The sequence below is a fragment of the Rouxiella chamberiensis genome (assembly GCF_026967475.1).
GTDB classification, from domain to species: Bacteria; Pseudomonadota; Gammaproteobacteria; order Enterobacterales; family Enterobacteriaceae; genus Rouxiella; species Rouxiella chamberiensis.
Genome location: NZ_CP114058.1, coordinates 343,648 through 574,333, shown reverse-complemented (window position 1 = coordinate 574,333; position 230,686 = coordinate 343,648). Strand labels below are relative to the sequence as shown.

The window sequence follows — 230,686 nt, the reverse complement described above, 5'->3', positions numbered from 1 at the left end:
CGTTGAAAACTGGCGTAATATGCCGTTTGCCAATCGTGCCGGTTCAGATTTTCAGGGGCTGTATCCTCAGTCGGAGCTGGCGCCTGCCCCGCTCTACTTCCCGAAAAACAACTACGTGAACCTGACCGGTCCAAGCGCCAGCAGTTTCCAGCAGGGTTATCTGCGTACAGTGGGTGGAACCACCTGGCACTGGGCGGCCTCGTGCTGGCGTCATCTGCCCAACGATTTCAAGATGAAGACGCTCTACGGCGTCGGACGTGACTGGCCAATTTCCTATGAAGAGCTGGAGCCTTACTATTGCCGCGCCGAAGATGAAATTGGTGTGGCCGGTCCCAGTGATCCCGAATTGCAATCGCCTTCCGAGCGCAGCAAGCCCTACCCGATGGAACAGGTGCCCTATGCCTATGGCGATACCCGTTTTGCCGAAGTGGTCAACCCGCATGGCTTCAAGTCGGTGCCGATTCCCCAGGGCCGCAGCACCCGTCCGTGGCAGGGCCGCCCGACCTGCTGTGGCAACAACAACTGTCAGCCAATCTGTCCTATCGGCGCGATGTATAACGGTATTGCCCACGTGGAACGCGCCGAAAACAAAGGTGCCGTGGTGCTTGCCGAGTCTGTGGTTTACAAGATTGATACCGATGAAAACAATCGCGTAACCGCCGTACATTGGCTGGACAACAAAAAGCAGTCGCACAAAGCCACGGGCAAAGTATTTGCGCTGGCCTGTAACGGCATTGAAACCCCCGTCTGCTGCTGATGGCCGCCAATGAAAAAATCCGACCGGCATTGCCAATTCGTCGGATCACGTGGGTCGCAACATGATGGACCACTCGGGTTTCCACTGTACCTTCATTGCTTCGGAACCGCTGTGGATAGGTCGCGGCCCCGCGCAAAGCAGCTGTCTGGTCGGACCGCGAGACGGCGAGTTCCGCAGTCAGTACTCGGCCAACAAGATGATAGTCAACAACATCAGTCAGGTGATCCCCGCCACCAACAAGGCTTTGGAAATGGGGCTGGTCGGAGAAGAACTGGATAACGAGATCCGCCGTCGCTCGATTTATGGCGTGGATCTTTCTATCAGCCTCGAGCCGCTGCCGGATCCGGACAACCGCCTGACGCTCAGTAAAACCCGCAAGGATCCACACGGCCTGCCGTGCCCGGACATTCACTACGACGTGGGAGATTATGTCCGCGAAGGTGCAGTGGCCGCACATAAGCAGCTGGAATATATCGGTAAACTGTTTATGGCCGAAGATTTCAACATCACCACCAATCTGAATGCCAACAACCACATCATGGGGGCACCATCATGGGCAATGATCCTGCCGATTCGGTGGTCAATGGCGACTGTCGTACCCATGACCATGAAAACCTGTGGTTACCGGGCGGCGGGGCAATTCCGTCCTCGAGCGTGGTGAACAGTACCCTCACGATGGCCGCGCTGGCGCTGAAAGCTGCGGATGACATGGCAAAGTCTCTGGCAGGTCAAGCATGAAAAAAATAGTGAGTGTAGCGCTGCTGGGCTTGGTGTTGAGCGGTTTCTCCATGCTGGCCACGGCACAAGAGAGCCAGTTGGACCTCATCGCCAGGGGAAAACTGGTCGCCACGGCGGCCGACTGTCAGGCCTGTCATACCAATCCTGAAGGAGGACGGGCATTTGCCGGTGACTATCCCATCCATTCACCGATGGGCACTATCTATACCACCAACATCACGCCATCGAAGCAGTTTGGTATCGGCAATTATACGTTGCAGCAATTCAGTCGTGCCGTGCGTGAAGGGGTGCGTCCCGACGGCGCGAACCTCTATCCGGCCATGCCGTATACCTCCTACAGCCACATGAGCGATGAAGATGTTCAGGCCATGTATGCTTATTTCCAGCTGGGCGTAAAACCGGTCGAGCAGCCAACCAAGCAGACGGCGCTGCCCTTCCCGTTCAATATGCGCATCGCAATGGCAGGCTGGAACATGATGTATCTCGACAACTCGGCGTTCAAACCGGATCCGACCCGAAGCGACGAATGGAACCGCGGTGCCTATCTGGTTAACGGCGCGGGTCACTGTGATACCTGCCACACGCCGCGAAATCTGATGATGGGGTCGGAAACGAGTAAACCTCTGGCGGGCGGAATGGTAGGACCCTGGTATGCGCCCAATATCAGTTCCGATCCGGTCAGCGGTATTGGTAACTGGTCGCAGGCACAATTGGTCGAATACATGAAAACCGGTCGGACCTCAGGCAAGAATCAGGCGGCCGGTCCGATGGCGGAAGCGGTGCAGAACAGCCTGCAATATCTGCCGGATTCAGATCTTGAAGCTATCGCCTTCTACCTGAAAAACGCCCCTGCGGTGCGTGATCCGGCAGACGTTCAGGCGGCAGACAGCTTTGGATCCAGGCAGGTGAATGTCGAAGAAGGTCTACGTGGTGCGCATCCGTCGAATGCCAATCACACCATTACCGGCGGCGCTGCCCTGTTTAGCGGTTATTGCGCAAGTTGTCATCAGCCAGACGGTGGCGGCAGCAAAAATCAGGCTTATCCATCGCTTTATAACAATACTGCGACCGGCCTGACCAATGCCTCCAATCTGATTTCAACCATGCTTTATGGAGTGGACCGCCAGGTGGGCAACGAGCACGTATTGATGCCGAAGTTTGGTGAAGGCTCCTATGTCGCCCAGCTGACGGATCAACAGATTGCCGACATCTCCAACTATGTGCTGAGCAATTTTGGTAACCCTCAGGTTCAGGTCGCTCCGCTGGATGTTGCAGTATTACGGGCGGGCGGTCCGGTTACCCTGCTGGCCAAACTCCAGCCGTATATGGCACCGGCGATGGTGATCGGCATTGTCGTGGTGCTGGCGCTGATTTTCTGGTTGATAAGAAGGCGTCGTACGCGTCACCGCCAATAACAGCCCCACGTTATCGGCAAAATGCGTGCAATAAAAAAGGAGAATGCGTAAGGCATTCTCCTTTTTACTGTCTGAAGTGCACTGCCTGAACTCGGCGAAGGGTCAGGCTGCCTCGCTTGCCGCAAGCGCTACCCGCGCCCGACCAGAGGCATGGCGGTCGCCATTACCGTCAGCGTGAGGATATTGGTGCCGTCGGGCTGGTTCGCCATAAACGCCACCGCCTCACCCACGTTTTCCACCGGCATCACGGGTTCCTGCGCAATCTCGCCATCGGCCTGCATTCTACCTGCCAGCGCTTTATTGCCCATATCCGTTGCCGCGTTGCCGACATCTATCTGACCACAGGCAATATTGTATTTACGACCATCCAGCGCCGTACTTTTGGTCAGGCCAGTAATGGCGTGCTTGCTGGCCGTATACGGCGCCGAATTGGGACGCGGACTGTGCGCCGAAATCGATCCGTTATTGATGATTCGCCCGCCCATCGGCGTCTGCTGCTTCATCAGTTTTACCGCCGCCTGCGTACACAGATAGGCACCGTTGAGATTGGTATTGATGACGGTCAACCAGTCTTCATAGGCTTGGTCTTCAATCGGTTGGTCTTTTACATTGGTGCCCGCATTGTTGAACAACACATCGAGGCGGCCAAAGGTTTCCTGTACCGTTGAAAAGAGCGCAGACACAGACTGCGGATTGGCAACGTCGACGGTGAAGACATGCGCCTTGCCGGGCGCAAACTGCGCTGCCGCTTTCTCCAGCTTGTCTTTATTACGCCCGGTGAGGATAACCTCGAATCCTGTGGCAACCAGTGCCTTGGCGGCGCTTAATCCAATACCGCTGCCTGCGCCCGTAATCAGGGCAATCTTCCTGTCATTCGTGCTCATAGGGTTTCCAGTATCAAAGGGAAAGAGTGGCCACATGAAAAGATTAGACTGCCGCCATCATCCCGCCATCGACAAACAGTAAGTGACCGTTAACGAAATCCGAGGCACGTGAGGAAAGATACACGGCACCGCCAATCAGCTCTTCGGGATTTCCCCAGCGCGCTGCCGGTGTGCGTTTGCACAACCAGTCGGAAAACTCTTTGTTGTCCACCAGCGCCTGCGTCATATCGGTTTTGAAATAGCCCGGCGCGATGCCGTTGACCTGAATGTTGTAACGCGCCAACTCGACACACATACCGCGCGTCAGCATCTTCACCGCCCCTTTCGAAGCGGCATACGGAGTAATCGTGTCGCGGCCCAGTTCGCTTTGAATGGATCCGATATTGATAATCTTGCCGCGCTCGCGGGTTATCATGTAGCGGGCAACGGCCTGAGAAACCAGAAACACCGATTTCTGATTCACGGCCACAATGTCATCCCAATCCTTTTCCGGAAATTCGGTAAATTTATGACGACGCTGAATCCCGGCATTGTTTACCAGCACGTCGATAGGCCCGATTTCGCGCTCGATTTTATCGACAGCCTCCTGCACCGCCTGACCGCTGGTCACGTCGAAAGCCACCGGATGCGCGATGAATCCCGCTGCACGCAGGCTTTCCGCCGCCTTGCTGGCCGACGCCTGCGTGGTGCTATTGATAATGATTTCGGCGCCGTGCTCGGCCAACCCTTTTGCAAGCAGGAATCCCAACCCGCGCGAAGAGCCCGTTACCAGAATTTTTTTGTTATCCAGCGAGAACAGATTAGTCATAATAATTTTCCTGACGTTACAAATGAAAATGTCCGTGTCATCCACGTGCAAGGCGAATAAAAAGCAGTGGCTTAATAAAAGCGGTTTACGCGGCTTTAAACTGTGATCCGGATCACTTTATTTCGTGTTAGGAAACTCTGTTACCTCAAGCGTGATCGCTGTCATCCGCAGGCTGAACTTAAGTCAAACGGCTTATCCGCCAGCATGAAAGTAATGGCAACAGGATGTGTCATCATCCTGAAAGTAAAAGTTTTTTCTGACTATTCGCTGCATTGTTAAGCGTTGACCAATTTGGTAACATACGGCGTATCATTTCACCCTCCCTTTTGGCACCAGCAGGACCTCCGGATGAGAAACCAACGCGTCACATTACAAGATATCGCGTTACTCGCCGACGTCACAAAAATGACCGTCAGCCGCTTTCTGCGCACGCCCGAAAAGGTCTCTCCTGAAACACGCGAACGTATTACCAAAGTCATGCAGGAAGTCGGTTTTCCGCTGGAAGAGACAGAGAAAAAGAACAAGAGCAAAAAGATTGGCATCCTCGTGCCGTCTTTCAATAATCAGATATTTTCCGACCTGCTGGCCGGTATTGAATCTGTCACTTCCACTCAGGGATATCAGACGCTGGTAGTCAATTATGATTACAGTAAATCACGCGAAGAAGAGCATATTATCAATCTGCTGACTTTCCGACTGGCCGGATTAATCCTTACCGATTCGGTGCACACGCTAAAGGCTGATAAATATCTTAATGCCGCCGATATTCCGGTGGCTCAGGTGATGGATCTCGATGATTCCCATGGGCGTATCGCCGTCGGATTCGATAATTTTCAGGCTGGATTCGATATGGCGTCGGCATTAATTGCCAGTGGCAAGAAGCACGTGGTTTATTTCGGTTCCATGTCAGACCCGCGTGATATGAAACGTTATGAAGGCTATCGCCAGGCGATGGAAAATAACCAGCTTTCGCCGCAGCATATTACGCCAAATAAAGTCTCGTCGGTGTCTATTGGCGCAGGAATGTTGACAATGGCGCGCCAGCTTAATCCCGATGTCGATGCGGTATTATGTACCAATGATGACATTGCCGTCGGCGTGATGCAGGAATGCAGCCGACTCGGCATTCAGGTACCGCAAGACATGGCGATTTCAGGCTTTCACGGGCTGGATATCGGCCTCGCGACCACGCCGCCGCTGGCAAGTGTCATTACGCCACGTTTTGAAATCGGCAAGGTCGCCGCTGAAATCATGCTGAAAAAATCAATAAAATCCCGACAATTGAAAGAGTTGACCTGCATTACCGTATTTCCCTTGGCGGCACCATCTAGTTTTTCTCCTTCAAAATACCTGCCCGGACAGCATGGGCAGGATCACGTTACCAGTAACATCCTTTTTTAACATGGCCTAATGTGACTTACGTCTCATAATATAATGGTAGAAATGCTTTTATTAGGACATCGTCGGATCAGGTTAATAAGAACATTTTCCCCAATGCCTTATTTCATATACCAACCGAATTCGCGTAATAATTCATTCCCTTTTTGATGGAATGCTTCTGTGAATAAACGAGGTGTACCCATGGATAAAACAATACCAAAGGCCCGCTGGTTACGCGTAATTACGCCAATATTGATCGCCTGCATTATTTCCTTCATGGACCGCGTGAATATCAGCTTTGCCATGCCGGGCGGTATGGACAGCGCATTAGGTATTACCTCATCCATGGCCGGTCTGGCCGCGGGTATTTTCTTTATCGGTTATCTGTTTTTACAGGTGCCGGGCGGCAGTATTGCGGTCAACGGCAGTGGCCGTAAATTCATTGCCTGGTCGCTGTTTGCGTGGGCGATTATCTCCGTCCTGACCGGGATGGTGAACAACCATTATCAACTGCTGTTCCTGCGCTTTGCGCTGGGTGTGGCAGAAGGCGGGATGCTGCCGGTGGTACTGACGATGGTCAGCAACTGGTTCCCGGATGCAGAAACGTGGTCGGGCCAATGCCTATGTGTTGATGTTTGCCCCCATCGGCGGAATGATCACCGCGCCCATGTCCGGTTATATTCTTGATGCCCTCGACTGGCGCTGGTTGTTTATCATCGAAGGTCTGCTTTCCGTGGTCGTGATGGTGTTCTGGTGGTTTACCATCAGTGACCGTCCCGAAGAGGCAAAATGGCTGTCGGATCGCGAGCGCGACTATCTGGTTACCGAATTGAAACGCGAACGTGACGCGTTGAAAGAATTGGCTACCGTAGAAGATGCGCCGCTGAAAGAAGTGTTTCGCAACACCTCCATTTTAAAACTGATTGTTATCAACTTCTTCTATCAGACCGGCATTTATGGTTATACCCTGTGGCTGCCGACTATTCTGAAATCGCTGACCGGCGGTGACATGAGCTCGGTCGGCCTGCTGGCCATCATTCCTTACGTGGGCACCATGCTGGGTATTCTGGCGATGTCTGTACTCTCCGACAAGACCGGTAAGCGCCGTATGTTCATCATCCTGCCGCTGGTCGGCTTTGCCGCCAGTCTGGCCCTGTCGGTAGCGTTTAAAGGCAATGTGGTCGGTTCTTACTGCTTCCTGGTCTGTGCCGGCTTCTTCCTGCAGGCCGCGACCAGCGCCTTCTGGACCATTCCGGGCAAGGTTACCACGCCGGAAGCCGCGGGCCGCGCTCGTGGCGTCATCAACGGGTTGGGTAATCTCGGCGGTTTCTGCGGTCCCTATCTGGTGGGTGTGCTGGTCAGCCTGTACGGTCAGAACACGGCCATCTATGCGCTGTCCGGTTCGCTGCTGATTGCCGCCCTGGTCACGGCTCTGCTGCCAAAAGAGTGTGATATTGCACTGGTGCCGGGTGCCAAGGCTATCGCACTTGCCGACCATTACGCCAGGACGCGGGCGAAATACAAAAGCACAGGGGTAGTGGCCTAATCTTTCACACTTGCCTCACAAGATGATACCCACAAAAAAGCCGCTGAATGATTCAGCGGCTTTTTGCATTACGCGGGTGCCTACTCTGCGGAAACGGTGCTGGCTTCGGCAGACGTCGCTTTCTTCCCTTCGCGGCTTGCGTATAAATACAGCAGCACGGAGGCGATGATACAAAACGCCATGGATCCGACCATCGGCCAGGCGCTTCGCGCCGTAAACAACGAAAGCAGTGAGCCTATCAACGCGCCCGTGCCAAAACGCAGCGTACCGGCCAGCGATGCAGCAGTACCGGCCATATGCGGAAAGTCATCCATAATCACCGCCATCGCGTTGGAGGTGACCATTGCGATACAGCCCACGTACCCCGCCACGCCCAGCACCAGTGCCCAGAATCCCAAACCGAAAGCCGTCACGGCGACGAGCCACAGGCCCATCGCCAGCTGAATCATCAGACCCAGACGGAACATCTTGATGGCTCCGCGACGGCGAACATTGTGGCTGTTGATAAAGGTCAGCACCACCAGAACCACGACGTTCAACGCAAAATAGAAGCCGAAATTCTGCGGCGAAACACCGTTAAGCTGGATATAAACGAACGGGCCCGCGCTCAGGAATGAGAACATGCCTGCAAACGAGAAGCCGCTCGCCAGCATATAACTCAACACGCGCTTGTGGCGAAACAGCGAGGCAAAATTGCCTAGCGTCGTGCGCATATGAAAGCGCTGCCGCCGCTCCTTTGGCAGCGTTTCCTTGATAAAGACCCCGACCAGAACAGCCGCAATCAATGCCGCGATCGCCATCGCCCAGAAGATGGCATGCCAGCTGAACCACAGCATCAGCGCACCGCCGAGCATCGGGGCCAGCAGCGGCGCGACCGTCATGACCAGCACGACAAAGGACATCATGCGGGAGAATTCGTCTTTGGTGAACATGTCGCGCATCAGGGCGTTTATCACCACACTTGCCGCCGCCGCCGACAGGCCGTGCAGAAAGCGCATGTTAACCAGTTGCTCAACGGAGTTGGAAAGCGCACAGGCCGCCGCTGCGAGCGCAAACACCAGCGCGCCCCAGAAAATCACTGGCTTGCGCCCAAGACTGTCGGCCATTGGCCCATAGAACAACTGGCCGATGGCGAAACCCAGCACATACGCACTCAGCGTCATTTGCACCCTGCCCGCCGGCACGCCAAACTCGTCGGCAATCATCGGCATACTTGGCAGATACATGTCGATAGCCAGCGGCATCAACATCGACAACAAGCCCAAAATCAGGATTAAACCCAAGTGGGATGTCCGGGTCTCTTGCACTTTTATATGTTCCTCAAAATAGTCATTCTGGACAGGTCAGTCGGGTGAGCGCGCGCCGCTAACGCCGCTACAGTGTCAAGGACGCTGCGGCTGTGCCCAAGTCATTGGCGCTGTAGCAAGGCAGCAAGCAAGCGAATCCCGATGAGCTTACACAGGTCAGTGATTCGGGTGAGCGTGCGCCGCTAACGCCGCTACAGTGTCAAGGACGCTGCGGCACAGTGACCGAGGCGATTTCCGATTCGGTAAGCTCGCGATACTGGCCCGGTTCGAGATCTTCATCCATTACGATTTCACCTATGCGTTCGCGATGCAGCGCGACGACGCGGTTGCCTACTGCGGCAAACATGCGTTTGACCTGATGATAGCGGCCTTCGCTGATTGTCAGGCGCACCACGCAGTCTTCCAGTTGCTCGAGCTGCGCGGGTTTGGTCAGCGAGTCTTCATTGTGCAGCTGAACGCCGGCGGTAAACTGCGCGGCGGTGTCTTCGGCCAGCGGATGTTCCAGCGTCACCAGATAGGTTTTCTCGCAATGGTGTTTCGGCGAGGTGATGCGGTGCGACCATTGGCCGTCGTCGGTCATCAGCACCAGACCGGTGGTATCGATGTCCAGACGCCCTGCGGCATGCAGCTTGTAGGCGACCGGTTCTTCGAGGAAGTACAGAACGGTTGGATGATCGGGGTCATCCGTCGAGCAAACGTAGCCCTGCGGTTTGTTCAACATGAAATAACGGAAACCGGTGATCTGCTCCAGCACGTTGCCATCGAATTCGACGCTCATTTCGGGCGTCAATTTCATCGCGCCGGTTTTAACGATTTCGCCATCGACGGTAACGCGCTTTGCACGCAGCTCACGTGCGACCAACGCACGGCTTACGCCTAACTGCTGAGATAAAAACTTGTCCAATCGCATTGAATCTACTTAGCCTGTCCGGGCGAGCAAAGGCTGCTCGCGCTTTGATAAAACACAACACCCCGCTGCCGCAAGAGTCTGCAACCGCAGGGTGATGAAGGAAATTTTCATTGAAGATGCAGGGCATGCCTGCCTATGAGAGCGGCCATTATAGCGGTCCTTACCCTGCGTTGTCGCGTCAATCTGCCAAACTTTGCAGACTAATTTTCACGGACGTGCGTTAGCCTCCGGCTCGGATTTTTGGCATAATAGCCGCCTGTTTCGACTGCGAGTCCCTCATGCGAGCTCTCCCCTTTACACTTCGCCCCTATCAGCAGGAAGCCGTTGACGCCACGTTGCAGCATTTTCGCAAACATGACGACCCGGCGGTGATTGTGCTGCCGACCGGCGCGGGAAAAAGTCTGGTCATTGCCGAATTGGCAAGGGTGGCGCGTGGCCGCGTGTTAGTGCTTGCTCACGTCAAGGAACTGGTGGCGCAGAACCACAGCAAATATCTCTCCTACGGACTCCAGGCAGATATTTTTGCCGCCGGGCTGAATATCAAGCAAAGTCAGGGCAAAGTGGTGTTTGGCAGCGTCCAGTCGGTCGCGCCGAACCTCGACAAGTTCGACAGCGCCTTTTCGCTGCTGATTATCGACGAATGCCATCGCATCAGCGATGACGACAAGAGCCAGTATCAGCAGATTATTGCGCATCTGCGCACCCAGAATCCGCGTCTGCGGCTGCTCGGACTGACCGCCACGCCTTATCGTCTGGGTAAGGGCTGGATTTACCAGTATCACTATCAGGGCATCGTGCGCGGCGACGAAAAGAGCCTGTTCCGCGACTGCATCTACGAGCTGCCGCTGCGCTACATGATAAAGCATCAGTTTCTGGTGCCGCCGGAACGGCTGGATATGCCGGTGGTGCAATACGATTTCAGCCGTTTGCAGCCCAACAGCAGCGGACTCTTTGCCGAAGCCGACCTCAATGACGAACTGCGCCGCCAGGCACGCATCACGCCCCATATCGTCAACCAAATCATTGACTTCGCCAAGGATCGCAAAGGGGTCATGATCTTCTGCTCGACGGTAGAGCACGCGGGCGAAGTCTTCAAACTGCTGCCCGCAGGAGAAGCGGCGCTGGTCAGCGCCAAAACATCGGCTGTAGATCGCGATGCCCTAATCAACGCGTTTAAACGCCAGGAGCTGCGTTATCTGGTTAACGTTTCGGTGTTAACAACGGGCTTTGATGCGCCGCACGTCGATCTGATTGCCATCTTGCGTCCCACAGAATCGGTCAGTCTGTATCAGCAGATTGTGGGCCGTGGACTGCGTCTCGCGCCAGACAAAACGGACTGTTTAATCCTTGATTACGCAGGCAATCCGCACGATTTATTTACGCCGGAAGTGGGCAGTCCAAAAGGTGCCAGCGACAATAAGCCGGTGCAGGTGTTTTGTCCTGCCTGCGGGTTTGCCAACATCTTCTGGGGCAAAACCACCGCCGACGGCACGGTCATCGAGCATTTTGGCCGCCGCTGTCAGGGCGTGCTGGAAGACGAAGAAGACAACCGCGAGCAGTGCGACTTCCGCTTTCGCTTCAAGAGCTGTCCGCACTGCGGTGCAGAGAACGACATCGCCGCCCGCCGCTGTCATCAGTGTCAGGAAGTGCTGGTCGATCCCGACGACATGCTCAAAGCCGCGCAGAAACTCAAGGATGCGCTGGTGCTGCGCTGCGGCGGCATGAATCTGGAAACGGGAAGAGACGATAAAGGGGAATGGCTAAAAATCACTTATTACGATGAAGACGGCGCGAGCGCGAGCGAACGTTATCGACTGCAAACGCCCGCACAGCGCACCGCGTTTGTGCACAACTTTATGCGCCCGCATCAGCGCGCGCCGGGTATTGAACTGGTGTGGAACACGGCGGCGGATATCATTGCGCAGCAGGCGCTGTTGCGGCATCCGGATTTTGTCGTCGCGCGCATGAAAGGCAGATTCTGGCAGATTCGCGAAAAAATCTTCGATTATCAGGGACGCTTCCGCCGTGCCTACGAGCTGCGCGGCTAGCGATTAAGCAAATATCAGGGATTAATCATTTGCCGTCAGGGCGATACTTCGGTAACATACCGCCCGCTTTCGCCATGTGCGAAGCGAAGATCTATCACCTGTTGCTGGGTCGCCTGTAACAGTAATTTTCTTTTAAGAGAAAAATCATGACTACTATTAATGCACAAGTACGTACTGCGCAGGGTAAGGGTGCGAGCCGCCGCCTGCGCGCAGCAAACAAATTCCCAGCTATCGTTTACGGTGGCTCTGCTGAACCTATCTCTATCGAGTTGGACCATGACTCTGTAAAGAACCAGGAACTGAAAGCGGAATTTTACAGCGAAGCCATCACTCTGGTTATCGACGGTAAAGAAACCAAAGTTAAAGTTCAAGCTGTACAGCGTCACCCGTTCAAGCCAAAACTGGCTCACATCGACTTCGTTCGCGTTTAATCGCCAAAGAAGCTGATGCGCATAGGGACGCCTACGCGAGAACAATAAAAAACGCCGCTTAATGCGGCGTTTTTTATTGGCTGACGAAAAGGTTTATTTACTGCCACTGCCCGAGCGGCGCTGAAGTTGATCGCGCAGATTGGGCGGCGTACCTTTAATGGTCAGTGTATCGGTGGCCGGATCCCAGAAAATGCGCTCGCCCATAAGCAGCGCGTCGAAATTGATGCTAAGCCCGCCGCCACTGCCGGCAAACTTGGTCAGCTGACGCAGTGTGCTGCGGTCGGCCGGGAAACTCTCTTCCAGCTCATATCCCTGATCGTTTGAAAACTGCTTGAAGTCTTTGTCACCGAGCGGCGGTAATTCCTGCGCCAGTTCGTCCAATGCAATCTCTTCGCCCGCCTGAAGCTGGTCGTTGCAGTAGGTGTACACCTGCTGACGGTAGTTTTGACGCTCGTTTTTATCCAGCTGCGCTTCGGCACAGTAGTCATCCACCGCCTGCAACAGCCCACGATTCTGCGCCTTGGCATCCAGACCTTCGGCAGCGCCCAGGAAATCCATAAAGAAATCTGCAACCTTGCGCCCGACGCGACCTTTCAAAAAGGTGAGATAACGCGTTGATTCCGGGTTGGTTTCCCATTCGGTGAGATCAATACGCGCCACGATATCGGCGTGATTGATGTCCAGATAATGGATGCTGCTGACGTCGAGCTGCTCGTTTACCCGCATGCTGCTGCGGCTGGTCAATACTGCCACCAGCAAATATTCGACCGCCAGGAAACGATAATGACAGAACAGCACCACGCCGCCTTCGGCAAACGGATATTTTGCCAGTTCATCACGCAGTCGGCCCGTCGCCGCACGGCTAAAGCCCAGAAAATCTTCATCACCCTTTCGGCAATGACGCAGCGCGTCGGCCAGTTCACTCTGTTCGGAAAACAGACCGTAAGCCTTGCTCTTCGCGCTGTAAACCCGATGCAACTCGGCCATCATCTCTTCAACCGCCGCATTCGGGGTTAAAAGGGTATCGCGCAGCACAACATCCAGCGTCTGCTCGTCACGTTTGTTCAACTGGTGCAGAGCAATCTGCTCGATATCCAGACTCATGGTATTTCTCCTGTTCGTTTAGGGGTTTCCCCTGCGCCGCGTATTCAAACACCGAAGGCCGCCTGCTGCAAGCGCATAACCTTACGCCATGAAATCTCTTCTAACATGCCCAAACAATAAACCCACGTGATTAGAATTATAAAAATGCGGAAACTCGTGCCGTGATAAGTTAAGATATTGGACTTTGTAAAGCTTTGAGCCCAATTATCTATGCCACAATCATCCCGTTACAGTGACGAACAAGTTGAGCAACTCCTGTCAGAGTTGGCCACCGTTCTGGAAAAACACCGCGCCCCAACCGATCTTTCCCTGATGGTTCTGGGCAACATGGTGACCAATCTTATCAATACCAGCGTCGCACCTGCTCAGCGTAAGGTTCTGGGTCGTTCGTTCGCCGACGCCCTTCAGGCGTCCATAAGAGAAGATAAAGCCCATTAATTCAACATTCAGCCAAACCTTGTTATGGTGACAAATAGTCCGCGCTATCGCGAAAAAGTATCCCAGATGGTTAGCTGGGGACACTGGTTCGCCTTCTTCAATATTCTGCTTAGTCTCGGACTCGGTAGCCGATACCTGTTTGTTTCTGACTGGCCCTCCTCGCTTGAAGGCAGGATCTACGCGCTGGTCAGTTGGCTTGGTCATTTCAGCTTTGTCGGATTCGCGGTCTATCTGCTGATTATCTTCCCGCTCACCTTTGTGGTGATGTCTCAGCGATTGCTGCGCTTTCTGTCAGCCATTCTCGCCACAACCGGCCTGACGCTGCTGCTGGTGGATACCGAGGTGTTTACCCGCTTCCATCTGCATATCAATCCCGTGGTCTGGGAACTGGTGGTCAACCCCGGTCAGGCCGATTTAGCGCGCGACTGGCAGCTGATGTTTATCTGCGTACCGGTTATTTTTCTGGTCGAGATGCTGGTCGGCACCTGGGCATGGCAGAAACTGCGCAGCCTGAATCGACGCAGTTTCGCCAAACCGCTGGTCGTGCTGTTTATCTGCTGCTTCTTTGCCTCGCATTTGATGTACATCTGGGCCGATGCCAATTTCTATCGCCCGATTACCATGCAGCGTTCGAATTTACCCCTCTCCTACCCGATGACGGCGCGTAAATTCCTCGAGAAACACGGCCTGCTTGATGCGCAGGTTTACCAGCAACGTCTGGTTGAACAAGGGGATCCCGAAGCGATTTCGGTCGAATACCCGCTCAATACCATTAATTTCCGCGATAAAGGCAGTAATTATAATCTGCTGATGATCGTGGTTAACGGCCTGAACGCCTCGACCACCGGCAAAAACATGCCCGAGTTGAGCCGTTTTGCCAGCAGCAACGTGAATTTCACGCACCATTACAGCTCCGGCAGTGATGACGATACCGGCTTATTCGGCCTGTTCTACGGGATTTCGCCGACCTATTTGCAGGGGATCATTACCTCCCGCAAACCGTCTGCGCTGATGAACGCGCTCGCCCAGCAGAACTACGAGTTCGGCCTGTTTGCCTCCGACGGCTTTACCAGCCCGCTGTATCGTCAGGCGCTGTTGTCAGACTTCTCCCTGCCCCCGGCGGTACGGCAGAACGATCAGCAGACGACGCAGCAATGGCAGCAGTGGCTCAATACGCGCGGTACGCGCCCGTGGTTCTCCTATCTGAGCTTTAACGGCACCGATGATGCCACGCAAAAGAGCAAGGAAGGCCGCCAACCTTCCGTTGCAACGATTACCCGTCGTTATCAGCAAGGTGCCGGGGAAGTGGATGCACAGATAGCCCAGGTATTGAAAAGCCTCGAGGCAAAAGGCGTGCTCAATAATACCGTGGTGGTGATAACCGGCTCGAAAGGCGTGGATCTCAATGCCTCGCAAAATCCGATGGATTCGCAGCAAATCGAGGTTCCGCTCGTGGTGCATTGGCCGGGTACGCCTGCGCAGACGGTCAATAAAATCACGGCCCATGAAGACGTAATGACTACGCTGATGCAACGTTTGCTGCATGTCACTACCTCGTCATCCGACTATTCGCAGGGCGAAGACCTGTTTGCCGCGCGTCGCAGCAACAACTGGGTGTCGAGCAGCAACGATGGCGCATTGATTATCACCACGCCGTCGCAGACCATCAGGCTTGATAACAACGGCAATTACCGTGCCTATGACAGCCATGGCAAAGAATTGAGCGATCAAAAACCGGAATTGGGCCTGCTCTTGCAGGTGTTGACCAACCAGAAACGCTTCGTCGCCAACTAACTGCTTAAAAATAAAGCATTCGTTTGCATGACATCTTGCTTTCGAAGCGCGGATGAGTAGACTGAATGTTCAGCGTCGGCATGTAGCGCAGCTTGGTAGCGCACCGTCATGGGGTGTCGGGGGTCGGAGGTTCAAATCCTCTCATGCCGACCAAACATTCCCTTAAAAACCAACCTCTTGGGGTTGGTTTTTTTATGTCTAAAATCTGACGGGTGTAAAACTGGTGTAAAACACTGCATAATTATTTAATACTCTTCGAGATAAACGGACTAGCAGGAGAAGGGTTTTAAATCTTTGTATTTATAGCAAAAAAACCTTATACACATATGGCTTTGCACACATAAATGTACAAACACAAAAAGTCACTTTTACCCATAATCCATTTTGGCGCATCTCCTTTCCTGATTAAAGGCATTTGAGTGTAGCTTCCTCCATCCACTACTCTCATAATCAATGATTGGCCGCTTAGTGCCAGGAACGGACATAGAAAACACGATGTAATAAGATTAGGTGCATTTATACGATCGTATCCTTTGGACGTAATGATCGTACTAAGCCGATCTTAAAAGAAAGCATTAATCAGGTAATTAAGCTATTAGGATAAAAAAGAAAGGCTGACGGGGCATGGTTTTCGTCACACAATGAGTACCTTTCTGCATGAAGAAGGATTCAACTCCGCATGGATCGAAACACAGCTTGCACATGTGGGTAAGAACGCTATTCACGGGGCTTACAATCATGCACAGTATTTGGAGGGGAGACAACAGATGATGCAGTGGTATAGTGATTACATAGATAGCTTGTCTAGAAATAAACTTCCGCAATTTTTTCTTCAAAAAGGCAGTATGAACAATAAATCTAGTTGATGCATACAAAGGTTTATTCTCGATAGCAAGAGGAGCGTCACAATCATGAATGTACAGGAAACCAAATTTTCATCTAAAGAATTTCTAAGGCGCCGTCGCCCTGAAAAATTTTCTGATTCAACAATCAGAGAGACTGGTACTTTAGATAGAGTTGTACTGGAACACTTCCTTTCTACGCTAAATACAAGAAATCAAGAATTACAATTCGAAGATTTTGCAAAAAAAATATGTGAAAAAATAATTTGCCCTAATCTCCTTGAACAAACTGGTCCTGTAGCAGGGGGGATGGTAAAACTGACACACAAACATTCCCTGTTTCGGAACAGAATAAGCTTCTTTGGTTCGAAGGTGTTAATGAAGCATCAAATAAAGAACGTTGGGCCTTTGCGGTAAGTACACGTAAAGACTGGAAGAAAAAATGCCATGAAGATGTACTTAAGATAAAAGAAACAGATCGCGGGTATACTAAAGTATTTTGCGTAACGAATCAATCTGCAAAGTCCAATATTCGTTCAGAGGTTGAGGATACACTAAAAACAAAAACTGGAATGGATGTTCGTATATTAGATATTAATTGGCTATTAGATCAAATTTACAAAAATAATTTTGAGCAATTGGCTATTGATTCACTGTCAGTTCCGACACAATATAAAAGAGAAGTTATTTTTGGAGAAAATGATTATAAAAAGCATAAGAAATATGAAGAACTAACCGAGTATATTAGAGAGAAAATAAATCCCGCTGAAATTTCATATGAACATGTGGATATATTTTTAGAAATTGCAGAGTTAAGCGCTGAACTTGAGAAACCACTAATTGAAACACAAGGTCTATTTGAAAGAGCTATAAAAATCTCAAAAAAATTCGGGACTAATCAACAATTGCTAGATGCATATTATCAATACGCCTGGAAATCTCATTTTTGGATGGAAGATTTTAATCTCTTCGAAGAAAATCTTCAATTTGCATATGAAAGTATTACATCATCAACTAATTCCTCAAAATGGGAGAAAATTTTAAATTTAGTAACCGTTCATAAAAGTTATATTAGACTTAACAACGCAACATCTACAATCGACATTGAGAATATTGAACGTAATATGCTCGCTAAACTAGATGAGATAGGTGACGATGAATCACGTCCCAGTAATGCACTCACAGCGAGAACTCACAAAGCTATTTATAAACTGACAACGTTTTCAGATTTAGAAGATGCTTCGGTTGTATTTGAAGAGTTACATGAAATTTTTAAAAATAGTGGGAATTTAATAGGCTATCCCTTTGAGAAACACTTCCAACTTTTGAACCAACTAGATGACATTTTTTTCGAGGTAGATGCATATGAAAATTTATTAGACTATATGACTGAGCAATCTGCTGTTAGAGGTGGTGAAGTTAAAGGGGCATTATTAAATCTACGAAGAGGAATAAAAAGGATTCAAAATGGTCACCCTTATCAGGCAATCAAGTATTTAGGAAAATGTTTTATTCCACTCTATAAAGAGGAATCACGAGATAAATTTATATTAACATTAAAAGCTATTGCTTATGCTTACGAATCCATTGGGTTGCTATGGAGTTCACGTTCATGCTTGCTTCTATCCGCTTCTTTGATTACAGATAACTACTGGAAGTATGATGAGATATCATTAAAGCAGGCTGAGATTTATTATAGTTTATGCCTAACAGAAATAAAATTAGGGAAATTAGCACATGCCCTTTTATGGTATGAACTGTTTTTAATAATTAACCAGAATATCAGTGATAGCTCGTTCGGCGATAAAGAAAATCAGCAAGTTGATTTTTACATAAGTCAACTCATTTTTAACACTGACCTAAAGGGAATAAATCGACAGAGTAATATTCCTGATGAACTCGATAGATTAGGTCTTTTTGTATCATCGGGATGTCTTAAATATGCTTTAGGTTATATTGAAGATTTTGAACGTGAGTACGAAGTTACTGCCGATAAAGATCATAATGACTTCTTGCAAAAAATACGTGACTTTGATGCTGGATTCAATAGTAAAGGCATAAAAGATAACTATGATAAACGAGGAATATACACATCTTTTATTTTTGGATGCACCATAGAAATTAACTTTCCGAATCGGTCACCATTTATAGAGTTTTCAACTAGTATCTTAGCACTTTTAGAGAGTGCTTTTGCAACTTGTACGACTGATAACATCCATTTGAAAGAAGCATTTTTAATAATTGAAGTAATAGCAGATGATGAAGATGACTTATCCTTATCACATGAAGTAAATAGCAATAGTGGAAAACTAAACCTTACTATAAATTGCAATGGTTTTGAAACAAGTGCTTTTAGAATCGATGCTCAACAAAAAATCACCAATGAATTCAAAAAAATAGTATTTGGTCTGCTCCCTGAGTTATTTTTTATAAAAAATACAGAATACATTGAAAAAATGATATTCGAAGATGCTGCATTTGACAGAGCAATTAGTTTCGGAGCCTGTATCAAAGCTATTGAAAATGTTCTTGGAAATGATATTGATCAGCAAATTAAGAAAATTTACTCCACCAGTGCTGAAAAGAAAACTTACCATCTTTTAAGAGATAAATCCTGGGATAGTGAATTTCCGAAAGTGTTGGAGAACCAACGATATAAATACTCCAACACCTGGTAAAGGAAGAATGCCTGAAGAGGAACTTAATTCCGAAAATATAACACATAAAGATTATTCAATACAAAGTCTAATCAAACCTCGTCTATGGGATAGAACACGATGGCAAGGAGTAGGCTTCGCTCAATTAAAATCGAGTTATCCAGGGTTATATCTATTATTCAAACACCCCGATATAGGTGAGGATATTTTTAAAGATCTTATATCATCAGTAGGCTTGGTAGATAGTAAAGCCAGATTACGGGTTTGTATTGTCAAGGGTATTTCAGTTAAAAGCCCAACTCATTATAGAGTACTGATATCTGAAAATATGATGACAACTCCATTAACTAAAAGAATGACGATGATCAGTAGAATTAATACAATGACTCCTGATAGCAATGTCAACTTAGAAATATTTCTTGCTGCGTATCAGGCCTGTGGAAAATTCTATCTTGGATGTGATGCGATGTTAAAAAATATTGTTCCTGAGCATCCACAAAGAGGTAGTTTAGGGATAGAAATGAGTACGTTAGATGTTAGGTGGGCTTGGGAAATTGGATTAAATGATGTTGATTGTATTGGGGTTAATTTAAAAGAAGATGACCCCTATATTCCTAGTTATGTAGCTGAGATCCCATTATTGCAATTGATAAACAGTAAATAAAAAGTTTGCCAAGAATACCGCCTCTTAAGGGGCGGGTTTTAAACAAATCTTTAGCCTCTTCACTAATGCTATTAGTGTTATCGCTTTCACAATAAATTTCTAACCTGCTCCCCGTTGATTAACACACCGCGATGTTAGTCATGTCTTCATAAGCCACATGAGGACATCCCCATGAAGAAGCGTTTTTCCGACGAACAGATCATCAGTATTCTCCGCGAGGCCGAAGCCGGGGTTTCTGCCCGTGAGCTCTGCCGTAAGCACGCCATTTCCGACGCCACCTTTTACACCTGGCGTAAAAAGTATGGCGGTATGGAGGTGCCTGAGGTTAAGCGCCTGAAGCCGCTTGAAGAGGAGAACGCCCGCCTTAAGAAGCTGCTCGCCGAGGCCATGCTGGATAAGAAGGCGCTTCAGGTGGCTCTGGGGCGAAAGTACTGATGACAGACCAGAAGCGCGAAGCCGTGGTGTTGATATGTGATGCGACCGGTCTGTCGCAACGACGTGCCTGCAGACTTACAGGTTTGTCCCTGTCGACCTGCCGCTATGAAGCGCAGCGTCCGGCGTCGGATGCGCATTTATCAGGTTGCATCACTGAACTGGCGCTTGAACGCAGGCGTTTTGGTTACCGGCGCACTGCGTCGGGAGGGCGTTCACGTCAATCACAAGCGGGTATACCGAATTTACCACCTTAACGGCCTGAGCGTTAAACGCAGACGACGTCGTAAAGGGCTGGCGACCGAGCGGTTTCCCCTTCTGCGCCCAGATGCACCGAACCTGACTTGGTCGATGGATTTCGTCATGGACGCACTGGCCACTGGTCGCAGGATCAAGTGTCTGACCTGCGTGGATGATTTTACAAAAGAGTGCCTGACGATTACCGCCGCTTTCGGGATTTCAGGCGTGCAGGTCACGCGTATTCTGGACAGCATTGCGCTGTTTCGCGGCTATCCGGCTACGATAAGAACCGATCAGGGCCCGGAGTTTACCTGCCGCGCGCTCGATCAGTGGGCCTTTGAGCATCGAGTGGAGCTGCGACTTATCCAGCCCGGCAAGCCGACACAGAACGGATTTATTGAAAGTTTTAACGGACGCTTTCGCGATGAATGCCTGAATGAACACTGGTTCAGCGACGTCGGTCATGCCAGGGAAACCATCAGCGAATGGCGTCAGGATTATAACGAATGTCGCCCGCACTCCACGCTGAATTATCAGACGCCGTCTGAATTTGCAGCGAGCTGGAGAAAGGGTAATTCTGAGAGTGAAGGTTCCGACATTACTAACTGACGGTTGTATCTAACCCCGGGGGCAGGTCAACTCCATAATGGATAATCTCAATGAAAAATGGAAATTTGAATAATGAAGTCAGCCATAATGGCTTTAATTGTTGCTCCTTTGGTTTGCTGAGTAATAAGCATTCTTTTGTATCTAATCAACAGACCCCGTTATTACAGAGTGATTTACGACTTCCAACAAAAGCATACCCTGCCCATACTTGTTGCACTGCAATATCGGGTACTTAGGTTCACCAATAATGACCTATTTTTTCATGCGGTTAAAACAAAAATAAAATCTTCTTTTTAGACAGGAACGACCATGCTTACCCCTTTACAAAGGAAGGATAAAATTTCAAAACAATAAATATTCTCAAACCACTCTACTGAAATAATAAAAAGGGACAACTCATGAATATGATCATCATGAACATTACTCCAGACAAAAGAGGTTTTTCCAGGTTAAAAGAAGAGAGTATGTCTAACGGATTTAATATGCTACGCAGACTGGAAGACAATTGGCTGAACGGGCAGAATCGCTTTGATAAGCCGGGTGAAAACCTGCTCGGTTTTTATGCTGACGGATTGCTCATTGGCGTATGTGGTCTGAACCAAGATCCCTACATGGCTTCCGGTTCGGGCAGGACGGCTACGTCATCTTTATGTAGGCGTTAAGTGGAGAAGAAGGCAGGTTGGCAAAATTCTGCTCAGGGAAATACTTGAGGGTTCTGGACGCTGGTTTGATTTTATCAACACCAACGCACCTCCATCAGCATTCGCATTCTATGAACGTGCTGGCTTTATTACACTCGCAGATAACAGCACCGTAACCCATCGGCTGTATATTAAAGACACATAACGTTACCCTTGCCACCTACTCTCAAATGAAAAATAATCTGTTGCTGATCGATAGCATCTCCCGGTATAACTTTCTTAAACTCTTGAAAGACAACCATATAAGAACAGGAGAAGGGAAGTGATTTCAAAGGACAATGCAGAGCATTATGTTTGGGGCGACGATTGCGACGGTTGGTATTTGGTAAACCGTCAGGACATGCTAGTAATTCATGAAAAAATGCCTCCAGGCACTTCTGAAAAGCGGCATTTTCACTCCGTTTCCAGACAGTTTTTCTTTGTTCTTGAGGGTGTTCTTTCTATGGAATTAGAAGGTAAAACACACCACATCAAGGCTCTGCAAGGGCTGGAAATTCCTCCTGGGTCAAAGCATCAAGCCAGAAACGACACCGAGTCTTTTGTAGAATTTGTTGTAATTTCACATCCAACAACACGAGGGGATCGCTCTGATCTGCCTTCATCATGCTAAAAAATCACGAATTAAGGCGATGACCTGTCTTAGCACCGCCAGCGCACTCACTGCCAACGTCATTGAGTATTTGCCCTGTCCGTGCCTGCAACTAGATAACTTTATCCAAATAACGAGTGGGTATAAGCGAAATGCGAACTGTTCAGTCATGACGACTGAAGGCGTGCGTTCAACGCACTCATTGATTAAGTAATAGTCACTTCTACGCAGGCATTGAGTTCTTTACAGTGAGTCAAGATTTTGCTGTCAAGGACATCTATGCAACTCAGGCTCTACTCATCTGCAATTCTGCGGCAAGCGTTCTTCTCGAATCGCAGTCTGACCACTCCTCGCGCGACTTACGCATTGGCTCCTCGCTGACTGGCAATTTGGCGTGGGTCGTATTGAGTGGACGATAAATCACTCAGGGCGCGAATAATTTGTCGTCTTGTCGTCGCTGGCGAGTCCTCTGCGCACAGTCTACTGACCGCTTCACTGGCCAACTGGCTCTCATCGTTATCTGGAGGTTTTATGTCATTAAATTCCAATGATTTTACTGTTTTTGATATTAAAGAATTCCCGCTGGTCTGTTTTAACCAGTGTGCGGTGAAGCAGGGTTATGCTGGTCAGTGGGAGGTGGAAATGCAGCAACTCATCGAGAATGGGGCGCCGTTTGTGATGGTTTATGATCATATGCGTGCGGAAGAAACCCCAGCCGACTGGCGGCAACGTGGGGACTGGCTGATTCACCACCGCCAGCGAGTCAGCAAATGGTGTAAAGGAATGGTGAGTATTGAAACCGAGGCGTCGCGCTGTGAAGAATTAAGTAAAATCCGCAAAATGTTTGGCGTACCGCATCAGGTTGTCGGTTCGCGGACTCATGCGCTGGAGAAAATGCAACAATGGCTGGCAGTGGCGAAGAATTAATGGCAATACATTCTTCATGAGGGGCTTTTTAAATAAGCGCGGGGCGAGATTTCATCCGACCGCGCTTTTAGACGCCCTCCTCATTACCGGAGCGCGTCAGGCCCACGAGCGAGCGGCGCGTGAGCATATCCGGGGCAAGATAGCGCTCAAAATACGATGGGAACGCGTCGCCCAAACTGCTTACCTTTAAAATCTCATTGCGTTGTGCTGTTATGGGATTACTGGTCGCAGTCTTTATTGGTCATCGTGTGGTGTTGCAATATTTTTCGAAAATACTCCCCAACCTTGAGCGTATCTCAGGTGTCATTCTGATTGGGCTGGCAATGAGTGTTATCGCGGCGAATATCCTTAGACTGACCTGAACATCAGCGCGGCACCCTGCGATATAGCCATTTGAATAACTATTTGAATAAAAAATAGAATTAGCGACTTCGGCGCTTGGCATAATATTGTCTGCACCTTGTACTCACCTGCCATCAAGCCCAGGGTTCAATCTGAATTTTAGGCCGCCTTTGGCACAAGGCGGCCCTGATTTAGAGATCTCTCTCGTAGTCTATAGCGTCTCTAATGATAATCAGTGCCTCACCAAGCTTGTCTATTTTGACTGAACCAAGTGCAACGCGAATAGCATGGGGAACATGCTGTGAAGTGCAGAAAGGTTCTGCTGTTGAAACGGAAATACATTGCTGCATTAACCGATGAACAAGTCGGTCAGCCCGCACTTCCTGAGGCAGCAGTATCCAGATGAAATATGAGTTTGAATGACTCACCCACTCGCAGTTCGTCAATATTCTACGGGCCAGCGCCTGACGTTGGCGAGCATCTCGTCTTTTCAACGACTCAAATCGTTTTATAGTGCCATCTTTGATCCAGCCGCAGACAATCGAAACCATGAGTGAAGGCGTATTCCAGGTCGTAGCCCTGATGGCCCGCTCCAGCGCATGACGCATGTCAGGCGGGCAAACCAGTGCACCGACACGCAAGCCCGCAGCAATACTTTTGGCGAAACCGGTCACATAGACCGTTCTTTCGGGCGCGTAGGTTGCAAGTGGCGGGGGTGGGCGGCGTACCAGAAAAGCATAGGCCGCATCTTCAATGATAAGCAGATCAAATAATCTGGCAATAACGGCGAGTTCCCTGCGCTGGGCATCATTCAGAACCCAGCCCAAAGGATTATGTAGCGTAGGCATGGTGTAAATCGCGCGGATGCGTCTGCGTTCACATAACTGCCTGAGTGCATTCAGGTCCGGGCCATTCGCTCCAACAGGTATCGGCAGTAGTTCAAGGTGATACAGGCTGGCCAGGGCTTTAAACCCGGGATATATCAGCGCGTCTACCGCCACCACATCGCCGGGTTTGAGTAATCCCATAACTGTAACGGCAAGGCCATGCTGTGCGCCATTCACGATAAGCACATCATCGGCAGAGGTTTTGAGACTGGCAGCATTCAGCCATGACGAGATTGTTTCCCTGTCGTTTAGCCTTCCGGCATGAGGCTGATAATGCAGCAGAGAAATCAGATCACCCGATGTGGTCAGTTGTCGTATTGCCTCTCGTAGCCAGTCGGTCTGCTGCGGCAGCGAGGGGTAGTTGAAATTCAGGTCCAGGACATCTGACGCAACAACGTGCTGATCTAGCCCCAGCCCTGCCGGCAAAGAGATTTCCCTGACGAATGTCCCTCTTCCGGTTTCTCCGCTCACAAGTCCCATTGCCTCAAGCTCCGCGTAAACGCGGGTAGCAGTGGCAAGAGACACTTTTTCTCGACTGACAGCGCTCTGTGCGTGGGCAGTCTGGTGCCTGGCAGGAGAATACCCTTTCGGATTGCAGAGGCTAATTCGTCTACGATGGCTTTGTAACGTGCTTTCATCCATTGTATCCATGACAATTATTTGATTGTCATGGATGATGCGACTTAGCATGAGGCAAGTCAATTTCAGGACGCGTAGTCCAAACTTCAGGGGTCTGCCGTGGTAACACATCAAATAGGTAAAACGCATTCCGGCGTTGGTTCAGGCTGGTTGAACGGGTTGATAGGAGTGGTCATTTTCAGTGGTTCTCTGCCAGCGACCCGTATAGCCGTGCAGGAAATGAATCCCTTTTTTCTGACTTTCATACGCGCTTCCCTTGCTGGATTGTTGGCAATTGGGCTGATTTTCTTTTTCAGGCAGAAACGTCCGCAGCGTAATCAGCTCTTTTCTCTGATTATCGTAGCCTTGGGCGTCGTGGTGGGTTTCCCTCTTCTTACAGCAATGGCGCTAAGGCATGTTACTTCGGCACATTCCATTGTATTTCTTGGCCTTCTGCCTATGGTAACCGCCGTTTTTGGCGTCATCAGGGGAGGTGAAAGACCACGACTGGCTTTCTGGATATTTTCTGTAATCGGCAGCCTGCTCGTCATGACATTCGCTTTATTTCAGGATGCGTCTCTATCTACAACCGGCGACCTGTTAATGCTGGCCTCCATTATTGTGTGCGGTTTGGGTTATGCCGAAGGCGCAAAGCTCTCGCGAGAACTGGGAGGATGGCAGGTTATCTGCTGGGCGCTCATCATTTCACTTCCACTGATGCTGATCGCCACCTTCGAGACAATGCCAGACAGCATGGATGTAATAAGTCTGAAGGGATGGATAGCGCTGGGCTATGTATCTCTGTTCAGCATGCTGATTGGCTTTATTTTCTGGTATAGAGGGCTGGCGGCTGGCGGCATAGCCGCTGTAGGGCAGCTACAATTATTGCAGCCATTTTTCGGCCTTGGACTTTCGGCAACATTGCTTTCTGAAACGGTCAGCCCATCAATGATTGGGGTTACACTCGGCGTCATAGCCTGCGTAATCGGCTCGCGCAGATTTGCCCGGTAGACGCTGACAATTTTTAAAATCCAACAGGAAATACTTATGTTTACAGGTCTCAGCGCGTTTCCGCTTACCCCGTTTTCGGCCGGATCCCCTGATGAGAAAGGGTTTCTGAAAATATTAAGAAGGTTGACCGAGGCGAAGGTCGATTCCCTCGGCGTGCTCGGATCGACAGGCAGCTATGCTTATATGACCCGTGAACAACGCGGGCGGATTGCCAGAGTGGCCGTGGAAAATGCCGCCAACATTCCGGTCATGGTCTGCGTAGGTGCCGTCAGCACGGATGAGGTGTTGCGACTGGCCGATGATGCCCAGCAGGCAGGTGCCAGCGCCCTGCTGCTCCCGCCGGTTTCCTATCAGGCTCTGAATGATGACGAAGTCTACGGGCTGTTTGAAACAGTTGCCCGTCGCGCCTCTGTGCCGCTTTGCGTCTATGACAATCCGGGCACCACCCATTTTACCTTCTCAGATGCGCTGCACGGAAAAATTGCCTCTCTGCCCGGCGTACATTCCATCAAGATCCCAGGAGTTTCTGCCGATGCCGAGGCCGCAGCGGTCAGAGTTCGTAACCTGCGCGACAGACTGCCTGCACACGTCACCCTCGGCATCAGCGGTGACAGCTCGGCCGCCTCGGGTCTGATTGCAGGCTGTGAGGTCTGGTATTCTGTCTGTGGCGGCTTATTTCCCGCTGTAGCCAAAAAGATGACAGAAGCGGCTGCGGCTGGCGACCATGCAGCGGTTCGGCAACAAAGCGAACGTCTTATGCCGCTCTGGGCGCTTTTTGGTCAGCACGGTGGCAGCTTCAGAGTCATTTCAGCCGCTGCCGGTCTTCTTGGCCTTACAGATTACGACTGTCTGCCTCGCCCGTTATTACCGCTGCGTGCAGACCAACTCGCAGATGTGAAGCGCGTGATATCCTCCCTTGAGCTGGCATAAGCCCCGGTAATGCTCTCTGCCGGCAACGTCCGCTTGGGATGTTGCCGCTTTAAGGAAATATATTGCCTCCTAAAATCGACAGGCGAACGTCTAAAAAATGGTAGCGTGCCGAGGTAAATCGCCGCTAAAAAATGCCCCGTTCCCAGCACAAGACTGCCCGCAGCAAAGATGTCGGACAGTTTTGTGCCATACCTGACGTTATGACAAAGCCGATTTATTTATCTTTTGGCACCTGGCTAAATATATTGCGTCACTGTGCTGCCACTTTCCGTGAACTGTACGGTGGCGCGTGCTCCGTTTATCAAGGATAGCTGCGGCGGCACATGACCAATATCCACATCATAAAGTACCGGAACATTAATATCGGAAAGGGAAGCTATAAGGGCATCGAGATAGTTATGCTGAGTCGGATCACTGGTATCCACGACCGCACTTCTTCCAATGAGAATACCTCTCACGTTATTGAACCACCCCTGAAGCCGTAAACTTAATAATGCACGCGTCAATTCGCAGGGATACATTTCAACATTTTCGAAATAAAGAATAACGCCGTCTTCACTAGACTTTGCCTTGAACGATGAGACGTTGCCATACGGCGTTCCTGCCAGCCTCGCTATTATTTCAAGGCAACCCCCTATCAGACGTCCACTAAAAGTGATTGATGATAAGGCGCCATCCAGCCGCTTCCACTGTGTTCTTTGCGTCAGGTTAAAACCTTCGTGAGACGTTATGCCATTCACATCTTCATGATGAAATGCCACTGACGAATGCTGTTGATTAATGCTTCCTCGTTCAGACTCCAGTATTTGCCAGAGCGCCTGGGTATTGGGGTCCAACGCTTGGGTACTCAGTTGCATCAGGTTAGGGCCATGCAGGGTTGCCCAGCCTGAAATCGTAGTAAGAGGAAACTGAATCGTACTCAAGTCTGAAAAGCCCACAAACCACTTTGGTGGTATACGAGCCAAATAATCAAAATCGATTAACTCGAGCAGTTCCATGGCAAGGTCCCCGCCCCAGGGCGGCATAACAGCTTTTATCTCGGGGTCAGTAAGGAAAGACATTAATTCATCCGCTCGAGACGTTTTATCTGCGCTCTTATTTTTGAACTGGGCACGCAGACATGTGCCTTCAATAACCCGAAAGCCCCTCTTTTTAACATTATCGATGGCGCGGTCAAGTTGAGGGTGTAGATGCGGGGAGACGCCCGAAGACGGAGCCATTACGGCAATTACATCTCCCGGATTCAATTTTGGGGGAAACCTGACGCTCATGTTAAAAATCCTTATAGAACAGAGGTGACAGGCAATAATCCACAAATTATCTCTGGATGTAAAATAGTTTGGAAGGCACCTATTGGATTGCAAAAGATGAGGTCGACGCGGCATAAGGTGCGTACATGCGAGACGCTACCGGGGCGTCATCAAAAGCGTGCCTGTTGGTGCATTCCCTCTTTGTGAAACAATTTAAACAGCCACTTAGGCCGCAATTTTCGCAATATGAAGTACGCTTAATAGACCTCAGGTGTATGACATTTGAGTGAAATAGAAAAATGCTGACGCTTTTTAACGGTTACATGCTGCATGCGGGCGTGCTTTTTGGTATAAGCATTAAAGCAAGTAGACGAATCAATAGATGGTGATATGAATAGAAATAATGATGAAAAAATGAGTGATGTGGTGATGGGTGAGGCCATTCTCGCACTGTTGGATGACAACGAGACAATATCTCTATACAACCTGGTCGTGAAGCTTCGGACGATGGTTGACAGTGAAGAAGAAAAAGACAGAAAGCAGGCCTGTGAAAACGCGATTTCCGTAATAATGGAAAGTCTGGCCGAGACGCAGCGTTCTTCAAGTGCCGAAAAAGGCTCCCAGATGCAGGGCTGGATCCCTTATGGTAATGAAACGCCTCGAGGCGACTCTAACCTCCACTGATATTTCCATTTATATCAACGATTTATTTTGTGATATGTCTTTCGATAATCCTGATGACGCGCAGTCATAGGATCTAGGCTTCGTCCTGAATGCAGACATGTTCCGCAATGGTCGTTACCGTAAAGGCTCATTTCATTTTTGAAGCAATAAGTTCCAGTGCTTCGACATATTCATCCTTTGACGAGCCATAGGCCTGTTCGGCATTTTGCTCAAGAAGAAGGGTGATATCGCTAATGCTTAGAGCCTTTCTGTCCATAATCAGCGACGATGCCGCAGAACCAATTGTTGCCAGAATGTCGTTGTAATTGCTCGCATTTTTAATGTTCATAATGCACCTCCCTATGATTGAAACGGGTGTGAATCTCTAAAATTTACGGGATTGCGTTGATAAGTTTTTCCCGCAGTTCTTTCACACGAATGGTGAGATCGGTCAATTCGTCGCACGGTGTACCCATAACCGAGACCATGTCGCCCGGCACGCCAGCAGCGCGAACTTTAAGCGCATGACCCTCTTGCGTTAATGAAATCAGTACCCGCCTTTCATCTCTTCCGACATCTCGGTTTCTGCTAATAATTCCGGCCTGCTCCAGCCTTTTCAACAGTTGGCTGAGTGTGCCCGAGTCAAGCTGCACACGCTCCCCAACTTCTGAAACAGTGACATTATCTTTTTCCCACAGCGCCAGGAGCACCAGATACTGCGGATACGTCAGCCCAAGCGGCTTTAATCGCGACTGGTAAAGCTTGGTCATGGCAAGTGACGCAGAATACAGCGCGAAGCAGAGAAACTGCTCGATGATAACGGGCGCTTCATTGACGGGTGTGGCATCAGGCACATTTTCATTTTCTTTTTTCATATTGTCACTTCATCCTGGCTCACATCACGCCCCCTTGCAGGCATAACAATATTGCCCTTAATTAGATTGATGTCAATGTAATTTGGCGACAACGCCGCCCAAGAGACGCCTCTTCCGCCGATTGAGGGTTTATTGACCAAAAAACAACGCATTAACGATTAAAAAAGCGCCAGCAATGCTGCGTGGGCACTGCTTTTCGCCTCCTCAAGTGGCGGATAAACAGGCAATCTTTAGCGAGATAATTTGAGGTTGCCACAGGTTATAAAACACCGCCGAAGTCGATGAACGGTCGCCACGTCTGGTTTTTGCATCCGAAAGACATTCCTGACTGGCGATAACCCTCGCGCAACATCAGACAACGGCAAAATAAGAAAAGAAAATGCCCCGATAACGGGGCATTTTTGCATGAAAGGATAAAGATTGCAGACTAGAAGCGGTAGTTCGCCGAAATCGACAGATTACGCGGCTCGCCGTAGACCAGGTTTCTACCCACGTCGATATTGTAGGATTTATCGAACAGGTTATTCACGTTCGCCTGAATAGAAAGCTGTTTGGTCACGTGATAGCGCGCAAACAGGTCAACCAGCGCATAGCTACCTTGTTCTGCATAAAGTGTGCCTGCCCCATCCGGACCGGCCACGTTATCCCAGGTATGGGTCTGCCAGTTCACGCCGCCGCCCACGGTCAGGTCCTGAAGCATCGGCAGGCGATAGCTGCCGAACATTTTCAGGGAAGTGCGCGGCTGAGTAGGATTCAGCGTGGCACCCGTGCCGTCGGTGGCCACATAGCGGGTCGCGCCGAAGGTCATTTGCAGGTTGTCCGTCACGGCACCGTTAACCTCGAACTCGATACCCTTGCTGACCGTGCCATTCTGTTCATAGTAGGCATAGTCATTGCTGCCGCTAACCAGTGCATAATCGGTTGCACCCAGATGATCCTGTTCAATGCGGAACACGGCCAATGACGCGGTGAAGCGACTGTTCATCCAGTCGCCCTTGATCCCGGTTTCATAGCTTTTACCGGTTACAGGCGTCAGGTAGGCACCGTTGATATCACGATAGGTCTGCGGTTTGAAGATGGACGTATAGCTGGCATACGCCGAATAAGTATCGTTGATGTCATACACCAGACCCGCATACGGCGTGATGTTGTTCTTTTCCATCGTCTGCGTCAGGGTGTCGGCATTATATTTGGTATAGCGCGCGCCAAGGATCAGGTGCAAAGGATCGGCAAGCGTGAGTCGCGTGGCGATATATGCCGATTTCTGATGAATGGTGTTGTCCTGCGACAGGTCCTGATCGTCCCAGTCGGGTTCAGGGTAGTTACCCCAGTTATTGAAATCTCCCACGTCTGCGGACGTGAAGTTGGTGGACGCGCTGTAGTAGCGGTCGTTCTGACGAATGTAGGTGACGCCCGCCATCAACTCATGCTGCTTGCCGAACAACTCGTAAGGGCCGCTGACATAGGCATCAACCGCGTTTTCCTTGCGCTTGGCCGTGTTGTAACCGCTGCCGCCCAGCAGATCGTAACCCGCGTAAGGGCCAATACCGATACCGGTGGTCTTGTCGAAGTAACCGTCGATGTACAGCATCTTGCTGTCCATTTTGGCTTCCGTGTGCGTGCCGCTTAGGTTGAATTCCAAACCGTTGTCGAAATTATGCTTCAGGCTGGCAAAGACTTTTTTCGAATCGCTGTCGTTATATGACCAGTCTGGTTCCAAATTGGTGCTGCGATCGTAATGGGTTTTGCTGCCATCGCGATAGAAGGTTGGCAGGCCGCCCCACGTCGCACCGGAAATATGCGTTTCTTCATAGTCGTAGCCGACCGACAGGGTCGTCGAGTCGGTCAGGTCGGCATCCACGACGCCATAGAGGAATTTTTTCTGCGTATGATAGTGATCCAGCCAGCTGTCGCCGTCCTGATAACCGGCGACAACGCGGCCCCGCACGTTGCCGGATTCGGTAAGCGGCGCAGACAAATCGGCCACATAGCGTTGAGTGTCCCAACTGCCGTAACTGGCGGAGAGATTACCCACGAATTCTTTACTGTCGGCGTGTTTGCGCAGCATATTGATTGACGCCGCCGGGCTGCCCGCGCCGGTCATCAGGCCGGTTGCTCCGCGTACCACTTCTACGCGATCGTAGATGGCAGTATCTGACAGGGTATCGCCGATGTTCCACTGTGAATCGATAAGCGTTGGAACGCCATCAATCTGATAGTTGTCAATCATAAAACCGCGTGAATAGAAGTTGCTGCGGTTTGCCCCTGAATTGAACTCGGAAATCCCTGTCGTATTGACCAGCACATCGTTCAACGTTTCGAGCTTTTGATCCTGCATGCGCTGCTTGGTAATCACACTGACCGACTGCGGCGTATCACGCGCGGTCAGCGCCATTTTGGTCGCGGCGCGAGTCACGGGCACATTGTAATCGGTATCTTGTGTGCTGTCGGCACTGTCGGGGGACGCGGTAACCACCAGCGTGTCGTCTTTTTTGGCGGTGTCGGCAGCGGAAGAATAAGGAACATGAAGTGCAGTGGCGACAACCACCGCCAATAATGAAAGCGCCGGAATACGCGCGTTGGCACTGGCGAGACGATTGATCCGGTGTTGGCTAGTAGCGGAAAACATTATTACCCTCAAAATATTATTGTTTTGATGTTTCTCTGCCGGCTCCAGCGTTTTATTTGATTGGAAACACTTTCTGGCAGCGCATAGACAGACTTTCTCGGCACCTATATAGCTGTTTTCACTACTCTATATCAGGTATTCCCCGCTGGATTGGCAAATAAAGATCAATGAGGCGCAGGCCCTGAAAGTCTTTCGGCTCAATAAAGCGAATGAGAAGTATAATCATTTTGATTGCCAAAGCAAAAGAATGTTGGGAACTTTTGAAGGTTTTTTATGTCACTTGCTAACCCATTAAATAGTGGAGATTTATAGGGGTAGGAGTCGATGAATATTTAACTTAAGACGGGTGAAATCGCTGGCGTTAGTCATTAGGCTGCTCGCCATTAACGAGGGAATGTCATAAATAAGTGAGTCGAGCACGATGCGTGAAAACGGCATTCATTAGTCTACTGAAAACGTAAGCGCCAAATTACCCGCCTGCATCCAGGCATCGCGTTCATATTCAACAAGGGTGCCAAGAGTAATACAGGCAATGTGAGCTCTATCATCAAGGTCTTCACTCAAGAATTTCAACTGATCGTCTTTGATTAACAGCGTGGCCTTTCTGCGAGATAAATAAGCCAGGGCAGCAGAATGATCATTTGAAGAAGCATCAGGCAGACTGAAATATTCTGCCACGCCCCACCGGATCATATTTAGCGTAAACGGCATTAACGAGATCAGTTCCTCGTTAATTTTCTCGTCATTAATTTTGACCTGTATCGTGGCTGCGCCCTGATTTAATGTAATGAGTTGCATGATGTAATCCTTTAGCCATGAGATACAGTGAGGGTTGCGCTTGCGAAAAGTGATTCTTGTGTCTTGCGGTTTAACGAGTTACCCCTATCGATAATCAGCTCGACATGAATAATAACAATCCGTGATAGTGTTGATTAGTCGGTGAAGTGAGAACAAGCTTATGAATGCAGTTCATTAATAGAAACCGTATTATCCCCCCTTATATTTACCTTGCTTGACCTTGCAACCCTAACAAATAGGTTATGCTGGCTTTATTCATGAAACTCGTACAAAGACTTGAGCCACGCGTAACAAGCCGCGTCATTCTCTGGAGAAGAGCAACGTGTTAAAGGAAAATCTTAATGACTTGATGTCATTTTTAATGGTGGCGCGCGAGCGCAGTTTTACCCGGGCCGCGGGCAAACTCGGCGTTTCACAGTCAGCCCTTAGCCACGCCATGATTGCACTCGAACATCGACTTAATCTGCGTCTATTGACTCGAACCACCCGAAGCGTCGCGCCTACCGAGGCCGGTGAGAAATTAATTGCCAGTCTTGAGCCGCGTTTTGCCGACCTTGAGCACGAACTCGAAATCATTACGCGTCTTAACGGCATTGCGGCAGGCAATATTCGCCTTTCTTCCGGAGAACATGCCGCAAAAACGCTGTTATGGCCGAAGCTCAAGACATTCCTGCGCGAATACCCGGAAATCAACGTGGATTTAAAGGTAGATAATGCGCTGACCGATATTGTCGGCGACCGCTTTGATGCCGGTGTGCGGCTCGGCGAAAGATTGCAGCAAGATATGATAGCCGTGCGGATCGGCCCTGATTTTCGCATGATTGTCGTAGGCTCACCCGATTACTTTAAAGATAATCCGTTCCCTCTTCGCCCTCAGGATTTACAGCAGCATCGATGCATTAATTTAAGCTTGCCGACGCTCGGCAGCGTTTATAACTGGGAGTTTGAAAAAGACGGTGTCGAACTCAAGGTTAAAGTCATGGGGCAACTGACGTTTAATCATCTCGAGGAGCGAATCGATGCTGCGGTATGTGGATTTGGCCTGACCTGCGTCCCGGAAGATATTGTGCAGCCGCAATTGAAATCCGGGGCATTGATTCAGGTGCTGGATGACTGGTGCTCCCCTTTTACCGGCTACCATCTTTATTATCCAAGCCGTAAACAGCATACCCGCGCCTTCTCGTTATTGATTGAAGCCCTGCGCCACGGCTAGATAAACAATTATTGAGTAAAAAATTAATGAGACGAGACAAATTCCGAAGCGGCATGCGCGGGCGGCACGGCAAAATTATCACGCATACGCCTTGTCTCTTCGGCAGGCGGCAAACCGAAAAGGCGCTTAAATTCCCGATTAAACTGTGAAGGACTTTCATAACCTACGGACTGACTGGCGACAGCGGCCGTCATCCCCTGCCTTACCATTAATAGCCTCGCCTGATGCAAACGTGTCGATTTCACATATTGCATCGGCGAAGTACGGGTTATTGCCTTGAAATGACTGTGAAAAGTCGGCACGCTCATTCCCGCTTTTCCGGCGAGTTCAGTTAAATCCAGCGGTGAAGCATAGGCCGCGTGAATATGCCGAAGCGCCTTTCCAATTTTGCCAAATTGCCCGTGCATCGCCAGCGCAGCACGCATGGCATGCCCCTGCGCACCCGTCAAAATGCGAAAATACAGTTCACGCAGCAATGTAGGACCCAGTATCGCCGCCTCGAGCGGTTGGCTCATCACCTCGAGAAAATGCAGCACGGTAGCTTTAAGCGCATCGTCAAGCGGGCTGGACATCATGCTTTCGGGCGCGACCGGCGGCTGGACGGGCGCGTCCTGCAATGCCTGAAATTTTTCAATCTGAATCAGCAGTTCAGCGGCCATCGGAAAATCGAGATGCAGATAAATGGCCAGCAAGGGACATTCGGGCGAGGCCTCGGTTTCCATGACAAAAGGCACCGGCACTGACACCGCGAGATAGTGCTGTCGATCGTAAACATAGGTTTTATCGCCAAAATAACCGCGCTTGGAACCCTGACAGACGATAACCATCCCCGGATCGTAAAGCACAGGTGTGCGCGCCAACGGCCGATTGGATCGCAGAAAACGCACGCTCGCAAGCGAAGTCAGGTTGTAGCCTTCCTGCGGTGCCAGTTTCATAAGCAGGTCAACCATCTTCCGGCTTTCTACATCTTGCGGCGGCAGGAGGGTCATTTCAGTAGGCATGATTTCCACTCATAGAATTAGGCAACAATCAGAGAATAACAGGCCTAAAAAGGGATGACTAAAGACACTAATATGCCTACTCACATTATGCAATGGAGTTCTTATGTCAGCGAGCAAACTTATCTTTATTACCGGCGTCAGCAGCGGTTTTGGGCGAGCATTGGCTCGAGAAGCGCTGGAGAGCGGTCATCGCGTGGTCGGCACGGTTCGCAATGCACAGGCAAAAGCAGACTTCGAAGCGCTGGACCCCACGCGAGCCTTCGCCCGGCAACTCGATGTGACGGATTTTGCCGCCATTGACCCTGCCGTGGCCGAAATCGAAACGCGGGTCGGTCCAATCGATGTCTTGGTCAATAATGCAGGATACGGCCATGAAGGGGTCATGGAAGAGTCGTCGATTGACGAGATGAAACGCCAGTTTGACGTCAATGTCTTTGGCGCCGTGGCCATGACTAAAGCCGTGCTGCCTTATATGCGCAAGCGCCGCCGTGGACACATCATCAATATCACCTCAATGGGCGGATTTATTACCATGCCTGGCATCGCCTATTATTGCGGCAGTAAATTTGCCCTCGAAGGGATCTCCGAAGTATTAAGCAAAGAGCTTAAACCTTTTGATATTGCGGTAACGGCGGTAGCCCCCGGTTCATTTCGCACGGATTGGGCAGGACGTTCGATGGTGAGAACGCCGCGAACGATTGCGGATTACGACACCTTGTTTAATCCTATCCGTGAGGCGCGCGAGGAGAAAAATGGCAAACAGCTTGGCGATCCTGTCAAAGCGGCACGCGCCATGCTGGCGATTATGGACAGCAAGTCACCGCCGACCCATTTATTATTGGGAAGCGATGCGCTGGGACTGGTTCGGGATAAATTAACGGCTTATGCAGCCGAAATAACGGCATGGGAAGATCTGACACGTTCGACGGATGGTTGAGTTATCCTGCTTGCTATAAAGTGGCGAGCGATCGCCGCTTATTATGATGAGAGGCTAAACGCCAGCCCCAACATCCTATACAGCCTTGGGAATATTAATAGCCTACACCTCGTACGCCGCCTGCAACACGCAGCGACTCGCCGGTGACCCAATGCGAGTCGTCAGAAGCCAGGAATACCACTACCGGCGCAATATCTTCGGGTTCGCCAAAACGGCCAAGCGGTGTGCCTGCGAGGATTTTCTCACCCAGTTCGCCCACGAAATTGCCGTCGGTGGCCGGAGTATTAGTATGACCCGGAAGAATCGAATTGACCCTGATTCCACGCGGGCCGAGTTCTCTTGCCAACGCAAAGGTAAGCGTATCGACAGCGCCTTTGGTCGCAGCATAAATGCTGGAAGCCAAATAGGGGTCGGTGCTGAGAATAGAGCTGACATTAATGACGCTGGCAGAGGGGCCAAAGAGTGATAATGCCTCGCGCGTGGCCAGCAGATAACCCAGTACATTAATGTTGAATTGCGTATGGAACGCCTCTTCGGTGAGGTCTTCAAGCATCTGGAATACCGCCACGCCCGCATTATTGACCAGAATGTCCAATGTACCGTAATCGCGCTTTATCGTAGTAAAGAGGCGAATTACGTCCCCTTCCCGACTCATATCGGCCTGAATGGCCGTCGCTTTACCGCCCTCGGCCGTTATTTGCGCCACGACTTTTTCCGCATCTTCATGGCTTGCGGCATAATTGACTATCACCGTTGCGCCTGCCGCGCCGAACGCTTTTGCAATACCCGCGCCGATACCTTTTGAAGCGCCGGTGACCAGCGCAATCTTGCCTGATAATTTCATAACACCCTCTTTCGTCTTTAAATAGTGAGTAAAAGAAGCGATGTCATAGCGAATAATCGCTGACCCTCACTTTCTTGCTGTCTCAAGTATCCGTATTACGACGAAGGCGCGCGTGCCCTATTCTCTTTGATTATTGCCTAATCTTGTCAATCGACATATTCTGCTTTGGGCTTAACTGCATGAATGTCTGCGCTTTCCGGAATGAAGCGCGATAACGCCTCACTGATAACTCAATAATTCACGCTGTACCTGCGAAGGTTTGGAATATTGCCTTGAACATTATCGAAATCATTATGACCTCCGGCCGGTCCGCCGTTGATATTGCGCTGTACACGTTGATTCCCGTCATGGTTGTAATGATGGTTATCATGAAATATCTGGAATCCGTGGGTATTCTGGCAAAAATAATCAATATTACCGCCCCGCTGCTCAAACCTTTCGGATTAACCGGCTTAAGTCTATTTGCCTTAATCCAGCTTAACTTCGTCAGTTTTGCCGCGCCGGTTGCCACATTGGCAATGATGGAAAAGAAAGGGGTTTCTGACCGTCATCTGGCGGCAACGCTCGCCATGCTGTTTGCGATGGGACAGGCAAACGTGCTTTATCCCCTTGCGCCGCTGGGCCTGCACTGGCTGGGCACTGTCTTGATTTCGATTGCGGGCGGCTTAATCGCAGGCGCAGCAACCTGGTATGTTTTTGGCCGCAAACTGCCTACCAAGGAAGTCATTTCAGAAGAAGATGCCGAAGTGCATTCGCCGCAAAACAACGGCATTTTATATATCATCAACTCCGCGGGCGCGGAATCCATTCGTCTTGCGCTGGGCGCGGTGCCCATGTTGATTCTGTCTTTGACCGTCGTCGGCATATTGAAATCACTGGGGGCTATTACCTTGCTCGAGCAGGGATTATCACCGCTGATGCACGTGCTCAATATTCCTACCGTGCTGATTATGCCCGCGCTGGTCAAATGTCTGGCGGGCGGCACCGCCTACCTCGGCGTAGCAACGGAATTACTCAAAAATGGCGCGCTGAATGTGCACACGTTAAATGCCTCGGCCGGTTGGCTGATTCAGACCTTTGACTTGCCGGGCCTCGGAATTATGTTAGGTGCAGGGTTTAGAGTGGCCAGAGTGGCGCGCTTTGCCATGTTAGGCGCTTTGGTCGGCATTATTGCGCGGGGCATTGTACAGGCCGTTATCTTTGCCGGAACATGAAAAGGACGTCGAGAAAAGATGGCGTTAAAGAATTGTTGAGTTATTGAAAACTTGTGTTACATATTTTTCAGATAATAAACCACTGACGTGTTGTCACAAGCACTCCTTCTCCTGCCATATGGGAGAAGGGATTTCTTCTTATTTAAACAAATAAAAACATACCCTTAACAAAACCCCTTTCCAAGGGTAAACGGTTACACTCAACCTCTGATCATTTTCTCGCCCATTTTCCGCACTTTTTGTGAAATTGCCTACGTATCGCCCGACATCGCGATGCGCGTATACTTCCTTTCGTTCCCACAAGCATTGTGCGGGATAATCTTACAAACATAACTTTAAAGATGATTATTTTGCTCTGTGCCAAATTTTAAGCACAAGGCGACTAGGAAACAATAATGAGCGATATATACAAAGGTGTATCCCGCCGACGCGTATTGCAGGGCATGGGGTTACTCGCTGCCTCTTCGATTTTTCCGTTAACGTTTACACCCGCCTTTGCAGAGGCAGAGGCACCCCCCAACAGTGACTTCAACGATGTTTCCAAATTGCTAACAGATCGTGAAAACCTGCCCGCAGAGTTTAGTGCAGCGCTGGTTCGCAGCCTTCTCGAAAATCGATCCGGACTTTAGCGCCAAACTGGCGCGTCTGCGCGCCTACATTGACAGCAATGCTATCAACGCGGGCGATCTCAATGCCCGACTCGCAGCCGATCATGGCGTTGCCGATCTGGTCGCCTTGCCCGGCCTGATACTGACCGGCTGGTATCTGGGCGTGGCAGGCAGTGGCGACAAGGCAGTCTGTGTTGCCTACGTCGATGCCTTGGCTTATCAGGATGTCGCCGACGTACTGCGACCGCCGAGCTATGCCTATGGCGCCTACGGCAGCTGGGCGGAAAAACCCGTCTGATTCCGCCGACTTTCCCCGTGTAATCCGTTTCTTCTTTCGAGAAAAGTGACTCATCATGTCTGATTCTATTTCTACCGATATCGTCGTTATTGGTTCCGGCGTTGTTGGCGCATTAACGGCGCGCAAGCTGGCATTGGCCGGGCGTCAGGTGCTGATGCTTGAGGCTGGCCCGCGCATAAAACGTGACGACATTGTCACCAATTTTCGTCATTCCGCACGTAAAGACGACTTTATTGCGCCTTATCCCAACTCGGATATCGCGCCATTTCCAGACTACAAACCTCAGGATAACGGCTATCTGGATCAAACCGGCCCCCACGATTACAAGCCGGAATATATTCGGGTGGTCGGTGGAACAAGCTGGCACTGGGCGGCGCAGGCGTGGCGTCTGGTTCCGAATGATTTCCGTTTAAAATCGCAATATGGCGTGGGTCGCGACTGGCCACTTAGCTATGCCGATCTTGAACCCTACTATTATGAAGCCGAACTATTGTGGGGCGTATCCGGCCCGGCAGAAATGGCAAAATATTCGCCGCGCCAGCAGCCTTTCCCGATGCCTGGCGTGCAGAAATCCTATCTCGAACAGCGTATTACCGAACGGCTTGCGCCAAAATACGAGGTGCTGACCAATACCACAGGCCGTAACTCCGTGCCTTACGATGGCCGTCCTCAATGCTGCGGCAACAATAACTGCATGCCTATCTGCCCCATCGATGCCCAGTATCATGGCGGGATTGCAGCAGACGCCGCTGAAAAGGCGGGCGTAAAACTTGTCTCGCAGGCGGTGGTTTACAAGCTCGAACACGACAGCAAAGGCAAGATTACTGCCCTGCACTATTACGACTGGGATAAAGTCTCGCATCGGGTTGAAGCACAGGTCTTTGTGATGGCGGCCAATGCCATCGAAACGCCGAAGATTCTGTTTATGTCCGCCGATGACAAAAACCCCCACGGATTGTGCAATAACTACGACCAACTGGGCCGCAACCTGATGGACCACCCTTCCAACTCGGCCACTTTCTATGTGGATGAACCGCTCTGGCCGGGACGCGGCCCGATGAGTCCGTCCTCCATTCAGCAACTTCGCGACGGCGCGTTCCGTGCGGAATCCGCCGCTTTCCGCGTCGATTTTTCTAATTCTTCACAGGTTGCCGGTGTGACCGCTGCCGCAATTAAAGAAGGCCTGACCGGTACGGCGCTGGATGACGCCATTCGTTTTCGCGCCGCGCGCCAGTTGAGCGTCAAGAACGTGATGGAACAACTGCCGGACAGAAACAACCGCACTTTGCTCAGTACGCGTAAAAAGGATGCGCTCGGCCTTCCGGTTCCGGCGTTTTCCTACTCCTATGACGACTATGTCGAAAAAGGCATGCAACACTCTTTGGCGGTCTATGCCGACATCGCGGCGATGATGGGCGCGAAACAGGTGCGCTACTCCACGCCGGGCGTTTACAGCAACAATCAGCATATTACCGGCACGTTGGCGATGGGATTTGACGAGAAGACTTCAGTGACCGACCACGTCGGCAAAGCCTGGGATTTCGACAATCTATATATGGTCTCGACCGGTGTCATGCCGACGGTAGCGACCGCCAACTCCACCCTGACTGCCTGTGCGCTGGGCTTGCGCACGGCCGATGCCATTCTCGGCAAACTTTAAGGAGAGTAACGATGAAGAAATTGCTTTCTTTAAGTCTTGTCAGCGCCTTTGCCGGACTGATGTTCAGCCAGACCGCAATGGCACAGAATAATGGCGGGCAGGACCTTGTCGCCCGAGGAGAGTATCTGGCTGTGGCGGGCGATTGCGGAGCCTGTCATACCGCGCCCGGCGGCAAGGCTTTTGCGGGCGGATTGCCACTGGCGACGCCACTCGGGAAAATCTATTCGACCAATATTACGCCGTCGAAAGTCGCGGGTATTGGCGATTATACCCTCGACGATTTCGAACACGCGGTGCGAAAAGGCGTGCGCAAAGACGGCGCCCATCTTTATCCGGCCATGCCTTATACGGCCTATTCGTCGATTACCGATGAAGATATGCAGGCGCTTTATGCCTACTTTATGCAAGGCGTGAAGCCCGTGGATGACAAGGCGGCCGAAACGGCCCTGCCTTTCCCCTTCAACATTCGCCTGTCGATGGCCGGTTGGAACCTGCTGTTTGCCCACGGCAAGCCCTATGTGGCAGACAGCGGTAAATCGGCCGAATGGAATCGCGGTGCGTATCTGGTTCAGGGCCTGACACACTGCTCGACCTGTCACACGCCGCGTAATGCGCTGATGGCAGAACAGGCAGATAACGCGTTGGGCGGGGCATCCCTTGGCACCTGGTTTGCACCGAACATTACCCCGGATCCTCATGCGGGCATCGGCAGCTGGTCGCAACAGGATCTCGAACAGTATCTGGCAACCGGGCGTTCAGCCAATGGCTCGCAGGCAGGCGGCCCGATGCTCGAAGCCATCGACAAGAGCTTCAGTAAACTGTCTCCGGCGGATATTCAGGCCATCGCCACCTATCTTCGCGCCCTGCCGGCGCAGAGTATCAATGCCGCGCCGGGCAAACTGCCAACCTCTACGCCAAGGTTGTCGGATGTCGCCATCATGACCGGTTCCGCACCTGAAGGCGCGAAGTTATACGAAGCGCACTGTTCGACCTGCCACCAGCTATCAGGGCAAGGCGGCAACGGCATTCCGGCGCTGTTTGGCAATGCTGCGCTTAAACGCCCGGTCGCCGATAATGCCGTCATGGCCGTCCTTGAGGGAGTCACGCCGGACAAGGGACAGGCAATGCCCGCGTTCAGCGATAAACTCGACGATAGGCAAATGGCGACGCTGGTTAATTATCTATTCAAGACCTACGGCGATGCAGGGGTACAAACCACACCGGAACGGGTTAAGGCATTACGTGAAGGCGGCGAAGCTTCTCCTCTTATTGCCCTGGCCAAAGAGGGAATGCTGGCGGGGATTATTATCCTTGTGCTGCTGGTAATCGGCGGAGGCGTAATTATTCAGCGTAAAAAATCGCGTAAATAAGGTTTCACCTTCCACTTAAAGGCTGCCTGCGGGCAGCTTTTTTATTTTTTACCGGATAATGATTTTTAGGCATTCTGCTTAAAACATAAAATGACGCCTTTATTACTGCGGCAAGGAATAACCCTATTTATAAGGGTCTTCTAATCATCAAGTTGAGTAAAAATATTGGCCCTGACAATATAAACAAACTCGACAGGCGATAACGCCTGACCCGTTGCGGGAAAATTTTGCGCGGCGGGGTTTGGACCTATTGGGGAAAATATTGCGAAGTCAGCCTTCTGTCTCTCTTTTACAGCGTTGTGAGGTCATAACCTTCTCTGGCGTTATTACCCTTTTCATTGCCTGAAAAATCAACAGCTCCCAACAAGTGGCTAATTAAAACGCACCTGCCTACTATTTAACCTGCTCGCTAAGCGCTCCTAAAATATTGCCCCATTCTTTAAGCAACCGATTAATGAGCGACCTAAGTAAAATTTGCCCGCTTCCTGTTCTCCTCGAAAAATGGGTTGAAAAAACTTTATTTTTTGGTCACAAGGCTAAACTTTTGCCTTATTACCAAAGCAACTTATAATAATTTTGTAAACAGATGATTTATTGAGAATATGCATTCTCAAGCAATGATTGCGGAGTTATTTTAGACAAGGGAAGTATATGATTAAATTAAGAAAAAAACGCGTCAAACCGATGCACATCAATGATATTACTATCATTGATGATACCAAGCTCAAAAAGGCGATCACCGCCGCTGCGCTCGGTAATGCGATGGAATGGTTTGACTTCGGTGTGTACGGGTTTGTGGCATTTGCGCTGGGGCAAGTGTTCTTCCCGGGCGCAGATCCGGGTATTCAGATGATTGCCGCACTGGCAACCTTCTCTGTTCCTTTCCTTGTACGACCACTGGGTGGGTTGTTCTTCGGCGCACTGGGCGATAAATTCGGTCGCCAGAAAGTGCTTTCCATCACCATTATCATCATGTCGGTCAGTACATTCTGTATCGGCCTTATTCCGTCGTATGCCTCCATTGGTATCTGGGCACCTATTCTGCTGCTGCTCGCCAAACTGGCGCAAGGCTTCTCGGTCGGCGGCGAATATACGGGTGCGGCTATCTTTGTGGCGGAATACTCGCCGGACAGAAAACGCGGCTTCCTCGGCAGCTGGCTGGACTTCGGCTCCATCGCCGGTTTCATTCTCGGTGCGGGCGTGGTTATCCTTATCTCCAGCATCATTGGTGAAACCAATTTCCTCGAGTGGGGCTGGCGTATTCCGTTCTTTATTGCCGCACCGCTGGGCCTGATCGGGATTTACCTGCGTCATGCCCTGGAAGAGACGCCAACCTTCCAGCAGCACGTCGACAAAATCGACAGCGATTCGCGTAAGGACATTGCCGAGCCACCGAAAGTCTCGTTCCGCGAGATCCTGACCAAACAATGGAAAGCGCTGATTATCTCTGTCGGTATGGTTATCGCCACCAACGTGACCTACTACATGTTGCTGACCTACATGCCAAGCTACCTGTCGCACAGCCTGCACTACTCGGAAGACCACGGTCTGCTGATTATCATCGCCATCATGGTCGGTATGCTGTTTGTTCAGCCGGTGATGGGGATGCTGAGTGACCGCTTCGGCCGCAAGCCATTTGTACTTGTCGGCAGCGTGGGCCTGTTTATTCTGGCGATCCCTTGCTTCATCCTGATTCAAAGTAACGTTATCGGGCTGATTTTCCTGGGCTTGCTGATTCTTGCCGTGCTGCTTAACTGCTTTATCGGTGTGATGGCGTCAACCTTGCCCGCGATGTTCCCGACCAACATCCGCTACAGCGCGCTGGCGATTGCCTTCAACGTGTCGGTGCTGATTGCGGGTCTGACTCCAACCATCGCCGCCTGGCTGGTGGAATCCACCAATAACCTCTTTATGCCGGCCTATTATCTGATGGTTGTCGCCATTATTGGTTTCGTCACGGCTATCTTCATGAAAGAGACGGCCAACAAACCGTTGAAAGGCGCGACCCCTGCGGCTTCCGACCGTGCCGAAGCGAAAGAGATCCTGCAGGAGCATTACGATAGCGTCGAACAGAAAATCGAAGATATCGATCTGCAAATTGCCGAACTTCAGAAAAAGCGCAGTAACCTGATTGACCAGCATCCAGAAATCAATGGTTAATGCCTGAGTTAACAAGGTAAGGCATCCACAGGCCGGTCACTGATTGACCGGCCTTTTTTATGTCTGTACAGCATGATTGAGGCAAAAAAAACGCCCGATGCGTGGCATCAGGCGTTTGATTTTGCTGTTGGCTAACCGTGACAGGGTAAGCCTATCTTACAGCGCCATGTCGTGTGCAGGCGAAGCGGCAGCTTTCGCAGGGGCTGGCGTGGTTTCCGCCGTGGCTGCGGTGGTCTGCGGCATGTTGATGACCGGTGGTTTGGTCAGCTGCAACGTGGCTGCGGTGTCATCCCAAACGCGCTGCGTCAGTGCGGCATCGTCGTTCAGCTTCTGCCCGAAGCTTGGGACTATCTGGCGGATTTTGCTCTGCCATTCCGGCGACTTGAACTCGGTCGGGAACAGTTTTTCAATCACGCTGATGGCAATCGGCGCGGCAGTAGAAGCACCCGGCGAGGCACCCAACAGCGCGGCAACGGTTTTCTGCTGGTCAGTGATGATTTCAGTACCCAGCTTCAGCACGCCGCCCTTGTCTTCATCTTTCTTGATAATCTGTACGCGTTGACCGGCCTGAATCAGCTTCCAGTCTTCTTTCTTCGCATCAGGGTAGTATTCCTTCAGCGCGGCGAAACGATCGTCATCACTCAACATTACCTGACCAATCAGATATTTAACCAGGTCGAAGTTGTCCAGACCTACGTGGGTCATCGGCATGAAGTTGTGGGTCGTCGTCGTGCCCAGCAGGTCAAACAGCGAACCGTTTTTCAGGAACTTGGTAGAGAAAGTCGCGAATGGCCCGAACAGCACCACACGTTTGCCGTCGAGATAACGCGCATCGAGGTGCGGAACAGACATCGGTGGCGCACCTACGGAAGCCTGACCATAGACTTTTTCCTGATGACGCGCGGCGATGGCCGGGTTTTCGGTCACGAGGAACGAGCCGCCTACCGGGAAGCCAGCGTAATTGTCGCCTTCAGGAATTCCGGTTTTTTGCAGCAGTTTCAATGCGCCGCCGCCAGCACCGATGAAGACGTATTTCGCATCCACAGTACGCTCGTCACCGCTTTTGACATCTTTGATAGTCACATGCCATGAGTTGTCGCCATTGCGTTTGAAATCGGTGACTTCAGACGAGGTTTCCAGCTTGAAGTTGTCATTTTTCTTCAGGCTGCCGATCAACTGACGGGTAATTTCGCCATAGTTGACGTCGGTGCCGACCGGCGTCCAGGTGGCAGCCACTTTCTGCTGCGGATCACGCCCTTCCATAATGAGCGGTGCCCATTGCTGAATTTGCTGGTGATCGGTCGAGAACTTCATGCCCTGGAACAGCACGGTTTTCTGCAACGCTTCGTAGCGCTTGTTCAGGTACTCGACATTTTTGTCGCCCCAGACAAAGCTCATGTGCGGTGTAGAGTTGATGAAGGAATGCGGATCGTGCAGCACACCGCTCTTGACGTTCGAGGTCCAGAACTGGCGGGAGATCATAAAGGCTTCGTTGATTTCCAGCGCCTTGCTGACATCGATGGAGCCGTCTTTACGCTCAGGCGTATAGTTCAACTCCATATTGGCCGAGTGACCGGTACCGGCGTTGTTCCAGCCGTTGGAGGACTCGAGCGCAACGCCATCGAGTTTCTCGACCATGATCTGTTTCCAGTCAGGTTGCAGCATTTCAAGCCAGGTTCCGAGGGAGGCACTCATGATGCCGCCGCCAATCAGCAGGACGTCGGTTTTCTCTGGTGAAGTTTCAGCGTGGACCGCTGATGAAACGAGCAACGCTGCGAGGGAGAGCGAAGAAAGTAGTTTTGTGGATTTGTTCATTCCAGGTCTACACTTTGTTATTGTGGGTCGGAAAAAAGTGCGGGGAATTTAAAATATTGTTACAGCCAAGTTAATGTGTTTTTAGTTATTTAATTAATAATCGCGATTTTCTGTTTATTTAGTTACAAAAGGGGCAGTGAAAAATACAAGTCCCTATCTACGGCGGTACTCTATGCCATCCTTCTTTTATGCCATGTTGCATTTCTTCGCATTGAATACGCTATGACACAGGTTCGGCCGCAAAATCAGTTACGTAAACGCCCTCTAAAACTCGGTACGCTGGTGAGCCTGATGTTCGCTACCGTGATTGCCACCGTGCTGCTGAGTGTGCATTTTCTCTATTATCTGCAAATTGATAACTTTATTAACGCGCATCTCAAAGACAAGGCGCTGGCCGTGGCACGAACGCTTGCCGACTCGCCCGATATCCAGCGTGGCCTGATGCTCTCCCCCACTGACAACATTATTCAACCCATTGCCAATACGGTGGTGAAACGCAACGATTTGCTGTTTGTCGTTATCATCAACATGCAGGGAATACGCTACTCTCATCCCAATCCACAGCTTATCAATCACCATTTCATTGGCGATGACTTTCTGCCCGCGCTGCGCGGCCTGGAAAACATTGCCGTGAGTCATGGCGCGCTCGACGAAGCGCTGCGGGTATTTACGCCCGTCTATAACGCGCAGCATCGGCAGGTGGGCGTCGTCGCGATAGGGATTTCACTAAGTGAAGTCAATGCGCAAATCACCCGCAACCGCTGGAACATCTTCTGGACGGTGCTGGTTGGCGCGCTTATCGGCTCAATCGGTATTCTGATTCTGGTGACACGCCTGAAACGCATTCTCTTCGGGCTGGAACCCCATGAGATCTCGACCCTGTTTGAACAGCGGCAGGCAATTCTCGAGTCTATCAAGGAAGGGGTCATCGCCGTCGACGCACATGCGCGCGTTACCCTCATCAATCAGGCGGCCAGAAAGTTATTGCATGAAACGGCGGCAGAAACACCGATTACCGGCGACGGGATCCCCGAAAACTCGATAATCCTCAGTCATCTGCGCGAAGCACTGCATAACGGCACCGCCTGGCAGGATGAAAAAGTCATGGCGCAGGGGCGCACCTTAATCAGCAATACGGTGCCGGTGCGCAGCGGCGACCGCATCATCGGCGCGGTCTGTACCTTCCGTGACAAGACCGAAATCGGTCAGCTGATGCAGCGTCTGGACGGTATGGTAAACTACGTCGATACCCTGAGTGAGCGCTCGCACGAGTTCATGAACAAGCTGCACGTCATTCTTGGCCTGTTGCACCTGAAAAATTATGCGCAGGCAGAAACCTTTATTCTGCACACGGCCAACAGTTACCAGACGGAAATTGGCGCGCTGCAACAGAAGATTGCTGCGCCGATGATTGCCGGTTTCCTGTTAAGCAAAATCAATCGTGCGGCGAATAGCGGCCACCAGCTCACGCTGAGCGAAGCCAGTTCGCTGCCCGATATCGGCAGCGAAGAACAGGTCGCCGTGCTGATTACCGTGCTTGGCAACCTCGTCGAAAATGCGCTCGAAGCATTGGCAAATCAGCCGCATGGCGAAATTCATCTGATGCTGCATTATCAGAATGGCTGGCTGACCTGCGAGGTCAGTGACGATGGGCCGGGCATATCGGCAAGCACCCTGCCTCACATCTTCGAAAAAGGCCACTCGTCCAAGGGCGATGAACGCGGGGTGGGGCTTTTCCTGGTTCAGCAGCAGATCCGCAGTCTGGGCGGCGAAATCAACGTTGAATCCGAACCGGGCGTCTATACCCAATTTTTGGTCCAGCTTCCGTGGGGAAAAGGAAATAAAACCGTATGATCAATGTATTAGTAGTTGATGACGATGCGATGGTCGCGAAGCTAAACCGTTGCTACGTTGAGCAGATTGAGGGTTTCCACTGTTGCGGTGTTGCCTCGACGTTGCAGGAAGCCAAAGATCGGGTGTCGCACAGTTATCCGACAGTAGACCTGATTTTGCTGGATATTTATATGCGGCATGAAAACGGGTTGCAACTGTTGCCCGAATTGCGCAGCGCCCAGCGCCCCGTGGATGTCATTATCATCTCCTCGGCGGCCGACGCGGCGACCATTAAAACCTCGATGCACTACGGCGTGGTCGATTATCTTATCAAACCTTTCCAGTTTCCGCGTTTCGAAGAGGCGTTGATCAACTGGCGGCAGAAAAAGCAGTTGATGGATAACCATCCGTTTTATCAGCAGGCGGATGTCGACCGCCTCATTCACGGCAGTTCAACGGCCGATAACGAACAGAAGCGCCTGCCGAAAGGATTGACGCAGCAGACATTGCGGACACTGTGCCAGTGGATAGATGCACATCCCGACAGCGAATTCTCCACCGACGAACTGGCCGGTGAAGTCAACATCTCCCGTGTCTCGTGCCGCAAGTATCTGATTTGGCTGGCACAGATGAACATTCTGTTTACCAGCATCCATTATGGCGTGACCGGCAGGCCCGTCTATCGCTATCGCCTTCAGCCCGAACAGGTCGGCGTGCTCAGACATTACTGCGAATAGCGCTAGATCATATAGCCGCCACTGACTTCGATGGACTGCGCATTCACCCAGCGATTCCCTTGCGAAAGCAGGCTGGCAATCGCGTGGCCGACATCGTCAGCGGTAGCAATGCGTTCCAGCGCCGTTTGCGACGCCAGCAAGGCTTCGAAATCCGGGTTTTGATCCAGCGCTTCGCGTGTCATGTCGGTACGCACCGCGCCCGGTGAGATGGCATTGGCCCGTATGCCGCGCGAGCCGAACTCTTTCGCCATATAGCGGGTAAGCACTTCCATGCTGCCCTTGAAAGCCGCATAAGGCGCGGCGCCGGGCGTGGCAACGCGCGTGGTGGCGCTGGTCATGTTGACTATCTGACCGCCGTCTTCGATGACGGGCAGCAAAGCCTGTGTCAGGAAAAGCGGCCCCTTGAGGTGCACATTCAGCAGCTCATCGAATTCCGATTCTTTCAGCGCTTCGATAGCCACGAAATTGCCGAAACCGGCATTGTTGACCAGGCCGTGAAGCTGCGTGCTTCCCCACGTGGTTTCCAGCGTTTCAATCAGCTTTTGTTTGAATGCGCCAAATGAGGCGAGGTTCGCCACGTCCAGTTGCAGCGCAGCGGCCTTACCGCCCGAGGCCTGAAGACGAGCGACCAGCGCCTCGGCTTCTTCGGCGTGACTGCGGTAGGTTATGACAACGCCCATGCCGCGTGTTGAACATTCGATTGCCGTGCTGGCGCCAATACCGCGATTGCCGCCGGTTATCAGGATTACAGTCATGTCTTGCTCCAGTTTTGTGGGTGTAAGACAGCTTAACTTCTCCTGTTTTCGACAACCTGCCCCATTCTGGCTAAAAACTGCCTAATCCTGCTTCAATTAAAGCGCGTCGGCGGTCACTATTTCCTCGCGCAGTCGACTCACATCCTTTAGAGGCGGAAGTCCGAAGAAACGGGCATATTCCCGATTAAACTGGGTGACACTCTGATAACCCACTTCCAGCGCGACAGAGGTGACGTTGAGCTGACGGCGAACCAGCAAGGTTCGGGCATGCAGCAACCGCACACGTTTCTGATACTGCAACGGACTCAGTGCGGTGACCGCCTTGAAGTGGCGATGAAACGCCGACACGCTCATCGCATGGCGCTCGGCCAGCGAATCGATACTGAATTCCTGCATATAGTGCTGTTTTATCCAGCTTATGGCGCAGGCGATGCGCCCGAGCATGGTGTCGGGCGAGGCAATATCGCGCAGCATCCAGCCATGCGGGCCTTTCAAAACGTGATAAAGAATCTCTCTTTCGAAAACCGGTGCCAGCACGGGAATATCTTCAGGCTGATTCATCAGCCGAAGCATGCGCACCCAGGCATCCAGCAATTCAGGCGTGACGGAGGCAACGGAAAAAGCGCCCTGCGAAACGTCGTTGCCGTTTCTCGGCGGCGCATCGGCCAGTAATTCGGCTATCCGTTCAGGCTGCAAAGTCAGGCTGACCGCCAGATAAGGTTCCTGGGCGGCAGAAGGATACACCGCGCCGACGGCAGGCAGATCGACCGACATGACGAAATAGGAGGCGGGATCGTAATTGAACACCCTGTCGCCAACGCTTATGGTTTTACTACCGCGCAGGATCAGGTTGATCATCGGTTCATACACCGCAGAGAGGGCGTGAGTTGGAATACATCCCTGCACCATCGCTACACGCGGGATGCCGGTTTCTGTCCGCCAGTTATGGGCTTTCGCCGCCAACAGGCATAATTCATCCAGCAAAACTTGCTGTCTCATCGTCTTTCTCCTCGCCAATGCGGTTACGCGAGCATAGAGCAGAAACAGGCAAGAATCGAGCAGGAACGCCAAAGCCATGCTCCATGGCCTGCTTTACTCTTTTCGCATCGCAACTAACGAGTAAAGAACATGCAGACAATAATGATTTACGGCGCAACCGGTTATACCGGCAAAATGGTGGCCCTTCAGGCGAAGAAAGTGGGTCTGGAGGTCGTGATAGCAGGCAGGAACCGGCAGAAACTGGCTGAACTCGCCGAAACGCTAGGCGTGCGTGCCGAGGTTTTCGACCTGAATGATCCCGCCACAATCCCTGCGCATCTCGACAATATCGCCTTAGTCCTAAATTGCGCCGGACCCTTTGCCCAGACCGCCGCAGCCTTGATGAAAGCCTGTATCGAACGGGGTATTCATTATCTGGATATCACGGCCGAGATTAACGTCTACCGTCTGGCGGAATCGCTGCACGATGCCGCGGCCAAGACCGGCACGATGCTGATGCCCGGCGTGGGGTGGGACGTGGTGCCGACCGACAGCCTTGCCGTGACGTTATCCAGACTGATTAAAGACCCGATTCATATGCGTATCGCGTTGCAGGTGGCAGGCTCCATGTCGCGTGGGTCGGCCATCAGCGCCGGAGAAATCATCAGCGCCGGAATACTGGCCCGCGTCGAGGGCCACCTCGTTGTGAAACAGAATGCCGATACGGGCTGGTTTGATTTTGGCGCAGGGGCCGTCGAATGCGCGCCGCTGTCCTTTGGCGATTTGGTCACCGCCTGGCACTCTACCGGCATTGCGAATATTGAAATGTTCGTGCATGTGCCGGACGCCGCCCTTGCGCAAGGTGACCCTGCACTTTTACCCGACGGCCCCTCGGCCGACGAATTGGCCTCGACGCCAGCGCGCGCGGTAGTGGAAATTACCGCAGCCGACGGGATGGTGCATCGCGCCATCATCGACACGGTAAACGGCTATGCCTATACGCCGCTGGCGGCTATCGAAGCCGCCAGACGGGTTATCGACGGAACACGCCAGCCCGGCTTTCAAACGCCTGCCAGCGTCTTTGGCGATGACTTTGCATTAAGCATTCCGGGCACGCGCATAACGATATTGAACGGGCAGAGTAATCACTAACAGGCAGGCTATCACCAGCGTAATGCCAAGCCAGCCCAACGGCGGTAATCGTTCGCCGACAATGATAACCGCCAGTATGGCCGCGACCACCGGTTCAATCAGCGTAATCGTGGTCGCCATGCTGGCGGATACCCGCGCAAGGCCATAGCCGTAACAGAGATAGCCGATAAACATCGGCACCAACGCCATATAGGCCCCGACGGCCGCATTGTTCCAGGAGGCCAGCAATGGACCGCCGGTGAGCGCCAGCACCGGCATCAGCAGAAGTCCGCCGAGGCCAAAGGTCGCGCCCATCGCCGTGCGGGAGGGGATCTGCCGCTGCATCAAACGCCGCGCGGCCCAGGAGTAAAGCGCATAGGTCAGTCCGGCGAGCAGCCCGAGTAACACGCCCCACATCACCTGCTTCGAGTCGCCGGTGGCGCCATGTTCTCCGCTTTGCGCCACACTTAGCAGCAGCATGCCGATAACGCCGATCGTTGCGCCAGACATCCAGCGCCGCGTCAAACGCTGCCCCTCGAGACGGTATTCGATAAGTGCCGATAGCAGAGGCGCAGAGCCAATGGAAATAACAGTGCCGACGGTCACTCCGGCCAGATGCATCGAAGCATAGAACGCCAGCGGATACACGGCGACCGCCAAGGCTCCGGTCAGTAACAACCGCCCTTGTGCCGCGAGTTGTGCAGAAAACTCAAGGATACTTTTCGCGGCGATCGCGGCCTGCAACAAGCCGCCAATCCCCATCGCGACAGCGCCGATGGCGACAGCGCTCACGTCGGGCGCAAACGTGGCGGCCGTGCCGGTCGAGCCCCAAAGCAGTGCCGCAATCAGCACGCCAAAAATACCTGTCATTCGCTCCCGGGCGGGCAGACTCATAGCGCCTCCATCATTTCATCGGCCATGGTCATGGCCTGACGGACACAATCACCGTTCCCTTCCAGTCCGGCACGCGACATGCTGCCCTCGAGCAAAAAGGCGAAATGACGGGCGAGCCATGCAGCGCGCGTTTCATCACCCGCAAGAAGCTCGCAAAGCGGGGTTACCAACAGAGCCTCAACCTGCTCCTTGTGGCCGCGCACAGCGGTGCGACCCGGCGCACCGGCGGGTAATTCGGCGGCGGCATTCAGCAATCCACAACCGCGAAAGCCGCGTTCGTAGGCAAATTCGGCATGATCTTCATAGGCAAGAAATACCGCCCTTACCTTCTCCTGCGGGCTTGATGCCTGCTGAACACGATGCGCGTAAAAGGCCAGCCACTCTTCATGACGGATTTCCAGATAGGTGGCGACCAGTTCGGCTTTGGATTCAAAATTGTTGTAGAGGCTTTTTTTGGCGACACCGGCTTTTTTAACCAGTGAGTCAATGCCGGTCGCGGCGATCCCTTCGTTGTAAAAGAGGATGCGGGCGGCATCGAGCAGGCGGCTTCGTGCGCTGCTGGAAGAGGTATTGGCGGGCATGACAGGCTTCTCGTTATATCGAAGTAGGTAGACCAGTCTACCTACTGTCGAGTTAGAGTCAAGCCACGAGAAGAATGAGTGTAATAAACTCTTAATTATCAACGTGCTTTCGATCGATAATTGCCTTCAATCGATGACAGTTAAAGACTTAATCGAGATTTTGCGACGATACCAGTCGAATGAGAGAGGATGGCGAATTTGCCAGCGTGTGAGTCCCGTCGAGCCAACCTGCACGTTCAGGTTTGCGGCAGCTGAGGCTAATATAGCCCTGCAACCAGCGGCACGTCTCATGCATTAACAACAGCCTGTCTTCGTCCGCTTCGATTTCAGCCATGATTTTAAGCTGTTTTATCAAATTCGCGGTCGTTATGGGTTCCCTGTTGAAGATAAGGTTCGTGGCTGCTTCGCCGATTATTTTATTACCTTTTGCTTCATCAGAAATAAACAATTTCTACCTCCTAAAACGTCAATTTTAATTAAGGCAACTCTTGTCTAACGCTTCTAATTATAGTCTATATACCCCGTTTATGAGCCGCGGTATGTCTCTGTTGCAGGCATTTGAAAAATAGGCATGGACTATTGAACTTTTTACGTCCCTCACCTTGTTGATAATGCTGGACATTATTGCGATAAAAATTAACCGGCTGTTTTTAGTGAGGTATTTTTGAACAAACAAATTTTTGGGACTTGACGAAAATAAGGGAATTATCAGAATAACCCCATCTTGAAAGCCACTTTTTAAATTAATTTTTCCATATGAACGGCTTTGTCTGAAAATATGACCGCCGCCAGGGTTTCATTAACCCACAAAGGCTGCGGCGGCCCATGTTCCAATTCTATCTCATCGATAACCGGCTTAAATCTGCGCCATGCCGCCGTCTACAAACAGTTCAATGCCATTTACGAAGCTTGAACTGTCGGACGCCAGGAAAGCCACCACATTGGCGATTTCGGCAGGGTCGCCGAGACGGCCGAGAGGCACCTGCGAAGCCAGATAATCGTAAAGTCCCTGACGTTCGCCCTCTTCGACCAGTCCACCCAGCCCCGGCGTTTTGACCGGACCCGGACTGACCACGTTGACGCGAATCTTTCTGTCTTTCAGATCAAGCGCCCATGAGCGGGCAAAGTTGCGTACGGCGGCCTTGCTGGCGCTGTAAACGCTGAAGTTCGCGGTACCCATTACCGACACCGTCGATGAGGTCAGGATGACCGATGCGCCGTCAACCAGCAGCGGCAGGGCTTTTTGCACCGTAAACAGCACGCCGCGCACGTTGGTGCCAAAGATGCGGTCGAAATGCTCCTCGGTAATCGCGCCCAGTGGCAACATATCGCCGCCGCCTGCATTGGCGAAGAGAATGTCAAGATGGCCTGCGCTGCGGGCGATTTCGGCATAGACATTATCCAGATCCGTCAATACCGAGGCATCGGCGCGAATGCCGGTGGCGGCTTGACCTATCGACTCTACCGCAGCGTCCAGCTCTGCCTGACGACGTCCGGTGATAAAGACGCGTGCGCCCTGTGCCGCCAGTTGCTGAGCCGCTGCCAGACCAATACCTGTGCTGCCGCCTGTAACCAATGCGATTTTACCTGCCAGTTGTGTATTCATGATGTGCTCCAGATGATGTTTATGAGTGGTTAATCTTGCCTTTCCGAGCTCCGGCTTTTAAAGCAGCGCGGGTTGTCTCGGGCTTGAATCCACAATAGGCCGATAAACACTTTGGATAAATCGTGTAAAATGAAAATGATTATTCACACAGGTAGATAATAGTCATCCTATTGGACGAGGTGAGATAAATCGATGAACCAGTTACAGGCAATAAAAGCCTTTGCCAGAGTGGTCGAGATGGAAAGTTTTACCCGCGCCGCAGACTCGCTGGATATTCCGAATGCGACATTGAGTAAAATGGTCAAAGAGCTGGAAAGTCATCTGGGCACAAGATTATTGCAGCGTACCACTCGACGTGTGACGGTCACGCCCGAAGGACAGGATTATTATGACCAGACCTTGCGGGTCATTACCGACCTCGAAGATATTGATGCCTCATTAAATGCAGCACGCAGCAAGCCGCGTGGAACGCTGCGTATCAATATTGGTTCGTCTACGGCGACCGATATTCTTATTCCGGCGCTGCCGGATTTTATCGCCCGTTATCCCGATATTATTGTCGACCTTGGCGTGTCAGATAATCATGTCGACCTGATCGGTAATCATGTGGACTGCGTGATTCGAGGCGGCAAGCTGGATAACTCGTCTCTGGTCGCTCGCTCGATTGGCAATGCGGAAATGATAACCTGCGCTTCACCCGCCTATCTAAAAAACTACGGCGTACCGGCGTATCCCGAAGAGCTTAACAACGGGCATCGGCTGGTGAGTTACGTGACCCATCACAACAGCCGCGCGGTGCCTTTCAAATTCATGAAAAACAACACGTTAAGCGAGATGAAATCGGAGCATCGATTGGGCGTCAATGAAAGCAATGCGCATCTGGCCGCCGGGTTGGCGGGCATCGGCATTATTCAGACCTTCAGTTATTGCGCCGCGCCGGGGCTGCAATCTGGCAGGCTGGTGGAGATTTTGCGGGACTGGCGACCGCCGGTTTACCCCTTTCACGTGGTGTATCCGCAAAACCGCCACCTCACCCACCGACTGAGGGTATTTATCGATTGGCTGGTGGCAAGTTTTCCTGTGCAGCTAAACCGCGTTCAGTCACTGAAATAGCGAGAAGGATTCGGCTTCCCTGCCGAATCGATTATCAGGTTCTGACCCGCAATCTTGCCTCGAGAATGTCGGCGATTTTGGTCACCACGTAGGCAATCACCATGTAGAACAACGCAGCAATAATAAACGCTTCGAGATAGTAGAAATTCAGCGCGGCAGTCAACTGCGCCTGCGCAAAGATATCCACCACTTCGATGGCGAAGGCCAGCGACAGCGCTTTCATGATAACCATGAATGCGTTGGCGAGATCGGGTATGGCCGACACGATAATTTGCGGAAAGAGAACTCGACGAAATAACTGGCCCTGAGTATAACCCAGCGAATGGGCGGCATCGGATTGCCCGCTGTCGAACGAGTTCAGCGCCCCTTTCACCACTTCGGCCTGAAACGCCGCGACACAGGCGCTAAGAGCAACAATAATGATCACCCAGTTCGGCAATGAATGCCCGTTCACCTCAATGCCAAACAGCGAGGCGACGAAATGCAGCGCAGGCGGCAATCCGTAATAGGCGAGAAAAATAGCCACCACCATCGGCACGCCCTTGAACACCACCTTATAGCCGATGACAAACTGGCGCAGCACCGGGAAACGGCGATGCTCGATAAACGCAAACAGGCCGCCGACCAGAGTCGAGAAGATAAAAATGGTCAACGCCATCGCAAGCGTAACGGGCACGGCGTCCAGGATGCTCCAGAAATCCGGCAGCAACACATCCAAATCAAACATAGTCAATCACTCTCTCTGTCAGACGCTCGGCGTGAGCTTTATCTTGGTTTGCGCCGTTTTCGACGTGTACTTTGCACTGCGGCGCTCGAAGACGCGCACAATCAGCCAGGCAATCAGACACAGCAGGGAGTACAGCACCGCCAGCACCAGATAAGTGCCGAACTGATACTGGTTGTAATCGCGTTCCATAATCAGGTGCGCCGTCGCCATGACGTCGGCCGCGCCGATATACATCACCAGCGCCACATTGTGAATCAGGTAGATAATCGAATTGCCGTAACCCGGCAAGCCGATGTGCAGCGCCTGCGGTACGACAATTCGCGTCAGCTTCTGGCGAAAACTGTAGCCCATGCTGTCGGCGGCATCGTGCTGTCCGCGCTCCACCGCCAGATAGGCCGGTCGCATGACTTCGGAAAGATAGCCGCCGTGATACAGGCTCAGCCCGACCATCGAGGCGATAGTCGCCGTAAAGACGTCTTCCACATGCAGCACATCCGCCAGCATCGGCAATCCGTAAAACGCCACAAACAGCTGGAGCACGACAGGAACACTTCGGGCATAAGACACGTAAAGGTCGGCGATTTGGCTAATCACCGGCACTCTGCGCACCCGGAAAGTGGTCGCCACAAGAGCCAGGCAGAAACCGGCAATGAGAGCCACAAACATAATCGCGAGCGTCAGCGGTAACGCCGACAGCAGCTCGGGAATCATTGTAGTGAGATCCACGTTGAAACACTCCTAAATGCAATTTCAGCCTCGGCTCCGGTTCCCCGATACCTCGCGGCAATCGGGGAAAGTCCATGACCTTATTTTTACTTCATGTAACGAACGACGTCTTCGCCGAACCATTTCTGCGCGATTTTATCCAGCGTGCCATCATCTTTAAGCTCTTTCAGCGCCTTGTTGATGTCATCGTTCAACGCCTTGTTTTCATCCGAACGATGGATAAGCACGTAAGTGTTGTTGATGGAAACCGGCTCACTCGCCTTGATGTCGAGTTTCTGATTATCGATAACGGTCTGCTCGCCGAGGTTGGAAGGCAGAATCAGCGCATCGTATTTGCCGCTCTGCACTTCTTTCAGACGATCCGGATAAGGAATACCGGCGCTTGATGCCTTGATGGTGACTTTGTCGCCCGGGTTGTCCTGCTGCCACTGGGTAACGAACTTGTACACGCCGCCGCCTGCGGTCACGGGCACGATGTTTTTGCCCACCAGATCCTTCATGCCGTTGATATTGCTATCCTTGCGGCTGTAGATTTTCATCAGGCTTGCGCCCATCGGGCTGTCCGGGATAAGAAACTGTTTGCTGCGGGCTGGCGCTTTGTAGAAACCGCCGGTCGCCATGTCATATTTGCCGGTGACCAGACCCGTTTCCTGCGCGATATCCGCCGCGCCCACCATCTGGAATTTGTACTGCGGCAGCTTGGCATTGATGGCTTTCAGCACATCGGGTTCATAACCCTGCGGCTCGACGCCGATAGCGCCCCATGACAAGGGTTTCGACTCGGCCGCCGTCGCGATTTTAATGGTACGCACCGCCGTGTCGGCGAAGCTGGTGCCTGCCGTCATGACTAAAGCCGCGCCGCCCAACAGCGCCAGACCAAAACCACGGCGCAGAGAAGATTTGATTGAATGCATGTCCTGATATCCTTTTAGTGTTAAACGGCGTGTTCAGAATTAAGAAATTGAGCGAGTCGTGGATTCGCAGGCGTGTCGAACATCTCTGTCGGCGTCCCCTGTGCGGCTACCACGCCCTGATCCATAAAGACAATCCGGTTGGAAACGCTTTTCGCAAACTGCATTTCGTGGGTGACCAGCAGGGACGTAATGCCCGATGAGGTCACATCTTTTATAACTTTCAATACTTCCCCCACCAGCTCGGGGTCGAGCGACGAGGTCGGTTCGTCAAACAGGATAACGTCGGGGCGCACCGCCAGGGCACGTGCGATACCGGTACGCTGCAACTGGCCACCGGAAAGCTGCGACGGATAGTTGTCGCTTTTTGCAGAAAGCCCCACGCGCTCCAGTTCTTCGTGCGCAATTTTCCGCGCTTCGTCACGCGATTTCCCCTGCACGACCATCAGCGGGTCCATCACATTTTGCAGTACGGTCATGTTTTTAAACACGTTGAACTGCTGGAATACCATCGCCGTGCGCAGGCGAATCGCCTGAATGGCGCGCTTGTCCGCAGACCGATAATCCATGTTTATCTGGTCAAACGTGATGCTGCCGGATTCCGGTCTGGCCAGATAGTTGATGCAACGCAGCAGCGTCGTCTTGCCGGTGCCGCTTGGCCCGATAATCGATACCACATCGCCGCGCTTCACTGACAGATTGACGCCTTTCAAAATCGGCGTGCTGCCGTACGACAGCTTGATGTTATTGAGTTCCAGCATGTTCGTGGGTGTCCTATGATTTTTCGCTGTCGGCATGGCCGAGTACGTGCATCAGGCGATTGGCCCAGCCAAAAATAGAAATGGCGTGAATAAGGTCGATAATTTCAACGTCGTTCATGCCGACGTCGCGCAGTGCGGCGATGTCTTCTTTCGTGGCCACGGAAGGCGTAACCGAAAGCCGACGGGCAAAGCGGTAAATGGCGGCATCGCGCGGAGCGAGTGTTTCTGCCTTGTCGAAATACAGCGCCGACACCACTTTTTCACTCTTGGTCAGCTGCGCGTGGCGACGGGCGTGTACTACTGCACAATATTTACAGCCGTTGATAATCGAGGCACCCAGCGCACCCAACTCGCGATCGGCACGGTTCAGGCCGCCTTCGACATACATGATGGCGTTGAACAGCACGGTGCGCGCCACATAGCTTTGCGGATCATGAGCCAGCGTGCGCACATAGTCCGACACCTTTTTATTGGATGGCGTCACCTTCATCGCCTCGAGCTGATCCGCGCGAGCGGTATCAAGACTGACGGGCGCGATGTGCGGATGCCAGTTCAGCGGCTTTAATGTCACTAAAGGAATCATGCCAACCCCAACAGGCGCAGGCCGGTGGCTACGCGCGTTTCAAAATTGACGTAGGCAATCAGCTCGGAAAGCGCCACTATCTGCCCGTTGTTGAAGCCTGCCTGCTCGAGCCGCGTGATGTCGGCGGCTTCGGCCTGACTTGGCGTCAAGGTGACAAAATCCACATGACGCGCCAGCGTCGCCAAAGGTTGCGGCAGACTCTCACTTCCCTTCGCGAGTTCGCGCAGCGATGAAGAAGGATTGAGCGAGGCGAGCTGCGCCTCATAGGTTTGCATCAGATTTTCATCGGCGTTCAACGTGGCCATACGCAGCGCCAGCGCGGTGCGCAGGTCGGGGGCTAGTCCCTGATCGTCTTTGGGCGACAGCACCGATAGACGGCACAGTTCGGCTCCTTCGACGAATTCCGGGCGAAAACGTCGTGCTTTATAAATGGCATCATCCGGCGAAAGACCGGCAGCCTTGTCAATGGCGTCAATCACAACGCGCGCTCCTGTTTCAGCAAAGGGGTGGAATCCGTCCATTCGTCGCCCTGAAGTTCAGGGTTGTCGTAGGCAACCAGATTGGCAAAATGCGTGTCGACATCGTCGGCAAACAGCGACGCGGCAATACCGCGCACCAGTCTTTCGGCACCGGCGCTTACGGCCGGAATATCACCGGAAACCTTGCCGTGGCTCAGCATCGCGGCGTCATTGAAGCAGTGAATATGGGCCAGCATCGGGCACTCTCCCGCCACGCGCTCCTGAAACTCGAAGGACGGGCCAAGATCCGGCGCTTCCAGCATATTGGTGCGAGGTGTGCCCATATCGGGGGTATAGCGATTATCGGCCCAGCTGCGAATGTGCGCCGCCAGCGCGGCAAATTCCGGACGCCCCGTAAAATCATTTGAAAAGCCGGTGGCGGCAATCAGAAAATCGTAGCGCAGCGGACCTTGCGTTGTATCGATAAGCAACTCGCCCGCCTCTTCCCTGACGTCGAGAATGCCGCAGTCGAGCAGGAAACGGGCATTGTCGTGGCGTGACACGCGCAGTGTCGACGCGCGCGGCGGCGGCGTTTGGGTCGAGGCGGTGTAGTCGACAAACTTCCATTTCCACGCATCGGGAAGATGCTGCATGCCGAGCACCACGCCCTGACTGCCGATACCGGTCATCTTGTTGATGCGCGGCATTTCCTTGCGGCGGATCAGCAGATCGACAGACCCTGCGCCCGTTTCCAGCGCCGTCGCGGCGTTATCCATCGAAGACGCGCCAGCGCCAATGACGGCGACACGTTTGCCTTTCAGCAGGGAAAAATCGATATCATCGGCGGAGTGCGCCCAGAATTTCGGGTCGACGCCCTGCAGGAAATCCGGCACGGCAAAGCCGCCCAATCCGGAACGTCCGGTTGCCAGCACCAGACGACGGGTGAGCACGCGGCCTGTTTCCGCGCCATCGAGTTCCAGCGCAATCAGGTCGCCGACGGCGGAAATTCCGGTCATCCGTATCTGGTTGTGTACAGGTAGGTCAAGCACCTTGCGGTACCAGACCAGATACGCCATCCATAAGTCCTTGGGAATTTTGTCCAGCGCTTCCCAGGCAGCCGTGCCCTGCTGCGCGGTAAACCACGCCCGGAAAGTCAACGGCGGCAGACCCAGCGCCGGGCCGTGCAGGGATTTCGGTGAACGCAGAGTTTCCATGCGGGCGAACGTGACCCAGGGTCCCTCAAGACCGGCAGGTGCGGCGTCATAGGCGACGACATTGGTTATGCCCGTCAGAATCAGCTTCGCCGTGGCCGCCAGTCCGCACATCCCGGCACCGATGACCACCACATCGCGCACCGCTTCGCCATGATGCGTGCGTGCGGGAACCCACGGCTTGGCCGGAAGTTCCAGCAGAGCCAGATCTTCTTGCAGGCGCATTTCCAGCGCGGCCAATCCGACTGCGTTTTTGCCCTGTGAAGGTGTAGTATCCGGTGCAGACACGTGATGTGCAGACACTTGCTGTTCAGACATGAGAACCCCTGGTGGTCGGCATAACAAACAATGAAATCGTCTAATCTATTATATGAAAAACGCATTATGATTGATGTTGTATGCGTATTCTTAATACTAATTAATAATTAGCTTATACAAAAATTGCAATTGGTTTTTTTTAAACAGACATCTTTCTGTCATAAATAAGGAATTTCGATGCCGAAAATGACCTCCCTCAGCGATCTGGATCTGCGCCAGCTCGAGGCGTTCTCCGCGGTTATCTCTTCAGGCAGCGTCACGGCGGCGGCAAAAGTGTTGCAGCGTTCGCAACCTGCTGTCTCGCGGCTGATTCAGGATCTTGAAAACGCCATCGGTTATCCGCTTTTCGTGCGCAACGGGCCACGTATTCATCCGACAGAAACAGGCGCTGCGGCTCCACGAATACGTTGAAACGGCACTGATTTCATTGCAGCAAATTCGGCGGCGAGCCAACGAAATCTGGAAAGAGGAAAAAAGCCCGTTGATGATTGCCGCAACGCCGTCGATGTCTTCGGGGTTGCTGCCGGCGGCGCTGGCGGCTATTCAGTTGAATGACTCGGTGCAGATCCTTTCCGATTCGGCGGAGCAGACGGCGCACGCGATTATCACGGGTCAGGCGGAAATCGGCATCAGCAGTCTGCCGCTCGAACATCAGGGCGTGCAGGTGCACTGGATTGGTCAGTCGCGTTGCGTGCTGGCGCTGCGTGAGGACGATCCTCTGGCGCAGCAGCCACAGGTGAAGTTAACGGACTTGAGCGCGCGCAAACTGATCACCCCTTACAATCCTTACCGTCTGCGCAGGCGTTATGAGCAGGTGTTGCGCAAGGCAGACGTCCAGCCCGCCGATGTCATTGAAACCAACTCGTCAGTCAATATTCTGGCCTGTATTCGTGCAGGATTGGGGGTGGCGATTCTGGAACCCGTTACGGCCTATGGTCTACCGGTAGCGGGTGTGGTACTTCGCGAGCTGGATGTTGAAATTCCTTACTATTTTGGGGTTATCACGCCGCAGTCAAAACCGCCGCGGCCCAGCATTTATACCTTGATTGAAAGCTTGAAACAGGCGGCGAATGACATGCTGCCGAGTTTTGTCTGTCTCGGCCCCGAAGAACATGCCCGCGTCATGCAGTCTCTGCATCAGGAGTCCTGAAATCACTGTCTAACGCGCGCCTCGCCCTGTCGTTCCCGGGCGGCGAGACACGGCGGGTCGAGGTAAAAGTCTACACAGTGCTCCCGCCCCCTTTAAAGATGCCGGGCGGAGCGTTCAAGGGTTTCCGGCTCGCCAACGTCCACGGCAGGGGTGTCGAAAATGCTGCGGCACACGTTGCTGTTGCCCCAGCACTGCTCGTAGGAATACCCCACCAGCTCTTCAATAACTGCGCGCACTTCGGGTTTTATCATCATGAGATGGCCGCCCGCCTTGATTCTGGCGACTTCTCCGAGCACGACGAGATGTGCCTTGCGATTCAGTTTCATTTGATAACTGAACACCATGCCCATCAATGCCAGACCCATCACGCCCACGCTGAACACCACGGCAATCGCCGTGACCGCGCTTTCAGGCTGCGAAAGGGATTTCGATTGAAAGCCATAGAGACTCAATATCGCGCCCATGCTGAAAACAATGACCGACCGCATCAGCTTACCCGAGAAGGTCATGGCACCCGCATAAATCCCTTCACGGCGGCGGCCCGTAAACACTTCATCGATATCGGCCAGAAAAGTGTAAACCGTCCACGGAATGTAATAGACGCCGCCCGTTCCTATACCAAAAACCACGGTAATCGCCAGCATGGCCGCCGTCGCGTATTGTTGCGGCAGATGCAGAAAGTAAAGCAGGCTGTAGCAGGTTACCGAAAACACCACAATTGCGAGTGCGAGAATATAGGGTTTGCTAAAGCCTCTCTTCACACAGAGTCCGATAAAGATGGCGGTAGAAAACAGTTGCAGGAGCGAGTTCAGGCTGTTTAATCCTGCGACCATACCGGGATCGTATTGCAGAACGAAAATGATGAAGTAGGTAAAGAGTGAGGCAAATAGCCATTCCGCACCGAAACCGCAGAGATACATGCCCAGATGTTTGCGAAATACGCGTAAATGGAAAATCGATTTCATGTCTTTCACCAGTGTGGTCAACGTCTTCGTCAGCGTCATTTTCCTTTCATCGACCGGTGTCGTCTCTTCTACCGGCCGCTCCCAGGATGACAGGTAAAGCACGGCAATCGCGATACACAAAATGACCCCATAGGTCACTGCGGTATAGAAAAACGGCGCGGGCGAGGATTTTCCGTAGAGCAAAATAAATTGGCCGGGAATGAGCGCCGCCAGAAAATTGGCTATCTTGCCGAAAATCGCCTTGTACCCGGTGAGTCTTGAGCGTGCAGAGAAATCGGTGGTCATTTCGGTGGCCAGCGTTTCGTAAGGCACCATGACAGAGGTATAGATCAATTCGAAAATCACATAGGTGGTGAGGTAATACCAGAAACCAAAACCGTCGATCCACAGTAAGGGATAAAACAGCATTAACGGAATGCCCAGCAAAATGAAGAAGCGACGGCGGCCAAATCGTTTACCGAGCCGGGTTTTACCAAAATTATCAGAAAGATAACCCATCAGAGGATTACTGAGGGCATCAATAATGCTGGCTATCGAGAAGATTGCCGACGCTTCCAGCAAAGTCAGCCCGCAGAAGGTGGTGTAAAAATACAACAACCATATCCCCGCGATAGCCAGCGCTCCGCTGCCCAGTAAATTTCCACCGCCATACGCCAGTTGATGCCTGAATAGAATCGGTTTTTCTGCGATCATTATGTGTCCGCCCAATGAGAACAAATAAAAATGAACCATCGTTTCATTTTTTGAGTGTTCGTTTTATATATTCAGGCGGGCAGAAAAAATGTGAGTTGGCTCATGATAAAGCGCGCCGCGGCGGTTTTATTGCCCATATTTGAGACACACGTAGCATTCTTATAATTAATGAGGTCAGCTTTTAGATATTTGCCTATAGCCAAGGCGCGGTGAAGCACGTGCTTTTCACATATTCATCTGATTTAAAGTCATTATTTTTTCTTCACACTCCCTAAATCTTCTGCATTGGGCTTGTGGTCAAACATAAAACTCAACTGAAAACTTAAGCTTTGCTTATTGGAAATCTCGTTAGTGGCTCGCACAAGGCGCATTTTTTGTGACCGGGATTACATTTCGCTCAAAAATCCCCCTTCTTGAACCTGCAAGATGCAATAAGTGGTTTTTAAATAATTGAAATGATGTTTCAATTATTTCATCTCCGTCAGCAGTGATTTATTGTTCATCATGAGGTGAGTCATGGCCAAAGGCACACAGATTCAATTCAACTTTAAAACGGTGCAGGATGCGCAGACCGGTGCCCATGTCACGCGGTTAACGCCTCCCGATGTAGTGTGTCATCGTAACTATTTCTATCAGAAATGCTTTACCCGCGATGGCAATCGACTGCTTTTTGCGGGCGAGTTCGACGGTCACCGAAACTACTACCTCCTCGATATAGGCGCTCAAAAAGCGGTGCAACTTACGGAGGGCGCGGGTGACAATACCTTTGGCGGGTTCCTGTCGCCCGACGATCGTTATCTTTATTACGTTAAACACGAGCGCAGTCTGTGCCGGGTTTCACTGGCGGATTTCAGCGAAGAAACCATTTATCAGGTGCCGCACGACTGGGTAGGTTATGGAACCTGGGTGGCGAACAGTGAATGCACACGTCTGGTCGGCATTGAAATTCTTGCCAAAGACTGGGTTGCGCTTTCCGACTGGAAGATATTTCAGGACTTTTATCACAGCAATCCGCACTGTCGGCTGACGTGCGTAGACTTGCTTAATGGGAAATCTCGGGTTATTCATCAGGAAAATCAGTGGATCGGGCATCCCATCTATCGTCCTTTCGACGATAAGACGGTGGCGTTTTGTCATGAAGGCCCGCATGACCTCGTCGATGCGCGCATGTGGCTGGTGAATGAAGACGGAAGCCGGGTTCGCAAAGTGAAGGAACATGCGGCGGGCGAAAGTTGCACCCATGAATTTTGGGTGCCCGATGGCTCTGCCCTCCTCTATGTCTCTTATCTGAAAGGCCATCATGCGCGGTATATTCGCCGCTATGACCCCGAAACAGGCGAAGACAGCAGCCTGATGACCATGCCGGCCTGTTCGCATCTAATGAGTAACGAAAATGGCACGCTTTTGGTCGGAGACGGTTCCGGCACGCCGATGGATGTCAAAGACACCGCCAGCCATCGCATTGAAAATGATCCGTGGTTATACATTTTTGATACGAAAACGCGCCGCTTTGCGCCGCTGGCAGCCCATAACAGTTCCTGGCAGGTGCTTGATGGCGATCGTCAGGTCACTCATCCACACCCTTCTTTCTCGCCTGACGATCGCCACGTCTTGTTTACCAGCGATTATGAAGGGCTAACGGCGCTCTATCTTGCTGAAATACCGCAGTCTTTATTAACGTCATTAGGTGAGGAATAAACCGTGTTCATTTACAAGAAAGAGTGCCCCTTACAAGATTTGGGTGACGGCGTAAGTCGTCGTGGTTCTGGCGCACAAGGGATCCCTGATGGCGGTCGAAGTGTCTTTTGAGCAAGGCGCGGTCGGGCCGATGCACAATCATGTGCACGAGCAGCTGACTTATGTGCTGAGTGGCCGATTTACATTCACGATTGGTGATGAAACCCGCGAAGTGCAGGCAGGAGATACGCTTTATAAAGCCCCAAATGTGATGCATGGGTGTCTCTGTCTGGAGAAAGGCGTATTGCTGGATACTTTTACGCCGCAGCGGCAGGATTTTCTTTAATCACACTCTTTGCGGGCAGGTGTTTGCGCGCAGAAATTACAGGGTTAACTGTCCGTAGAGGGTAAAGCATGCATCCTCTACGGATTCAAAACTAAATTACATCGTTTTTCGATAACCGCCTTTAATCGACATTAACCCGCATCACCAGATACGGTGGCTTACGCAGATCCTTGCCGCCGTTCATATCCGCCAGACGGTTCCACTGACCCAGCGTGACGTACAGATAATGATTTTTATACGCCAGACCGTCTGGCCAGCCGAAATTCTTTTCATCATGGGCAATAAGCGTGTAATTCCCCTGCTTGTCGCGTTTTACCAATGATTCCTGTTCAAAGGCACCAAAATAGATATTGCCATTTTCGTCTTCGGCCAAACCATCATTGGCGGGATGCTGGCCTTCGAATTTAACGTTTTTTTCCAGGCTGGTTTCGGACTGAGAAAAGTCGCTTAATATCGCAGTGGGAATGCTGTACAAATTACGGCCGCTGAGTGCCGTCCAGTAAAGCGTCTTATTATCGGGGCTGATTGAAATACCGTCTGCGCCCCCAGTGGGAAGGTCTGGTTATTGAAATCATATTTGTGCGGTTTGCCTTCAAGAAAAGCCACAAAGCCTGGTTCTGGCGAAGTGGAATAATGGTTCACCAGCACTTCTTTCTGGTTCCCTGTCGCAATATCCATGACCACCAGCGAAAAATGCTCTTTGAAGCCGGAGTTGGCGATATAGATTGTGCCCTCGGCACCATGCGAAAGATCGACCCGCAGATCGTTATAATGCGAACCGGAATTGAGCACCGGTTTGCGAATTATCACCTTATGAACCACTTTATTGGTTTTGGTATCGATTCCAATGACCTTTGCAGCGCCTTCGGGAATTTCGCTTTCGCCCGCCCGCTTGCCGTCGTCCAGTACCCACAGCACATCGTTTTTGTCGATATACATGCCGTGCGGCGAAACCAGCCAGTCTGCATAATGCCCTTTTTGCGTGCTGCCCAGAATATTATCGGGATAAGGCGTGACCTTGTTATTTTTCAGCTCTCCCAGCGCATACCAGGAATGATTATCGGCGTGACGAGGGAATCCTAGAAATACCCGATTGCTGGAACTCACCGCTATTCCCGAAGGATCGGGAACCGGTTTGTCCAGCCTGCCAATAATTTCGGGTTTAGCATCGGCCATTGCAACATTCGTTACTGCCCATGAAGAAACTGCCAATGCACCTAATAACATCACTTTTAATCGCATCGTTCTTCCTTATTGATATTCCAGAGAATAAGAAAGTATAGACAAGCGACACGACTTTTCGAAAAACCGGGTCAGACTGGCATTTCCCGTCTTCTCACTCCAAGAGTTCAATCAAACTGCCAGTACATGGGCGACCCATAGACCTCGACAAAATAGTCGATTACGGCTCTCATGTTGAGCGGAGGATGACGGGCGTTGGGATAGATGGCCGCAATGTGCTGCGCTTCGGTCTTGATGGCCGCCTCGAAATCGGTCATGACCCGCACCAGACACCCTTTTTTGATGCTGTCGCCTATCAGCCAGTCGGGAAAGAGCATGATGCCCATTCCGCCCAGCCCTGCGGTGAGAAGCGACTCGGCATTGTTGGACGTCAGCAGTGCGGCGACGGGAAGATGGGTCCAGCTTGCGCCGGGCTTTCTGAAAAGCCAGCGATTCGGGCCGGATGAACCGCGGTAAACCAGACTGCGGTGCTGCGAGATTTCACTGGGTGTCGTTGGCGCGCCGTGCTCCCTCACGTAGTTCGGCGAGGCCACGAGATGATAACGCTGGGTGCCGAACACGCGTGCGTGAAACGAGGAGTCGGTCAGGGTGCCGATGCGAAAAATCACGTCGGAGGCATCGCGATGCGGATCGATATAGTCATCGGTTTGCGTCAATTCAATGGAAAGTTTTGGGTAACGCGTTGACAGACCGGTCAGCCACGGCGCAATGTGCCGCTGGCCAAAAAACACGGGCGCGTTGATGCGAATCAGGCCGGACGGTTCGAGCGAGCGGTCTTGCAGCTGCTTGCGCGCCTCGCTCAACTGCTCGGTCATCGCGCGCGCAGAGTCGATAAACAGCCGCCCTGCCTCGGTCGGGATCACTGCGCGCGTATTGCGATAAAACAGCTGCTGGCCCAGCGTATCTTCAAGTTGCAGAATGACGCGCGACACCATCGAAGCGGAAACACCTTCGCGCCGCGCCACCACGGAAAAACTCTGCGCATCGAAAACGCCGATAAAAAACAGCAAGGCACGAAAATTTATGGTGCTGACATCCTGCATTATGTCGATTCCTGCAAAAGTGTTTCCTAGATTATACCGTTTTTCATCATCCACGACTGCTATATGATGCGCCCCTAAACACATTGGAGACTGTTTTATGCAGCTTTTATTTATTTTACTCGTCGTAGCGGGCGGGATGGGATTATCCGTTGAAGCAGGGTTACTGGGGCCTTTGGGCAGTGAAGTCGGGGATTTGTGGGCCACATTCAGCATTTTTGGCGTGGGCGCTGCGCTGACTTTCCTGCTGATGCTGTTTTTCAGTCCGCGCAACAGTCCGTCATTCTTCGCCCAGCCAGGCTGGCAGCTTCTTGGCGGCATTCTGGGTCCGGTTTATGTGGTGATTTTAACGATTGCCGTCCCCAGCATCGGGATTGCGATGACCATGATAGGAATTCTGGCCGGTCAGGTATTCAAAAGTCTGGTGATTGACCATTATGGGCTGTTCGGCACCGCGCACCGCAAAATTGATAACAAGCGCATCATCGCGCTAATTTTTATCATTGCCGCACTGGTTCTTGTGGCAAGAGGCTAAGGAATTATTATGACAATACTGATGATTATTTTGGCCGTGGTCGGCGGCGCGTTTCTGAGTATTCAGGCGGCGATAAACGGCCAGCTCGGCAGCAAGGTCGGCGTGTTCCGCTGCGCGTTTCTGACGTTCTCGATTGGCGCACTGGTCACCGCGCTGCTTATCTTCTTCTTCGAACCTAAGCATGCGCTGACTCTGCTTGATGTGCCGAAATGGCAGCTGCTCGGCGCATTGTGCGGCGTGCCCTACATCGTGATTATGGTGCTGGCGGTACAGCGCATCGGCGCGGCGGTGGCAACGGTGGCAGTTATCTTCGGACAGCTGGCGATGAGCATGCTTATCGACAACTTTGGCTGGCTGGGTAACGACGCGATTCACTTCTCGACGACGCGTCTTGGCGCAGTAGTTTGTCTGGGTATCGCCCTGTTCTTTATCTATTCGAGCAACAAAAGCAAAGAAGCGCCAGCCGCAGAAACGGCAACCACGCGCGAATAGACGTGAAAGCCTGAAAACCCGATCCCCTGCACAGCGGATCGGGTTTTTTTACGTTTAGCCCAGATTGCCGGTCAACCGGCGGTGAAAATCGCTGCTGCGCACATCCAGTCCTTCAATCTTCACTTCACAGCCGTAACGTTGATAGCGGTAGACGATGCCGTCCAGCGCGGCAACGCTCGAAGCATCCCAAATCTGCGCGTGGGTCAGGTCGATGACAACAAGCCTGGGATCATGCGCGTAATCGAAATGTTCAAACAGATCGTTGCTGCTGGCAAAAAACAGCGGGCCGCGCACGGTATAGCGCACGCTGTCGCCCTCTTCATCAAGCACACGCTCGGCGTGGATCACGTGGGCAATGCGGCGGGCGAACAGCATCATCGCCACGATCACGCCCGCCAGCACGCCCAGCGCCAGATTGCTGGTCCAGACGGTCATCGCCACGGTCAGCACCATAACCAGCGTTTCTGACCACGGCATACGTTTCAGCGTTGCCGGTTGCAGGCTGTGCCAGTTAACGGTTTTCACGGCCACCACCATCATGATGCCAGCCAGCACCACCATTGGAATCTGCGCCAGCAGTTTGCTCAGGCCGGTGACCAGCAGCAACAGTACCAGGGCGGCGGCGACGGTCGAGACGCGGCTGCGCGCCTTGCCCAGTTCGACGTTGACGATGGTCTGGCCAATCATTGCACAACCCGCAATGCCGCCATAAAAACCGGCAAAAATATTGGCCACGCCGAGTCCCCAGGATTCGCGGCGTTTGCTCGAAGGCGTGTCGGTAATGTCATCTACCAGCTTGGCGGTCAGCAGTGACTCCATCAATCCGACAAAGGCGATGCTCAGCGCCGTGGGCCAGACAATCTGCAAGGTCTGCCAACTGATGGGCACCAGAAGCTGCGTCAACCCCGGCAAGCCCGGCGTCATTGGGCCTTCATCGCCAACATTCGGCATACGGTAACCCATAAACAGCGCGATGCCCGTAACCACAATAATGGCGATAAGCGGCGACGGCACGCTTTTGAGCACTTTCGGCAGCAGCAGAACAATGAGCAGCGTTATCGCGAACATCACCCACACCAGCGAGGATTGTCCCCATACGTGCGGCACCTGGGCGAAGAAAATCAGGATCCCGAGCGCATTGACGAAGCCTATCATCACGGATCGCGGAATATAGCGCATCATGCGCGACAGTCCGGTCAGGCCAAAGAGGATCTGCACCACGCCGCCCAACACCACGGCAGGCAGAATATATTCCACGCCGTGCGCATGCACCATCGGGCCAATCACCAGCGCCACGGAACCCGCCGCCGCCGTGACCATCGCCGGACGGCCACCCAGAATCGACAGGGTCAGACACAGCACAATCGAAGCAAACAGGCTGACTTTGGGATCGACTCCGGCAATCACGGAAAAAGAGATCACTTCGGGGATAAGCGCCAGCGCGGTTACCACCCCGGCGAGACATTCACGCGTCATCAGTCGCGGTGACTTGAGCACGTTAATCACGCGCATTTCACTGTCCTGCCCTGCCGAGGCAGAGAGGTTATTATTGTTAGTCATCGTGTTTCATAAAGAGGAGAAAAGTGCTTTTACTATAAAGGAATCTTCATGAGGGTCAACGTTTGCCCGATACGGTAACATTTGGAAATTATGTTGCCGGTGATAAATTCCCCAAGGTTATCAATGACTGGCACTCTTTCGTTTCTGTCAGGATTCGTCACTTCCGCCCGCACCCGCCGCTTTACTGGTTGTATGCTAGACTTTCTAATTAACGCAGTCAGTTTCTCTATCGGTTTGCTTTATTAGAGCATTTTATTTTCATTCACTGTCTTTCTTCACGAGACGACCATGACCTCGACACCACCCGACGATTCCAAGCCGGATCCGCATGAAATCGCTATCGAACTTGCCGAAGAACAGCTGTCGGTAACGCGGGAAGAGATTATCGACCGTCGCGTTCGCGTGACCCGTTCAACCCTTGAGCATGATGAAGCGGTGAACATGCTGCTGACTCGTGAGAAGGTCGAGATTACGCACGTGGCCAAAGGTCAGCGAATCGAGGTAATGCCTGAAATCCGTGAAGAAAATGGCGTACTGATTGTGCCGGTTGTAGAAGAGGAAATTGAAGTGATTCGCAGGCTGGTGCTTAAAGAAGAGCTGCATATTCGCAAGACGACCGAGCAGGTCCCCTTTGAAGACGTTGTCACCCTGCGAAAGCAACAGATCAAGGTGCATAAAGAGGAGCAGTAAATGTAGTTCAACCAAATCATCGAGGAACGAATCATGGCACATGAAAAGATAGTAACGATGTTCAGCACTGTGGCCCAGGCCGAAGGGGCAAAACGAAATCTTGCCAAGGCCGGATTTTCTGAAAGTGACATAGATATTATCTCGGGAGATCGTCTGCGCTCCGAAGGCCACGAAGCGCGTCATCCCAGTCTCTGGCAGCGTTTGTTCGGCGATACCGTCGATGAAGAACAGGCGGGCGTGTATGAAAACGCCATGAATTCCGGCGGCGTCGTGCTGACGCTCAAAGCCAAAGAGGAAGAACTTCCGCGCGCAATGGGCATTCTCGATGCGCATGACTCGGTAGATATGCCGCATCACGGGTTTGGCAATCTGACCACGGATTCGCCGGCCGACAGGCAATATGGCAATGCCGATATCGCCGCGCCTGCCCTCGACGATTCGCGCCCGCTGAGCGAGGATAAAAAGAGCTGGATGCGCTTGAACCCGTAGAAGATTCCTACAGTGTCGACAGACCCCATCATGATGAAAAAACCGTGCCTCTGCGCGCCTCGCTCACCGGTGATGAAACCGAAGCGGATGTGCTGCGCCTCGCCGAAGAGCGTCTCGAGGTCGGCAAGCGTCTGGTCAGTGAAGGCTCGACCCGCGTGCGTCGCTATACGGTGACCGACGAGGTTTCCGAAGATATTTCGTTGCAGGAACAGCACGCCGATATTTTCCGTCGTTCCATCAATGAACCCGGCGCACCAAACAGTATCGACTGGTCGGAAAAAACCGTGGAAATCGCGGAATCGCACGAGCAGCCGGTCATTAATAAAACCGCACACGTGAAAGAAGAAGTGGTGGTGCGTAAAGACATTACCGACCGCGTTGAAACGGTGAAAGACTCTGTGCGTCATCAGGAAGTCGATATCGATCGCACCTCGGCCGATAACGTGAAAAGCGGCGGGGTCGGTCAAGCCTCTCGCCTCGATGCCGAGGACGATACCACGCGTATTCACAGTGATACCGACTTTGCCAGAGAGCTCGACAATATCGCCCCGGCAGGCACCTCGCCGCGCACCAAGGAAGCCACATTCGAGCGCGACCGTCTCGATGAAAGCGCCGATGAGGGGATGATCGAGAAAGCCGACGACAAAGTGACCGATCTCAAAAACAAGGCGCAGGACAAGTTCGGCTCCCGCTAGCCGTGTCTCTGCATGCCAAGGCGTAAAAAAGCCCACATCGAAAGATGCGGGCTTTGTTTTTAGCGGCAAACGCAATTACGCGGTGGCTGGAGCCGCCAGTGATGCCATGTCTATCACAAAGCGATAGCGCACGTCGGCTTTTTCCATTCTTTCAAAGGCTTCGTTAATCTCGTCCATGCGGATCATCTCGCAGTCCGGCAGAATGTTTTTCTCGGCGCAGAAATCCAGCAGCTCCTGCGTCTCCTTGATCCCGCCGATAGGCGAACCCGCCACGCGACGACGCCCCATCAATAGCGGTACCGTGCTTATCTCATCCAGCGGCCCTACCTGGCCGACCAGAACCAGCGTCGCATCGACATCCAGCAGCGCCAGATAAGGCATCAAGTCATGTTTCACCGGCACGGTATCGATTATCAAATCAAAATGGTTCGCCGCATCGCTCATCGCGTCGCTGTCGCTCGAGGCCAGCAGACGGTTTGCGCCCAGCGCCAGTGCATCCGCTTCTTTATCCTTGGTACGGCTGATGACGGTGACATCTGCGCCCAGCCCGACCGCCAGTTTGACCGCCATATGACCCAATCCCCCCAGACCAATCACGCCAACGCGGCTACCGGCGCCAACATTCCAGGTCTTGAGCGGTGACCACGTGGTTATCCCGGCGCAGAGCAGCGGCGCGGCTTTGGCGAGATCCAGCTTGTCCGACACACTCAGGCAAAACTCTTCGCGCACGACCAGATGCTTGGAGTAACCGCCCTGCGTCGGCTCTTTGGTGACGCGATCATAGCCTGCGTAAGTGCCGGTCATGCCTTCGCGGCAGAGCTGCTCTTCTCCTTTTTTACACTGATCGCACTCCTGACAGCTGTCGACCATACAACCCACCGCGACGTGATCGCCGACCTTGAAGCCAGATACGGATGGACCAACCTGCGTCACGCGCCCCACAATCTCGTGGCCCGGCACAATCGGATAGTAGCTCCATCCCCAGTCATTGCGCGCAGTATGCAGATCAGAGTGGCACACGCCGCAGTAGAGTATTTCCATCGCGACATCGTTGGGGCGCAGGCCGCGTCGTTCAAATTCAAAAGGCGCCAGTGGCGTTTCGGTATCGTAGGCAGCAAATCCGATAGTCTTCATGGTAAAACTCCCGAGTTGAGTCGATTCGGTGTGTGTTAACCGATTTGTGATTAAAAAAGGCAGGTTTTTTGGCATGTGTTGAAAACGAGATCCTTTAACCATAGCGTGCTTTCAGTTGGATGATTAGATGCTGTAATCAGAAAACACTCATGACCTGAACTCATGAATCGCTCAGGTCATGACTTACCTCTTAACCCCTTATTTTTCGGCCTCATTTTCGTATTCCGGCCGATAGAGCATCCCTTCTATCCAGGCCCGCACGTCCGCAGGGCGTTTTACCGTTGCCGCCCCACTGGCAAAAATATGTTCGGCGATTCGCACGGCGGTCGTGATTTCCACCTCGAGAATATTTTTCTGCGGCGGATAGAGCATGCTTTGCTCGCGCTGCCCTTGCGTGACCTGATCGGCACAGCCGTGGGCGGCGGCGATAAACAGGTCATCGGTAATACGTTCAGGTCGGGTCGCATATACCGCAAGCGCCAGCGCCGGGAAAATATAGACATTATTGGCCTGACCCGGATGCAGGGTTTTGTCGCCAAACGTCACATCGTCAAACTGTACGCCGCAGGCCACCAGCGCATTGCCGTCGGTCCACTGATAGAGCTGTTGCGGCGTGGCTTCCGCGCAATCGGTCGGGTTGGACAGCGGAAAAATAATCGGCCGTGAACAGGTTTTATAGAGGGTTTTCACCACCTGCTCGTTAAACATACCGCCGACGGTGCTGACGCCAATCAGGATAGTCGGCTTCACCTGCTCGACAATTTTCTGGAAATCGTCGGCAGTCGAGAGCTTTTTGGCAAAAGGTTGCTGCGCATCGTTCAGGTCATCGCGTTTTTCACTGATAGCGCCGTTGACGTCAAACAGGGTAATGCTATCGCGTGCGCCCTGCTCGTCCACTCCCTCCTGCTGCATCGCCTGCACCAGTATCTGCGCAATACCGGTACCCGCAGACCCCGCACCGGCGAACCAGTATGCGCTGATCCGCCAGCCGCTCGCCCTTGATTTTCAGCGCGGTGAGCAGACCGGCCAATGCCACGCCTGCAGTACCCTGAATATCATCATTAAATACACAATAACGTTCACGATAACGTTGCAGCAGGCGAATGGCGTCGCTGCCTTTCCAGTCTTCAAAATGCACACAGACCCCGGGGAAAACCTCGTTGACCGCCTGCATGAATTCATCCATCAATGCATCGATTTCACTCTCTTCCGGGGCGCTTCGCGAAGCCCCAAATAATGCGCATCGGCGCGCAGCGCCTCGTTGGTGGTGCCGATGTCAAAATGGACAGGCAGCAGTGCCTGCGGCGCAATGGCGGCACAGGCGGTATACAGCTGAAGCTTGCCAATCGGAATGGGCGCGCCGTTGAGGCCGATATCGCCGAGTCCAAGAATACGCCCGCCGGATGACACACAGATGAAACGCACTTTTTCCGGCCAATGTGACAGCACCTCTTTCATTCGCCCTTTCATGTTCTTGTTGAGGTACATGCCCTGCGGCTGTCGAAAAATCTGCCCATAGGTCAGACAGGCCCCGGCGATGGTCGGATCATAGATTATCGGCATGAATCGCGCCGGATCACGCATCAGGACGGCATAGAACAGCGTCTGGTTGCGGTCGCTCAACTCTTGCAGATAGATAAACTGCTCAAGCTCATCGGGTTTTGCCGACAAATGTTCCAGCACGCGGGAAATCTGCCGTTCAAGGTCTTCTTGCGCACCGGGTATCATGCCTTCAAGCCGATATTTTTTTCGCTCCTGCGCAGTAAACGCTGTGCCTTTATTTTTCGCCGGATTTGAAAGTATGTCGTCGTGTTTCATTTTCCCTTCTCCCGGTTACATCTAACCTGTTGTTTAGTATAAAAAATTATCAAGCGGTAAGTGTAGACCCTAAAACGCCATCGTGCTGGCAGACGCGGTTTATTCATCCAGAACGCGGTGAAAACGGTGCAAACTCCCTACACCGTAATTTTTCGCTTCACGGATCGTAGGCAGCATTTGGCCGCGTTTTTTCCTCACTCTTTACCGCCTGATTTTTACCGATTCACGTTAGAGAATTGCTTAAAAAAAGTACTGGATATTTGAACAGGTAGTTGTATAATATTTCTACTGCCTGCTAGGGTATCGATAAAGTGCGTAAGTGGTGAGGCCTATGATGATTTCGACAGAACACCTGAATTCTCTGAACCAATCGGTCACGATGAGCAGCCGCGAGATTGCCCGCATGATTGGCATTTCTCACGGCGAAGTTAAACGTCTGATTAAAAGTCTGGAAACGGCGCAGCGCCTTTCGCAGCCAGTCACGGTCAGCCTTTATGAGCGTGAAGGAGAAATGCGTCAGGAATACTGGTTGAACAAACGTGATTCGCTGCTTGCGGTTGCGCGCCTCTCACCCGGCTTTACGGCAGAGTTGCTGGACAACTGGCAGGAGCGCGAGAAAACTGCTCATTTGCCAGACTTTACCAATCCGGCAGCGGCAGCGCGTGCGTGGGCAGAACAATTCGAGCAGCGTCAGGCCGCCGAAACCAGCAACTTGCGCTCTCAAGCCCAAAGGCCGAATTCTTTGACCGTTTCGTTCAGGTTGAAGACTCGATGGGGTTTCGCCAGCTGTGCAAGATGTTGAAAGTCAAAGAACCGGAGTTTCGCGAGTTTCTGCTTGAACGCAATATCATGTATCGCGCGAATGGCGTGCTGACACCGCATCAGCTTTATATGCAGGCGGGCTATTTTACCCTGCGTGCGGGTGTTGGCGAGAACCTGCATGCCTTTTCGCAGGCGCGTTTCACTTCGAAAGGCGTTAAGTGGGTGGCCAGCCTTTATGCCGGGCATCTGGTTGCTCAACCAAAAGGCGCAGCCGCCTGAGGCGTCGCGTCACTCTCCTGAAAAAGCCGGTTCAAGCGAATAAACCGGCTTTTTCGACGCTACTGTTTGGCGTATCTACAGCAGATAATGCGGCCGCAACAGACGTTTTTTAGCCATCAGAATGGTAACGATAATAGAACTGATGGCCACCAGCACCAGAAATACTCCTACCGCCGCCATCGAATTAAAGCCGAACTCCTTGTACAGCAACAGACCTGAAATACCGCCTATCATAAAGGACAGCAATGTCACCAGATGGGTTATCAGCTGACTGCGTTGCGCCTTCATTTGCCTTGAAGGATCGCGTCTGAAAATAGTCGCAACGACAGAACCAAACGCGATGCCAATATCCGTCAGGGTTCCCGTGATATGTGTTGACCTCACGCGACCGTTGGATAATTGCGTAGAGGTTGAATTATGCACGCCCATCAGGAAGGCGAGAAATATAATGATTTCCTGATTATTTTTATGCGAAAAAAAGAGTATTTCGAAAAGCGATGTACAGATTAATAACACACCTTCGAGTAAAAGAATCAGGCTAAATATGGTGCGGATATTATTTTTAATACCGCCGATTGCCAGCATACGCGAGGTCACCGAACCGATGACGAAAGCCAAAATGATCGAGGCCAGAAAAATCACGTCGCTTAGATTGGTATTGGAAACTTCAGAAGATAACTGTGACGTGTTCCCCGTCATGTGAGACGGAAAAAAACCGAAGGCGCCCAATGCCATAGCATTCAATGTGCCTGCAGTGGTTGCCAATACCAATGCCAGGCGGCGATCCTCCGTGTGCGTTTCTGGCCTTCTTTCTTTTGATCAACATTCTCAACATATAACGCCCCTTTTACGCCCGTGCTTTATTAGCACGATGAACTCATCATTACCTACCTTTTGTAACACATAAATATAGTCGGTTAATGAATATTATTATCGGAAAGCTAAAAAGAATCCTAATTTAATTATTTTAATAGGATTAGGTCTAAGATTAATTAAAGTATTGTAAATCTTATGTCAATAATACGCAGCGTTGTGAAATCTTGCCGTCACATTAGCGTGATAAGAGATAACAATGACAGGCAGGCAAACTATAAGAAAAAGCTATTCCTGAAAAGAAAGTTCAATTGCGAACGGGAATTGCCGATATATTTTTTCCTGCTTAGCTTTTTCACTTTCTTCATTTAAAACAGCCATAAAAAAACCCGCCGTAAGCGGGCGGGTTTTTGACTTGAGTAGCTACTTCAGCAAGGCCGAGTGAATCACGCCGCTTTGACTGCGCGGATTTTCTTGCCGCTTTCTTCTGCATTGGCCTTGGCTGCATCCGCTTTTGGCTCGTCGGTTTCGACAGCAGACACTTTCTCGGCAGCGGACTGTGCGGAAGCCGCGGTTCGCGTCCGGGACTTTGCTGGTACGCAGGATATGCTGAACCGCGTCTTTCTGCTCGGCGAGGAAAAGCGCCATGTTTTCGGCCTGTTCTTCATCAAGCTGAAGTTTGCTCTCTAACAGCCAGTCGGTGAACGCTTCAGCCATATCCAGCATTTTGTCGTAGGCGTCTGCTTCTTTCTTACTGGCAAATGTCATTTTCTCTTCACCTTTTCTGACGACAACAAATTTTGTTTCAACAGCCATGATGCACCCCTCTATACTGTAATTATATACAGTATAACAGCAAGCCTTTCGCGATGCAGCATCCGTTTCACTTTTTGTTGTCCACCTCACACCTTACTGGCTTGGGGTGGTAGTCGTCTCCGGTGTCGTGGTGGTGCTCGTTGACGGCGTCGTCGTTGTGCTCGGCGTAGTGGTCGTCGTTGACGGCGTTGTTGTTGTGGATGGTGTCGTCGTCGTGCTCGGCGTCGTAATGGTCGCTGGCGCTGAAGGCACGGTCGTTGCCGGTTCAACGGCGGCCGGTGCGGTAACCGGTGTCGTCGTGCTCGCAGGCGTCGTTGCCGGAGTGGTTGCCGCAGGCGTTGCAGCAGCAGGCTTCGCGGCCGGTGCGGCGGCTGGCTCAGGATCGTTGGACACCGTCACAACCGGCGTAGCGGGACGTTTTTTGAACGAAGGTGCCGCATTGGTGACCGAGTAATTGACGTGCTGCACCGTGTTGGTCGTGGTCGTCACCTCAACCGGCGAAATCGTCACGCGCCCGATAAGGGAGCGCGCATAACCGCCAATCTTGTGTTTGGCCGCAGGCAAATGCAGCACCACGGTTTGTCCGGCGGCAAGAATACCGGCATCGTTGCCATCGACGGTGACAAAAATAGGTGCACCATCGTCAGCCAGCGTGCGGACGTGGGTTACGGTAACGGCGGTCGGGCCACTTGAGTAATCGGGGGTATCGGGAAGCGTAGGCACCAGGGCTGCGTGCGCGGTAGAACCAACGGCCGAGGTGGCGGCGGTAATTTTTGCGCATCCAGTCAGCGCAAGAGCTGCCGTAAAGGCAACCAACGTATATCGATTAATCATGTACAACGTCTTCCTATCGAATGTTTGTGTCTAATGTTTTGTGACGTGAGTAACAATATAACTGATATCGATATCGAGATGAATGTCAGACTTTCCGAATACGTAAGGGGACCTTTCCTTGTCCCCTCATAAAATGACGGCAGTATCGCCGCCATAGTCGGCTTTATTTCAACGCGATACGCGCGATGCTGTCCTGCCCTTTGGTCGAATCGTCCTTGTTGAAATCCTGCTTCAGGGTTACATACAGCACCTGTCCGTCCGCTGAAACCAGCAGGCTGTTTGGACGGGTGTCGAAGGACCAGCTGTTTTTCACGGCGTAGGTGGTGGCATCAAGTTGCAACACTTTTTTCGATTCGCGCTGACTGATGTAAATCTCGTTGCGGGTCGGGTTGAATTTAATACCCAGCGCGTCACCTTCAATGCGCTTGACGACTTTGCCACTGCGGTTCGTCAAAGACAACGGTGGTTTTGGCTTTCGAATCGTCAGTCACAAAGAGACGGCCGGTCGCCGGGTCTTCCGCCATGTTCAGGAACAGGTAGGATTTACCGTCTGCAGGCGTCAAACGCTTCTCGATTTTGTCGTTGTGCGGATTGATAACCAGCACTTCGCCGCCGCCGTTGGCCGCATAGATGCGATCGGTCGCGGAAGAGTAGATGATGCCGGTGACCCATTTACCCGCGTTGGAAATACGCTTTTTCAGCTTCAGGGTTTTGGCATCGACGACCCAGATAATCCCGGAATCATTCACGCCGCCGACATACAGCAGGCCTTTATGCAGGAAGATTTCACGCGCTGGAATTGGCTGGCCGTCTTTGGCTTTGTCTTTGAACATCAGACGCTGCAACACTTTCCCGCTCTTCGCATCGACTCTGGAGATGCCGCCGTCCAGCGAGTTGGTAGTGTAGAACACGCCGTTGTCCGGATCGGAGGCCATTGCGAAGTTCTTCAGATCGGTATGCGTTTCACCGGTTGTTTTCAGGGTCGTCGGATCCAGTCGATAGAGCACGCCGCCGTTCACATCCTTGAATGACTGGGCGCTGGCGACATAGACCGCCTTCGCTTCCGGCGCATCCGCCATTTCGTACAACCCGTCGCCCAGTACGCGCTGCGTCACTTGGGTATCGGCAGGCTTCGGTGCAACAGGGGTCGCCGCTGGAGAAGCCACATTTTTCGCCGGTGCCTGACATGCTGCAAGGCTAAAGGTCGCGACAACAGCGAGCGCAACGGCGGCTTTACGTGGACTGAACAAAGCTTTCATTCTTGACTCCATTAAGGAATAAACGGCCTTCGACATGCGCGTGCGCGGCCAAGGCTGATAAAAAGAATGAGAATCATACGCAATACGAAAAGCTAAGTAAATGCGCATTACTGCTGTATAAAAATCCATTTCCCTACTAAAAACAGGGCATTAAATCGGCCTTAATCTGGCTTCACCCACGTTGCCCTGTCCAGCGAAGAGGCGCCCGAATCCGTTACCGTTAACCGGGCGATAACCTGTGAAAGGCGTGCGCCTGCCGACGTGCTGCAAGCCGAATCACAGTTTGACCCGCATTAAATCTTCAAAGCGCGTGGTGTAGGCCGGTGACAGCATCTCGCGTTTCATCTCCCAGCTTCTTTCGATACCCTGCCCTGCAAACCAGACACGGCCGGTGCCTTTTTCATGTATCTCATCCAGAACGGCCATCAATTGCTCACTCTTGGCTCGCGGCTGATATTCATCAAACAGATTGAGTTGAGCGACGCCCTTGCTGTAAAAATCTCCCAGCATTACGCCGCATTTCTGAAAACGATGACCCTCCTGCCAAATCGCGTCCAGGCACCGGGTGGCGGCAGCGATGATGTCGCGCGTGTCCTGCGTCGGGGTTTGAATCCGTGTTGAGGCGGTGTTTCCGTAATAGATTTCACCTTCGGTGAATGGACTGGTTTTCACAAACGCGGAAATATGGCGGCAAAACTGTTTCTCTTTGCGAAGCTTTTCGGCGGCGCGAAAAGCATGGCTGCAAATGGCTTCGCGCATCAGTTCATATTGCGACACGCGGTCGCCGAAGGAGCGAGAGCAGACAATCTGCTGCTTGGTCGGCACAAACTCCTCCATTTCAAGACAGGATTCGCCGCGCAGTTCACGCACCGTTCTTTCCATTACCACACTGAAATGCTTGCGAATAAGGCCGGTCGGCGCATCGGCAAGCTGAAGCGCCGTGGTAATTCCCATCCCGTTGAGCCGCTTGCCGATCCGCCTGCCAACACCCCATACCTCTTCCACCGCCACCAGCGCCATCAGTTTGCGCTGGCGTACCAACGGCGAGATATCTACTACACCTCGCGTTTGTGTCCACTTCTTGGCGGCGTGGTTGGCCAGTTTTGCCAGTGTCTTGGTCGGACCAATCCCGACGCCGATGGTTAGGCCGGTCCACTTGTAAACCCTGTCTTTGACCTCGCGCCCAAATTCTTCAAGGTCTTGGCAATGGCTGACGCCGGTTAGATTCAGAAAGGCTTCATCAATCGAGTACATTTCGACCGCAGGGGAAATGTCTTCCAGCACCGTCATGACCCGATGCGACATATCGGCATACAGCGCATAATTGCTGCTGAAAATCACGGCGTGATGCTGCTCGCATTCAGCGCGTACCTTAAAAAAGGGCGCACCCATCTTGATGCCCGCCTCCTTGGCCTCTTTATTGCGCGCAATGACACAGCCATCGTTATTGGAAAGCACCACAACCGGGCGCCCCTTCAAATCCGGCCGGAAAACAGTCTCGCAGCTGGCGTAAAAGGAGTTCACATCCGCCAGGGCAAACATTACTGGAATCCATTGATACTGAAGGTGACGACGCCAAAAAGTTCAAGCTCATCGCCGCCATCGTGAAGGAGTATCGGAGGGAAGTTGGGATTCATCGGTTCGAGTTTGACGACGGGATGAGTGCATAGCCGTTTGACGGTGTATTCGCCCGCAATCGAGGCTATCACGATGTCGCCGTGTTTTGCCTGCAGGCTGCGGTCTACCACCAGCATCGACCCTTCATAAATCCCGGCGTCCATCATCGACAGGCCGGTTGCCATGACAAAGTAAGTGGCGGCGGGATGAGATATACATAACTTGTTTAAATCTATACCTTTTTCAATATAGTCCTGCGCTGGACTGGGAAAGCCCGCAGGCACTCTATCTTGAAAAAGAGGAATCGTAAGCTCAATGGGCGAAATCGCCGGGCGTGAAAGGTTCATAAGGGGCCTCCATGTTATACTGGTTATTTATACAGTATAAGCACGACATACAGATTTTGTGAAGGCCACCCGCCAAGGGGAAATGCGGCAGGAAGAGGGCAAAGAGGTGTAAGGCAGGTATGTCGTGCAAAAAAGGCGGCGCGACATTTCTGCCGCGAGTGCAGGCAAAGATGCGCCCTCACCTCATTGAAAATAAAAGGGTATTCATAGGGGTTTACGCATGGATGAAACCACATGCAAATCCACGTAATGAGAGAGGATTAAGAATATTTTTGTCGCTTAAGACACCCGTATGAGTTAAAAAAATTCTATCCGTTTGATGTCGTTAGCGGTTCAATCGACTTATTCGTGTACAACCAGCGTGAAACCTTCCGCTTCCTGCGGCTCGACAAAATAGCCGGTGATGAGATCAAACTGGGCATCGGTTGCCGAAAAATCGTGCTCGCCGACCTGATTTCTGGCACGAAGTCGTGCTTTGCAGACGTCGTCGGGCACGTTGAGATAATGCAGCCGATTGTCGACCCCCGTGGCGTTGATGATGCTCATCATCCATTCGCGATTCGCAAGCGTATTCGCCGGGAAATCCAGCACAATCGACACTCCCGCCGTCAACAGGGTAACGAGATGCGGTTTCATGGCGTTTCTGAGCTTTTCGGCACAGCGCACATAATCGGCCACGGACTGCATTTCATCGCCGTACAACTGCGCCAGCCAGCGGTCTTCGTTGATTACCACTGTGCTCGCCTGCGTACCCAGCTGCGCCGCCAGCGTAGACTTGCCGGAAGCGATTTTCCCGCATAAGAGATGCAGAATGGGGGGTGTATGGAGAGTGACACCTTGCGTTAAGCTCTCTGACATCGTTTTTCCTCGGGATGCTCTAGTAAATGCACGCGCTGCGTGATTTTCTCCTTCTCACTGGAGGCTCTTATACGCAGAGCAAGATTCCAGATATTCAGCTCTTTGGCGTTGGCAACCAACCCGGATTCAGCGGCAATTCGTCCACAGCTTTCAAGCCATTGTGCTACCTCTGCCCAATCCCATAGCGGCGATTGCCCTGTAATACGCTGTATTGGATTTGGAAAATCACCCCGCCCGCGTGATCCGTCTTTTAACATGGTGATGGCCTGCCGCGACAAGTCTGATAACTCGGCAATATCACTTAAGCCGACCAGGGTAGAATCAACAGATTCCACTCGCGCACCAATGCCTGCTCTTTCAATATCTCTTATGGCTGTAGCAATAGCGTCGTTTAGAGATACCGCTTCTCGTTCGAATTCTAAATAGAGTGCCTTGCCATAATAGCTGAGCATGGCATCATCACACCCGGCCTCGAACAAGGCGTCTTCATGCCCTTCTGTATCCAGGTTGATACCTGATATTGTCAATGTGAAATTGTAGCATTTCATCCGTTGCTCTCTGGCGGATTGTAATGGGAAAGGAAATAAATTAATTTCCTGCGAATAAATTATAAATATTTAATTCTTGGGCGAAGAAAAACAGTCATCGATCTTTTGCCTTATTTGTCTGGCGAAATTCTCAGGATTGCGGGGCGTAGACCAAATACTTTTCATGTGCTCGGTATGCCCAGAAATACCACATCTAATTTTGCAAAAAGTGTGGGAAGATTTTCCAGCTTTTACGATGATCCAGCCTTGTTTTACTGCATAGTCCAATGCTGACTGAATATGTTTATTCGGATGACTTTTCATCTGTCTCCATCAACCTAGCATAAGCGCAGTGTGAGCAACCGTCAACACTGCTTGCCTATTATTTCTCCTTGCCTACCGAGTTATTATTTTACAAAGGTTTTTTGACCTACTCCTGTAAGTTCATTTTGGCCTTAAAATAACTCGAGCCATGCTTATGCTAGGAATCTATGAGAAAGGGATATATTAAAAAACGATTTTATCGAATGACAGCAGCCCTGTTGGCCTCGCAAAATTGAAAGTAACAGATGTACGTTTTTCCGAATAAAACCATGAAACTTACTTTATTAAGAAATAAAAAAAGACCGCCCCCTGGCGGTCTTTTTTTATTTTTTTCCGAACTTTTTTATCAGCGGTTATGTTTCGCCATCGCGAATGCCGCAGGCAGGTCGAGGCGTTGCCAGAAAGCCTGCTCCGGGGTGGAACCCGACAGGGGATAACCGGCCGGCCCGGCGCTGTCTATCATCAACTGACGGCGCTTCGCGGCAGACAGGTTAGGCAGCGCGGTCTGCAGCAACACTTCCGCCCCTTCGGGAACGGTAATGCGTTCAGCTTTTTCCGGCTGTTTCGGCAGGTTGTAGTTCATGGCGAACCGGTAGAAATCCTCTATGTTCGCAGCGCGATAAGGGTCATCTTTTCCGGCGGATTTTGCACATTCGGCAAGCGATGTCCCGCACTCTTTCTCAAGCGCAGCGCGCAGTTGGTCGCTGGCCTCTTTGAACAGTGCCTGATAGCGCGGGTCATTCAAATAATGCGCCACGTTACGCTGGGCAAGCATCCGCGAACCCATGATATCCAGCGGATAATGCACGCCCAGCACGATGCGTGAATAGCCGTAACGCGCCCCGCGCTCCACCAGCGCGTCATAACGCTCGGGGATCATCTGCGCCAGCAGCAGCGCATCGGTATAACCGGTATTGGTGTGGCCACTCGGGAAGGAGCCGCCGTCGGCGGTATACGGCTGATTGTCTTTTACAACGGTATCGTCGGGCACCAGATGAATGCTGTTGCCTTTAATCAGAAACGGACGTGAATAGTTGAAGTGCTTTTTCGCCGCACTGGTGCTGACTTCGCTGGCCTTGATAAGCGCGGCAGCCTTGCCGATTTCGCCTTTGTCATAGGCGCTCAGGAAAGCCTTGCCAAGACGCGGTCCCAGGGCGTCAGCCAGAAAATAGAGATAGCTTTGCCCTTCGGCATCGGCCAGCGCTTTTTGTCGCGTTCCCTGCATCGCATCCCGATTGATATCCGTTACGGTTTGCATATTGGCTTTCAAGACGGAATCCGGCAGCGTACTGAAGCCCGAGAGCAGCGCGATGCCCGCCTGCTGATTGGCTTTGGTCTGGAAATCATAGCCGCTGGCCTTCAACCAGGCGCGATCGGCCTGCTTATCCGTCTGCTTTGCCTTTTCCAGCTGTTCACGCTGCAATGATGCCGCATCCCCTTTCAGCGAGGCAATTTCTGCCTGCACTATCTGGGTCTCAAGCGCGTCGAAAGGCTGGCTTTCTGCCGCCGCCGAAGTCCCGTTTGCAAGCGTAGCCGCCTGAGGTAATGAGAGTGCCTGCGCCTGTTGTGCCATCAACAAAGTCATCGCAATGAGCGTTAACCGAATTTTCATCAACTTTCCCTTATTATCAAACTATTAGCCTGTAGTCGTTTTACGCTAGCACCGCGAGGTGACAGTTTTATTGCAGCCGGAATTTCACCGCTGCCCTTTTCGAGGCTCTAGAAGTCGTACTTTTTAACGCGATAGCCACTGACGAGATGCCGTCTGAATCCTGTGGACACAAAAAAACCCGCACGCGGCGGGCTCGAAATTAAGCAGTAAAAACTCTAGCGCTGGCTGGCCGGAATCGGTTTGTGCACAGAGTCGTGGTCTATCTTGACCGGCAGACCTTCCCGTGCGGAGCGGTAAATCGCCTCCATCAGCAGGTGATCCTGCAACCCTTCTTCACCGGGCGTATGCGAAATCTTGTTGTTTAATACGCTGTCGGCAAAGTGATCGATCTCCAGCGTAAACTGATCTTTCGGCGAGATGCGGATCTCGTTGACCTGCTCACCGCTACCGTGCCGCTCGGCGACATACAGACGCTGCCCGGCATAGGCAAAGGCGTTTTCCAGAGATACCCAGCCTTTTTCGAGACGAATCTCCATGTCTTTGCACTCATGCGCGCCGTAACTGGTCACACAGTTGGCTATCACGCCGGAAGGAAAGCGCAGGGTATAGGAAATCGTCTCTTCGACTTCCGCATAGCGCGCGTCGCCCTCGGGATTGATAATCTGCGCGTAAACTTCAACCGGATCTTCGCCCAGCATGGTGCGCACGCCGTTCAGGCAATAGAGGCCGATATCGGGCAGCGCACCGCCACCCGCAAGTGCTGCGCGCATTCGCCACTGTTCGCCGGGTCCCTGTACCTGGGTATTGGTGGCATGAATGATTCGCGGACGTCCCAACTCGCCGGACTGCGTCAGTCGCGCCGCCTCGACGTTGAAAAGTTCGTACTGGCAGCGATAGGCAATCATCAGTTTCACGCCCGCCTGCCTGCAGGCATCAATCATTTCACGCGCCTCGGCGGAATTATTGGCCATCGGCTTTTCACACAGCACGTGTTTACCCGCTTTTGCCGCCGCCAGCACGTGATCGCGATGGCGACCGTTTGGCGTGACGACATAGACGGCGTCAATCTCTTTGTTTTCCGCCATACGTTCGATGTCGTCATAACGGTAGAGGGCCGATTCATCGATCCCATACTGTTTTGCCACTTCGCGGGCTTTTTCCGGACGATCCGACACCAGCGCGACGGGTTTTGCGTATAAGCTCTGGCGGAACGCAGGCAGGATTTGATTCAGCGTCAGGCGGCCAAGACCTATTATCGCCACGCCGAGACGTTTTCCGGGCGGCAGAATCGCCGGTGGCTCGGGTTCAGGGCGATCGGCGTCCCCTTTCCAGTTTTCGAAGGTGATTTTGCCCTGCTCTACGCCCCCGACATCAATGGGGTCAGGCGCGATGTTTCTGGCAGCCGCGGGCAAGGTCGGGCCGGTCGCCGTGCCGGGTCCAGTGTTTGAAAATCGGGTGGATGTCGAATCTGACATAATTCTTCTCCATGTTATTCGTGTAACGAGGTAGTTAGATGAATAGTTAGTCGGATGAAGCGGCGTGCTGCGGGATAACGCGTTGCGTAAACAGGCTGGTCAGCGCCAGCAGCAGACACCAGATAGCAATAATCGGCAGCGCATAGGGCGCGGCGTGCTGATTGAGAAAGGCTCCGACAAAGGCGGCCGCAAACCACACCAGCCAACGCAGCGCCAGCGGAAAACTTTCGCGGAAATCGCCGCCCGCCAACCCTCGCCCGAGTTTGACCAGCGTACCGGTGATAAACGTCACGCCCGGCTCATTGCTGCAGGTCTGGTTCAGCACGCCCATCGCGACGACCAGCGACAGCACGACGCCATAAGGGTAATCGGGTGCGCTTGCAGGCCAGGTCGCAAGAATAAACAGCGCAACGACAAACAGCAGCAGCGGTGCGCGATAGCGTCCGAGTCGATTGCCCAGCCACGCGGCCAGGGTCGTGCTGGCCAGAAAGGTGGCAATAATGCCAAGCAGCGGCAGTACTTTTTGCACATCGCCTTTCTGTAAAAACTGCGCCATTTTCGAGGTATCGCCGGTGACGTACACGCCGAGGAGATCTTTGCTGTGAAGATAAAAAGAGGCATCCGTCATCCCCGCCACCGACACGAGAAAGAGAATAAAAATCGGTGATAATTCCTGCGAGCGATCTGCTGGCTGTTCTGAAGATGACAAAACCCTTCCCTCCGAGGAGATGAAAAAAATATTCTGCGACAGGATCAAGGTATAGGAAATAATGGGCTATTTCGCCAGCACCTGCGGTTTCCCGTCGGGCAAAGAGACACGGTAAGACACCGAAAAATCAGAAGATAATGGTTACTTTTTTAATATGGGATATTTATTTCATCTCTATGCGGGGGCTAATCAGGCGACTGTGGTTCAAAAGCCGGGAAATCGAAATGAAGTCCACTATTTTCGGGCGGGTTGTTTCTATGTCTCACGATTTCACAGCAGGAATTTTTCCGAAAGCACGGGGATTTTTATCAGTCTTTACAGAGGCGTCTATAATTTATCTCTGGCCAGGTGATACCCGGACGATGAGGCGGCTATTGATAAATTTGTTTAACAAGTTATCCAAAATCTTGCCTTATCTTTATTTGTTCACACAGGCTAGTGTTATTGCAAGACGACAGAGACATCCGGATCCACAGCGTGGTCCACAACCGAATATAAATAAGGGAACCTCATGAGCTTATTCAAAACACAAGACGGTACCAACATCTATTATAAGGATTGGGGCACGGGCAAACCGATTCTGTTCAGCCACGGCTGGCCGCTGGATGCTGACATGTGGGACAGTCAGCTTAACTTTCTGGCAGAGCGCGGCTACCGCGTAATAGCCTTTGACCGCCGCGGATTCGGGCGCTCGGACCAGCCGTGGGAAGGCTACAACTACGACACTTTTGCTTCCGATATCAACGGCTTGATTGAGCATCTGGATCTACACGATGTCACGCTGGTAGGCTTCTCGATGGGCGGCGGCGACGTGGCACGCTATATCGGCAATTACGGCACCGATCGCGTCAGCAGCCTGGTCTTGCTGGGGGCTGTGACCCCTATTTTCATCAAGACGGCCGATCATCCCGAAGGCGTGGATCCCTCTGTCTTTGAAGGTATTCGCGACGGATTGCGCAAAGACCGCGCCCAGTTCATCAAAGATTTCGCGACGCCGTTCTATGGGCTCAACAAAGGCCTCAGCGTGTCCGATGGCGCATTGACGCAGACGCTGAATGTGGCGTTGCTGGCTTCGCTGAAAGGCACTATCGATTGTGTAACGGCGTTCTCCGAAACCGATTTTCGCGGCGACCTGGCGAAAGTCGACGTCCCTACGCTCATCATTCACGGCACGGAAGACCAGGTTGTCCCGTTTGAAGCGACCGGTAAACTGGCGGCGCAACTTATCAAGAACTCACAGCTGAAAACCTATGAAGGCGCACCGCACGGTTTCGCGCTGACGCATCAGGATAAGCTAAACGGCGATCTGCTGGAATTCATCAAGACGGTATATTAAGCAAACAGAAGTGTGTGAATGCAGGCGCTGCAAGAAGCCTGTATTACAGACCCTTGATAAAATGAAGAAAGCCCCTCGGCATGGATGCCTGAGGGGCTTTTTTTATCAGGACTTTTGGTTTGAACCCAAAAGCCGTGAATAAGTCCGGGAAAATAGCCGCAAATAGTCAGAATGATATTAATAATAAATGCCCAGCCAAATCCTTTGCCGAGTAAAACACCCAGCGGAGGTAAAATGATGGTAAACAGTATTCTCCAAAATCCCATGGTGCTCTCCTTTTCGTCATTAAGTATCTACCCTATCGCCATTAAATCGCTGTAACAATAAGAGTTCTCCTGTTTAACGATTGCCTCCACGGGTTCAGACGATTAGTATCCCACTGGCAATGTGCAGACAGTGAAAGATTCAAGGGAGACCCAGCCGATGAAGCAGGATGTCGTAGTACTTATCCTGGCGATTATTTTTGTTGTTGTCCTGTTCGGGACAGCCACCAGTATTGCAGTGCGTGCAAAGGGGCTGAAAAAGCTCTATTGGCTGCTGTGCAGTTTTCTTCTCGGCATCGGCAGTCTGTCGTTCGTCTATTTTCTGGCGTTTCCGGAAGAACATAGATTTACCGACGGCAATGTGTCGGGGAAATGCCGCCCGAACTGGGCCTTGCGGGTTCGGTTATCCAGCTTGGGCTGTATGGCTCGGCGCTGGGTTTGATGGTGATGGGGCTGCGGCGTCTGATCGGTCGTTTTATCAAACGCGATCCCTCCTGATTCTACCCGCACTGCCCTGAAAAAAGCGCAGAATAATTGCTTGGCCCGCCGCCTGATTAACTGTATATTTATCCAGCCAAATCGCAGTGCTCTGGGTTGCCTTTGAAGGCACAGCAGTGCGAAAGGCAAAAACCAATATCGAGAAACAAAAGAGAGCGGCTATGCGGGTTGAACTGAGTTACGACAAAAGAAACGTGGCGGGTATTCCCGACGCCGGTGAAAAGATTACCCGGGAACTCACCAAGCGGGTTCATCGTATGTTTCCAGACGCAGAAATAAAGGTGAAAGCCATGCAGGCCAACGGCCTCAGCACACACGGCGTCAGCAAGCAGGAAAAGTCACAGCTTAATCAAATGCTTGAAGAAATGTTTGATGAAGCAGACGAGTGGCTGTCTCACGAGTAATCTGTTCTTATTTACTTACAAAGCGCAATTGAAATAAACATATCACTGCGACTGCTTATTATAAGATAGCCGCAGAAGATAAAATATTTTAATGACTTTGCGAAGTAATCGATGCCAAATCCCAAGAAAAACAGCGCCCAACCTCATTTTTATTCCAAGCGTTTTGCGTTGATTTGCTTAGGGATTGTCGTCTGCATGGCGCTGCTGCTGGGCCGAGTCGGCTATTTGCAGCTGCTGAATCGGCCTATGCTTGAGCGACAGGCAGACCAGCGCTCCCTGCGCACCCAAATCATTCCCGCCGATCGCGGCACCATTGTCGACCGCAACGGTCATCCTCTTGCACTGAGCGTGGCGTCCAAAGACGTTATTGCCGACCCATTCCGTATAGAACAGCTGCACAGCGATCTCAATAGCCCGAAATGGCAATATCTGGCGTCGGCACTCGACATGCCACTGTCGCAGTTGCAGCAAATTATCACAAGCGATCCTAAACGTCGCTTCGTGTTCCTCGGCAGAAAAATTGAACAGGGCATCGCCAAGGACATCGGCGAACTGCACCTTGGCGGCATCATTCTCCAGCACGACGACAGCCGCTACTACCCGATGAGCGAGGCTTCGGCCAATCTGGTCGGCGTGGTCGGAACCGACAATGAAGGACTCACCGGCATCGAGCGCGGTTTCAATACCCTGCTCGAAGGCAAGCCCGGTATGCGCGAATATCGTCAGGATGGCCACGGTAATGTCGTCGGCATTTTGAAAGACGTACCGCCGCAGCAGCCACCCACGGTCAATCTGAGCATCGACAGCTATATCCAGTATGTGGTGTATGCCGCGCTGCGAAAAGGCGTGATGCTGAACCAGGCGGATTCGGGCGCGGCGGTGATGGTCGATGTGAATACCGGCGAAGTGCTCGGCATGGCCTCCTACCCTTCCTTCAACCCAAACAATTATGCGGGTGTGAAGCCGAAAGACATGCGTAACGTCGCCATCAGCGACAGCTTCGAGCCGGGTTCGACGGTAAAACCGCTGGTCGTCATGTCCGGTCTGGGACACCGTATTATCCGTCCTGACACGGTGCTGGACACCCGCCCCTATACGGTAAACGGTCACCTGATCCGCGACGTCGGCCATGAATCGGCGCTGACCATCACGGGTGTGCTGCAAAAGTCCAGTGACATCGGCGTGTCGCACATCGCGCTTGCCATGCCTGCGCAGGTGCTGGTGGATCAATACCATGCCTTCGGACTGGGCAAGCCTACCGACCTTGGCATAGGCGGCGAAAGCTCGGGCTATTTCCCGCTGCATCGTGAGCGCTGGGCCGACATCGAACGGGCCACCTTTGCCTTTGGCTACGGTCTGCGCGTTACGCCGCTGCAAATCGCCCGCGAATACGCCACCATCGGCTCGTTCGGGATTTATCGTCCGCTTTCGATTACCAAGGTAACGCCGCCTGTGATGGGCACCCGCGTGATGGATAAAAACGTGGTGGAAACCGTCGTCCATATGATGGAAAGCGATGCCTTGCCGGGCGGCAGTGGTCTGAGCGCCGCCGTGCCGGGTTATCGACTGGCGATTAAAACCGGTACGGCCGAGAAAATGGGGCCGAGCGGCAAGTACGACGGCGGTTACATCAACTATACGGCAGGCGTTGCGCCCGCCAGTAATCCCCGCGTCGCGCTGGTGGTCATGGTCAACAATCCGCAGGCGGGTCGTCACTTCGGGGGATCGGTTGCGGGGCCTATCTTCGGCGATATCATGGGTCAGGTATTGAATCACATGAATATTGCGCCGGATGCGCTGGTACCGGAAACGCCGCCAACGACCGTTGCCTCAAGCAGCAAGGCCGTGAAGCTCAAGGAAAAAGGCGCGCTGTAGGCAAGGCGGGTAAATAACGGTAAAAACAGCAGGATTTCGCGGCGGGCGACTGGATTTATGCCGCGAAATTTTGTACCTTTTTCAAATTCTCTACACTCGATTGAAAACCCCTACCTCTATGAAAAGGCTATTTATTGTTGCGCTGTTTTTCCTCGCCGTCTGCCTGCTGGTCATCGCATTGAACATGCGCGGCAGCGGTCCGTGGGGGTAAAAAACACGCCGCCTTCAACGGTAAACGTCTGCTTTGTCTGACACCTCGCCATGCAACTGACTCGCCGTGTCCGCCTTCACGGTGAATTTGTGTATAATCAACTTATCGAAACTAATTACTGACAGGCTATGGCACAAGACATCCACCTTACTGTCGTCAACGCACTCAGCAAATGGATTGAAGGCCATTTGGGAAGAGTTATCCATCTTGAGGAGCTGGCGGAATATTCCGGCTACTCGCTTTGGCATATGCAAAAACTCTTCAAGGAGTCGACCGGCATCTCCCTTGGCAAATACATTCGCGAACGCCGTCTGGCAAGCGCGGTGTATCAGTTGAGCAGCAGTGACTCGTCGATTTTTGATATTGCGATGGATTTTGGCTTCGGCTCGCAGTCACACTTTACCTATATGTTCCGCAAGCGCTTTAACATCACGCCTTACGAATTCCGCCAAAATCCGGACATCAAACTCGATGTCGCGCCGCCACTGCATCTCATGCAGCAAAAATCTGCCTGACTAGAAACCCAATTCGCCGAGGCCCGGATGATCGTCGGGTCGACGCCCCAGCGGCCAATGGAATGCGCGGTCGGCTTCGGGAATCGGCAAGTCGTTGATACAGGCATGGCGCGCAAACATCAGGCCCTGCGCATTGAATGCCCAGTTTTCATTGCCGAAACTGCGGAACCAGTTGCCGGAATCATCGTGCCACTCATAGGCAAAGCGTACGGCGATGCGCGCCCCGTCGAAGGCCCAAAGCTCCTTGATAAGGCGATAATCCAGCTCTTTTGCCCACTTGCGCTGAAGAAAAGCGATGACGCCCTCCTGTCCTGTAACGAACTCGCTGCGATTACGCCAGCGGGTATCGGCGGAATAGACCTGACTGACGCGTAGCGGGTCGCGGCTGTTCCAGGCATCTTCGGCCAGTCGCACTTTTTCAATCGCGCTCTCGCGCGTGAAAGGAGGAAGCGGTTTTTTAACGAAAGTTTCTGAAGGCTGATTCATCCTGTGTCCTCTTGAAAAGTTGTTCTTTCATCCTAGCAAGCGCCCACAAAAAAACGCAGCCAAGGCCGCGTTTTTCTGTTCTGTGTCCGAAATCGGTGTCTGAAAGACGGTCTAGAACTGGTAGACCAGACCCAGCGCCACGATGTCGTCGGTAGAAATACCGGCCGCGCGGGTGAAATCGCTGTCGTCCATCAGGTTGATTTTGTAATCCACGAAGGTCGACATATTTTTGTTGAAGTAGTAGGTCGCTCCGACATCGATGTATTTTTCAATGTCCTGATCGCCATAACGCTCAATGTCTTTACCGCGAGATTGCAGGTAGGCCAGTGAAGGACGCAGGCCGCTGTCGAACTGATACTGTGCTACGGCTTCGAAGTTGTCGGCCTTGTTGGCGAACCCGTCGATATCGTCATCGGAAGAACCGATGCGGGTCATGTTTTCGGTATGGGTGTACATGGCGGCCAGATAAACATTATTGGCGTCATATTTCAGACCCCGCTGACGGCCTGCGCCTTGTCGCCGCGTCCGTATTCCAGCTGGTTCTGGGCATTGGTACGGTCAGAGCTGCTGTAGGCCGCAGCGGCACTGATGCCCCAGCCCAGCGCATAGGTGGCGGACAGGCCATAACCGTCACCGTTTTCCGCCTGTACGGAACGACCGGATGCTTCACCGCCCGGATTGTCGTTTTTACCCTGATACTGCAACGCGAAGCTCAAGCCGTCGATCAGCCCGAAGAAATCGTTGTTGCGGTAGGTCAGCATGCCGTTGCCGCGCTGGGCCATAAAGTTGTCGGCGCCATAGGTATCGCCGCCAAACTCGGGCAGGACGTCGGTCCATGAGCCGATGTCATACATCACGCCATAGTTGCGGCCATAATCCAGTGAACCGCTGTTGCCAAATTTAAGACCGGCGAAACCTACACGGGTATAGCTGTCGGCGGTGCCTTCGGCTTCGGAGGTATTCAGGGCGGCCTGATATTCCCACTGACCATAGCCGGTCAGCTGGTCGCTTATCTGAGTCTGGCCGTCAAAACCGAAACGCAAATAAGACTGATCGCCATCGACGCCATCGTCATTTGAAAAATAGTGCTCGGCGTCGATTTTCCCCAGCAGGTCTAATTTATTGCCATCTTTATTATAGATCTCTGCCGCACTTGCGGTTCCTGCCAGCATTAACGCGGGAACCAGAAGTGAAAGAACGCGAAGTTTCATTTGTCTATCCTCATTAAGATGTCGAGCCGCAGCCACTGGATTAAAAATTTACGAATGTTTAAAATTTGTTATGCCCGACAAGCAGCCCTATTCTCGGGATATGGAATTTATTAATCCAGAAAGAAAATGATACTGAATTCGCGATAATGTTTCATAATTATAAATAGATGTAACAAAAAGTTAACACACCTAACTAAAAAGCGGTATTGTAAGCACAGATAATAAGGCACTTTGTGACAAGTATTGAAAAAAACATTACTTTTCATAGAGTTGATAAATAGAGAAAACGCACTCAATGATAAATCAATAATCGTTAAATACCCTATAATCTCTCCTGCTATCATCATTATTTGTTATTTATTACCTTCATTATCCCCTGTTTTCGGAATCAACAGCCGGCCTTTTGGCCGGTTTTTTTGCTTCCCATTCTCTGCTTTAATGCCTGAAAAAATCGTTTCTCATTAACGCTGCTTATTATTGGTGATAATTCACCCAACGCCTGATTATTTCACCCTCCTAATTAAAGATCTGTTCGCTGTATTTCCGGCAATAACGCTGCAAATAATCACCTGCAATGAACAGGGTTTTGTTAATAGTCACTAGGTAAAGCGCAGACATTAATTTGTGTTATCTCTGCCTACTCTCCCCACAGTTAGGCAAGAAGGTGGCGGCAGATTCCGTTACTATAAGAGCAATCCCGCTGTGGCGAGCTTCGAGGGTCGCTACACTGGCACATTTCGACTATCGATCAGGTCAAAGGAATCGCATGCAACAACCGGACAACCCAGACAACATCGCCAAGGCCCAAATGCTGTTGGCAACCCGCCGTTTTCTCAAACTCGACGAGTGGCTGTTGTCACAGATGCGCGGTTGGCAAAATCAGAGCGAGGCAGATAATGCCTATGGTCTGATCATGCATCCCGATACCCTGGTTCGCCAAGGACGACGGCCCGTTGCAACGGCTGGAAATTCTGGGCAGCTGGGTGCAGCAATGCCCTACCAGCTACCACGTCCACTGTTTGCTGGGCATGTTCTGGCATGAGCAGGCCTGGGTTATCCGGCGTGGCAACGGGCCTGAACATGAAGTAGAAGACAGCCAGTGGCTCGGCGCGCAACTGTGCTGCGACTACGCCGTGCTCGCGTTCCTCAATGCCATCGCCTGCCATCCCCGTCCTACTCACGCATTCCGACACATGATGAATCTCGGTGGCGGCTTCGGCGAACCTTACTGGTTACGCGCCCTGTTTGCCGGTGAGCAGCCCAAGCCGCTGCACGAGCAGTTCAATATTCAAAACAGCCCCGTGTGGCAGGAAGGCGCGGCCTACCTTTACGCGTTGGGCGTGAGTCCGGCGACTCACTGGCCGCAGCAACTGCCTGCGGCGCTGCAACACACCCGACGTCCTGACGAAGAGCCGCTGGATTACTGGCTGCGTATGGCGATGTCCGTGCGTCACAGCGATGTGGGCAGCATGGAGTCTTATTTGCAGTTTCACTCAAGCTACTGGGGCGGCGGTGACGAACAGCAAAATCAGATTATCGACGGACCGCTCTGTGCCGAGTTTACCGAGGAAGAACGCAACCAGTTTCGCGCCCATGCCCTTCTCGACGCGCTGGCCGGGGAAATTGCCGACCGCGACTCGCCCCGCGCCGAACAGTTGCAGCAACGGCTTGACGCCCTGCTCGCCCAATCCCTTGAACCCGCAACGCGCATTGCCCTGTTGAATCTTGCCGGCACCTGCGTCGCCTACTGGCAGGACAACGACAAGGCCGGTCTTGACGTGTATGCCCAACTGTTTGCCGTCTCTTCCGAGGCAATGCCCGGCCGCTTTGCCGCACTCTTTATTTCACGCGCCGTGCTGGCGAGTGAGGAGCAGGAAGGCCTGCCGGTGCTGACTTCGTTGCTGATCCGCGCCATCAACCGCGCCGACGATCCGCTGCTGACCGCCTTCGCCGCAGCCGCCGTGCAATACGGACTTTATGGCCTGCCACACGACCCCTCGCTGAGCGAAGGGCTGATGGACCGCGCGTGGTCGCTGATGAAACAGCAGCACAGAGTCGAGAGCGTCGGCAAGGATTTGCTGGTGCTGGCACACGATATGGCAATTAACGAAGATCTCGACGCCACGCATTTCCTGATGACTGAAATGGCCCGTCGCGGCAGCGCCTTGCACAGCTACGAGCTGTTCTTCTTCTATCGCAATGCCTGGCATCAGGATGTCCCCGAATCACTGCAAAACGAGAGCAACGCGCTGGACTGCGTGCTGAGTGCCGCGCGTTCCGGGCTGGTACCGGCGATGTTCAGCTGTGCCAATGCGCTGCGCGAAGGGCTGGGCGGCGAAGTGGAGTATGAGCAGGCCATGCAGTGGTATCAGCGCGCCGCCGAGGCCGGACACCCTTCCGCCGACTATTTCCGCGCCAGCTGTGCGCTGGATCTTGGTCCCGAAGACGACAAGCGCCATGCCGTCGAGGTTGCCTTGCCCGCCATACTCGGTGACATCAACCATCCCGAACGTTTCGAAGCCGCCTACACGCTGGGCATGGCGTGGATGCACGGCATCGGCACCAAAAAGAACAAATACATTGCCTGGCAACTGATGAATTTCGTGCTCGAGCTGAATCCCGAGTCGGAGGCGGCACGTCAGGCTATCGCCCAGCTTGAAGGCTCGCTGCGTGCGCGCATGGGATTATGGCAGGACAAGCGCAAAGTCGAAGGGGCCGATTTCACCGCGCCGTATCGTCAAAGCAGCGCCCCCGCCTGCCCGATGAAGAAGACCACACGCCATCGGCAGATTAGGACGACAGGAAATAACCTTCGATTGACCTTTCTGTTAGAATACGCGGCCAGTTTTAACCAAAACTGGCTTTTTTTATTGAAAGCTAACCCTTTATCGATAAGTATTCGTTATATCCTGCAAATGGATTTCATAGAATTATAAAAAAGGATTGACGACCACATGCCCGCAGAATCGATAGTCTCCGAAGCAAGTACCGAAACCCGGCCCGGCCGCCCGCAGCAAATGGCAACGCGGATAATCTTCCTGCTTTCGGGTTTTGCCATGTCCGCCTGGGCGCCGCTGGTGCCATTCGTCAAGCTGCGTCTCGATATCAGCGCCGGTACGTTGGGTTTGCTGCTGTTGTGTCTCGGCGCAGGCTCGACCTTCTCCATGCCGCTGACCGGCTATCTCACCGGCAGATTCGGCTGTAAACCGGTGATTATTCTGGCGACGGTTATCCTGTGTCTGGATTTACCGCTGCTGACCCTGATGAACACGCCGATCGGCATGGCGCTGGCGCTGCTGGTATTCGGCATGTCGATTGGCATGGTTGACGTGGCCATGAATGTGCACGCCGTAGTGGTCGAAAAAGCCAGCGGCCGTGCGATGATGTCGGGCTTCCACGGCTTTTTCAGTATCGGCTGTATTCTTGGCGCGTTGGCAGTCAGCGGCATGCTGACGCTGAATCTGTCGCCCCTGATTGCCAGTCTGGTGGTAATCGCCCTGGTGCTTGTGTCGCTGCTGCGGATAAGCAAGGATTTCTGGCAGGATACGCGGCGCAAAAGCGGCGAGCCCATGCTGGTCATGCCGCGCGGCTGGGTTATCTTTCTTGGGTTACTGTGTTTCGTGATGTTTTTATCGGAAGGTGCAATGCTCGACTGGAGCGCGCTGGTTCCTGACCGAAGCACGAGGCGTCAATCCGGATCACGCCGGGCTCGGTTATACCCTGTTTGCGGTGGCGATGACGATTGGCCGTCTCACCGGTGACAGAACCGTCAACTATTTTGGCCGCTTCAAAGTGCTGCTGGTTGGCAGTCTCGCCGCCTCGCTCGGGTTGCTGCTGGCCGTAGGCATAGACAACCTCTATGCGTTGGCTATCGGTTTTGTTATGGTCGGCATGGGCGCGGCAAATCTGGTGCCCATCATGTTCAGCGCGGCCGGAAATCAAACCGCCATGCCCGCCAATCTGGCGATTGCCTCCGTGACCACACTCGGCTATGCCGGTATTCTTGCGGGTCCGGCACTGGTCGGATTCATTGCACAACTCAGTGATTTGTCGTTTGCATTGGGCTGCGTTGCAGTATTGCTGCTGCTGGTAACTGCCAGCGCCCGCGCCGTGACGCGCTAAACAAGGAAAAGCCTCACCACCATGCCAAGTAAATATTTATCGCTAACGTCGACCAATATTACGCGATTTTTCTGGATCTTCATTTTGCTGCTGGCAATGGGGCTTGGTCTCTATGGCTACAACTACACCAATGCCTATCTCAACGACAAGCTGCGCACGTTGCAATACACTGCCGATCGTCTGCAAAAACGCATCGATCATTACCGTTATTTGACCTATCAGATTTACGACAACTTCAATGGTCAACCGCTGGCGCAAATCCCTGCCAATGTGCAGGAAGTCAAACTGCGTCAGGACATGTTCTTTATCAACAAGCCACGCCAAAAGACCGATGCCCTGATTTACGGCACGCACGATGCCGCCACGCTTGACCTGACCCTGAAGATTTCGGATTTCCTCGACGACCAGTGGGGCGCGAAAAACCAGCCCTACTCGATGTATTATCTGAATGGGCAAGACAACAGCCTGATGCTGATAACGACGCAAGCCCTGCAACAGCAGGATTCGCGGCTGAAAGAGAACTATTTCTACGCCGGATTGCAGGCTCGTCGTGCCGAGATGCTGCAACAGGCCAATACGCTCGACGAACGCGAGAGCTACTCCAATCTGCGCAGGTCGCGCAACGCCAGCGACGCTTTCTTCTCGCTGCGCACCACCTTTAACAATCCGGGCAATCTCGCCACCGTCATCGCCTTCGATCTGCCGATGAGTGACCTTATTCCGCTCAGCATGGCGCGCGACAACTTCGAGCTGACCAGCAACAATGACACGGTCAACGAGGGCGATGCGCCGCAGGATCCCAACGCGGGCAGCACCATTACCTTGCAGGGCTGGTCAATTTACCTCTCTGCCCCGCTCAGCAACTCGCCGTTGAATCTGTCCTACCGTATTCCGGTCATTTCTCTGGCTCTGGATCTTACCCACAACAACTTCTGGCTTATCCTTATCAACCTGATTCTGCTGGGCATGGCAATGGCGGGCATCTATCTGATCCGCCATAAATATATCCGCCCGAGCGAAAATCTGGCTCATCAGTTGCACACCCAGCAGGCGCTGAATCAGGAGATTATCGCCAACCTTTCCGTCGGCCTGCTGATTTACAACTTCAGCAGCCACAGCGTGGTGGTGAGCAACAAGATTGCCGAGCAACTCCTGCCGCACCTGAGCCTGGATAAAATCGCCAATATGGCCGAAGAAACCACCACGGCGTGATTCAGGCGACGGTCAACAACGAAGTTTATGAAATCAGAATGGTGCGCAGCCAGATAGCGCCTGAAACCTTCCTGTTCCTGATGCACGATCAGGACCGCGAAGCGATGGTCAACAAGACGCTGCAACAGGCACGCCGCGAGTACGACAAGAATTTGCAGGCGCGTAAACTGATGCTGCACAACCTTGGCATCGAGCTGCATCAACCGTTGATCGAACTGAAAGAGCTGGCCGACAAGCTGACCCTGCCCGAAGCGGGCGACGAACGTATCGCGATCGAGAAGGCACTGCAAGGCGAATCGCGCAACGTGCTGACGCTGGTCGACAATATCACCCTGCTCACGCGTCTCGAAACGCAGGATTGGCAGCCGTCGCAGCAGCGTTATTCGCTGTCGGCGCTGATCGATGAGCTGTTGCTCGACGCGTTGCCGAAAATCAATCAGAAAGGCTTAGTGCTGCTCAACCATTTCCAGCTGAATCCGCTGGATAACTTTGTGGGTGACCCGCAGGCCGTGAAGAAAATCCTCGCGCTGCTGGTCGACTACGCCATCGTTGCGACCTCGCTCGGCAAGATTACGCTGACCAGCGAGCAGGACCCCGAACAGCCGGGCCAACTGTTGTTCCATCTCACCGACACCGGCAGCGGTTTGTCGAAAGAAGAACTCAGTAACCTCAACTACCCGTTCCTGAGCCAGACGCTGGTTGACCGCTTCAATCATGGGTCGGGTCTGACCTTCTATCTGTGCAATCAGCTGTGCAAAAAGCTCGGCGGTCAGTTGGAGATTCGCAGCAAGGTCGATATCGGCACCCGTTATACCGTGCGCATCAGGCAGACGCACGAAGCCGCTGAAATCGAGACGGCAGATGAGGGGTTGCTGGAAGATGTCACCGTGCTGCTCGATATTACCGCCGACGAAGTGCGCAGCATCGTCACGCGCGTGATGAGTGGTTACGGCGCTATCTGCATTGTGGCCGACGAACGTCAGCCGACGCGGGAATATGACGTCTTGCTGACCGACAATGCGCAGAACAGTGACAAATATACGCTACTGCTGACCAGCGACGAAATGGGCTTCCAGAAACTGGAAAACTGTTATATTCGCGCCAATTACAACATCGGCAGTGCACTTATCGATGCGACGTTGCAGCTCATTGAACAGCAGCTGCTCGAAGAGGCCGAACAGGCATCTTCCCTCGTGCATCCTCATGTCCCGAGTGAGTCAACTCAGGGCCATCCAGATTCCGGTACCGGCGGCGACGAAATCGACGCCTATCTCAGACAGCTGCTCGCCAGCGATTACTACCCGCTTTTCGTCGATACAGTACCGGAAGATATAGAGAAACTGTATAATGAAAATCAACGTCGTGATTTTACATCGCTTTCCCAGACAGCACATCGGCTCAAGGGAGTGTTCGCCATGCTTAACCTGACGCCGGGTAAGCAACTGTGTGAAAAATTAGAACAGCATCTCGCCGAAGGTGAAGTGTTGATGATCTCAGACAATATTAATCAGATCGATTCTTTTGTCTCCAGACTGCTGCAGCAAGGTAGCTAAACACATGAACAATATGAACGTAATTATTGCCGACGACCATCCTATCGTCTTATTCGGGATTCGTAAGTCCCTTGAACAAATCGAGTGGGTTAATGTGGTTGGCGAGTTCGAAGACTCGACCGCCCTGATTAACAATTTAAGCAAGCTTGACGCGCACGTGCTGATTACCGACCTGTCCATGCCGGGTGATAAATACGGTGACGGCATCACGCTTATCAAATACATCAAGCGCCACTACCCACAGCTGTCGATTATCGTGCTGACCATGAACAACAATCCGGCCATTCTCAGCTCCGTACTGGATCTGGATATCGAAGGGATTGTGCTGAAACAGGGTGCGCCGACCGACCTGCCGAAAGCACTGGCCGCACTGCAAAAAGGCAAGAAGTTTACGCCTGACAGCGTGTCAAAGCTGCTGGAGAAAATCAGCGCCAACGGATACGGCGACAAGCGCCTGTCGCCGAAAGAGAGTGAAGTTCTGCGTCTGTTCGCGGAAGGTTTCCTGGTGACGGAAATTGCCCGCAAGTTGAACCGCAGCATCAAGACCATCAGTAGCCAGAAGAAGTCGGCGATGATGAAGCTCGGCGTCGAAAACGACATCGCCCTGCTCAACTACCTGTCATCCGTGAGCTCAACGCCAATCGACAAAGACTAGTCAATCGCGTTACCCATAAAAAAGGCACAACCCGCGTTGTGCCTTTTTTTATGCCTGTGCCAACCACGGCAAGGGATAGCTGCTGTTGAAATCCGGGTCGGCCGGGTTAATCCATCTCCACGGGCGCATGGCGTTTTCTGCGGACCTGCTGGCTATAGAAACTCAGCGTTTTACGCAGTTGCTCCAGCGTGACCGGTTTGGAGAGACAGTTATCCATACCGGCTTCCAGACACAGCTGTTTCTGTTCGGCCAGCGCATTGGCGGTCACGCCGATAACCGGCAGTGAATATTCCAGTTCGCGCAGGCGCTTGGTCAGTCCATAACCATCAAGATTTGGCATGTTGACGTCACTCAAGACGATATCCACCGGATGCACCTTCATGGCGTCGAGCGCATCAAGCCCGTCGTTGGCGGTAGCGACGATGTAGCCCATCGAACCCAGCTGATCGGCCAGCAGACGACGGTTGATGGGATGGTCATCGACAACCAGCAGCGTAATATCACCGTTATCTTGTGAATCAACGACTTCCGGCAGCAGCGCCAGACTGGTTTCCGTCACCCGGTTCAGATGATAGATACGGTTAAGCAGCAAGGTTATTTCCAGCGGCGTCGAGGTGCTGTGGATCCAGTAACCCGGACTGCTTTCCTGCGGCGGACCGATATGGTCGATGGAAAATTCGATCTGCGCACAGAGACTGCCGTGATGAATCAGCGGCATATCGGTGATCAGCACATCTTCCGCCCGGCTCTCGTCTTCCGGCTGCCAGCGTTGAACGTCCGCGCCGTGATGATGCAGCAACTGCATCAGATAACTTTCGAGATAGCCGTTGCGGATGTTCACCCAGAGACGTTTTCCGGCCCAGAAAGGCAGCGGCGGCGGCGCAGGATGCTCCTGCCCGTAAATCGGCAGACGAACGGTAAAGGCGCTGCCAAGACCCGGCTCCGAATCTACCGAAATATCGCCGTCCATCAGGTTTATCAGCTTTTCGCAGATAGCCAGCCCAAGGCCGGTGCCCTGGAAATGGCGCTGCACGCCGCTGCCGACCTGGAAAAACGGGTCGAACAGACGGGTTATCTCTTTGGTCGGAATGCCGACGCCGGTATCGCGGATCATGAACTCGAGATAGTTGCCGCAGGTCCGTGCATGCAACACGATGCAGCCGGTATCGGTAAACTTGATGGCGTTATTGAGAATGTTGGACAGCACCTGTTGCAAACGCACCGGATCGCCGACGAAGATTTCGGGCACATTGTGCTCGATGAAGCAGTAAAGCCCAAGATGCTTTTTCACCACCAGCGGCAGATAATTACCGGCGATGTGGGTAATCACTTCGCGGCAGGAGAATTCCTGCGGCTCGATTTTCAGTTGCTCGGATTCGATCTTCGAGAAGTCGAGAATGTCGCTGATAATTTTGAGCAGCAGCGCCGAGGAGTTGTTCATCGCCGTCACCAGTCGGTCGACGCCCTGCGGCAATCCCTGCGTCTGCAACAGATCAAGGTTACCGATAATGCCGTATAACGGTGTACGCAACTCGTGGCTGACGGTCGCGAGGAACATCGATTTGGACTGGCTCGCCTGCTCGGCTGCATTGGCCATCTCCTGCAACGACTCCTCCATCTTGACGCGGGCGCTGACGTCAATCAGCACACAGATGGCGACGTCTTCATTGCGGTAGCGCGAATGCACGAAGCTCAGCTGAATATTGTTGTTGTCGCGGGTAATGATGTCGACAAAACGGGTTTGCTGGTCGCAGATGATGCGCGTGATGCGCTGGCGATCCTCATGGGTCAGCATGCTGATGTAGTTGTGCGCCAGCTCGTTGCTGAGGATGTTGACGCCGTCGCTGATACGCAGAATCGAAATACCTACCGGCGCAGAGGCGACGATTTTATGGTTGAACTGCTCGTGTTCCTCAAGTCGGAAGGCATTGTCCTCGGCAGGCAGGAACATCTTGCGTTCGAACAGCCACGCCAGCACAAACAGCACCAGCGCGGACAGCAAATTCAGCAGGACTGTATTCAATATCAACAGCTTGAAGCGCTCGATAACTGTCGAGAAAGTCAGGGAGTAGACAACGCTCATCGACGACGGCGGCAGAGGACGCTTGTAAATCAGATCGGTATAGCCATTCATATAGCCGAAATAGTTATCGCCACCGGGATAGCTTTCCAGAATCGAGGTGTAGCGATCGCCTTCAAGAAAACTCAGCAGCGGGCGATTGTCGGCATCAAGCAGCGTGACGCCCGTATGCGAAAGGGTCGAGGCGGTTAAATCTTCCAGTCGCAGGCTCTGCTGCACCCCCATAATGGCGGCCAGCTTGTTTCCTACGTAAATAGGAGTGAGAACGAAAAGATTGCCCTGATCCTTGTTGCTGCCCGACTCGACCCAATACTGACTCTTTTGTTTGTCCTGATTCTTGCCGTTGCGATATTTGAGTAATTTTTCGTGCAACGACTTGAGGACATTTTCGCGCTCGATGGGCATCGTATTTTTAACGACGCCGAAATCGACCAGACACAGGTTGTCGCCGCCGATATAAAACACGCGCTTGAGGGAGTAGTCGTCCGAGAAGTTGTCTTTCCAGTAATGGACCATGTTGCCGAGCGAGGTCAAGGCGTTGCGGTTGCTGTCGGTAAGCTCGGCACAGTTGGATTCGGGGAACAGCGAATGGAAGGTCGGATCGACATTTTTCGTGCTTAACACACCATTGATGATGTCGAGACCGTTCATTGAATCGTTTAGGCGTTTTTCGGCCATCGAGCGGACACTGCGCACGACATCGGCCGTATTTTTAATGTAGGCCTGCGCCTGATTGTAGTGAAGATTGTCCTCTTCACGAATTTCGAATTCTTTGTTGTGGAAAATATTCAGTACATAAAACGTCGTCAGCAATGCGCCCAACGACCAAAGCATGATAGCCAGTACCCTGAACAGGTAACGGGAGATTCTTAATGTCGTTCTAAAGGAAGTTAAGTACTTCAAGCGATTACCATAGCTTTGTCAGTAAAGATTTTATGTGAAAAGGGCATAATATGAACGCATATTATGCCCTTTATCACTCAACCGGCGAAATTGATTTTACTCGTTTTCTAAAGGTTGCTCGTCATCGTTTTCAGCGTCGTCGTCGGCTTCGATGTCTTCAGGTGCTTCACTTTCCTGCGCGGCTTCCAGTTCACCTTCAACGGTGGCCACACCATCCAGCTCTTCATCTTCGACAGGCTCGGCAACGCGTTGCAGACCCACCACGTGCTCGTCGTCGGCGGTACGGATAAGCGTTACACCCTGGGTGTTACGTCCGACCTTGCTGACTTCGGAAACACGGGTACGCACCAGCGTACCGGCATCGGTGATCATCATGATCTGATCGGCTTCGTCGACCTGAATCGCGCCGACAACCGGACCGTTACGCTCGCTCACCTTGATGGAGATAACGCCCTGCGTCGCACGGGATTTGGTTGGGTATTCCGCCGACTCGGTACGTTTACCGAAGCCGTTTTCGGTCACGGTCAGGATTGCTCCGTCGCCGCGAGGAATAATCAACGATACCACGCTGTCACTTGCGCCCAGACGAATACCGCGTACACCGGTCGCCGTACGGCCCATGGAGCGCACCGCAGATTCGGCGAAACGTACCACTTTACCGGCCGCAGAGAACAGCATGACTTCATCGTTGCCGTCGGTCAGGTCAACGCCAATCAGCTCGTCGCCTTCGTTCAGGTTGATGGCGATGATACCGGCGCTACGTGGACGGCTGAAATCGGTCAGTGCGGTTTTCTTGACGGTACCGCTGGCGGTCGCCATAAACACGTGACGGCCTTCTTCGTATTCACGCACCGGCAGAATGGCCGTGATACGTTCGTTCGGTTCTAGCGGCAGCAGGTTGACAATCGGACGCCCACGGGCACCACGACTGGCTTCCGGCAACTGGTAGACCTTCATCCAGTACAGACGTCCACGGCTCGAGAACATAAGGATGGTGTCATGGGTGTTGGCCACCAGCAGACGATCGATAAAGTCTTCTTCTTTAATACGCGCCGCCGACTTGCCTTTACCGCCACGACGCTGGGCTTCGTAGTCGGACAGAGGCTGATACTTCACGTAGCCCTGATGCGACAACGTTACTACCACGTCTTCCTGGTTGATCAGGTCTTCGATATTGATATCGGAGGTATTGGCAGTGATTTCGGTACGGCGCGGATCGTTGTACTGGTCGCGGATCGCTTCGAGTTCTTCGCGAATCACTTCCATCAGACGATCGGGGTTTTCCAGAATGCGGATAAGCTCGGCAATCTGGCTCAGCAAATCTTTGTACTCGTCCAGCAGTTTTTCGTGCTCGAGGCCGGTCAGTTTCTGCAGACGCAGATCCAGAATCGCCTGTGCCTGCTGTTCGGTCAGGAAGTATTTGCCGTCGTGAATACCAAACTGGGCTTCAAGCCACTCCGGACGCGCGGCATCGTCACCGGCGCTTGCCAGCATCGCAGAGACGTTGCCGAGATCCCATGAACGGGCAATCAGGCCGGCCTTCGCTTCGGCAGGTGACTGCGCAGCACGAATCAGCTCGATGATAGGGTCGATGTTTGCAAGAGCAATCGCCAACGCTTCGAGGATGTGTGCACGATCGCGCGCCTTGCGCAGTTCGAAAATGGTACGACGGGTAACGACTTCGCGGCGGTGACGCACGAAGGCGGAAAGAATCTCTTTCAGACCCAGAATCTTTGGCTGACCTTGATGCAGGGCAACCATGTTGATACCAAACGAGGTTTGCAGCTGAGTGAGTGAATAAAGGTTATTCAGCACCACTTCGCCCACGGCGTCGCGTTTGATTTCAATCACGATGCGCATGCCGTCTTTGTCGGACTCGTCACGCAGCGCGCTGATGCCTTCCAGACGCTTTTCCTTGACCAGCTCGGCAATCTTTTCGATAAGACGGGCCTTGTTCACCTGATACGGGATCTCGTGAACAATAATGGTTTCGCGGCCGGTTTTGGCGTCGGCTTCGACTTCGGCACGGGCGCGGATATAGATTTTGCCGCGACCGGTACGATAGGCTTCTTCAATACCACGACGACCATTGATAATGGCGGCAGTCGGGAAATCAGGACCCGGAATGTGTTCCATCAGCCCTTCGATGCTGATGTTTTCGTCTTCGATATAGGCCAGGCAGCCGTTGATAACCTCGGTCAGGTTATGTGGCGGAATGTTGGTGGCCATACCGACGGCGATACCGGAAGAACCGTTCACCAGCAGGTTGGGAATACGGGTCGGCATAACCGCTGGGATCTGCTCGGTGCCGTCGTAGTTCGGCACAAAGTCGACGGTCTCTTTTTCAAGGTCTGCCAACAGTTCGTGGGCAATTTTCGACATGCGTATTTCGGTATAACGCATGGCAGCCGCGGAGTCGCCGTCTACCGAACCGAAGTTACCCTGTCCGTCCACCAGCATGTAGCGGAGAGAAAAAGGCTGGGCCATACGAACGATGGTGTCATAAACCGCAGTATCACCGTGTGGGTGATATTTACCGATAACGTCACCGACCACACGGGCCGATTTCTTATAGGCTTTGTTCCAGTCATTACCCAGAACATTCATTGCGTAAAGTACGCGGCGGTGCACCGGTTTCAAACCATCGCGCACATCTGGCAGCGCACGTCCGACGATAACGGACATGGCGTAATCCAAATAAGAGTTTTTAAGCTCTTCTTCGATGTTTATCGGTGTGATTTCTCTGGCAAGGTCGCTCATGGAGCTGCTATCCCTCTCTGATTATTCAAGGCCGCTGCCTATAAATACCCAAATTACACAGGGTATAGGCAAAGGTGTCAAACTATAGCACGAAGCTGCCTCTCGGTCCCTAGAATATGTATAATCGACTTCACAAGGCATAAGGAGTTTATCAGCCCAATGACAACCACATCGAACAGCAAACAAGACACGACCCCCTCGCAACACGTTGATATCCAGAACGTGGACCACTCCGAGATAGCCAAGTTCGAGGCCGTTGCCTCGCGCTGGTGGGATCTGGAAGGGGAATTCAAACCGCTGCACCGCATCAATCCGCTGCGCCTGGACTACATTCTCGCGCGTTCGAACGGGCTGTTCGGCAAGGATGTACTCGACGTCGGCTGTGGCGGCGGTATTCTGAGTGAAAGCATGGCCCTCGCGGGTGCCAACGTAACCGGTCTCGACATGGGCGCGGAGCCGCTGGAAGTCGCGCGTCTGCATGCACTTGAGAGCGGTGCCAAACTGACTTACGTGCAGGAAACCGTTGAAGCGCACGCCGATGCCAACCCGCAGCGCTACGATGTCGTGACCTGCATGGAGATGCTCGAGCACGTGCCGGACCCGGCCTCGGTCGTGGCGGCCTGTGCGCGTCTGGTCAAACCGGGCGGCCACGTCTTCTTCTCCACCATCAACCGCAACAACAAAGCATGGCTGATGGCGGTGTTTGGTGCCGAATACGTGTTGAAAATGGTGCCGAAAGGGACCCACGACATCAAGAAATTCATCAAGCCTTCGGAATTGCTGTCGTGGATTGACCGCACGCCGCTGTTCGAGCGCCACATCATCGGCCTGCATTACAACCCGCTTTCCGATCACTTCAAGCTGGGGCCTAATGTCGACGTTAACTATATGTTGCACACCCAGTCGCAGGAAAATGCCGAAAGCTAGGACCTAGTCAAGCCCTTATCACCCGTCTAAAGGGCGTAATTGCTGCCTTGCGCGCGATTTTTCGTTGGGACGGGTGGATAAAAGCTTAGTTTTTAGGGCATTGGCACGCCCGGACGCAGGAACATGATTTTTTAGAATAGTTTCGGGCATCAATATAGCGTTTTTTTCTAACGTTTAATAAATCGGCAGTCGATCGCGTTTTCGAAAAATATAAGAAAATCGTATCGTAGATATTGACAGTTCCACTAACCCAGCAGCAATGGGCGCTGCGGCGACACCCGCAAAATTTCTCCCCAACTTATCCACAAAAACGGCCCGTTTCGTCCCTTGCAAAAGTGTGGTCTGAACACTATCTTGTCCTCAGAAAATAATACACCCACAACATATTGTGTTTATATCCTGACCATCGCACTAGACATTGTCGGCGCTTCGCAGCCTGATGATGCGCTGACGTGCGATGTGTTCATTTGAAATAAACCCTTTAAGGTATAATCCCGAATGAATCAGAGTCTACTTGTTACTAAACGTGATGGCCGCAAGGAACGCATCGATCTTGATAAAATTCACCGCGTCATCGATTGGGCAGCGGAAGGCCTTCAAAACGTCTCGGTTTCTCAGGTAGAGCTGCGCTCGCACATTCAGTTTTATGACGGGATTAAAACCGCCGATATTCACGAAACCATCATCAAGGCAGCCGCCGACCTTATCTCCAAAGACGCACCGGACTACCAGTATCTGGCCGCGCGTCTGGCGATTTTCCACCTGCGCAAGAAAGCCTACGGCCAGTTCGAGCCACCGGCACTTATCGACCAGGTCACCAAAATGGTCGAGATGGGCAAATACGACAAGCATCTGCTGGAAGACTACTCGCTCGACGAGTTCGAGCAGATGAACAGCTATATCGATCACTGGCGTGACATGAACTTCTCCTACGCCGCGGTCAAGCAGCTCGAAGGCAAATATCTGGTGCAGAACCGCGTCAGCGGCCAAATCTACGAGAGCGCCCAGTTCCTGTACATTCTGGTGGCGGCCTGCCTGTTCTCCGGCTACCCGCGCGAAACCCGTCTTGATTACATCAAGCGCTTCTACGATGCCGTCTCGACCTTCAAAATCTCGCTGCCTACGCCCATCATGTCCGGCGTGCGTACCCCGACTCGCCAGTTCAGCTCCTGCGTACTTATCGAGTGCGGCGACAGCCTGGATTCCATCAACGCGACTTCCAGCGCCATCGTGAAATACGTGTCACAGCGTGCCGGTATCGGTATCAACGCAGGCCGTATTCGTGCGCTGGGTAGCCCGATTCGCAGCGGCGAAGCGTTCCACACCGGCTGTATTCCGTTCTACAAGCACTTCCAGACTGCCGTGAAATCCTGTTCTCAGGGCGGCGTGCGTGGCGGTGCCGCGACCTTGTTCTACCCAATGTGGCACCTGGAAGTCGAAAGCCTGCTGGTGCTGAAAAACAACCGTGGCGTTGAAGGCAACCGCGTTCGTCACATGGACTACGGCGTGCAGATCAACAAGCTGATGTATCAGCGTCTGGTCAAGGGCGGCGACATCACGCTGTTCAGCCCGTCCGACGTGCCTGGCCTGTACGATGCCTTCTTTGCCGATCAGGACGAGTTCGAGCGCCTGTACACCCAATACGAGCAGGACGACAGCATCCGCAAGCAGAAAGTGAAAGCGGTTGAACTGTTCTCCCTGATGATGCAGGAACGCGCCTCGACCGGCCGTATCTACATTCAGCACGTGGACCACTGCAACACCCACAGCCCGTTTGATCCAGCCATCGCGCCGGTTCGCCAGTCCAACCTGTGTCTGGAAATCGCGTTGCCGACCAAACCGTTGAACGACGTCAACGACGAAGAAGGCGAGATCGCGCTGTGTACGCTGTCTGCCTTCAACCTTGGCGCCATCGACAGCCTCGACGATCTCGAAGAGCTGGCGACGCTGGCTGTACGTGCTCTCGATGCCCTGCTCGACTATCAGGACTACCCGATTCTGGCCGCCAAACGTGGCGCAATGGGTCGTCGTACTCTTGGTATCGGCGTCATCAACTATGCTTATTATCTGGCGAAGAACGGCGTGCGTTACAGCGACGGCAGCGCCAACAACCTGACTCACCGCGCGTTCGAAGCTATCCAGTATTACCTGTTGAAAGCCTCCAACGAGCTGGCTATCGAGCAAGGTGCCTGCCCGTGGTTCAAGGAAACCACTTACTCGCAGGGCGTGCTGCCGATCGACACCTATAAAAAGGATCTCGATACCCTGTGCGACGAGCCGCTGCATTATGATTGGGAAGCGCTGCGCGCCAGCATTCAGGAACACGGTCTGCGTAACTCCACGCTCTCTGCGCTGATGCCGTCCGAAACCTCTTCGCAGATTTCGAACGCCACCAACGGTATCGAACCGCCGCGCGGTCACGTGAGCATCAAGGCATCCAAAGACGGCATCCTGCGTCAGGTGGTTCCAGAGTACGAGCGCCTGAAAGACCAGTACGAACTGCTGTGGGACATGCCGAACAACGATGGCTACCTGCATCTGGTCGGGTTGATGCAGAAGTTCGTCGACCAGGCGATTTCGTCTAACACCAACTATGATCCATCCCGCTTTGCCAACAGCAAAGTGCCGATGAAACAGCTGCTGAAAGACCTGCTAACCGCCTACAAATTCGGCGTGAAAACACTGTACTACCAGAACACCCGCGACGGCGCGGACGATGTTCAGGAAGACATGAAGGCAGAAGTTGACGACTGCGAAAGCGGCGCCTGCAAAATTTAATTAATTTTACTTCTATCCTGCATTCGCGTCGTAGCCCCACGGATAACGTGGCCACGACGCGCTTCTTTGGATAGGGGTCTCGAGGGTTATCATGGCTTATACCACTTTTTCTCAAAATAAAAACGATCAGCTGCTGGAGCCGATGTTCTTCGGCCAATCCGTCAACGTGGCGCGCTTCGACCAGCAGAAATACGAAATCTTTGAAAAGCTGATTGAAAAGCAGCTGTCTTTCTTCTGGCGTCCGGAAGAGATTGACGTTGCGCGCGACCGTATCGATTTCCAGAGTCTGCCCGAGCACGAAAAACACATCTTCCTCAGCAATCTGAAATACCAGACTTTGCTGGATTCGATTCAGGGTCGTAGCCCGAACGTCGCGCTGCTGCCTCTTATCTCGATTCCCGAGCTGGAAACCTGGGTCGAAACCTGGGCGTTTTCGGAAACCATTCACTCGCGCTCGTACACGCATATTATCCGTAATATCGTCAACGATCCGGGTCTGGTGTTCGACGACATCGTGACCAACGAAGAGATCCTGAAGCGCGCGAAAGACATCTCAGGCTACTACGATTCACTGATTGAAATGACCAGCTACTATCACCTGCTGGGCGAAGGCACGCATCTGGTCAACGGCAACACCGTGGTCGTGAATCTGCACGAGCTGAAAAAGAAACTCTACATCTGCCTGATGAGCGTCAACGCGCTGGAAGCGGTACGTTTCTACGTCAGCTTCGCCTGTTCGTTTGCCTTTGCCGAGCGCGAGCTGATGGAAGGCAATGCCAAAATCATCAAGATGATCGCCCGCGACGAAGCGCTGCACCTGACCGGTACGCAACATGCACTGAACCTGCTGCGCAGCGGTGCCGATGATCCGGAAATGGCCGAGATAGCCAAAGAGTGCGAGAAAGAGTGTTATGACCTGTTCGTGCTGGCCGCCGAGCAGGAAAAAGACTGGGCAGAATACCTGTTCCGCGACGGTTCCATGATTGGTCTGAACAAAGACATTCTTTGCCAGTACATTGAATACATTACCAACATCCGTATGCAGGCCGTCGGGTTAACCGCACCGTTCAAGACCCGCACCAACCCGATCCCGTGGATCAACGCCTGGTTAGTCTCTGATAACGTTCAGGTTGCGCCACAGGAAGTTGAAGTCAGCTCTTATCTGGTAGGTCAGATCGATTCAGAAATGAACGCCGACGACCTGAGCGATTTCGAGTTCTAGGATGGGTAGCTCAACCATCACGCTGCACGATCACGGCAAAACGCTCGTCTGCAAAGGCGAGCCAGCCAATCTTCTGCAGGTTTTCGAACAACACCAGCTGGTGGTCGAATACCAATGCCGTGAAGGCTACTGCGGATCGTGCCGCATGCGATTGGTCAAGGGCAACGTGACCTACAGTCAAAAGCCGCTGGCGTTTATCAACGAGGGCGATATCCTCCCGTGTTGTTGCCTGCCGGTGGACGATATCGAACTGGCGCTCTGATCCTCCCCTTCAAGGCTTTGAGGAGGAGGTCATCAAGTTAATTCGATGCGTCGAGGGGCAGCGGCGAATCCTGAACCACGGTTTTCATGACCAGCGTTGAGGTAAGGCGCTGCACACCCGCGAGGCCCGAGAGCTGTTCATCGTACAGCCGTTGAAAGGCGGGTAAATCCCGCGTGATGATATTCAGGAGATAATCCGGATTACCAAACAGCCGTTGCGCCTGAATTATCTGTGGGATCCCCTTCACTGCCTCTTCAAATACGCTGACCGCCTGCCTGTCGCCCTCGCGCAGGGTCACGAAAACGATAGCCGAAAAGTTTAATCCGAGACGGACGGGGTCAAGGTGGGCGCGATATCCACTGATGATGCCTTCCTGCTCCAACGCCTTGACCCGTCGCTGACAGGGCGACAGACTTAGCCCTACCCGCTCGGCAAGCTCGGTCAGTGAAAGTCGGCCGTCGATTTGCAGCTCGGCAAGGATCTTGCGGTCAGTTCTGTCCATTGATAAAAATCTCCCCCTCTTTAGCGCTTTTACCCGTAATAACGACAACACATTCTACTGACACAACGATATTCTTTCCATCCACGTTAATCGTAGTTAATGAATCGGAAGTGAAAGAGAAAATGTCTGTATCCGTTGAAGTCAAAGTGAGGAGTCACGCGCATAAAAAAGGGAGAGTTTCCCCATGCCGTTGAATCTGTTTGCCGCATTTTGGGGCGTTTCCATCCTGTTTGTCATTACCCCCGGCGCGGATTGGGCCTATGCCATCTCGGCGGGTTTGCGCGGTCGCAGAGTGATTCCGGCCGTCGCGGGCATGCTCGGCGGCCATTTGATTGCCACCCTTCTCGTCGCTGCGGGAATCGGCACCCTGATTGCCGGTGCGCCGGGCGTGCTTTCGGCGCTCACCCTGGCCGGCGCGGGCTACCTGCTCTGGCTTGGTATAGGGATGCTGCGCCACCCTTCTCTGCCCCGGGCCGAAGAAGGCGAAGATGTCGGCTCGCGAAAAAAGTGGGCGCTCAAGGGACTTTGCATCAGTGGACTCAACCCGAAAGTCTTTCTTCTCTTTCTCGCCCTGCTGCCGCAATTTACCGACACGCATGCGAGCTGGCCGCTTCCGCTCCAAATGTCCGCGTTGGGTCTTGTCCACGTCTTCAGTTGCGGCGTGGTGTATCTGCTGGTGGGATATGGCGCAAGCGCGGTACTCAAGACACGCCCGCGCGCGGCGCAGCGAGTCAGCCGTATTTCAGGCGGTTTGATGATAGCGATTGCGGCAATCTTGCTGGTGGAACAGTTCATCTAGTCACTGCCGCTTTGCACGCGTCAGTGATGAGACACAGAAAGGCCGCGGGTGGCAGAAACCAAGGGGAAATTCGGCGTTAAAGCTAGTGTCGCGCGGGAGTTTACTACTTTTGTTCTTTTTCTCGGCGGGTTCATCACACGCGCATTTGCTGGCCTCAAGAGGTTGAATAAATGCTTGAGGCCAGGCTTTTGGAGAGGCGCAATCACGCGCCTTTTACACTTTTTCTACCACGTTCATCCACGGATAATCCGCCACCACCGGCCACGCATTGAGGTAGCGGCGCAGCATATCCATTGCGACCATCGCCAGAGTTTCCTGGCGCAGTTCAAGCCCGTGACGCCCGGCGGTGTATTCAATCGTCATACCGCTGGTGCCCGCTGGCGTGTGCAAGGCCAGACTGATTCGATTTTCGATAACTGCGCCCACGGCCAGCGCCAACTGGGCGCCGGTGCGTTCGGCCAGAAGCTGGGCCCGCGCCAGTAATGCGCAAAGCGTTTCGTCTTCCGTTCCGCAGGCAGGCAGAAGATCACCGCCCACCAGCGGCACCTCGGCATTCTGCAAGCGCCAGTTTAGCAGTCCGCCCGTGAAGCTTTCGCTAATGGCCAGACGAAGATTCTGTTCCAGCAGACGTTCGGCAAGCCGTGCGGGTAAACTGCCGAAGCCTTCGAAAATCGTGCTTTCACCGGCGACCTCACGGACGCGCTCCCAGATTTCGCGCATTGCGGTCTCCTGCGCGCGCGGACCGGTCAGTTTCAGCTCGATAATTGGGGAAGACGAGCGATAGCCCAGCGCCACACCTTCCGGCAACGGTTGCCCGTCGAGTTCGCTGGCCAGATCACTTTCACCCCGACCAAAGGTGGTCAGACGCAGACATAGCGGTGCCTCAAGCGCGGGATGCGCGCGGTGCAGACGCGGCACAATCTGCTGTTCGACCATGACCTTAAATTCAGACGGTACACCCGGCGTGAAGAACAGCTGGCAGCGGTTGAGTTTGAGGGTAAAGCCGCAGGCCGTGCCGACCGGATTGTCGAGAATCTCCGCATTGGCGGGAATTTGGGCCTGTTTGCGGTTGGAATCGGCCATGGGCCTGCCGCGCGAGGCAAAAAACGACTCCATCGTCTTGATCCAGCCTGCATCTTCGACAAGCTCGACGCCGCTGGCCTTCGCCGCCGCCTGCGCACTGAGATCGTCGCTGGTCGGCCCAAGGCCGCCGTTGACGATAAGCACATCGGCGATATGGCTGCGCTCGAGCATGACCGACACCAGCTCCTCGAAGCTGTCGCCAACCGTTTCACGGCTGGTCATCGGCAATCCCTGATCAAACAGGTACTTCGCCAGCCACGCGGCGTTTGAATCGACAATTTGGCCATGCAGCACTTCTTCGCCCGTGCTAAGCATCTCAACCCTAAGCATTACCCTCTCCTTCCTTTACATGACTAAACCTTAGAAATTCACCGCGCCGCCAATGTAGGCACCGTCGGCGATAATGTTGTCACGGTGTCCATCCTTGCCTTCCAGCGCCTGATAGCGATAACCCACATCGACTGTCACCAGACTGATTGGCGTAAAGCGCACACCGCCGTTGGCTTCTTTATAGTTGTTGACGCCGCTTGAGAGTGAATCCGGCGCGTAATAACCCTCTCCGTACAGGCTCACATAGCGGCCCAGTGGCAGTTGCAGACCGCCGCCGACCGGAATGGCGTAACCTTCGTCGCCGTCTTTTGGATGGGTGTACAGCGCTTTTCCGCCGACGGTCGCCATGACCGGTCCGAGCGCGATGTTGTAGCCCAGACCGACACCGGCAACGTCGCCGTCGTTATCGCTGTGCGCCCAGTTTCCGCTCAGTGCCAGGCCCGGCGTCGTGGTACCGAAACCGACGCCCAGGTTGGTATAGTGTTGGCCGATTTGCGCGTTGACGCCAATCGCGTGCGCAGAAACGGTGGTCATCAGCAGTGCGGCAGCCGAGCATGCAACTAAAGTCTTTTTCATTTTTTATCCAGATTAATCATTAAACTATAAGTGAATCCCTCACTGGCAGTCTAAAGCAATTTTCGGGAGGAGTAAGTAGGTCAAAGACTTAAAATTGATTGAATGTGTGGCTGGAGGTTGCAATAAAAAGCCCCGTCTGCCAGACGGGGCGCATGAGGTTACGCCGACTCTCCGTGGGATTTCATCATACTCTGCCGATAGGCGCGCTGGCGCGTTATCCACGGCAAGACCACGAGGGCGAAAAGCCCGCAGACAGCGGCTATCGACAGCCAGACGCCCGGCATCGCCTTGTTGCCCGTCACGTGAATGAGGTAGCTTGAAATCGCCGGGGTAAAGCCGCCGAAAATGGCGGTGGCGAGACTGTAGGCCATCGAAAAGCCGGTTGCCCTGACCTCCGGCGGCATGATTTCGGTCAGAGCCACAACCATCGCCGAATTGTAGCTGGCGTACATGAAGGAGAGCCACAATTCCACTTCGAGCAGGCGCGCAAAGCTCGGCGCACCCACCAGCCAGTGCAGCGCCGGATAGGAGGTGAACAGCATCAGCGCACTGAATGTCAGCAACAGCGGACGACGTCCTACCTTGTCGGAAAACGCGCCCATGATGGGCAACCAGAACAGATTGGAGACGCCGACGCACAGCGTGACGATAAAGCTCTGCTGCTGACTGAGTTGCAGCACGTTTTTACCAAAGGTCGGGGTAAAGGCGGTAATCAGGTAAAAAGAGACGGTTGTGGTGACCACCATCAACATACCGACCAGCACGATTTGCCAGTGAGTGGCGACCGACTTCGCAATTTCGCTCATCGATGGATGGTGCTTGCGCTGCTGAAAGGCGTCCGTCTCTTCCATCATGCGGCGGATCCAGAACAGGAACGGCACAATCAGACAGCCGATGGCAAACGGAATACGCCAGCCCCATTCATTCATGATGGCGTTGCCGAGCAAATGGTTGAGCAGCACGCCGAGCAGCGCCGCAAACACGACCGCGACCTGCTGACTGGCGGATTGCCAGCTCACGTAAAATCCCTTGCGGCCTTCGGGGGCAATTTCGGAAAGATAGACAGATACGCCCCCCAACTCGACCCCCGCCGAGAAGCCCTGCAACAGGCGACCAAGCAAAATCAGCACCGGAGCCGCTACGCCAATGCTGTGATAACCCGGCACGCAGGCGATGGTCAACGTGCCAAACGCCATTAGACAAAGTGTTATCAGCAAGCCTTTCCGGCGGCCATGATGGTCGATGTAGGCGCCCAATACCATCGCACCCAGCGGGCGCATCAGGAAACCGGCACCGAAGGTCATCAGGGTCAGCATCAAAGAGGCAAACGGGTTGGAGTCGGGAAAGAAGGTGTGCGCGATAGCGTTGGCGTAATAGCCAAACACCATGAAGTCATACATTTCGAGGAAATTACCGCTGGCGACGCGGAAGATATTGATGGCCTTGCCCTGTCTGTTCACGCCCGAGGCGGCGCTAAGTGATGATGTCATGTTAACTCCCGGTTTTTTACCACCCAGTTAACCTGTCTTTAACATCACTCTGTGTGATGGTATTCACACTTTGTTAGCCTGCTATTTAGTTTTCGGTAACACAATATTTACGCAGGTTACGGCTGTAGCAACCTGCACCATGAAGGGTGCAAAAAGAAGAGACAGCCGGGGCTGTCTCCTTCATCGTGCGTCATGCTTGCTGTTGCCAGCGGTTGCCTTAGCGGCGAACCAGCAGACCTATCAACAGACCTACCGCAGCGCCGACACCAACGCCGTGCCATGGTTTGTCATGCACATAAGTGTCTGCCTGATGGGCAACGGTACGCGCTTTCGCGTAATAGCTATCTGATGCCGAACTCAGACGTGATTGCACGTCACTCAGCGCCTGTTCGGCTCGTGTCTTTATTTCGATGTATTTCTCATCGGCTTTATCACCAGAAGATTTAAGCACCTCTTCCAGCGTTTCACTCAGCATTTTCAGATCGTCGTCAAGACTGGTTTGCTGTGGTTCGAATTGGTTAGCCATTCTGTTCTCCTTATGATGTGATTTCGGCGAGTTAACTCTCGCGGTCGCTAAACCTTACCCCATTAACCGTAGTCTACTTTTCAGCGCGTTGCCGAAATCTATAGGAAAGAAATGCATAACTGTCAGGATTTTAAGAACCTTCCGACGAGAGTGTAAGGGTTGTGCAAATATCGGGGCAAAAAAAACCGCACATCGAAAATGCGCGGTTTAGATAAAGGATTTAGCAGGATTACAGCAGCGGTTGCGCCAACTGAACCAGCGAGATAAGCGGCTGCGGATAAATACCCAGAATCAGCACCAGAATCGCCGAAATCAGTACCACGACACCGCCCGCCGTAAACGCCCAGTTGGTTGGCGTATCGCGAACCAGTCTCTCCGGCGCGTTGAGGAACAGGCTCACGGTCACGCGCAGATAGTAGTAAAGCCCTATCGCACTGCCGACGACCACCGCACCGGTCAACCACCACAGATGCGCGGTCACACCGGTCGCAATCACGTAGAATTTGCCGATAAAGCCCAGCGTCATCGGGATACCCGCCAGAGACAGCATCATTACCGTCATGACCGCAGACAGAATAGGCTTGTGCCAGAACAGACCGCGGTAAGAGAACAGCGATTCGGCATCCGGCCCGCTGTAAGGGCTGGACATCAGGCTCACTACGCCAAACGCGCCAAGGCTGCTGAATAGGTAACCGGCCAGATAGACACCGACGGTTTCCATCGACAGCTGATGCGTCTGCACCGCAATCAAGGCCACCAGCAGATAACCCAGATGCGCGATGGAAGAGTAACCCAGCAGACGCTTGATGTTGCTCTGGCTAATCGCCATCAGGTTGCCGACCAGAATGGAGCAGAAGGCGATAATGCCGAGCACCACGCGAATCGCTTCACTGTTGGCTACCGGCGCGTAGAGGAACAGGCGCATGACCACGGCGAAAATGGCAATCTTGCTGGCGGTAGCCAGGAAGGTCGACACCGGCGCAGGCGCGCCCTGATACACATCGGGCGTCCACAGGTGGAAAGGCACCAGCGACAGCTTGAAGCCCAGTCCGACAATCATCAGACCCAGTCCTGCCAGCAGCAGCGGTTCGTGCATGACGGCGTCGGATAGGTTCTTTCCAAGCGCCATAAAGGACAGGTCGCCGGACTGCGCATAAAGCAGCGCCATCCCAAACAGCAGGAAGGACGATGCCGCGGCAGACAGCAGCATGTACTTGATGCTGGCCTCCAGCGAGCGTTTCTGACGATATGCGTAACCAATCAGGCCAAACAGCGGCAGCGAAATCAGCTCGATGCCGAGGAACATCGAGGCCAGATGGTTGGCGCATGCCAGCAGAATGCCGCCCATCGCCGCGATAAGCACCAGCAGATAGAACTCTTCGCGGTTGTCGGGATAGCCTTCGAGCCACGGATAGGCAAACGTGCTGGTAGCCAGACTCGCCAGCAGCACCAGCCCGATGTAGAACATCGAATAGCCGTCGATACGCAGCAGCGGTGTGACGTCCTGTGGCCCGACCTGAGCCACGAAGTAGACGGAAAGCAGCGCAAGGTTAAGGCCGATAACGGTTAGTGTGGCATTAACAAAATGGTCGCGTCGCCACGCAATGGACAGCATCACCACCACCACCGTCAATCCGACGATCAACAGTGGTAACAGTGCGATCAGATTTTGAGGAGTAAATGTCATGGCGAATTACGGCCTTGTCGTTGAAATTGATGAAACTGATGACCCGAACCAGTGCTGAATATTGCTCATCGCCGCGCTTGACGTATCGAGGATTGGCTGCGGATAGACACCCAGCAATACCAGCAATACGACCAGCAGCAGAATGATAGACAGCTCGCGCGCTGTCATACCCTGCAAAGGTTGGTCCGACTTGGGCGCGCCGTAGTACGCACGCTGCATCATAACCAGCGAATAAACCGAGGCGAAGACCAGCCCGAAGGTCGAAACCACGGTAATGACCGGCACAATCGGGAAGCTGCCGAACAGGATCATGAATTCACCGACGAAGTTACCGGTCCCTGGCATACCTAACGTGGCGACCGCAAAGAACAGCGACAGCGCAGGCAGATATTTGATGCGTCCCCAAAGTCCGCCCATGAGGCGCATGTCACGGGTATGCAGGCGCTCGTAAATCTGACCACAGATAATGAACATCCCGGCGGCGGAAAGGCCGTGGGCAATCATCTGGATCACGGCACCCTGATAGGCAAGCTGGCTGCCGGTGAAGATGGCAATCAGCACGAAGCCCATGTGCGACACGCTGGTATAGGCGATAAGACGTTTAATGTCGGTCTGCGAGAAGGCCATCCACGCGCCGTAGAAAATGCCGAGCACGCCCAGCCACATGGCGATAGGGGCAAACTCATGCGAAGCATTCGGGAACAGCGGCAGGCTGAAACGCAGCATCCCGTAGGCGGCGGTTTTCAGCAAAATACCGGCGAGGTCGACGGAACCCGCCGTCGGCGCCTGACTGTGCGCGTCCGGCAGCCAGCCATGCAGCGGCACCACCGGCATTTTCACCGCGAAGGCGATGAAGAAGCCCAGCATCAGCAGGTATTCGACGTTGTGCGTCATCGGCGTCTTCAACAGCAGTTCATAGTTGAAGGTCCATACGCCGGTGGCGTTGTAGTGGACAAACACCAGCCCCAGAATCGCAATCAGCATCACCAGACCGCTTGCCTGGGTATAGATGAAGAACTTGGTTGCCGCGCTGATACGGGTTTTACCGTCCGATGCCCTATGTCCCCAAAGGGCTATCAGGAAGTACATCGGCACCAGCATCATCTCCCAGAAGAAGAAGAACAGGAACATGTCGATGGACAGGAACACGCCGATCACGCCACCCAGAATCCACAGCAGATTCAGGTGGAAGAAGCCCTGATAGCGCTGAATTTCACGCCATGAACAGAGAATCGCCAGCAGCCCGAGGAGGCCGGTCAGGACCACCATCAGCAGCGACAGACCATCCAGCGCCAGATGGAACGAAATACCAAAGCGCGGGATCCACGGCAGCACAAACTCGGATTGCCACTGCGGAATGCCCGCAGGCGCGGTTAACGAATACCCGCCCTGCAACCACAGTTGCAGGGAGAGCGCCAGGGTCAGTCCCATTGCGATGAGAGCTATCCAGCGCGGTACTTTGCTTCCGAAGCGCTCAGTCTGCCAACACAGCAGTCCGCCAATAAAGGGGATAAAAATTAGCCAGGGTAATAGCATGGCGTTCAGGTCCCTATGTTTTTACAATGTTTCAAATCGCCAGCAACAGCGCTAAAACGACGACTGCACCCAATCCCATTGACGCGACATACCAGCGCGTCTGCCCATTTTCACTGAACACGAGGCCACGGTTCCCCAGACGGGAGAACAGCGCGGGCGTATTCATCAACGAGTTCAAAGGATCACGTTGCAGGAGTTTCGCGATGGCCAGATACGGTTTCACGAAAATCATGTCGTACAGCCAGTCAAAGCCCCATGCATGGAACCACCAGGTGGTGAAGAAGCGGCCCGGCGCGCTTTTTGCAATGCTGTTGACCAGCGAGCGTTTGCCGAGATACAGCGCCGCCGCCAGCAGAATGCCGACGATGGCGACCACACCCGAGGTGATTTCCAGCGTTAATACCGTTCCGTGCGGCAGTTCGGTCGTGCCCGGCAGAACGCCCTGCAATGGCGGAACGATCATCGCGCCAATGAAGGTCGACAGCACCAGCAGAACCAGCAGCGGCAAGTGATGGGTAATCCCCTTGCCGGCATGCGCCTTGATCTTCTCTTCGCCGTGGAAAACGATAAAGATCATGCGGAAGGTATAGAGCGACGTCATGAAGGCCCCGACCAGACCTGCAATCAGCAGATTGATGTGACCGTTCGCCAGCGCACCGGCCAGAATTTCATCCTTGCTGAAGAAACCGGCGGTGATGATAGGCAAGGCAGAAAGCGCGGCACCGCCGACCAGGAAGCAGACATACACCAGCGGGATGGATTTACGCAATCCGCCCATCTTGAAGATGTTCTGCTCGTGGTGGCAGGCCAGAATCACCGAACCCGAAGAGAGGAACAGCAGCGCCTTGAAGAACGCATGGGTCATCAGGTGGAAGATGGCAGCGTCCCACGCCTGTACGCCCAGCGCCAGGAACATGTAGCCAATCTGGCTCATGGTCGAGTAGGCCAGCACACGTTTGATGTCGGTCTGCACCAGTGCGGCAAAACCTGCCAGCACCAGCGTGACCGCGCCGATAATCCCGACCAGATGCAGAATTTCAGGCGCCATCAGGAACAGGCCGTGCGTACGGGCGATCAGATAGACACCGGCGGTTACCATGGTTGCGGCGTGGATCAAGGCAGAAACCGGCGTTGGACCCGCCATCGCATCGGCAAGCCAGGTTTGCAGCGGCAGCTGCGCCGATTTACCGACCGCGCCACCGAGCAGCATTAATGTGGCCCAGGTTATCGCCGTGTCGCCGACCGCCAGTTTCTGCGGCGCAAGCACCATCAGTTCACGGATGTTCAGCGTACCCAGCTCGTGATACAGAATGAACAGCGCAAACGCCAGGAACACGTCGCCGACGCGAGTCACGATAAAGGCTTTCATCGCCGCCGCGCCGTTGTCGGGATTGGTGTAGTAGAAACCGATCAGCAGATAGCTGCAAAGCCCTACCCCTTCCCAGCCGAGATACATCAGCAGCAGGTTGTCGGCCAGTACCAGAATCACCATGCTTGCGATAAACAGGTTGGTATAGGCAAAGAAGCGGGAATACCCCTCTTCTCCGCGCATATACCAGGACGCGAACATGTGGATGAAGAAACCGACGCCGGTGACCACGGAGAGCATGGTCATCGACAGGCCGTCGAGCGTCAGCGTGGCGGAAATGTTGAAATCCCCGACCTGCATCCAGTTCCAGAGGGTCTGGTTGAAGACGGGCACGCCCGCCGCACGTTGACTCAGGAAGTTGATGCCGACGTAAATCGTCACCAGTGCAGCCAGACCAATCGACCCCACGCCAACCGTGGCAGAGGTGTTTTCAGACCAGCGTCCGCGGGAAAAGGCCAGTAACAGGAAGCCAATCAGCGGGAACAGAATAGTTAAATAGAGTAGGTTCATCCGCGCATCTCGCTGACAGTGTCGATATTCAGGGTATGACGACGACGATAGAGTTGCAGCAGCAAGGCAAGACCGATACTGGCTTCCGCTGCCGCCAGGCTGATAGCCAGGATATACATCACCTGCCCGTCTGCCTGCCCCCAATAACTGCCGGCCACAATAAAGGCCAGCGCCGCCGCGTTGATCATGATTTCAAGACTGATCAACATGAAAAGCAGGTTACGACGTACCAGTAACCCGGTCAGACCCAACACAAACAGGATAGCGGCCAGGATCAGGCCATGCTGTAGAGGGATCATGCTCTCTCCTCCGTTTTTCTTTTTGCCATCTCTTTGACTGGCGCTGCGGAGGCACTGCCGAGCACTTCGCCCGGCTTGTGCTCACGTCCAATGTGGAAGGCAACGACCAGACCGGCCAGCAGCAGCATCGACGCCAGCTCGACCGCCAGAACGTAAGGCCCGAACAGCGCGATACCTACCGCTTTCGCGTCGACCATCGTGCCCTGAATGTTGTTCTCGTGCAGACCGGTAATCGACACAATCATGACTACCAGCAGCACCACCGCCAGAATGGAAGGGCCTATCCAGGTCGAAGGCTTCAGCCAGGCGCGTTCCTGCTCCTGCACACTGCCGAGGTTAAGCATCATCACCACGAAGACGAACAGCACCATAATGGCACCGGCGTAGACGATTATCTCGAGCGCCGCGGCAAAGTAGGCCCCCAGCGAGAAGAACACTGCGGCAATCGCCAGCAGCGAGATGATAAGGTAAAGCAGCGCGTGCACCGGATTGGTGTGCGTGATAACACGCAATGTCGCCAATACGGCCACCAGCGCGGCAATGTAAAATGCATATTCCATGCGTGCGGCTCCTTAAGGCATGAGACCTTTGACGTTGATCGGTTTGGCTTCGTTTTCGGCTTCGCCCTTCGCTTTGCCGTCCACTGCCATACCGGCCATCCGGTAAAAGTTATATTCCGGATACTTACCGGGTCCAGAGATCAACAAGTCTTCTTTCTCATACACCAGATCCTGACGCTTGAACTCACCGAGTTCAAAGTCGGGGGTCAGCTGGATAGCCGTCGTTGGACAGGCTTCTTCGCACAGGCCGCAGAAGATGCAACGGGAGAAGTTGATGCGGAAGAATTCCGGATACCAACGGCCGTCTTTCATCTCGGCTTTCTGCAACGAAATACAGCCTACCGGACAGGCTACCGCACACAGGTTGCAGGCCACGCAGCGCTCTTCTCCGTCAGGATCACGGGTCAGCACGATGCGGCCACGATAGCGCGGCGGCAGATAAACGGGTTCTTCCGGGTACATCAGGGTTTCACGTTTGGCGAAGGCGTGCAGGCCTATCAGCCACAAACTGCGAACCTGGGTGCCGAAACCAACCACTAGTTCTTTCAATGTCATGGTTCAATCACCCCTATTAATTTGCGTTGTACAGAATGACCGCGGCGGTACCCAGCAGATTCAGCAAGGTCAGCGGCAGGCAGATACGCCAGCCAAAAGACATCACCTGGTCATAGCGTGGACGAGGCAGCGCGGCGCGCAGCAAAATGAACATCACCATGAAGAAAGCGGTTTTCAACGCAAACCAGATGAACGGCGGCAGGAATGGACCCTGCCAGCCCCCGAAGAACAGGGTGACGATAAGCGCCGAAACGGTCACGATCCCGATGTATTCGCCCACGAAGAACAAGCCGAACTTCATGCCGGAATATTCGATGTGATAACCATCGGCCAGTTCCTGCTCCGCTTCCGGCTGGTCGAACGGGTGACGGTGACATACCGCGACGCCCGCAATCGCAAAGGTCAGGAAGCCGAAGAACTGTGGAATGATGTTCCACAGATGCTCCTGCGAACGGACGATATCCTGCAGATTGAATGATCCGGCCTGCGCCACCACGCCCATCAGAGACAGGCCGAGGAACACTTCGTAGCTCAGCGTCTGGGCCGAGGCACGCATTGCGCCAAGCAGCGAGTATTTGTTGTTGCTGGACCAACCTGCGAACAGCACGGCGTAGACCGTAAGGCCGGCCATCATCAGGAAGAACAGGATACCGATGTTCAGGTTGGCGCCGTACCAGGTCGGCGCCACCGGCACAATCGCGAAGGCCATCAGCATGGAGCTGAAGGCTATCATCGGGGCCAGAGTAAAGATGGCGCGGTCGGAGAATTTCGGCGCCCAGTCCTCTTTGAAAAACATCTTGATCATGTCGGCAACCAGCTGCAAAGAGCCGCCCCAGCCGACACGGTTTGGTCCGTATCGGTTCTGGAACAGGCCCAGCAGACGGCGTTCCGCAAAGCTCATAAACGCGCCGCAGGTGACCACCACCAGCAGAATGACCACCGCTTTCACTACGGCTATCAGGGTGTCGATCACTTCAGGTGTAAACCAACTCATCGGGTTGCCTCCCGCAGATTCTCAACCGTTGCGCCAACCAGCACCGGAGGAATTCCCGGCAAGCCCAGCGGCAGACCAACTTGTCCTTTGTTCAGCGTTTCGCTCAGACGTACCGGCAGTGTCAGCGTCTGACCGCCGCAGGTAAACTCGACCTGCGTGCCCTGATTGACACCGAGCTGGGCGGCATCCGCCGGATTCACCATCACGTAGGCTTCTGGCATACGCTGCTGGATCACGTGTGAACGTTGCGACATCTCTTCGCTGCCGAACAGGTGATAGTAAGGCGCGACACGCCAGTGATTTTCTTCGGCAGCAAAGGCAGCCGGAATTTCGCTGTAATAGTCGAGACCGCCCTCGCCCGCTTCAATCAGACGCACACCCGGATCGCCATGACGCAGCTTGCCACCGACTTCAGCCTGGAACTTGTTCCACGCCTGCGGGGAGTTCCAGCCCGGTGCCCAGGCAAACGGCACCTGTTGACGATTGGCGTAAGGGCTGTTGTTGCCTTCCATCGAGAAGGCAAACATGGTGTCTTTGTCCTGCGGCTGACGCGGTTCATGCACGTTGATGTTGGCGCGCATGGCGGTACGGCCGCTGGAACGGTTTGGCGAACGGGCAAGTTTTTGTCCGCGAATACGGAATGAGGCGTCCGGCGCGGCTTCGACCATGCCTTTCAGCTGTGGTAGAGCGGCGACGCACGCTTCAATGACGTGATCCAGCTGGGTCCAGTCAACCTGACGGCTGTTGAGCGTGGAGTGCAGCGAATGCATCCAGCGCCAGCTTTCGAGCATCACAACGCTGTGGTCGTAGTAGGCCGGGTCATACACCTGGAAGAAGCGCTGGGCGCGGCCTTCCTGATTGACCAGCGTCCCGTCGCTCTCGGCGAAGCTTGCCGCAGGCAGGATAAGGCTGGCCTTGTCCATGATGCGGGTGCGTTGGTGATCGACCACCAGCAGGTTCTGGATTTTGCTCAGCGCCGCATCGATATCGGCTTCCGGGGCCTGGCGATAGAGGTCGTTTTCCATCACGATGGCGCTGTCTGCGCCGCCGTTTGCCAGCAGGCTCAGCGCGTCATCGAGATTGCCGCCGCCTATGAGCGACAGGCCGATGCTGTTGGCAGAAGAGGCAATAAAGGTAATACCGACATCGCTACCCCGTGCTTTCAGCGCTTTCGCCACGTTGGCGGCGGCCGCGATAATCGCGTCGCTGCCCGCATTGGTGCCGGTGATAATCAGCGGCTTACGAGCGCCGGTCAGCGCCTGCATGATCATGTCGACCTGCTTGTCGACGCCTTCGGCCAAGTCACCGACCGCCGGCGCGGAGGCGTCGATGGCGTGGGCAATCGCAAAGCCGAAGCGTGCCTGCTCGTCGACCGGTGCGCGGAAGTTCAGCGCCGCAATATCATCGAGACGGGTGTTGTCGACGTTGGTTACAAACAGCGGATGCTTGGCGTGCTGACCGATGGTCTGCACCGCCGCAATCTGCCAGTCGGCGACTCGCTGGGCAGCGGCCATAGCGCGCGCCTTGCCTTTCACCGCCTGACGCACGGCCAGCGCAATACGCGCACCGGTTTGCGTCAAATCTTCACCCAGCACCAGCACGGCATCGTAGGATTCGATATCGTGCAGCGCAGGCGTGGTGACGCCGCTGTTTTTCAGGATGTTCAGCATCATCGCCAGACGATTTTGTTCCGCCGCGTTGATGCCGGTATAGAAGTTTTCGGCCCCCACCAGCTCGCGCAACGCAAAGTTGCTTTCAAGGCTGGCGCGCGGTGAACCGATGCCGATGGTTTTGCCGGACTGGCGCATGATATCCGCCGCGCCCTGCATCGCCTGCTCGGCGTTCAGTGCGATCCAGTCGTTGCCGCGCTGCTGCATCGGATGTTTAGGGCGATCTTTTGCATTCACGTAGCCATAGCCGAAACGGCCGCGGTCGCACAGGAAGTAGCGGTTTACCGTGCCGTTGTAGCGGTTTTCGATACGACGCAATTCCCCGTAGCGCTCGCCGGGGCTGGTGTTACAGCCTACGGAGCACTGCTGGCAGATGCTCGGCGCAAACTGCATGTCCCATTTACGGTTGTAACGCTTCGGAGTGCGTCTTGTCGGTGAATACGCCGGTCGGGCAGACTTCGACCAGGTTGCCGGAGAATTCGCTTTCCAGCGGACCGTCTTCCGGGCGACCAAAGTAGACGTTGTCATGCGCGCCGTACACGCCCAGATCGGTGCCGTCCGCGTAGTCCTTGTAGTAGCGGACACAGCGATAACAGGCGATACAGCGGTTCATCTCGTGAGAAATGAACGGACCGAGATCCTGATTCTGGTGGGTACGTTTGGTGAAACGATAGCGACGCGTGGCGTGGCCGGTCATTACTGTCATATCCTGCAAATGACAGTTACCGCCCTCTTCGCACACCGGACAGTCGTGTGGGTGGTTGGTCATCAACCACTCGACCACGCTCTCGCGGAACTCTTTGGCTTCTCCGTCATCGATGGAAATAAAGGTTCCATCGGATGCAGGCGTCATACATGACATCACCAAACGGCCGCGCGTATCTTCCGCATTTTGGTATTGCTTGACCGCACATTGGCGACAAGCTCCAACGCTTCCCAGCGCCGGATGCCAGCAAAAATAAGGAATATCGAGGCCAAGCGAAAGGCAAGCCTGAAGTAGGTTGTCCGCTCCGTTAACATCGTATTCTTTGCCGTCTACATGAATCGTAGCCATAGTCAGCATGCTTCCACAAGGCCCGTCTCGCAACGGGCGTTAATCAAAATTCTGGCTTTCCCTTGTCTTTCGACTGCGGGTAGCGGCTGCCTTTCTCACCGCCGTCACTTACGGCTGTAAGCGTCGGGGCGTGGGTTCAGTTGCCGCTATCTGCATGCCCAACTCGTTCGGGAAAGAATTTTTAAAATCTTTTCAAGCGCGTCTTACCAGCGCTCTTTCAGCAGGTTGTTTGGCTGTATGCCGCCAATTGCCCGCGCATTGTTGAAATGCTGCGTGGCGATACCTGCTTCGAATTCGTCGCGAAAATATTTGATGGCACTCTGCAAGGGTTCCACGGCACCCGGCGCGTGGGCGCAGAATGTCTTACCCGGACCCAACTGGCGGCAGAGCTGCTCGAGCGTTTCGATATCTCCGGGCTGACCTTTGCCCTGCTCCAGCGCGCGCAGGATCTTGACGCTCCACGGCAATCCGTCGCGACAGGGCGTACACCAGCCGCAGGACTCGCGCGAGAAGAACTCTTCAAGATTACGGACCAGAGAAACCATACCGATTTCGTGATCCACCGCCATGGCGAGCGCGGTGCCGAGACGGCTGCCGGCTTTGCCGATGCTGGCAAACTCCATCGGCAGATCCAGATGCTTATCGGTCAGGAAGTCAGTACCCGCGCCGCCTGGCTGCCAGGCCTTGAATTTCAGCCCGTCGCGCATGCCGCCCGCGTAGTCTTCGAGAATCTCGCGCGCCGTGGTGCCAAACGGCAGTTCCCACACGCCCGGATTCTTGACGCGACCCGAGAAGCCCATCATTTTGGTGCCGGTGTCTTCGCTGGTCGAAATGCCCTTGTACCACTCCACGCCGTTGGCCAGAATCGCCGGCACATTGGAGAGCGTCTCGACATTATTGACACAGGTCGGCTTGCCCCATGCCCCGACGGACGCCGGGAATGGCGGCTTGGAGCGCGGGTTGGCACGACGGCCTTCCAGCGAGTTGATAAGTGCCGTCTCTTCGCCGCAGATGTAGCGACCCGCGCCGGTGTGGACTATCAATTCGAAATCGAAGCCGGTGCCGAGAATGTTCTTGCCGATAAACCCGGCCTCACGCGCCTCTTCGATGGCGCGACGCAGATTCACGGCGGCCTCGATATATTCGCCGCGCAGGAAGATGTAGCCACGGTAGGCTTTCAGCGCGAAGGCGCTAATCAGCATGCCTTCAACCAGTTGATGCGGCATCTGCTCCATCAGCAGGCGGTCTTTATAGGTACCCGGCTCCATTTCATCGGCGTTGCACAGCAGGTAGCGGATGTTCATGGATTCGTCTTTCGGCATCAGGCTCCACTTTAATCCGGTGGAGAAGCCCGCGCCGCCGCGCCCTTTCAGGCCGGAATCTTTTACCAGCGCGACGATTTCGTCAGGCGACATGCCATTCAGCGCCTTTTCAGCCCCTGAATAGCCGTTTTTGCTGCGATATTCGTCGATCCAGACCGGTTGCTGGTCTTCGCGCATGCGCCAGGTCAGAGGATGCATCTCGGGCGTGCGGATAATTTCCTTGGGCGTATAGCCGTAGACATTCATGAGTAACGCTCCAGTAACTGACCTATCTCTTCGGGTTTCAGGTAGCTGTGCGTGTCTTCATCAATCATCATGGTAGGGCTTTTGTCGCAGTTGCCGAGACAGCAGGTCGGCAACAGGGTAAAGCGACCATCCGGCGTGGTTTCACCCGGTTTGATATTGAGTTTGGCCTCGATGGCTGCCTGAATGCCCTGATAACCCGTGATGTGACAGACCACGCTGTCGCAATAGCGGATAACGTGACGCCCTACCTGCTGACGGAAGATCTGACTGTAGAAGGTGGCAACCCCTTCGACGTCGCTTGCAGGAATGCCTAGAATGTCGGCGATGGCGTAAATTGCGCCGTCCGGCACCCAGCCACGCTCTTTCTGCACGATTTTCAGCGCTTCGATAGACACCGCGCGGGCATCTTCGTAGTGGTGCTTTTCGTGTTCAATCGCCTCGCGTTCCGTCGCGCTCAGTTCGAATGTCGGTTTTCCGGCCTGTGCGGCATCGTAGGCGGCAGGCGTAGAGACGTTGATATACTGAAGCTCTGAGTTTTTATTGAGATCTGTCATCGTTAGCGGTCCACATCTGACATTACAAAATCGATACTGCCCAGGTAGACGATAAGGTCGGAAACCAGGCTGCCACGAATCACTGACGGGATTTGCTGCAAATGCGGGAAGCTTGGCGTACGCACGCGGGTACGGTAGCTCATGGTGCTGGCATCGCTCGTCAGGTAGTAGCTGTTAATGCCCTTGGTCGCCTCGATCATCTGGAAGGATTCGTTGGCAGGCATGATTGGCCCCCACGAAACCTGCAGGAAGTGGGTTATCAGGGTTTCAATGTGCTGAAGCGTGCGCTCTTTCGGCGGCGGCGTGGTCAGCGGGTGATCCGCCTTGAACGGGCCTTCCGGCATGTTGTCGACACACTGCTGCAAGATGCGCAGGCTCTGGCGCATCTCTTCCATTTTCAGCATCACGCGGGAATAAGAGTCGCTGACGCCATCGCCGACCGGCACTTCAAAGTCGAAGTTTTCATAACCGGAGTACGGACGCCATTTACGCACGTCGAACTCGATGCCGGTGGCACGAAGGCCTGCGCCCGTGGTGCCCCACGCCAGCGCATCGTCGGCGTTGTAGGCGGCAACGCCTTTGGAGCGCGCGACCAGAATGCTGTTTTTCAGCGCGGTCTTCATGTAGGCGTCGAGACGTTTCGGCATCCACTCGAGGAATTCGCGCATCAGGCGTTCCCAGCCTTTCGGCAGGTCGTGCGCCACGCCGCCGATACGGAACCACGCCGGGTGCATACGAAAGCCGGTAATCGCTTCCACTACGTCATAGATTTTCTGACGATCGGTGAAGGCGAAGAAGACCGGCGTCATCGCGCCGACGTCCTGAATAAAGGTCGAGATGTAAAGCAGGTGGCTGTTGATACGGAACAGTTCGGAGAGCATCACGCGAATAGTGTTTACGCGATCGCCTACGGTGATCCCGGCCAGTTTTTCAACCGCCAGCACGTAGGGCATTTCGTTGACGCAACCGCCGAGGTATTCGATGCGGTCGGTGTACGGAATATAGCTGTGCCAGGACTGGCGTTCGCCCATTTTCTCGGCGCCGCGGTGGTGATAACCGATGTCCGGAACGCAGTCGACAATCTCTTCGCCATCGAGCTGCATGACGATGCGAAACGCACCGTGCGCCGACGGGTGGTTAGGGCCGAGGTTCAGGAACATGAAGTCTTCGTTTTCGGTGCTGCGCTTCATGCCCCAGTCTTCGGGCTTGAAGGTCAGCGCTTCCATTTCGAGATCTTCTTTCTGTTTGGTCAGCTCGAACGGATCGAATTCGGTGGCACGCGCCGGATAGTCTTTACGCAGCGGATGCCCTTCCCACGTTTTCGGCATCATGATGCGCGTCAGGTGCGGGTGGCCGTCGAAGGTAATGCCGAACATTTCCCAGGTTTCGCGTTCGTACCAGTTGGCGTTCGGGTACACCTTGGTCAGCGTCGGTAAATGCAGGTCGTTTTCGGCCAGCGCCACTTTCAGCATGATGTCGCTATTGCGCTCGATGGAAAGCAGGTGATAGAAAACGGAGAAATCCGCAGCGGGCAGGCCGTCACGGTGAGTACGCAAACGCTCGTCTACGCCATGCAGGTCATACAGCATGACATAGGGTTTCGGCTGCTTGCGCAGAAAGGTAATTACTTCCAGGATCTGTTCGCGTTTAATCCATACCACCGGGATACCGGTACGGGTCGGCTGAACAGAAAAGGCCTCTGGCCCAAAACGGTTACGCAGCTCGCCAATGACCGGATCATCGAGATGATCGCGGGTCTGCCATGCTGGCTGAGCGAGGTCTTGCGTCGTCAAATCTGTCATATTTTCTCACCACACAAAATGGTCATTTATGCCCAAGGGGATAGGACACCTGGCGTGCAACCGTCATTTTCTTGAAGTCATGGCCTGACGGTTTGCCCCTCAGGGTTGACGGACAGTGTTAAATCTCGTCAGGGGTACGCAAATTCGTCACGGCAATACGCTCGGCGCGTTTACGCTCTTTTTCAGACTGCATATTGGCGCGATAGACACCCTGATCGCCAACGACCCACGACAGCGGGCGACGCTCTTTTCCGATGGATTCCTGAAGCAGCAGCAACGCCTGCATATAGGCTTCTGGACGCGGCGGGCAACCCGGAATGTAAACGTCTACCGGCAGGAACTTGTCGACGCCCTGCACGACCGAATAGATGTCGTACATGCCGCCGGAGTTGGCGCAGGCACCCATCGAGATAACCCATTTCGGTTCGAGCATCTGGTCGTACAGACGCTGGATAACCGGCGCCATTTTGGTAAAGCAGGTTCCGGCAACCACCATAAAGTCGGCCTGACGCGGTGAAGCACGGATAACTTCCGAGCCGAATCGCGCCACGTCATGCACCGCAGTAAATGACGTGGTCATTTCTACGTAGCAGCATGAGAGACCAAAGTTGAATGGCCAAAGCGAGTTTTTACGACCCCAGTTCACCACGTCGTGCAGGGCATGCTCGAGTTTGCCCATATACACGCTGCGATTGACTTCCTGCTCGAGCGGATCGGAAACCGTCTCTTGCTTTTGCAGGGGGTAACGGTCGTTCTCACCGTTCGGGTCTAAGCGGGTGAGCGTATAGTCCATCTTGATGCCTCACTTTATTATTGGCGTTTGCCGTGCGGGTGATTGCTGGTCTTAATGACTGGGCTCGGGATAACCGGGCTGGCTTTGACAGGACCTTTCGAACGGGTTGGGGTCCAGTCAAGCGCACCGATGCGAACCAGATAAAACAGGCCGGCTAAAAGTACGAAAATGAAAATGGCGGCTTCGACAAAGCCGGTCCATCCGCTTTCGCGGATAGAAGTGGACCAGGCATAGAGGTACAGGGCCTCCACGTCGAAAATCACGAAGAACATCGCGACCAGATAGAATTTTGCCGACAGGCGCATATGAGTGGAGCCCACGGGGGCAATACCCGACTCGAATGGCGTCTCCGTGTTACGTCCGCGTACCTTCCCTCCCAGGAAAGCGGCGCCGAGCAACATCAGGCAACAAAGGCCGACCGAGATAACGAGAAAAACTGCGAGCGCCCAGTTATGAGCGATGACATCTGTGGTTGTTGACATACTCTATGCTTACTCATCAAAAGTGGCGTGCTGCATTTGCTCTTGAACGGCAACTTGCCTGCCACATCGATTCAAGGGAAGGATTAATAACCACCAGTCTTCACGGGCCCTTCACCCTGAAGTCATCACGATTAAGCTGAGACTTCAGACACTCCGGGTTAACAAAAAGCGATTATCCAGTGAAACACTGTGGGCTTTTTACCCTTTTCTATAACCTTTTGTCAACTTTGACAAAAGTATCTCCACGTTATTTTACATCTTTAGCATTTTATTAACATAACATGCTTAAATTCGCAGCTAAATCGAGTCAGTCGCAATGTAAAAAAAAGGATGGTTGTTAACGGGAGTCAATGCTTTAGCTTCTACCCTTACTATTGTCGCAGGTATGTTCCATTCTTCCACTCTGAATACAGGGTTATTTATTGATCCAGGACACGTTTTGGGCAAGATTGCTAAAAATTAAGGCAATTTTTGAATGAATTTTGTTTAACGTTTTAAAAAAATCTGCATTTGCTAAAAAAATGGCACAAGCGTGGGTATCAAATTCTGCTTATAAAGTGTGCAGTCGAGAGCATGAGATGACGATTCAGGGCGCAAGAAGGAGAGGATTTGACGGCAGAAAAGGCGATAAAATAGGCGGTTGATAAAGAAAATCTTATGTGTTGTCTGTTTTTTAACCTTTGCGGATATTCCCTTTCCCCCGCCCCGAGGAATTGACAGGAGGGCGGGGAGAGGAAAAACCCAACTCCGGTCAGGATTTGGGAATATCTTCATACTCGTCGTCAGTGTCTACCCGCTGGGAGTAGCTGTTGAGCGAATAAGGGTCACTTCCCTGCTCGACGGCGTTGAAAATAGCCTGCGCGAGGTCGTTGTTACAGTTGTTGTTTTTATACAGCACATATTGCGTATCAGGCAGTCTTGGCAGACCATCCTGCTCGCCCAGCACGCGCAGTTCAGGACTCATCATTTCGATAGGTCGAACGGTTACGCCAAGACCGGCTCGCACCGCCGCGCGAATGGCGGAGAGCGTAGAGGCGACATAGGCGATTCGCCACGGAATACCGGCCTTGTTGAGGTGGTCGATAGCCATGGTACGATACGGGCTAGGGTCATCCAGCAGCACCAGCGGCACGCTATCGCCCGGCGGATAGGTGAAATCAGCAGAGCAATACCAGAGTGTCGGCGAGGTTCGCAACACAATATGGGGATGGTCGGTCGTGGTCATGGTGGTGATGGCCAGGTCTATCTCGTTGCTTTCCAGCATCGGCAACATCAGCGGACTGCGTTGCACGCGAACGTCGATGGAAAGCTTCGGATAAATCGAGGTTACCCGGCTCAGCAGATAAGGCAAAATGGTGTCTGCCGTATCGTCCGAAGCGCCAATGGTCACTCCGCCCTGAATGTCGCTGTACATAAGGGAAGTACAGGCTTCATCGTTAAAGCGTAATATTTTACGTGCGTAGCCAAGTAACTGAATACCGTGTTCCGTCAATAACTTATTGCGTCCATGCCTGGCGAACAGTTCTTTACCTACCAACTGCTCAAGACGTTGCATTTGTTGACTGACGGCCGATTGGGTACGACATACCGCAGCGGCTGCGGCGGCAAAGGTATTTAAATCGGCGACGGCAACAAAAGTCCTAAGCAAGTCTAAATCCAGATTAAGAATTGGACGATTTGCATTTGTCATAGTTTTTCTTCACTTTTAAAATCTAATAACAAGCTACCCTGATAATGCGAAAAAAGTTTTCGCAAAACGCAGAATACCAGATCTGAATGCCACTCACTCTTAGATAATGAAGAAATGAGAAATATTTCTACTCTACAACTCTTTTCTAAATGATTATCATTAATCGACTTTTTCAAATAGTTATTAAATTCAATTAAATATAATGGCTAAATGGAAAAGCCCGAGACAATCATTCATTAACCCAGCTGTACAGTAGCGCTCCTCCGGCTCATTTCAACGGCTGTCAAGGCAGGCACAGCGTAACGCTAGCAATGTGCTAAATATCAAACTTCAAAATAAATGTGCGTAAATCAATTAATCGGTAAAGCCAAATTTTGTGATATCAAAAAGGAGATCTCGCTCTCATTTTAATAAGACAAATCTTAGAGTGTTTTTGTGTCTGATTAATCTTATCGCCATCTTCAGCGATGAAAATTTAATTCCCGGTTCTAAAGAAATCATCAGATTCGTTTAACTAATTCCTTACGTTATTATGCTCCTATGCGCTTGAAGCTTTTTAGATTTCCTTTTCCGAGTTCTTTTATACACTATTAAAAAACACAATGGCGCTGTAGCGAGTCAGTTTAAGATTAAGCCCACCAACGCAAAATATTGCTAGCATTGTTCTATTTTTCAAGATAATAGCGCTCAAACATGCCTATCATGATGAATAAATTAAGGTATCTGCTGTACACAGCCGAATACACTGTCAATCTGCTTTTACCCCCATTAGGCAAATCTTTATTCTGCGATAAATAAAATTTAAAGCGATTAATCTCACTCCGCGCTATCAATCAGGTGATTGATGTCACAACCGGCACGGCGTCTGCTGTTTTACGCCAAAGCCTGACTTTGCTCTTCAAAATCTGCCGCCGTGAGAGTAAATTGTCGGCTTCGCTATGTTCTGAAGCACCATACCCCACGGAAGAACAAGCTTTACCGCAAAAGGCAACAGACTATGTCCCCCATTGAAAAATCCCGCAAACTGGATAACGTTTGCTACGACATCCGCGGCCCGGTGCTGAAAGAAGCAAAGCGTCTGGAAGAAGAAGGCAATAAAGTTCTTAAACTGAACATCGGCAACCCTGCCCCGTTCGGCTTCGACGCGCCCGATGAAATTCTGGTGGATGTTATCCGCAACCTGCCTACCGCGCAGGGCTATTGCGACTCCAAAGGCCTGTTCTCCGCGCGTAAAGCCATCATGCAGCACTATCAGGCGCGTGACATGCGCGACATGACCGTAGAGGACGTCTATATCGGCAACGGCGTATCCGAGCTGATTGTGCAGTCCATGCAGGCACTGCTTAACACCGGTGACGAGATGCTGGTGCCGGCACCCGACTATCCGCTGTGGACCGCGGCCGTGTCACTGTCCGGCGGCAATGCCGTACATTACCTGTGTGACGAAGGTGCCGACTGGTTCCCCGACCTCGATGACATTCGCGCCAAGATCACGCCGCGCACCCGTGGCATTGTCATTATCAACCCGAACAACCCGACCGGCGCCGTCTACAGCCAGGAGCTGCTGATGGAGATAGTCGAGATTGCGCGCGAACATAATCTGATCATCTTCTCCGACGAGATCTACGACAAGATCCTCTACGATGAGGCGCAGCACATTTCCATCGCGTCGCTGGCTCCCGATCTACTGACCGTGACCTTCAACGGTCTGTCAAAAACCTACCGCGTGGCGGGCTTCCGTCAGGGCTGGATGGTATTGAACGGACCTAAAAAGCATGCGAAAGGCTACATTGAAGGCCTGGAGATGCTGGCGTCGATGCGCCTGTGCGCCAACGTGCCGATGCAGCACGCCATTCAGACTGCGCTGGGCGGATACCAGAGTATCAGCGAATTTATCCAGCCAGGCGGCCGTCTGGTCGAGCAGCGCAACGCGGCATGGGAAATGATCAACCAGATCCCGGGCGTTTCCTGCGTCAAGCCGAAAGGCGCGCTCTATATGTTCCCTAAAATCGACGCCAGGCGCTTTAACATCCACGACGATCAGAAACTGGTGCTCGACCTGCTTCTCCAGCAGAAAGTCCTGCTTGTGCAGGGTTCGGCGTTTAACTGGCCGTATCCCGACCACGTGCGCATCGTGACACTGCCGCGCGTCGACGAACTGGAAATGGCCGTGGGCAAACTCGGACGCTTTTTAGAAACGTATCGCCAGTAAAACTCCCTTTTTCAGGCTACACGAACGCTTCACATCGCCCTATTTTCCCTTGCTGCCCGGGTTCGGCAGGGGAATAGGCGCGAATCCCCGTGCATCTGTAGCTTGAAAGATGAGGGGCATGTGCCAGAATGGGACTCTGTTTAAAGCTACAAGAGAGAGTCCCATGAGCCAAAGTCACTTTTTTGCCCATTTATCGCGCCTCAAGCTTATTGGTCGCTGGCCTCTCATGCGCAATGTGCGCACCGAAAATGTCTCCGAACACAGTTTGCAGGTGGCCTTTGTGGCCCATGCCCTCGCCCTCATCAAAAATCGCAAGTTTGATGGCAACCTGAATGCCGAACGCGTCGCGCTGCTGGCGATGTACCACGATGCCAGCGAAGTGCTGACCGGCGATATGCCAACGCCCATCAAGTATTACAATCCGCAGATTGCCCATGAATACAAAAAAATCGAGCAGATTGCCCAGCAAAAGCTGATTGAGATGCTGCCGGAGGAGTTTCAGGACGACTACCGTTCGCTGATTGACGAACATCATTTCAGCGATGACGAAAAGAAAACGGTCAAGCAGGCCGATGCGCTTTGCGCCTATCTAAAGTGCCTGGAAGAGTTGTCGGCGGGCAACAGCGAATTTACCATGGCGAAAACGCGCCTGGAGCGCACGCTCGCCGAAAGACAGAGTCCGGAGATGGACTATTTCATGGCCGTGTTTATCCCGAGCTTTAGCCTGTCACTGGATGAAATCAGTCAGGAATCGCCGCTGTAACCCGTTATTCCCGCCAAATCCGTCAACAAGGCTATGTCACTTCCTCCGCATCGGGAGGAAGTGTGCCTACAGGTCGTCGAGGAAGGTCTTGTCGAGCTGTTTGAACGCCCGTTTCAGGACTTCGGCGAGAGACTGGTAGGTCGGCGCGCCTTCGATAGGTGCCAGCGCCTGTCCCGATTCCACAAGCTTATGACGCACTTCATGGAACCATCCCAGCAATGTAGGCGGCAGTGGTGTAACCGAACGACGGCCCAGCCACCATAGTCCCTGCATTGGCAGGCTACAGGCGAAAATCGACGTCGCGACGGCCGGACCGAGTTGTCCACCCAGCGCAATCTGCCAGGCCAGCGTGAACACGGCCAGCGGCGGCATAAAGCGCACGCCGAAGCGTGTTGCGGTAGCGATACGATTTTCAGGGAACACCGGCGCAAGGCGTTTGTCCGATGGCCACGTTTTCATATAGTGCTGCCCGCGCTGAAAAATCTGAAACCAACCGACTGAACCCGATGGTTTGCTCGTCATGGTGCACCTCAACATCTTAAATTTTAAAAATAATTTGTAAAACTGAAAATATATTTTATCACTCATAAATATATTTTGTTTTTATCAAAACCTGTCGGTATTCTAGCCGGGCCTCTGGGGCACTTAAATGGATAGCGAAATAACCTTATTAATACAACTGGCTTTACCGCATTTTACTCTTTTTAACATCGCGGGGAAAACAGGCTGTAGCGATTGAACGAATCGGCAGTAACTTAATCAAACAAGTTACCGGATGACGTCAAATCGGGTCGGCAGCCTGCTAAACGATGATGAGTAGACCCTGCCATTACCTGGTTTCGGTATGATGTTAATCATAATTGCCGCTTCCATAATGCGCTACGCTTATGTGATTCTGCTAATTGATTAACCATGTGTATTGTTACTTAACGGCACCAACACAATAAATAGGTACTTCCATGTCAAGTAAGTTAGTTCTGGTTCTTAACTGTGGCAGCTCTTCGCTCAAGTTCGCCATCATCGACGCCGTCAACGGCGAAGAACATATTTCAGGTCTGGCCGAATGCTTCCATCTTCCCGAAGCGCGCATCAAATGGAAACTGGATGGCAGCAAACATGAAGCTGCTCTGGGCGCAGGTGCGGCCCACAGTGAAGCACTGAAGTACATCGTTAATACTATTTTCGCCGAAAAGCCAGAACTATCTGCCAATCTTGTCGCTATCGGGCATCGCATCGTTCACGGCGGCGAGAAGCTGACGCAGTCAGCCATCATTGACGCCGACGTGTTGCAGGGTATCAAAGATTCCATCCCGTTTGCACCGCTGCACAACCCTGCCCATCTTATTGGTATCGATGAAGCCCTGAAATCCTTCCCGAAACTGGCCGACAAGAACGTTGCCGTGTTCGACACCGCGTTCCATCAGACCATGCCGGAAGAGTCTTACCTCTATGCCCTGCCCTACAAATTATATCAGGATCACCACATTCGCCGTTATGGCGCTCACGGTACCAGCCATTTCTACGTGACGCAGGAAGCCGCCAGAATTCTGGGTAAACCGGTTGATGAGGTGAATCTCATCACCTGTCATCTAGGCAACGGCGGCTCCGTCAGTGCGATTCGCAACGGCAAGTGTGTCGATACCTCGATGGGTCTGACCCCGCTCGAAGGGCTGGTGATGGGCACGCGCAGCGGCGACATCGACCCTGCCATCATTTTCCATCTTCATGACTCGCTCGGCATGAGCGTTGACCAGATCAATACCATGCTGACCAAGGAATCCGGCCTGCTCGGCCTGACCCAGGTCACCAGCGATTGCCGTTATGTCGAAGACAACTATGAAAAAGAAGCCAACGCCAAACGTGCGATGGACGTCTTCTGTCACCGACTGGCGAAATATATCGGTGCCTACACGTCGCTGATGGAAGGCCGCCTTGACGCGGTAGTCTTCACCGGCGGCATTGGGGAAAACTCCTCGCAGGTGCGTGAACTGACCCTCAACAAGCTCGGCCTGCTGGGCTTTGAAGTGGACAGCGAACGCAATCTGGCCGCGCGCTTTGGTAAAACGGGCGAGATTGGGAAAGAAGGCACCCGTAAGGCACTGGTTATTCCGACCAACGAAGAGCTGGTGATTGCGCAGGACGCCGCGCGACTCACCGCCTGATACCATGTTCCTCACTGCCAGCCCTTGCTGGCAGTGTTATTTTCACCGCAGGCAGGCGTTGCCATGCATTACAGCAGACCGCTGCCTGGAAATTGTCAAAGAGGTTTGCCGTGTCTCGTACAATCATGTTGGTTCCTATTGGCAGTAGCGTCGGTCTGACCAGCGTCAGCCTGGGCGTTATTCGCGCCATCGAGCAAAAAGGCGTGAGCCTGAGTGTGTTCAAGCCGGTTTCCCAGCCGCGCACGGGGGCGATGCGCCCGACCAGACCACCACTATCATTCGTGCCAACTCCAATATCACCGCGGCCGAACCGCTGAAAATGAAACACGTTCAGAGTCTGCTGAGTTCGAACCAGCAAGACGTGCTGATGGAAGAGATAGTCGCCAACTACCATGCCAACACCAAAAACGCCGAAGTGGTGCTGGTGGAAGGTCTGGTTTCGACCCGCACCCATCAGTTCGCCAGCGCCTTGAACTATGAAATCGCCAAAACCCTGAACGCCGAGATTGTCTTTGTTATCGGTCAGGGCAACGATACCGCCGAACAGCTCAAAGACCGCATCGAGCTGGCACGCAGCGTATTTGGCGGCAGCAAAAACAAGAACATTACCGGTGTCATCGTCAACAAGGTGAATGCGCCGGTGGACGATGAGGGCCGCACCCGCCCCGATCTGTCCGAAATCTTCGACGACTCCGACAAGGCAAACTTCTCGCAGGTCGATATCGAGCAGCTGGTCGCCGTCAGTCCGATGCCGGTGCTGGCCTGCATTCCGTGGAGTTTCGACATGATTGCCGTGCGCGCCATCGACATGGCGAAGCACCTGAATGCGCGCATCATCAACGAAGGCGATATCCAGACCCGCCGCGTGAAATCGGTGACTTTCTGCGCGCGCAGCATTCCGAACATGCTGTCGCTGTTCCGCCCGGGTTCGCTGCTGGTCACCTCCGCCGATCGCCCCGACGTGCTGGTCGCCGCCTGTCTGGCCGCAATGAACGGCATCGAACTGGGCGCGCTGCTTCTGACCGGCGGCTATCCGGTGGATGAACGTGTTCAGGCTCTGTGCGCCCGTGCTTTCGAAACCGGGTTGCCGGTGTTTATGGTCGATACCAATACCTGGCAGACGTCGCTGAATCTGCAAAGTTTCAACCTCGAAGTGCCTGCCGATGACCATCAGCGTGTCGAAAAGCTGCAAAACTATGTCTCCTCTCATATCAACGCCGACTGGATTGACTCGCTGAGCGCCCATTCCGAACGTTCGCATCGCCTGTCACCGCCAGCCTTCCGCTACCAGTTGACTGAACTGGCGCGTCAGGCCGGTAAACGTATCGTTCTGCCGGAAGGCGACGAGCCGCGTACCGTCAAGGCCGCTTCACTGTGCGCCGAACGCGGCATTGCAGAATGCGTGCTGCTGGGTAATCCCGACGAAATCAAACGTGTCGCGGCCGCGCAGGGTATCGAACTGGGCGCAGGCATTCAGATTGTCGACCCCGAGGTCGCGCGTGAAGCCTATGTGGCGCGTCTGGTTGAATTGCGTAAAAGCAAAGGCATGACCGAAGTGGTCGCGCGCGAACAGCTGGAAGACAACGTAGTGCTTGGTACCTTGATGCTCGAGCAGGGCGAAGTCGACGGACTGGTCTCCGGCGCGGTCCATACGACCGCCAACACCATTCGACCGCCGTTGCAGCTTATCAAAACGGCACCGGGCAGCTCGCTGGTTTCGTCCGTGTTCTTCATGCTGCTGCCGGATCAGGTGCTGGTGTATGGCGACTGCGCGATCAACCCGGATCCGACCGCCGAGCAGCTTTCGGAGATCGCCATTCAGTCGGCGGATTCTGCCGCCGCGTTCGGCATCGAGCCGCGCGTTGCAATGATCTCCTACTCCACCGGCACGTCCGGTGCAGGTAGCGACGTCGAGAAAGTGCGCGAAGCCACGCGTCTGGCGCAGGAAAAACGCCCGGATCTCATCATCGATGGTCCGTTGCAGTACGATGCGGCAATCATGGCGGACGTGGCGAAATCGAAAGCGCCAAATTCGCCGGTCGCCGGACAGGCAACCGTGTTTATCTTCCCGGATTTAAACACCGGTAACACCACCTACAAGGCGGTACAGCGTTCGGCGGACCTGGTTTCCATCGGCCCTATGTTGCAGGGGATGCGCAAACCGGTAAATGACCTGTCGCGCGGTGCGCTGGTTGACGATATCGTCTATACCGTTGCGCTGACGGCGATTCAGTCTGCACAGGCCGACGCGGCGCTTGCCGTCGAATCCTGATAGCTTGAATAGACGCTAGCCGGTCCCTGTGACCGGCTTTTTTATGTCCAATATCGGCACATTACTGGAAAAAATTCAGAATATGGCCATAAATCAGCCCAACGCTTATGATATCTGCGTCGCTGAACGTCACGTTTTGCAGACCATAGCTGCCAAGCAGCGGAAGCAGCAGCGCCGGTAACAGGGTAATAAGCAGGCCGTGGAAGATCCCGCCTATCACCGCGCCCCGCCGTCCACCCACTGCATTGGCAAAGATCCCGGCCGTGCCACCGGCAAAAAAGTTGGTCAACATGCCAGGCAGGATCATCGCCAGTCCGACACCAGGAAACAGAAACATCCCGATAATCGAGCCGAGCGTGGTCGACAGAAATCCTACGATTACCGCGTTGGGCGCATACGGAAACAGCACCGGGCAATCCAGCGCCGGAATGGCATTGGGCACGATACGCAGGGCAATGCCGCGAAACGCGGGCACAATTTCTGCCAGCAGCAACCGCACACCCGCCAGCAGGACATACACCCCGACCACAAACTGCACCGATTGCAGGAATGCATAAATCAGATAACTCACGCCGTTGGCGTATTGCGCCACAACCTCGGGACCTGCCGCGATCGTCGGGATCAGATAAATCGGGATCATCACCACCATCATCGACAGATAGGTGTCCTGCAAAAAGGAGAACGCGCTGGGCAACGCGAGATCTTCGGTGCTTTTACTCGCATCGCCGGTCAGTTTGGCGACGCCCGCCTGAATGATATAGCCCAGCGTACAGAAATGGCCGAGAGCAATATCATCGGAGCCGGTAATTTTGCGCACGATAGGCTGCGCGATGGCGGGCATGCCGACCGACATCAGTCCGGCTATCGTTCCGCCAAGCAGAATCAGCTCGGTACCTCGCAGGCCGCCCATATAGCCGACTACCGAGCAGACGGTCGCCATCCACAGCGAAGCCTGCCCGGTCAGGAAGATGTATTTGAAGCGGGTGAAACGCGCGACGAGAATATTGATCAAGAAACGCCAGCACCATGATGAGCGCCGTTTCCCGTCCGAGCGTTTGCTGGGCAATACCGGCAATCGAGCCGACATCCGTGACCACCCCGCGCATGTTGAAGCCTTTCTGGAACACTTCGCCCAGGAAGTTGAGCGCGGAGACGATGATATTGGCACCGGCCAGCAGCACCAGAAACCCCAACAGCGTTTTCAGGGTGCCGGTGATGACCTGCCCTGCGCTTTTCTTGAGCGCAATGAGCCCCACCATCGCGATAAGGGCAATTAATATTGAAGCCTGGCCTAAAATATCATTCACGATAAAATATAAAAAAGACATTAGCTGTCCCTCGCACTCGCAGCCAGTAAATTAGGCGTAGCGATCGTTGTTATTATTTACGCCAAGATGAAGCATTCAGACTAATTCAAATATCCGAGGTCCTTTAATATCGGCGTCAGCTTTTCGGTTATCTCTTTTTTATCTACAAGGCGTTTAAGATAAATTACAGTAGAATTAAGCGTATAATTCTCAAATTGCGGTTTGAAATTGGCTCCGGTCATAATAATATCGGCCCTCGTCGACGCCGCGCTCGAGATATCGCAATGTGCAAGATTCGCTTTGACGCCCATCTCTTTCAGCGCTGCCTCGATGCTCATCTCGCAGGCGAAACTGCTGCCTAACCCTGCCCCGCACACTGCCAATATGGTTAATGATTTCATTGTGATACCTCATATTTCAGAATTGAAAATCGGCTTTTCCGGCTAGCGATGGGCCGGATTTCGAGTGAAGCGGTTTACCTTTCATTCGTTGCATTTCGCAAAGGTTGAACGCGTTTGAGTATGCTTTTTAATCAGGAAATAACTGTGATTCAGCGCACAAAGATAGCGCTATCATTTGGGACGATCGCTTTTTGTGATAGCGCTATCATAATTGGCACATCTCTTTACATTATTTACCCGCTAATGAACTATGCTAAAATTCGGGACTGTTTTATGAGGTGACACTGCCACATCATTAATAAATGTGCGGCAGTAATCGCGTTGTTTATTAAACAATCCGTAAATAACGCACTCATGGATAAATAATTTTCGAAATCGTTAAACGGTATTCAAGAAGCTGGCTCAGGAGTCGCAATATGGAGGGAAGGAAACGCCGGGGAACGGGTCGGGCCACGCTGGCCGACGTGGCAAAGTTAGCCAATGTCGGGACCATGACCGTCTCACGCGCCCTGCGCCAACCTGACAGAGTCTCCGACAAGCTAAGGGTGAAGATTGAATCGGCGGTCGCCGAGCTTGGCTATATTCCGAACTCTTCCGCCAGCGCGCTGGCTTCTGCCTCGTCGAACGTGGTGGCGGTGGTTACCTCGTCACTTGCCGAATTTGGTCACGCCGAAATGATGGCAGGCGTGCAGGAGATCCTGATTCCCGCCGGTTACCAGTTGATGCTGGCCGAGTCGCAGAATCAGGAATCGCGCGAGCAAAAGCTGCTTGAAACCTTTCTTTCCTACAATCTGGCCGCCGTTATCCTGTTTGATGCGCGCCATACCACCGCCACCTACGAATTGCTGTCGCAGGCGCAACTGCCGATTGCCGAGCTGGGTGCGGCGCTCGAAAAACCCCTGGATATCAATATTGGCATCGATAACGCGGCGGCGACGTATCAGCTTGCCGAGCACCTGATTTCATTGGGTTACAGCCGGATTGGACTCATGTCGGCGGCGCAGAAACCGTGGGTTTCGCAACAGCGGCTGCGCGGCTGGAATCGGGCATTGCTCACCCATAATCTGTCGACCACGCGGGTTATCAGCACCTATGAGCCTTCGAGTTTCAGTGTGGGTGCCAGTCTGTTACCCGAGCTATTGCTGAACTGGCCGGATATGGACGCGCTGATTTGCAGCAGCGATGAGCTGGCCTGCGGTGCTCTTTTCGAATGTCAGCGCCGCAAGATTCAGGTGCCTCGAGACTTGGCGATTGTCGGCTTTGGCAACAGTGATGTCAGCAAGGTCTGCCAGCCGCCGTTAACGACCATGGCGGTGCCACACAGAGAAATCGGGATTCAGGCAGGCAAGGCATTGCTTGCAAAAATGCAGGATGAAGCGTGGGAGTCGCAGAGAATATTGCCGTCAACCCTCTGTAAACGGGAGAGTTGTTAGGGGAATGCGCTGAGCGAACAGCGCATTTCGGATAGCCGATTATTCGTCGACGCTTAACGGCTTGCCGTGATCTTTATCGTTGTTGCGGCTCATCCAGAGCGACAGCGCCTTTAGCGAATCCGGCGTGAATTCATCGCAGCGTGCAGTAATTTCTTCCGGTTTCATCCAGCGAACTTCGGCCACTTCTTCTTCCTGCAGGGCAAATGGCCCGTGAGAAACGCAGCTGAACAACGACCCCCACACACGGCAGTTATCTTCCTCAAAATAGAAAGCTCCGTGTTCGGCAAAGGGCACACCGGCAATACCCAGTTCTTCTTCGGCTTCGCGACGTGCGGATTCGATAATGTTTTCGCCGCTCTGCACCACTCCGCCCGCCGTGGCATCCAGCCAGCCCGGATAGAAATCTTTGATGTCGGTTCGACGCTGAACCAGAATATTTCCACTGCCATCGTGCACCACAATATAGCTGGCACGGTGACGCAGGTTTTGAGCGCGCATCTGTTGGCGACTCGACTGGGCAATCACTTCGTTTTCTTCATTAACGATATCAACCCACTCGCTGCTGCCGGTGTTTTGCTCTTGGTTCGTCATCCTGTAAAACCTTCTCTAATGCGCGCAAAAGGCGCAGTGATTTTTTAATGAGTCCGCTGATTCTATCCGGCTCATCGGAATCGCTCAATAGCAACAGATGCGTTAGTAGTAGGTAAAAGCTATGTCAACCGGCGGTATAAACCATCAGACTCGTCTCACATAGCCTGCTATTATTATCAGTTACATTACTCTCTCGTCACGCCATTCAGAGAGAGATTACCGTTCAGGGAATACCGGCGCATCCAGCCCCATCCGCTGATTAATAACAGGCCGATGGACGATTAAAACTATTATGCAGGAGGCACAAATGATCGATCTTTATTACGCACCCACGCCCAACGGCCATAAAATAACGTTATTTCTGGAAGAAACCGGACTTCCCTATCGACTTCACCGCGTCGATACCCATTCCGGAGAACAGTTTCAGCCCGCCTTTCTTGCGATATCCCCCAATAATAAAATTCCAGCCATCGTCGATACGCAGCCCGTGGACGGCGGTGTGCCGCTAAGCCTGTTCGAGTCTGGAGCTATTTTGCAGTATCTGGCCGAAAAATCCGGCAAACTGCTTGGCAAGGAGTTGCGTGAAAGAACCCGCACCCTGCAATGGTTGTTCTGGCAAATGGCTGGTTTTGGTCCGATGTTGGGGCAGAATCACCATTTTACGCATTTTGCACCGCAGCCCGTTCCTTATGCAATAGAGCGCTTTCAGCAGGAAACCCGTCGCCTGTATGGCGTGTTGAATACGCAGCTTGTGAAGCAGGCCTATCTTTCCGGCGAGCATTACAGCATTGCCGATATTGCTACCTACCCTTGGGTCGTGGCGCATGAGCGGCAACGTATTGATTTGGCAGATTATCCTGCCGTACAGATTTGGTTCGAGCGCATAAAAAATCGCCCGGCAACGCAAAGAGCCTACGCGATGGCCGAGGTAAAATAATTCGCCTGGCCTCTTTCTGCGGGGGCCATTCTCCTTTCTCCTAATTTCCTCTCTGCCTAAAAACCCTGCCTTTATAAGTACAGGATGTGCACTGCATCGCGTGTCGGTGGCGTTGGATAAACTATGCTGATAACTAGGGTACGGACTGTGCTATCAGCAGGTTATCAGGAGAAAGACATGAAAATTTTAATAACCGGTGCCAGTGGACTGATTGGACGTCGTTTGACGGAAAAACTCCTGGAACAGTCACACGAGGTCACCGCCTTGACCCGTGCGCCGGAGCGCGCCGCCAAAATTCTCGGACCCAAAGTCACACTTTGGCGATCGCTTGAGGGCAGAACATCACTGGATGATTTTGACGCCGTCATCAATCTGGCCGGTGAACCCATTGCAGACAAACGCTGGACCAAAGAGCAGAAACAGAAACTTTGCGACAGCCGCTGGCAGCTGACGGAGAAGCTTTCACAGCTGATTAATGCCGGCGAAACGCCCGCCTGCGGTGTTTATTTCGGGATCGGCGGTGGGCTATTACGGCGATCAGGGGCAGGCGGTGGTAGCTGAGGACGAACCGCCCAACAAACAGTTTACCTGGCAGCTTTGTGCCCGCTGGGAGGCGCTGGCGCTCGCCGCGCAAAGCGACAGGACGCGCGTCTGCCTGTTGCGAACCGGTGTGGTGCTGGCCAAAAAAGGTGGCGCACTGGCCAAGATGATCCTGCCCTTCCGCGCAGGGCTGGGGGGCCTCTTGGCGACGGTCAGCAATATATGCCGTGGATACACATCGACGATATGGTCGCCGCCATCCTGTTTCTACTACAGCATGAAACGCTTAATGGCCCGTTCAATATGGTTGCGCCCTATCCCGTGCGAAACGATCAGTTCAGTGCGCTGCTCGGCGAAACCTTGCACCGCCCTTCCTTTATGCGCGTGCCGGCGGGCGTCGTGCGTTTGCTGATGGGCGAGTCTGCGGTGCTGGTGCTCGGCGGGCAACGCGCCATACCTCAGCGACTCGAAGATGCTGGATTTGAATTTCAATATAAAGAGTTGAAGCCCGCCATCGAGGAAGTGCTTGGCTAGGCCAGACCATTGCGGATGATTTTTGCTCTAAAACACGCTTATTAAAAAGTTGGCCTTTAGATCGGGCGATCCAAAGGCCATTCTTTTATTTTATCGATGTTTGGTAGAACACGTGTTTACCAAAGGGGTCGACCTCATAACCGCTGACTTCCTTGCGCACGGGTTCATAGATAGTCGAATGGGCAATCATGACCGCAGGCGCCTGCTCATGCATCATCTGCTGCGCCTGCTGATAAAGCGCGATGCGCTTTTGCTGATCGGTTGTCGCGCGTGCTTCGCTAATCAGCTTGTCAAACGGCGGATAACACCATTTGGCCGAGTTCGAACCGCCCTGCGCCGCTTTACAGGTATATAACGGGCCAAAGAAGTTATCCGGATCGCCGTTGGCTGTGGTCCAGCCCATCAGCGCAGCCATGTGCTCGCCGTTGCGAATACGTGTCTGATATTCCGCCCACTCATAGCTGACAATGTGCGCCTTGACGCCAATTTTCGCCCAGTCGGACTGAATCATTTCTGCCATGCGACGCGCATTGGGATTGTAAGGACGTTGAACCGGCATCGCCCATAAATCGATATCAAAGCCGTTCGGATATCCAGCCTCCGCCAGCAATGCCTTGGCTTTTTCTGCCGAGAACTCGTAATCCTGCATCGTCTTGTCTTCGCTGCTCCAGACACCCGGCGGCAGTAAACTTTTCGCAGCAGTGCCTGTTCCCTGGAAGACGGCCTCGATAATCGACGCCTTGTTAATCGCCATGCTTAGCGCCTGACGCACTTTCACATTATCCAGCGGCTTTTTCTGCGTATTAAACGACAGGAAACCCGTGTTGAGGCCCGATTTACTCATCAGGGTGATATCTTTGTTGTCTTTCAAACGCTGCAAGTCGGCCGGATTCGGGAAAGGCATAACCTGACACTCGTTTTTCTCGAGTTTGGCCATACGCACCGAAGCATCGGGCGTGATGCTGAAAATCAGGCGATCGATTTTCGATTTACCCTGCCAATACTGCGCAAACGCTTTATATAAGATTCGCGTGTCTTTCTGATATTGCACCAGCTCGAACGGGCCGGTGCCGACAGGATCGGTATCGACCTTCTGCGGCGTACCGGCTTTCAACATCTGGTCAGCATATTCGGATGAAAGAATCGAGGCGAAATACCAGCCGAGATCCGCAATAAACGGCGCTTCGGGGCGGGAAAGATTAAAGCGTACCGTGTAATCATCCACGCGATCGATGCTGGATATCAGATTGCTCATATCCAGACTGTCGAAGTTGAGGTAGGTGCCATTGGAGATGTTGTGGTACGGATTCTTTGGGTCTTTCTGGCGCATAAACGAAAAAATGACGTCGTCGGCGTTGAAGTCACGGGTCGGCGTAAACAGCTTGTTACTCTGGAATTTAACCCCTTTGCGCAAATGAAACGTGTAGGTTTTTCCATCTGGACTGATTTCCCAGCTTTCCGCCAGACTCGGCACCAGCTCCGTTGTGCCCGTTTTAAAATCCACCAGGCGGTTATAGATAGGTACGGCGCTGGCATCAACGTTCGTGCCCGAGGTATATAGCTGGGGATTGAAAATATCCGGCGAGCCTTCTGAGCAATAAACCAGCGTTTGTGCAGAAGCGCCTGCCACCATCGCCATTGCCAACATGCCGGTGGTTAATCTTGCTATTTTTCGTTTCATGCGTTTCCCTGTCATTGAGAGTTAAGACTCATTAATTCGTTAGTACGCCGATAAAAAACAGATTACCATCCACGATACACTTAGTAATACTCTGTTATATATGAAAATCTTATAGATAAACAACTCAGAGGTTAGGATGTCGACTCAAATTGCCAAGCAGCTCACTGAACGTTTTTTCCGTTACCTGTCTGTTACCAGCCAAAGCGATCCTAAAGCCACCTGCCTGCCCAGTACGCCCGGCCAACAAATTCTCGCCGATATGCTTGCTGCCGAGCTGGAAACGCTCGGATTGGAAAACATCCAGATTGATAAGCATGCCACGGTCACCGCCGTAAAACGCGGGACTAAACAGGGCGGTCCGCGCATCGGGTTTATTACCCACATCGATACCGTAGACGTTGGCCTGAGTCCGCACATTCATCCGCAAATCAAAGTATTCAACGGCGAAGATGTCTGTCTGAATACAGAGCAGGACATTTGGCTGCGCCTCGACGAACATCCCGAAATCCTGCCCTATAAAGGTCAGGAGATTATTTTCAGCGATGGCACCAGCGTATTGGGCGCAGACAACAAGTCTGCCGTCACCGTGGTGATGACATTGCTGGAAAACCTGACCGCCGAGGATCAGCATGGGGATATTGTGGTGGCGTTTGTACCGGATGAAGAGATTGGTTTGCGCGGGGCGAAAGCGCTGGATCTGAGCCGCTTTGAGGTCGATTTTGCCTATACCATTGACTGCTGTGAACTGGGCGAAGTGGTATACGAGAACTTTAACGCCGCGGCGGCAGAGATTACCTTTACCGGCGTGACGGCGCACCCGATGTCGGCCATTGGAGTATTGGTCAATCCATTATTGATGGCGCATGATTTCATCAGCCATTTCGATCGTCAGGAAACGCCGGAAAAGACGCGGGATCGCGAAGGTTACGTCTGGTTTAACGATATCAGTGCCAATCAGCAATCCGCCAAACTCAAAGCGTCTATCCGCGATTTCGACAGTGCCAGTTTTGCGGCGCGTAAACAGAAAATCGAGCATGTGGCGAAAGTGATTGGCGAACAGTATCCGACGGCGAAAGTGTCGGTTTCCATTAGCGATACCTACAGCAATATCAGCAGCGCCATCGGTGAAGATCGCCAGGCCATCGACCTGATTTTCTCGGCGCTGGCCGAAATTCAGGTCGAGCCAAAAGTCATTCCGATGCGGGGCGGCACGGACGGCGCAGCCTTGTCGGCAAAAGGCCTGTTGACGCCCAACTACTTTACCGGCGCCCACAACTTCCATTCGAAATTCGAGTTTCTGCCTCTCTCTTCCTTTGTGAAATCCTATGAACTGACCAAGGCTATCTGCCTGCTGGCAGCCCGGGACAAATAGCGGCAAAGGCCCCTGCCTTTCCTTTTGGCAGGGGCATTCCTTTGCACGTCTTTCAGGAAACACCCTCAGGCACGGCTTTTGGCGTCAGGCCAAAATACTTTTGCTTGAATTCGATGTACAACGTCAGAAACGAAGGCCAGGATATACAATCCGCTGTAGGTGAACACGACGCCTTTTACGCCGACAATCGGCAGCAGGATGGTGGCGAGTGCAGGAGCAAAAAAGTTGCTTAAACCCGCAGAGAGATTGCACACAGAGATGGCAGCGCCCTTGTGTCTGGGTTCAAGCGCAGGAAACAGCGCGGTCATCGGCACGAATCCGGCGGTCGATGCCCCCAGCAGAATGGCACCCAGCGCGGCTATCCAGAAGTTGGGGCCGAAGTAGATGGGCAGGAAGTAAAAGGTGATACTGAATACGGCGCAGGCAATTGCCCCAAACCAGCGGATCACGCGCAGAATGCCCCATCGTTGCGACATGATCCCCCAGAAGACGTTGAACACGATGGTGGCGAAGAAGAACAGAGTCCAGATTTGCAGCCAGTCGGGCATACTGAAACCTATTTCATCGATAAACACCATCGGCATGATAATGGGGAAACCAAATAGCGACAGAGTATTGATGATTCTGACGAGGCTCGCCAAACGGATATTTTTATTGGTAATTAATAGCGTAACCGCCAGACTCATTTCGCTGAATTTTTGTTTGGTGGTTAACGTGAGCATATGGGAAGAGGTTTTAATATTCCTTAATGACACCATTGCAATAAGACCGCCCGCCGACACCCAAATCAACGAAAGCCACAAAACATTCAACTCACCTATCTGGGTAATGAACAGGCTCGGCAAATAACTACCCAACACGCCTATCCCGAGCGAATAAGCCGCCCAGAACCAACCGCAGGCGGAACCCACTAATTCCTCACGGACGTTGTGAACAATAACGACAATGAATGAATATAGGAACAAAGGATAAGCCAACCCCTAATTCCATAAAACAGCAGAATGAAATAGTAGTTTTTATTCATCAAACCGAAATACATAAATAATATATGGAAGACGACCCACATCATAAAACCTATTCTCATGGCTTTTTGCGGGGTAATCACTTCGGCAATGACGCCGGACCCCCATGCAGCAAGGGCTGCACAAAGTCCATAAACGGCAAAGGCAAAGGTCGCCTGGGAGGGTGAAAACCCTAACTCAATGATATATCTAGAAAGAAAAGCCAGTTCAAAACCATCGCCTGTCATGAATAAAAATATGGCGATATACCCCCACAGCAGATTTTTGGGCAATCCTAGCCAGTGATCTTTTATTATGTTCATCATTAGTCCTTCATTATTTTTATAAATTAAAATAACCGAGCTTGCCTACACCACGAAAGCCCATCTAATCAGTTTTACCCCTACCAACGTCAACTTGATATTTCGATTATAGCGCGCAGGGTCACAAAATAAATTTACCGCACTTTGTTAATTACTTTTACAACTTATTGACTCAACTAATAAGAAAGAAATAAAACATTAACCAATAAGCGAATTAAAGTGACGACGCTCTAAATTATTATTTAATCCATTGACCGTCCATTGACGGATGAGATTTTAAAAATTACGGTAGCCAAACCCATTAGAGAGGAGAAGGAATTCAAATGACTAATTTACCGCAAACAATTAAACAAATAGTGAATTATGGGCCGCATGATTATCGTTTAATTAAAAACGTCCCGTTGCCCATTCCTCAGGCAAATGAATTACTCATTAAAATCAGCGCCTGCGGTATCTGTGCATCGGACGTTCACTGCCACGGCGGCGCTCCCATGTTCTGGGGCAATGGCGAGTCCCCTTCATGGGTGAAACCGCCGGTGGTGCCGGGTCACGAATTTTTCGGGGTCGTCGTCGGCGAAGGTCCCGGTGGGTTCGCGCATTTTGACGTGAGGCTCGGCGACCGTGTAATAGCCGAGCAGATTGTTCCCTGCGAAAAATGCCGCTTCTGCAAAGGCGGTGACTACTGGATGTGCGAAAAACACGATATTTATGGTTTTCAGCATCAGGATGCCGACGGCGGCATGACGGAATACATGATTTTCAAACCCACCAGCCGCGTTCATAAAATTCCCGACTCGTTATCATTAAACGAATGCGCCCTCATCGAACCTTTCGCCTGTTCCATTCATGCGGTGAATCGCGGCGATATCCAGTTCAATGACGTAGTCGTGCTTTCCGGCGCAGGACCGCTCGGCATGGGCATGATTCAGGCCATCCGTCTTAAAACGCCAAAGCTGTTTATCGTACTGGATACCGTTCCCGAACCGGCTGGCGCTGGCAAAACATTACGGTGCCCATGTGGTCATGAATCCTCTGGAAGAAGATGTGGTCGCCAAGGTCAAGGCACTCACCGACGGCTACGGCTGTGACGTCTATATCGAAGCCACCGGCAATCCGGCCAGCGTACCGCAAGGCCTGAACATGATCCGCAAGATGGGGCGCTTCGTCGAGTTCAGCGTATTTAGCAAAGATACCACCGTCGACTGGTCTATCATCGGCGACAGAAAAGAGCTGGATATTCGCGGTGCGCACCTCGGCCCACACTGCTATGAAACCGTCATCGACTTCTTCGAGCGCAAACTCTTTAGCTCGGAAGGCATTGTCACTCATTCCTATTCACTTGATGAATGGGAAGCAGCATTCGAAATGGCACACGGGACAGATTCGGTCAAAGTTTTGCTGGTTCCTTAAAGGAAATCCGCCATGAAATATGTCATTGGAGTCGATATCGGCACACAGAGCACCAAAGGCATCCTGATGGATGCCAATGGTCGTATTCATGCCAGTGCCTCGCAAAGTTACCACGTAGAAACGCCGAAACCGCTCTGGGCCGAGCAGTGGCCTGACGTCTGGCTGGAAGCCGTACTCTCTGTCCTGACCGACATCGTCAGGCAATCCGGCGTCGACAAGGCACAGATTGCCTCGGTGTGCATCAGCAGCCTTTATGGCGGCTCCGGCATCGCCGTCGATGAAAACATTCGCCCGCTCTATCCCTGTCTAATCTGGATGGATCGCCGCGCCGGCGAGCGGGTCGAATGGGTCAGAAACGAGGTCGATACCCATGAGCTGTTCAACATCACCGGTAATGGGCTGGACAGTTACTACGGCTATACCAAGATCCTGTGGATCAAGGAAAACGAGCCCGACGTCTGGGAGCAGACGCGCTATTTTCTGCCGCCCAACAGCTATATCAATTACCACCTCACCGGTGAAATTGCCGTTGATCACTCATCGGCGGGCAACATTGGCGGGGTTTACAATATCAGGAAGCGCGACTGGTCGACCAAAGCCTGCCGCATGCTGGGTATTCCAAAATCGATGATGCCGCCACGACTGCTGGCGTCGGACGAAATAGTCGGCGGTCTCCTGCCGGACATGGCCGAAAAACTCGGCTTGATGGCGGGCACACCGATTGTGGCCGGTGGCGTAGATGCCGCGGTCGCGACGCTGGCGGCAGGCGTTGTCGCGCCGGGTAATCATGTGGCGATGATCGGCACCTCCATGTGCTGGGGTTTCGTGAACCCTAACGTTGACGCGCGCCACGGGCTGATAAGCATGCCTCACGTCAATAATCCGCTGGAGGATGTCTATACTTTTGGCGGCGCCATCACGGCGGGCGCTTGCGTCACCTGGTTTATCGATCAATTCTGCGCGGGCGAAAAACAACGGGCGGCGGACCAAAACTGCGCGGTACACTCTCTGCTGGAAGAACAGGCTTCCCTCCTGCCGCCCGGTGCCAACGGGCTGATCTTTTTGCCTTATCTGATGGGAGAACGCAGCCCGATATGGGATGCCAAAGCAACCGGCACCTTCGTCGGGTTAAGCCTGTATCACCGTCGCTCCCATCTGTACCGCGCGGTGCTCGAGGGCATCAGTTTTGCACTTAAAGACAACATCGAGTCAGGCAAGGCGTGCGCCGAAAGGCTGGATAACGAACTCATCGTGGTGGGGGTGCCGCGTTTTCGGATATGTGGATGCAGATTATCGCCGACGTCACCGGATATCCGGTGCTGACTATCCAGGAAGAGGTTGAAGCCCCGCTTGGCGACTGTTTTCTTGCCGCGAAAGCCGTCGGCATCATGCACAACGCCGAACAGATCAAACAATGGTTCACCCTCGAATCCCGCGCAACTCCCAACGCGGAGAACCACGAAAAATACCACGCGCTGTTTCAAACCTATCGATCGGTCTATCAACATCTCAAAGAAGATATGCACCAGCTGTATGATCTCACTCAGGAGCCATAAAAATCATACGTCGATGTAGAGCGTTACGTATGTCGGGCATAGCCCTATGTGATTAGCGTTGCAGCAAGGCGGCGAGCCTTGAGAGAGCAAGCGAAGCCAACGATGCTGCAGCGTCATGTATAACGGGCATAGCCCTATGTGATTGGCGTTGCAGCAAGGCGGCGAGCTTGAGAGTCCCGATGAGCTGACACAGGTCAGTGATTCGGGCAAACAAGCGAAGCCAACGATGCTGCAGCGTCATGTATAACGGGCATAGCCCTATGTGATTGGCGTTGCAGCAAGGCGGCAAGCTTGAGAGTCCCAATGCGCTGACACAGGTCAGTGATTCGGGCGAGCAAGCGAAGCCAACGATGCTGCAGCGTCAAGAACGACAGGCTATTTGAGCGCCCCGGAGAGGAATTGTTGAAGCCGTGCACTTTTAGGGCTACCAAACACATCGACCGGATTGCCCTCTTCTTCGATAACGCCCTGATGCAGGAAAATGACATGATTTGAGACGTGGCGCGCAAATTCCATCTCGTGGGTGACCACGACCATGGTTTTGCCCTCTTCCGCCAGCTTCTGCATGATACGCAGCACTTCACCCACCAATTCTGGGTCCAGCGCCGAAGTCGGCTCATCGAATAGCAATACTTCGGGTTCCATCGCGAGCGCCCGGGCAATCGAAACGCGCTGCTGCTGACCGCCGGAAAGGTTAACCGGATACTTGATGCGCGCACGCTCGTCGATGCCAACCTTGTCGAGATAGCGCACGGCCCGCTCCTTCGCTTCGGCCTTGCTCAGCCCCAGCACCTGGATCGGGGCTTCCATGACGTTTTCCAGCACCGTCATGTGGCTCCACAGATTGAAATGCTGAAACACCATCGTCAGCTTGGTACGCAGCAGCTGCAGCTGTTTCTTGTCGAAAACCTTGAGCTGGCCGTCGGTATCGCGCACCATGCGAATGTCCTGATTATTAACGCTTATCGAGCCTTCACTCGGTTTTTCAAGGAAGTTGATACAGCGCAGGAAGGTACTTTTTCCGGATCCGGAGGAGCCGATAATACTGATAACATCACCGGCATTGGCCGACAGTGAAACGCCTTTCAGCACTTCGTGCTCGCCATAACGCTTATGCAGATCGATTACGGCTAATTTTGTTTCTGACATGATTTTTCCCGCACAGGTGAAGGTTGCACTGTTGATACGCTTATTTTAGTGAGAGGACTGGGGCTTGACGTGCCCGAGCCAGCGCTTTTCCGCCTTGCGGAACAAACTTATCAATCCAAATGACACAATCAGGTAAATCACCGCCGCGATGCCAAAGGCATAAAAAGGCTGATAGGTCGCGGAGTTGATGTCTCTGGCAATCTTTAGCACATCGGGCACGGTCGCGGTAAAGGCGAGCGCCGTAGAGTGCAGCATCAGAATGACCTCATTGCTGTAAGCCGGTAACGCAGTGCGCAACGCGGAAGGCAGAATGATGCAGGTATAAAGCTTGAAACGCGAAAATCCGTAGGCGTTGGCAGCTTCAATCTCTCCGTGCGGTACCGCGCGAATCGCACCGGCAAAGATCTCGGTGGTATAGGCACAGGTGTTCAGCGTCAAAGACAAAATGGTGCAGTTGAGGCCGCTGCGGAAAAAGGCGTTCAAAAAGTCGGTGCCACGCACTATCTCCAGACTGTACATGCCGGAATAAAACACCAGCAGCTGCACATACAGCGGCGTACCGCGAAACACGTAGGTAAATAGCCAGATAGGCGTACTGATAAAACGATTGGGTGACACGCGCCCGACGGCCATGACGATGGCCAGCAGTCCGCCCATAACCACCGAACTTATCAATAGCCACAGCGTTACCGCGAGACCGGTAAAACGGTAGCCGTCGCTGTACAGCAGCGCCATACCGTATTGATGCAAGATATCAATCATAGCTCGGCCCTCTTCACACCCAGCGAATAGCGGCGATCGAGCCAGACCAGCACACCATTGGAAAGCGTGGTAAATATCAGGTAAATCACACCCGCAACGATGGCAAAGTAAAACGGTTGATAGGTTCCCTTACCCGCCAGCTGGGTGGCTTTTACCACATCGTTGAGGCCCAGCAGCGAAACCAGCGCCGTCGCCTTGAGGATAACCTGCCAGTTGTTGGCGATGCCCGGAAGTGCAAAGCGCATCATGGCCGGAAACAGAATGCGGCGAAAGATTTTCGGCCCGCTGAAACCAAAAGCCACGGCGGCTTCGATTTGCCCGCGTGGTACGGCCATAAATGCGCCACGGAAGGTTTCGGTAAAGTAGGCACCGTAAATAAAGCCGAGGGTAATGATACCGGCGCTCAGCGGATCGATATCGATTTGATCCATGCCGAGAGATTCGGTCAGGCTGTTGAGGGCAATCTGCAACCCGTAGAAAATGAGCAGCATCAAGACCAAATCGGGCACACCGCGGATAAGCGTGGTGTAGGCACCGAACAAGCCCGAGACCGCCCGGTTTCTGGAAAGTTTGCCGCCCGCGCCGATAAGGCCGATGACCACGGCCAGCAGCACCGAGGAAAGTGCCAGTTCAAGGGTGACTATCGTGCCCTGGATAATAACCTGGGAATACCCGTATAACATGAAAATGTCCTGTCTTTGACGAGAATCAGACTGCGTATCGCAGGCTTATAATTGTTCTCCTGAAAGCAGCCTGCCACGGGGACAGGCTGCCGTTGAGGAGTTTTCCTGACGTCGTCAGATGTTGCCTAGCCGCCGTACACGTCAAAGTCGAAGTATTTTTTCGCCAGCTTGTCGTAGGTGCCGTCTTTACGCATCGAGTCGAAAGCCTTGTCGAGTGCGGCTTTCAAATCGCTGTCGCTTTTACGCAGACCCATGCCCGTTCCGACGCCGAAGAACTTGTCGTCTTTCACGGAAGGACCCGCAAACGCATAGCCCTTGCCCGCAGGTTGTTTCAGGAAGCCTTCGCTGCCTGCCACTTCGTCCTGGAATGCGGCGTCAAGACGACCCGACCCCAGATCGGCATAAATCAGATCCTGGTTCTGGTAAGCCACCACGTTGATGCCTTTTGGCTGCCACATTGCGTTGGCATAGGCTTCCTGCGTGGAACCCTGCAATACGCCTACGTTTTTACCTTTGAGGGAGTCAAGCGTTGGCAGGACCTTCGAGCCTGTCGTGGCAATCAGGCGCGCGTTGGCAGCATAGAGTTTTTCGGTGAAATCGATCTCTTGCTGACGTTTCTCGGTAATGGAGAGCGAAGATATGATGGCGTCGATTTTTTTGGCTTTCAGGGACGGGATCAGGGCATCGAAATCACTTTCAACATAGGTACATTTGATTTCGGCACGTTTGCACATTTCGTTGGCCAGGTCGATATCGAAACCAACCAGTTTACCGCTGGAGTCTTTTGACTCGAAGGGCGCATAGGTTGGATCCGTACCGATTTTGATTGCCTTTGGCACGGCAGCAAAAGCGCTACCTGCGCTGGCCAATACTAATACCAGAGGAAGAACCTTGAACAACTTTTTCATACTTTACCCTCAGCCATTAATCGTGCGTTGTTGTTTGTTGTGTGTTGTGTGTTGTATGTCGTGTGAGTGGATTATCGAGATAACCGTTTTATTATTAGTCACCGGTCTATGTCGGTAACATTTTTACTACATTCACCTCTTTTTTCACTGCATTAACGTCTATGCAGTAATTATGCATAAGTTATGCAGTAATCGTGCCGACTTTTAGCAAGCGGCGTTTTAGTGAGCGACAGTACGTAAAATGGGTGAGGAATAGTCTGCAAAATCACCGCCTAAACGCCCGCTGCCTAAAGATTGAAACAGAAATGCACCAAAATAAAACATAAAGAGTTCAATTTTGGTGCATCGATATCATATTGGGCAAATTTAGGGCAGAAAGGCTTGCAAAAACTTAATGGCTGCCCTGCCAGCGAACAAACAGGTCTTCGGGCAGGTCGATGTCAAACTGGTCAATTACGCGGTTAACGGTCTGATCAATGATGTCTTCCACCGATGCCGGACGATGATAGAAAGCCGGCACAGGCGGCATGATAATCGCGCCAAGCTCGGCGGCCTGGGTCATTAAACGTAGATGGCCCAGATGCAACGGCGTTTCACGCACGCACAACACTAGACGGCGGCTCTCTTTCAGCACCACATCGGCCGCGCGCGTCAGCAATCCATCGGTATAACTGTTGACGATGCCGGAAAGGGTTTTGATTGAACATGGCAAAATGGCCATACCGGCGGTCTTGAACGAGCCGGAGGAGATGGTGGCGGCGATATCACGGGAGTCGTGAACCACGTCCGCCAGCGCCTGCACATCACGCAGGTTGTAGTCGGTCTCGAGCGCCAGCGTCTGACGCGCCGCGTTGCTCATGACAAGATGAGTTTCAACGTCTGCGACTTCGCGCAGCACTTGCAAAAGGCGAACGCCGTAAATGGCGCCACTGGCACCGGAAATACCGACGATAAGTCGTTTCATGAATACAGCCTCTGAAAAGACGAACTAAAACTTTAGAACGTATGAATAGTGCAATGACTTTGCCGTAATGAAAAGCGCTTGGCAAGTGAGTTCAGGAGGCGGGAGGAGATTGCGAAGAAGCCGCCTGCTGCGCCCTGCGAAACAGGTAACATCAGGCGGCTAAAAGGTTGATTAACCTTCGTTATGCATTTCGAGGTTCTCGGCTTCCTGCTGACCGCGCAATGCCTGGGCATCGTCGTTACGCAGCGCGTCGAGATATTCGAGGTAGTTCTGATCCACATCTTTGGTGACATAGATGCCGTCGAACACCGAGCATTCGAACTGCTCGATGTCAGGGTTCTCTTCCTTCACCGCGTCGATAAGGTCGCCTAAATCCTGGAAGATAAGCGCATCGGCACCAATCATCGCATTGATTTCGCTGACTTCGCGACCGTGTGCGATAAGCTCGTTGGCGGTCGGCATGTCAATGCCATAGACGTTCGGGAAGCGCACTTCCGGCGCAGCCGAGGCCAGGTAGACATTCTTCGCGCCAGCATCGCGGGCCATCTCGACTATCTGCTGCGAGGTGGTTCCACGAACGATGGAGTCGTCGATCAGCAGCACATTTTTATCACGGAACTCGGCACGGTTGGCGTTGAGCTTGCGGCGAACCGACTTAACGCGCTCCTGCTGGCCCGGCATGATAAAGGTACGGCCGACGTAACGGTTTTTAACGAACCCCTGACGATAGGGCTTGTTCAGAATACGGGCAATCTCGAGCGCGATGTCGTTGGAGGTTTCCGGAATCGGGATAACCGCATCGATTTCCAAGTCTTCCCATTCGCGGGCGATTTTCGCACCCAGCTTCTGGCCCATACGGCGACGGGCGCTGTATACGGAAATCTTGTCGATGAACGAGTCAGGACGCGCAAAGTACACATACTCGAACAGGCATGGATTGTACTGAGGATTCTCGGCACACATGCGTGTAAACAGCTGGCCCTTTTCGGTGATGAACACCGCTTCGCCCGGCGCGACGTCACGCAGGAACTCGAAGCCCAGCGTATCCAGCGCCACACTTTCGGACGCGACCATGTACTCGCAGCGACCGTCTTCGATTTCGCGCCTGCCGATAACCAGCGGACGAATGCCGTGTGGATCGCGGAACGCGAGCATACCGTGGCCGATGATCATTGCGACGCAGGCATACGCCCCGCGGATCTTGGTGTTCATCGCCGCCACGGCTGCAAAAATGTTGTCTGCTTCCAGCGGGTAATGCTGGAATTTATCCAGTTCGCTCGCCAGAATGTTCAGCAGGATTTCAGAGTCGGACGTCGTATTGACGTGACGACGTGCGCCTTCGAACAGCGTACTTCTCAATTCATGTGCATTCGTCAGGTTACCGTTGTGGGCAAGCGTAATGCCGAACGGAGAGTTGACGTAAAAAGGTTGAGCCTCTGAAGCGCTGGAACTGCCAGCCGTAGGGTAACGAACGTGACCAAGGCCCATGTTGCCCTGCAAACGTTGCATATGCCGTGCTTCGAATACATCCTTCACCAGGCCATTTGCCTTCCGCAAACGGAAGTTGTTGTTGCCATCAATGGTGACGATGCCTGCGGCATCCTGCCCACGGTGTTGTAACACCGTTAACGCGTCATAAATCGACTGGTTTACCGGCATGAAACCGGCGATACCGACAATACCGCACATGTTGTCTTTTCCTCTTCAGCGCTGCCAAATGCTAGATATGCTTTGGCAAGAAACTCGACGTGCTCTGCAGGTAGTCAAAAAACCACCTGATGATATAACTAAACTGCGGGACCAACTGTGATTGTTTCCAGTCTTCACTTTGAGAAAAGCTGGTAAAAGTGTCCAGAAAGAACAGCCCTGCGGAGACTATCAACACCCCACGCAGCGCGCCAAAACAGACGCCTAATACCCGGTCGGTGCCGGATAGACCGGTACGTTCGACCAATGAGCCAATCACATAGTTGACAATTGCACCTACGATCAACGTCGCGATGAACAAGATGGCAATTGCGATCCCGTTTCGAACAACTTCGTCTTCGAAACGTGTGAAATAGACGGCGAGGTAAGGATAATAGTGGCTGGCAACGAAGAAGGCGCACCCCCAGGTTACCAATGATAAGGCTTCGCGAACAAAACCTCGAATCAGGCTGACTAACGCAGAAAACCCGATAACCGCAATAATGACGTAATCAATCCAGACCATCACTTTATCAATCTCATCCAGGATAAGACCCTTTGTCTTTCTCGCAAAAGCGACAATGACTCTGGGAACCACTCGCCCGGCATCCAAATCGCTGCGAATTCTAACAGAAAAAGAAAACGTTTGCGTAGGGGAAATCTGCCGGTCAGCCAAATTAATATTAGTGGCGAAAAAACATCAATCGCCGCATAAAGATAGCGAAACTTTTTGTATTGTCGATAAATAAAAAGGGCACAACATGCCCCTTTTTATTGACGTCTCAGCCTACTCGCAAGCCACACCAAAAGTCTTGATGCAGCCCACTTTCTTCTGTAACAGATTACTTGCCTGCCGAGTAGGCGCGCACGACGCCGCTTAATCCGCTGACGCTTTTAAGCGAAGGCAATGACGCCTCGAGATTCTGCCTGTTGGCCTCAGGCCCGACAAACACGCGGGTAATCTGCCCCTGCACCGGCGTTGACGGCACGGTATAGGCGCGATAGCCCGAGAGACGCAGCTTGGCGACTATCTCGTTCACCTTGTCGGCATTTTTAAGCGCGCCCAGCTGAACGATGTAAGACTGCCCTGCCGGCGGTTTTTCTGCCGTTTGCGGTTTAGTCTCGGTTTTAGGCGTTTCTACCGTTTTTGGCTCAACCGCTTTAGGCTCGACCTTTTTAGGTTCGACTTTCTTCGGCTCGACCGGTTTGGTCTGTGCCGGTCTGGTCTGCTGTACCGGCCGCGATTCGGTCATCGGCGGTGGCGTCAGCGCCTTCGGCTGAGAGGCGGATTTTGGCGAAGTGACCGTTTGCGGCGCTTCACTTTCCTCGCTTTCACCGTTGGCCTGGGCGGCGGCGTGCGCAGCCTCTGCGGCTCCGGCATTTACGGCCTCGCCTGCCCCTTCCGGAGGCTGGGCGGGCAGAGACTGTGTGACCTGCCCGGCGCTGTCCTGCTCCTGGCTGTCACCCGGTTTTGGCACCAGAGGAATCGAGGCGAACTCATCCTCATAGTGTTTCTTTTTCCCATCCAGCAGGCCGGGAAGAATAATGACTCCCAGCGCGACAAGAATGACGGTGCCAACCAGACGATTTTGAAACTTACTTGCCACTGGTATTCCCCGTATCCAACGCAGCCATCACATGCGCTACGGTATGAAATGATCCACAGACTATAACAATATCCTGACTATCAGCATCCTGCATCGCCTGTTTCCATGCTGCCAGTACGTCGGGGAATGAAAACGCCTCGGGAAGATGTTCGGTCAGGGCTTCAACCGTGGCACCGCGCGGCCCTTCAAGCGGCGCGCAATACCAGACATCAACTTGAGGTTTCAGACACGCCAACGTTCCGGCAATGTCTTTATCCAACAACATGCCGATAACTGCACGCACTTTTCCACCCTGCCCTGGCAAATCGGAAAGTTTACCGGCCAGATACCCGGCGGCGTGCGGATTATGAGCAACATCAAGGATTAGCCTTGGCGATTCACTCACCGTCTGGAAACGTCCCGGCAGAGAAGCTTGCTCCAGACCTTTTCTCAATGCCTCGTCGGAAACGGCAAGGGATGCATAATTCAGAGCCGCCAACGCCGTGGCGGCATTGGCCAGCGGCACATTCGGCAGCGGCAGGGCTTCATGGGAGACGTCGCCGTTGCGGGTGTGCCAGCTCCAGTCGGTTGCCCCCACCTGATAATGCCAGTCGTGGCCGACCTGATGCAGTTGCGCGCCTTTTTCTTCGGCGACGAGGCGAATGGACTCGGGCATATCCTGCTCACCGACAATGGCCGGACGATGACCGCGGAAAACCCCGGCTTTCTCGCGGCCAATGCTCTCGCGATCTGACCCTAGCCAGTCTGTATGATCCAGCGCAATGCTGGTCACGACAGCGACATTGGCATCGACAATATTGGTGGCGTCCAGACGACCGCCCAGCCCGACCTCAAGGATGACGACATCCAGATTGGCCTGTTTGAACAGCTGCAACGCCGACAAGGTGCCGTACTCGAAGTAGGTCAGCGAAATATCGCCGCGACCGGCTTCCAGCAAGGCAAAGGATTGGCAGTGCTCCGCTTCGCCAAGCTCCCTGCCCTGAATGCGCACGCGCTCGGTATAGCGAACCAGATGGGGAGACGAATAAACGCCCACGCGGTAACCGGCGGCGATCAGCACGGCTTCCAGTGTGCGGCAGGTCGTGCCCTTGCCATTGGTTCCGGCGACGGTAAACACCTGTGGCGCGGGTGTCAGCAGGCTCATGCGCGTTGCGACGGCTTTGACTCTGTCGAGACCGAGTTCAATTGCCTGGGAGTGGAGATTTTCGAGATAACAAAGCCACGTGGCCAAAGGCGACGTGGCTTGGGAAGTAGGTATGTTTTGCATAAGTCCCGCCTAACCTAATCTGTTCAGAATCAAAGCGTCTGAAGGACGTGCATTACCGGACGTTACGACAGGCAATGCCCCTTTGTCAGTGCCTTGCGCACGACGCCGGATACAGCCCTATGACCTTTTCCCGTCTGGGATGAGGGTACAACAAGGGCGGCAAAGAGACTTGCCGCCCGTTTTAACTGCACAGGCTATAACGCAGCCTGTCAGGCATCCGGTTGATCGACAGACGCGTCTTCAACACTGACCACAGGCACGGCAGCCAGTTTTGGCTCAGGACGACCTGTCAGCTTGGCCAGCACGCTGCCCAGCTTGTTACGCAGTTCAGGGCGACGAACAATCATGTCAATCGCGCCCTTTTCGATAAGGAACTCACTGCGCTGGAAACCGGCTGGCAGTTTTTCGCGAACGGTTTGCTCGATAACGCGTGGGCCTGCGAAACCGATCAGCGCTTTCGGCTCGGCAACGTTGATATCGCCAAGCATTGCCAGACTGGCGGAAACGCCACCCATGGTCGGGTCGGTCAGCACAGAGATGTACGGCAGACCGCGTTCCTGCAGTTTCGCCAGTGCAGCACTGGTTTTCGCCATCTGCATCAGAGACATCAGCGCTTCCTGCATACGCGCGCCGCCGCTCGCCGAGAAACAGACCAGAGGACAGTTGTCTTCCATTGCCTGCTCGACTGCACGAACGAAACGTGCGCCTACAACCGACGCCATTGAACCGCCCATGAAGGCAAATTCGAAGGCGGCCACGACGATTGGCATACCGTAAAGGGTGCCCTTCATCACGACCATGGCGTCTTTTTCATCTGTCTCTTTCTGAGCTGCCAGCAGACGATCTTTATATTTTTTGGAGTCTTTAAACTTGAGCAGGTCTTTCGGCTCCAGTTCGCTACCCAATTCGACCTCGCTCCCTTCATCCATGAATGTGAACAGACGCATGCGCGCGGACATGCGCATATGGTGATCACACTTGGGACAAACCATCAGATTGCGCTCGAGTTCAGCGCGGTATAACACCTGACCACAGCTATCGCATTTGGTCCAGACACCTTCTGGAATGCTTGCTTTACGGGTTTGCGAGATGTTGCTTTTATTAAGAATTCGTTCAATCCAGCTCATCGATGACCTTTCTGTTTGAACCTGGCAAATGCCAGTTCGCTGTTCATGCTGTAACAAGTCCCCTGCTTTAACTCAAATAACCGCCCCTGATTTTTCAGTGATAAACCGAGGGCAGAACGCCGCCGGAAAACCGCTGACAGGGAAGGTTGTTCGCAGGAACAGACCACAAATGTCGCTCATTAAACCATAAGAGGTGAAGCCTGTAGATAAAAAACTGGTCTTACCCTTTGGTTTAAGGCCTTTAATTTTAATAATTCGCGCTAACTGCGGGGTTTCCCCGCCGGTCAGTTTGGTCGCTCGCCCGTCTTGCCTGCGCCTTTACGATGACGAATCACTTCGATAATCGCTGGCAAAACAGAGACAACGATAATGGCGACGATCACGAATTTCAAATTGTTCTGCACAAAAGGCACGTTGCCAAACAGGTAACCGGCATACGTCAGCAGCAGGACCCAGATAAGGGCACCAACGACGTTATACGCGGCAAAGTGGCGATATGACATGCGCCCCATACCGGCAACGAAAGGGGCAAAGGTGCGAACAATCGGCACAAAGCGCGCCAGAATAATCGTTTTACCGCCATGTTTCTCGTAAAACTTGTGGGTTTGTTCCAGATAACTGCGGCGGAAAACCTTCGAGTTCGGGTTGGCAAACAGTTTCGCGCCAAACAGACGGCCAATCGTGTAATTGACTGCATCACCCGCAATCGCGGCCACGACCATCAGGAATACCATGACGTGCACATCCAGACTGTTGGTTGGCAAGGCCGCCAGTGCGCCCGCAACAAACAGCAGGGAATCACCCGGCAGGAAAGGTGTCACCACCAGACCGGTTTCGCAAAACAGAATCACGAACAAAATGGCATAAATCCAAACGCCGTACTGTGCGACGAGTTCGGTTAAATGCACATCGATATGCAGGATAAAATCGACGATATAGTGGATATATTCCATGGTATTACCTCATATGTCCTTAATCAGCCAGTCTTAATCGGCAAGAAAGAGCGGTCCCATCGTGACCTTCGGCAAAGCAAATTTTTCAGGATAATCAACAGCGACTAGATACAATCCTTCTGCCTTGGCCGTCGCGGCGGCAAGATTGCGATCCCTGGCCGCCAGCAGCTCCGCCATCCAGCTTTCAGGCTGGTTGCCAGCGCCTATTTCAACCAGGCTACCCACGATATTGCGCACCATGTGATGCACAAAGGCGTTGGCTTTAATATCCACGACCACATAGTTGCCGAATCGACTCACATTCAGGTGCATCATGAAGCGCCACGGCGTTCTCGACTGGCACTGCACGGCGCGAAATGAGGTGAAATCGTTTTCGCCCAGCAAACATTGCCCTGCCCGCTGCATTTTTTCAACATCTAAAGGCATATGAACGTGCGTAATGCCATGATTCAGAATACCCGGACGATAACGGTGATTGTAAATGACATAACGGTAACGCCGCGCCGTCGCGGTAAAACGGGCATGGAAGTCTTCGCCGACGTGGCTGACCCAGCGTACGGCAATATTTTTCGGCAAATGGGTATTCACGCCCATCGTCCAGGCGGCATCCTTGCGGATGACCGGCGTATCGAAATGCACCACCTGACCCGTTGCGCTGACGCCAGCGTCCGTTCTTCCGGCACACTGCACGGTAATCGGCGCATCGGCAACGCGGCTGAGCGCCTTCTCGAGACACTCCTGCACGCTGCTCACTTCCTGCTGTCGCTGCCAGCCATAATACTGGCTGCCGTCATACTCAATCCCTAACGCAATACGCTCGGCAATAGCCGCCGGTGCCGCGTTGGGGCGTTGCTCGTCAGACATCAGTACCAATACTCCTGGATCAGTTTTTCTGCCGTTTCAACCGCCATCAACGCGCCGCCAAAACGCACGTTGTCGGCAACCGACCAGAATTGAATCAGCTCGGGAATGCCATAATCGTTGCGAATGCAGCCGATGCTCAAAGAAGCGTTGCCCGAGGCATCGCTGACCTGCGTCGGGAAGTCGTCTTCATCGCTGACGTTGATATCGTCGGCCTGCTCAAGTTCGGCGCGCGCCTCTTCCGCAGACAGCGGACGCAGCCCTTCCACGTGCACAACCTGCGCGTGCCCGTAAAATACCGGCGACTGTACACAGCTCACGGAGATAGGCAGACCGTCGTCCTGCACCACTTTGCGTACCTGTTCAACCAGACGACGCTCTTCCAGCACACTGCCTTCCTTGTCGCTAAGCAACGGCAGCATGTTAAAGGCCAACTGCTTGCTGAACATGCCTTCTTCGGCGGGAATGCCGTTGAGCAGGCGCGCGCTCTGCCCGGCGAGATCGTCGACGGCGGCCTTACCCAATGCAGAAACGGAAAGCAGCGAGGTCACGTGCAGGCGAGACAAGCCGGCAAGTTCCGTGAGCGGTTTGATAGCGGTCAGCAGTTGGCTGGTCAGGCTGTCGGCCACGGCAATGATGTTGCGGTTGCGGTAATGGGCCAGCACGTCGGGGTTGACGCTCGGCACGACCAGAGGAATGTCGTGCTCCATCGCGAACAGGCCGCTGCTGTCGATAACCAGACAGCCCTGGTTCGCGGCTTCTTCGGCATAGTTGGCCGAAGCTTCGGTACCGGCCACGAAAAACGCCAGCTGCACCTGAGTCCAGTCAAACTCGGCGACGTCACGTACCAGCATGCTTTTGCCGTTGTAACGGATCGTTTGTCCGGCGCTGCGCTCGCTCGCCAGCGGGAAAAGCTCACCAACCGGGAACTGACGTTCAGACAGCAACTCCAGCAGCGCGTCACCCACTGCGCCAGTGGCGCCAAGCAGCGCAATATTCCAGCCATCAGACATGTTGGTATTCTCCAGAAATTCAAACTACAGACTAAAACGGGCAGTGTTTCACTGCCCTTGTAAATGCGTGCGAAGGATATGACGCGGACATGAAGAGGAAATTAAATGACGTCGCTGTTGAAGCCGAGCTTTTCAAGCAGATCGGCGGTGGCCTGATTGTCACAGTGCACACACAGCGAAGACCACTCACGGCGCTCTTCATAAAACTTGCGTAAACGGTCAAATTCGCCGCTTTTTCCCGCCACTCGACGGAGCGGCGCATCATCGCGGCGCACATCATACACCAAGTGCGCCAGACGCAGCAGTTTAGGTTCGGTTAACTCACCGCGCAGCGTGACCTCGCCGAACTCGGGCGCAGGCAGCAGACTGGCAAGCGGAACCTGTTGCGGCTGACCGATAAACTGGCTGTAGGCTTCAAAGACCTGCGTGGTGCCGCGCGCCTTGCCCTCAAGGCTGTAACCGGCGATATGCGCGGTGCCGATGGCGACTTTGTCCAGCAGGGCCAGCGACAACTCCGGCTCCGGCTCCCACACGTCGAGCACGGCGGTCAGTTTTTTCTCGCCGTTAAGCGCATTCAGCAGTGCGGCGTTGTCGACAACCTCGCCACGGCAGGCGTTGACAAGAATAGCGCCGGGTTTTAGCGCCGCAAGCATGGCGGCATCAACCAGATGGAAGGTTTTATCCGGACCGAAGAGGTTAAGCGGAGTATGGAAGGTCAGAATATCGGCGTCGGCCACCAACTGTTCGATGGCGACGAAGTCTTCACTATCGTCGTGCTGCGCGCGTGGCGGGTCGCAAAGCAGTGTGCGGATTCCGAAAGCCTTGAGGCGCGCATTGAGACGCGACCCCACATTGCCTACGCCGACAATACCGACGGTTTTATCGCGCAGCGAAAAGCCGTCGCGCTGGGCCAGAATCAGCAGGGAAGAGAACACGTATTCCACCACGGCAATCGCGTTGCAGCCCGGCGCCGCAGAGAAGCCGATACCGGCCTGCTGCAACCCCTTGTCATCGACATGATCCGTACCGGCCGTGGCCGTGCCGACAAACTTGACCGGCGTATCTTTCAACAGGCTTTCATTGACCTTGGTAACGGAACGCACCATCAGCGCATCCGCCGAGGCCAGCGCCTCTATCGGGATCGGACGACCGGGAACGGCCTGAACTTCACCCAGACGGCTAAACAGCTCGACCGCATAGGGCATATTTTCATCAACCAGGATTTTCACGCTTGTCTCCGTTGCCATGCTAAAAATTCGATAATAGAGAGTAATGGCGGTCATTTTGCCATAGCTATTTTGCCAGATATACCCGGCCACCTATTGCTCGTTGCGAAAACGCTGCGGCGTGGTGCCGGCAATCTGCACAAACATTGAGATAAACGCCGACGACGAGCTATAACCCACCTCGAGCGCGACCTCGCCCACGCTTTTCCCTTGTTCCAGAAGGGAAATGGCATACAGGAAACGCAGCCGCTGCCGCCATTCACTGAATGCCATGCCAAGTTGCTCCTGACAGCGCCGTGACAGCGTGCGTTCAGAGGTATAAACCTGGGTGGCCCACTCCGCCAGCGACAGATTATTGGCCGGGTCTTTCTCGAGGGCCGATAAAATGGGTGCCAGCAGCTTGTCCTGCGAGCCGGGCAAATAAGTATCGAGACGCGGACAAATCGCAATCTGATCCAGCAGTACCTGACACATCCGCATATCAGACGCCGTTTTCGGTACTGAAATTCCCCGCGCGATACAGTCGTCGGCAATGGCCTTGAAGACCGGTGTGAGATTCAGCATACACGGCGTCTGCGGTAAATCCTTTGCTAATTCCTGCGCAATATCAATCGCATAAAACCTCGTTGCCTTGCGGTTATAGCTTGAATGCAGAGTGCCTGCGGGTAGCCAGAATGCAAACTCGGGCGGCGCAAGAAAACGCTGGCCCGCCACCTCCATTGACAGTACGCCAGATTTCACGCAAATAATCTGGCTCCAATGATGTAAATGCGAGGCGTATTCCGTATTGGCGCTTACTGACTCGCCGCGAAACAGCAGCGTTTCGGGAGCCAGCATCGGCAAGGGATAGGAGTGCGGCGGCGGGCGGCCTCGGCGCGCGGTGTTCATAACGATAAATCCTGGGTTGGCAAAGGGTCTGTGTTGACTCAGGGTAAAAAACGCTACTCTTGAATCAAATTGGCGGGCAAACAAAAAAAGATGTCTGGTTATCAGTATATATTACAAACCAGACAGCTCTACACTAGGTCAATAACTTACTTTGGATCTTGTCGATGAACCTTTTGTTCCCTCTTTTTGCCGTAATCATCTGGTCGTTAAACGCTGTGGTCAGTAAAGCTGCCGCGGGTGCTATCGACCCTGCCGCCATTTCTTTCTATCGCTGGGTCATTGCACTGGTGGCGCTCACGCCTTTTGTTCTGCCTGGCGTATTGCGCAATCGCAAAGAAATCAAAAAATATTGGTGGAAATTTTTGGTGCTCGGCCTGCTCGGCATGGTGATGTACCAAAGTTTGGCCTACTATGCGGCGCATACCGTCAGCGCCCTGTTTATGGGCATTATTGCCTCGTTGATCCCGCTGTTGACGGTACTGATAAGCCTCGTCGTGCTTAGCGTAGTGCCTACCGTTGGCATTGCGGTGGGAGGTCTGGTTTCACTGGCCGGTCTGGTTTGGCTAGTCAGTACGGGTCATCCAGAAAGATTGTTCCAGCAGGGCATCGGCATGGGTGAAGTCATGATGCTCGCCGCTTCGGCTTCCTACGCGCTTTACGGGGTATTAACCAAACGCTGGGCCATTCCGCTGCCTAACTGGCAGTCGCTTTATATCCAGATTATTTTCGGCGTTGTGATGTTGGCACCCAATTTCCTGATGACAAACAATGTAGAATTAAATGAACAAAATCTGCCGCTGGTGCTGTTTGCCGGTATTCCGGCTTCAATCATTGCGCCGTTTTTATGGATCAAAGGGGTACAGCATCTTGGGGCCAATCTGGCGACCATTTTCATGAATCTGACCCCCATTTTTACGGCCATTATTGCGGTGATTTTCTTGCACGAACATTTGCACAGCTATCATCTAATTGGCGGCGGCATTACCCTCTTTGGCGTGATACTGGCTCAGCGATTGCGCACGCCGCTGTTCAAATGTCGACCAAAAATCGAGCTGGTTGACTCCGAGCTGAAAAGTTAAGGGAAAGAATCTTGGCCACGGAGGCATTCACGGTGTCGATAGTTAACATTTATCTGTATGATGTCGCGCTCGACGCCGCGTTTAACTCTTCTCTCTCCCCTGAAATCAACCTTCGGGAGGGAAATACTCTTAGCAAGGACTGGTAATATGCAACCATTGAGTGGCCGCTCACCCGTTGATAACTCTCGGGAACAGCCTACTGAACGAACAGTCCCTGCCGGAGCAGGCGAAAATCAGCCGCTCACCCCCGCGCAGCGCACCACGCTGGAAAAGCTGATTGTAAAACTCATGGCGTTGACCGCCATGAAATCGCCGGAAATCTGGGCCAACCTGCGCCATGATCTTGCGTTGTCCCACGACAGCGAGTTAAACGCCAGTCAGTTCGCGCGCGCCGAGTCTTTGCTGGTCAGCAAATTAAGCCAGGCGCAGGATGGCCACGCCACCCGCCAACTCATGCAGCAACTCACCGAACTGCTGCCGCTCGGCAATAATCGTCAGGCCGTCAGCGACTTTATCCGTCACAACTTTGGTCATACGGTGCTGAGCCAATTGAGTCATGCGCAACTCGAAAAAGTGCTGCAATTGATTCAGTCTCGCGAAATGACCATTCCGCAACCGCAGCAGACGACGATTATGGATCGCCCTTTGCTTCCGGCCGAACATAACAGCCTGCAGCAGTTTGTCACCAAACTCAGCGCCGCCACCGGTGAAGCGCCGGCCAAAATCTGGCAGGAGCTGTTTATGATGGTGGGCATCAAGGTCGGCGATCCTATCCCGGCCAAGCATTTCCAGCTGCTAACCCAGTTTGCCCAGGTCAAGATTACCGTGAGCCAGCAGAGTGTGCCAAGCCTGACCAGCTTGTTGAGCGTGTTAAAACAACCTGCCAGCGAACGCGAACAGCATCGCCTGACGGAGTATGTCGCAAGCAACTTTAACGCAACCCCGCATACACCACTGACACCGACACAGGTTAACTACCTGATTCGGGTCTTGTTCGACCTGCGTGCCGACCGCGCGCCGCGTAGCGACAAGTCGGAAGAGCGCTCACCGCGTATCGGGCGCGGCGAAACGCGCGGTAATCCGTTTGTCGCCATGCTGCCCGAATCGATGCAGCCTAACGGCGGTCTGTGGCTGACCCTGATTCTGCTCTTCGTGCTCGCGTTGATTCTCTGGTGGGCTGTTTAATTTCTGGCCCGCCTAGTCGCAGCCACAGTCCACAGATTGTTCATTGGCCGGATAAACACCGGCCTCCGTGCCTTTGGCCTGCGGATGCCCATCGCGTATCCAGAAATCCAGTCCACCTATCAACTCCTTGACCCGAAACCCAAGACGCGCCAGCTTGTAAGCGCCCTGCGTCGAGCCATTGCACCCAATTCCGTCACAATAAGTGACATACACCTTGTCGCGTTCCAGCCTGCGGGTCGTGTCTTCGCTCATTAAACGATGCGGGAAGCTGATGGCACCGGGTATATGCCCTGCCTCGTAATGTGCTGGCGAACGTGTATCAATCACCACCACTTCCTGCACGTGTCGTCGCAGATCTTCGGCAACGTCCCAGGCATCCGTATAGAAACTCAACTTCGCGTGCAGGTACTTTTCACTAACTTCGGGTGGCGGTGGCGCAAAAGCGAGGACTTTGGATTTGGCTTGCATCTGGACCCCTTGAAAGAAAAATTCGACTGTGGAGAATCAATTTTGCCGCATTTTGGTCTTATAATTAGTACCAATTATTTACGTACGATAAGACCCATTTTGAACAGTAAACCTCACACTTCACCAGGAGCGCGTCAGGGCGCCCTTGTTCAACTGTTTGAACACGTCGGCGAGAATCTATCGCTGCGCGATCGCCTCTGCATGGCGCTGCGACAGGGTATTAACAGCGGCCACCTATTGCCTCTGCAACGACTGCCCTCTTCGAGATTGCTGGCAGCCGACTTGGGAATCTCACGCGTTACGGTCGAAGCGGCCTATAGCCAGATTGAAGCCGAAGGTTACCTTGTTCGCCAAGTTGGAAAAGGGACGTTTATCAGCGCCGAGGTGACACCCCTGGCTGCGAATAAACAGCCCCTTGAAGGTCGAGAACATCGTTTCGCCAGAAAAAACGCTGCCAGTAACCTCTCTCAATATCCGGGGCTTTCGACGCGTGGAGCGGCCATTATTGCCACCGGCGGCTGTTTTGACCCGCAAACTCCCCTACCCTTCGCTGCGGGTTCGCCAGACCTTCGCGCCTTTCCACACCGGCTTTGGCGACAAACCACGCATAAAGTCATGCGTCTCAAGGGCGAAAATCTGATGGGTTATGGCGACCCGCAAGGCTACCTGCCGCTTCGCGAAAGCATTGCCCAGTATCTTCGACAGTCACGCGGTGTTGTCTGCGACGGCTCACGAGTTGTCATCACTACCAGTTCCCAGCAGGCATTACAGCTCCTGGCGACCTTGCTCGTTGATAACGGGGATTGCGTATGGATTGAGCAGCCCGGCTATCTTGGCGCACGCAATGCGTTTCTGGGAGCTGGTGCCGACCTGCAACCCATTCCCGTTGATGCTCAGGGGATGAACTTTGCAGGTCACTGCCCTGTTCCTCGGCTTATCTCACTTACACCTTCGCATCATTACCCAACAGGCGTCAGTCTGAGTCTAGCGCGCAGGCTGGCGTTACTAAAATATGCAGCCGAGCAGAATAGCTGGATAGTCGAAGACGATTATGATAGCGAACTTCACTATGATGGCCGTCCGCTTCCCGCCATGCAGGGACTGGATAAACAGCAGCGCGTCATCTATCTGGGCACCTTTTCCAAGGTTCTTTTTCCCTCTCTTCGCATCGCCTACATGGTGCTTCCGCCCCAACTCGTTGAGCCAATGACCCAGTTGCGAACGGTGTTTGACGGGCATAGTTCGCAGTTTATGCAGGCAATCACTGCCGAATTCATCCAGCAGGGGCATTTCGCCGCTCATCTGCGCGCAATGCGCCAGCTTTATCACAGTCGACGCGATCACCTGCTGTCGCAAATACATCAAAAGCTGGGCAGCTGGATGGTTCCTCAAACTGCAGCCGGTGGTTTGCAGCTTGCAGTAAAGCTTCCAGACAAGCAGGAGCTCGCGCTGACTCGGCAGGCTCGACACCTCGGCGTGATAACACCGGGTCTTTCAGCGCTCTATCTCCCTGATTCTTTTCCCGCCGCGCCCGCATCCGATTTGCGTGCGCCCGCGTGCTCTCCTCCCGTCAAAGATGGTTGGCTGCTCGGGTTCTCGGCGTTGACCCCAGCAGAGATAACCGCCGCTGTTGCGCGTTTATCCCAACTGGAAATCTAGAGCAGTGCCAGCATAAACCAGCCGACGAGGCCGCTGAAAAGCAAGAACGGAAACGAATAATAGTGAAAGGTCAGCCAGATTTTCTTCTCGCCAGACATGCGCATGGCGATGAGGTTGGCGAGTGAGCCGATGGCCAGACCAAAACCACCTGCGTTGACGGCATAAGCCAACAACGCATTGGGGGGCATATAATTTATCAGCAAAATGGTGGCAGGCACGTTGCTTATCACCTGCGAAAGCCCCATTCCAAGCAGGTAATGCCCATATTCGGGTAACGATGAAATCCCGCCGAACGCCTGCTGCAACGGGCCAAGGCTGATAATGAGCTGAACATCGATAAACATGGCAATAAACACCAAAATCAATGGCCAGTCGATTCTGAGCAATACCTGTCGCGACATTATCAAAAACCCCGCCAGCACTGCGACCAGTCCATAAAGCGCCAGGCCGACATCGACACAGACGATAAACAGCAGATAAAGCACTACGCAGGCCAACAGCAGGGGTTTACTGAAGGTGTTGCTATGCTGGCTGCCCTTTTTTTCAGCGTATGCGATGGAAAACTGAACCAGGTCACTATCAGCAGTGCCGCCATTGTCACAAGGGCAAGCGGAGCCATTTGCCCGATAAAATGTACAAAAGATTCGCCGGAGCGGTTCCATAACAGAATGTTCTGCGGGTTCCCGACCGGCGTCAGCAAGGAACCGGCATTCACCGCCAGAGCCTCGAAAATAATCAGCCGCGTGACGGGTAGCGCAGTGAGTTTTTTCAGGGTAATGGTCAGCGGCACTACAATAAACAGCGCCACATCGTTAGTCATGAAAGTCGACAGCACCGCCGCCGCACTAACTAAAAACAACGCCAATCGCCGTTCGTTATCCAGCGTGTCGAGCATTTTGCGCCCTACAAAATCGAAGTAGCCGCTCAACTCTACCCCTTTGGTCAACATCAGTAACCCGAGCAGCGTAACGATGGTATTCCAGTCAACAAAACTGGCGAATTTCGGCACTTTTTCAGGGTGAAAGCAGGTCAATATGACGCCGAGCAAAAGAAGCACATGCAAGAATCGGTCACGCAAAAATGGACGAAACAACATTGTAAACGTCTGAGCCATGATAAAAACACCGCAAATTCAAAGACCGATAAAGGATGGGCAGACGTTACCTGAAGGCCATGCTTTACGCCAGAGAGATAACACAACTCTCCGCGACGTCTCGCAAATCCATAAATAAAAAAGAGGCGCCACTTGCGCCTCTCCTGATGCATGTTATTTTGCCGCAGAGGTAATCTGCCGCGCCTCACGCGTTCGGGATTGATGCAGCCAGCGCAGCAGGTCTACCAGCAGGAACAGAAGCAGGCTTACGCCCATTACCGGCAGACTGAACGCCAGAGCAACCACCAGCGCCAAAAAGCTCCAGCGCATAAGGATAGGTAGCGCACGCCAGGTTTGAATCAACGTCGCGGCAGGACTTCGCTGACCCGCCATTTTTGGCCGACGCTGCCACCAAAGCAGATAACCCCAGCCAATGAGCGCGCAGGTCCCGAGTCCGAAGAAAATCAGCAGCAACTGATTCGCTGCACCAAACAGTACGCCCATATGGGCATCGACGCCCCAGCGCGTGAGCTTGGCGAGGAGCGGAAATTGCGCAAAATAGACGTGGTCGACAATGCGAAGTGTCGCGGGATCAACGGAGACGGCATCCACCCGCGTAGGCCAGCTGCGGTCGATTTCGCTGACTGTCCAGGCTTTTTCGGCCTGATAGGCGGGGCGGATTTCAATTTTGGCCGCATGAATACCGGCATGGCGTGCAGCGGCAACAACGCCGTCAAAGGTTACGGCATCAACCTGAATGCTGCTGGAGACAGGTGAATGATGCATGCCGCTCATGACGCTATCCGGCATATCGGGCATTTTCATCTCGGACATGTCCATATCGGACATGGACGACGCGTGGTGCTCGGCATGTTCATCGGCAGGTTGCGGCTCCTTGTCCTCTCCCAACTGGGTGGAGACGGCCGGGGTTAGCCACCCCATGTCGGCGCGCAAGATGCCGATATTATTGCCGGCCCACTGCGACCAGGTCAGGCCGGTTGCAGAGAAGAACAGCAGACCGACAAGCAGTATCAGACCCAGCGAAGTATGCCATAAACGCCCGCGACGCTGCTGTGCGCCCTGCTTGCTGATACTGCGTGCGCTTTTATGCCCTGTTCGTGTGAAGGCCCAGAGCAATATGCCGCCCAGCGCAGCGACCCAGAGCCAGGAAGCGGCAAGCTCGCTGTAGTTGCGGCCAATGTCGCCCAGCAGCAAGCCGCGATGCAAATTGTCGAGCCAGGTGCGAAACGGCAGCACACCGCTGGTGCCATAAACAGTTAAGTCGCCTTTCACGTCAAGAGTTACGGGGTCGATAAACACGGCGCGGCTTTCGGATGCGCCTAACCCGCTCCGAGAAAACTGTACGCGGGTCGTTTCGCCCTCCGAGGGCGCCGGGCGAATCGCATAGATGCGGGCCTGTTCTCCCATGACCGCTCTCGCCGCGTCTATTTGTCGAGAAAGTGGCTGAACGTCGCCACGTGAGGAAGTAAAAAGCTGTTCGGCATAGATTTTATTTTCAATTTGCGGGGTAGCCACATACAGCACCCCCGTCAGGGCGGCAATAAAGATAAACGGGCCGACAAAAAGTCCGATATAGAAATGGATACGTTTTAGGAGCGCCAGTGCGGCCGCTTTGGCGCTCGGCTCGACTGTCGTCGCCATAGGGCCTTGGGTGTGATTCATAACAATGTCCTGAAGCCTGTCAGTAATAAAAAATCAAATCACGCCGCGGGCAGACAAGGTGAATGTCCCTGCTCGCAGAGTATTGAGGTCAAATCAGATTGTTAAACGCTTTTTTGCCTTATGCGGCTAAATGAAAGCGAACAGGACAGAGGCAGGCGGAGCACGGGGTTGAGAATCTGTTAACGTTGGCGAAGAAAGCAGGCAAGGCGTAATGCGGGAAAACAGCGGGCGGACAACGACAGAGAGTGACCAGATCAACGCCACGGCCAGTAACACCAGCAATGGCAGATGCATCAGCAGCACGCAGTATCCGCAGGCGACGCCCATCATCTCATCCGGAGACAACGTATTGGCCGGTGCAGAAGTTGATGATAACGAGGTTAAGGTCGATGCCGGAGGAGATGCTGCTGCGGGATGTGTCGGCATAACATGATCAGGCATCGGCATAGCGGCCATCTTTGCCGCATCCGTAGACGTGGACATTTCGGATGTCTGCGGCATCGCCGACGACAGGGTCATTTCCGACGACATGGTCATTTCGGATGTCTCTGGCACCTCAGGCGACAGGGTCATGTCGGCCATCATGGGCATGGGCATGCCCTGCGCGACTAGTATGTTTGACACAACGGGCGCAATAAATAGCATCAGGATCGCGCCGATGCCCAGCCAGGCAAACAAGCGACGTCGTGAATACACTATTTGGTTTAGCAGAACCGTCATGTTTAATAAAAATTAATCTTATAGAGAAAGACGGCAGCGATTGTAGCTGAAACAGCTAACGAATGCAGGCAAATAGAAGCCATGCCGGAGACAGGTTTTAACGCGGCAGTGAAAAAGAAAAAGCCCACCTTAAGGCGGGCTTTCTTTAACAACGGTAAATCTACAGGAGAGATTAACGGTCGTTTGGCAGCTTACGCATTACCAGAGTGGCGTTGGTGCCGCCGAAACCGAAGCTGTTGGACATGACGGTTGTCGGTTCGCGGTCGGTTTTCTCGGTAATGATGTTAACGCCTTTTGCCGCTTCGTCGAGGTTTTCAACGTTGATGCTCGGCGCAATAAAGTTGTTCTCGGCCATCAGCAAGGTGTAAATCGCTTCCTGCACGCCTGCGGCACCCAGAGAGTGACCGGTCATGGCTTTGGTGGAAGAGATTGCCGGCGTGTTTTCGCCGAACACTTCACGCACCGCGCCCAGCTCTTTCACGTCGCCGATTGGGGTAGAAGTACCGTGTACGTTCAGGTAGTCGATCGGGGTATCAACGCCCTGCATCGCCATCTTCATACAACGCATTGCGCCTTCGCCGGATGGAGCAACCATGTCGGCACCGTCAGACGTTGCGCCGTAACCCACGATTTCTGCATAGATATGCGCACCACGTGCCAGAGCATGTTCCAGCTCTTCAACAACAACCATACCGCCGCCGCCTGCGATAACGAAACCATCGCGCTCGGTGTCGTAGGTACGGGATGCTTTTTCAGGGGTGTCATTGTATTTACGTGACATTGCGCCCATTGCGTCGAACTCGCAGGCCATTTCCCAGCACAGTTCTTCACCGCCGCCCGCGAAAACAACATCCTGCTTGCCCAGCTGAATCATTTCGTAGGCGTTACCAATGCAGTGTGCAGAGGTCGCGCAGGCAGAGCTGATGGAGTAGTTTACGCCACGGATTTTGAACGGGGTTGCGAGGCAGGCAGAAACGCCGGAAGCCATCGCCTTGGTCACCATAAATGGACCCACGCCTTTGAGGCCGGTCGCACGCATGGCATCGGAACCCGCAACCTGGTTGCGTGGTGAACCGCCGCCGGAACCTGCAATCAGACCGGTGCGTTCGTTGGAAACCATTTCAGGCGTCAGACCGGAATCGGCAATCGCCTGTTCCATAGACAGATAAGCATAAATAGAAGCATCACTCATGAAACGCACAATTTTGCGATCGATTAGACCAGCTGTGTCTAGTTTCACATTGCCCCAGACTTTGCATTTCATCCCGGCATCTTCAAATTCTTTAGAGTAGGTGATCCCGGAGCGGCCTGCTTTCAGCGACTCAAGAACTTCCTGCTTGTCGTTACCGATGCTCGAGATAATGCCCAGGCCAGTAATCACAGCACGTTTCATTTAATACCTCTTTTACTATTCACTATTCGGGATTTCGTCATGCACTTTAGCGTACAGTTGTACGCCGAACAAGTCCGATCAGCAAATCCTTGTGTAAAGAATTGAAATTTGCGCGAAGTTTACCAGACAGTTAAACTTCGCGCACAGCCTAGAACCAAGAGAGTTTTACGTGGATCACACCCCAATACAGCCAGCCGATTTAAGGTGGAACGAACAGGGTACACCTGTTTCCCGACAGTTCGATGACATCTACTTTTCGGACGACGGCGGCTTGCCCGAAACTCGCCACGTGTTTCTGAATGGCAATCATCTTCCCGCGCGTTTTGCCACGCACGCTCGTTCGCTGTTGGTCATTGCCGAAACCGGTTTTGGCACAGGTTTAAATTTTTTAACGCTTTGGCAGGCCTTTGCCGACTTCAAACAGCAGCAACATCAGACAACGCTTCAGCGATTACATTTCATCAGCTATGAAAAATTTCCACTTTCCGTGACGGATCTGGAAATGGCGCACCGTCACTGGCCTGAACTGGCCGAGTTTGCCGATGAACTGCGCACGCAATGGCCCCTGCCTTTCGCGGGCTGTCATCGACTTCTGCTCGACGGTGGGCGCATTACGCTGGATTTGTGGTTCGGCGATGTCACCCATCTGCTGCCAAACTGTGACGCGAGCCTGTATCAGCAGGTCGATGCCTGGTTCCTCGACGGTTTTGCGCCCTCCAAAAATCCCGATATGTGGACCGACGACCTCTTCACCGCGATGGCGAAGATGACACGTCCGGAAGGCACTTTTGCAACCTTTACCGCCGCCGGATTCGTGCGCCGAGGTTTGCAACAGGCTGGATTCAACGTGAGCCGCGTCAAAGGCCACGGCAGAAAACGCGAGATGCTGAGCGGCTGGCGCGAAATCGCCCCCAAACACCCGCACCCGATGCCGTGGTATGACCGCACCGCCGCCGAAAACCCGCAGGATATCGCGCTAGTCGGCGGCGGTGTTGCCAGCGCCCTGCTCTCTCTTGCGCTACTGCGCCGCGGTTTCAATGTCACCCTTTATTGCGCCGACGCCAAACCGGCACAGGGCGCTTCCGGCAACCGTCAGGGCGCGGTGTATCCGCTGCTAAATGGACAACACAACGCCATCGAGCAGTTCTTTGCCCATGCCTTTACCTTTGCTCGTCGCCAGTACAGCGCCCTGAGCGCCACCGGTCTGACTTTCGACCATGACTGGTGTGGCGTGGTGCAGTTGGGCTTTGACGAAAAGAGTCAGAGTAAAATCGACAACATGCTTGCCGGTGAATGGCCGCATGAACTGGCCACGGCGCTTGATGCCGAACAGTTTGCCCTTGCGGCAGGTTTGCCCTGCGGCAACGGTGGGGTGAGTTATCCGCTGGGCGGATGGCTGTGTCCTGCCGAACTGACTTCGCAGGCTATCGAACGCGCCGAGGCGTTGGGTCTTCGCGTGCATTTTCAGCATCCGATTACCGCACTGACGCCCACGGCTAGCGGCGGCTGGAAACTGGCGTTGCCGTCAGGAAATGAAGTGGAGCACGCTACCGTGGTGCTGGCCAACGGGCCAGGCATCGCGGCTTTCGAGCAAAGTGCAAAATTGCAGGTTTATGCCGTGAGCGGACAAGTCTCGCATATTCCTACTACGCCGCGTCTGAGTGAACTGAAACAGGTACTGTGCTACGACGGCTATATGACGCCCGTAAATCCAGGCAATCAACAACATTGCATCGGCGCAAGCTATCACCGTGGCGAGGAACAAGCGATTTATCGCGATGAAGACCAGCAGCAAAACCGTCAGCGACTGATCGATTGCCTGCCGGACATCGCCTGGCCGCACGAGGTGGATGTGAGCGAAGGGCTGGCGCGCAGCGGCGTGCGCTGTGCCATGCGCGATCATCTGCCGATGGTCGGCGCTTTACCGGATTATGACAATCTGCTGGGCGGTTATGCCGATCTCCCCCGCCAGTTAAAAATAATGAACAGATTGCGCCTTCACCGGTGCATCGCAATCTGTTTTTACTGGGCGGATTAGGCTCGCGAGGCCTGAGTTCAGCGCCGCTGACCGCAGAGATTCTGGCAAGCCAGATAGCCGGAGAACCCTTACCGCTTGATTCGACTACTCTTGCCGCGCTCAACCCGAACCGAATGTGGGTTCGCAGGCTGCTCAAGGGTCGTCCAGTCACGCAATCTGAGTGATTCACCGCACTGCCAGACATAAAAAAGGGCCATCAGGCCCTTTCTTTTTTTATGTTTCCGCCAACTCAGCGCTCGGTTTCAGGCAGAGCTTTCTGATAAAGGTTTTCCCACATGCCGAGCACCAGAACCTGATCGCGCGGAGAGAGTTCTCCGGCCTGAATCGCCTTGTCGAGACTATTCTGTACACGCGCTTTCAATTGCTCGGACGTGTTCTCGCCGTTGGCTTCGGCATCGGCCACCGATACCGTTAAATGCCCTTGCAGATAACCGCTGGCAAACAGCTCATCGTCGCTGGCACTTTCAACCATATCTTCAATAAGCGCGAAAATACGCCCTTCAAATTCTGCGATCATCCTCTTCCTCTTCCTGTTTCTCACTGACTGAGGTCTTCGCTATCAACAGGTTTTACGCTGCGACAGTCGGTAATTCAAAGGTCCTGTGGAGCAGGAAAAGACTCTGCACTCAACGGGGCCGTATGATAGTAGGCTTGCAGGGCATTGATGAAACGCGCCGGGCGTTCAGGCAACCCTTTCGCCAGCGTGTCCAACACCGCTTCCCGCACCTTGCGCTGAAACCCGATTCTGTCGGGTTCACAATCGCCGCTCAGATTGTCACAGCTGACATTAAAGTTAAAGCCCGCAGCGACGCAGAACATCCACTCGTAAGACTGCGGCTTGATTTCAACTTTTTCAAATTCGCCCTGTGTCTGCGCGTCGCGGCCGTCTGGGCAATACCAGTAGCCGAAATCCACCAGTTTACGTCTTTGTGCACCCGCCACACACCAGTGCGAAATTTCGTGCAGTGCGCTGGCGTAATAGCCGTGGGCAAACACGATGCGGTTGTAATCTTCCTGTTCATCGGCAGGAAGATAGATTGGCTCATCATCACCTCGGATAAGCCGGGTGTTGTAATCTTGACTGAAGCAGCCATCGAAAATATCGATAAGCTGCTGATAATGATGATTTTCTGGTAACTCTGAAATAATGGCTGACATGGTTACGGGCTAACTCGACTCAAGACAAAACAGCAAAAACGGTAATTACAGCTGACCGACGTGGTTATCAAGCAACGACTGGCATACGGCCGGTAACGGCGGCGGCTCTTTTTTCACGGGAACACCGCTGCCAGGTTTTGGCGGCAGGAACCAGCTTTGCAGTTCGGCGCCGCAACCATCGCCCGGAGGCGGCGGTGCCTGGCTTTCACAGTTGTGATCACCGACCGGACAACGCAGACGTACGTGCATATGGGCGCGATGTCCAAACCACGGCCTGACCTTGTGCAGCCATTCGCGATCGCTGCCGGCATCGAGGCATAGCTGCTGTTTTATCGCCGGATTGACGAAAATACGCACCACATCGGTGTCCTGCGCCGCAAGTTTGATCAGCGTTTCGATTTGCGGCTGCCACTGACTTTTGACCACGCTTTTGCCGTCGCGACTGACTAAATCGATAGGCTGAGGTTTTAGCAACTGCTGCGCTGTCCAGCGTTTGCGCGGCATTTGCAGCCAGATATCGACATCCAGACCGGACTGATGACTGGCATGACCGCTGCTAAAGCGCCCGCCCGCAGGCATCGCCATATCGCCAATCAGCACGGTGCCCAGGTCTTCGCGATTGGCTTCGGCCGACAATCGTTTGATAAACGTGAGGAGATCGGGCTGACCATAGAAGCGGCGCTGATCGGTTCGCATCACCTGATAATCGGGCGAGTCGATAGGCAACGGCTTTGCGCCAATCTGGCAACCGTTGGCATAGCTGCCCACGGCCTGCGGCACACCGGCAACAGGCTGAGTAATACGCTGCCACGGCGTTGCCGCCAGCGAGGGAATCGACACTGCTAACGCCAGTAAACCGGCCAAACCGATTTTTATCCGCATTCTAGGGTTGCACTCTCTGTTTACCAGCGGGGCACGCTGGAATTGACGTCGCCACACTGGGCGCGCTGGCGCAGCAGGTGGTCCATCAGTACGATGGCCATCATCGCTTCGGCAATCGGCACGGCGCGAATACCCACGCAAGGGTCATGACGTCCCTTGGTTATCATCTCGACCTGCTCGCCTTCGCGATTGATGGTACGGCCGGGCACGGTAATGCTGGAAGTTGGTTTCAGCGCCATGTGCGCCACAATCGGCTGTCCGCTGCTGATACCGCCCAGAATGCCGCCTGCGTGGTTGCTTTCGAAACCTTGCGGCGTGATTTCGTCACGGTTTTCGCTGCCGCGCTTGTTAACAACCGCAAACCCGTCACCAATTTCGACGCCTTTAACGGCATTGATGCTCATCAGCGCATGGGCCAGGTCGGCATCCAGACGGTCAAACACAGGCTCGCCAAGACCGGTCGGCACGTTTTCTGCCACGACGGTAATTTTGGCACCGATTGAATCGCCGGCTTTTTTCAGCTCGCGCATCAGGGCATCCAGCGCCTCGATTTTGCTCTCGTCGCCGCAGAAAAACGGGTTGGTTTCAACGAAATCCCAGTCTTTGAGATCACAGGTAACATCACCCATCTGAGCCAGATAGCCGCGCACCTGAACACCGAACTTCTGTGCCAGATATTTCTTCGCGACCGCACCCGCCGCCACGCGCATTGCGGTTTCACGGGCAGAAGAACGGCCTCCGCCACGATAGTCGCGAGTGCCGTACTTTTGTTCGTAGGTGTAATCGGCGTGACCCGGACGGAATACGTCTTTAATCGCGCTGTAATCCTGCGAACGCTGATCGGTATTCTGAATTATCAGACCAATGCTGGTACCCGTCGTCACGCCGTCGAAGACGCCGGAGAGGATTTTTACTTCATCGGCTTCACGACGCTGGGTGGTATAGCGCGACGTGCCGGGACGGCGACGATCGAGATCGTGCTGCAGATCAGCCTCGGTCAGTGGAATGCCCGGCGGCACGCCATCGATAATACATCCAAGCGCGACCCCGTGGGATTCACCAAACGTAGTGACGCGAAAGAATTGTCCAATACTGTTCCCTGCCATCACGGCTCCTTAACCATCAGTTAACTGTTTAAAATCGAAGAATAAGTCGAATCGTTATTTGCGGAACAGGCTGAAATGCTCAGCGCAGTCGAGCAACTGCTGTTTGGTCAGCATAAATACGCCGTCACCGCCGTTTTCAAATTCAAGCCAGGTAAACGGAATGTCCGGATACTGGTCCATCAGATGCACCATGCTGTTACCCACTTCGCAGATAAGAACACCGTTGTCGGTCAGATAATCAGGGGCGCAGGCCAGAATGCGACGCGTCAGCTTCAGGCCGTCACTGCCGGATGCCAGACCCAGTTCAGGCTCGTGGCGGTATTCGTCAGGCAGGTCTGCCATGTCTTCTTCGTCGACATAAGGCGGGTTGGTGACAATCAGGTCGTACTGCAAGGCCGGTAATTCACGGAACAGGTCGGAGCGAATCGGTGTCACCCACTGCTCAATGCCGTGAGTTTCGATATTGCGTTCGGTCACGGCCAGCGCATCGGCGGAGATATCCACCGCGTCGACTTCGGTTTCAGGGAAGGCATAGGCGCAGGCGATAGCAATACAGCCGCTGCCGGTACACATATCGAGAATATGCTGCGGCTGATGTTGCAGAATGCCTGCAAAGCGGTTGTTGATAAGTTCCCCAATCGGCGAACCGCGGAACCAGTACGCGTTCGTCAACGTAGAATTCCATGCCGCAGAACCAGGCTTTGTTGGTCAGATAGGCGACCGGTACACGCTCGTTGACGCGGCGGATGACACGCTCGACGATGCGATGACGCTCGCTCGACGTCAGACGCGCGGAGTGCATGTCTTCCGGAATATCGAGCGGTAAAAAGACGCTTGGCAACACCAGTTGCACGGCTTCGTCCCAGGGATTATCCGTTCCATGACCGTAATATACATTAGCGGCATTCAGGCGGCTGACGGTCCAGCGCAGCATATCCTGAATGGTATGCAGCTCACTGACGGCTTCGTCGACGAATATCTTGTCCAATTTTCTCTCCTGGGGTACGGCGGGTGGCCCATATCGTGGCCATAAAATTTCCGCATAGTTTGCCATGAAGACGGCAACAAATCAGTAATAATCCCCATTCGTCCGCCCAAAGTCCTCGGGATTGTCGTCGGGCGGGCGGGAGACGCGCGCGTAAACGCAAACGGGTGTTAGTCGACAAGGTGCGCGTCAACGAGTCAACGCCGCCGGGGCTACAATCACGCAGGGCAACGAGTTTTATTTAGAAACCGGCCGAGGAATAGGTACACTGTTAAAATGTGTGACGAATGATGATATTGCGATGAAGAAAAAATACTCGCTGAGTAAGGAAGAACTGGCGCTGTTTCGTGAGGCGGTGCCCGGCACCAAGCGGCTGAAGAACGATACGATTTTGCATAAACCTGAACGAAAACCGCAGGTGGTGTCGTCGCCTAAACGTCTGTTACAGGAACAGGTCGATGCCAGCTACTATTTTTCGGACGAGTTTCAGCCGATGCTGGACGATGAGGGGCCTGTGCGCCACGTGCGGCCAGACGTCAGTCATTTTGAATTGAAAAAACTGCGCCGCGGTGATTACTCCCCGGAGCTGTTTCTTGATCTTCACGGGTTAACGCAGAAAGAGGCCAAACAGGAACTCGGCGCGCTGATTGCCGCCTGTCGCAGAGAACACGTGCACTGCGCCTGTGTGATGCATGGGCATGGCAAGCACATCCTCAAGCAGCAAACGCCGCTGTGGCTGGCGCAACATCCCGATGTCGAAGCTTTTCACCAGGCACCGCGTGAACTGGGCGGTAATGCCGCATTGCTGGTACTGATTGAACTGGATGACAAGACGTTGGAACAGTAGCGAGAAAAGAGGAGAAACAGGCGCTTGTTGCAGGCTAGCTATGGCTTTCTCCGTACTGCTCACTTTATCGGCAACAGAAAATGCCCTTTTCTTTTCATCCAAAATAGCAAAAGGCACAGCAAGCTGTGCCTTTTTGACGTTTGCCCAAACTGAATGTTATCAGCAGACTTTTGCTATCACCTGCGAAGGACTGAACTGCCAGTCCAGGCTGCCACAGCCGGTATCGGCGTTGATCTCGACGCTCGCCATCGCCGAGGTTGCAAACATTGGCGGGCACTGGCCCGGGCAGAGCTCTGCCACCAGATAACCAACCAACGGCAAATGAGACACCACCAGTACCGAACTTACCCCCTCTTTCGCCAAGGCCTGAAGCTCCTCCGCAACCTGCGCGGGATCGCCGCCTGGCGTCAGTTCGGGTAACACGTCAACCTTTTCGGGAAGCGCGAGGCCCTGACGGACTTTTTCCAGCGTCTGCTGCGCCCGAAGATAGGGGCTGACCAGTACGCGCTGAATTTTCACTGAGCGGCCGTTTAACCAGGACGCCATACATACCGTTTCGTCACAACCACAATCGGTAAGAGGCCTGACGGAATCACTAGCTGCATCGAGAGCAGCTTCACCGTGACGCATAATCACAACTTGCATATTGCACCGCTTTTGTTAACAAAAATAGCGCTATACAGGAACGCTTCGCGTGCTGTATTACCCTTCTGCCCACATCCTAGCAGGGCACTACACCAACTTCACATCAACGAAAACACGCGGTCTGTATCGCGGCCGGGCATTTTGCCTGAAAGTCATCGCAATTAAAACGCTGTTTTTTACACCAACTGCCAGAGGATGTAAATAGGCTGCGGATTTTACCCGCAACCTGCCAGCGTTTGTCTGTTGTTGCAAAATCCTCAAGGGCTTTACACCCAAACGATCGCCTATTTTACGCTCAATTTCCTAGCTATACAATTTTTGTCCTTCGGCGGCCCGGCGCACCAGCCCCTCGCAGGGCGCGAAACGATCGCCATATTTTTGCTGAAGGTCTTGCAGTTTTTTTACCAGATTGGCCGCGCCCAGTGTGTCGATATACCGCATCGGGCCGCCAAGAAAAGGAGGAAAACCAATGCCATATACTGCACCGATATCGGCATCGCGCACGGTGCGCACCGTGCCATCGTCAAGACAGCGCACCGCCTCGTTCAACATCAGCGCCAGACAGCGCTCGGCGATGACGGGTTTGCTCTGTTTATTGTGTGCCGTGATGTGTAAAAGCCCATAGATAGAAGGGTCAGCCTGCCGTTTTTTACTTTTACGGCCTTTATCGGGGTAGAGATAGAAACCCCGACCGTTTTTACGCCCTTTTCTCTCGTCATTCAAAATGACATCAAGCTCGGGCGGAGCGGCAAAGCGTTCACCCAATGCGTTGACCAGAACCGGGCACGATTTTGGTGCCAACATCAATGCCGACTTCATCCAGCAGTTGCAGCGGCCCCACCGGGAAACCAAAGTCCAGCAGCGCGTCATCGATATGTTCGATGCCCTCGCCTTCGAGCAGGCAGCGCGTGGCCTCATTGATATAGGGAGCAAGAATGCGGTTGACATAAAAACCGGCACTGTCGCCTACCACAATCGCCGTTTTGCCCTGCTTTCTGGCAAAGGCGACAGCGGTGGCTATCGTTTGCGCACTGGTGCCGGCATGAGGGATAACCTCGACCAGCGGCATTTTGTCGACCGGACTGAAATAATGCAGACCAATGACCTGTTCAGGCCTTGCAGCACCCTGCGCAATCTTGTGAATAGGCAAGGAAGAAGTATTTGAGGCAAAAATAGTGTGCGGAGCGGCGTTTTGCTCAACTTCAAGGATAGTTTGCTGCTTGAGCGCCAGGTCTTCAAATACGGCCTCTACCACCAGATCTGCCTGCCTGAAACCGCTGTAATCTGTGCTACCTGACAGCAGTGTCATCTGTTTTTGCAACGCGGCGCGTGTTAAATGCCCGCGTTGGACTTTCTTTTGCAATAAATCCCAGCTGTATTTCAGAGAATGGCTAATCCCCTGCTGACTGATGTCTTTGATCCTGACGGGCAATTGCGCGCGGGTTGCCGTAACGTAGGCAATACCGCCTCCCATCAGGCCACCGCCCAGCACACCGACATGGCGTATCTCGCGAGGTTCGGCCCCTGCACCAAAATCTTTTTTAGCGCCGTTGATGCAAAAAACAGCGCGCGCAACGCCGCAGATTGCGGGGTCATGACGAGTTCACCAAAGGCTCGAGCTTCCGCCTGATACCCATTGCCGCTGCCTTCGTTAAGGCCCGTTTCAACGACATCGATAATTTTTTCAGTGGCAGGGTAATGGCCTTTGGATTTGGCGCGCGTCTGCTTGCGCACAAAATGGAACAACAGCTTTTTGCCTAATGGCCCCTGCATCACACGGTCTTGATAAGACAGGGGTTTCTTCGTCGAATGCCCTTTTCGCACCTGCTCGAGCGCGGTGTGCAGCAAAATGGATTGAGGCACGATATCGTCCACCAGCCCCATGCGCAGCGCCTGCTTCGGGCGCAGCGAACGACCGGTCAGCATCAGGTCGAGCGCTTTGGCAACGCCTATCAGGCGCGGCAATCTTTGCGTGCCGCCGGAGCCTGGCAACAGCCCCAGCTGCACTTCGGGCAGCCCAAGGCGGGTTTCGTCTGCCAGCGAACAGATACGACTGTGGCAAGCCAGCGCCAGCTCAAGCCCGCCGCCCAGACACGCGCCGTTAATGGCCGCCACTACGGGAACGGACAAACCTGCAATGTAGGCCATAACGGCCTGACCCTGTTTAGCCAGGGCTTCGGCTTCACTTGCCTGCTCGCAGCGCGAAATCATGCTGATATCGGCACCGGCAATAAAGGAGTCTTTTTTACCCGATACAAACACGACCCCTTTGAGTTGCGGATGCAGCTGCGCTCGCTTGAGCAAGGCGGTTATCTGCTCGGCAAACTCGGCTTTTAGCGTGTTGACCTTTTCATCGGGCACATCGAGGGTGACGATGGCGATATTGTCGTCGGTAAAATGCAGTCTAAAGGCCGAGGCCTTGCCGTTTTGAGGCTGTTCAGTGGGTGAAATCACCGGTTTATCGCTCATTCTGCCACCTCCAGAATCATGGCGGCGCCAAGCCCGCCGGCGGCACAGGCGGTGGTTAATCCGAGCTTGCCGCCACGGCGACGCAGTTCATGCAGGGTTTGAACAATCATGCGCGCACCGGTCGCCGCAAAAGGATGACCATAAGCCAGCGAACCGCCAAGAACGTTAAACTTTTCCCAGTCTATTTCCCCGATTGCCGCGTCACGCCCCAGCTTTTCACGGGCAAACTGCGGGCTGGCAAACATTTTCATATTCGCCAGCGTCTGGGCGGCAAAGGCTTCATGCATATCGATCAGATCAAGATCCTCCAACGTTAATCCGGCACGATCCAGCGCGATCGGCGTGGCGTAGGCCGGACCCAGCAACATGTCTTCCTGAACATCGATGGCGGCAAAGGCAAAGCTGCGCAGATAACCCAGCGGCCTGAGGCCTAGTTCGCGCGCGCGCGATTCGCTCATCATCAATACGGCAGCGGCACCGTCGGTCAGCGGCGTGCTGGTGGCGGCAGTGACAGTGCCGTGCCTGCGGTCAAACGCGGGACGCAATTTAGCGTACTGTTCGATGCTGGAGTCCAGACGAATATTATTGTCTTTTTCCACCGCCTCTTTATAAGGCGGAACATGGGCAGTCATCACCTGCGAAGCCAGCAGGCCGTCCTGCCAGGCACGCGCTGCGCGCTGATGGGAGCGATGCGCCAGTTCGTCCTGCTGCTGACGGGTAATGCCGTGCGATTTCGCCATTTGTTCGGCGGTATCGCCCATACGCAGCCCGGTCGAGTATTCGGCAACCGCAGGAGGCACGGGCAGCAAGTCGCGAAAACGGAGTTTACTGAACAGACCAAGCCGTTGTGAGAGGGTACGAGCCTTGTTGACATCAACCAGAGTACGGGCCAGCGCCTTGCTGACGCCAATGGGGAGCACGGAGGAAGAATCTGCCCCGCCTGCAATACCGACGCTGATAGTGCCCGCCATAATACTCTCGGCGATATTGGCTACCGCCTGAAAACTGGTCGCGCAGGCGCGGGATACGCTGTAGGCGTCTGTAGTGACCGGCATACCGGTCCCGAGCACGATTTCGCGGGCAATATTGGGCGCTTCAGGCATCTGCACGACCTGACCAAATACCAGTTGCTCGACCACTGACGGGTCTATTGCGCTTTTTGCCAGCAGTTCGCTGACCACCATTTTTCCTAAATCGACTGCGGGTATGCCGTGGAACGCGGTTGCCTGCCTGGCAAAAGGAGTACGCAAACCTTCGACGATTGCGATGCGATCGCCCTGCCGCGTAACCAGTGGAATGGCCTTGTTCATGCTGGCTCCTGAGTAAATCAAACGCTCGATACGCGTTAAAATAGCGGCTTTTGTGTGGCTAAATTCAAAGTCTCTTTGATTCAATCCCTTTTATTGCCGCAAAGTGAAGCGATCTTGGGATCAGCCTGCTGATTTTAAACTATTTAAAACAGGTCTGACCTGATACTTCAGTGTTAACCATGTGCGGATGATTGGCAAAGTCAGGAATGATGAATTGCGAGCAATCGCAAATTTTCGGCTGCAACAGGGAATGTAAGCGGGGAGAATACCCTGCACCAAAAAATGCAGGGCGAATCACGGCAGGATTAACGCAGGGCAAGCTGGAAGTTGATCGACTCAATCTGGCAGCAGAAAGAGAAATCGGCAATCAGTTCGACGCCGCCTTCCACTTCGTCGAAGCGACGGGTTATTACGCAGGGTTCCGATTCGGCTTTGCGGGCACATGCCGTCAGCAGTTTGAAGGCCGCGACCGCGTCTTCGCGAGTGGCAAACAGCTTCTGGTAAGTGGCCGTGCAATCCGAATTATCGATAACCGTACCGATTTCAACCCGGCAGCAGGCTTCGTTTTCTTCTATGAAATCTAAAGCGGGTGAAAGGTGCGAGACAGCGCGTTTAGCGCCACGAGACAGATCTGATTCGCTGTTTATGCCTGACATACTCTCTCCTTTCGACGCGGTGAGCGTCTGGCCCAAAGGTCATAACGAGTCCTGCCGAGGGCAGGGTTAACTACGCGTCATCTTACTCCTGCCCTGACCGGACGAACAGCCATACTTTTTGCAGGGTTTTTAAGTGATTCAAATCACGAGATTAATACGTTGATAAAACTATGAGTTATTTTTTTCACCAATAGTTCAATCCGTCCTGTCAGTTTTGTGAATTGGATTCGTCTTCTTTTTGTTAAGCGGATCTAATTTTTAAAATCTAAATACCAATAAGTGTGAAACAACATTGCAACATGTGTACAGGTCAGACCTATAATTCGCTCACTGGTCTGATTAGTTGGCCCATTGCGGTCCCACGAATCCGCCGCTCATCGCTATTTATAAGCAAACCTATAAATGACGCTGTTCTATAAATCATAAAATGAGGTTTTGGTCATGAACCAGAAAAACCTGTTTACAAGGTCAGCTGTGGCAGCTGCAATGGCGCTCGTCTCTACTCACGTTTTCGCGGCAGGATTTCAGTTAAACGAATACACGGCAGCCGGACTGGGCCGCTCATTTTCCGGCGAAGGCGCCATCGCCGACTCGGCGGCTTCCGGCAGCCGTAACCCGGCAACCATGACAATGTTCGACCGCCCTTCCTTCTCCGGCGGCGCAATCTATGTCGATCCGGATGTCAAACTCACGGGCAATTCACCGGTTACAGGGCGTAGTCTCGACGACGACAATATCGCCCCCAATGCCTGGGTGCCGAACCTGCACTTCATTTTACCGGTTAACGAACAATGGGCGCTGGGCGCTTCCGCAACCTCCAACTACGGTTTATCGACCGAATTCGAAAACGGTTATCCTGCTGGCCCTCTGGCCGGTAAAACCGACCTGATCACCGAAAACCTCAATCTGAGCGCGGCCTATCGTCTTAACGAACACTTCAGCTTTGGTGTCGGTTTCGATGCGGTTTACGCCAAGGCGAAAATCGAACGCAACGCCGGTGAGCTGGTGGCGCTGCAAAGCCGTGGCAGAATTCCGACTGATACCACCGCCGCGCATTTGAACGGAAACGCATGGGGCTACGGCTGGAACGCCGGTATTCTCTATGAAGTCGATGAGAACAACCGTTACGGCTTCACGTATCGTTCGAAAGTGGATATCGACTTCGACGGCAACTATCGCAGCGATCTGCCGGTGGCGGCGGGCGGCACAGGCGGCAGTACCGTTCCGGGATCCTTGACCCTGAATCTTCCGGAAATGTGGGAAGTGTCGGGCTATAACCGCGTCGCCCCCAAATGGGCCGTGCATTACAGCTTGACCTACACCAGCTGGAGCCAGTTCCAGGAGCTTAAAGCCACCGGCAGCAACGGCAACACGCTATTCCAGAAGGATGAAGGCTATCACGATGTTTATCGCATCGCGCTGGGTACCACCTACTACTATAACGATCAGTGGACATTCCGCACCGGTATCGCCTACGACGATAGCCCGGTTCCTGCCGATAACCGGACAATTTCGATTCCCGATCAGGACCGCCTCTGGCTGAGCGTCGGTAGCACCTACGCATTTAACAAAGATGCGTCGGTCGACCTGGGTGTCTCTTATATGCACGGCAAATCGGTACATATCAGTGAAAAAGTGGCCGACGGCGTACCCAATTACGAGTTCGATGCCAAAGGCACGGCCATGCTGTACGGCGTGAACTTCAACTACGCGTTCTAACGAAGGCTCAAGCCGTCTGAATAAAGGGTAATCGCCCACCGCGCTTACCCTTTATATACTCTCGCGAACGCCGTCATAAAGGTTGTAAATATTGTCCGGTACCTTGGTGGGCGACGAGAAATAGACATACAGCTGGCCTTTTACATTTCTTACCGCACGCAGTTCGAGATAGGCATTGGGTTTCACGGCGACGTGGTCCGGAAAGAATGAGTTAGACAGGATTTTTTGATTCACGGACTCATCGAAAATATAAACCACCGGCACCTCGTTACCGGCTCTGCCCTCGGTAACAAACCCGTCCGATGCCCACTGTCTTGCATTGGTCGGCATAACGGAAGCCGACTGCACACCCCGGTCATAAAACACCTTGTTTCGACCTGTCTTAAGCGCATCCGCACCTTGTGGAGTCACAAAAGCGACGCGGTAAGATACGCCCTCATAATTGTTCAGCCTTTCGAATTCGGCCATAAACGCCTTGCTCTTTTTGGTTTCGACCTGACCTCTCAACGCCTCGTTGATTTTTGCAGAGCCAGCTTCGTTATAGTCTGCCACCGCCTGAGATTCGCCCTTGTTGTCACCTTCGCTGACTAATTTAACCAGCTTGTCGAGCAACTGCTCATTTTCCTCGGCGGTCAACGCCGATTCCGGTTTGGAATAAAGTGCGATATGTTCATCGAGAAATTTTTTGGCATCACGATGTTTGGAGGAAGAAAAAAGATTGCGCCCTGCGCCGCTTATGCGCTGCCATACCCCTTTTTTACCTCACCTATGCCGAATGACTTAATCGACTGATTATCGGCGTCCCAATAAAGAAGTTCCGACTGACCATGAAGGGGCGTTTTATCCGCGTAAACATCAAAGCCTTCGGGATGCGTAATGGGGACTTTCTGGTATTTATCGGTCAGCAGCGTTTTTTCATCCGCCGAAGGATTATCCATCCCTCTGGAATGGGAAGCCGCCGGGGCGTTATGTCGAGAAGGATTTTGGGCCGAAGGCAGGTCATCATTTTTGCCAAAGGGATCGGCATAATTATACTCTTTATACATCACCCTTTTTTGCACAGCTTCAATTTCAGCTAACAGTTTGGCCAGTTCAACTCGGGTAGTCAGGTCGTATTTATAGTTACCATTAATCCGAGCGATTAAATGTGTTTTTATCGAGGTGGAAAGCGTGTTCAATGCGCGATCTTTGGCATTGGCCGACATTTTGGAAAACACGTCTTCATTGATGTTATCGAAATTATCCAGCACCGTCGCGAGATCGTCGGCATTTCTGGGTTTGAAGGGCACGATTTTATTGAGTCCTAAATCCCGGCTTAACGCCTGCCTGTTTCTCATGCCCAAAAAATTGGTTTTGCCTTGACCCAGATTAAAGAAGAGATCGTAATCATCAACGTTGATTTTCGCAAGTTCCGGTAGCAGTTTCACATCGGCTGCAACCTGCCTGTCAGCTCGCACTTTCAATAGCATATCGTTGTAAAGTGCTTCTCTGCCCATTTTTCTTTTAAACCAATCAGGCTGATTCAGTGTAAGCCCCGGAACATCATAAGGCGCGCCGATGGCAAAGGAAGGATCCCGCAATAATCCGCCCTCTTTGGAGATTTGCACTTTCAGCAGCGCGTTTTCCTCTCCCTCTTTCATGAGTTTGAACCAGGCCTGGGCAGGTCCCATATACACTTTCTGGTCGAAGACTTCCTGTCCGGCACCGGTGATTTCGTTATTGAGGATCTTGCTCTGGAAATAGGTATCCTGTGTAAAAGTGGTGTCCAGAACATATTTCTTGCCATTCACCTCAATCTGCAAGGCATAGTGGTTAATTGCCGCATCCAGTTTGCGATTCCAGCTCAGTAATTGAATGACTTCCGAAGAAATGCCCATCTTGCGGGTAATTTCCAGCGTTTTTTGTGTGGCATCGCGACACTTCTCGAGCGGATTTTTCATCAGGGTCTGTAATACTTCATTTTCCCTAATGGCCTGAATAAGATTGGTTTTGGCGACACCAAATTCAGGATCCACTTGAGCATGAACGGGCGTAGCATCTAAATCCATCGAGGACACAAGGCTGGCCTGCCGACGGTTACCGACATCGGCCAAATCCATGAAGGAGAGTTTCGGATTATGAGTACCCTGAATTGGCGTATCGCCCAGACCTTTGGTATTGGTTATCTCGATGAGCCTAAACTGGGGTGCGACGTGGCCAAGGTCCGTCTCTACCATTTTTTTACCTATCGTGCCTTCAAGCGCATCGAGCATATATTTGCTTTTGGTATATTCGGCCATAGAAACACTGGGGTCGATAAAGTAGAAAAGCTTTTCGTTATTTTTATTGATCTTAACCGCTACCGTCATCGCATGTGACTTGGTCTGCAACAGGAAAAAGCTCGACTGCTTGCATTGCTCGAGCTTGTCGATAATTTCGGAGATTTTTAGCTCGCCCAAATCCTTCTGAAAGGCAGCATCCACCTTTTGAAGGTAAATCTTGTTATGGGCTTCCATATAGGCTTTACCCTGTTCCAGCTTGCTGCTGTCTCTTGCGCCTTTACGAGGATTATTGCTTTTCAAGATATTGGAATAATTTTTCGCCCAGGGTTTTTCAATATCGTTGGCCAGCGCGACAATCCCGACATAAGACATGGGAAGACAGAGGCCGTTGGTATAATGCATGTCCACGGAGGCGAGCAGACTTTCCTGATCGAGATCCATGACATAGCGGGCATTTTTATTGATGATTTTTTTACGCGATTTTGAACCGTGGAGCGCGGCACTGATAGTCTCCCGTCTTACAAAGGTATTTTTTCGCTGGTTAATAATCTCGAACAGAATACCACGTTGATAATGCGAGATAGTGCCATGCTCGGTGGTTTCGGTGGTTATTCTGTTATAGAGATTAATCAGCGTAATATCATCAAGTTCGAGATAGTTGTCGGGCAACAAAGTCTCGACCTGCGCAATTGTCTTGTCGGCATCCGATTTAAAGTCTTTGACTCCCCGGTTGAATTCTTGCGCGTTAAACTCGTGATTTTTTATTTTGCTGTTAACATAGTTTGCCTTGATATTGGAGAACGCGCTGCGCAAAGAGTTTTTGGTTTGTTTGTTACCGAGCTGCTGATTTCTAAGAATGACAGACCGTTCTTTCGCCTGGTTAAAGAGATCTCTAAATATATACGCCATAATATCGAGTTTGACTTGCGGCATGGGGGTGCCGGGACTATTGACTTCGGCACCGTCGAAATTCGTCACGAGAATTGTTTTTTTGTTGCGGTTAAAATTTGCGTTAAAGGTCGTAATATCAGGATGAAAGACATTGAGCTTTTTCATCGCCTCAAGCGAATTCTTGACGACCGTATCGATGTCGGCCTCGCTGAGTTCACTGAACAACGCCTTGCTCTTTGTCGAAGCAACATAATTTTTGACAATATTATCAAAGGACTGCCCTGGGGCTTTCGAGAAGGTAACCGATATTTTTTGCAGTCCATTTTCAAAATAGCGATAAAGCCTGGCAAAGCCCGGCTGATAATAGCGGTTCAGTAACTCTTTATTCTGTTCGGCTTTGTAAAACACTTCGATATCATTGATGCTGCCATAATGGGCATCGTGATTAACATTATAATCCTTGGCAAATTTATTTCTATCATACTGATAAACCGTGCTGGCAATATCAGTCGAGATTTTTTTACCTTTTCTATAATCAATATTGGGTGGCGCTTGATTATAGCGATTATAGGGAATAATCAGATTGTCAGGATGATAATCTGCGATGTCGACAGGCTTGAACCGATACCCTCTTTGCAGCAGGTTAATTCCGTAAATCAGCCTTGCCATAATGCCATTGGCGTCCGCAAAGGGCTGAAACATCGTCATGGCATTCAGGTTGAGCAGCGGGAAATCGCTTCGGCTCGTGTCTATGGTTTTCAACCATTGTCTATAACCTTCCATGCCCGCTTTATTGCTCAGGAAAACATTGTCGCCCATATAGCGGTTCAAGGTGGGCGTCTCGCGGTGGTAGATTTCCTGGTACAACCGATTTAAATTTCTGCCATGTGTCATGTCGATAGCGATGTAGCGCTGTATCGTGCTTTCAACAAAGTCTGGTGACAGATGACTACTTTCCATTCCCTCGACGGTCGTTTGTATCCAGTGTCGAATACGTTTACTGGCCGAGACAATATTTATTTTCCTTGGCGTACGGGGTAACGGACTTTCCTCTGCCATCAGTGCTAATGTGCCTTTGATATTCCTCAGTCTTCTGGATTCAATTTTTAATTCGACATCCAGTGTCCCTTTATGCATTTTCTCTGTTTGCCAGTGAAAGGCCGATCTGGAACGACCCAGTGAATTCAAGCTGAGTCTGTCATCGACCAATTTTTTAACCAGAGCAGCGCCTTGCGGGCCAAGCTCTGTGGCTAAATCTCGTCCCGATGTCGAATGAATGCTGTAATCTTTTAAATAGGCAATCTTGGCGTACGTGTCCATCGCCTTGAAGCTTTTGGCGACACCCTGATTGGTCAAGGGCTTGAGTTTTTCCAGTACGTCCGAATAGGCATTCACAAATCCACCTTCTTCAAGACGATGGGGATTCCGCTTGATAATTTCTTTAATTCTCTGGCGCATCTTATCCGCAGATGTAGTCTGAAGCTGTCTAAAGACTTCATCCGTTTCCATGATTTTTTCGGTCAGAATTTCGATTTTATCCACAGATGAGCTTTGGTCGAAATGCTGACTAAATTCACGCAGATTTTTTCCCTTTATGGCGTTTAACCCCTCAACAACAGGTTTTAGCGCAGAAGGATTTAGCCCGTTACGTATTTTTTTGACCATTTTTTTGACGACCGGCATCAACATTTTATCCATGCCGACATCAGCCAGTAGTGAAAAGATGACCTCATATTTGATGCCGGCAAATGCGGCTTTTCTTTTCTCTTCATTGGTTTGTGCATTCGCTTTGAGCAATTCTTCAGCACCGGATACGCCCGCCGCGGCGAGAGTCTGCAATACCCAGATGGTCTTTTGACTAAATTGCAAAATCACCCCTGCCGCACCCACGGTGAAACCTGTTGCCGCACCCAGAGCCAATGAAAGCAAAAACCAACCCGTTTCTTGCCACTGCTCCTGACTCAACTCTGCCTGATTCTGTGCCTGTGTATCAAAAGTACGAAAACCCGAAAACATATTGCCAAAAAGATTATCCGAGACGGTCTCGATCAGGGGCTGATTTCTTAATCTTCTGGCCCCGGTTCTGACAATGATTTCTTTGCCCTCGTCAGGATAAAGATTCGCGTAAAGGAAAAGCGCTTTTTTGAAATCTTCGGGGCTGTGGGTCATCGCACCAATGATATTTCGGTACTTATCATAATCTTTATGGTATTTGTAACCCTCCTGCAGGGCATGTTTAATCAAATTGGCGCGAGTGGCCATGCGATGCCATTGGTGTGTCGTTCGAACAAGATTAATGCGCCCGCCGTGCCCTCTATTCCTTTGTGCCTGCTCGTCTTGAAAATCCTGAATAAGCTGCTCCATATTGTTTCTATTCTTGACGGTAGCATCCTGGAGTTGCTTGGGGTCCATATGGGAAATAAGAAAATGGAAGACTTTTCGAGGTAACTGATCGGTCATGGAGTGGTCGTAAAGCTTTGAGAGTGTCTCGGCCGTGATAAATACAACCTCGGCCGTTTTTAGTGAGAAAATAACCGAATTGGCCTCATTTATCGGCAGCAGGACGATATCGGGAATAACGATTTTGCCTGTCTTGGACTTGGCAATAATGGTCGTATGTTCAACCGGTTCCCCGTTTAACAGGGAGATTAATATTTTATTCGCCGCAACATTGCCGCTCTCTTCATAAATCGATTCCGGCGCAATGCCCAGTTGAATATTCTCCTTTACGGCACCGGCGGCCTGTATTCCCAGCCTTGTCTTGCCCCTTTGCATCACTTCATTGATTTCTTTATCGATATAAAAGGAGAAGCTTTCGAATTCGAAGGCCTTTTCGTCAATCTCCTCGGTAAGAATATTAACTTCCTGAGGCGTTAATGTTTTTGTTCCATTCAGGAAAGCCTCTTTAATCACCGGAGTATAATGCGCGAGCGGATTGATAATTTTTGCCAGAAAACCCAGTTTTGCCATATGTTTCTGTACGCCAACTGCCGGAAACCAGGCCGCTTAGGGTCGTTTCGATGGTATCCGACTCGGCAAAAATCAATTTGTGCAGCATGAACATCGGATTCTTATTATCAAGCCAGCTTACATGCTCAAGCTTAAGCCTAACCGGCGTGTCTACCGTGGGGCGGGAGTATTTTTGATGAGTCAGCGAAATAGACGATTTATCGATACGCTGACGAGTAATCTCTTCCATCGCCTTTTCGGGATCGGTATATTTTTCAATGGCGGCCAATAAATAGTTGTCGTAGGTTCTCTGTGAGGATGATTTTTGCCACGCTGTAGCATGGGTATAAATGTTTATTTCGCGCAGCAAGGTGCTATTTGCCGAAACGTCGGGCGGCAGGGTTAGCCTCTCATTTCCCGGTTTGCTTGCCTTGATGGCCTCAATGATATCCTCGGTAGAGACATCCCCAAACTGTAAGGCCAGGTTTTTCGCCACTTCTGTTTCGGGCAGATGCAGCATGTCGTTAACAGGAATAAATTGCCCAAGGCCGTTCTTGAAATCGTTAAATTTCTGCTGGGTGTCTAATGCTATATTTTCTCTGGATAATATCTGTGCTATCTCATCATAAGTTATATCTTTCTCCTGACCTTTGAATTCCTGGTTCAATTGCGCCGTCCCCATTCCATATTTGATAGCTTCCATTTTTTTTGCCGAGGCATTGAGGTGGCGGCAATCTTGTTGCCCGCTATCCATTGGTAGGTATCGCGGCGTTTTGTCTCAACCCGCGAAAACTTCAGCAATGACTCGACGAACTGTGAGTTTTTAAGCAGAACATCCAGGTCTTCAATGCCTGGGGTGACCTTTTCGGCCCCCTCGTCGGTGGCCTCTACCGACTGACGATAGCGGTCGATTGTTTTAATTAACGCCGCGCTAAAACTTGCCGGATACGTAACCGGATATTCTTTATAGTGCGCGGCGGAATAACGGTCATACGGCAACTGTAAAAAATCATTCAACGGCAAATTATGCTCCGCGACCACGACTTCCGTTCCGTTATTCTCATCCGGCAACAAAGGCAGAGATACTTCTGGGTTATTTTTCAGTTCCGCGCCGTGCACCTTGCGAAGCGCATCCATGAACGCGTCGGCTGGCAGGCTATAAGCCTCATCATTAAGAGTCTCTTTAAAATTTTCGTACTGATTCACCTGTAATGTGCCGCTTAATTTAACGCGCGCGCTGTCTGCGACAAGGTTGTCAATTACTGCATTTTCTTGTGCACCGGACGTTTCCTGTGATTCGGAAGGCACCAGCACGAAACGGGTTGCGGGTTTGGGGACAGGACTGGCCGCCACGCCAAACCATGAGCCGCCTTGGGAAGGCGAAAGCGCGCCGCTGCCCGCCCCCGATTGCGAGGCGTAGAGATTGCTCAAGTCAGGCATTTTTTTGATAAATTCGGCATAAAGCCGCATTCCGAATTTATTGAAGCGCTCTCCGCGGGGAGGTGCGGCGACAATAGGCGGCGCGACATTGTGGCTCAGATCAGGTTTTAACTCCGCGACACCCAGCCCCAAACGTATTCCGAACAGCGCTTTTTGCACGACGCTCAGTTCGCGAAACTCACGCCCCTGTTCCTGAGTCATAATATTGGGCATGGTGTGGGCCTTATTGGCCTCTCCCTCTTGTCCGGGGGTGTTTTCCTTCCGCCAGCGTAACACTGCCTGACCTGGAGTGAGTGCATCATAAGGGTCTGAAATATTCTGCGCGGCCTTCGGATTATTGTTAGTGATATCGTCAGATTGTGGTGAGCCACCTAATAATGAAAACTGCTGTTCGAAATGCGACAGGGTAATGTTGCCCTCAAGCGAAAGTGCGGCGACCGTTGATTTTCCAAGACGCACGCGTGCACGCCATTTGAGAAAGGCCGCTTTCATGCCATCCAGCAGATCTTCAAAAATACCAAAAGCTGGATGCTGCCGAGAGGCCGCATCGGACTTCAATTCGGTGAAGATATCCGTGTACTTCTTGATGACATCTGCCCATCTCTCTTCCATTCCCTGTAGGACATCCGGCTTTTCGTAAAGCGGCGTCTCCCCGGTCGGGCGTTCGTTTTCGGCGAGAGGGTCCATCTCGTCGGTATCTTGATAATATTGAGTGAAATAACGAAACCATGAGTAACCCTCATCTTGAGGAGGCGATGAGGGAGGCGACGGCGAGGCCGCAGAGTGAGTGGCTGATTTTCGGGTTGACGATTTTTGCGTTTTCTTTTCGCTCGCTTCATCCGGCTTTTTATCGTCATAAACTGTCATTCACGCCCCCCATCACCTCGTCGCCATTTCCCCTAGGTATAGCGTTGCCCGCGCCCTGAAAATAGGTGGAAGGTTTCATTTTGAGAGGGGATGGCTGCGGGCAGGCATGGCATTTGCGTGAGGATAAAGCAAAAAAATGAGGCCGGACTTTTTCAAGCCAGGCCTCACGGGATTTTACTGCGAACGAGATAACCTTTCAGTTATAGCAGACGCTTTTCAGTCTTAGTTATCTGAATCGATGCTGTCAAGATCACCCTGAATCGCCGCAGCGTTAGGGTTGTCAACCGGCGTCAGCTTGCCGCCATTGGCGAGGAAGTCATGATGCTGGAAGTAGGCCGCACGCAGGAACTCGTAAGGATCGGACGAGTTCTTCAGCAGACCGTCGGAGTCCAGCAGCTGTGCCCGGGTTTCGATGCCCTGAATCGCCCACTTGCCTGCCGTCATCCACCAGGTCAGATAGCTCAGCGGGAAGTAGAGGTCATCGACCAGACCGCCGACGTCTTCACGCGGCGTAAAGCTGCCGTAACCCGGCAATACCGCGTAGGTGCCGTAACCGACGCCATAATGCCCAAGCGTACTGCCGAAGCGGTGCGGCTCTTCTTTTGCCAGATCCGGATTGGCCATCGAGGCGACGTCAATCAGACCGCCCATCCCGAGGATGGTATTGAGGAAGAAACGGGTAAAGTGCTTCGCCCCTTCATTGATGTTTCCTTCAACAAAGTAGTTCACCATCGTAGACGGCTCACTCAGGTTGTCGAAGAAGTTACTTAGGCCATTACGCGCAGGCGACGGCAAATAGTCGCGCCACGCCACGGCGACCGGGCGTAAAACATAGGGATCGAGCACGTTGTAGTTGAAGTCGAACATCGTGCGGTTAAAACCCTGCAAGGGATCAGAGCGCCCGCCAAGTTGAGGATCGACCTCTTGGGGAGCCGGTGGATTCGACGCATCCGCCGCCGTCGGTGCCTTGCCGGTCGCAGACGCCGTGGTCGGCGCCGTGGCCGATGGCGTTACCAGCGATTTCGGTTTGTCTCCACTTCCCGCACAGCCCACTAAAAATAATGTGGCAAACGCCAGCCCAGTCAGGCGAAAGTCCATTATGATCTCCCTGTTTATGCTTCGGCTCCCGCTTAGGGAACCTGCTGATTAATTTCAATGTTGACCTGTCCGGTTCCCGAGAAGTCGGTCAGCGGACTGTCGCCGTACCAGTCGCCTGATGACGGGGTCGCGAGGCCATTTTGTGAAATACGTACTCGTACTTTTAATTGATGCAGCGAAGAAAGCAAGCGCTGAGGCATCATGGCATTGGTATCGTCAACCGTTGTGGACAGCGGGAAGCGACTGAGCGGCAGCTTTTTGACGGCAACCGGCACCGGCGTGCTGCCGTCCGTCACCGAAATAAATACCGTGCCCTGCTGCGGAAGCTGCTGCTGCGCACGCGGCGACAGCGCCACGGCAACGCCTAACTTGACCTTATCCATCCCCGATTTGGCATTGGCCTGCTCAATGCTGGCCTTGACCATTTCGGTGCGCTTGTCATTGGCGGGCAGAATCTTCAACATCACCTGCCACGCCCCTATCGCCTGCGGATAGTGACCCTGCTCGTATTCATTATATGCCAGTAAACTCAATACCTGCAGATTACCCTGATTATGTTCCAGCATATCGCGCAGCATATTGCCGCCATTGATATTATCCTGAGGATCGGTAGAACGCGTCAGGACGTCAGCATAACCCAGTTTGATGTCCATATCATTGGGGGAAAGTGCGTAGGCATGGGCGAAAGCCTGCGTCGCGGTGCTGGCGTTGTTCAACGCCATGCCCACACGTCCGAGCATCAGCCAGTCTTTGGCATTGTTCGGATCCGCCTGCAAATCGGTACGCAACCCCAGGCCGAGGTTCTGAATATCCATCATGTCGAGCGGTTTGGCGTTGACATCGGCGACGCGCTCACGCAGTTCCGGCATGCTTTTCATGACCTGATTCCAGGCGCTGACCTGAGCCAGTCCCCCCGTATAAAGGTAGAAACCACAGGTAACGATGACCAGCAGCAACGCGCCCGGCACCAGCGTCCAACGCGGGATGGGCTTGCCGACCCTGCTCGACTGCCCCGGAATATCGCTTAGCAGATTCTCCTGCAACTCTTTGACAAACAAGGGACGATCGGTGACCACGCCCTGATCTTCATCTTCTTCCAGTTCGGTCAGGCGGTGATGATAAAACGCCTTGTTCAGGTCGTCGCGGCTTGTCGCCAGATCCGCACGATCGCCGCGAATGACCGGCACGATAAACAGCGCGATGCCCATCAGCACCAGTACAACAATGACCAGCCAAAAAACAATCATGATTCTTTCCCGTCACTTTCGCCAAGCAGACGCGCCAAACGCTGTTGCTCCTGCGAAGACATCTGCTCACCCGGTCGGCGACGGGCGCGTAAAATAATAACCAGCGCGCCGACCAGCACGAACAGCGCTGGTCCAACCCACAAAATCAGCGTCGACGGCGTCACCGGCGGCTCGTAAGTCACAAAGTTGCCGTAGCGCGCGACCATATAATCGATAATCTGCTTGCTCGACTGCCCCTGATTCAACAACTGATACACTTTGGTGCGCATATCCGCCGCAATAATCGAGTCCGAAGCGGCAATATTGGTGTTCTGACATTTCGGGCAGCGCAGCTGTTTCTGTCAACTGACGGTATTGCTGCTCCTGCTGCGGCGACGTGAACTGGTAGGTATCGATGGCGGCAAATACGCTAAAGCTCAGCACCATGCCTAAAAATAGCGCCAGGATCCTCATGCCTTGCCTCCGTATTTGTTATAAAGCGGACGCACTTCCTTCTGCCACACCTGCTCGTTGAGATCGCCGGCATGGCGATAACGTACGATGCCGTTGCCGTCGATCAGGAAGGTTTCGGGCGCGCCGTAAACGCCGAGATCGAGGCCAAGCATGCCATCGCCGTCATACAGGCTCAAGGCATAGGGATTACCTAACGTATTCAGCCAGTTAACTGCCTTGTTGCGGTCGTCCTTGTAGTTCAGGCCCACGACGTGCACGCCCTTCGCAGCCAGCGTATTGAGATAATCATGCTCGGCGCGACAGGTCGGACACCACGTCGCCCAGACATTGAGCAGAATCGGCTGGCCTGTGTGGAACACCGCCTGATCGTATGTCTTGCCCGGCTCGAACAGCGATTCGAGCTTGAAAACCGGCACCGGTTTGCCGACCAGCGCGGACTCCAGCAACGTAGGGTCGTCGCCATTGGCGTTGCGGGTCAACTGCACCAGAAACGCCGCCGCCAGCGCCAGAAAAAGAAACAGCGGTATAAAGAGAATCTTACGGCTCATACTTCCTCCACCGCGGCTTTGCCCTGACGTTTGAGTTTTTTGGTCATTCTGTAACGCGGATCGAGAATACACAGAACACCGCCGACCGCCATAAACAGACCGCCCAGCCAGATCCAGCGCACAAACGGTTTGTAATAGAGACGCACCGCCCACGAGCCGTCGTCCAGCTCTTCGCCGAGGGCGGCATACAGGTCACGGGCCAGATTGCCGTCGATGGCGGCTTCGGTCATCATGCTGCGCGCAACGCTGTAGTAACGTTTTTCGGCGTGCAGCTGCGTGACGAATTTGCCGTCGCGAGTGACGTCGATATTGGCTTCGCCGCCCGTGTAGTTGGAGCCTTGAATGTCGGTGAGGCTGCGAAATTCAAAGTGATAACCCTGAATGTCTACGCTGTCACCCGCTTTCATGCGCACATCGCGTTCGACGCTGTAGTTCTGGCTAAAGGCAATGCCGATAACCGTTACCGCGACGCCAAGATGCCCGAGCACCATGCCCCAATGGCTGCGTGAAAGGTGCGTCAGCCCGCGCCAGAAGCTGTGGCGGTGCGTCGCGCGCTCGTGCAGCTCCATCAGCGTCAGTAAAATCACCCACACCGACATCATCATGCCAACGACCGTCATGCCGACGATTTTGTCCTGCAACAGCCACGGCAGCAAAATGGAGAGCAGCAATGTCACCACCAGCGCAAGGCCCAGACGACGCCACAGCTTGCTCGGCTCGTCACGACGCCAGCGCACCAGCGGACCAATCCCGAGCAGCAGCGCCATCGGTGCCATCAACCAGGTAAACATGGTGTTGAAGAAGGGTTCGCCAATCGAAATACTGCCGAGGCCCAGCTGTTTATGAACCAGCGGCAGCAGCGTACCGAGAAGCACCACCAGCATCGCGGCGACCAGCAGCACGTTGTTGCCGAGCAGGAAACTCTCGCGGGAATACGGCTCATGGCGGCTCGGCGCCCGCACGGTGTTGCCTTTAATGGCATAAAGCAGCAGCGAACTGCCGATAACAATCACCAGATAGGCGAGGATAAACATGCCGCGAGCAGGATCCGAGGCAAAGGAGTGCACGGAAACCAGCACGCCCGAACGCACCAGGAAGGTCCCGAGCAGGCACAGCGAGAAACAGGTGATAGCCAGCAGCACGGTCCACGCCTTGAAGGTGCCGCGTTTTTCGGTCACGGCCAGCGAGTGAATCAGTGCCGTACCGGCGAGCCACGGCATAAAGGAGGCGTTTTCGACCGGGTCCCAGAACCACCAGCCGCCCCAGCCAAGCTCGTAATAGGCCCAGGCCGAACCCAGCACGATGCCGATGGTCAAAAATACCCACGCCGCCTGCGTCCACGGACGCGACCAGCGTGCCCAGGCGGTATCCAGACGCCCGGCCATCAGCGAGGCAATCGCAAACGCAAAGGCGACCGAGAATCCAACATATCCCATATAAAGGATAGGCGGGTGGAAAATCAGACCGATATCCTGCAACACCGGATTCAGGTCGCTGCCGTCAATCGGGAAATTCGGCAGCGTGCGCAGAAACGGGTTGGAAGTCAGCAGAATAAACAGCAGGAAGCCGGTGGTGATAAGCCCCATTACCGCCAGAACGCGCGCGACGGCGTCGTTCGGCATCCGGCGGCTAAACAGCGCCACCGCGGTGGTCCAGCAACTCAGCAGCAGCACCCACAAGAGCAGCGAGCCTTCGTGCGCGCCCCAGGTGGCCGCCATTCGGTAGTAAACCGGCAAATGGGTATTGGAGTTGTTGGCGACGTAAGCCACGGAGAAATCGTTCACCACGAAGGCGTGAACCAGAATGATAAAGGCCAGCAGAATACAGCCGAACATGCCGTAAGACAGCGGACGGGCCATCGCCATCATCCGTGCGTCCTGCCGTGAAGCGCCCCACTGGGGATAAATGCTCAATAACGTTGACAGACCCAGCGCCAGACACAGAGCAAAGGTACCTATTTCAGGGATCATGACTGGCCGTTTCCTTTCGCAGGAGCAACGTACGCCGAGGCAGGCCCCGTATGATTATCTTTCATTGCGTCTTTCACTTCCGGTGGAACATAGTTTTCGTCATGCTTGGCAAGAACCTGCTTCGCCATGACCACGTTATTGGCTTCCATTACGCCCTGTGCCACAACGCCCTGCCCTTCCCGGAACAGGTCGGGGAGAATGCCGTAATAGGTCACGGCGATAGCGCCCCGCGCATCGTAGATTTTAAAATGCACTTCCAGCGTCTTGTCATCGCGCTTGACGGAACCCGGCATCACCATGCCACCGATGCGCAGGCGCTGGCCGACGGTTGGCATTTCATGATCCTGCCCTTTGCCCTGCAATATTTCGCTCGGCGTGTAAAACAGGTCGATGTTGGAGCGCAGCGCATACATCACGAGCGTGGTGGCAAGCCCGAGGCCGACCAGCACGATGAGCGCCAGATACATACGATTTTTACGACGTGGATTCACAATGACTTCTCCCGGCTGGGTTCCGGCGACCGGGACGCGGCGGCGTGGGTCTGTTTTTTCGATTGACGGATGCGCTGCTCGCGAGACTGACGACGGCGGATTTCCGCCAGCAGCTGACGACGATGCCAGACGGTATGCGCCACGATGCCGATAAGCGCCGCAAGCGTTACGATGACAGACAGCCAGACATAGAAGGCGTAACCGCCCATCGCGAAGAAAGCCTGCCAGGTAGGGAATGCTGCGTTCATCAGCCGCGCTCCTTGTTGACAAGCGATGCCACCCACGGGCGCAGGCGCTCCTGATTGATGATGCCGTTACGCAGTCTCATCAGGGTCAGCGTAATAAAGAAGAACAGATAGCCGAACACCGCCCAGAACCAGCGGATAACGCATGCTCGGATCAATCGTTTTACCAAAGTCGCTGGAACCCTGATGAAGCGTGTTCCACCACTGTACGGAGTAGTGAATGATGGGAATGTTGACCACGCCCACCAGCACTAGAATTCCGGCGGCACGGCCTGCGGTGCGGCGATCGTCAAACGAATTGTAGAGCGCGATCACGCCCAGATAGAGGAACAGCAGCACCAGCTCGGAGGTGAGACGCGCGTCCCAGACCCACCAGGTTCCCCACATCGGCTTGCCCCAGGCCGCACCGGTCACCAGCGCAATCAGGGTAAACACCGCGCCGACAGGTGCCATCGCCGCCATCGCCAGCTCGGACATTTTCATCTGCCAGACCAGGCCGATAAATGCGGCAATCGCCATTGAGCTATAGATACCCATCGACCAAATCGCGGCCGGCACATGAATATACATGATGCGATAACTGTTTCCCTGCTGATAGTCGGGCGGTGCGTAGCCGAAGCCCCAGACCCAGCCGACAAGAAGACAGACAGCGCCCGCGATGGCGAGCCAGGGAATAAAACGGCCGCAGACGTGGTAAAGCCGCTCAGGCCTTGCGAGTTGATGTAACCATTTCCACATTATTATTGGTGCTCATATTAAAATTAAATCGTGTTGAATGCCGTAACCTTTAGCTCTGTTACCTTGAACAGTCAGGGGCGTTTCCGTCGCCTTCCGCTCTTTTAAGCATGTTCTCTATTGTTCACTATCGAGAAGTGTGATGTTAGTCAAAGGTTGCGTTTTTTCAGCCGTATTGTAACTACTCGTAAAAACATTAGGCTTTATGGGGGCTATAGACATATTTCCCCTGCCTTATATAAGTTTGCTAGTGCACACTCACTCGCAGTGCAGCCGACGTGGCAAAAGGGGCAAGAGTGATACTGCCCGCCAGCATCGCGCCCAGAATCGCCAGGTAACCCCCGATAGGCATCGCCATGGACGCCGCATCGATTGCGCCCGTTGAAAATATCAGCACCGGAATATACAGCGGCAAGACCAGCAGACTCAGCAATACGCCGCCCTTTCTTAATCCTACGGTCAGTGCCACGCCAATCGCGCCAATAAAACTTAAGGTCGGCGTGCCCAGCAGCAGCGTCAGCGCGACGGCTTCCCAGGTTTTAAAATCCAGCGAGAGCAGCAGGGCAATGAGCGGAGAGAGGATAAGCAGCGGCAGACCGGTTACTACCCAGTGAGCACACACTTTGCCGATAACCGTGAGTGTGAGCGGCGCGGGCAGCAGCAGGAGCTGCTCCAGCGAGCCATCGAGATAGTCGTCGCGGAACAGGCGTTCGAGAGAAAGCAGAGAAGATAACAGCGCCGCTACCCAGACAATGCCCGGAGCAATACGCGCCAGCAACGTGGGTTCAGGGCCGATACCTAGCGGAAACAGCGTAATGACAATCAGGAAAAACCACAGCGGATTAATAATCTCGGCGCTTTTTCGGAAAGCAATTTTCAGTTCACGACGAAATACTTTAACAAACATTAGACTGACTCTGTACTTGTCAGACGTATTTTACGCACTGCGCGACCTACGCCCGGCAAATCCTGATGGGTGGTTAACAACACCATGCCGCCGTTCCGGGCATGACGTTCAAAAAGTTCAATCAACGTGGCGACGCCCTGTTTGTCAATGGCAGTCAGGGGTTCATCCAAAATCCACAGCGGCGCACGGCTAATCCACAATCTGGCAAGCGCAACGCGGCGCTGCTGACCCGCCGAAAGCTGGGCCACAACAACGTCTTCGTACCCTAGCAAGCCGACCTGCTCCAGCGCATCGAAAATGGCGTCTTGCGCTTCATTTCCTTTATCTGACTGATAAAAAGCCAGATTTTCATATGCGGTCAGCACCGATTTTATCCCTGGCTGATGGCCGAGATACAGCAAATGCGAGTGAAAAGTCTCACGCTGACGACGGGTATTATGCCCTTCCCAGCGCACTTCCCCTTCTTCCGGTGCCGACAGGCCCGCAAGAATACGCAGCAAACTGGTTTTACCTGCCCCGTTATGGCCTTCTATCTGGACTATCTCGCCCGGTTGAATGGTGAAACTTAAGCCGCTAAACAGGGTTCGTTCATCACGAACACAACTAAGGTCAAGCGCTTCAAACATGGGGCGAGTCTCTTCTCTTTGGGAACGGGCATCATAACATAAGCCTTACAAACCCTGTAGGTTCTGGCAGCGCAGTTTACCGCTATCTAACTTGAATTTTACAGAACTAATACAGCTTTTAGCATCTAATAACAAAACGTTAATAGATTGTTATTTTTCCGAATAAACGATTCCACCCCGCGAAATGCACAAAAACTCACCTATGCTTAGTGAATGAAACAAAATGTTAACGCATCACTTTTTCTTGAGTGACGCGTTTTGCGCAAGATTTTACGCCAAGGGGTTTTACATGAATCAACGTTCCAATGCCGCGCATGCCGCCAAAGAATCGATTACCGATGGCCCGGAAGTTGACAGCAAAGAAGAAGAGGAAGGCACCGAGATTGAGGTAGACGAAGAAAATCTGCCCTCACGCGCGGCCGCAGTGCATGAACAGATTCGAATGGAAGGTGAAAAAGAGCTTGAGCGCGATGGGCTGGCGCTGATGTGGTCGGCGATTGCCGCAGGTCTGTCGATTAGCGCATCGCTGGTGACCAAAGGCATTTTACATGAACAGCTGGAAGACACTCCGGCGCGGTTCTTTCTGGAAAATCTAGGTTATACCGTCGGGTTTATCATCGTTATTATGGCGCGCCAGCAGTTGTTTACCGAAAACACCGTCACCGCCGTGCTCCCCGTCATGCACAAACCCACCCTTAAGAATTTTGGTATTTTATTCCGTCTCTGGGGCGTGGTCTTGGCCGGCAACCTTATTGGCGCGGCCTGTGCATCACTGGCGTTTATCTATTTACCCCTGTTCGAACCCTCTATTCTTCACGCGATGACAACCATTAGTCTTGAGGTGATGGAAAAAGATCCTGCAGGCATGTTTGTCGGGGGTGTGGTATCAGGCTGGTTGATTGCGACAATGGTCTGGATGCAGCCCAGCGCCGGAGCCGCCAAAATCTGGGTTATCCTCCTTATGACCTATCTGGTCGCCATCGGCAATCTTACCCATATTGTCGTCGGCTCCGTCGAGGTGCTCTATCTTGTGCTGTCCGGCACTCTTCCTTGGGAAGCGTTTCTGTGGCCTTTCGCCCTGCCGACTCTCGCGGGCAATATCATTGGCGGTACTTTTATTTTTGCATTGATCAGTCACGCGCAGATCCGCAACGATTTGAGCAATGAGCGCAAGAAAGCCCAGGAACTCGAAGGTAAAGACAAGGATAGCGACAAGGGGCAAACCGGTGGCAAAAATAGAGGTCAGGACATCAAGAAACGGCCGGGCCATGATAAAAACGCGCAATAAGCTTAGTCGTTTAATCGCTATTTGAGCATGGCGGATAACCTGAATGCTAAAGGAAGTCCGAGTGAATTTCTGGCCTGCCTTGTTCTTAATAATTCTTGGAGGGCTTTATGCTGATAGCGCAGGTGTCAGATATTCACGCTTCGCCCCAGAATGATCATCTGCTCCGCTTCGAACATGTACTGACGTGGCTTGAACACATGTCACCGGACGTCCTGGTATTAACCGGTGATTTGATAGACGGGCAGTGGCAGGAAGGTTACCGACAGATTGCCAGTCGGCTGAATCATCAGTCTTATCCTTCACTTATGCTTCCGGGTAATTCAGACGACCGCCATGCAATGCTTGCTGAATGGGGTAAGAATCGATGGGTGCAGGATGCGTCAAACAATGCCCTTCACTTTCTCTACGATTTGGATGGTCTACGATTAATAGGTCTGGATACCAAAATTGATGCAGAAGAGTATGGCTCTGTGACGAACCATTTAACCTGGCTCGATAGACAACTTAAAGAGGGACATCATTCTCCGTCGCTGGTGTTTTTGCATCATCACGTATTTGCAACCGGCATACCGACGCTGGATGAAACAATGTGCAGAGGGTTGGGCCAGTTGGAAGAGTTGATTAGGCACACACGCGCCAAAGTGCTGGCCATATCGTCGGGGCATGTGCATCGACCCGTAGCGAGTGTATTTGCCCGTATCCCGGCTTATATCTGTGGCTCAGTCTGCCCGGCCAATCCTTTATGGTTCGGCACAGAACATGTTCCACCGGCAGAGAATGCCCCCGCGTTAATGATTCACCGCTATGTTAATAATATTCTTACCAGCCATCACGTGAGTCTTTAACCGATACGGTGAGGTGAAAAGTGGCACAGAGTCAGTGGACTACTTTTCCAATCATGTAGGTTGACTATTCAAGTTGCAGCTAACCGGGAAGATAAAGGTTACTGAAATTTCATTCATGCGCTGATAGCCCAAGGTTATTGGCTGGATACAAGGGAAAAGAATGCCCATGATTTTCGGTGAGTTATCTGGTGCTCCATTATGGGTGCCTGCGGTATTGCTCGTCACACTCTCATTCGCACTGGGATTCCTGGCTCGATTTATTCTTCTCAGATTCGTTCGCTACTGGCAGAATCGTGATCGAAAGCTCTTTAAATCACTTGAAAAGCATCTTCGCGGGTCGATGTTCCTGTTCATCCCCTTACTGTTGATTAATGTAGGGGTCAACTATATTAATCTACACCCAGATTCTCTGGCTTTTATTACCACCACCGTCAATATTTTCATCATATTGTCATTTTGCTCCATTCTCATTAGATTGATTAATGTTGCACAGGATATGCTTTTCATACGCTACGACATCAATCTTTCCAATAATCTTCGCGCCCGTAAAATTCGCACCCAAATTATCTATGTCAAAAAGGTCGCAATCGTCTTACTCGTGGCATTCTGCCTTACCTTAATCTTGCTCAATTTCCCTGGTGTGCGTAAATTCGGCACGACCATTCTTGCCGGTGCCGGGGTTGCTGGAATAATAATAGGTTTTGCCCTTCAGAAATCCCTCGTCAACCTGTTTGCCGGAATTCAGATAGCCTTTACTCAACCCATAAAAATCGACGATGCCGTGGTGGTTGAAAATGAGTGGGGCTGGATAGAGGAGATAAACCTCACGTATGTTGTTGTACGTATCTGGGACCTGCGCCGACTCGTCCTGCCCATCACATACTTTACGGAAAATGCCTTCCAGAACTGGACGCGTAATAACGCACAAATATTGGGCTCCGTGTTTCTTTACGTCGATTATTCCATGCCCCTCGATCCACTACGCAAGCATTTTGAAAAAATACTCAGCGAAACAAGGCTTTGGGATCAGCAGACACAAGTGCTTCAGGTTACCGATACAACTGATAAAACCATGACGATCAGATTGTTGATGACTGCACAGAACTCCCCTATAGCCTGGGATTTACGCTGCCACGTGCGGGAAAAAATGATTGAGTTCATCCAGCAAAATTATCCGCAGAGCCTTCCACACGTACGGGCCACACTGTCCGATAAAAAAGATGACAATCCGAAAGCCGTGGATTAATCACACCTCTTTTTTTGGCGAAAGTTGGCGATATTGGCGATTCGCAAAGGGACTTTTAAGGGGGCTTAGTTAGCAAAACAACGGTGCTCTCACTGTAAACAAAAACTGCCCAAAATTTTTATAGGGGTGGCACCCGTTACCAGAGCCTTTGAAAGAGGTAAAAATAATGGCATCAGAAGGTAGTCGAGAAAAAGCATTTCTTATTTGAACAATGAATTTTTATCATGCGGCGACTAACGGAGAAAAAAACAGAATCAAGCTGTTAAATGATGGTTAAAAACCTCGTAATCTCACAGGCATAGACAATTCTTATAACTCATGCAAGTGATTTCTCTGCTATTGATAATTCTAACCGTATTGTTAAATGCCTTGAAATAGAAGCTTGCACTCAAAAACAGGGCAGTAATGACAGCTAATGCCCTATGTTTCATTATTAAGTTATCAACGACTAAACTCCACCCAATCAGAATTGCTTAAAGTTTATAGAGTCCTATTAATTATCTGCTTGACATGACAAACATGAACATAAAGATATTACTAACGCCTTGCTCAAGGCCCTATACCCAACTCGTCCAGCAAAGCGTCTCCTTGAAATGTTGTATTAGAAAATCAACGTAAAGACGAATTTTTGGCAGTTGCTGACGATCCGCAAAGGTCAAAATATGCACAGGCTTTGCCACCGGTGGATAATCGGAAAACAGAGGTATTAGTTTGCCTTTACGCAAATCTTCTGCCAGAAGAATTTCTGGTTGCATGATAATCCCCAGCCCATTTAATGCTGCATTTCGTAATGCTTCACCACTATTCACAGACATAATAATATTTACCGGTATCTGGATGAGTTTACCTTTTCGTTGCAATGTCCATTCACTCCCGGCTATAGGGTGTGCGAATCCTAGACAACGATGATGGGTTAATTCATCGGGGGTTACAGGTTGACCCGCTTCTTTGATATAAGCAGGCGAAGCACAGATAACCGAGCGATAAGGCGCCAAAGGGCGAGCAACCAACGAATTAACATGCTCCAACTCACCAACTTTTATCATGACGTCAATGCCTTCTTCAGCCATATCCATCGCTTTATCACTGAGCACTAAATCTAATTTCATGTCTGGCCAGGTGATAAGAAATTTAGAAGAAGCGGGCGAAAGCGCATGAGCCCCAAATGACACGGGGCAGGCTACTCTCAGTTTTCCACGTGGACTCTGGTGCAAAGTTAGTGCAGCTGATTCGGCATCTTCAATATCTGCTAAAATTCGACGGCAATTTTGATAATACTCATGTCCAAAATCGGTCAGACTCTGACGGCGAGTCGTTCTGTTTAAAAGACGAACGCCAAGGTGTTCTTCCAGCGCTTTTATGTGTAGCCCTATCATTGTTCCGCTTAGCCTCATTTCTTCGGCAACCGCGCTAAAACTACCCCGCTCCACTACACGGGCAAATACTGCCATACTGTCCAGTTTATTCATGATTACCAAGTTAAACTTGTTAAAGATTAAAATATATCGCTGTTTATCAAAAAGTGTTAGTAGGCTTTAATAGATTTTTTCTTAACAGTGGACATTAACATGAATATTAACCCAGAGCTTCGTAGACGCGGGATGGCACTCTTTGATGAACTATATGGCAATGGTGCTGGAGAAGATTTACGAAAAGATATGGCAGATATATGTCCTGACTTTACGGATATATCGATTGAATGGGCAATGGGGGAATTCTTGCGCGACCCGGCCTAGATGCCAAAACCCGTGAATTGGTCGTCATTGCTTCCTGCGTAACTATGGGGCATACCGTTCCTCAATTGCGTGCACATACTCAGGCGGCCTTGAATGCAGGTGCGCGTCGTGAAGAGATTATTGAGACAGTTTTGCAATTACTGTTTTATGCGGGAGGCGCGGCAGTACGCAATGCATTGGTGAATATCAGGGATATTTTAAATGCACCACTTAAAAATGAAATGCAGAGTACATAAAGAATTTAACACCCGTCAATTTTGATGGATAATATACTGTACAGTCGTGCTAAAGATAATGCCGATACTTTACACCTCGGCATCATCAATCTCTTCAATGAGGTCACGGCCTTTATTGCGGATATTCCCCACTTTTTTTGTTACCGGATGCCAGGCAAATTTATCCAGTTTTACTGCGCCCTCTTTAACTATCTCTTCAGACTGTTCAGGGGTATTTTCAGGGTTAATCCACTCGATTGCGGCTTTGGGTTCAAGCGCCAGTGGCATTCTATCGTGAATATCCACGAGTCCCCTGTCACTTGCGGCAGTTACAATGACAAAACCCTGAGCCGGATTATCTCTGTCAAAAGGGGCATGACCCATCGCTGCAAAAAATAGTGGCACCGCACTCTTGTGGTGAATAAAGTAAGGTTGTTTGGCCTCTCCGTCGCGTTTCCACTCAAACCAACCATTGGCAGGCACGACAGCGCGCCCTGTGCGCCAAAGGGGTTTAAACATGCGACCGGTAGCCGCCGTTTCGCTGCGGGCATTAATCAATGGCGCTTTATGCCACCATTCGGGCCCATATCCCCAATGAACGGGCTCAAGGTGAAAGTCGCCATCAAGTCGATGAAGCAAAAGCACAGAAGTGCCTGGAGCCACGTTATAGCGCCCGATAGGTTCTGGATCAAAGAGAATATCGTCGGGAGTCAGCCCGAGCGCGTCGAAATAGTTGTCTCGACTTTCATACTGCGTAAAACGGCCACACATAGATCTTTCCTGCTTTAGGCACCCTAGTTAAGCATAGCAGTTGCCGAACCCGAACCATGTGAAAGGATCCCTTGATGTGAACGCGATTCTGTTTCCTAAACGGCGTGAAATCAGACAGGAGTCGATGACCACGACTAGAAAGGTTTGCCCCCTCACTCAATGCTTTGCCATTCTTCTGTTAAACGTGGCGAGGTGCATTGTGACGCATGCCGACTCTATTCTTTCAAAAGGTTATGAATCTCTGGCTTGCGCATCAAGAAAGACGACGTAAGGGTTGTAAAAACATGAGCATTTACGCTAGGATACCCCCGCAACGAACTCACCATTTTAGTGCAAAAAAGCGTCTCCTTAGTTAAACGGACTAAGTTAAAAAAATAGATAAGCACCTGTATTTACTAGCAAAAAAACGACAATCCACTTTACTTATGTACCCCCTTCTGTACACAACTTAAAATTAATCAAATTAATTTTACATTCTCCTTTCAAGTCCCATTTCATAGCAAATTTTCAAGTTCATCGGCACATCATGGTTAGGACAAAAACAACCTACAACATCCCGAGAACTAAACTCCGGCTAACATTCCAAATTTGTTAAAACAATTATTGCAATTCCCATTCAAGAAACTATTCATAAAAAACTTATACAAAAGGTGTTCTATGTATAAGTTTTGTGTATCATAATCGCCCGCTTTACCCTGATACGACGACAGTTAAGTGGTCAGGTTCGATGGAGCATGAACTTGTGGGTTTTGCGACAATTATGAATGGACATCATTTTTAAGTTTTGGCCGTGGTTTATGTCTGCTGCGATTTGAGGCTAATGAATTGATGAATTTTAATGCTAGTAAAAAGAGCTTCATTTATGAGAATTGATGAAAACGACTCCAGTTTGAACGATACTCTCATAGGGGATGCAGTTTTAACGTTACTGAAATCTGGTAAGCCTGTGACAGTTAGTGAGTTGATGGAACAACTTAAGAAGATGGCAGATGATTCAGAAAGCGCACTCGTTAAACGAGCCTGCGAAAGAACAATCTCTGCTCTAAACACCTCCATTAACACCTCCGCAAATAGTACGAACTATTCTGTTCGTGATGCGGGCAATGTACTCCAGCATTTTTCCATTGAAGGACTATCAAATGGCAAAAAGAACCACTAAGCCTTCTGATGCTGAGCTTTTATCTCAGGATTATCTTTTCAGCGATTCAGGTTTTAATGAAGTTTCATCGACTAAGGATTCTATCAAGCTTGATAAGGGTCCTATGCACTTTGAAAGAATTTTCAGTAGTATACAAGAGGTCATAGGTTCAATAGCTTATGAACTTATACTCGCACGTGGCTTTATTACAAATAAAGATATTATCTTGCAAATCATTTTGCTACTTGAGTTTTCTGACAGTATGACTCAAAAAGATCTTTTGAGAGATGCATTGCAAGCCGTAGTCTCTGCTACACCAGACGATGCTTAAAATATAGATGTAAATATCATGCCCACTTACGTGGGCATTTTATAAGCGATGTTAGATAAGCGGGCAATCATCAAACTCTTCAGTACAGGCATCGTTGATGATATGCGTCACCACGCCCCACACGATAGTTTCGCTCCCCTCCAGATCGCCACTGCTGATAAGTCGAACCTCCTCGGGATTGTCCAATGATTCAAGGCGCATCACGGAACCGGTTTTGAGGCGCTTGACCTCAAACTCTCCCTCATGGTCAACAATCACCAGGCTGCCGTCTACCGGCTTACGGGCTTTATTGACCACCAGCACGGCGTCCTTTTTGATACCGGCACGCCAGCTGGCATCATTCGCGTGTACCAAAAACTGCGCTGGGCTGTCTTTCCATTTGCAGGCCACGTTCGGCGTGACCCTTCCTTCTGCGTAATCTGCTGCCGGAGATGGGAATGCCATATCAAAAACCTCCATAGGGGTTGTAACACTGGTAGGTTTTGTCTTCACCCTCCTGTGTCGAGATATCGCGGTAGCCGGTAACGTAGAGCCGGATCCATTCATTGGCCTCGCTTAATGAAAAGTGCCAGTTTACTTTTTCCAACTCCTTAACGAAGTCCTGTGTTTTAACGGTCCGGCGGCCGCCAGGATGCACCTGCTCGGCCGCAATGAATGCGCCGACTTTATCGCTATAACGTGGCATGGGATTGCCCTCACTTATACTGGTTATGCATACAGTATAATCATGTTCGGGCATTAATGAAAAGCGCTGAGGGGTAATCAATTACTCGGGGAGTTGAATGCCGTAAAGTTCTTCATAATTGCTCGTCGCACTGAGGTCCTTGATGCTGTTGTAGTACCCTACCCAGGCATCGTATTTGGCTTTAAATGTCGGATCCACTACGGCCATAGCGGAATATTGCTGTATCCGACTCATCGCCAGCTCAATGCGCATTTTCGAAGAATCCTCAAAATTAATCGAGGTGATGATCGCATCATCATTGATGGGGATGTCACCGGAGTCAAAAACGGTTTCCGGCTGTTCGTTTATGTCCAATTGATCGCTCATGTTATGCCTTTATCCCGATTGCTATTACCGTGACCCAGACTGAAATGGTTGCGGCGTTATTATTTCTGATAAAACCGGAGCACCCGCCTCCTCCCTCACCTTCAGTTCCTACACGCCAGTCGGCCGAGTTGGCACCCGAACCTGAAACCGATAGCGCTGGATATGTCGTAAAGCCCACACTCAGTTCTGACTGCCAGCTGTAACTCCACCCTGTGGAAGAGGTAGCCGCCGCCGACACCAAAAATCGTCGCGTAATGATCATCAACCCCGAGTCGTCATAGCGCAGGAACCTGACGACCCCCGCACCGGGGTTGGCCAATCCGTTAAAGTAGCCCACGCCCAATTTCGTTCGCGCCAAGGACTCGGTGTTTGCTCCCGTCCCCCCTGACTAACGGCAAGCATGGTGGTTAAACCCGTAATCTGGGTAATATCAGAATTGACCCCCTTTGCCGCTTTCGAGGCCATGTCTGCGGTTAGCTTGGCAAAACTGCTGAGGTTAACCGTGGTCCCGTCCGGCGCGGTCAGAGCAATGGTGCCGGTGCCGGTCATGATTTGCTGCCAGCCGTCCATCTGGCTTTGGTAGTAACTCAGCTGCGCGGCGAGGCGTCGGGCAAAGTCCGGCACCGAATCGACATAAAAGGACGGGATGGCGTAGGCCGCCGCCGTGGCCGTGGTGCCGGTAAATGTGCTCGCCAGCGTCAGCTGCGTATTGCTGTCAACGCTCAGGATTTCGAACATCAGCACGGTGCCGGAACCAGGTACCAAAAACATTTGCCCTGGGCCAATGCCCTGTTTGTTGTCGGCCCATGCAGTGCCTGTACCGGTGACGACCGCGCTGCCCTTCGTTACTTTTGCCGTGCCGGTTTTATACCAGTTGCCAGCCATAAAAATCTCCGTGGTTTTATTATCCAGAATTGGATGATTTTGATTCTAAAAAGTTTTTAATCAAAAATAGGTGTGCATCAGTCATGCGCCGCAAAACTGATAGAGGGTTTTGAATATACGTTTCAGCTGAGGGAATTTTGATAATAGGCGTCGTAGAAGGACGTCTCGATATACAGATAGTTGCTCATGACCGGCGGCGACAGCGCCATGCCGGATGAGGTATTTCTGACGATGATGGCTCCCCTCTCGACACCGGCATTGCTCGCGCACAGACCAAAAATTGTGTCTACGCCGATAAAGTTATTGCCTGGCGACGTGGGCTGGAACTGATAATCCAGATATCCGCCCACAACAGCGCAGGGGACGCCAGGATTTGACTGCGTGGATCCTCTAAGCAACCTTAGCGGCAGGCTACGGCCCGAATAAATGCACACGCCATTTTTATAGAACACGATCCCGACGGAAGGTCGCTTGAGCACAATGTTGGCAAAGACATAAAACCTGACCGTGAACGTCGGCGACGCGGTGGGTGACGCATTACCAATACTGATCACCTTATTGACCGAGCCGTTTACCACGCTGAGGAAACATCCACATCCGGCAACGCTTGCACGCTGAAAAACGATGCAGTTAATCCCGTTTGGAATGTTGGTCTGAATTTGAACGTTGCCGCCCGAGGGGACGGCATAGTCGATAACCTGTGCCAGCAGCAGCGGGGTTACGTCGGGAGAGGCAACGAACTGCCCCGCGTCGGTCCGTATGGACATCCCGTAAGCCATGAAATTACTCCGCGTAAACAATAAGCTGATATTGAGAGGAAAGGTTTGCCCAGCTAATCACGTTGCCGCTTATTGAATAGCTCGGCGCTGTGCCTGTTCCCCCCATTGAAAGTGCAAATATTTCCGCCTTCATCAGTTTCCCCGTCGGCACGGCCTGGGCTTTGCTACCCGACACCGTGCCGCTGATAATATCGAGGTAATAGGAAGGCAGAAACGCGTTGACGACATCAAAAGAGGTGCCGTTTATATAAAGCCGTGCGCCCATTGCCATCAGAACGCTCCCGTGATCACGCCAAGCTCGACGATAAGATTTCCCGCCGCATCGGCAATCGCTATGCGGTTGTTGGTCTGTTTCATCTTGCCGGTATTGTCCGAACCGAAATTCACGAAGGTCCCGCCCTTATCCAGCCTCCAGCCCTTCGAAACGCCGTCATAGTTGGTCGATTGAATAAATGACCCTATTTTGGCGTTGTCGATTGTGCCGTCCTGGATAAAGGCTTCATTCATAAACGTCTGGCCGTTCCGCACCGCAAAGAAGGCGCGGGGCGAACCGTTAACATCGGTCATCACGGTAAAGTTACTCGCCAGAAACGCCACGTTGGTTTGCATTCCGTTCGGGGTGTTTTCGATGCCGATCCCCATTCCCGCCGCGTAATAGGTGCCGTTGCTGGTAACCCCCAACTTGATGCTGTACATGGCGGCAACATTGCCCTTTAAATCCGTTACCGCAGACGACGTGGTCTGGACCGCGGCGGTCGTGGTGTCAAACTGGGTCTGAACAGTCTGCTGGTACTGTGCAAATGCCCTGTCTGCATCGGCCTGTGCTTTTTGGGTTGTCACCACCTGGGCGCGAATATTCCCCGAGACAGCACGTTGAGTTTGCGCATCCTTGTCGTTGGATAGCGCATTTTCAATGGCGGCCACGGCGGCGCTGCTGAACGACGCCGCTGTCTGCTGGGTAAAGTCGGCAACCGCGCCGGCAGTGGTTGTCTGGGCGCTCTGCAGGCTGGTGATATCCGCCGTGTTTTGCCCTGTCGTCGCCTGCACGCTATCAATCCTTGTCCCCAGCGCGGTATCGGCATCGGCCCGAGCGGTGGACTCCGATAAAATGGCCGCAACATTCGCGTCGGTCGTTGCCTGCACGGCATCGATACGCTTACCCAGCGCCGTGTCGGCCGTCGTGCGGGAGGAGGCTTCGGACGTGATAGCCGCCGTATTGTTGTCGGTCGTGGTCTTGATTACGTCAATACGGCTGCCCAGCGCGGTATCGGCATCGGCCCGTGCCTTCTGCTCGGTGGTTATTGCCGTGGTATTGTTGCCGACGGTTGTCGTCAGGCTATCAATTCGCGTACCCAGCGCACTGTCGGCTGTGGTCCGTGCCGATACCTCGGAAGTGATGGCCGAGGTATTGCTGTCGGTAGTCGTTTTGATGGCGTCAAGGCGACTGCCCAGCGCCGTGTCGGCATCGGAGCGTGCTTTCTGTTCGGTGGTGATAGCCGTTGTATTGCTCCCAACGGTGGTTGTCAGACTGTCGATTCGTGATCCCAGCGCCGTATCCGCCGAGGTACGTGCCTTCGTCTCGGTGGTAATGGCCGACGTGTTGCTGTCGGTTGTGGTTTTAATCGAATCAATGCGGCTGCCCAGCGCCGTGTCGGCGTCCGAACGTGCCTTTTGTTCGGTCGTAATGGCGGTGGTGTTGTTGCCCACTGTGGTATTCAGCGTGTCAATCCGCGTGCCGAGGGAGGTATCCGCCGTGGTGCGTGCCGACGCTTCAGAGGCAATGGCCGAGGTATTGCCGTCGGTGGTCGTTTTGACAGAGTCAATTCGGCTACCCAGCGCACTGTCGGCGTCCGTTCTCGCTTTCTGCTCCGAGGTGATGGCCGACGTGTTGCCGTCAGACGTGGCCTTGATGCTGTCAATGCGACTGCCCAGGGCGGTGTCGGCGTCTGCACGCGCCTTTTGTTCACTGGTAATGGCCGTCTTGTTGTCACCTACCTGTGCATTGACGGTATCGATGCGCGAACCTAATGCGGCGTCGGCGTCGGTGCGTGCGGTGGTTTCGGAGGCGACAGCGGCTGCGTTATCCTCATTTTTTGCGACCACGGCATCTATCCGGCTGCCCAGCGCCATGTCGGCGTCCTGCAACGTATCGATTTGCGTGATTACGTCGGCAATCGACGAGGCGTCGCCGCCTGTAATGTCCTCGATTTTTTGCTGAAGAGAGCCGTTAACCTGGTCAATGTTGGCGTTGGTCTGATCAACCTTGCCCTGAAGGTCACTGTTTACCTGTTCGATACGGGAATTGGCGTCGGCTATCTGCTGCCCCGCCGCCGTGACGTTCTGCTGAAGATAGTCGTTGGTCTGGTCAATACGGGTATTGATGTTGTTGATAGAATCAATGCCGGAACTGACCGTGGCGCCAAGGCTTTCAACGCTGTCCTCGACAGAGTCAACCCGCGAGAACAGTTGCTTGCCCAGCTCGGAATTGAGCACCGTATTGGTAATGTCGTCCAGAATTTCGGAAGTATTGATAGACGACGTTCCCATGACAAAGTCAGTCCAGTCCCCCACGTTACCGATACGGTCAACCAGGCGGGCACGGTACCACCGGCGCACCCCTGCCGGTAACGGCCCGTGCTGATAGATTGCTCCCGGGTAAGGCACCGTCACCAGCAGCAGCGGGTTTTGATGGTCATCCGTAGTCGATTGCTGAATTTCCGTGTAGGCCGTGTCGCCGCTGCCGGCCGGAAACGCCCAGCTGATATTGATATTCCAGAGCACATCGTCAGTGGCCAGAAGATTTTGCGGCGTGCCTGGCTTACCTACCTTGCCACTTAACGACGTGGAGTCGGCATATCCCCACGGGGAAGAGACTTCGGAAGCGTTGACGGCCCGCACCCTGACATCGTAGACGCCCGCATAAATTCCCTGCACGGCAAATCCCTGGGCGCTGGTCTTGCCCACGTTGACCCATTCGCCGTTGTCCTTTCTCCACTGCGCGGTGTAGTTGATTGCGCCCTCCACCTTGTCCCACGAAGCCTGCAACGTGGCGACCGTCAGACCCTGGGCGACGTGGTCCACTTCGGTGATCACGATGTTTGCCGGTGCCTTCATCACGCTGGTTGGCGTAATGGTGATTGGCGCGGCATCGACCTTGACCCCATCGTCGATGTAGCGATATTTGTTCGGATCGTGCTGCACACCCGAGACGGTAAACGTCCCGTCGTTGTTCATGCCGATAGACGTAATACGAAAATACTGGATAGCCAGATTATCGCTGTCAATGGCCCAGACGGCACCGGCCACCGGCGTCATGCGATAGGCGGTCGCCACGGTAAAGGTCTTTTTGTCCGCACTGACGGCGCTGATGGTGCGCGTCTGTGCCGTACCGTCCGGCAGGTTCACCACCATCCGGTCGCCAACGCCATAGTCTGCCGCGCGGTCCACGGTGATGCTATTGCCCGCAACCGACTTGATACGCCCGCCGTTTGCCTTACCGGCACGGAAAGGATCGGCAATTCCGATAATTTCCGCCGGCATCGGGATATAGCCATCGAGGCCCACGCCGAATGAAACGGTGCCGTCCTTGGCGTTGGACAGCAGCACCCAGCGCCCACGGCGGTGCGCTTCGCTTTGAGAGGTGCAGCCCACCGCGGTCAGCTGCGTTTCGTTCCAGCCATAGCGCTCCACCAGGTCGGCGTCGTAAACGCTTTCAATGGTGTCGGTGTAGTGGTTAATCGGATCTGACCAACCCACCTGACAGGAGGTATAGCGGTTTTTATAGGACCCGCCGGCATAGGTAAACAGCCCATCAATGACGTTGGCGCTGTGGTAGGTAAAATCGACGTCGTCCTGCGGCACGTCGGCGCGAACATAAATCTGATCGTTGCCCCAGAACGTTATCCCCCTGAACACTGCGGCCAGGTCTTTCAATACGGTGTAGGCATCCTGCTGGCTCTGAATAAAAACGTTGCAGGTAAAGCGCGGTTCGGTCGCGCCGGCCCCGTTGGAAACGGGTTCGTCGCAGTACTGCGCAATGCTGTACAGCTCCCATTTATCAATCATCGACGCATCGACGCGGTTCCCCATGCCGTAGATCTCATCGAGCACCAGGTCATAGAAAATCCATGCCGGATTATTGCTGTAGGCAATCTTGAAATCACCCGCCCACGTCCCGCTGTAAGTCCGGTTAATCGGATCGTAGGTGGTGGGTACCCGAATGAGTTTACCCTTGGGTTTGCAGGTAGTTTTCGGCACGCTGCCGTTAAACTGGCTGGAGTCGAGTTCGATATAAAGCAACGCCGTGTTCGGATAGCGCAGTTTGCTGTCGATAACCTCGGCAAAGGAAAACACCTTGAACGCATCCACCAGCTTGGTCGAGGTCGAATCGGCGGTGATACGGCGCACGCGAATATTCCATCCAGACGTGGCCGTCGGCAGGTTGATGCGATGATCGCGCTGATATTCCGACGTGGTTTTCCCGTCGAAAGTGCCGTTTACCACGGTGGTATAGGCCGCGCCGTCAACCGAAAGGTCAATGGCATACTGCGTCACCGATCCCACCATGTCCCCGTTGTCCTGATATTTATACTGGACGGGCAGGCTCAACTTGATGCGTACGGCATCAAGAGACAGATTGGAAAACTGGCGTGTCCAGGGTGATGTCGATTTCACTTCGATTGACACCGAGGACTCGTTGTCGATTTCCGGCAAGCCCTGCAGATAATCCTGATCCTGCGTCCCGACGCGATAATCCCAATTTACGCCGGTAAAGTTATAGGTCCCGTCGTCGTTCGCCAGCGGGGTATCGTCCAGAAAAATTTGCTGGGCCACCAGTTCGCCCTGAATTTCTCCCTCGGACAACGCAATCACCATTTTAAGCTTGGCTTCCGAGAGTAAATCGTCACTCTGTTCAACAGGCGTATAGGCACTACCGCCACCGCCCTTGGCACCACGGATCACGGCTTCAGCATCGTGTTGTTGCATGTTTCACCCATAAAAAAACCCGCCATAGCGGGTAGGTTAAAATCGACAGGAAATTACTGCTGGTCGCTGGAAAAGATGCCGGCGCTGATGATGGCCCCGCCGATTTCCCGCTGGCCGTAAAGCAGCGGTACGGGATACCCCATTGCCACGGTATTGACCGCCGAGCCGAAGGCATAGTTTGCCTTGTTGTCGGCGCTGGACGAGGCACCGACATCATATTTGGCCTGCGGGGTGAGCAACTGCACCACGCCGCCCAGCGTCATGCTCAGACCAATTCCCACCAGCGCAGTGGTGGTCGCGGTGACGGCGGTGGCACTGATACCGCTGGCCGCCGCAAATGCTGCAAACGATGCGCCAGCGGTAAAGAAAGCCGCAACCAGGGCAACGGCCCCGATCACGATTTGCAGCGTCCCGCCCCGTTTTGCCCCCTCGATGATGGGGACCATACGAAAATGCTCGGCTGCGCCGGTCATCTCGAACTCTTCCACGGAAATATTGTTGTTGCCGCTGTAAAAGGCGAATTTCACGCCGCTGAGGTGGGCGTTGGAGAGATACTTTTAAAGCCCTTCACCTGCGAACACATCGCCCGGATCATCTCGTTAACGTCCGATACGTGATAGCGGTGTATGCGGCCAAACTGTTTACCGGCCGCCCCCTCAAGCGTCATGGTCTTGATCATTCATCAGCTCCTTTCTGCGCACGACACGCACCGTGCGGTCCCGATAATATTTGCCGTAAGGCACGCGTGAGGAAAGATTGCCGGCCAGATGATGAAGGATGATGTTGTCACCCAGATAAATGGCGGCGTGGTTGGTCACCGAGGACTGAACCTGCATCATCACCATATCCCCCACCTGCATGGATGCCGGATCCACTTCGACAAAACCCTCGGCCTGCCAGTTGTCGTCATACAGGTTTTCGTCACCGTCCACCCACCACTCCCGTTCGACCGAATAATTTTTTACCGTGATGTCGTGCTCTATTCGGTAATAGTCCATGATGAGCGACCAGCAGTCGGCATGACCGAGTACCCAGCGGCGACCGGCCAGCTCCCGATCTCCGCGAGGGGACAGCGTGCAGAAATCGCCGTCCGGCCACGACATAATCCCCCACTCGATGCCCGAGTGATCGCACTGGATACGGTCCAACTCCGACGGGATAAGCTGCACCACGTCGGGGTGTGAATGGACAACCATAATAATCTCACCCCGCGAAGAGGCGGCGAGGTAGTCGTCGGGCGACACGGTGAAGTTGTCACCTGGGTTATCGGCCACGTTGCGGCACCTGAAAAAGATTTGTGACGTGCCGGTCTGGACAACGAGGCCGCAGGCTTCGCTGGGATATTGCTCGGCTACATGCGCCCGGATCTCGTTCATCAGCTTTTCACGCATGGTTATTTCCCCTGTAGGTTTGCAGCCGGGAAGCCGCCGAAGGGTAACGGGCTGGTGTCGCCAAAACGTTTTTTACAGTCCGTAAGCCGACCGCCGCAGACATCGAGCGCCGGATTGTCGGTCGGCGTGCCGTCTTTCATAAAGTAGGCATTCCCGTTGTAATCGCAGCCCGTCCCTGTGCGATACCATCCGCGCATACACCAGGTGCAAACGGGGGTGATTTGCCGCGTCGGCAGTTGAAGGCTCTGTACGTCAAAAGGCGAGCACAGTTCGAAATCGACCTGCACGCGGGTTTCGGCCTTTTTGGAATTGATATAAAAAAGCTGAACGCGCTCCTCCGTCGGGCTGGCGTTGGGGTTACCTGCAGTCCAGTTCGCGGCATCGAGATACCTGGCAAGCGTGGTATGGATTTTGACCTTGGCCTTGACCATATCGTCATACTGCAGGCACAGCGCGGTGACGTTGTTTCCGACGTTGCCCACGGAAAGCGTCGGCGTTGGCTGCGAGCCGGTACTCGACAGCTCAAGGCCTGTTAGTTCGTAGGGGTGCGGATCGTATTCATGGCCCTGCCAGATAATGGAAGGCAGGTTGTCGGCGGCAAAGGATTTCCAGCCGGAAAGAGAAATATTGTGTGCATGAAATCTCAATACACTATCAAGCCCGAACTCTGCCCCGTCGATTTCAATCAGCGTAATAAGTTGACCAGGCTCGAGCGCCTGCACGTCCTGCGTAAAGTTCATGGTTGCTCCAAATGAAAAAGGCCGCCCGTGGGCAGCCTCTGATAACCTGACAGTAATTTAGGGGCGAACCGCCTGCTCGAACACAAAAGCAATGCCGACGAAATTACCGTTCACGAATGTCGGCTTGATAGAATCCGATGTCACCCTGTAGAGATTTCTCTCCCCCACGGATTAACCCACCAGAAAGACGCCGTGACGTGACTTTTTAAAAAGGCACGCACCGGCCTCATGTCGTCAAGTTTGCCGTTGCATGACAGGGTCCACGTTTGGGCCGCCGAATTAATGCCGTTCTCGGCTACCTGTTTATATCCGTCGCCGAACTGCGCCTGCAGGCTGGAAACCTTGATTTCCTCGGACGCATTGACCTGAACGCACCATGTGAAAGTGTCGGTAGCCATGTTTCACCTATAAAAACCCGCCGAAGCGGGAAGAAAGTTAAGCATTGAAGAGGAGCTATTTCATATTGTACAACAAACCACCTGGAGCAATTTCCTTGCGAAATCTGTCAGACACTTCCCTTTGGACGATACCTGAAAGCTGTGCGGCGATGCCTGAAGGATCCGATGACGAGGCCCCACCGGTATCCCCCCTGAACCAAGGTAACGGGGACCTCCACGTGTATTGTGGTAGAACCTGCACTTTTAGCCCCGCTGTCACCGCCGCCAATCGCCCTGACGCCAAGGGAACCATCGGCAGAACGCGTCAGCGGCATAATGGCCTCCGGCCCCGCCTCGCCAAATATCCCTGCACCTTTTGCAAACGCGAACATCTGGGGCTTGTCGTACACGCCGTTACTAAAATCACTCAAGGACGGCGAGTCATAGACGCCGCCCTTGGCATTAAATGCCAGGTTGCTGTAAGCACCGGTACTGAATCCCGTCGAGCCTCCTGCAGCGGCGGCGGTACTCGTTGACCCACCAAGATATCCGGCCACCCCATTGACCAATGAACCGAACAGGCCGGAGGATTTACCGCCGCCCATTGAACCAACAATCGCCATTTGCAGGCCGACTTTGGCTATCATTTGCAGCGCCGATAGCCCCCAGCTTTTCCAGTCGGCTTTACTGCCGGTCAGCATGGCCGCCGTGTTGTCCAGTGCGCTTGACATGGTGTTCTCAATTCCCTGAGATACCGTGCCGCTGATATTGCTGACGCTTTCCATCCAGTTGCTATAACCTTTGCTGATCCCTGATTGCCAATCGGCTTGCGCGGCGGCAATTGACTTATTTTTTCACCCAGAGCTTTCAGTGCGTCATTGTATGCGGCGATTGCCGCTGGAGAGTCAGTATTGGTCTTGGCAAATACGCGCCCTACCTGTTGGCGATCTTCATACATCTGACGCTGACGGTCGCTAAGCCCTGCCGTATCTCTGTTGAGCTGGGCATCATCACGGTATTTCCTTGCCGCCTCCCCAGATCCTTGAGCGCCTCTGCCTGGTCTCTCTGTTTCTTGACGTTTTCATCAGCCTTTTGATTCCACTTTGCATATTCAGTGGACAGGCTACGCACTGACTTGATTTGTTCATCGGTCCACTTTGTTCCGGCCTGATGCGAAGCAGCGTACAGTTCGGCGGCGTCCTCACCCTCCTTAGACCTGACCTTTTGAACTTCGATGGCAATACTGAGATCGGCAACTTTACGTGAATATTGTTCTGCTACCTGAGCGGCTTCTCGCTCCGCCTTGTTGTGGGCATTGGTGGCATCGGTGGCCGCCTTTTTTGCATTGGCCACATTCTGGGTGTTGTA

181 protein-coding genes, 1 tRNA gene and 33 pseudogenes (1 of these 215 cut by a window edge) are annotated in these 230,686 nt (G+C 53.0%); 79 read left to right on the top strand and 136 right to left on the bottom strand.

Features of this window, described 5'->3' with window-relative positions; translation table 11 throughout:
* Positions 1–1,495 (top strand): annotated as a pseudogene (locus O1V66_RS02775) (GMC family oxidoreductase) (it extends 158 nt beyond the left edge of the window).
* Positions 1,492–2,910, top strand: a complete 1,419-nt coding sequence (locus O1V66_RS02770) for a cytochrome c (protein WP_045047271.1) — start codon at positions 1,492–1,494, stop codon at positions 2,908–2,910. Before O1V66_RS02775 ends, O1V66_RS02770 begins: the two are co-directional and overlap by 4 nt.
* A gap of 128 nt (positions 2,911–3,038) precedes the next feature.
* Here O1V66_RS02770 and O1V66_RS02765 read toward each other — a convergent pair whose 3' ends face one another.
* A complete protein-coding gene (locus O1V66_RS02765) occupies positions 3,039–3,794 on the bottom strand; it encodes an SDR family oxidoreductase (RefSeq protein WP_045047272.1) in 756 nt (251 codons plus the stop codon).
* A gap of 43 nt (positions 3,795–3,837) precedes the next feature.
* Positions 3,838–4,602, bottom strand: a complete 765-nt coding sequence (idnO, locus tag O1V66_RS02760) for a gluconate 5-dehydrogenase (protein ID WP_045047273.1) — start codon at positions 4,600–4,602, stop codon at positions 3,838–3,840.
* A gap of 348 nt (positions 4,603–4,950) precedes the next feature.
* Here idnO and O1V66_RS02755 point away from each other — a divergent pair.
* Both O1V66_RS02755 and O1V66_RS02750 read left to right on the top strand, forming a co-directional pair.
* Positions 4,951–5,933, top strand: a pseudogene (locus tag O1V66_RS02755) (LacI family DNA-binding transcriptional regulator).
* Positions 5,934–6,183: 250 nt separating this feature from the next.
* Positions 6,184–7,528: pseudogene (locus tag O1V66_RS02750) on the top strand (MFS transporter).
* 80 nt (positions 7,529–7,608) lie between these two features.
* On the opposite strand, the gene O1V66_RS02745 reads toward O1V66_RS02750, so the two are convergent.
* Together O1V66_RS02745 and rsuA are read right to left on the bottom strand one after the other, a co-directional pair.
* Positions 7,609–8,835: a Bcr/CflA family multidrug efflux MFS transporter gene (locus tag O1V66_RS02745; RefSeq protein WP_045047276.1), complete on the bottom strand. Its 1,227-nt coding sequence runs from the start codon at positions 8,833–8,835 to the stop codon at positions 7,609–7,611.
* 199 nt (positions 8,836–9,034) lie between these two features.
* Complete coding sequence (gene rsuA / locus O1V66_RS02740) at positions 9,035–9,745, bottom strand: 16S rRNA pseudouridine(516) synthase RsuA (protein WP_045047277.1); 711 nt, start codon at positions 9,743–9,745, stop codon at positions 9,035–9,037.
* Positions 9,746–10,023: 278 nt separating this feature from the next.
* Between rsuA and O1V66_RS02735 the strand changes: the two genes are divergently transcribed.
* Complete coding sequence (locus O1V66_RS02735) at positions 10,024–11,793, top strand: DEAD/DEAH box helicase (RefSeq protein WP_045047278.1); 1,770 nt, start codon at positions 10,024–10,026, stop codon at positions 11,791–11,793.
* Between the two features lie 146 nt (positions 11,794–11,939).
* A complete protein-coding gene (gene rplY, locus O1V66_RS02730; RefSeq protein ID WP_045047279.1) occupies positions 11,940–12,224 on the top strand; it encodes a 50S ribosomal protein L25 in 285 nt (94 codons plus the stop codon).
* 93 nt (positions 12,225–12,317) lie between these two features.
* On the opposite strand, the gene yejK is transcribed toward rplY, so the two are convergent.
* Positions 12,318–13,328 (bottom strand): nucleoid-associated protein YejK, encoded by a 1,011-nt coding sequence (yejK, locus tag O1V66_RS02725; RefSeq protein ID WP_045047280.1) that lies wholly within the window; start codon positions 13,326–13,328, stop codon positions 12,318–12,320.
* A gap of 210 nt (positions 13,329–13,538) precedes the next feature.
* On the opposite strand from yejK, the gene O1V66_RS02720 reads away from it, so the two are divergent.
* The 11 genes and pseudogenes from O1V66_RS02720 (at position 13,539) to O1V66_RS02670 (ending at position 23,221) form a co-directional block, all read left to right on the top strand.
* The gene (locus O1V66_RS02720; RefSeq protein ID WP_017492806.1) at positions 13,539–13,766 is read left to right on the top strand and encodes a YejL family protein; all 228 of its coding nucleotides are present in this window, start codon (positions 13,539–13,541) and stop codon (positions 13,764–13,766) included.
* 24 nt (positions 13,767–13,790) lie between these two features.
* On the top strand, positions 13,791–15,560 hold the full coding sequence (yejM, locus tag O1V66_RS02715) for an LPS biosynthesis-modulating metalloenzyme YejM (RefSeq protein WP_045047281.1): 1,770 nt from the start codon (positions 13,791–13,793) through the stop codon (positions 15,558–15,560).
* 76 nt (positions 15,561–15,636) lie between these two features.
* A tRNA-Pro gene (locus O1V66_RS02710) sits at positions 15,637–15,713 on the top strand.
* Positions 15,714–16,086: 373 nt separating this feature from the next.
* Positions 16,087–16,426 (top strand): annotated as a pseudogene (locus tag O1V66_RS02705) (tyrosine-type recombinase/integrase); the annotation flags it as partial.
* Between the two features lie 45 nt (positions 16,427–16,471).
* A complete protein-coding gene (locus O1V66_RS02700) occupies positions 16,472–16,819 on the top strand; it encodes a hypothetical protein (RefSeq protein WP_269128069.1) in 348 nt (115 codons plus the stop codon).
* A 155-nt stretch (positions 16,820–16,974) separates the two neighbouring features.
* Positions 16,975–19,080, top strand: a complete 2,106-nt coding sequence (locus tag O1V66_RS02695) for a hypothetical protein (RefSeq protein WP_269128068.1) — start codon at positions 16,975–16,977, stop codon at positions 19,078–19,080.
* Positions 19,081–19,087: 7 nt separating this feature from the next.
* The gene (locus O1V66_RS02690) at positions 19,088–19,723 is read left to right on the top strand and encodes a hypothetical protein (RefSeq protein ID WP_269128067.1); all 636 of its coding nucleotides are present in this window, start codon (positions 19,088–19,090) and stop codon (positions 19,721–19,723) included.
* Between the two features lie 171 nt (positions 19,724–19,894).
* A pseudogene (locus tag O1V66_RS02685) lies at positions 19,895–21,004 on the top strand (IS3 family transposase).
* 398 nt (positions 21,005–21,402) lie between these two features.
* Positions 21,403–21,850 (top strand): annotated as a pseudogene (locus O1V66_RS02680) (GNAT family N-acetyltransferase).
* 117 nt (positions 21,851–21,967) lie between these two features.
* Positions 21,968–22,315, top strand: coding sequence for a cupin domain-containing protein (locus tag O1V66_RS02675; RefSeq protein ID WP_072045065.1), 348 nt, complete (start codon positions 21,968–21,970; stop codon positions 22,313–22,315).
* A gap of 510 nt (positions 22,316–22,825) precedes the next feature.
* A complete protein-coding gene (locus tag O1V66_RS02670) occupies positions 22,826–23,221 on the top strand; it encodes a hypothetical protein (RefSeq protein ID WP_269128066.1) in 396 nt (131 codons plus the stop codon).
* A 533-nt stretch (positions 23,222–23,754) separates the two neighbouring features.
* Here O1V66_RS02670 and O1V66_RS02665 read toward each other — a convergent pair.
* Positions 23,755–25,088, bottom strand: a pseudogene (locus tag O1V66_RS02665) (aminotransferase-like domain-containing protein).
* Between the two features lie 100 nt (positions 25,089–25,188).
* Between O1V66_RS02665 and O1V66_RS02660 the strand changes: the two are divergent.
* The gene (locus tag O1V66_RS02660; protein ID WP_045047288.1) at positions 25,189–26,079 is read left to right on the top strand and encodes a DMT family transporter; all 891 of its coding nucleotides are present in this window, start codon (positions 25,189–25,191) and stop codon (positions 26,077–26,079) included.
* 36 nt (positions 26,080–26,115) lie between these two features.
* Positions 26,116–27,009, top strand: coding sequence for a dihydrodipicolinate synthase family protein (locus tag O1V66_RS02655; protein WP_045047289.1), 894 nt, complete (start codon positions 26,116–26,118; stop codon positions 27,007–27,009).
* Between the two features lie 236 nt (positions 27,010–27,245).
* Here the strand turns inward: O1V66_RS02655 and O1V66_RS02650 are convergent, their stop codons facing one another.
* Positions 27,246–28,280, bottom strand: a complete 1,035-nt coding sequence (locus O1V66_RS02650) for a S66 family peptidase (protein WP_045047290.1) — start codon at positions 28,278–28,280, stop codon at positions 27,246–27,248.
* A 369-nt stretch (positions 28,281–28,649) separates the two neighbouring features.
* Between O1V66_RS02650 and O1V66_RS02645 the strand changes: the two genes are divergently transcribed.
* Entirely contained in the window at positions 28,650–28,943 is a 294-nt protein-coding gene (locus O1V66_RS02645) for a hypothetical protein (protein ID WP_045047291.1), read from the top strand.
* A 127-nt stretch (positions 28,944–29,070) separates the two neighbouring features.
* On the opposite strand, the gene O1V66_RS02640 is transcribed toward O1V66_RS02645, so the two are convergent.
* The 4 genes from O1V66_RS02640 to O1V66_RS02625 form a co-directional block, all read right to left on the bottom strand.
* The gene (locus O1V66_RS02640; RefSeq protein WP_045047292.1) at positions 29,071–29,271 is read right to left on the bottom strand and encodes a hypothetical protein; all 201 of its coding nucleotides are present in this window, start codon (positions 29,269–29,271) and stop codon (positions 29,071–29,073) included.
* A gap of 43 nt (positions 29,272–29,314) precedes the next feature.
* Positions 29,315–29,797, bottom strand: a complete 483-nt coding sequence (locus O1V66_RS02635) for a MarR family winged helix-turn-helix transcriptional regulator (RefSeq protein WP_045047293.1) — start codon at positions 29,795–29,797, stop codon at positions 29,315–29,317.
* Positions 29,798–30,224: 427 nt separating this feature from the next.
* Positions 30,225–32,426: a ferric-rhodotorulic acid/ferric-coprogen receptor FhuE gene (gene fhuE, locus O1V66_RS02630; RefSeq protein ID WP_045047294.1), complete on the bottom strand. Its 2,202-nt coding sequence runs from the start codon at positions 32,424–32,426 to the stop codon at positions 30,225–30,227.
* Between the two features lie 441 nt (positions 32,427–32,867).
* Positions 32,868–33,224, bottom strand: a complete 357-nt coding sequence (locus tag O1V66_RS02625) for a cyclophilin-like fold protein (protein WP_045047295.1) — start codon at positions 33,222–33,224, stop codon at positions 32,868–32,870.
* A gap of 322 nt (positions 33,225–33,546) precedes the next feature.
* Here O1V66_RS02625 and O1V66_RS02620 point away from each other — a divergent pair, with 322 nt between their 5' ends.
* Entirely contained in the window at positions 33,547–34,437 is an 891-nt protein-coding gene (locus O1V66_RS02620) for a LysR family transcriptional regulator (RefSeq protein WP_045047296.1), read from the top strand.
* 23 nt (positions 34,438–34,460) lie between these two features.
* On the opposite strand, the gene O1V66_RS02615 is transcribed toward O1V66_RS02620, so the two are convergent.
* A complete protein-coding gene (locus O1V66_RS02615) occupies positions 34,461–35,387 on the bottom strand; it encodes an AraC family transcriptional regulator (RefSeq protein ID WP_045047594.1) in 927 nt (308 codons plus the stop codon).
* 154 nt (positions 35,388–35,541) lie between these two features.
* Between O1V66_RS02615 and O1V66_RS02610 the strand changes: the two genes are divergently transcribed.
* The gene (locus tag O1V66_RS02610; protein ID WP_045047297.1) at positions 35,542–36,375 is read left to right on the top strand and encodes an oxidoreductase; all 834 of its coding nucleotides are present in this window, start codon (positions 35,542–35,544) and stop codon (positions 36,373–36,375) included.
* A gap of 94 nt (positions 36,376–36,469) precedes the next feature.
* Here O1V66_RS02610 and O1V66_RS02605 read toward each other — a convergent pair whose 3' ends face one another.
* The gene (locus O1V66_RS02605) at positions 36,470–37,219 is read right to left on the bottom strand and encodes an SDR family NAD(P)-dependent oxidoreductase (protein ID WP_045047298.1); all 750 of its coding nucleotides are present in this window, start codon (positions 37,217–37,219) and stop codon (positions 36,470–36,472) included.
* A gap of 272 nt (positions 37,220–37,491) precedes the next feature.
* On the opposite strand from O1V66_RS02605, the gene O1V66_RS02600 reads away from it, so the two are divergent.
* The 6 genes from O1V66_RS02600 to proP all read left to right on the top strand — a co-directional run bounded on the left by O1V66_RS02600 (position 37,492) and on the right by proP (position 44,529).
* Positions 37,492–38,433 (top strand): nucleoside recognition domain-containing protein, encoded by a 942-nt coding sequence (locus O1V66_RS02600; RefSeq protein WP_045047299.1) that lies wholly within the window; start codon positions 37,492–37,494, stop codon positions 38,431–38,433.
* A 395-nt stretch (positions 38,434–38,828) separates the two neighbouring features.
* Positions 38,829–39,062, top strand: a complete 234-nt coding sequence (locus O1V66_RS21830; protein ID WP_414058427.1) for a sugar dehydrogenase complex small subunit — start codon at positions 38,829–38,831, stop codon at positions 39,060–39,062.
* Entirely contained in the window at positions 39,016–39,339 is a 324-nt protein-coding gene (locus tag O1V66_RS02595; protein WP_269128065.1) for a sugar dehydrogenase complex small subunit, read from the top strand. The genes O1V66_RS21830 and O1V66_RS02595 overlap by 47 nt, the downstream gene beginning before the upstream one ends.
* 55 nt (positions 39,340–39,394) lie before the next feature.
* Entirely contained in the window at positions 39,395–40,999 is a 1,605-nt protein-coding gene (locus O1V66_RS02590; RefSeq protein WP_045047301.1) for a GMC family oxidoreductase, read from the top strand.
* Between the two features lie 11 nt (positions 41,000–41,010).
* Positions 41,011–42,369, top strand: coding sequence for a c-type cytochrome (locus O1V66_RS02585; RefSeq protein ID WP_045047302.1), 1,359 nt, complete (start codon positions 41,011–41,013; stop codon positions 42,367–42,369).
* A gap of 654 nt (positions 42,370–43,023) precedes the next feature.
* The gene (gene proP / locus O1V66_RS02580) at positions 43,024–44,529 is read left to right on the top strand and encodes a glycine betaine/L-proline transporter ProP (RefSeq protein WP_045047595.1); all 1,506 of its coding nucleotides are present in this window, start codon (positions 43,024–43,026) and stop codon (positions 44,527–44,529) included.
* 156 nt (positions 44,530–44,685) lie between these two features.
* Here the strand turns inward: proP and mqo are convergent, their stop codons facing one another.
* Positions 44,686–46,344 carry a malate dehydrogenase (quinone) gene (gene mqo, locus O1V66_RS02575; protein ID WP_045047303.1) on the bottom strand — a complete coding sequence of 553 codons (1,659 nt, stop codon included), beginning with the start codon at positions 46,342–46,344 and terminating at the stop codon, positions 44,686–44,688.
* Between the two features lie 222 nt (positions 46,345–46,566).
* Between mqo and O1V66_RS02570 the strand changes: the two genes are divergently transcribed.
* On the top strand, positions 46,567–48,198 hold the full coding sequence (locus O1V66_RS02570; RefSeq protein ID WP_045047304.1) for a sensor histidine kinase: 1,632 nt from the start codon (positions 46,567–46,569) through the stop codon (positions 48,196–48,198).
* Entirely contained in the window at positions 48,195–48,914 is a 720-nt protein-coding gene (dcuR, locus tag O1V66_RS02565; RefSeq protein WP_045047305.1) for a two-component system response regulator DcuR, read from the top strand. Before O1V66_RS02570 ends, dcuR begins: the two co-directional genes overlap by 4 nt.
* A 2-nt stretch (positions 48,915–48,916) precedes the next feature.
* Here dcuR and O1V66_RS02560 read toward each other — a convergent pair whose 3' ends face one another.
* Together O1V66_RS02560 and O1V66_RS02555 are read right to left on the bottom strand one after the other, a co-directional pair.
* The gene (locus tag O1V66_RS02560; RefSeq protein WP_045047306.1) at positions 48,917–49,669 is read right to left on the bottom strand and encodes an SDR family NAD(P)-dependent oxidoreductase; all 753 of its coding nucleotides are present in this window, start codon (positions 49,667–49,669) and stop codon (positions 48,917–48,919) included.
* A gap of 96 nt (positions 49,670–49,765) precedes the next feature.
* Positions 49,766–50,668 (bottom strand): AraC family transcriptional regulator, encoded by a 903-nt coding sequence (locus O1V66_RS02555; RefSeq protein WP_187329792.1) that lies wholly within the window; start codon positions 50,666–50,668, stop codon positions 49,766–49,768.
* Positions 50,669–50,797: 129 nt separating this feature from the next.
* Between O1V66_RS02555 and O1V66_RS02550 the strand changes: the two genes are divergently transcribed.
* Positions 50,798–51,799, top strand: coding sequence for a saccharopine dehydrogenase family protein (locus O1V66_RS02550; protein WP_045047307.1), 1,002 nt, complete (start codon positions 50,798–50,800; stop codon positions 51,797–51,799).
* Here the strand turns inward: O1V66_RS02550 and O1V66_RS02545 are convergent.
* The 4 genes from O1V66_RS02545 to O1V66_RS02530 form a co-directional block, all read right to left on the bottom strand.
* Positions 51,746–52,672, bottom strand: a complete 927-nt coding sequence (locus O1V66_RS02545) for a DMT family transporter (protein ID WP_045047308.1) — start codon at positions 52,670–52,672, stop codon at positions 51,746–51,748. The two genes, O1V66_RS02550 and O1V66_RS02545, sit on opposite strands and share 54 nt — an antisense overlap.
* Positions 52,669–53,253 (bottom strand): TetR/AcrR family transcriptional regulator, encoded by a 585-nt coding sequence (locus tag O1V66_RS02540; protein ID WP_045047309.1) that lies wholly within the window; start codon positions 53,251–53,253, stop codon positions 52,669–52,671. Before O1V66_RS02540 ends, O1V66_RS02545 begins: the two co-directional genes overlap by 4 nt.
* A gap of 148 nt (positions 53,254–53,401) precedes the next feature.
* Positions 53,402–53,701 carry a hypothetical protein gene (locus O1V66_RS02535; protein ID WP_052673392.1) on the bottom strand — a complete coding sequence of 100 codons (300 nt, stop codon included), beginning with the start codon at positions 53,699–53,701 and terminating at the stop codon, positions 53,402–53,404.
* 408 nt (positions 53,702–54,109) lie between these two features.
* Positions 54,110–54,859, bottom strand: a complete 750-nt coding sequence (locus O1V66_RS02530; RefSeq protein ID WP_045047310.1) for an SDR family NAD(P)-dependent oxidoreductase — start codon at positions 54,857–54,859, stop codon at positions 54,110–54,112.
* Positions 54,860–55,051: 192 nt separating this feature from the next.
* On the opposite strand from O1V66_RS02530, the gene O1V66_RS02525 reads away from it, so the two are divergent.
* A complete protein-coding gene (locus O1V66_RS02525) occupies positions 55,052–55,972 on the top strand; it encodes a LysR family transcriptional regulator (protein ID WP_045047311.1) in 921 nt (306 codons plus the stop codon).
* 34 nt (positions 55,973–56,006) lie between these two features.
* On the opposite strand, the gene O1V66_RS02520 is transcribed toward O1V66_RS02525, so the two are convergent.
* The 7 genes from O1V66_RS02520 to O1V66_RS02490 form a co-directional block, all read right to left on the bottom strand.
* On the bottom strand, positions 56,007–56,699 hold the full coding sequence (locus tag O1V66_RS02520) for an amino acid ABC transporter permease (RefSeq protein WP_045047312.1): 693 nt from the start codon (positions 56,697–56,699) through the stop codon (positions 56,007–56,009).
* 18 nt (positions 56,700–56,717) lie between these two features.
* Entirely contained in the window at positions 56,718–57,410 is a 693-nt protein-coding gene (locus O1V66_RS02515) for an amino acid ABC transporter permease (protein ID WP_206540488.1), read from the bottom strand.
* A gap of 101 nt (positions 57,411–57,511) precedes the next feature.
* Positions 57,512–58,339: a transporter substrate-binding domain-containing protein gene (locus tag O1V66_RS02510; protein WP_045047314.1), complete on the bottom strand. Its 828-nt coding sequence runs from the start codon at positions 58,337–58,339 to the stop codon at positions 57,512–57,514.
* A 20-nt stretch (positions 58,340–58,359) separates the two neighbouring features.
* Positions 58,360–59,097: an amino acid ABC transporter ATP-binding protein gene (locus O1V66_RS02505; RefSeq protein ID WP_045047315.1), complete on the bottom strand. Its 738-nt coding sequence runs from the start codon at positions 59,095–59,097 to the stop codon at positions 58,360–58,362.
* Positions 59,098–59,110: 13 nt separating this feature from the next.
* Positions 59,111–59,680: a peroxidase-related enzyme gene (locus O1V66_RS02500; protein ID WP_045047316.1), complete on the bottom strand. Its 570-nt coding sequence runs from the start codon at positions 59,678–59,680 to the stop codon at positions 59,111–59,113.
* Positions 59,677–60,159, bottom strand: coding sequence for a CMD domain-containing protein (locus tag O1V66_RS02495; protein WP_045047317.1), 483 nt, complete (start codon positions 60,157–60,159; stop codon positions 59,677–59,679). Before O1V66_RS02495 ends, O1V66_RS02500 begins: the two co-directional genes overlap by 4 nt.
* On the bottom strand, positions 60,156–61,574 hold the full coding sequence (locus O1V66_RS02490) for an NAD(P)-binding domain-containing protein (protein WP_045047598.1): 1,419 nt from the start codon (positions 61,572–61,574) through the stop codon (positions 60,156–60,158). Before O1V66_RS02490 ends, O1V66_RS02495 begins: the two co-directional genes overlap by 4 nt.
* A 270-nt stretch (positions 61,575–61,844) precedes the next feature.
* On the opposite strand from O1V66_RS02490, the gene O1V66_RS21730 reads away from it, so the two are divergent.
* Both O1V66_RS21730 and O1V66_RS02485 read left to right on the top strand, forming a co-directional pair.
* On the top strand, positions 61,845–62,078 hold the full coding sequence (locus tag O1V66_RS21730) for a helix-turn-helix domain-containing protein (RefSeq protein ID WP_330873452.1): 234 nt from the start codon (positions 61,845–61,847) through the stop codon (positions 62,076–62,078).
* A 16-nt stretch (positions 62,079–62,094) separates the two neighbouring features.
* Positions 62,095–62,817: a LysR substrate-binding domain-containing protein gene (locus O1V66_RS02485; RefSeq protein WP_330873451.1), complete on the top strand. Its 723-nt coding sequence runs from the start codon at positions 62,095–62,097 to the stop codon at positions 62,815–62,817.
* Positions 62,818–62,909: 92 nt separating this feature from the next.
* On the opposite strand, the gene O1V66_RS02480 is transcribed toward O1V66_RS02485, so the two are convergent.
* Complete coding sequence (locus tag O1V66_RS02480) at positions 62,910–64,475, bottom strand: MFS transporter (RefSeq protein ID WP_045047318.1); 1,566 nt, start codon at positions 64,473–64,475, stop codon at positions 62,910–62,912.
* Positions 64,476–64,991: 516 nt separating this feature from the next.
* On the opposite strand from O1V66_RS02480, the gene O1V66_RS02475 reads away from it, so the two are divergent.
* Positions 64,992–66,173 carry an oligogalacturonate lyase family protein gene (locus O1V66_RS02475; protein ID WP_045047319.1) on the top strand — a complete coding sequence of 394 codons (1,182 nt, stop codon included), beginning with the start codon at positions 64,992–64,994 and terminating at the stop codon, positions 66,171–66,173.
* 3 nt (positions 66,174–66,176) lie between these two features.
* A pseudogene (locus O1V66_RS02470) lies at positions 66,177–66,498 on the top strand (cupin domain-containing protein).
* A gap of 121 nt (positions 66,499–66,619) precedes the next feature.
* On the opposite strand, the gene O1V66_RS02465 reads toward O1V66_RS02470, so the two are convergent.
* From O1V66_RS02465 to O1V66_RS02455, 3 genes are all read right to left on the bottom strand, one after another.
* Positions 66,620–66,973, bottom strand: a complete 354-nt coding sequence (locus tag O1V66_RS02465) for an L-dopachrome tautomerase-related protein (protein WP_330873450.1) — start codon at positions 66,971–66,973, stop codon at positions 66,620–66,622.
* Complete coding sequence (locus O1V66_RS02460; protein WP_269128064.1) at positions 66,946–67,674, bottom strand: L-dopachrome tautomerase-related protein; 729 nt, start codon at positions 67,672–67,674, stop codon at positions 66,946–66,948. Before O1V66_RS02460 ends, O1V66_RS02465 begins: the two co-directional genes overlap by 28 nt.
* A 173-nt stretch (positions 67,675–67,847) precedes the next feature.
* A complete protein-coding gene (locus tag O1V66_RS02455; RefSeq protein WP_045047322.1) occupies positions 67,848–68,783 on the bottom strand; it encodes a LysR family transcriptional regulator in 936 nt (311 codons plus the stop codon).
* 97 nt (positions 68,784–68,880) lie between these two features.
* Between O1V66_RS02455 and O1V66_RS02450 the strand changes: the two genes are divergently transcribed.
* Positions 68,881–69,315, top strand: coding sequence for a DMT family transporter (locus tag O1V66_RS02450; RefSeq protein ID WP_045047323.1), 435 nt, complete (start codon positions 68,881–68,883; stop codon positions 69,313–69,315).
* Positions 69,316–69,324: 9 nt separating this feature from the next.
* Positions 69,325–69,807, top strand: coding sequence for a DMT family transporter (locus O1V66_RS02445; RefSeq protein ID WP_045047324.1), 483 nt, complete (start codon positions 69,325–69,327; stop codon positions 69,805–69,807).
* A gap of 54 nt (positions 69,808–69,861) precedes the next feature.
* Here O1V66_RS02445 and O1V66_RS02440 read toward each other — a convergent pair whose 3' ends face one another.
* Entirely contained in the window at positions 69,862–71,367 is a 1,506-nt protein-coding gene (locus tag O1V66_RS02440; RefSeq protein WP_045047325.1) for a SulP family inorganic anion transporter, read from the bottom strand.
* Positions 71,368–71,655: 288 nt separating this feature from the next.
* Here O1V66_RS02440 and O1V66_RS02435 point away from each other — a divergent pair, with 288 nt between their 5' ends.
* Genes O1V66_RS02435 through O1V66_RS02425 form a run of 3 tightly spaced genes read left to right on the top strand, consistent with a single transcriptional unit; the run spans position 71,656 to position 73,241 of the window.
* On the top strand, positions 71,656–72,057 hold the full coding sequence (locus O1V66_RS02435; protein WP_045047326.1) for a DUF2382 domain-containing protein: 402 nt from the start codon (positions 71,656–71,658) through the stop codon (positions 72,055–72,057).
* A gap of 33 nt (positions 72,058–72,090) precedes the next feature.
* Complete coding sequence (locus O1V66_RS02430) at positions 72,091–72,546, top strand: hypothetical protein (RefSeq protein ID WP_269128063.1); 456 nt, start codon at positions 72,091–72,093, stop codon at positions 72,544–72,546.
* A gap of 44 nt (positions 72,547–72,590) precedes the next feature.
* The gene (locus O1V66_RS02425; protein WP_269128062.1) at positions 72,591–73,241 is read left to right on the top strand and encodes a YsnF/AvaK domain-containing protein; all 651 of its coding nucleotides are present in this window, start codon (positions 72,591–72,593) and stop codon (positions 73,239–73,241) included.
* Between the two features lie 75 nt (positions 73,242–73,316).
* Here the strand turns inward: O1V66_RS02425 and O1V66_RS02420 are convergent, their stop codons facing one another.
* The 4 genes and pseudogenes from O1V66_RS02420 to O1V66_RS02405 form a co-directional block, all read right to left on the bottom strand.
* On the bottom strand, positions 73,317–74,375 hold the full coding sequence (locus O1V66_RS02420) for an NAD(P)-dependent alcohol dehydrogenase (protein ID WP_045047328.1): 1,059 nt from the start codon (positions 74,373–74,375) through the stop codon (positions 73,317–73,319).
* A 198-nt stretch (positions 74,376–74,573) separates the two neighbouring features.
* A complete protein-coding gene (locus O1V66_RS02415) occupies positions 74,574–75,287 on the bottom strand; it encodes a malic enzyme-like NAD(P)-binding protein (RefSeq protein ID WP_269128061.1) in 714 nt (237 codons plus the stop codon).
* Positions 75,247–75,513 carry a malic enzyme-like NAD(P)-binding protein gene (locus O1V66_RS02410; protein WP_269128322.1) on the bottom strand — a complete coding sequence of 89 codons (267 nt, stop codon included), beginning with the start codon at positions 75,511–75,513 and terminating at the stop codon, positions 75,247–75,249. Before O1V66_RS02410 ends, O1V66_RS02415 begins: the two co-directional genes overlap by 41 nt.
* 3 nt (positions 75,514–75,516) lie before the next feature.
* Positions 75,517–75,938, bottom strand: a pseudogene (locus tag O1V66_RS02405) (NAD-dependent malic enzyme); the annotation flags it as partial.
* A 586-nt stretch (positions 75,939–76,524) separates the two neighbouring features.
* On the opposite strand from O1V66_RS02405, the pseudogene O1V66_RS02400 reads away from it, so the two are divergent.
* Positions 76,525–77,234, top strand: a pseudogene (locus O1V66_RS02400) (phage antirepressor KilAC domain-containing protein).
* 75 nt (positions 77,235–77,309) lie between these two features.
* On the opposite strand, the pseudogene O1V66_RS02395 reads toward O1V66_RS02400, so the two are convergent.
* The 11 genes and pseudogenes from O1V66_RS02395 to O1V66_RS02340 form a co-directional block, all read right to left on the bottom strand.
* Positions 77,310–78,069, bottom strand: a pseudogene (locus O1V66_RS02395) (YoaK family protein).
* A 424-nt stretch (positions 78,070–78,493) separates the two neighbouring features.
* A pseudogene (locus O1V66_RS02390) lies at positions 78,494–78,863 on the bottom strand (YebG family protein).
* Positions 78,864–78,956: 93 nt separating this feature from the next.
* The gene (locus O1V66_RS02385; RefSeq protein ID WP_045047333.1) at positions 78,957–79,697 is read right to left on the bottom strand and encodes a hypothetical protein; all 741 of its coding nucleotides are present in this window, start codon (positions 79,695–79,697) and stop codon (positions 78,957–78,959) included.
* A gap of 163 nt (positions 79,698–79,860) precedes the next feature.
* A pseudogene (locus tag O1V66_RS02380) lies at positions 79,861–80,956 on the bottom strand (YncE family protein).
* A gap of 276 nt (positions 80,957–81,232) precedes the next feature.
* Complete coding sequence (gene umuC / locus O1V66_RS02375; protein WP_045047335.1) at positions 81,233–82,498, bottom strand: translesion error-prone DNA polymerase V subunit UmuC; 1,266 nt, start codon at positions 82,496–82,498, stop codon at positions 81,233–81,235.
* Entirely contained in the window at positions 82,498–82,920 is a 423-nt protein-coding gene (gene umuD, locus O1V66_RS02370; RefSeq protein WP_045047336.1) for a translesion error-prone DNA polymerase V autoproteolytic subunit, read from the bottom strand. Before umuD ends, umuC begins: the two co-directional genes overlap by 1 nt.
* A gap of 342 nt (positions 82,921–83,262) precedes the next feature.
* Positions 83,263–83,778, bottom strand: a complete 516-nt coding sequence (locus O1V66_RS02365; protein WP_045047337.1) for a P-loop nucleotide/nucleoside kinase family protein — start codon at positions 83,776–83,778, stop codon at positions 83,263–83,265.
* Positions 83,763–84,326 carry a helix-turn-helix transcriptional regulator gene (locus O1V66_RS02360; protein ID WP_045047338.1) on the bottom strand — a complete coding sequence of 188 codons (564 nt, stop codon included), beginning with the start codon at positions 84,324–84,326 and terminating at the stop codon, positions 83,763–83,765. Before O1V66_RS02360 ends, O1V66_RS02365 begins: the two co-directional genes overlap by 16 nt.
* 649 nt (positions 84,327–84,975) lie before the next feature.
* Entirely contained in the window at positions 84,976–86,241 is a 1,266-nt protein-coding gene (locus tag O1V66_RS02350) for an acid phosphatase (RefSeq protein WP_045047339.1), read from the bottom strand.
* Between the two features lie 215 nt (positions 86,242–86,456).
* Positions 86,457–87,716: a Gfo/Idh/MocA family protein gene (locus tag O1V66_RS02345; protein WP_082050983.1), complete on the bottom strand. Its 1,260-nt coding sequence runs from the start codon at positions 87,714–87,716 to the stop codon at positions 86,457–86,459.
* A 46-nt stretch (positions 87,717–87,762) separates the two neighbouring features.
* Positions 87,763–88,425, bottom strand: a complete 663-nt coding sequence (locus tag O1V66_RS02340; protein WP_045047340.1) for a YoaK family protein — start codon at positions 88,423–88,425, stop codon at positions 87,763–87,765.
* A gap of 511 nt (positions 88,426–88,936) precedes the next feature.
* Between O1V66_RS02340 and O1V66_RS02335 the strand changes: the two genes are divergently transcribed.
* The gene (locus O1V66_RS02335; protein WP_045047341.1) at positions 88,937–89,761 is read left to right on the top strand and encodes an alpha/beta fold hydrolase; all 825 of its coding nucleotides are present in this window, start codon (positions 88,937–88,939) and stop codon (positions 89,759–89,761) included.
* 113 nt (positions 89,762–89,874) lie between these two features.
* Here O1V66_RS02335 and O1V66_RS02330 read toward each other — a convergent pair.
* A pseudogene (locus tag O1V66_RS02330) lies at positions 89,875–90,027 on the bottom strand (YqaE/Pmp3 family membrane protein); the annotation flags it as partial.
* Positions 90,028–90,184: 157 nt separating this feature from the next.
* On the opposite strand from O1V66_RS02330, the gene O1V66_RS02325 reads away from it, so the two are divergent.
* The 4 genes from O1V66_RS02325 (at position 90,185) to O1V66_RS02310 (ending at position 93,527) form a co-directional block, all read left to right on the top strand.
* A complete protein-coding gene (locus tag O1V66_RS02325) occupies positions 90,185–90,466 on the top strand; it encodes a hypothetical protein (RefSeq protein ID WP_269128059.1) in 282 nt (93 codons plus the stop codon).
* Between the two features lie 217 nt (positions 90,467–90,683).
* Positions 90,684–90,926, top strand: a complete 243-nt coding sequence (locus O1V66_RS02320; protein ID WP_045047344.1) for a DinI family protein — start codon at positions 90,684–90,686, stop codon at positions 90,924–90,926.
* A gap of 111 nt (positions 90,927–91,037) precedes the next feature.
* On the top strand, positions 91,038–92,801 hold the full coding sequence (locus O1V66_RS02315; RefSeq protein ID WP_045047345.1) for a penicillin-binding transpeptidase domain-containing protein: 1,764 nt from the start codon (positions 91,038–91,040) through the stop codon (positions 92,799–92,801).
* A gap of 339 nt (positions 92,802–93,140) precedes the next feature.
* The gene (locus O1V66_RS02310; RefSeq protein WP_045047346.1) at positions 93,141–93,527 is read left to right on the top strand and encodes a helix-turn-helix domain-containing protein; all 387 of its coding nucleotides are present in this window, start codon (positions 93,141–93,143) and stop codon (positions 93,525–93,527) included.
* On the opposite strand, the gene O1V66_RS02305 is transcribed toward O1V66_RS02310, so the two are convergent.
* On the bottom strand, positions 93,528–94,013 hold the full coding sequence (locus O1V66_RS02305) for a nuclear transport factor 2 family protein (RefSeq protein ID WP_045047347.1): 486 nt from the start codon (positions 94,011–94,013) through the stop codon (positions 93,528–93,530).
* Between the two features lie 111 nt (positions 94,014–94,124).
* Positions 94,125–95,224: pseudogene (gene ompC, locus O1V66_RS02300) on the bottom strand (porin OmpC).
* Positions 95,225–95,990: 766 nt separating this feature from the next.
* Here ompC and O1V66_RS02295 point away from each other — a divergent pair.
* From O1V66_RS02295 to rcsB, 5 genes and pseudogenes are all read left to right on the top strand, one after another.
* The gene (locus O1V66_RS02295) at positions 95,991–96,266 is read left to right on the top strand and encodes a DUF4034 domain-containing protein (RefSeq protein ID WP_269128058.1); all 276 of its coding nucleotides are present in this window, start codon (positions 95,991–95,993) and stop codon (positions 96,264–96,266) included.
* Positions 96,178–98,160, top strand: a complete 1,983-nt coding sequence (locus O1V66_RS02290; RefSeq protein ID WP_269128057.1) for a DUF4034 domain-containing protein — start codon at positions 96,178–96,180, stop codon at positions 98,158–98,160. The genes O1V66_RS02295 and O1V66_RS02290 overlap by 89 nt, the downstream gene beginning before the upstream one ends.
* Before the next feature lie 18 nt (positions 98,161–98,178).
* Positions 98,179–99,346, top strand: a pseudogene (locus O1V66_RS02285) (MFS transporter).
* A gap of 21 nt (positions 99,347–99,367) precedes the next feature.
* A pseudogene (gene rcsD, locus O1V66_RS02280) lies at positions 99,368–102,111 on the top strand (phosphotransferase RcsD).
* Between the two features lie 4 nt (positions 102,112–102,115).
* Positions 102,116–102,766, top strand: coding sequence for a response regulator transcription factor RcsB (gene rcsB, locus O1V66_RS02275; protein ID WP_045047352.1), 651 nt, complete (start codon positions 102,116–102,118; stop codon positions 102,764–102,766).
* 106 nt (positions 102,767–102,872) lie between these two features.
* On the opposite strand, the gene rcsC is transcribed toward rcsB, so the two are convergent.
* Positions 102,873–105,749 (bottom strand): two-component system sensor histidine kinase RcsC, encoded by a 2,877-nt coding sequence (gene rcsC / locus O1V66_RS02270; RefSeq protein ID WP_045047353.1) that lies wholly within the window; start codon positions 105,747–105,749, stop codon positions 102,873–102,875.
* A gap of 96 nt (positions 105,750–105,845) precedes the next feature.
* On the bottom strand, positions 105,846–108,509 hold the full coding sequence (gyrA, locus tag O1V66_RS02265) for a DNA topoisomerase (ATP-hydrolyzing) subunit A (protein WP_045047354.1): 2,664 nt from the start codon (positions 108,507–108,509) through the stop codon (positions 105,846–105,848).
* Between the two features lie 159 nt (positions 108,510–108,668).
* Between gyrA and ubiG the strand changes: the two genes are divergently transcribed.
* From ubiG to yfaE, 4 genes are all read left to right on the top strand, one after another.
* Entirely contained in the window at positions 108,669–109,436 is a 768-nt protein-coding gene (gene ubiG, locus O1V66_RS02260; protein WP_045047355.1) for a bifunctional 2-polyprenyl-6-hydroxyphenol methylase/3-demethylubiquinol 3-O-methyltransferase UbiG, read from the top strand.
* Positions 109,437–109,934: 498 nt separating this feature from the next.
* Complete coding sequence (gene nrdA, locus O1V66_RS02255; RefSeq protein WP_045047356.1) at positions 109,935–112,214, top strand: class 1a ribonucleoside-diphosphate reductase subunit alpha; 2,280 nt, start codon at positions 109,935–109,937, stop codon at positions 112,212–112,214.
* A 91-nt stretch (positions 112,215–112,305) separates the two neighbouring features.
* On the top strand, positions 112,306–113,436 hold the full coding sequence (gene nrdB / locus O1V66_RS02250) for a class Ia ribonucleoside-diphosphate reductase subunit beta (protein ID WP_045047357.1): 1,131 nt from the start codon (positions 112,306–112,308) through the stop codon (positions 113,434–113,436).
* Position 113,437: 1 nt separating this feature from the next.
* Positions 113,438–113,698: a class I ribonucleotide reductase maintenance protein YfaE gene (gene yfaE, locus O1V66_RS02245; RefSeq protein WP_045047358.1), complete on the top strand. Its 261-nt coding sequence runs from the start codon at positions 113,438–113,440 to the stop codon at positions 113,696–113,698.
* Between the two features lie 37 nt (positions 113,699–113,735).
* Here yfaE and O1V66_RS02240 read toward each other — a convergent pair whose 3' ends face one another.
* Positions 113,736–114,200, bottom strand: coding sequence for an Lrp/AsnC family transcriptional regulator (locus tag O1V66_RS02240; protein WP_045047359.1), 465 nt, complete (start codon positions 114,198–114,200; stop codon positions 113,736–113,738).
* 184 nt (positions 114,201–114,384) lie between these two features.
* On the opposite strand from O1V66_RS02240, the gene O1V66_RS02235 reads away from it, so the two are divergent.
* Positions 114,385–114,999, top strand: coding sequence for a LysE family translocator (locus O1V66_RS02235; RefSeq protein ID WP_045047360.1), 615 nt, complete (start codon positions 114,385–114,387; stop codon positions 114,997–114,999).
* 213 nt (positions 115,000–115,212) lie between these two features.
* On the opposite strand, the gene O1V66_RS02230 is transcribed toward O1V66_RS02235, so the two are convergent.
* The 18 genes and pseudogenes from O1V66_RS02230 to lrhA all read right to left on the bottom strand — a co-directional run bounded on the left by O1V66_RS02230 (position 115,213) and on the right by lrhA (position 136,127).
* Positions 115,213–116,412 (bottom strand): nicotinamide mononucleotide deamidase-related protein YfaY, encoded by a 1,200-nt coding sequence (locus tag O1V66_RS02230; RefSeq protein ID WP_045047361.1) that lies wholly within the window; start codon positions 116,410–116,412, stop codon positions 115,213–115,215.
* Between the two features lie 30 nt (positions 116,413–116,442).
* Positions 116,443–116,988: a YfaZ family outer membrane protein gene (locus O1V66_RS02225; protein WP_045047362.1), complete on the bottom strand. Its 546-nt coding sequence runs from the start codon at positions 116,986–116,988 to the stop codon at positions 116,443–116,445.
* A gap of 158 nt (positions 116,989–117,146) precedes the next feature.
* Positions 117,147–118,478 carry an MFS transporter gene (tcuC, locus tag O1V66_RS02220; protein WP_045047363.1) on the bottom strand — a complete coding sequence of 444 codons (1,332 nt, stop codon included), beginning with the start codon at positions 118,476–118,478 and terminating at the stop codon, positions 117,147–117,149.
* Positions 118,479–118,695: 217 nt separating this feature from the next.
* Positions 118,696–119,004, bottom strand: coding sequence for a stress response protein ElaB (elaB, locus tag O1V66_RS02215; RefSeq protein ID WP_045047364.1), 309 nt, complete (start codon positions 119,002–119,004; stop codon positions 118,696–118,698).
* Between the two features lie 229 nt (positions 119,005–119,233).
* Complete coding sequence (nuoN, locus tag O1V66_RS02210) at positions 119,234–120,691, bottom strand: NADH-quinone oxidoreductase subunit NuoN (RefSeq protein ID WP_045047365.1); 1,458 nt, start codon at positions 120,689–120,691, stop codon at positions 119,234–119,236.
* Positions 120,692–120,697: 6 nt separating this feature from the next.
* A complete protein-coding gene (gene nuoM / locus O1V66_RS02205; protein ID WP_045047366.1) occupies positions 120,698–122,227 on the bottom strand; it encodes an NADH-quinone oxidoreductase subunit M in 1,530 nt (509 codons plus the stop codon).
* A gap of 31 nt (positions 122,228–122,258) precedes the next feature.
* A complete protein-coding gene (gene nuoL / locus O1V66_RS02200; RefSeq protein WP_045047367.1) occupies positions 122,259–124,106 on the bottom strand; it encodes an NADH-quinone oxidoreductase subunit L in 1,848 nt (615 codons plus the stop codon).
* On the bottom strand, positions 124,103–124,405 hold the full coding sequence (gene nuoK / locus O1V66_RS02195; RefSeq protein ID WP_045047368.1) for an NADH-quinone oxidoreductase subunit NuoK: 303 nt from the start codon (positions 124,403–124,405) through the stop codon (positions 124,103–124,105). The genes nuoL and nuoK overlap by 4 nt, the downstream gene beginning before the upstream one ends.
* Complete coding sequence (gene nuoJ / locus O1V66_RS02190; RefSeq protein WP_045047369.1) at positions 124,402–124,965, bottom strand: NADH-quinone oxidoreductase subunit J; 564 nt, start codon at positions 124,963–124,965, stop codon at positions 124,402–124,404. Before nuoJ ends, nuoK begins: the two co-directional genes overlap by 4 nt.
* Before the next feature lie 12 nt (positions 124,966–124,977).
* The gene (gene nuoI / locus O1V66_RS02185; protein WP_045047370.1) at positions 124,978–125,520 is read right to left on the bottom strand and encodes an NADH-quinone oxidoreductase subunit NuoI; all 543 of its coding nucleotides are present in this window, start codon (positions 125,518–125,520) and stop codon (positions 124,978–124,980) included.
* A gap of 16 nt (positions 125,521–125,536) precedes the next feature.
* Positions 125,537–126,514: an NADH-quinone oxidoreductase subunit NuoH gene (nuoH, locus tag O1V66_RS02180; protein ID WP_045047371.1), complete on the bottom strand. Its 978-nt coding sequence runs from the start codon at positions 126,512–126,514 to the stop codon at positions 125,537–125,539.
* Positions 126,511–129,238 (bottom strand): annotated as a pseudogene (gene nuoG / locus O1V66_RS02175) (NADH-quinone oxidoreductase subunit NuoG). Before nuoG ends, nuoH begins: the two are co-directional and overlap by 4 nt.
* A gap of 203 nt (positions 129,239–129,441) precedes the next feature.
* The gene (nuoF, locus tag O1V66_RS02170) at positions 129,442–130,806 is read right to left on the bottom strand and encodes an NADH-quinone oxidoreductase subunit NuoF (protein WP_045047372.1); all 1,365 of its coding nucleotides are present in this window, start codon (positions 130,804–130,806) and stop codon (positions 129,442–129,444) included.
* A complete protein-coding gene (gene nuoE / locus O1V66_RS02165) occupies positions 130,803–131,360 on the bottom strand; it encodes an NADH-quinone oxidoreductase subunit NuoE (RefSeq protein ID WP_045047373.1) in 558 nt (185 codons plus the stop codon). Before nuoE ends, nuoF begins: the two co-directional genes overlap by 4 nt.
* 2 nt (positions 131,361–131,362) lie before the next feature.
* Positions 131,363–133,162: an NADH-quinone oxidoreductase subunit C/D gene (gene nuoC, locus O1V66_RS02160; RefSeq protein WP_045047374.1), complete on the bottom strand. Its 1,800-nt coding sequence runs from the start codon at positions 133,160–133,162 to the stop codon at positions 131,363–131,365.
* A 118-nt stretch (positions 133,163–133,280) separates the two neighbouring features.
* Positions 133,281–133,955 carry a NuoB/complex I 20 kDa subunit family protein gene (locus O1V66_RS02155; protein ID WP_045047375.1) on the bottom strand — a complete coding sequence of 225 codons (675 nt, stop codon included), beginning with the start codon at positions 133,953–133,955 and terminating at the stop codon, positions 133,281–133,283.
* A gap of 17 nt (positions 133,956–133,972) precedes the next feature.
* Complete coding sequence (locus O1V66_RS02150) at positions 133,973–134,437, bottom strand: NADH-quinone oxidoreductase subunit A (RefSeq protein WP_045047376.1); 465 nt, start codon at positions 134,435–134,437, stop codon at positions 133,973–133,975.
* Positions 134,438–135,188: 751 nt separating this feature from the next.
* Complete coding sequence (gene lrhA, locus O1V66_RS02145; protein ID WP_045047377.1) at positions 135,189–136,127, bottom strand: transcriptional regulator LrhA; 939 nt, start codon at positions 136,125–136,127, stop codon at positions 135,189–135,191.
* Positions 136,128–137,124: 997 nt separating this feature from the next.
* On the opposite strand from lrhA, the gene O1V66_RS02140 reads away from it, so the two are divergent.
* Both O1V66_RS02140 and yfbR read left to right on the top strand, forming a co-directional pair.
* Positions 137,125–138,339 (top strand): pyridoxal phosphate-dependent aminotransferase, encoded by a 1,215-nt coding sequence (locus O1V66_RS02140; RefSeq protein ID WP_045047378.1) that lies wholly within the window; start codon positions 137,125–137,127, stop codon positions 138,337–138,339.
* Between the two features lie 163 nt (positions 138,340–138,502).
* A complete protein-coding gene (gene yfbR, locus O1V66_RS02135; RefSeq protein WP_045047379.1) occupies positions 138,503–139,102 on the top strand; it encodes a 5'-deoxynucleotidase in 600 nt (199 codons plus the stop codon).
* A 66-nt stretch (positions 139,103–139,168) separates the two neighbouring features.
* On the opposite strand, the gene yfbV is transcribed toward yfbR, so the two are convergent.
* Positions 139,169–139,624 carry a terminus macrodomain insulation protein YfbV gene (gene yfbV / locus O1V66_RS02130; RefSeq protein WP_045047380.1) on the bottom strand — a complete coding sequence of 152 codons (456 nt, stop codon included), beginning with the start codon at positions 139,622–139,624 and terminating at the stop codon, positions 139,169–139,171.
* A gap of 437 nt (positions 139,625–140,061) precedes the next feature.
* Here yfbV and ackA point away from each other — a divergent pair, with 437 nt between their 5' ends.
* Both ackA and pta read left to right on the top strand, forming a co-directional pair.
* Positions 140,062–141,264: an acetate kinase gene (gene ackA / locus O1V66_RS02125; RefSeq protein ID WP_045047381.1), complete on the top strand. Its 1,203-nt coding sequence runs from the start codon at positions 140,062–140,064 to the stop codon at positions 141,262–141,264.
* A gap of 125 nt (positions 141,265–141,389) precedes the next feature.
* Positions 141,390–143,536, top strand: a pseudogene (gene pta, locus O1V66_RS02120) (phosphate acetyltransferase).
* A gap of 82 nt (positions 143,537–143,618) precedes the next feature.
* Here the strand turns inward: pta and O1V66_RS02115 are convergent.
* A pseudogene (locus tag O1V66_RS02115) lies at positions 143,619–144,864 on the bottom strand (PTS sugar transporter subunit IIC); the annotation flags it as partial.
* Between the two features lie 80 nt (positions 144,865–144,944).
* Positions 144,945–145,244: a PTS sugar transporter subunit IIB gene (locus tag O1V66_RS02110; protein ID WP_045047384.1), complete on the bottom strand. Its 300-nt coding sequence runs from the start codon at positions 145,242–145,244 to the stop codon at positions 144,945–144,947.
* A gap of 416 nt (positions 145,245–145,660) precedes the next feature.
* Here O1V66_RS02110 and O1V66_RS02105 point away from each other — a divergent pair, with 416 nt between their 5' ends.
* On the top strand, positions 145,661–146,677 hold the full coding sequence (locus tag O1V66_RS02105; RefSeq protein WP_045047385.1) for a LacI family DNA-binding transcriptional regulator: 1,017 nt from the start codon (positions 145,661–145,663) through the stop codon (positions 146,675–146,677).
* 39 nt (positions 146,678–146,716) lie between these two features.
* Here O1V66_RS02105 and yfcD read toward each other — a convergent pair whose 3' ends face one another.
* Complete coding sequence (gene yfcD, locus O1V66_RS02100; RefSeq protein ID WP_045047386.1) at positions 146,717–147,268, bottom strand: NUDIX hydrolase YfcD; 552 nt, start codon at positions 147,266–147,268, stop codon at positions 146,717–146,719.
* A gap of 307 nt (positions 147,269–147,575) precedes the next feature.
* Between yfcD and O1V66_RS02095 the strand changes: the two genes are divergently transcribed.
* A complete protein-coding gene (locus O1V66_RS02095; RefSeq protein WP_045047387.1) occupies positions 147,576–148,205 on the top strand; it encodes a glutathione binding-like protein in 630 nt (209 codons plus the stop codon).
* Between the two features lie 177 nt (positions 148,206–148,382).
* Positions 148,383–149,279, top strand: a pseudogene (locus O1V66_RS02090) (TIGR01777 family oxidoreductase).
* Between the two features lie 85 nt (positions 149,280–149,364).
* Here O1V66_RS02090 and O1V66_RS02085 read toward each other — a convergent pair.
* Entirely contained in the window at positions 149,365–150,927 is a 1,563-nt protein-coding gene (locus O1V66_RS02085; RefSeq protein ID WP_241481394.1) for an ABC transporter substrate-binding protein, read from the bottom strand.
* Between the two features lie 169 nt (positions 150,928–151,096).
* Here O1V66_RS02085 and pepT point away from each other — a divergent pair, with 169 nt between their 5' ends.
* Entirely contained in the window at positions 151,097–152,332 is a 1,236-nt protein-coding gene (gene pepT, locus O1V66_RS02080) for a peptidase T (protein WP_045047390.1), read from the top strand.
* 65 nt (positions 152,333–152,397) lie between these two features.
* Here the strand turns inward: pepT and O1V66_RS02075 are convergent.
* Positions 152,398–153,656 (bottom strand): annotated as a pseudogene (locus O1V66_RS02075) (MFS transporter).
* Positions 153,657–153,979: 323 nt separating this feature from the next.
* On the opposite strand from O1V66_RS02075, the pseudogene O1V66_RS02070 reads away from it, so the two are divergent.
* Together O1V66_RS02070 and O1V66_RS02065 are read left to right on the top strand one after the other, a co-directional pair.
* A pseudogene (locus O1V66_RS02070) lies at positions 153,980–155,066 on the top strand (alcohol dehydrogenase catalytic domain-containing protein).
* A gap of 12 nt (positions 155,067–155,078) precedes the next feature.
* Positions 155,079–156,622: pseudogene (locus O1V66_RS02065) on the top strand (FGGY-family carbohydrate kinase).
* Between the two features lie 375 nt (positions 156,623–156,997).
* Here O1V66_RS02065 and hisP read toward each other — a convergent pair.
* The 15 genes from hisP to O1V66_RS01985 all read right to left on the bottom strand — a co-directional run bounded on the left by hisP (position 156,998) and on the right by O1V66_RS01985 (position 171,716).
* Positions 156,998–157,771 (bottom strand): histidine ABC transporter ATP-binding protein HisP, encoded by a 774-nt coding sequence (hisP, locus tag O1V66_RS02055; protein WP_045047394.1) that lies wholly within the window; start codon positions 157,769–157,771, stop codon positions 156,998–157,000.
* A gap of 45 nt (positions 157,772–157,816) precedes the next feature.
* On the bottom strand, positions 157,817–158,533 hold the full coding sequence (locus O1V66_RS02050) for an ABC transporter permease (RefSeq protein WP_045047395.1): 717 nt from the start codon (positions 158,531–158,533) through the stop codon (positions 157,817–157,819).
* The gene (locus O1V66_RS02045) at positions 158,530–159,216 is read right to left on the bottom strand and encodes a histidine ABC transporter permease HisQ (RefSeq protein WP_045047396.1); all 687 of its coding nucleotides are present in this window, start codon (positions 159,214–159,216) and stop codon (positions 158,530–158,532) included. Before O1V66_RS02045 ends, O1V66_RS02050 begins: the two co-directional genes overlap by 4 nt.
* A 125-nt stretch (positions 159,217–159,341) precedes the next feature.
* The gene (argT, locus tag O1V66_RS02040; protein ID WP_045047397.1) at positions 159,342–160,124 is read right to left on the bottom strand and encodes a lysine/arginine/ornithine ABC transporter substrate-binding protein ArgT; all 783 of its coding nucleotides are present in this window, start codon (positions 160,122–160,124) and stop codon (positions 159,342–159,344) included.
* Between the two features lie 391 nt (positions 160,125–160,515).
* A complete protein-coding gene (locus tag O1V66_RS02035) occupies positions 160,516–161,088 on the bottom strand; it encodes a UbiX family flavin prenyltransferase (protein WP_045047398.1) in 573 nt (190 codons plus the stop codon).
* A 171-nt stretch (positions 161,089–161,259) separates the two neighbouring features.
* Complete coding sequence (gene purF, locus O1V66_RS02030; protein ID WP_045047399.1) at positions 161,260–162,777, bottom strand: amidophosphoribosyltransferase; 1,518 nt, start codon at positions 162,775–162,777, stop codon at positions 161,260–161,262.
* Between the two features lie 31 nt (positions 162,778–162,808).
* Positions 162,809–163,300 carry a colicin V production protein gene (cvpA, locus tag O1V66_RS02025; RefSeq protein ID WP_045047400.1) on the bottom strand — a complete coding sequence of 164 codons (492 nt, stop codon included), beginning with the start codon at positions 163,298–163,300 and terminating at the stop codon, positions 162,809–162,811.
* Positions 163,301–163,616: 316 nt separating this feature from the next.
* Positions 163,617–164,381 carry a cell division protein DedD gene (dedD, locus tag O1V66_RS02020; protein WP_045047401.1) on the bottom strand — a complete coding sequence of 255 codons (765 nt, stop codon included), beginning with the start codon at positions 164,379–164,381 and terminating at the stop codon, positions 163,617–163,619.
* Entirely contained in the window at positions 164,371–165,648 is a 1,278-nt protein-coding gene (gene folC, locus O1V66_RS02015) for a bifunctional tetrahydrofolate synthase/dihydrofolate synthase (protein WP_269128054.1), read from the bottom strand. The genes dedD and folC overlap by 11 nt, the downstream gene beginning before the upstream one ends.
* A gap of 209 nt (positions 165,649–165,857) precedes the next feature.
* Positions 165,858–166,775 carry an acetyl-CoA carboxylase, carboxyltransferase subunit beta gene (gene accD / locus O1V66_RS02010; RefSeq protein ID WP_045047403.1) on the bottom strand — a complete coding sequence of 306 codons (918 nt, stop codon included), beginning with the start codon at positions 166,773–166,775 and terminating at the stop codon, positions 165,858–165,860.
* 284 nt (positions 166,776–167,059) lie between these two features.
* A complete protein-coding gene (locus O1V66_RS02005) occupies positions 167,060–167,728 on the bottom strand; it encodes a DedA family protein (RefSeq protein WP_045047404.1) in 669 nt (222 codons plus the stop codon).
* Positions 167,729–167,761: 33 nt separating this feature from the next.
* Positions 167,762–168,592: a tRNA pseudouridine(38-40) synthase TruA gene (gene truA / locus O1V66_RS02000; protein WP_045047405.1), complete on the bottom strand. Its 831-nt coding sequence runs from the start codon at positions 168,590–168,592 to the stop codon at positions 167,762–167,764.
* A complete protein-coding gene (locus tag O1V66_RS01995) occupies positions 168,592–169,602 on the bottom strand; it encodes an aspartate-semialdehyde dehydrogenase (RefSeq protein ID WP_045047406.1) in 1,011 nt (336 codons plus the stop codon). The genes truA and O1V66_RS01995 overlap by 1 nt, the downstream gene beginning before the upstream one ends.
* 101 nt (positions 169,603–169,703) lie before the next feature.
* Complete coding sequence (pdxB, locus tag O1V66_RS01990) at positions 169,704–170,831, bottom strand: 4-phosphoerythronate dehydrogenase PdxB (protein WP_045047602.1); 1,128 nt, start codon at positions 170,829–170,831, stop codon at positions 169,704–169,706.
* A gap of 90 nt (positions 170,832–170,921) precedes the next feature.
* Positions 170,922–171,716 (bottom strand): helix-turn-helix domain-containing protein, encoded by a 795-nt coding sequence (locus O1V66_RS01985; RefSeq protein ID WP_045047407.1) that lies wholly within the window; start codon positions 171,714–171,716, stop codon positions 170,922–170,924.
* Positions 171,717–171,880: 164 nt separating this feature from the next.
* On the opposite strand from O1V66_RS01985, the gene O1V66_RS01980 reads away from it, so the two are divergent.
* Both O1V66_RS01980 and flk read left to right on the top strand, forming a co-directional pair.
* The gene (locus tag O1V66_RS01980) at positions 171,881–172,795 is read left to right on the top strand and encodes a DMT family transporter (protein WP_045047408.1); all 915 of its coding nucleotides are present in this window, start codon (positions 171,881–171,883) and stop codon (positions 172,793–172,795) included.
* Positions 172,796–172,942: 147 nt separating this feature from the next.
* On the top strand, positions 172,943–173,980 hold the full coding sequence (gene flk / locus O1V66_RS01975) for a flagella biosynthesis regulator Flk (RefSeq protein WP_045047409.1): 1,038 nt from the start codon (positions 172,943–172,945) through the stop codon (positions 173,978–173,980).
* A 12-nt stretch (positions 173,981–173,992) separates the two neighbouring features.
* Here the strand turns inward: flk and O1V66_RS01970 are convergent, their stop codons facing one another.
* Positions 173,993–174,448, bottom strand: a complete 456-nt coding sequence (locus O1V66_RS01970; protein WP_045047410.1) for a rhodanese-like domain-containing protein — start codon at positions 174,446–174,448, stop codon at positions 173,993–173,995.
* Positions 174,449–174,649: 201 nt separating this feature from the next.
* On the opposite strand from O1V66_RS01970, the gene pdxR reads away from it, so the two are divergent.
* Positions 174,650–176,107: a MocR-like pyridoxine biosynthesis transcription factor PdxR gene (gene pdxR / locus O1V66_RS01965; protein ID WP_152623611.1), complete on the top strand. Its 1,458-nt coding sequence runs from the start codon at positions 174,650–174,652 to the stop codon at positions 176,105–176,107.
* On the opposite strand, the pseudogene O1V66_RS01960 reads toward pdxR, so the two are convergent.
* From O1V66_RS01960 to fabB, 4 genes and pseudogenes are all read right to left on the bottom strand, one after another.
* Positions 176,104–177,221: pseudogene (locus O1V66_RS01960) on the bottom strand (SLC13 family permease). The gene pdxR and the pseudogene O1V66_RS01960 overlap by 4 nt on opposite strands.
* 153 nt (positions 177,222–177,374) lie before the next feature.
* Positions 177,375–178,883, bottom strand: coding sequence for a PepSY-associated TM helix domain-containing protein (locus O1V66_RS01955; protein ID WP_045047412.1), 1,509 nt, complete (start codon positions 178,881–178,883; stop codon positions 177,375–177,377).
* A gap of 126 nt (positions 178,884–179,009) precedes the next feature.
* The gene (locus O1V66_RS01950) at positions 179,010–179,507 is read right to left on the bottom strand and encodes a DUF2946 family protein (protein ID WP_241481382.1); all 498 of its coding nucleotides are present in this window, start codon (positions 179,505–179,507) and stop codon (positions 179,010–179,012) included.
* Between the two features lie 268 nt (positions 179,508–179,775).
* Complete coding sequence (fabB, locus tag O1V66_RS01945) at positions 179,776–180,996, bottom strand: beta-ketoacyl-ACP synthase I (RefSeq protein WP_269128053.1); 1,221 nt, start codon at positions 180,994–180,996, stop codon at positions 179,776–179,778.
* A gap of 169 nt (positions 180,997–181,165) precedes the next feature.
* Between fabB and mnmC the strand changes: the two are divergent.
* Positions 181,166–183,198: pseudogene (gene mnmC / locus O1V66_RS01940) on the top strand (bifunctional tRNA (5-methylaminomethyl-2-thiouridine)(34)-methyltransferase MnmC2/FAD-dependent 5-carboxymethylaminomethyl-2-thiouridine(34) oxidoreductase MnmC1).
* A gap of 65 nt (positions 183,199–183,263) precedes the next feature.
* Here mnmC and O1V66_RS01935 read toward each other — a convergent pair.
* The 5 genes and pseudogenes from O1V66_RS01935 to prmB all read right to left on the bottom strand — a co-directional run bounded on the left by O1V66_RS01935 (position 183,264) and on the right by prmB (position 187,168).
* Positions 183,264–183,551, bottom strand: coding sequence for a YfcL family protein (locus O1V66_RS01935; RefSeq protein ID WP_045047416.1), 288 nt, complete (start codon positions 183,549–183,551; stop codon positions 183,264–183,266).
* 74 nt (positions 183,552–183,625) lie between these two features.
* Positions 183,626–184,192 (bottom strand): elongation factor P hydroxylase, encoded by a 567-nt coding sequence (locus O1V66_RS01930; RefSeq protein ID WP_152623593.1) that lies wholly within the window; start codon positions 184,190–184,192, stop codon positions 183,626–183,628.
* 45 nt (positions 184,193–184,237) lie between these two features.
* Positions 184,238–185,074, bottom strand: a complete 837-nt coding sequence (gene mepA, locus O1V66_RS01925) for a penicillin-insensitive murein endopeptidase (protein WP_045047417.1) — start codon at positions 185,072–185,074, stop codon at positions 184,238–184,240.
* A gap of 20 nt (positions 185,075–185,094) precedes the next feature.
* Complete coding sequence (aroC, locus tag O1V66_RS01920) at positions 185,095–186,180, bottom strand: chorismate synthase (RefSeq protein ID WP_045047418.1); 1,086 nt, start codon at positions 186,178–186,180, stop codon at positions 185,095–185,097.
* 54 nt (positions 186,181–186,234) lie between these two features.
* A pseudogene (gene prmB, locus O1V66_RS01915) lies at positions 186,235–187,168 on the bottom strand (50S ribosomal protein L3 N(5)-glutamine methyltransferase).
* A 298-nt stretch (positions 187,169–187,466) separates the two neighbouring features.
* Here prmB and smrB point away from each other — a divergent pair.
* The gene (smrB, locus tag O1V66_RS01910) at positions 187,467–188,012 is read left to right on the top strand and encodes an endonuclease SmrB (RefSeq protein ID WP_045047605.1); all 546 of its coding nucleotides are present in this window, start codon (positions 187,467–187,469) and stop codon (positions 188,010–188,012) included.
* A 159-nt stretch (positions 188,013–188,171) separates the two neighbouring features.
* Here smrB and sixA read toward each other — a convergent pair whose 3' ends face one another.
* The 4 genes and pseudogenes from sixA to O1V66_RS01890 all read right to left on the bottom strand — a co-directional run bounded on the left by sixA (position 188,172) and on the right by O1V66_RS01890 (position 193,092).
* Complete coding sequence (gene sixA / locus O1V66_RS01905) at positions 188,172–188,657, bottom strand: phosphohistidine phosphatase SixA (protein ID WP_045047420.1); 486 nt, start codon at positions 188,655–188,657, stop codon at positions 188,172–188,174.
* 303 nt (positions 188,658–188,960) lie between these two features.
* A pseudogene (gene fadJ, locus O1V66_RS01900) lies at positions 188,961–191,126 on the bottom strand (fatty acid oxidation complex subunit alpha FadJ).
* Positions 191,123–192,436 (bottom strand): acetyl-CoA C-acyltransferase FadI, encoded by a 1,314-nt coding sequence (gene fadI, locus O1V66_RS01895; RefSeq protein ID WP_045047422.1) that lies wholly within the window; start codon positions 192,434–192,436, stop codon positions 191,123–191,125. Before fadI ends, fadJ begins: the two are co-directional and overlap by 4 nt.
* A 305-nt stretch (positions 192,437–192,741) precedes the next feature.
* Positions 192,742–193,092, bottom strand: a complete 351-nt coding sequence (locus tag O1V66_RS01890; protein WP_082050984.1) for a YfcZ/YiiS family protein — start codon at positions 193,090–193,092, stop codon at positions 192,742–192,744.
* A 441-nt stretch (positions 193,093–193,533) separates the two neighbouring features.
* Here O1V66_RS01890 and fadL point away from each other — a divergent pair, with 441 nt between their 5' ends.
* Positions 193,534–194,811 (top strand): long-chain fatty acid transporter FadL, encoded by a 1,278-nt coding sequence (gene fadL, locus O1V66_RS01885; RefSeq protein WP_045047423.1) that lies wholly within the window; start codon positions 193,534–193,536, stop codon positions 194,809–194,811.
* 51 nt (positions 194,812–194,862) lie between these two features.
* On the opposite strand, the gene O1V66_RS01880 is transcribed toward fadL, so the two are convergent.
* The 14 genes and pseudogenes from O1V66_RS01880 to ccmA form a co-directional block, all read right to left on the bottom strand.
* A complete protein-coding gene (locus O1V66_RS01880; protein ID WP_269128052.1) occupies positions 194,863–195,447 on the bottom strand; it encodes a hypothetical protein in 585 nt (194 codons plus the stop codon).
* 98 nt (positions 195,448–195,545) lie between these two features.
* Complete coding sequence (locus O1V66_RS01875; RefSeq protein ID WP_269128051.1) at positions 195,546–200,933, bottom strand: hypothetical protein; 5,388 nt, start codon at positions 200,931–200,933, stop codon at positions 195,546–195,548.
* Positions 200,869–201,615: a hypothetical protein gene (locus tag O1V66_RS01870; protein ID WP_269128050.1), complete on the bottom strand. Its 747-nt coding sequence runs from the start codon at positions 201,613–201,615 to the stop codon at positions 200,869–200,871. Before O1V66_RS01870 ends, O1V66_RS01875 begins: the two co-directional genes overlap by 65 nt.
* Positions 201,576–203,219 carry a hypothetical protein gene (locus O1V66_RS01865; RefSeq protein ID WP_269128049.1) on the bottom strand — a complete coding sequence of 548 codons (1,644 nt, stop codon included), beginning with the start codon at positions 203,217–203,219 and terminating at the stop codon, positions 201,576–201,578. The genes O1V66_RS01870 and O1V66_RS01865 overlap by 40 nt, the downstream gene beginning before the upstream one ends.
* 222 nt (positions 203,220–203,441) lie before the next feature.
* On the bottom strand, positions 203,442–204,317 hold the full coding sequence (gene mlaA / locus O1V66_RS01860) for a phospholipid-binding lipoprotein MlaA (protein ID WP_045047425.1): 876 nt from the start codon (positions 204,315–204,317) through the stop codon (positions 203,442–203,444).
* Between the two features lie 32 nt (positions 204,318–204,349).
* Positions 204,350–205,564 (bottom strand): c-type cytochrome biogenesis protein CcmI, encoded by a 1,215-nt coding sequence (gene ccmI, locus O1V66_RS01855; protein WP_045047426.1) that lies wholly within the window; start codon positions 205,562–205,564, stop codon positions 204,350–204,352.
* Positions 205,561–206,017, bottom strand: a pseudogene (locus O1V66_RS01850) (cytochrome c-type biogenesis protein). Before O1V66_RS01850 ends, ccmI begins: the two are co-directional and overlap by 4 nt.
* Complete coding sequence (locus O1V66_RS01845; protein WP_045047428.1) at positions 206,014–206,565, bottom strand: DsbE family thiol:disulfide interchange protein; 552 nt, start codon at positions 206,563–206,565, stop codon at positions 206,014–206,016. The pseudogene O1V66_RS01850 and the gene O1V66_RS01845 overlap by 4 nt, the downstream one beginning before the upstream one ends.
* Complete coding sequence (locus O1V66_RS01840; protein ID WP_045047429.1) at positions 206,562–208,535, bottom strand: heme lyase CcmF/NrfE family subunit; 1,974 nt, start codon at positions 208,533–208,535, stop codon at positions 206,562–206,564. The genes O1V66_RS01845 and O1V66_RS01840 overlap by 4 nt, the downstream gene beginning before the upstream one ends.
* Positions 208,532–209,026 carry a cytochrome c maturation protein CcmE gene (gene ccmE / locus O1V66_RS01835; RefSeq protein ID WP_045047430.1) on the bottom strand — a complete coding sequence of 165 codons (495 nt, stop codon included), beginning with the start codon at positions 209,024–209,026 and terminating at the stop codon, positions 208,532–208,534. Before ccmE ends, O1V66_RS01840 begins: the two co-directional genes overlap by 4 nt.
* Complete coding sequence (ccmD, locus tag O1V66_RS01830) at positions 209,023–209,274, bottom strand: heme exporter protein CcmD (RefSeq protein WP_045047431.1); 252 nt, start codon at positions 209,272–209,274, stop codon at positions 209,023–209,025. The genes ccmE and ccmD overlap by 4 nt, the downstream gene beginning before the upstream one ends.
* A pseudogene (locus tag O1V66_RS01825) lies at positions 209,274–210,009 on the bottom strand (heme ABC transporter permease). Before O1V66_RS01825 ends, ccmD begins: the two are co-directional and overlap by 1 nt.
* Positions 210,010–210,253: 244 nt before the next feature.
* A complete protein-coding gene (gene ccmB, locus O1V66_RS01820; protein ID WP_045047433.1) occupies positions 210,254–210,913 on the bottom strand; it encodes a heme exporter protein CcmB in 660 nt (219 codons plus the stop codon).
* Positions 210,913–211,539, bottom strand: a complete 627-nt coding sequence (ccmA, locus tag O1V66_RS01815) for a cytochrome c biogenesis heme-transporting ATPase CcmA (RefSeq protein ID WP_045047434.1) — start codon at positions 211,537–211,539, stop codon at positions 210,913–210,915. Before ccmA ends, ccmB begins: the two co-directional genes overlap by 1 nt.
* Positions 211,540–211,828: 289 nt before the next feature.
* Here ccmA and O1V66_RS01810 point away from each other — a divergent pair, with 289 nt between their 5' ends.
* The 3 genes from O1V66_RS01810 to O1V66_RS01800 all read left to right on the top strand — a co-directional run bounded on the left by O1V66_RS01810 (position 211,829) and on the right by O1V66_RS01800 (position 214,918).
* Positions 211,829–212,827, top strand: coding sequence for a formate/nitrite transporter family protein (locus O1V66_RS01810; protein ID WP_045047435.1), 999 nt, complete (start codon positions 211,829–211,831; stop codon positions 212,825–212,827).
* Between the two features lie 107 nt (positions 212,828–212,934).
* A complete protein-coding gene (locus O1V66_RS01805) occupies positions 212,935–213,672 on the top strand; it encodes a metallophosphoesterase (protein WP_045047436.1) in 738 nt (245 codons plus the stop codon).
* A 160-nt stretch (positions 213,673–213,832) separates the two neighbouring features.
* A complete protein-coding gene (locus O1V66_RS01800; protein ID WP_045047437.1) occupies positions 213,833–214,918 on the top strand; it encodes a mechanosensitive ion channel family protein in 1,086 nt (361 codons plus the stop codon).
* Positions 214,919–215,475: 557 nt separating this feature from the next.
* On the opposite strand, the gene O1V66_RS01795 is transcribed toward O1V66_RS01800, so the two are convergent.
* Positions 215,476–216,387 carry a LysR family transcriptional regulator gene (locus O1V66_RS01795; protein ID WP_045047438.1) on the bottom strand — a complete coding sequence of 304 codons (912 nt, stop codon included), beginning with the start codon at positions 216,385–216,387 and terminating at the stop codon, positions 215,476–215,478.
* Between the two features lie 99 nt (positions 216,388–216,486).
* On the opposite strand from O1V66_RS01795, the pseudogene O1V66_RS01790 reads away from it, so the two are divergent.
* Positions 216,487–216,890 (top strand): annotated as a pseudogene (locus tag O1V66_RS01790) (carboxymuconolactone decarboxylase family protein).
* Positions 216,891–216,959: 69 nt separating this feature from the next.
* Here O1V66_RS01790 and O1V66_RS01785 read toward each other — a convergent pair.
* Entirely contained in the window at positions 216,960–217,640 is a 681-nt protein-coding gene (locus O1V66_RS01785) for an SOS response-associated peptidase family protein (RefSeq protein ID WP_045047440.1), read from the bottom strand.
* 862 nt (positions 217,641–218,502) lie between these two features.
* On the opposite strand from O1V66_RS01785, the gene O1V66_RS01780 reads away from it, so the two are divergent.
* Together O1V66_RS01780 and O1V66_RS01775 are read left to right on the top strand one after the other, a co-directional pair.
* Complete coding sequence (locus O1V66_RS01780; protein ID WP_045047441.1) at positions 218,503–218,799, top strand: hypothetical protein; 297 nt, start codon at positions 218,503–218,505, stop codon at positions 218,797–218,799.
* The gene (locus tag O1V66_RS01775; protein ID WP_052673393.1) at positions 218,780–219,109 is read left to right on the top strand and encodes a biofilm development regulator YmgB/AriR family protein; all 330 of its coding nucleotides are present in this window, start codon (positions 218,780–218,782) and stop codon (positions 219,107–219,109) included. Before O1V66_RS01780 ends, O1V66_RS01775 begins: the two co-directional genes overlap by 20 nt.
* A 51-nt stretch (positions 219,110–219,160) precedes the next feature.
* On the opposite strand, the gene O1V66_RS01770 is transcribed toward O1V66_RS01775, so the two are convergent.
* From O1V66_RS01770 to O1V66_RS01705, 14 genes and pseudogenes are all read right to left on the bottom strand, one after another.
* On the bottom strand, positions 219,161–219,553 hold the full coding sequence (locus tag O1V66_RS01770) for a HumD family translesion DNA polymerase (RefSeq protein WP_045047608.1): 393 nt from the start codon (positions 219,551–219,553) through the stop codon (positions 219,161–219,163).
* 1 nt (position 219,554) lies between these two features.
* Positions 219,555–219,794 (bottom strand): hypothetical protein, encoded by a 240-nt coding sequence (locus tag O1V66_RS01765; protein WP_045047442.1) that lies wholly within the window; start codon positions 219,792–219,794, stop codon positions 219,555–219,557.
* An 81-nt stretch (positions 219,795–219,875) separates the two neighbouring features.
* Positions 219,876–220,160 (bottom strand): hypothetical protein, encoded by a 285-nt coding sequence (locus O1V66_RS01760; protein WP_045047443.1) that lies wholly within the window; start codon positions 220,158–220,160, stop codon positions 219,876–219,878.
* 261 nt (positions 220,161–220,421) lie between these two features.
* Positions 220,422–221,045: a hypothetical protein gene (locus tag O1V66_RS01755; protein ID WP_269128048.1), complete on the bottom strand. Its 624-nt coding sequence runs from the start codon at positions 221,043–221,045 to the stop codon at positions 220,422–220,424.
* A gap of 122 nt (positions 221,046–221,167) precedes the next feature.
* The gene (locus O1V66_RS01750; RefSeq protein ID WP_152623595.1) at positions 221,168–221,812 is read right to left on the bottom strand and encodes a hypothetical protein; all 645 of its coding nucleotides are present in this window, start codon (positions 221,810–221,812) and stop codon (positions 221,168–221,170) included.
* 16 nt (positions 221,813–221,828) lie between these two features.
* Complete coding sequence (locus O1V66_RS01745; protein ID WP_045047445.1) at positions 221,829–222,095, bottom strand: hypothetical protein; 267 nt, start codon at positions 222,093–222,095, stop codon at positions 221,829–221,831.
* Positions 222,095–222,562: pseudogene (locus O1V66_RS21975) on the bottom strand (phage tail tip fiber protein); the annotation flags it as partial. The gene O1V66_RS01745 and the pseudogene O1V66_RS21975, both read right to left, overlap by 1 nt.
* Positions 222,563–224,286: 1,724 nt before the next feature.
* Positions 224,287–226,810: pseudogene (locus tag O1V66_RS01735) on the bottom strand (TipJ family phage tail tip protein); the annotation flags it as partial.
* A 53-nt stretch (positions 226,811–226,863) separates the two neighbouring features.
* On the bottom strand, positions 226,864–227,337 hold the full coding sequence (locus tag O1V66_RS01730; RefSeq protein ID WP_269128047.1) for a tail assembly protein: 474 nt from the start codon (positions 227,335–227,337) through the stop codon (positions 226,864–226,866).
* Positions 227,334–227,489: a tail assembly protein gene (locus tag O1V66_RS01725; protein WP_269128046.1), complete on the bottom strand. Its 156-nt coding sequence runs from the start codon at positions 227,487–227,489 to the stop codon at positions 227,334–227,336. Before O1V66_RS01725 ends, O1V66_RS01730 begins: the two co-directional genes overlap by 4 nt.
* Positions 227,467–228,201, bottom strand: a complete 735-nt coding sequence (locus O1V66_RS01720; RefSeq protein WP_045047447.1) for a C40 family peptidase — start codon at positions 228,199–228,201, stop codon at positions 227,467–227,469. The genes O1V66_RS01725 and O1V66_RS01720 overlap by 23 nt, the downstream gene beginning before the upstream one ends.
* A 2-nt stretch (positions 228,202–228,203) precedes the next feature.
* On the bottom strand, positions 228,204–228,941 hold the full coding sequence (locus O1V66_RS01715) for a phage minor tail protein L (protein ID WP_045047448.1): 738 nt from the start codon (positions 228,939–228,941) through the stop codon (positions 228,204–228,206).
* A gap of 140 nt (positions 228,942–229,081) precedes the next feature.
* The gene (locus O1V66_RS01710; RefSeq protein WP_330873444.1) at positions 229,082–229,339 is read right to left on the bottom strand and encodes a phage tail protein; all 258 of its coding nucleotides are present in this window, start codon (positions 229,337–229,339) and stop codon (positions 229,082–229,084) included.
* 107 nt (positions 229,340–229,446) lie between these two features.
* Complete coding sequence (locus O1V66_RS01705; protein WP_269128320.1) at positions 229,447–230,127, bottom strand: phage tail tape measure protein; 681 nt, start codon at positions 230,125–230,127, stop codon at positions 229,447–229,449.
* Positions 230,128–230,686 lie beyond the last annotated feature (559 nt).

Coding starts and splice junctions, on each gene's coding strand:
- O1V66_RS02770 (WP_045047271.1), top strand. CDS start 1,492: ATGAAAAAAATAGTGAGTGTAGCGCTGCTGGGCTTGGTGTTGAGCGGT.
- O1V66_RS02765 (WP_045047272.1), bottom strand. CDS start 3,794: ATGAGCACGAATGACAGGAAGATTGCCCTGATTACGGGCGCAGGCAGC.
- idnO (WP_045047273.1), bottom strand. CDS start 4,602: ATGACTAATCTGTTCTCGCTGGATAACAAAAAAATTCTGGTAACGGGC.
- rsuA (WP_045047277.1), bottom strand. CDS start 9,745: ATGCGATTGGACAAGTTTTTATCTCAGCAGTTAGGCGTAAGCCGTGCG.
- O1V66_RS02735 (WP_045047278.1), top strand. CDS start 10,024: ATGCGAGCTCTCCCCTTTACACTTCGCCCCTATCAGCAGGAAGCCGTT.
- rplY (WP_045047279.1), top strand. CDS start 11,940: ATGACTACTATTAATGCACAAGTACGTACTGCGCAGGGTAAGGGTGCG.
- yejK (WP_045047280.1), bottom strand. CDS start 13,328: ATGAGTCTGGATATCGAGCAGATTGCTCTGCACCAGTTGAACAAACGT.
- O1V66_RS02720 (WP_017492806.1), top strand. CDS start 13,539: ATGCCACAATCATCCCGTTACAGTGACGAACAAGTTGAGCAACTCCTG.
- yejM (WP_045047281.1), top strand. CDS start 13,791: ATGGTGACAAATAGTCCGCGCTATCGCGAAAAAGTATCCCAGATGGTT.
- O1V66_RS02700 (WP_269128069.1), top strand. CDS start 16,472: ATGAATGTACAGGAAACCAAATTTTCATCTAAAGAATTTCTAAGGCGC.
- O1V66_RS02695 (WP_269128068.1), top strand. CDS start 16,975: ATGGATGTTCGTATATTAGATATTAATTGGCTATTAGATCAAATTTAC.
- O1V66_RS02690 (WP_269128067.1), top strand. CDS start 19,088: ATGCCTGAAGAGGAACTTAATTCCGAAAATATAACACATAAAGATTAT.
- O1V66_RS02670 (WP_269128066.1), top strand. CDS start 22,826: ATGTCATTAAATTCCAATGATTTTACTGTTTTTGATATTAAAGAATTC.
- O1V66_RS02655 (WP_045047289.1), top strand. CDS start 26,116: ATGTTTACAGGTCTCAGCGCGTTTCCGCTTACCCCGTTTTCGGCCGGA.
- O1V66_RS02650 (WP_045047290.1), bottom strand. CDS start 28,280: ATGAGCGTCAGGTTTCCCCCAAAATTGAATCCGGGAGATGTAATTGCC.
- O1V66_RS02645 (WP_045047291.1), top strand. CDS start 28,650: ATGAATAGAAATAATGATGAAAAAATGAGTGATGTGGTGATGGGTGAG.
- O1V66_RS02640 (WP_045047292.1), bottom strand. CDS start 29,271: ATGAACATTAAAAATGCGAGCAATTACAACGACATTCTGGCAACAATT.
- O1V66_RS02635 (WP_045047293.1), bottom strand. CDS start 29,797: ATGAAAAAAGAAAATGAAAATGTGCCTGATGCCACACCCGTCAATGAA.
- fhuE (WP_045047294.1), bottom strand. CDS start 32,426: ATGTTTTCCGCTACTAGCCAACACCGGATCAATCGTCTCGCCAGTGCC.
- O1V66_RS02625 (WP_045047295.1), bottom strand. CDS start 33,224: ATGCAACTCATTACATTAAATCAGGGCGCAGCCACGATACAGGTCAAA.
- O1V66_RS02615 (WP_045047594.1), bottom strand. CDS start 35,387: ATGGTTGACCTGCTTATGAAACTGGCACCGCAGGAAGGCTACAACCTG.
- O1V66_RS02610 (WP_045047297.1), top strand. CDS start 35,542: ATGTCAGCGAGCAAACTTATCTTTATTACCGGCGTCAGCAGCGGTTTT.
- O1V66_RS02605 (WP_045047298.1), bottom strand. CDS start 37,219: ATGAAATTATCAGGCAAGATTGCGCTGGTCACCGGCGCTTCAAAAGGT.
- O1V66_RS21830 (WP_414058427.1), top strand. CDS start 38,829: ATGAGCGATATATACAAAGGTGTATCCCGCCGACGCGTATTGCAGGGC.
- O1V66_RS02590 (WP_045047301.1), top strand. CDS start 39,395: ATGTCTGATTCTATTTCTACCGATATCGTCGTTATTGGTTCCGGCGTT.
- O1V66_RS02585 (WP_045047302.1), top strand. CDS start 41,011: ATGAAGAAATTGCTTTCTTTAAGTCTTGTCAGCGCCTTTGCCGGACTG.
- mqo (WP_045047303.1), bottom strand. CDS start 46,344: ATGAACAAATCCACAAAACTACTTTCTTCGCTCTCCCTCGCAGCGTTG.
- O1V66_RS02570 (WP_045047304.1), top strand. CDS start 46,567: ATGACACAGGTTCGGCCGCAAAATCAGTTACGTAAACGCCCTCTAAAA.
- dcuR (WP_045047305.1), top strand. CDS start 48,195: ATGATCAATGTATTAGTAGTTGATGACGATGCGATGGTCGCGAAGCTA.
- O1V66_RS02560 (WP_045047306.1), bottom strand. CDS start 49,669: ATGACTGTAATCCTGATAACCGGCGGCAATCGCGGTATTGGCGCCAGC.
- O1V66_RS02555 (WP_187329792.1), bottom strand. CDS start 50,668: ATGAGACAGCAAGTTTTGCTGGATGAATTATGCCTGTTGGCGGCGAAA.
- O1V66_RS02550 (WP_045047307.1), top strand. CDS start 50,798: ATGCAGACAATAATGATTTACGGCGCAACCGGTTATACCGGCAAAATG.
- O1V66_RS02545 (WP_045047308.1), bottom strand. CDS start 52,672: ATGAGTCTGCCCGCCCGGGAGCGAATGACAGGTATTTTTGGCGTGCTG.
- O1V66_RS02540 (WP_045047309.1), bottom strand. CDS start 53,253: ATGCCCGCCAATACCTCTTCCAGCAGCGCACGAAGCCGCCTGCTCGAT.
- O1V66_RS02530 (WP_045047310.1), bottom strand. CDS start 54,859: ATGAATACACAACTGGCAGGTAAAATCGCATTGGTTACAGGCGGCAGC.
- O1V66_RS02525 (WP_045047311.1), top strand. CDS start 55,052: ATGAACCAGTTACAGGCAATAAAAGCCTTTGCCAGAGTGGTCGAGATG.
- O1V66_RS02520 (WP_045047312.1), bottom strand. CDS start 56,699: ATGTTTGATTTGGATGTGTTGCTGCCGGATTTCTGGAGCATCCTGGAC.
- O1V66_RS02515 (WP_206540488.1), bottom strand. CDS start 57,410: ATGATTCCCGAGCTGCTGTCGGCGTTACCGCTGACGCTCGCGATTATG.
- O1V66_RS02510 (WP_045047314.1), bottom strand. CDS start 58,339: ATGCATTCAATCAAATCTTCTCTGCGCCGTGGTTTTGGTCTGGCGCTG.
- O1V66_RS02505 (WP_045047315.1), bottom strand. CDS start 59,097: ATGCTGGAACTCAATAACATCAAGCTGTCGTACGGCAGCACGCCGATT.
- O1V66_RS02500 (WP_045047316.1), bottom strand. CDS start 59,680: ATGATTCCTTTAGTGACATTAAAGCCGCTGAACTGGCATCCGCACATC.
- O1V66_RS02490 (WP_045047598.1), bottom strand. CDS start 61,574: ATGCGCCTGCAAGAAGATCTGGCTCTGCTGGAACTTCCGGCCAAGCCG.
- O1V66_RS21730 (WP_330873452.1), top strand. CDS start 61,845: ATGCCGAAAATGACCTCCCTCAGCGATCTGGATCTGCGCCAGCTCGAG.
- O1V66_RS02480 (WP_045047318.1), bottom strand. CDS start 64,475: ATGATCGCAGAAAAACCGATTCTATTCAGGCATCAACTGGCGTATGGC.
- O1V66_RS02475 (WP_045047319.1), top strand. CDS start 64,992: ATGGCCAAAGGCACACAGATTCAATTCAACTTTAAAACGGTGCAGGAT.
- O1V66_RS02460 (WP_269128064.1), bottom strand. CDS start 67,674: ATGGCCGATGCTAAACCCGAAATTATTGGCAGGCTGGACAAACCGGTT.
- O1V66_RS02455 (WP_045047322.1), bottom strand. CDS start 68,783: ATGCAGGATGTCAGCACCATAAATTTTCGTGCCTTGCTGTTTTTTATC.
- O1V66_RS02450 (WP_045047323.1), top strand. CDS start 68,881: ATGCAGCTTTTATTTATTTTACTCGTCGTAGCGGGCGGGATGGGATTA.
- O1V66_RS02445 (WP_045047324.1), top strand. CDS start 69,325: ATGACAATACTGATGATTATTTTGGCCGTGGTCGGCGGCGCGTTTCTG.
- O1V66_RS02440 (WP_045047325.1), bottom strand. CDS start 71,367: ATGACTAACAATAATAACCTCTCTGCCTCGGCAGGGCAGGACAGTGAA.
- O1V66_RS02435 (WP_045047326.1), top strand. CDS start 71,656: ATGACCTCGACACCACCCGACGATTCCAAGCCGGATCCGCATGAAATC.
- O1V66_RS02430 (WP_269128063.1), top strand. CDS start 72,091: ATGGCACATGAAAAGATAGTAACGATGTTCAGCACTGTGGCCCAGGCC.
- O1V66_RS02420 (WP_045047328.1), bottom strand. CDS start 74,375: ATGAAGACTATCGGATTTGCTGCCTACGATACCGAAACGCCACTGGCG.
- O1V66_RS02415 (WP_269128061.1), bottom strand. CDS start 75,287: ATGCAGCAGGAGGGAGTGGACGAGCAGGGCGCACGCGATAGCATTACC.
- O1V66_RS02385 (WP_045047333.1), bottom strand. CDS start 79,697: ATGATTAATCGATATACGTTGGTTGCCTTTACGGCAGCTCTTGCGCTG.
- umuC (WP_045047335.1), bottom strand. CDS start 82,498: ATGTTTGCCCTGGCGGATGTGAACTCCTTTTACGCCAGCTGCGAGACT.
- umuD (WP_045047336.1), bottom strand. CDS start 82,920: ATGAACCTTTCACGCCCGGCGATTTCGCCCATTGAGCTTACGATTCCT.
- O1V66_RS02365 (WP_045047337.1), bottom strand. CDS start 83,778: ATGTCAGAGAGCTTAACGCAAGGTGTCACTCTCCATACACCCCCCATT.
- O1V66_RS02360 (WP_045047338.1), bottom strand. CDS start 84,326: ATGAAATGCTACAATTTCACATTGACAATATCAGGTATCAACCTGGAT.
- O1V66_RS02350 (WP_045047339.1), bottom strand. CDS start 86,241: ATGAAAATTCGGTTAACGCTCATTGCGATGACTTTGTTGATGGCACAA.
- O1V66_RS02345 (WP_082050983.1), bottom strand. CDS start 87,716: ATGTCAGATTCGACATCCACCCGATTTTCAAACACTGGACCCGGCACG.
- O1V66_RS02335 (WP_045047341.1), top strand. CDS start 88,937: ATGAGCTTATTCAAAACACAAGACGGTACCAACATCTATTATAAGGAT.
- O1V66_RS02325 (WP_269128059.1), top strand. CDS start 90,185: ATGAAGCAGGATGTCGTAGTACTTATCCTGGCGATTATTTTTGTTGTT.
- O1V66_RS02320 (WP_045047344.1), top strand. CDS start 90,684: ATGCGGGTTGAACTGAGTTACGACAAAAGAAACGTGGCGGGTATTCCC.
- O1V66_RS02315 (WP_045047345.1), top strand. CDS start 91,038: ATGCCAAATCCCAAGAAAAACAGCGCCCAACCTCATTTTTATTCCAAG.
- O1V66_RS02310 (WP_045047346.1), top strand. CDS start 93,141: ATGGCACAAGACATCCACCTTACTGTCGTCAACGCACTCAGCAAATGG.
- O1V66_RS02305 (WP_045047347.1), bottom strand. CDS start 94,013: ATGAATCAGCCTTCAGAAACTTTCGTTAAAAAACCGCTTCCTCCTTTC.
- O1V66_RS02295 (WP_269128058.1), top strand. CDS start 95,991: ATGCAACAACCGGACAACCCAGACAACATCGCCAAGGCCCAAATGCTG.
- rcsB (WP_045047352.1), top strand. CDS start 102,116: ATGAACAATATGAACGTAATTATTGCCGACGACCATCCTATCGTCTTA.
- gyrA (WP_045047354.1), bottom strand. CDS start 108,509: ATGAGCGACCTTGCCAGAGAAATCACACCGATAAACATCGAAGAAGAG.
- ubiG (WP_045047355.1), top strand. CDS start 108,669: ATGACAACCACATCGAACAGCAAACAAGACACGACCCCCTCGCAACAC.
- nrdA (WP_045047356.1), top strand. CDS start 109,935: ATGAATCAGAGTCTACTTGTTACTAAACGTGATGGCCGCAAGGAACGC.
- nrdB (WP_045047357.1), top strand. CDS start 112,306: ATGGCTTATACCACTTTTTCTCAAAATAAAAACGATCAGCTGCTGGAG.
- yfaE (WP_045047358.1), top strand. CDS start 113,438: ATGGGTAGCTCAACCATCACGCTGCACGATCACGGCAAAACGCTCGTC.
- O1V66_RS02240 (WP_045047359.1), bottom strand. CDS start 114,200: ATGGACAGAACTGACCGCAAGATCCTTGCCGAGCTGCAAATCGACGGC.
- O1V66_RS02235 (WP_045047360.1), top strand. CDS start 114,385: ATGCCGTTGAATCTGTTTGCCGCATTTTGGGGCGTTTCCATCCTGTTT.
- O1V66_RS02230 (WP_045047361.1), bottom strand. CDS start 116,412: ATGCTTAGGGTTGAGATGCTTAGCACGGGCGAAGAAGTGCTGCATGGC.
- O1V66_RS02225 (WP_045047362.1), bottom strand. CDS start 116,988: ATGAAAAAGACTTTAGTTGCATGCTCGGCTGCCGCACTGCTGATGACC.
- tcuC (WP_045047363.1), bottom strand. CDS start 118,478: ATGACATCATCACTTAGCGCCGCCTCGGGCGTGAACAGACAGGGCAAG.
- elaB (WP_045047364.1), bottom strand. CDS start 119,004: ATGGCTAACCAATTCGAACCACAGCAAACCAGTCTTGACGACGATCTG.
- nuoN (WP_045047365.1), bottom strand. CDS start 120,691: ATGACATTTACTCCTCAAAATCTGATCGCACTGTTACCACTGTTGATC.
- nuoM (WP_045047366.1), bottom strand. CDS start 122,227: ATGCTATTACCCTGGCTAATTTTTATCCCCTTTATTGGCGGACTGCTG.
- nuoL (WP_045047367.1), bottom strand. CDS start 124,106: ATGAACCTACTCTATTTAACTATTCTGTTCCCGCTGATTGGCTTCCTG.
- nuoK (WP_045047368.1), bottom strand. CDS start 124,405: ATGATCCCTCTACAGCATGGCCTGATCCTGGCCGCTATCCTGTTTGTG.
- nuoJ (WP_045047369.1), bottom strand. CDS start 124,965: ATGGAATATGCATTTTACATTGCCGCGCTGGTGGCCGTATTGGCGACA.
- nuoI (WP_045047370.1), bottom strand. CDS start 125,520: ATGACATTGAAAGAACTAGTGGTTGGTTTCGGCACCCAGGTTCGCAGT.
- nuoH (WP_045047371.1), bottom strand. CDS start 126,514: ATGAGTTGGTTTACACCTGAAGTGATCGACACCCTGATAGCCGTAGTG.
- nuoF (WP_045047372.1), bottom strand. CDS start 130,806: ATGAATGTCTACGGCTATACGCCCAAGGAAATTATCCGCACGCCCGAG.
- nuoE (WP_045047373.1), bottom strand. CDS start 131,360: ATGACAGATCTCAATAAAAACTCAGAGCTTCAGTATATCAACGTCTCT.
- nuoC (WP_045047374.1), bottom strand. CDS start 133,162: ATGACAGATTTGACGACGCAAGACCTCGCTCAGCCAGCATGGCAGACC.
- O1V66_RS02155 (WP_045047375.1), bottom strand. CDS start 133,955: ATGGACTATACGCTCACCCGCTTAGACCCGAACGGTGAGAACGACCGT.
- O1V66_RS02150 (WP_045047376.1), bottom strand. CDS start 134,437: ATGTCAACAACCACAGATGTCATCGCTCATAACTGGGCGCTCGCAGTT.
- lrhA (WP_045047377.1), bottom strand. CDS start 136,127: ATGACAAATGCAAATCGTCCAATTCTTAATCTGGATTTAGACTTGCTT.
- O1V66_RS02140 (WP_045047378.1), top strand. CDS start 137,125: ATGTCCCCCATTGAAAAATCCCGCAAACTGGATAACGTTTGCTACGAC.
- yfbR (WP_045047379.1), top strand. CDS start 138,503: ATGAGCCAAAGTCACTTTTTTGCCCATTTATCGCGCCTCAAGCTTATT.
- yfbV (WP_045047380.1), bottom strand. CDS start 139,624: ATGACGAGCAAACCATCGGGTTCAGTCGGTTGGTTTCAGATTTTTCAG.
- ackA (WP_045047381.1), top strand. CDS start 140,062: ATGTCAAGTAAGTTAGTTCTGGTTCTTAACTGTGGCAGCTCTTCGCTC.
- O1V66_RS02110 (WP_045047384.1), bottom strand. CDS start 145,244: ATGAAATCATTAACCATATTGGCAGTGTGCGGGGCAGGGTTAGGCAGC.
- O1V66_RS02105 (WP_045047385.1), top strand. CDS start 145,661: ATGGAGGGAAGGAAACGCCGGGGAACGGGTCGGGCCACGCTGGCCGAC.
- yfcD (WP_045047386.1), bottom strand. CDS start 147,268: ATGACGAACCAAGAGCAAAACACCGGCAGCAGCGAGTGGGTTGATATC.
- O1V66_RS02095 (WP_045047387.1), top strand. CDS start 147,576: ATGATCGATCTTTATTACGCACCCACGCCCAACGGCCATAAAATAACG.
- O1V66_RS02085 (WP_241481394.1), bottom strand. CDS start 150,927: ATGTTGGCAATGGCGATGGTGGCAGGCGCTTCTGCACAAACGCTGGTT.
- pepT (WP_045047390.1), top strand. CDS start 151,097: ATGTCGACTCAAATTGCCAAGCAGCTCACTGAACGTTTTTTCCGTTAC.
- hisP (WP_045047394.1), bottom strand. CDS start 157,771: ATGTCAGAAACAAAATTAGCCGTAATCGATCTGCATAAGCGTTATGGC.
- O1V66_RS02050 (WP_045047395.1), bottom strand. CDS start 158,533: ATGATTGATATCTTGCATCAATACGGTATGGCGCTGCTGTACAGCGAC.
- O1V66_RS02045 (WP_045047396.1), bottom strand. CDS start 159,216: ATGTTATACGGGTATTCCCAGGTTATTATCCAGGGCACGATAGTCACC.
- argT (WP_045047397.1), bottom strand. CDS start 160,124: ATGAAAAAGTTGTTCAAGGTTCTTCCTCTGGTATTAGTATTGGCCAGC.
- O1V66_RS02035 (WP_045047398.1), bottom strand. CDS start 161,088: ATGAAACGACTTATCGTCGGTATTTCCGGTGCCAGTGGCGCCATTTAC.
- purF (WP_045047399.1), bottom strand. CDS start 162,777: ATGTGCGGTATTGTCGGTATCGCCGGTTTCATGCCGGTAAACCAGTCG.
- cvpA (WP_045047400.1), bottom strand. CDS start 163,300: ATGGTCTGGATTGATTACGTCATTATTGCGGTTATCGGGTTTTCTGCG.
- folC (WP_269128054.1), bottom strand. CDS start 165,648: ATGCAAAACATACCTACTTCCCAAGCCACGTCGCCTTTGGCCACGTGG.
- accD (WP_045047403.1), bottom strand. CDS start 166,775: ATGAGCTGGATTGAACGAATTCTTAATAAAAGCAACATCTCGCAAACC.
- O1V66_RS02005 (WP_045047404.1), bottom strand. CDS start 167,728: ATGGAATATATCCACTATATCGTCGATTTTATCCTGCATATCGATGTG.
- truA (WP_045047405.1), bottom strand. CDS start 168,592: ATGTCTGACGAGCAACGCCCCAACGCGGCACCGGCGGCTATTGCCGAG.
- O1V66_RS01995 (WP_045047406.1), bottom strand. CDS start 169,602: ATGTCTGATGGCTGGAATATTGCGCTGCTTGGCGCCACTGGCGCAGTG.
- O1V66_RS01985 (WP_045047407.1), bottom strand. CDS start 171,716: ATGAACACCGCGCGCCGAGGCCGCCCGCCGCCGCACTCCTATCCCTTG.
- O1V66_RS01980 (WP_045047408.1), top strand. CDS start 171,881: ATGAACCTTTTGTTCCCTCTTTTTGCCGTAATCATCTGGTCGTTAAAC.
- flk (WP_045047409.1), top strand. CDS start 172,943: ATGCAACCATTGAGTGGCCGCTCACCCGTTGATAACTCTCGGGAACAG.
- O1V66_RS01970 (WP_045047410.1), bottom strand. CDS start 174,448: ATGCAAGCCAAATCCAAAGTCCTCGCTTTTGCGCCACCGCCACCCGAA.
- pdxR (WP_152623611.1), top strand. CDS start 174,650: ATGGCGCTGCGACAGGGTATTAACAGCGGCCACCTATTGCCTCTGCAA.
- O1V66_RS01955 (WP_045047412.1), bottom strand. CDS start 178,883: ATGAATCACACCCAAGGCCCTATGGCGACGACAGTCGAGCCGAGCGCC.
- fabB (WP_269128053.1), bottom strand. CDS start 180,996: ATGAAACGTGCTGTGATTACTGGCCTGGGCATTATCTCGAGCATCGGT.
- O1V66_RS01935 (WP_045047416.1), bottom strand. CDS start 183,551: ATGATCGCAGAATTTGAAGGGCGTATTTTCGCGCTTATTGAAGATATG.
- O1V66_RS01930 (WP_152623593.1), bottom strand. CDS start 184,192: ATGTCAGCCATTATTTCAGAGTTACCAGAAAATCATCATTATCAGCAG.
- mepA (WP_045047417.1), bottom strand. CDS start 185,074: ATGCGGATAAAAATCGGTTTGGCCGGTTTACTGGCGTTAGCAGTGTCG.
- aroC (WP_045047418.1), bottom strand. CDS start 186,180: ATGGCAGGGAACAGTATTGGACAATTCTTTCGCGTCACTACGTTTGGT.
- smrB (WP_045047605.1), top strand. CDS start 187,467: ATGAAGAAAAAATACTCGCTGAGTAAGGAAGAACTGGCGCTGTTTCGT.
- sixA (WP_045047420.1), bottom strand. CDS start 188,657: ATGCAAGTTGTGATTATGCGTCACGGTGAAGCTGCTCTCGATGCAGCT.
- fadI (WP_045047422.1), bottom strand. CDS start 192,436: ATGAACAAGGCCATTCCACTGGTTACGCGGCAGGGCGATCGCATCGCA.
- O1V66_RS01890 (WP_082050984.1), bottom strand. CDS start 193,092: ATGTCAGGCATAAACAGCGAATCAGATCTGTCTCGTGGCGCTAAACGC.
- fadL (WP_045047423.1), top strand. CDS start 193,534: ATGAACCAGAAAAACCTGTTTACAAGGTCAGCTGTGGCAGCTGCAATG.
- O1V66_RS01875 (WP_269128051.1), bottom strand. CDS start 200,933: ATGGCAAAACTGGGTTTTCTGGCAAAAATTATCAATCCGCTCGCGCAT.
- O1V66_RS01870 (WP_269128050.1), bottom strand. CDS start 201,615: ATGGAAGCTATCAAATATGGAATGGGGACGGCGCAATTGAACCAGGAA.
- O1V66_RS01865 (WP_269128049.1), bottom strand. CDS start 203,219: ATGACAGTTTATGACGATAAAAAGCCGGATGAAGCGAGCGAAAAGAAA.
- mlaA (WP_045047425.1), bottom strand. CDS start 204,317: ATGGACTTTCGCCTGACTGGGCTGGCGTTTGCCACATTATTTTTAGTG.
- ccmI (WP_045047426.1), bottom strand. CDS start 205,564: ATGATTGTTTTTTGGCTGGTCATTGTTGTACTGGTGCTGATGGGCATC.
- O1V66_RS01845 (WP_045047428.1), bottom strand. CDS start 206,565: ATGAGCCGTAAGATTCTCTTTATACCGCTGTTTCTTTTTCTGGCGCTG.
- O1V66_RS01840 (WP_045047429.1), bottom strand. CDS start 208,535: ATGATCCCTGAAATAGGTACCTTTGCTCTGTGTCTGGCGCTGGGTCTG.
- ccmD (WP_045047431.1), bottom strand. CDS start 209,274: ATGAACGCAGCATTCCCTACCTGGCAGGCTTTCTTCGCGATGGGCGGT.
- ccmB (WP_045047433.1), bottom strand. CDS start 210,913: ATGTTTGTTAAAGTATTTCGTCGTGAACTGAAAATTGCTTTCCGAAAA.
- ccmA (WP_045047434.1), bottom strand. CDS start 211,539: ATGTTTGAAGCGCTTGACCTTAGTTGTGTTCGTGATGAACGAACCCTG.
- O1V66_RS01810 (WP_045047435.1), top strand. CDS start 211,829: ATGAATCAACGTTCCAATGCCGCGCATGCCGCCAAAGAATCGATTACC.
- O1V66_RS01805 (WP_045047436.1), top strand. CDS start 212,935: ATGCTGATAGCGCAGGTGTCAGATATTCACGCTTCGCCCCAGAATGAT.
- O1V66_RS01800 (WP_045047437.1), top strand. CDS start 213,833: ATGCCCATGATTTTCGGTGAGTTATCTGGTGCTCCATTATGGGTGCCT.
- O1V66_RS01795 (WP_045047438.1), bottom strand. CDS start 216,387: ATGAATAAACTGGACAGTATGGCAGTATTTGCCCGTGTAGTGGAGCGG.
- O1V66_RS01785 (WP_045047440.1), bottom strand. CDS start 217,640: ATGTGTGGCCGTTTTACGCAGTATGAAAGTCGAGACAACTATTTCGAC.
- O1V66_RS01780 (WP_045047441.1), top strand. CDS start 218,503: ATGAGAATTGATGAAAACGACTCCAGTTTGAACGATACTCTCATAGGG.
- O1V66_RS01775 (WP_052673393.1), top strand. CDS start 218,780: ATGGCAAAAAGAACCACTAAGCCTTCTGATGCTGAGCTTTTATCTCAG.
- O1V66_RS01770 (WP_045047608.1), bottom strand. CDS start 219,553: ATGGCATTCCCATCTCCGGCAGCAGATTACGCAGAAGGAAGGGTCACG.
- O1V66_RS01765 (WP_045047442.1), bottom strand. CDS start 219,794: ATGCCACGTTATAGCGATAAAGTCGGCGCATTCATTGCGGCCGAGCAG.
- O1V66_RS01760 (WP_045047443.1), bottom strand. CDS start 220,160: ATGAGCGATCAATTGGACATAAACGAACAGCCGGAAACCGTTTTTGAC.
- O1V66_RS01755 (WP_269128048.1), bottom strand. CDS start 221,045: ATGGCTGGCAACTGGTATAAAACCGGCACGGCAAAAGTAACGAAGGGC.
- O1V66_RS01750 (WP_152623595.1), bottom strand. CDS start 221,812: ATGTCCATACGGACCGACGCGGGGCAGTTCGTTGCCTCTCCCGACGTA.
- O1V66_RS01745 (WP_045047445.1), bottom strand. CDS start 222,095: ATGGCAATGGGCGCACGGCTTTATATAAACGGCACCTCTTTTGATGTC.
- O1V66_RS01725 (WP_269128046.1), bottom strand. CDS start 227,489: ATGATCAAGACCATGACGCTTGAGGGGGCGGCCGGTAAACAGTTTGGC.
- O1V66_RS01720 (WP_045047447.1), bottom strand. CDS start 228,201: ATGCGTGAAAAGCTGATGAACGAGATCCGGGCGCATGTAGCCGAGCAA.
- O1V66_RS01715 (WP_045047448.1), bottom strand. CDS start 228,941: ATGAACTTTACGCAGGACGTGCAGGCGCTCGAGCCTGGTCAACTTATT.
- O1V66_RS01710 (WP_330873444.1), bottom strand. CDS start 229,339: ATGGCTACCGACACTTTCACATGGTGCGTTCAGGTCAATGCGTCCGAG.